At 72.8% G+C, this 226,030-nt stretch carries 205 protein-coding genes and 7 pseudogenes (2 of these 212 running past the window's edge); 112 read left to right on the top strand and 100 right to left on the bottom strand.

The features are described from left to right. Positions 1-505 carry the 3' end of a glycoside hydrolase family 3 protein gene (locus tag IG88_RS0101325; RefSeq protein ID WP_031033919.1) on the top strand. Its footprint begins 1,928 nt before the window's first position, so the window shows 505 of its 2,433 coding nt (coding positions 1,929-2,433); the start codon falls outside the window, past its left edge; it ends in the stop codon at positions 503-505. 275 nt (positions 506-780) lie between these two features. On the opposite strand, the gene IG88_RS0101320 is transcribed toward IG88_RS0101325, so the two are convergent. Then, positions 781-2,103: an ROK family protein gene (locus IG88_RS0101320; protein WP_031033917.1), complete on the bottom strand. Its 1,323-nt coding sequence runs from the start codon at positions 2,101-2,103 to the stop codon at positions 781-783. 181 nt (positions 2,104-2,284) lie between these two features. On the opposite strand from IG88_RS0101320, the gene IG88_RS0101315 reads away from it, so the two are divergent. The 4 genes from IG88_RS0101315 to IG88_RS0101300 are packed head-to-tail and all read left to right on the top strand — an operon-like array spanning position 2,285 to position 6,890. After that, positions 2,285-3,601 (top strand): ABC transporter substrate-binding protein, encoded by a 1,317-nt coding sequence (locus tag IG88_RS0101315; RefSeq protein ID WP_031033914.1) that lies wholly within the window; start codon positions 2,285-2,287, stop codon positions 3,599-3,601. A 14-nt stretch (positions 3,602-3,615) separates the two neighbouring features. After that, positions 3,616-4,611, top strand: coding sequence for a carbohydrate ABC transporter permease (locus tag IG88_RS0101310; RefSeq protein WP_031033912.1), 996 nt, complete (start codon positions 3,616-3,618; stop codon positions 4,609-4,611). 28 nt (positions 4,612-4,639) lie between these two features. Further along, entirely contained in the window at positions 4,640-5,479 is an 840-nt protein-coding gene (locus tag IG88_RS0101305) for a carbohydrate ABC transporter permease (RefSeq protein ID WP_031033910.1), read from the top strand. Between the two features lie 55 nt (positions 5,480-5,534). Further along, positions 5,535-6,890, top strand: a complete 1,356-nt coding sequence (locus tag IG88_RS0101300; RefSeq protein ID WP_031033908.1) for a GH1 family beta-glucosidase — start codon at positions 5,535-5,537, stop codon at positions 6,888-6,890. 85 nt (positions 6,891-6,975) lie between these two features. Here the strand turns inward: IG88_RS0101300 and IG88_RS0101295 are convergent, their stop codons facing one another. Both IG88_RS0101295 and IG88_RS0101290 read right to left on the bottom strand, forming a co-directional pair. Next, a complete protein-coding gene (locus tag IG88_RS0101295) occupies positions 6,976-7,995 on the bottom strand; it encodes a LacI family DNA-binding transcriptional regulator (RefSeq protein ID WP_031033905.1) in 1,020 nt (339 codons plus the stop codon). A gap of 277 nt (positions 7,996-8,272) precedes the next feature. Further along, complete coding sequence (locus IG88_RS0101290; RefSeq protein ID WP_051851718.1) at positions 8,273-8,605, bottom strand: hypothetical protein; 333 nt, start codon at positions 8,603-8,605, stop codon at positions 8,273-8,275. A gap of 378 nt (positions 8,606-8,983) precedes the next feature. On the opposite strand from IG88_RS0101290, the gene IG88_RS0101285 reads away from it, so the two are divergent. Together IG88_RS0101285 and IG88_RS0101280 are read left to right on the top strand one after the other, a co-directional pair. Further along, entirely contained in the window at positions 8,984-9,817 is an 834-nt protein-coding gene (locus IG88_RS0101285) for a helix-turn-helix domain-containing protein (protein WP_031033900.1), read from the top strand. Beyond that, positions 9,814-10,638, top strand: coding sequence for a helix-turn-helix domain-containing protein (locus IG88_RS0101280; protein ID WP_031033898.1), 825 nt, complete (start codon positions 9,814-9,816; stop codon positions 10,636-10,638). The genes IG88_RS0101285 and IG88_RS0101280 overlap by 4 nt, the downstream gene beginning before the upstream one ends. Positions 10,639-10,838: 200 nt before the next feature. Here IG88_RS0101280 and IG88_RS44070 read toward each other — a convergent pair whose 3' ends face one another. Together IG88_RS44070 and IG88_RS0101270 are read right to left on the bottom strand one after the other, a co-directional pair. After that, on the bottom strand, positions 10,839-11,090 hold the full coding sequence (locus tag IG88_RS44070) for an MFS transporter (RefSeq protein ID WP_031033896.1): 252 nt from the start codon (positions 11,088-11,090) through the stop codon (positions 10,839-10,841). Positions 11,091-11,327: 237 nt separating this feature from the next. Continuing rightward, positions 11,328-11,750: a secondary thiamine-phosphate synthase enzyme YjbQ gene (locus tag IG88_RS0101270; protein WP_031033893.1), complete on the bottom strand. Its 423-nt coding sequence runs from the start codon at positions 11,748-11,750 to the stop codon at positions 11,328-11,330. Between the two features lie 55 nt (positions 11,751-11,805). Between IG88_RS0101270 and IG88_RS0101265 the strand changes: the two genes are divergently transcribed. Then, on the top strand, positions 11,806-12,885 hold the full coding sequence (locus tag IG88_RS0101265; RefSeq protein WP_031033891.1) for an NAD(P)-binding domain-containing protein: 1,080 nt from the start codon (positions 11,806-11,808) through the stop codon (positions 12,883-12,885). 12 nt (positions 12,886-12,897) lie between these two features. Here the strand turns inward: IG88_RS0101265 and mltG are convergent, their stop codons facing one another. Both mltG and IG88_RS0101255 read right to left on the bottom strand, forming a co-directional pair. Continuing rightward, complete coding sequence (gene mltG / locus IG88_RS0101260; RefSeq protein WP_031033889.1) at positions 12,898-13,653, bottom strand: endolytic transglycosylase MltG; 756 nt, start codon at positions 13,651-13,653, stop codon at positions 12,898-12,900. Between the two features lie 220 nt (positions 13,654-13,873). Beyond that, a complete protein-coding gene (locus IG88_RS0101255) occupies positions 13,874-15,676 on the bottom strand; it encodes an ABC transporter ATP-binding protein (RefSeq protein ID WP_031033885.1) in 1,803 nt (600 codons plus the stop codon). Positions 15,677-15,823: 147 nt separating this feature from the next. Between IG88_RS0101255 and IG88_RS0101250 the strand changes: the two genes are divergently transcribed. Next, complete coding sequence (locus tag IG88_RS0101250) at positions 15,824-16,294, top strand: MarR family winged helix-turn-helix transcriptional regulator (RefSeq protein ID WP_031033883.1); 471 nt, start codon at positions 15,824-15,826, stop codon at positions 16,292-16,294. Between the two features lie 23 nt (positions 16,295-16,317). Here the strand turns inward: IG88_RS0101250 and IG88_RS0101245 are convergent, their stop codons facing one another. After that, positions 16,318-17,076 (bottom strand): L,D-transpeptidase family protein, encoded by a 759-nt coding sequence (locus tag IG88_RS0101245; protein ID WP_031033880.1) that lies wholly within the window; start codon positions 17,074-17,076, stop codon positions 16,318-16,320. Between the two features lie 254 nt (positions 17,077-17,330). On the opposite strand from IG88_RS0101245, the gene IG88_RS0101240 reads away from it, so the two are divergent. The 4 genes from IG88_RS0101240 to IG88_RS0101225 all read left to right on the top strand — a co-directional run bounded on the left by IG88_RS0101240 (position 17,331) and on the right by IG88_RS0101225 (position 22,279). Next, complete coding sequence (locus IG88_RS0101240; protein ID WP_031033878.1) at positions 17,331-19,208, top strand: ABC transporter ATP-binding protein; 1,878 nt, start codon at positions 17,331-17,333, stop codon at positions 19,206-19,208. Next, a complete protein-coding gene (locus tag IG88_RS0101235) occupies positions 19,205-20,986 on the top strand; it encodes an ABC transporter ATP-binding protein (RefSeq protein ID WP_031033875.1) in 1,782 nt (593 codons plus the stop codon). The genes IG88_RS0101240 and IG88_RS0101235 overlap by 4 nt, the downstream gene beginning before the upstream one ends. Before the next feature lie 483 nt (positions 20,987-21,469). After that, a complete protein-coding gene (locus tag IG88_RS0101230) occupies positions 21,470-21,940 on the top strand; it encodes a DUF5709 domain-containing protein (protein ID WP_031033873.1) in 471 nt (156 codons plus the stop codon). Positions 21,941-22,006: 66 nt separating this feature from the next. Next, entirely contained in the window at positions 22,007-22,279 is a 273-nt protein-coding gene (locus tag IG88_RS0101225) for a type B 50S ribosomal protein L31 (RefSeq protein ID WP_030401748.1), read from the top strand. A 29-nt stretch (positions 22,280-22,308) separates the two neighbouring features. On the opposite strand, the gene IG88_RS0101220 is transcribed toward IG88_RS0101225, so the two are convergent. Continuing rightward, a complete protein-coding gene (locus IG88_RS0101220; RefSeq protein WP_031033871.1) occupies positions 22,309-23,103 on the bottom strand; it encodes a metal-dependent hydrolase in 795 nt (264 codons plus the stop codon). A gap of 145 nt (positions 23,104-23,248) precedes the next feature. On the opposite strand from IG88_RS0101220, the gene IG88_RS0101215 reads away from it, so the two are divergent. Both IG88_RS0101215 and IG88_RS0101210 read left to right on the top strand, forming a co-directional pair. Further along, positions 23,249-25,762, top strand: coding sequence for a DEAD/DEAH box helicase (locus IG88_RS0101215; protein ID WP_031033868.1), 2,514 nt, complete (start codon positions 23,249-23,251; stop codon positions 25,760-25,762). A 19-nt stretch (positions 25,763-25,781) separates the two neighbouring features. Then, the gene (locus IG88_RS0101210; protein ID WP_031033866.1) at positions 25,782-26,648 is read left to right on the top strand and encodes an acyl-CoA thioesterase; all 867 of its coding nucleotides are present in this window, start codon (positions 25,782-25,784) and stop codon (positions 26,646-26,648) included. A 36-nt stretch (positions 26,649-26,684) separates the two neighbouring features. Here IG88_RS0101210 and IG88_RS0101205 read toward each other — a convergent pair whose 3' ends face one another. Further along, entirely contained in the window at positions 26,685-27,605 is a 921-nt protein-coding gene (locus IG88_RS0101205) for a DUF6397 family protein (RefSeq protein WP_031033864.1), read from the bottom strand. A gap of 140 nt (positions 27,606-27,745) precedes the next feature. Then, positions 27,746-28,159: a roadblock/LC7 domain-containing protein gene (locus tag IG88_RS0101200; protein WP_031033863.1), complete on the bottom strand. Its 414-nt coding sequence runs from the start codon at positions 28,157-28,159 to the stop codon at positions 27,746-27,748. Positions 28,160-28,266: 107 nt separating this feature from the next. On the opposite strand from IG88_RS0101200, the gene IG88_RS0101195 reads away from it, so the two are divergent. Continuing rightward, on the top strand, positions 28,267-28,695 hold the full coding sequence (locus IG88_RS0101195; RefSeq protein ID WP_031033861.1) for a PPOX class F420-dependent oxidoreductase: 429 nt from the start codon (positions 28,267-28,269) through the stop codon (positions 28,693-28,695). A 37-nt stretch (positions 28,696-28,732) separates the two neighbouring features. Here the strand turns inward: IG88_RS0101195 and IG88_RS40775 are convergent. The 3 pseudogenes from IG88_RS40775 to IG88_RS45050 all read right to left on the bottom strand — a co-directional run. Further along, positions 28,733-29,167: pseudogene (locus IG88_RS40775) on the bottom strand (GTP-binding protein); the annotation flags it as partial. 64 nt (positions 29,168-29,231) lie between these two features. Then, positions 29,232-29,406 (bottom strand): annotated as a pseudogene (locus IG88_RS45055) (DUF742 domain-containing protein); the annotation flags it as partial. Between the two features lie 39 nt (positions 29,407-29,445). Beyond that, positions 29,446-29,648: pseudogene (locus tag IG88_RS45050) on the bottom strand (MHYT domain-containing protein); the annotation flags it as partial. A 154-nt stretch (positions 29,649-29,802) separates the two neighbouring features. Between IG88_RS45050 and IG88_RS0101185 the strand changes: the two are divergent. Next, positions 29,803-30,402, top strand: coding sequence for a class I SAM-dependent methyltransferase (locus IG88_RS0101185; RefSeq protein WP_031033859.1), 600 nt, complete (start codon positions 29,803-29,805; stop codon positions 30,400-30,402). Positions 30,403-30,477: 75 nt separating this feature from the next. On the opposite strand, the gene IG88_RS0101180 is transcribed toward IG88_RS0101185, so the two are convergent. After that, positions 30,478-31,365 carry an oxygenase MpaB family protein gene (locus IG88_RS0101180; protein WP_031033857.1) on the bottom strand — a complete coding sequence of 296 codons (888 nt, stop codon included), beginning with the start codon at positions 31,363-31,365 and terminating at the stop codon, positions 30,478-30,480. Between the two features lie 235 nt (positions 31,366-31,600). Between IG88_RS0101180 and IG88_RS0101175 the strand changes: the two genes are divergently transcribed. After that, positions 31,601-32,536: a hypothetical protein gene (locus IG88_RS0101175; RefSeq protein ID WP_031033855.1), complete on the top strand. Its 936-nt coding sequence runs from the start codon at positions 31,601-31,603 to the stop codon at positions 32,534-32,536. Positions 32,537-32,637: 101 nt separating this feature from the next. Here IG88_RS0101175 and IG88_RS0101170 read toward each other — a convergent pair whose 3' ends face one another. Beyond that, on the bottom strand, positions 32,638-32,820 hold the full coding sequence (locus IG88_RS0101170; RefSeq protein ID WP_031033852.1) for a hypothetical protein: 183 nt from the start codon (positions 32,818-32,820) through the stop codon (positions 32,638-32,640). A gap of 276 nt (positions 32,821-33,096) precedes the next feature. Here IG88_RS0101170 and IG88_RS0101165 point away from each other — a divergent pair, with 276 nt between their 5' ends. Further along, positions 33,097-35,967, top strand: coding sequence for a DEAD/DEAH box helicase (locus IG88_RS0101165; RefSeq protein WP_051851717.1), 2,871 nt, complete (start codon positions 33,097-33,099; stop codon positions 35,965-35,967). Further along, positions 35,964-37,241, top strand: a complete 1,278-nt coding sequence (locus IG88_RS0101160) for an SWF or SNF family helicase (RefSeq protein WP_031033846.1) — start codon at positions 35,964-35,966, stop codon at positions 37,239-37,241. The genes IG88_RS0101165 and IG88_RS0101160 overlap by 4 nt, the downstream gene beginning before the upstream one ends. 193 nt (positions 37,242-37,434) lie before the next feature. On the opposite strand, the gene xylA is transcribed toward IG88_RS0101160, so the two are convergent. Then, the gene (xylA, locus tag IG88_RS0101155) at positions 37,435-38,598 is read right to left on the bottom strand and encodes a xylose isomerase (protein WP_031033843.1); all 1,164 of its coding nucleotides are present in this window, start codon (positions 38,596-38,598) and stop codon (positions 37,435-37,437) included. A gap of 157 nt (positions 38,599-38,755) precedes the next feature. Here xylA and xylB point away from each other — a divergent pair, with 157 nt between their 5' ends. From xylB to IG88_RS0101130, 5 genes are all read left to right on the top strand, one after another. Beyond that, positions 38,756-40,201, top strand: coding sequence for a xylulokinase (xylB, locus tag IG88_RS0101150; RefSeq protein WP_031033842.1), 1,446 nt, complete (start codon positions 38,756-38,758; stop codon positions 40,199-40,201). A 248-nt stretch (positions 40,202-40,449) separates the two neighbouring features. Beyond that, the gene (locus IG88_RS0101145) at positions 40,450-41,658 is read left to right on the top strand and encodes an ROK family transcriptional regulator (RefSeq protein WP_031033840.1); all 1,209 of its coding nucleotides are present in this window, start codon (positions 40,450-40,452) and stop codon (positions 41,656-41,658) included. 401 nt (positions 41,659-42,059) lie between these two features. Next, positions 42,060-42,665 carry an N-acetylmuramoyl-L-alanine amidase gene (locus IG88_RS0101140; RefSeq protein WP_031033839.1) on the top strand — a complete coding sequence of 202 codons (606 nt, stop codon included), beginning with the start codon at positions 42,060-42,062 and terminating at the stop codon, positions 42,663-42,665. A gap of 149 nt (positions 42,666-42,814) precedes the next feature. Beyond that, entirely contained in the window at positions 42,815-44,074 is a 1,260-nt protein-coding gene (locus IG88_RS0101135) for a GAF domain-containing protein (protein WP_031033836.1), read from the top strand. 136 nt (positions 44,075-44,210) lie between these two features. Continuing rightward, a complete protein-coding gene (locus IG88_RS0101130) occupies positions 44,211-45,734 on the top strand; it encodes an aldehyde dehydrogenase family protein (RefSeq protein ID WP_031033834.1) in 1,524 nt (507 codons plus the stop codon). Here the strand turns inward: IG88_RS0101130 and IG88_RS0101125 are convergent. From IG88_RS0101125 to IG88_RS0101085, 9 genes are all read right to left on the bottom strand, one after another. After that, positions 45,731-46,777, bottom strand: a complete 1,047-nt coding sequence (locus IG88_RS0101125; RefSeq protein ID WP_051851716.1) for a hypothetical protein — start codon at positions 46,775-46,777, stop codon at positions 45,731-45,733. The genes IG88_RS0101130 and IG88_RS0101125 overlap by 4 nt on opposite strands. A gap of 52 nt (positions 46,778-46,829) precedes the next feature. Continuing rightward, a complete protein-coding gene (locus tag IG88_RS0101120) occupies positions 46,830-47,795 on the bottom strand; it encodes an alpha/beta hydrolase (RefSeq protein WP_031033831.1) in 966 nt (321 codons plus the stop codon). A gap of 330 nt (positions 47,796-48,125) precedes the next feature. Beyond that, positions 48,126-49,178, bottom strand: coding sequence for a 2,3-butanediol dehydrogenase (locus tag IG88_RS0101115; protein ID WP_031033828.1), 1,053 nt, complete (start codon positions 49,176-49,178; stop codon positions 48,126-48,128). A 944-nt stretch (positions 49,179-50,122) separates the two neighbouring features. Then, entirely contained in the window at positions 50,123-51,064 is a 942-nt protein-coding gene (locus tag IG88_RS0101110) for a LysR substrate-binding domain-containing protein (protein ID WP_037835154.1), read from the bottom strand. Positions 51,065-51,289: 225 nt separating this feature from the next. Then, the gene (locus tag IG88_RS0101105) at positions 51,290-52,285 is read right to left on the bottom strand and encodes an amidohydrolase family protein (RefSeq protein WP_031033823.1); all 996 of its coding nucleotides are present in this window, start codon (positions 52,283-52,285) and stop codon (positions 51,290-51,292) included. A 4-nt stretch (positions 52,286-52,289) separates the two neighbouring features. Continuing rightward, positions 52,290-52,817 carry a 3-hydroxyanthranilate 3,4-dioxygenase gene (locus IG88_RS0101100; protein WP_031033821.1) on the bottom strand — a complete coding sequence of 176 codons (528 nt, stop codon included), beginning with the start codon at positions 52,815-52,817 and terminating at the stop codon, positions 52,290-52,292. Then, a complete protein-coding gene (locus IG88_RS0101095) occupies positions 52,814-53,254 on the bottom strand; it encodes a RidA family protein (protein ID WP_031033820.1) in 441 nt (146 codons plus the stop codon). The genes IG88_RS0101100 and IG88_RS0101095 overlap by 4 nt, the downstream gene beginning before the upstream one ends. Next, entirely contained in the window at positions 53,251-54,072 is an 822-nt protein-coding gene (locus IG88_RS0101090) for a 2-keto-4-pentenoate hydratase (RefSeq protein ID WP_031033818.1), read from the bottom strand. Before IG88_RS0101090 ends, IG88_RS0101095 begins: the two co-directional genes overlap by 4 nt. Next, complete coding sequence (locus IG88_RS0101085; RefSeq protein WP_031033814.1) at positions 54,069-55,547, bottom strand: 2-hydroxymuconic semialdehyde dehydrogenase; 1,479 nt, start codon at positions 55,545-55,547, stop codon at positions 54,069-54,071. Before IG88_RS0101085 ends, IG88_RS0101090 begins: the two co-directional genes overlap by 4 nt. 267 nt (positions 55,548-55,814) lie before the next feature. Between IG88_RS0101085 and IG88_RS40105 the strand changes: the two genes are divergently transcribed. The 3 genes from IG88_RS40105 to IG88_RS0101070 are packed head-to-tail and all read left to right on the top strand — an operon-like array spanning position 55,815 to position 58,962. Further along, positions 55,815-56,693 carry an alpha/beta hydrolase gene (locus IG88_RS40105; protein ID WP_051851715.1) on the top strand — a complete coding sequence of 293 codons (879 nt, stop codon included), beginning with the start codon at positions 55,815-55,817 and terminating at the stop codon, positions 56,691-56,693. Beyond that, complete coding sequence (locus tag IG88_RS0101075) at positions 56,690-58,030, top strand: MFS transporter (RefSeq protein WP_078861371.1); 1,341 nt, start codon at positions 56,690-56,692, stop codon at positions 58,028-58,030. Before IG88_RS40105 ends, IG88_RS0101075 begins: the two co-directional genes overlap by 4 nt. Further along, the gene (locus IG88_RS0101070) at positions 58,027-58,962 is read left to right on the top strand and encodes an MBL fold metallo-hydrolase (RefSeq protein WP_051851713.1); all 936 of its coding nucleotides are present in this window, start codon (positions 58,027-58,029) and stop codon (positions 58,960-58,962) included. Before IG88_RS0101075 ends, IG88_RS0101070 begins: the two co-directional genes overlap by 4 nt. Before the next feature lie 68 nt (positions 58,963-59,030). Here the strand turns inward: IG88_RS0101070 and IG88_RS0101065 are convergent, their stop codons facing one another. Further along, positions 59,031-59,957, bottom strand: coding sequence for an NADP-dependent oxidoreductase (locus tag IG88_RS0101065; RefSeq protein WP_031033804.1), 927 nt, complete (start codon positions 59,955-59,957; stop codon positions 59,031-59,033). Positions 59,958-60,031: 74 nt separating this feature from the next. On the opposite strand from IG88_RS0101065, the gene IG88_RS0101060 reads away from it, so the two are divergent. Next, positions 60,032-60,412 (top strand): winged helix-turn-helix transcriptional regulator, encoded by a 381-nt coding sequence (locus IG88_RS0101060; RefSeq protein ID WP_031033802.1) that lies wholly within the window; start codon positions 60,032-60,034, stop codon positions 60,410-60,412. Positions 60,413-60,525: 113 nt separating this feature from the next. On the opposite strand, the gene IG88_RS0101055 is transcribed toward IG88_RS0101060, so the two are convergent. From IG88_RS0101055 to IG88_RS0101025, 7 genes are all read right to left on the bottom strand, one after another. Continuing rightward, the gene (locus IG88_RS0101055) at positions 60,526-61,866 is read right to left on the bottom strand and encodes an MFS transporter (protein WP_051851712.1); all 1,341 of its coding nucleotides are present in this window, start codon (positions 61,864-61,866) and stop codon (positions 60,526-60,528) included. A 446-nt stretch (positions 61,867-62,312) separates the two neighbouring features. Then, a complete protein-coding gene (locus IG88_RS0101050) occupies positions 62,313-62,504 on the bottom strand; it encodes a hypothetical protein (protein ID WP_031033798.1) in 192 nt (63 codons plus the stop codon). Continuing rightward, positions 62,501-64,129: an ATP-dependent acyl-CoA ligase gene (locus tag IG88_RS0101045; protein WP_051851711.1), complete on the bottom strand. Its 1,629-nt coding sequence runs from the start codon at positions 64,127-64,129 to the stop codon at positions 62,501-62,503. Before IG88_RS0101045 ends, IG88_RS0101050 begins: the two co-directional genes overlap by 4 nt. Beyond that, the gene (locus IG88_RS0101040) at positions 64,126-64,437 is read right to left on the bottom strand and encodes a zinc ribbon domain-containing protein (protein WP_158853737.1); all 312 of its coding nucleotides are present in this window, start codon (positions 64,435-64,437) and stop codon (positions 64,126-64,128) included. The genes IG88_RS0101045 and IG88_RS0101040 overlap by 4 nt, the downstream gene beginning before the upstream one ends. Continuing rightward, positions 64,434-65,588: a thiolase family protein gene (locus tag IG88_RS0101035; protein ID WP_031033790.1), complete on the bottom strand. Its 1,155-nt coding sequence runs from the start codon at positions 65,586-65,588 to the stop codon at positions 64,434-64,436. Before IG88_RS0101035 ends, IG88_RS0101040 begins: the two co-directional genes overlap by 4 nt. Positions 65,589-65,642: 54 nt before the next feature. Continuing rightward, entirely contained in the window at positions 65,643-67,292 is a 1,650-nt protein-coding gene (locus IG88_RS0101030) for a thiamine pyrophosphate-binding protein (RefSeq protein ID WP_324608987.1), read from the bottom strand. Continuing rightward, positions 67,289-68,095 carry a cyclase family protein gene (locus IG88_RS0101025; RefSeq protein ID WP_051851709.1) on the bottom strand — a complete coding sequence of 269 codons (807 nt, stop codon included), beginning with the start codon at positions 68,093-68,095 and terminating at the stop codon, positions 67,289-67,291. The genes IG88_RS0101030 and IG88_RS0101025 overlap by 4 nt, the downstream gene beginning before the upstream one ends. 110 nt (positions 68,096-68,205) lie before the next feature. On the opposite strand from IG88_RS0101025, the gene IG88_RS0101020 reads away from it, so the two are divergent. From IG88_RS0101020 to dmpG, 5 genes are all read left to right on the top strand, one after another. Next, entirely contained in the window at positions 68,206-69,153 is a 948-nt protein-coding gene (locus tag IG88_RS0101020) for a LysR substrate-binding domain-containing protein (protein WP_031033784.1), read from the top strand. 106 nt (positions 69,154-69,259) lie between these two features. Continuing rightward, a complete protein-coding gene (locus tag IG88_RS0101015) occupies positions 69,260-70,024 on the top strand; it encodes an IclR family transcriptional regulator (protein WP_031033782.1) in 765 nt (254 codons plus the stop codon). Positions 70,025-70,095: 71 nt separating this feature from the next. Next, entirely contained in the window at positions 70,096-70,920 is an 825-nt protein-coding gene (locus tag IG88_RS0101010) for a 2-keto-4-pentenoate hydratase (RefSeq protein ID WP_031033779.1), read from the top strand. Next, on the top strand, positions 70,917-71,864 hold the full coding sequence (locus tag IG88_RS0101005; protein WP_031033778.1) for an acetaldehyde dehydrogenase (acetylating): 948 nt from the start codon (positions 70,917-70,919) through the stop codon (positions 71,862-71,864). The genes IG88_RS0101010 and IG88_RS0101005 overlap by 4 nt, the downstream gene beginning before the upstream one ends. Then, positions 71,861-72,874, top strand: a complete 1,014-nt coding sequence (dmpG, locus tag IG88_RS0101000) for a 4-hydroxy-2-oxovalerate aldolase (protein ID WP_031033775.1) — start codon at positions 71,861-71,863, stop codon at positions 72,872-72,874. Before IG88_RS0101005 ends, dmpG begins: the two co-directional genes overlap by 4 nt. A gap of 62 nt (positions 72,875-72,936) precedes the next feature. On the opposite strand, the gene IG88_RS0100995 is transcribed toward dmpG, so the two are convergent. Then, positions 72,937-73,908 (bottom strand): quinone oxidoreductase family protein, encoded by a 972-nt coding sequence (locus IG88_RS0100995; RefSeq protein WP_031033765.1) that lies wholly within the window; start codon positions 73,906-73,908, stop codon positions 72,937-72,939. Positions 73,909-74,092: 184 nt separating this feature from the next. Between IG88_RS0100995 and IG88_RS0100990 the strand changes: the two genes are divergently transcribed. The 7 genes from IG88_RS0100990 (at position 74,093) to IG88_RS0100960 (ending at position 82,065) form a co-directional block, all read left to right on the top strand. Further along, the gene (locus IG88_RS0100990; RefSeq protein ID WP_037835152.1) at positions 74,093-74,827 is read left to right on the top strand and encodes an IclR family transcriptional regulator; all 735 of its coding nucleotides are present in this window, start codon (positions 74,093-74,095) and stop codon (positions 74,825-74,827) included. A 235-nt stretch (positions 74,828-75,062) separates the two neighbouring features. Beyond that, the gene (locus tag IG88_RS0100985) at positions 75,063-77,156 is read left to right on the top strand and encodes a hydantoinase/oxoprolinase family protein (RefSeq protein ID WP_031033760.1); all 2,094 of its coding nucleotides are present in this window, start codon (positions 75,063-75,065) and stop codon (positions 77,154-77,156) included. 14 nt (positions 77,157-77,170) lie between these two features. After that, positions 77,171-78,922 carry a hydantoinase B/oxoprolinase family protein gene (locus IG88_RS0100980; protein WP_051851708.1) on the top strand — a complete coding sequence of 584 codons (1,752 nt, stop codon included), beginning with the start codon at positions 77,171-77,173 and terminating at the stop codon, positions 78,920-78,922. 46 nt (positions 78,923-78,968) lie between these two features. Then, on the top strand, positions 78,969-79,835 hold the full coding sequence (locus tag IG88_RS0100975; protein WP_031033756.1) for a hypothetical protein: 867 nt from the start codon (positions 78,969-78,971) through the stop codon (positions 79,833-79,835). A gap of 14 nt (positions 79,836-79,849) precedes the next feature. Continuing rightward, positions 79,850-80,176: a hypothetical protein gene (locus tag IG88_RS0100970; RefSeq protein ID WP_051851707.1), complete on the top strand. Its 327-nt coding sequence runs from the start codon at positions 79,850-79,852 to the stop codon at positions 80,174-80,176. After that, positions 80,173-81,159 (top strand): acetamidase/formamidase family protein, encoded by a 987-nt coding sequence (locus IG88_RS0100965; protein ID WP_051851706.1) that lies wholly within the window; start codon positions 80,173-80,175, stop codon positions 81,157-81,159. Before IG88_RS0100970 ends, IG88_RS0100965 begins: the two co-directional genes overlap by 4 nt. Positions 81,160-81,204: 45 nt before the next feature. Beyond that, positions 81,205-82,065, top strand: a complete 861-nt coding sequence (locus tag IG88_RS0100960) for an alpha/beta fold hydrolase (protein WP_031033749.1) — start codon at positions 81,205-81,207, stop codon at positions 82,063-82,065. A gap of 215 nt (positions 82,066-82,280) precedes the next feature. On the opposite strand, the gene IG88_RS0100955 is transcribed toward IG88_RS0100960, so the two are convergent. Continuing rightward, complete coding sequence (locus IG88_RS0100955; protein WP_031033740.1) at positions 82,281-82,865, bottom strand: TetR/AcrR family transcriptional regulator; 585 nt, start codon at positions 82,863-82,865, stop codon at positions 82,281-82,283. 90 nt (positions 82,866-82,955) lie between these two features. Between IG88_RS0100955 and IG88_RS0100950 the strand changes: the two genes are divergently transcribed. The 4 genes from IG88_RS0100950 to IG88_RS0100940 all read left to right on the top strand — a co-directional run bounded on the left by IG88_RS0100950 (position 82,956) and on the right by IG88_RS0100940 (position 87,058). Further along, positions 82,956-83,924, top strand: coding sequence for an NADP-dependent oxidoreductase (locus IG88_RS0100950; RefSeq protein WP_031033738.1), 969 nt, complete (start codon positions 82,956-82,958; stop codon positions 83,922-83,924). Positions 83,925-84,015: 91 nt separating this feature from the next. Further along, positions 84,016-84,459 carry a hypothetical protein gene (locus IG88_RS43195; protein ID WP_234331966.1) on the top strand — a complete coding sequence of 148 codons (444 nt, stop codon included), beginning with the start codon at positions 84,016-84,018 and terminating at the stop codon, positions 84,457-84,459. Between the two features lie 133 nt (positions 84,460-84,592). After that, a complete protein-coding gene (locus IG88_RS0100945) occupies positions 84,593-85,750 on the top strand; it encodes an ROK family transcriptional regulator (RefSeq protein WP_031033736.1) in 1,158 nt (385 codons plus the stop codon). A 66-nt stretch (positions 85,751-85,816) separates the two neighbouring features. Further along, positions 85,817-87,058 carry a Gfo/Idh/MocA family protein gene (locus IG88_RS0100940; RefSeq protein WP_031033733.1) on the top strand — a complete coding sequence of 414 codons (1,242 nt, stop codon included), beginning with the start codon at positions 85,817-85,819 and terminating at the stop codon, positions 87,056-87,058. Positions 87,059-87,201: 143 nt separating this feature from the next. Here the strand turns inward: IG88_RS0100940 and IG88_RS0100935 are convergent, their stop codons facing one another. The 3 genes from IG88_RS0100935 to IG88_RS0100925 all read right to left on the bottom strand — a co-directional run bounded on the left by IG88_RS0100935 (position 87,202) and on the right by IG88_RS0100925 (position 89,278). After that, positions 87,202-87,804: a fasciclin domain-containing protein gene (locus IG88_RS0100935; RefSeq protein WP_031033731.1), complete on the bottom strand. Its 603-nt coding sequence runs from the start codon at positions 87,802-87,804 to the stop codon at positions 87,202-87,204. 194 nt (positions 87,805-87,998) lie between these two features. Beyond that, entirely contained in the window at positions 87,999-88,604 is a 606-nt protein-coding gene (locus IG88_RS0100930) for a phosphatase PAP2 family protein (protein ID WP_031033728.1), read from the bottom strand. After that, positions 88,601-89,278, bottom strand: coding sequence for a DedA family protein (locus tag IG88_RS0100925; RefSeq protein WP_037835151.1), 678 nt, complete (start codon positions 89,276-89,278; stop codon positions 88,601-88,603). Before IG88_RS0100925 ends, IG88_RS0100930 begins: the two co-directional genes overlap by 4 nt. Positions 89,279-89,394: 116 nt before the next feature. Between IG88_RS0100925 and IG88_RS0100920 the strand changes: the two genes are divergently transcribed. Together IG88_RS0100920 and IG88_RS0100915 are read left to right on the top strand one after the other, a co-directional pair. Further along, a complete protein-coding gene (locus tag IG88_RS0100920; RefSeq protein WP_031033726.1) occupies positions 89,395-89,766 on the top strand; it encodes a BlaI/MecI/CopY family transcriptional regulator in 372 nt (123 codons plus the stop codon). Beyond that, a complete protein-coding gene (locus IG88_RS0100915) occupies positions 89,763-90,692 on the top strand; it encodes a M56 family metallopeptidase (RefSeq protein WP_031033723.1) in 930 nt (309 codons plus the stop codon). The genes IG88_RS0100920 and IG88_RS0100915 overlap by 4 nt, the downstream gene beginning before the upstream one ends. A gap of 43 nt (positions 90,693-90,735) precedes the next feature. On the opposite strand, the gene IG88_RS0100910 is transcribed toward IG88_RS0100915, so the two are convergent. Further along, complete coding sequence (locus IG88_RS0100910) at positions 90,736-91,569, bottom strand: serine hydrolase (protein WP_031033721.1); 834 nt, start codon at positions 91,567-91,569, stop codon at positions 90,736-90,738. A 208-nt stretch (positions 91,570-91,777) separates the two neighbouring features. Next, positions 91,778-91,918 carry a hypothetical protein gene (locus IG88_RS43190; RefSeq protein WP_158853731.1) on the bottom strand — a complete coding sequence of 47 codons (141 nt, stop codon included), beginning with the start codon at positions 91,916-91,918 and terminating at the stop codon, positions 91,778-91,780. A 533-nt stretch (positions 91,919-92,451) separates the two neighbouring features. On the opposite strand from IG88_RS43190, the gene IG88_RS0100900 reads away from it, so the two are divergent. From IG88_RS0100900 to IG88_RS0100855, 10 genes and pseudogenes are all read left to right on the top strand, one after another. Continuing rightward, positions 92,452-93,564 (top strand): MerR family transcriptional regulator, encoded by a 1,113-nt coding sequence (locus IG88_RS0100900; protein ID WP_051851705.1) that lies wholly within the window; start codon positions 92,452-92,454, stop codon positions 93,562-93,564. Between the two features lie 122 nt (positions 93,565-93,686). Continuing rightward, positions 93,687-94,541, top strand: coding sequence for a DUF4132 domain-containing protein (locus IG88_RS0100895; RefSeq protein WP_031033714.1), 855 nt, complete (start codon positions 93,687-93,689; stop codon positions 94,539-94,541). Beyond that, positions 94,538-99,760 carry a hypothetical protein gene (locus IG88_RS0100890; RefSeq protein ID WP_031033712.1) on the top strand — a complete coding sequence of 1,741 codons (5,223 nt, stop codon included), beginning with the start codon at positions 94,538-94,540 and terminating at the stop codon, positions 99,758-99,760. The genes IG88_RS0100895 and IG88_RS0100890 overlap by 4 nt, the downstream gene beginning before the upstream one ends. A 52-nt stretch (positions 99,761-99,812) precedes the next feature. Then, positions 99,813-100,982 carry an ATP-binding protein gene (locus tag IG88_RS0100885; protein WP_031033709.1) on the top strand — a complete coding sequence of 390 codons (1,170 nt, stop codon included), beginning with the start codon at positions 99,813-99,815 and terminating at the stop codon, positions 100,980-100,982. An 83-nt stretch (positions 100,983-101,065) separates the two neighbouring features. Then, the gene (locus IG88_RS0100880; RefSeq protein WP_031033707.1) at positions 101,066-104,857 is read left to right on the top strand and encodes a vWA domain-containing protein; all 3,792 of its coding nucleotides are present in this window, start codon (positions 101,066-101,068) and stop codon (positions 104,855-104,857) included. Further along, on the top strand, positions 104,854-106,785 hold the full coding sequence (locus tag IG88_RS0100875; protein WP_031033705.1) for an SWIM zinc finger family protein: 1,932 nt from the start codon (positions 104,854-104,856) through the stop codon (positions 106,783-106,785). Before IG88_RS0100880 ends, IG88_RS0100875 begins: the two co-directional genes overlap by 4 nt. A gap of 36 nt (positions 106,786-106,821) precedes the next feature. Next, positions 106,822-107,847, top strand: coding sequence for a LacI family DNA-binding transcriptional regulator (locus tag IG88_RS0100870; RefSeq protein ID WP_031033703.1), 1,026 nt, complete (start codon positions 106,822-106,824; stop codon positions 107,845-107,847). Positions 107,848-108,071: 224 nt separating this feature from the next. Continuing rightward, positions 108,072-108,851, top strand: a pseudogene (locus tag IG88_RS0100865) (GH12 family glycosyl hydrolase domain-containing protein); the annotation flags it as partial. Positions 108,852-109,050: 199 nt separating this feature from the next. After that, positions 109,051-110,139, top strand: coding sequence for a lytic polysaccharide monooxygenase auxiliary activity family 9 protein (locus tag IG88_RS0100860; protein ID WP_031033698.1), 1,089 nt, complete (start codon positions 109,051-109,053; stop codon positions 110,137-110,139). 124 nt (positions 110,140-110,263) lie between these two features. After that, positions 110,264-110,689 carry a luciferase family protein gene (locus tag IG88_RS0100855; RefSeq protein WP_031033697.1) on the top strand — a complete coding sequence of 142 codons (426 nt, stop codon included), beginning with the start codon at positions 110,264-110,266 and terminating at the stop codon, positions 110,687-110,689. On the opposite strand, the pseudogene IG88_RS0100850 reads toward IG88_RS0100855, so the two are convergent. Both IG88_RS0100850 and IG88_RS0100845 read right to left on the bottom strand, forming a co-directional pair. Then, positions 110,652-111,836 (bottom strand): annotated as a pseudogene (locus tag IG88_RS0100850) (MFS transporter); the annotation flags it as partial. The gene IG88_RS0100855 and the pseudogene IG88_RS0100850 sit on opposite strands and share 38 nt — an antisense overlap. 883 nt (positions 111,837-112,719) lie before the next feature. Further along, positions 112,720-113,496 (bottom strand): alpha/beta fold hydrolase, encoded by a 777-nt coding sequence (locus IG88_RS0100845; protein WP_031033694.1) that lies wholly within the window; start codon positions 113,494-113,496, stop codon positions 112,720-112,722. 94 nt (positions 113,497-113,590) lie between these two features. Here IG88_RS0100845 and IG88_RS0100840 point away from each other — a divergent pair, with 94 nt between their 5' ends. Continuing rightward, the gene (locus tag IG88_RS0100840) at positions 113,591-114,436 is read left to right on the top strand and encodes a helix-turn-helix domain-containing protein (protein WP_234019317.1); all 846 of its coding nucleotides are present in this window, start codon (positions 113,591-113,593) and stop codon (positions 114,434-114,436) included. A 228-nt stretch (positions 114,437-114,664) separates the two neighbouring features. On the opposite strand, the gene IG88_RS0100835 is transcribed toward IG88_RS0100840, so the two are convergent. The 3 genes from IG88_RS0100835 to IG88_RS0100825 form a co-directional block, all read right to left on the bottom strand. Continuing rightward, positions 114,665-115,957, bottom strand: coding sequence for a serine hydrolase domain-containing protein (locus IG88_RS0100835; protein ID WP_199807404.1), 1,293 nt, complete (start codon positions 115,955-115,957; stop codon positions 114,665-114,667). A gap of 220 nt (positions 115,958-116,177) precedes the next feature. Next, on the bottom strand, positions 116,178-116,843 hold the full coding sequence (locus IG88_RS0100830) for a response regulator (RefSeq protein ID WP_031033690.1): 666 nt from the start codon (positions 116,841-116,843) through the stop codon (positions 116,178-116,180). Then, the gene (locus tag IG88_RS0100825; RefSeq protein ID WP_031033689.1) at positions 116,836-118,029 is read right to left on the bottom strand and encodes a sensor histidine kinase; all 1,194 of its coding nucleotides are present in this window, start codon (positions 118,027-118,029) and stop codon (positions 116,836-116,838) included. The genes IG88_RS0100830 and IG88_RS0100825 overlap by 8 nt, the downstream gene beginning before the upstream one ends. Positions 118,030-118,533: 504 nt before the next feature. Here IG88_RS0100825 and IG88_RS0100820 point away from each other — a divergent pair. Continuing rightward, positions 118,534-119,382, top strand: a complete 849-nt coding sequence (locus tag IG88_RS0100820) for an oxidoreductase (protein ID WP_007828025.1) — start codon at positions 118,534-118,536, stop codon at positions 119,380-119,382. Further along, on the top strand, positions 119,382-119,996 hold the full coding sequence (locus IG88_RS0100815; RefSeq protein WP_007828023.1) for a TetR/AcrR family transcriptional regulator: 615 nt from the start codon (positions 119,382-119,384) through the stop codon (positions 119,994-119,996). The genes IG88_RS0100820 and IG88_RS0100815 overlap by 1 nt, the downstream gene beginning before the upstream one ends. 142 nt (positions 119,997-120,138) lie before the next feature. Here the strand turns inward: IG88_RS0100815 and IG88_RS40755 are convergent. From IG88_RS40755 to IG88_RS0100795, 5 genes and pseudogenes are all read right to left on the bottom strand, one after another. Next, a pseudogene (locus tag IG88_RS40755) lies at positions 120,139-120,346 on the bottom strand (IS1380 family transposase); the annotation flags it as partial. 47 nt (positions 120,347-120,393) lie between these two features. After that, entirely contained in the window at positions 120,394-120,867 is a 474-nt protein-coding gene (locus IG88_RS40100) for a hypothetical protein (protein ID WP_007828018.1), read from the bottom strand. Beyond that, positions 120,867-121,163 carry a hypothetical protein gene (locus IG88_RS43185; protein WP_158678811.1) on the bottom strand — a complete coding sequence of 99 codons (297 nt, stop codon included), beginning with the start codon at positions 121,161-121,163 and terminating at the stop codon, positions 120,867-120,869. Before IG88_RS43185 ends, IG88_RS40100 begins: the two co-directional genes overlap by 1 nt. 606 nt (positions 121,164-121,769) lie before the next feature. Further along, positions 121,770-122,210, bottom strand: a pseudogene (locus IG88_RS40750) (MFS transporter); the annotation flags it as partial. 107 nt (positions 122,211-122,317) lie between these two features. Beyond that, positions 122,318-122,791 carry a MarR family winged helix-turn-helix transcriptional regulator gene (locus IG88_RS0100795; RefSeq protein ID WP_031033687.1) on the bottom strand — a complete coding sequence of 158 codons (474 nt, stop codon included), beginning with the start codon at positions 122,789-122,791 and terminating at the stop codon, positions 122,318-122,320. A gap of 106 nt (positions 122,792-122,897) precedes the next feature. Between IG88_RS0100795 and IG88_RS0100790 the strand changes: the two genes are divergently transcribed. Next, positions 122,898-123,266: a DUF779 domain-containing protein gene (locus IG88_RS0100790; protein WP_031033686.1), complete on the top strand. Its 369-nt coding sequence runs from the start codon at positions 122,898-122,900 to the stop codon at positions 123,264-123,266. Between the two features lie 22 nt (positions 123,267-123,288). Here IG88_RS0100790 and IG88_RS0100785 read toward each other — a convergent pair whose 3' ends face one another. The 6 genes from IG88_RS0100785 to IG88_RS0100760 all read right to left on the bottom strand — a co-directional run bounded on the left by IG88_RS0100785 (position 123,289) and on the right by IG88_RS0100760 (position 128,621). Next, a complete protein-coding gene (locus IG88_RS0100785; RefSeq protein WP_031033685.1) occupies positions 123,289-123,483 on the bottom strand; it encodes a hypothetical protein in 195 nt (64 codons plus the stop codon). 116 nt (positions 123,484-123,599) lie between these two features. Beyond that, a complete protein-coding gene (locus IG88_RS0100780) occupies positions 123,600-124,466 on the bottom strand; it encodes a phosphatidylinositol-specific phospholipase C/glycerophosphodiester phosphodiesterase family protein (RefSeq protein WP_031033684.1) in 867 nt (288 codons plus the stop codon). Between the two features lie 152 nt (positions 124,467-124,618). Continuing rightward, complete coding sequence (locus IG88_RS0100775; protein WP_031033683.1) at positions 124,619-125,707, bottom strand: acyl-CoA dehydrogenase family protein; 1,089 nt, start codon at positions 125,705-125,707, stop codon at positions 124,619-124,621. Further along, positions 125,704-126,921, bottom strand: a complete 1,218-nt coding sequence (locus IG88_RS0100770) for an acyl-CoA dehydrogenase family protein (RefSeq protein ID WP_031033681.1) — start codon at positions 126,919-126,921, stop codon at positions 125,704-125,706. The genes IG88_RS0100775 and IG88_RS0100770 overlap by 4 nt, the downstream gene beginning before the upstream one ends. After that, positions 126,918-127,910 (bottom strand): NADPH:quinone oxidoreductase family protein, encoded by a 993-nt coding sequence (locus tag IG88_RS0100765; RefSeq protein WP_031033680.1) that lies wholly within the window; start codon positions 127,908-127,910, stop codon positions 126,918-126,920. The genes IG88_RS0100770 and IG88_RS0100765 overlap by 4 nt, the downstream gene beginning before the upstream one ends. Positions 127,911-128,045: 135 nt before the next feature. Beyond that, positions 128,046-128,621, bottom strand: a complete 576-nt coding sequence (locus IG88_RS0100760) for a helix-turn-helix domain-containing protein (RefSeq protein ID WP_031033678.1) — start codon at positions 128,619-128,621, stop codon at positions 128,046-128,048. A 77-nt stretch (positions 128,622-128,698) separates the two neighbouring features. Here IG88_RS0100760 and IG88_RS0100755 point away from each other — a divergent pair, with 77 nt between their 5' ends. From IG88_RS0100755 to IG88_RS0100720, 8 genes are all read left to right on the top strand, one after another. After that, positions 128,699-129,664: an NAD(P)/FAD-dependent oxidoreductase gene (locus IG88_RS0100755; protein ID WP_031033670.1), complete on the top strand. Its 966-nt coding sequence runs from the start codon at positions 128,699-128,701 to the stop codon at positions 129,662-129,664. Positions 129,665-129,726: 62 nt separating this feature from the next. Beyond that, complete coding sequence (locus tag IG88_RS0100750; RefSeq protein ID WP_031033668.1) at positions 129,727-131,265, top strand: ATP-dependent DNA ligase; 1,539 nt, start codon at positions 129,727-129,729, stop codon at positions 131,263-131,265. After that, on the top strand, positions 131,262-131,723 hold the full coding sequence (locus tag IG88_RS0100745) for an NUDIX domain-containing protein (RefSeq protein ID WP_031033666.1): 462 nt from the start codon (positions 131,262-131,264) through the stop codon (positions 131,721-131,723). Before IG88_RS0100750 ends, IG88_RS0100745 begins: the two co-directional genes overlap by 4 nt. A gap of 97 nt (positions 131,724-131,820) precedes the next feature. Beyond that, the gene (locus IG88_RS0100740) at positions 131,821-133,206 is read left to right on the top strand and encodes an NADP-dependent succinic semialdehyde dehydrogenase (RefSeq protein ID WP_031033663.1); all 1,386 of its coding nucleotides are present in this window, start codon (positions 131,821-131,823) and stop codon (positions 133,204-133,206) included. Between the two features lie 25 nt (positions 133,207-133,231). Further along, positions 133,232-133,471 (top strand): DUF6213 family protein, encoded by a 240-nt coding sequence (locus IG88_RS0100735; protein WP_031033661.1) that lies wholly within the window; start codon positions 133,232-133,234, stop codon positions 133,469-133,471. A gap of 87 nt (positions 133,472-133,558) precedes the next feature. Then, positions 133,559-134,731, top strand: a complete 1,173-nt coding sequence (locus IG88_RS0100730) for a type III polyketide synthase (protein WP_267884647.1) — start codon at positions 133,559-133,561, stop codon at positions 134,729-134,731. Further along, positions 134,728-135,942, top strand: a complete 1,215-nt coding sequence (locus IG88_RS0100725) for a cytochrome P450 (protein ID WP_031033656.1) — start codon at positions 134,728-134,730, stop codon at positions 135,940-135,942. The genes IG88_RS0100730 and IG88_RS0100725 overlap by 4 nt, the downstream gene beginning before the upstream one ends. After that, positions 135,939-136,472, top strand: coding sequence for a cupin domain-containing protein (locus IG88_RS0100720; RefSeq protein ID WP_031033654.1), 534 nt, complete (start codon positions 135,939-135,941; stop codon positions 136,470-136,472). The genes IG88_RS0100725 and IG88_RS0100720 overlap by 4 nt, the downstream gene beginning before the upstream one ends. Positions 136,473-136,575: 103 nt before the next feature. Here IG88_RS0100720 and IG88_RS0100715 read toward each other — a convergent pair whose 3' ends face one another. After that, positions 136,576-137,802, bottom strand: coding sequence for an acyl-CoA dehydrogenase family protein (locus IG88_RS0100715; RefSeq protein WP_031033653.1), 1,227 nt, complete (start codon positions 137,800-137,802; stop codon positions 136,576-136,578). Positions 137,803-137,972: 170 nt separating this feature from the next. Here IG88_RS0100715 and IG88_RS0100710 point away from each other — a divergent pair, with 170 nt between their 5' ends. Beyond that, positions 137,973-138,629 carry a TetR family transcriptional regulator gene (locus IG88_RS0100710; protein WP_031033651.1) on the top strand — a complete coding sequence of 219 codons (657 nt, stop codon included), beginning with the start codon at positions 137,973-137,975 and terminating at the stop codon, positions 138,627-138,629. Positions 138,630-138,659: 30 nt separating this feature from the next. Here IG88_RS0100710 and def read toward each other — a convergent pair whose 3' ends face one another. Beyond that, entirely contained in the window at positions 138,660-139,199 is a 540-nt protein-coding gene (def, locus tag IG88_RS0100705) for a peptide deformylase (protein ID WP_031033649.1), read from the bottom strand. A 179-nt stretch (positions 139,200-139,378) separates the two neighbouring features. Between def and IG88_RS0100700 the strand changes: the two genes are divergently transcribed. The 5 genes from IG88_RS0100700 to IG88_RS42245 all read left to right on the top strand — a co-directional run bounded on the left by IG88_RS0100700 (position 139,379) and on the right by IG88_RS42245 (position 143,923). Then, complete coding sequence (locus IG88_RS0100700) at positions 139,379-140,617, top strand: Mur ligase family protein (protein WP_031033646.1); 1,239 nt, start codon at positions 139,379-139,381, stop codon at positions 140,615-140,617. A 23-nt stretch (positions 140,618-140,640) separates the two neighbouring features. Next, on the top strand, positions 140,641-141,369 hold the full coding sequence (locus tag IG88_RS0100695) for a type 1 glutamine amidotransferase (RefSeq protein ID WP_031033644.1): 729 nt from the start codon (positions 140,641-140,643) through the stop codon (positions 141,367-141,369). Positions 141,370-141,536: 167 nt separating this feature from the next. Then, on the top strand, positions 141,537-142,562 hold the full coding sequence (locus tag IG88_RS0100690) for a 6-phosphofructokinase (RefSeq protein WP_031033641.1): 1,026 nt from the start codon (positions 141,537-141,539) through the stop codon (positions 142,560-142,562). Positions 142,563-142,758: 196 nt separating this feature from the next. Further along, positions 142,759-143,709: a cytochrome c oxidase assembly protein gene (locus IG88_RS0100685; RefSeq protein ID WP_031033639.1), complete on the top strand. Its 951-nt coding sequence runs from the start codon at positions 142,759-142,761 to the stop codon at positions 143,707-143,709. Between the two features lie 43 nt (positions 143,710-143,752). Further along, the gene (locus IG88_RS42245; protein ID WP_031033637.1) at positions 143,753-143,923 is read left to right on the top strand and encodes a hypothetical protein; all 171 of its coding nucleotides are present in this window, start codon (positions 143,753-143,755) and stop codon (positions 143,921-143,923) included. Between the two features lie 20 nt (positions 143,924-143,943). On the opposite strand, the gene IG88_RS0100675 is transcribed toward IG88_RS42245, so the two are convergent. Genes IG88_RS0100675 through IG88_RS0100660 form a run of 4 tightly spaced genes read right to left on the bottom strand, consistent with a single transcriptional unit; the run spans position 143,944 to position 148,069 of the window. Next, a complete protein-coding gene (locus IG88_RS0100675) occupies positions 143,944-145,161 on the bottom strand; it encodes a sensor histidine kinase (RefSeq protein WP_031033635.1) in 1,218 nt (405 codons plus the stop codon). Then, positions 145,158-146,876, bottom strand: a complete 1,719-nt coding sequence (locus IG88_RS0100670; RefSeq protein WP_031033632.1) for a cation acetate symporter — start codon at positions 146,874-146,876, stop codon at positions 145,158-145,160. Before IG88_RS0100670 ends, IG88_RS0100675 begins: the two co-directional genes overlap by 4 nt. Before the next feature lie 34 nt (positions 146,877-146,910). After that, positions 146,911-147,306, bottom strand: a complete 396-nt coding sequence (locus IG88_RS0100665; RefSeq protein ID WP_031033631.1) for a hypothetical protein — start codon at positions 147,304-147,306, stop codon at positions 146,911-146,913. A 4-nt stretch (positions 147,307-147,310) separates the two neighbouring features. Continuing rightward, complete coding sequence (locus tag IG88_RS0100660; protein ID WP_031033629.1) at positions 147,311-148,069, bottom strand: LytR/AlgR family response regulator transcription factor; 759 nt, start codon at positions 148,067-148,069, stop codon at positions 147,311-147,313. Between the two features lie 77 nt (positions 148,070-148,146). Between IG88_RS0100660 and IG88_RS0100655 the strand changes: the two genes are divergently transcribed. The 3 genes from IG88_RS0100655 to rocD all read left to right on the top strand — a co-directional run bounded on the left by IG88_RS0100655 (position 148,147) and on the right by rocD (position 150,835). Then, positions 148,147-148,650: an Lrp/AsnC family transcriptional regulator gene (locus IG88_RS0100655; protein WP_031033627.1), complete on the top strand. Its 504-nt coding sequence runs from the start codon at positions 148,147-148,149 to the stop codon at positions 148,648-148,650. Positions 148,651-148,775: 125 nt separating this feature from the next. Continuing rightward, complete coding sequence (gene ddaH, locus IG88_RS0100650) at positions 148,776-149,615, top strand: dimethylargininase (protein WP_031033625.1); 840 nt, start codon at positions 148,776-148,778, stop codon at positions 149,613-149,615. Continuing rightward, on the top strand, positions 149,612-150,835 hold the full coding sequence (gene rocD / locus IG88_RS0100645) for an ornithine--oxo-acid transaminase (protein ID WP_031033623.1): 1,224 nt from the start codon (positions 149,612-149,614) through the stop codon (positions 150,833-150,835). Before ddaH ends, rocD begins: the two co-directional genes overlap by 4 nt. A 15-nt stretch (positions 150,836-150,850) precedes the next feature. On the opposite strand, the gene IG88_RS0100640 is transcribed toward rocD, so the two are convergent. Next, positions 150,851-151,309 carry an RpiB/LacA/LacB family sugar-phosphate isomerase gene (locus IG88_RS0100640; protein ID WP_031033621.1) on the bottom strand — a complete coding sequence of 153 codons (459 nt, stop codon included), beginning with the start codon at positions 151,307-151,309 and terminating at the stop codon, positions 150,851-150,853. 142 nt (positions 151,310-151,451) lie between these two features. On the opposite strand from IG88_RS0100640, the gene IG88_RS0100635 reads away from it, so the two are divergent. Further along, positions 151,452-152,966, top strand: a complete 1,515-nt coding sequence (locus IG88_RS0100635; RefSeq protein WP_031033619.1) for an MFS transporter — start codon at positions 151,452-151,454, stop codon at positions 152,964-152,966. A gap of 100 nt (positions 152,967-153,066) precedes the next feature. On the opposite strand, the gene IG88_RS0100630 is transcribed toward IG88_RS0100635, so the two are convergent. Then, a complete protein-coding gene (locus IG88_RS0100630; protein WP_031033617.1) occupies positions 153,067-156,267 on the bottom strand; it encodes a M28 family peptidase in 3,201 nt (1,066 codons plus the stop codon). A 233-nt stretch (positions 156,268-156,500) separates the two neighbouring features. Next, on the bottom strand, positions 156,501-157,925 hold the full coding sequence (locus tag IG88_RS38235; RefSeq protein WP_051851704.1) for a helix-turn-helix domain-containing protein: 1,425 nt from the start codon (positions 157,923-157,925) through the stop codon (positions 156,501-156,503). A 216-nt stretch (positions 157,926-158,141) separates the two neighbouring features. On the opposite strand from IG88_RS38235, the gene IG88_RS0100620 reads away from it, so the two are divergent. Further along, entirely contained in the window at positions 158,142-158,864 is a 723-nt protein-coding gene (locus IG88_RS0100620) for a lysophospholipid acyltransferase family protein (RefSeq protein ID WP_031033612.1), read from the top strand. A gap of 111 nt (positions 158,865-158,975) precedes the next feature. Beyond that, positions 158,976-160,004: an NAD-dependent epimerase/dehydratase family protein gene (locus IG88_RS0100615; protein WP_031033610.1), complete on the top strand. Its 1,029-nt coding sequence runs from the start codon at positions 158,976-158,978 to the stop codon at positions 160,002-160,004. 54 nt (positions 160,005-160,058) lie between these two features. Here IG88_RS0100615 and IG88_RS0100610 read toward each other — a convergent pair whose 3' ends face one another. The 7 genes from IG88_RS0100610 to IG88_RS0100580 form a co-directional block, all read right to left on the bottom strand. Continuing rightward, positions 160,059-161,672: an alpha/beta hydrolase gene (locus IG88_RS0100610; RefSeq protein ID WP_107451989.1), complete on the bottom strand. Its 1,614-nt coding sequence runs from the start codon at positions 161,670-161,672 to the stop codon at positions 160,059-160,061. Between the two features lie 139 nt (positions 161,673-161,811). Further along, positions 161,812-162,576, bottom strand: a complete 765-nt coding sequence (locus tag IG88_RS0100605; RefSeq protein ID WP_031033606.1) for an urease accessory protein UreD — start codon at positions 162,574-162,576, stop codon at positions 161,812-161,814. Further along, complete coding sequence (gene ureG, locus IG88_RS0100600; RefSeq protein ID WP_031033604.1) at positions 162,573-163,250, bottom strand: urease accessory protein UreG; 678 nt, start codon at positions 163,248-163,250, stop codon at positions 162,573-162,575. Before ureG ends, IG88_RS0100605 begins: the two co-directional genes overlap by 4 nt. Before the next feature lie 163 nt (positions 163,251-163,413). Continuing rightward, positions 163,414-164,088, bottom strand: coding sequence for an urease accessory protein UreF (locus IG88_RS0100595; RefSeq protein ID WP_031033603.1), 675 nt, complete (start codon positions 164,086-164,088; stop codon positions 163,414-163,416). Between the two features lie 8 nt (positions 164,089-164,096). Further along, the gene (locus IG88_RS0100590) at positions 164,097-165,818 is read right to left on the bottom strand and encodes an urease subunit alpha (protein ID WP_031033602.1); all 1,722 of its coding nucleotides are present in this window, start codon (positions 165,816-165,818) and stop codon (positions 164,097-164,099) included. Continuing rightward, the gene (locus IG88_RS0100585; RefSeq protein ID WP_031033600.1) at positions 165,811-166,122 is read right to left on the bottom strand and encodes an urease subunit beta; all 312 of its coding nucleotides are present in this window, start codon (positions 166,120-166,122) and stop codon (positions 165,811-165,813) included. The genes IG88_RS0100590 and IG88_RS0100585 overlap by 8 nt, the downstream gene beginning before the upstream one ends. A gap of 13 nt (positions 166,123-166,135) precedes the next feature. Next, the gene (locus IG88_RS0100580) at positions 166,136-166,438 is read right to left on the bottom strand and encodes an urease subunit gamma (RefSeq protein WP_031033599.1); all 303 of its coding nucleotides are present in this window, start codon (positions 166,436-166,438) and stop codon (positions 166,136-166,138) included. Between the two features lie 803 nt (positions 166,439-167,241). Between IG88_RS0100580 and IG88_RS0100575 the strand changes: the two genes are divergently transcribed. Next, a complete protein-coding gene (locus IG88_RS0100575) occupies positions 167,242-167,715 on the top strand; it encodes a C40 family peptidase (protein ID WP_031033598.1) in 474 nt (157 codons plus the stop codon). On the opposite strand, the gene IG88_RS0100570 is transcribed toward IG88_RS0100575, so the two are convergent. After that, the gene (locus tag IG88_RS0100570; protein WP_031033596.1) at positions 167,686-168,198 is read right to left on the bottom strand and encodes an ATP-binding protein; all 513 of its coding nucleotides are present in this window, start codon (positions 168,196-168,198) and stop codon (positions 167,686-167,688) included. The two genes, IG88_RS0100575 and IG88_RS0100570, sit on opposite strands and share 30 nt — an antisense overlap. A gap of 217 nt (positions 168,199-168,415) precedes the next feature. On the opposite strand from IG88_RS0100570, the gene IG88_RS0100565 reads away from it, so the two are divergent. After that, complete coding sequence (locus IG88_RS0100565) at positions 168,416-169,276, top strand: helix-turn-helix domain-containing protein (RefSeq protein WP_031033595.1); 861 nt, start codon at positions 168,416-168,418, stop codon at positions 169,274-169,276. Between the two features lie 21 nt (positions 169,277-169,297). Beyond that, on the top strand, positions 169,298-169,525 hold the full coding sequence (locus IG88_RS0100560) for a DUF397 domain-containing protein (RefSeq protein WP_037835149.1): 228 nt from the start codon (positions 169,298-169,300) through the stop codon (positions 169,523-169,525). Positions 169,526-169,567: 42 nt separating this feature from the next. On the opposite strand, the gene IG88_RS0100555 is transcribed toward IG88_RS0100560, so the two are convergent. Then, positions 169,568-170,695, bottom strand: a complete 1,128-nt coding sequence (locus IG88_RS0100555; protein ID WP_031033591.1) for an 8-amino-7-oxononanoate synthase — start codon at positions 170,693-170,695, stop codon at positions 169,568-169,570. Between the two features lie 150 nt (positions 170,696-170,845). Between IG88_RS0100555 and bioB the strand changes: the two genes are divergently transcribed. The 11 genes from bioB (at position 170,846) to mug (ending at position 182,286) form a co-directional block, all read left to right on the top strand. Beyond that, positions 170,846-172,078, top strand: a complete 1,233-nt coding sequence (bioB, locus tag IG88_RS0100550) for a biotin synthase BioB (RefSeq protein ID WP_031033589.1) — start codon at positions 170,846-170,848, stop codon at positions 172,076-172,078. Then, complete coding sequence (locus IG88_RS0100545; RefSeq protein ID WP_031033586.1) at positions 172,071-173,357, top strand: adenosylmethionine--8-amino-7-oxononanoate transaminase; 1,287 nt, start codon at positions 172,071-172,073, stop codon at positions 173,355-173,357. Before bioB ends, IG88_RS0100545 begins: the two co-directional genes overlap by 8 nt. A 1-nt stretch (position 173,358) precedes the next feature. After that, on the top strand, positions 173,359-174,075 hold the full coding sequence (bioD, locus tag IG88_RS0100540) for a dethiobiotin synthase (RefSeq protein ID WP_031033585.1): 717 nt from the start codon (positions 173,359-173,361) through the stop codon (positions 174,073-174,075). A 658-nt stretch (positions 174,076-174,733) separates the two neighbouring features. Beyond that, positions 174,734-175,411: a class I SAM-dependent methyltransferase gene (locus tag IG88_RS0100535; protein WP_031033583.1), complete on the top strand. Its 678-nt coding sequence runs from the start codon at positions 174,734-174,736 to the stop codon at positions 175,409-175,411. 81 nt (positions 175,412-175,492) lie between these two features. Then, positions 175,493-176,383, top strand: coding sequence for an LLM class F420-dependent oxidoreductase (locus IG88_RS0100530; RefSeq protein ID WP_031033582.1), 891 nt, complete (start codon positions 175,493-175,495; stop codon positions 176,381-176,383). Between the two features lie 81 nt (positions 176,384-176,464). After that, positions 176,465-176,890: a GNAT family N-acetyltransferase gene (locus IG88_RS0100525; protein ID WP_031033580.1), complete on the top strand. Its 426-nt coding sequence runs from the start codon at positions 176,465-176,467 to the stop codon at positions 176,888-176,890. A gap of 83 nt (positions 176,891-176,973) precedes the next feature. Then, the gene (locus tag IG88_RS0100520; RefSeq protein ID WP_031033578.1) at positions 176,974-178,332 is read left to right on the top strand and encodes a hemolysin family protein; all 1,359 of its coding nucleotides are present in this window, start codon (positions 176,974-176,976) and stop codon (positions 178,330-178,332) included. Further along, complete coding sequence (locus IG88_RS0100515) at positions 178,329-179,342, top strand: hemolysin family protein (protein WP_031033576.1); 1,014 nt, start codon at positions 178,329-178,331, stop codon at positions 179,340-179,342. Before IG88_RS0100520 ends, IG88_RS0100515 begins: the two co-directional genes overlap by 4 nt. A gap of 79 nt (positions 179,343-179,421) precedes the next feature. Further along, positions 179,422-180,204 (top strand): SGNH/GDSL hydrolase family protein, encoded by a 783-nt coding sequence (locus tag IG88_RS0100510; protein WP_031033574.1) that lies wholly within the window; start codon positions 179,422-179,424, stop codon positions 180,202-180,204. An 85-nt stretch (positions 180,205-180,289) separates the two neighbouring features. Continuing rightward, on the top strand, positions 180,290-181,732 hold the full coding sequence (purB, locus tag IG88_RS0100505; RefSeq protein ID WP_031033571.1) for an adenylosuccinate lyase: 1,443 nt from the start codon (positions 180,290-180,292) through the stop codon (positions 181,730-181,732). A gap of 44 nt (positions 181,733-181,776) precedes the next feature. After that, a complete protein-coding gene (mug, locus tag IG88_RS0100500; RefSeq protein WP_078861367.1) occupies positions 181,777-182,286 on the top strand; it encodes a G/U mismatch-specific DNA glycosylase in 510 nt (169 codons plus the stop codon). Between the two features lie 9 nt (positions 182,287-182,295). Here mug and IG88_RS0100495 read toward each other — a convergent pair whose 3' ends face one another. Beyond that, positions 182,296-182,736, bottom strand: a complete 441-nt coding sequence (locus tag IG88_RS0100495; RefSeq protein WP_031033568.1) for a hypothetical protein — start codon at positions 182,734-182,736, stop codon at positions 182,296-182,298. Between the two features lie 535 nt (positions 182,737-183,271). On the opposite strand from IG88_RS0100495, the gene IG88_RS0100490 reads away from it, so the two are divergent. Then, on the top strand, positions 183,272-184,426 hold the full coding sequence (locus IG88_RS0100490) for an ROK family transcriptional regulator (RefSeq protein WP_031033566.1): 1,155 nt from the start codon (positions 183,272-183,274) through the stop codon (positions 184,424-184,426). 106 nt (positions 184,427-184,532) lie between these two features. On the opposite strand, the gene IG88_RS0100485 is transcribed toward IG88_RS0100490, so the two are convergent. Further along, entirely contained in the window at positions 184,533-185,294 is a 762-nt protein-coding gene (locus IG88_RS0100485) for a GntR family transcriptional regulator (protein WP_031033563.1), read from the bottom strand. A gap of 187 nt (positions 185,295-185,481) precedes the next feature. Continuing rightward, positions 185,482-186,369, bottom strand: coding sequence for an RNA polymerase sigma-70 factor (locus IG88_RS0100480; RefSeq protein WP_031033561.1), 888 nt, complete (start codon positions 186,367-186,369; stop codon positions 185,482-185,484). 139 nt (positions 186,370-186,508) lie between these two features. On the opposite strand from IG88_RS0100480, the gene IG88_RS0100475 reads away from it, so the two are divergent. Next, positions 186,509-187,390: an alpha/beta fold hydrolase gene (locus IG88_RS0100475; RefSeq protein ID WP_031033560.1), complete on the top strand. Its 882-nt coding sequence runs from the start codon at positions 186,509-186,511 to the stop codon at positions 187,388-187,390. Here IG88_RS0100475 and IG88_RS0100470 read toward each other — a convergent pair. Further along, on the bottom strand, positions 187,342-188,211 hold the full coding sequence (locus tag IG88_RS0100470; protein WP_031033558.1) for an alpha/beta fold hydrolase: 870 nt from the start codon (positions 188,209-188,211) through the stop codon (positions 187,342-187,344). The genes IG88_RS0100475 and IG88_RS0100470 overlap by 49 nt on opposite strands. A 324-nt stretch (positions 188,212-188,535) precedes the next feature. Between IG88_RS0100470 and IG88_RS0100465 the strand changes: the two genes are divergently transcribed. The 6 genes from IG88_RS0100465 to IG88_RS0100440 all read left to right on the top strand — a co-directional run bounded on the left by IG88_RS0100465 (position 188,536) and on the right by IG88_RS0100440 (position 195,074). Continuing rightward, positions 188,536-189,195 carry a hypothetical protein gene (locus tag IG88_RS0100465; RefSeq protein ID WP_031033555.1) on the top strand — a complete coding sequence of 220 codons (660 nt, stop codon included), beginning with the start codon at positions 188,536-188,538 and terminating at the stop codon, positions 189,193-189,195. Between the two features lie 50 nt (positions 189,196-189,245). After that, a complete protein-coding gene (locus IG88_RS0100460) occupies positions 189,246-191,003 on the top strand; it encodes an NAD(P)/FAD-dependent oxidoreductase (protein ID WP_031033553.1) in 1,758 nt (585 codons plus the stop codon). A gap of 150 nt (positions 191,004-191,153) precedes the next feature. Then, positions 191,154-191,678, top strand: coding sequence for an RNA polymerase sigma factor (locus IG88_RS0100455; RefSeq protein WP_267884643.1), 525 nt, complete (start codon positions 191,154-191,156; stop codon positions 191,676-191,678). A 53-nt stretch (positions 191,679-191,731) separates the two neighbouring features. Next, on the top strand, positions 191,732-192,376 hold the full coding sequence (locus IG88_RS0100450; protein ID WP_031033550.1) for a hypothetical protein: 645 nt from the start codon (positions 191,732-191,734) through the stop codon (positions 192,374-192,376). A gap of 89 nt (positions 192,377-192,465) precedes the next feature. Continuing rightward, complete coding sequence (locus IG88_RS0100445; RefSeq protein WP_031033547.1) at positions 192,466-194,019, top strand: ABC1 kinase family protein; 1,554 nt, start codon at positions 192,466-192,468, stop codon at positions 194,017-194,019. 158 nt (positions 194,020-194,177) lie between these two features. After that, complete coding sequence (locus IG88_RS0100440; RefSeq protein WP_031033545.1) at positions 194,178-195,074, top strand: SAM-dependent methyltransferase; 897 nt, start codon at positions 194,178-194,180, stop codon at positions 195,072-195,074. Positions 195,075-195,137: 63 nt separating this feature from the next. Here the strand turns inward: IG88_RS0100440 and IG88_RS0100435 are convergent, their stop codons facing one another. The 9 genes from IG88_RS0100435 to IG88_RS0100395 form a co-directional block, all read right to left on the bottom strand. Next, the gene (locus IG88_RS0100435) at positions 195,138-196,382 is read right to left on the bottom strand and encodes a wax ester/triacylglycerol synthase domain-containing protein (protein ID WP_031033543.1); all 1,245 of its coding nucleotides are present in this window, start codon (positions 196,380-196,382) and stop codon (positions 195,138-195,140) included. Between the two features lie 57 nt (positions 196,383-196,439). After that, positions 196,440-197,762 carry an NAD(P)/FAD-dependent oxidoreductase gene (locus IG88_RS0100430; RefSeq protein ID WP_031033540.1) on the bottom strand — a complete coding sequence of 441 codons (1,323 nt, stop codon included), beginning with the start codon at positions 197,760-197,762 and terminating at the stop codon, positions 196,440-196,442. Beyond that, the gene (locus IG88_RS0100425) at positions 197,759-198,340 is read right to left on the bottom strand and encodes a flavin reductase family protein (RefSeq protein WP_031033538.1); all 582 of its coding nucleotides are present in this window, start codon (positions 198,338-198,340) and stop codon (positions 197,759-197,761) included. The genes IG88_RS0100430 and IG88_RS0100425 overlap by 4 nt, the downstream gene beginning before the upstream one ends. After that, positions 198,312-198,779 carry an aromatase/cyclase gene (locus IG88_RS0100420; protein WP_031033536.1) on the bottom strand — a complete coding sequence of 156 codons (468 nt, stop codon included), beginning with the start codon at positions 198,777-198,779 and terminating at the stop codon, positions 198,312-198,314. The genes IG88_RS0100425 and IG88_RS0100420 overlap by 29 nt, the downstream gene beginning before the upstream one ends. A 43-nt stretch (positions 198,780-198,822) precedes the next feature. After that, a complete protein-coding gene (locus IG88_RS0100415) occupies positions 198,823-200,172 on the bottom strand; it encodes an aspartate aminotransferase family protein (protein WP_031033534.1) in 1,350 nt (449 codons plus the stop codon). Further along, on the bottom strand, positions 200,172-201,299 hold the full coding sequence (locus IG88_RS0100410; RefSeq protein WP_031033531.1) for an SDR family oxidoreductase: 1,128 nt from the start codon (positions 201,297-201,299) through the stop codon (positions 200,172-200,174). The genes IG88_RS0100415 and IG88_RS0100410 overlap by 1 nt, the downstream gene beginning before the upstream one ends. A 248-nt stretch (positions 201,300-201,547) precedes the next feature. After that, positions 201,548-202,681: an acyl-CoA dehydrogenase family protein gene (locus IG88_RS0100405; RefSeq protein WP_031033528.1), complete on the bottom strand. Its 1,134-nt coding sequence runs from the start codon at positions 202,679-202,681 to the stop codon at positions 201,548-201,550. Positions 202,682-202,769: 88 nt separating this feature from the next. After that, the gene (locus tag IG88_RS0100400; RefSeq protein WP_031033524.1) at positions 202,770-203,732 is read right to left on the bottom strand and encodes a bifunctional lysylphosphatidylglycerol flippase/synthetase MprF; all 963 of its coding nucleotides are present in this window, start codon (positions 203,730-203,732) and stop codon (positions 202,770-202,772) included. Continuing rightward, positions 203,716-204,240 (bottom strand): hypothetical protein, encoded by a 525-nt coding sequence (locus IG88_RS0100395; protein WP_031033522.1) that lies wholly within the window; start codon positions 204,238-204,240, stop codon positions 203,716-203,718. Before IG88_RS0100395 ends, IG88_RS0100400 begins: the two co-directional genes overlap by 17 nt. Positions 204,241-204,390: 150 nt before the next feature. Between IG88_RS0100395 and IG88_RS0100390 the strand changes: the two genes are divergently transcribed. The 3 genes from IG88_RS0100390 to IG88_RS0100380 all read left to right on the top strand — a co-directional run bounded on the left by IG88_RS0100390 (position 204,391) and on the right by IG88_RS0100380 (position 209,131). Beyond that, positions 204,391-205,794: a PLP-dependent aminotransferase family protein gene (locus IG88_RS0100390; RefSeq protein WP_031033519.1), complete on the top strand. Its 1,404-nt coding sequence runs from the start codon at positions 204,391-204,393 to the stop codon at positions 205,792-205,794. Between the two features lie 156 nt (positions 205,795-205,950). Beyond that, positions 205,951-207,537 (top strand): alkaline phosphatase D family protein, encoded by a 1,587-nt coding sequence (locus tag IG88_RS0100385; RefSeq protein WP_031033517.1) that lies wholly within the window; start codon positions 205,951-205,953, stop codon positions 207,535-207,537. A 280-nt stretch (positions 207,538-207,817) separates the two neighbouring features. Continuing rightward, on the top strand, positions 207,818-209,131 hold the full coding sequence (locus IG88_RS0100380) for a GNAT family N-acetyltransferase (RefSeq protein WP_031033515.1): 1,314 nt from the start codon (positions 207,818-207,820) through the stop codon (positions 209,129-209,131). A 209-nt stretch (positions 209,132-209,340) separates the two neighbouring features. Here the strand turns inward: IG88_RS0100380 and IG88_RS0100375 are convergent, their stop codons facing one another. Continuing rightward, entirely contained in the window at positions 209,341-210,564 is a 1,224-nt protein-coding gene (locus tag IG88_RS0100375) for a trans-sulfuration enzyme family protein (RefSeq protein ID WP_031033513.1), read from the bottom strand. A 59-nt stretch (positions 210,565-210,623) separates the two neighbouring features. Between IG88_RS0100375 and IG88_RS0100370 the strand changes: the two genes are divergently transcribed. Further along, the gene (locus IG88_RS0100370) at positions 210,624-211,136 is read left to right on the top strand and encodes an Lrp/AsnC family transcriptional regulator (RefSeq protein ID WP_031033511.1); all 513 of its coding nucleotides are present in this window, start codon (positions 210,624-210,626) and stop codon (positions 211,134-211,136) included. Positions 211,137-211,214: 78 nt separating this feature from the next. Then, positions 211,215-212,903, top strand: a complete 1,689-nt coding sequence (locus IG88_RS0100365) for a DUF885 domain-containing protein (protein ID WP_031033509.1) — start codon at positions 211,215-211,217, stop codon at positions 212,901-212,903. Between the two features lie 23 nt (positions 212,904-212,926). On the opposite strand, the gene IG88_RS0100360 is transcribed toward IG88_RS0100365, so the two are convergent. The 6 genes from IG88_RS0100360 to IG88_RS0100335 form a co-directional block, all read right to left on the bottom strand. Then, entirely contained in the window at positions 212,927-213,772 is an 846-nt protein-coding gene (locus IG88_RS0100360; protein ID WP_031033507.1) for an SDR family oxidoreductase, read from the bottom strand. Between the two features lie 53 nt (positions 213,773-213,825). Next, positions 213,826-214,344, bottom strand: a complete 519-nt coding sequence (locus IG88_RS0100355) for an immunity 21 family protein (RefSeq protein ID WP_031033505.1) — start codon at positions 214,342-214,344, stop codon at positions 213,826-213,828. Between the two features lie 87 nt (positions 214,345-214,431). After that, positions 214,432-217,428, bottom strand: coding sequence for an AAA family ATPase (locus IG88_RS0100350; RefSeq protein WP_031033502.1), 2,997 nt, complete (start codon positions 217,426-217,428; stop codon positions 214,432-214,434). Continuing rightward, positions 217,425-218,588: an exonuclease SbcCD subunit D gene (locus IG88_RS0100345; RefSeq protein ID WP_031033500.1), complete on the bottom strand. Its 1,164-nt coding sequence runs from the start codon at positions 218,586-218,588 to the stop codon at positions 217,425-217,427. Before IG88_RS0100345 ends, IG88_RS0100350 begins: the two co-directional genes overlap by 4 nt. Before the next feature lie 115 nt (positions 218,589-218,703). Next, positions 218,704-219,330, bottom strand: coding sequence for a YigZ family protein (locus tag IG88_RS0100340; protein ID WP_031033498.1), 627 nt, complete (start codon positions 219,328-219,330; stop codon positions 218,704-218,706). 66 nt (positions 219,331-219,396) lie between these two features. Next, on the bottom strand, positions 219,397-220,119 hold the full coding sequence (locus IG88_RS0100335; RefSeq protein ID WP_031033495.1) for a hypothetical protein: 723 nt from the start codon (positions 220,117-220,119) through the stop codon (positions 219,397-219,399). A 163-nt stretch (positions 220,120-220,282) separates the two neighbouring features. On the opposite strand from IG88_RS0100335, the gene IG88_RS0100330 reads away from it, so the two are divergent. Beyond that, positions 220,283-220,690: a CoA-binding protein gene (locus IG88_RS0100330; RefSeq protein WP_031033493.1), complete on the top strand. Its 408-nt coding sequence runs from the start codon at positions 220,283-220,285 to the stop codon at positions 220,688-220,690. Between the two features lie 54 nt (positions 220,691-220,744). Here the strand turns inward: IG88_RS0100330 and IG88_RS0100325 are convergent, their stop codons facing one another. The 3 genes from IG88_RS0100325 to IG88_RS0100315 all read right to left on the bottom strand — a co-directional run bounded on the left by IG88_RS0100325 (position 220,745) and on the right by IG88_RS0100315 (position 222,841). Beyond that, the gene (locus tag IG88_RS0100325; protein ID WP_031033491.1) at positions 220,745-221,314 is read right to left on the bottom strand and encodes a YbaK/EbsC family protein; all 570 of its coding nucleotides are present in this window, start codon (positions 221,312-221,314) and stop codon (positions 220,745-220,747) included. Positions 221,315-221,357: 43 nt separating this feature from the next. After that, positions 221,358-221,930: a helix-turn-helix domain-containing protein gene (locus tag IG88_RS0100320; RefSeq protein WP_031033490.1), complete on the bottom strand. Its 573-nt coding sequence runs from the start codon at positions 221,928-221,930 to the stop codon at positions 221,358-221,360. Between the two features lie 107 nt (positions 221,931-222,037). Then, positions 222,038-222,841 carry an acyltransferase gene (locus tag IG88_RS0100315; protein WP_031033488.1) on the bottom strand — a complete coding sequence of 268 codons (804 nt, stop codon included), beginning with the start codon at positions 222,839-222,841 and terminating at the stop codon, positions 222,038-222,040. Positions 222,842-222,947: 106 nt separating this feature from the next. Here IG88_RS0100315 and IG88_RS0100310 point away from each other — a divergent pair, with 106 nt between their 5' ends. Beyond that, positions 222,948-223,484 (top strand): gamma carbonic anhydrase family protein, encoded by a 537-nt coding sequence (locus tag IG88_RS0100310; RefSeq protein WP_031033486.1) that lies wholly within the window; start codon positions 222,948-222,950, stop codon positions 223,482-223,484. Between the two features lie 39 nt (positions 223,485-223,523). Here IG88_RS0100310 and IG88_RS0100305 read toward each other — a convergent pair whose 3' ends face one another. Further along, a complete protein-coding gene (locus tag IG88_RS0100305; protein WP_031033484.1) occupies positions 223,524-224,165 on the bottom strand; it encodes a DedA family protein in 642 nt (213 codons plus the stop codon). Positions 224,166-224,246: 81 nt separating this feature from the next. Then, positions 224,247-224,684, bottom strand: a complete 438-nt coding sequence (locus tag IG88_RS0100300) for a DUF4442 domain-containing protein (RefSeq protein ID WP_031033482.1) — start codon at positions 224,682-224,684, stop codon at positions 224,247-224,249. Between the two features lie 84 nt (positions 224,685-224,768). Here IG88_RS0100300 and IG88_RS0100295 point away from each other — a divergent pair, with 84 nt between their 5' ends. Next, entirely contained in the window at positions 224,769-225,728 is a 960-nt protein-coding gene (locus IG88_RS0100295; RefSeq protein WP_031033479.1) for a hypothetical protein, read from the top strand. A gap of 76 nt (positions 225,729-225,804) precedes the next feature. Further along, on the top strand, positions 225,805-226,030 hold the beginning of the coding sequence (locus IG88_RS0100290) for a hypothetical protein (RefSeq protein WP_031033477.1). The gene runs 803 nt beyond the window's last position; 226 of the gene's 1,029 nt are visible here — the first part of the coding sequence; the start codon lies at positions 225,805-225,807; its stop codon lies beyond the right edge, outside the window.

The following is a 226,030-nucleotide window of genomic DNA, read 5'->3' as shown; positions in this document are numbered from 1 at the left end:
GTCCCTGGCGGACGCGCCCGTCACCCGGACCCGGCCGGTCGGTGGCCGGCTCGACTACGCCGAGGGACTGCACATCGGTCACCGGGCGTGGCTGCGCGCGGGAAGCGGGCCCGCCTACTGGTTCGGCCACGGACTCGGCTACACGACGTGGGAGTACACGGCCGTGGATGTTCCCGCGCGCGTCGTGACGGGTGAGCCGTTCACGGTTCGGGTGACGGTGCGCAACACCGGTGTCCGGGCCGGCCGCGAGGTCGTGCAGGTCTACCTGGCCCGCCCCGACTCCGCGGTGGAGCGTCCGGTGCGCTGGTTCGCCGGATACGCGGCTCTCCGGGTGGAAGCGGGCCGGACGGCGAGTGCCGAGGTGGTGGTCGGCCCGCGTGCCGTACGGCACTGGTCGGAGAGGGACCACCGCTGGGCCACGGAGCACGGCGCCTACCGGCTCGCGGTGGGCAGGTCGGTGGCGGACACGCGGTGGGAGGGCTGGGTCACGGTCGGCGGCCCCTGACGGAGGGGGCCCGTCCACGGCCGTACGTTCGCCGGGGCCGCCGAGGCCCGCGGTTCCTCGGCCCGTGGTTCCTCGGCCCGTGGTTCCTCGGGCTTCCCGGGCGCCGCCGCTTTCGGCCGGTGTCCCGGCATCACCTCACCTCTCGCGGTCCGCGGAAGTGGCCTGCGCGAAGCCCTCCACCGATGCGTGCGCGGGAGGCCGCTCACAGCGGCGGCACCGGGCCACGACCGGTCCGGCCGCTCCCGGGCGGCCCCTGCCGTGGCGGCGGGCGCGAGTCACGGCACCGAGCGTTCCCGCAGGGCGGTCCGCCACGTCGGGCCGGGTTCCACCGGTTCGGCCTGCTCGGGCCGGCCGCCCCGCGCGAAGAAGTCGGCGAGCGGCAGGACCGCGGCGCCCACGGTGACGGCGTCCGGGCCCAGGGTGCCGAGGTCGATGCGGACGCGGGCGGCGGGATAGGTGAGGGCGTACGAGGTGGCGTGGGCCGTGACCAGGTCCAGGAAGCGCCGGCCGAGCTGCAGTCCGGCCCACCCGCCGACCAGGATGCGTTCGGGCTGGAAGAGGTTGATCAGGTCGGAGAACCCGGCGCCGAGGTACTCGGCGGTCTCCTCCAGCACGGCAAGGGCGGTGGCGTCGGGCTCCGGAGCGGTCCCCGTCGCGTCCGTGTCCGGGTACGCGGCCGCGAGCATCGCGGTCAGCGCGGTCTCCTCGTCCGCGCCGGCGGGCAGCTCCCCGCCCGCCTCCTCCCAGCGTTGGAGCAGCGCCTCGGCGCCCGCGTACGCCTCCAGACAGCCCAGGGCACCGCAGCGGCAGCGGCGCCCGCGCACCCGCACCGTCAGATGCCCCCACTCCACGGCCCACGCGGGCCCCATGTCGTCGCCGACCACGCAGGCGCCGACGCCGGAGCCGAAGAGCACCACCGCCGCGCTCTGCGCGCCCCGGCCGGCGCCGAACCACATCTCCGCCTGACCCAGCGTCTTGGCGCCGTTGTCGATGTAGTAGGGCACGGCCTCGGGCAGGATCTGCGACTCCCGCAGCAGCCGTTCCAGGGGAACACCGTCCCAGCCGATCGTCTGGCCGTGCACGACGGCGCCGTCCTCCGGGGTCCGGGCGACGATGCCCGGCACTCCGATCCCGACGCCGAGCAGCCGCTCCGCCGGGATGCCGGCCTCGTCCAGCACCTCGCCGATGCCCTCACGCAGGTGCGTCACGACGACGCCGACGTCGTAACGGTCGAGACGGCTCGGGCCGTTGGTCTCCAGCGGCTTCTCGACGCGTGCCAGCTCGGTGAGGGCGAGGTCGAAGAGCTCGACCCGCACCCGGGTCTCGCCGATGTCGACGCCGATCAGGTAACCGCTCCGCGCGCTGACACGCAGCAGTGTGCGGGGCCGGCCGCCGGCCGAGTCGACGCTGCCCGCCTCCTCCACCAGCCCCTCGGCGACCAGCTCGGAGACCACGTTGCTCACCGAACCCGAACTCAGTCCGGTGGCGGGCCCCAGAGAGAACCGGCTGAGCGGTCCGTCGAAATACAACCGTTGCAATACCGCGGTGCGGTTCTCCCGCCGCAGGTCACGCACTGTACGGCCGCTGCGCATTTTCACCCTGGCTCCTCGTTTCGAAGTCCTCACCGCAACTTACCTGCAGCCGAGCTCTTGACGCACCCTTCACTTGGAGCTTAACTCACACACTAAATTAAGCCGTGGCGGCTAGGGGGCGCGAGCTGCGCTGCCCCGGCCCGCCTCCACGGGCGATCTCGTCACCTCCCGGAAGGCCTCTGGAGTCATGCGCAGAATCAGAGCCGCAGCCGTCGGCGCCGTCACCCTCTCGTTCGCCCTCACCGTGGCGGCCTGCGGCGGGGGGTCGTCCGGCACCGAGGGTTCCAACGAGAAGCCGAAGACACTCACCTACTGGGCCTCCAACCAGGGCGCGAACCTGGAGGTGGACAAGAAGGTCCTCCAGCCGGAGCTCGACAGGTTCGAGAAGGAGACGGGCATCGAGGTGAAGCTGGAGGTGGTGCCGTGGTCGGATCTCCTCAACCGCATCCTCACCGCCACCACCTCCGGCCAGGGCCCGGACGTCCTCAACATCGGCAACACCTGGAGTGCCTCGCTCCAGGCCGGCGGTGCCCTGCTGCCCTGGGACGAGAAGAACTTCGAGGCGATCGGCGGCAAGGACCGCTTCGTGGAGTCCGCGCTCGGCTCCACCGGCGTCCAGGGCCAGGACCCGGCCGCCGTACCGCTGTACTCCATGGCCTACGCGCTCTACTACAACAAGAAGATGTTCGCCGACGCCGGCATCGAGAAGCCGCCGGCCACCTGGGAGGAACTGGTCGAGACCGGCAAGAAGCTCTCCAAGGACGGCACGTGGGCGCTCGGCGCCGAGGGCTCCAACCTGTCGAACAACATCCACCAGGTCTTCGTCCTCGCCAAGCAGCACGGCGCGGACTTCTTCACCCCGGACGGCAAGGCCGACTTCACCTCCGACGGTGCCGTGGCGGCGGTGAAGCAGTACGTCGACCTGATGGCCAAGGACAAGATCATCGCGCCCGGCAACGCGGAGTACGCGCAGAACCAGTCCCTGAGTGACTTCGCCAAGGACAAGACGGCCATGGTGCTGTGGCAGACCGCGTCCGCCACCTTCAAGTCGCAGGGCATGGACGAGGACGAGTGGGGAGTCGCCCCCGCTCCCGTGCCGTCTGGCGAGCCCGGCCCGGGCAGGGCCACCAACTCCATGGTCGCCGGCATCAACATGGCCGTCTTCAGGAACACCAAGAACATCGACGGCGCCAAGAAGTTCGTGAAGTTCATGACCAGCGACAAGGAGCAGGTCGTCCTCAACAAGGCGTACGGTTCCATCCCGCCGGTCAAGGCCGCCCAGCAGGACCCGGCCTTCAGCGCCCCGGCGCTCACCGTGCTCCGGGACACCCTCGCCACCAGTGCCACCGCACTGCCGCAGGTCCCCGAGGAGTCGCAGTTCGAGACCGTCGTCGGCACCGCCGTCAAGGAACTCTTCGCCGACGCCGCCGCCGGCCGCGCGGTGACCACCGAGTCGGTGCGGGCCAAGCTCGACAAGGCCCAGCAGCAGATGCCCAAGAAGTGAGCGCGGACACCGCCATGACCACCACCGCTGCCCTCAGCGCAGGCGAGCGGACGGCACGGAGTACCGACCCCGGAGCGGCGCCGCGCAGGCGTCGCCCCGGGCGGCTGCGCCGCGTAGGGCTGCCGTACCTGCTGCTGTTCCCCGCACTGCTGCTCGAACTACTGGTGCACCTGGTGCCGATGGTGATCGGCATCGTCGTCAGCTTCAAGGAGCTGACCCAGTTCTACATCCGCGACTGGGGCACCGCGCCCTGGGCCGGCTTCGACAACTACAGCCTGACCGTCGACTTCGACGCCCCCGTCGGAGAGGCGCTGCTGAAGTCCTTCCTCATCACCTGTCTGTTCACCGTCCTCTCGGTCGGCCTGTGCTGGCTGCTCGGAGCGGCCGCGGCGATCTTCATGCAGGAGACCTTCCGCGGCCGGGGCGTCCTGCGCGCGCTCTTCCTGGTGCCCTACGCGCTGCCCGTCTACGCCGCCGTCATCACCTGGGCGTTCATGTTCCAGCGGGACAACGGGCTGGTGAACCACGTGCTGCACGACCAGCTCGGGCTCACCGACAGCCCTCCGTTCTGGCTGATCGGCGACAACAGCTTCATCGCCCTGCTCGTCGTCTCGGTGTGGAAGGGCTGGCCGTTCGCCTTCCTCATCATCATGGCCGGGCTCCAGAACATCCCGAAGGACATCTACGAGGCCGCCGCTCTCGACGGCGCCGGCGTCTGGCAGCAGGTCCGCCGCATCACCCTGCCCTCGCTGCGCCCGGTCAACCAGGTCCTGGTCCTGGTGCTGTTCCTGTGGACCTTCAACGACTTCAACACCCCCTTCGTCCTCTTCGGCAAGGCGGCACCGGAGGCAGCGGACCTGGTCTCCATCCACATCTACCAATCCTCGTTCCAGACCTGGAACTTCGGAACGGGCTCCGCGATGTCGGTCCTGCTCCTGCTGTTCCTGCTCGTGGTGACGGGCGTCTACCTCTGGCTCACCTCCCGGGGAAGGAAGACCACCGATGCCTAGCCGAGCCGTCCGGCAGCCCCGCTCCCCGATGGCCGCCCCGCGGTCCTTCCTGTGGAGCCGTCGGATCTTCCTCGCCCTCCTCACCGTCTTCGTGCTGCTGCCGGTGTACGTGATGATCTCCAGCTCCCTGAAGCCGCTGGAGGACGTGTCGGGGAAGTTCGCGTGGATCCCCTCGGGCCTCACCGTCCGCCCGTACTTCGACATCTGGGACACGGTCCCGCTGGCCGACTACTTCACGAACTCGTTGATCGTGGCCGGTACGGCGACCGTCTGCTCCGTCGCCGTCGCGGTGTTCGCCGCCTACGCGGTCAGCCGCTACTCCTTTCGCGGCAAGCGCGTCTTCACGGTGACGGTGCTGTCGACCCAGATGTTCCCCGGCATCCTGTTCCTGCTGCCGCTGTTCCTCATCTACGTCAACATCGGCAACGCCACCGGCGTCGCCCTCTTCGGCTCCCGCGGCGGCCTGATCCTCACCTACCTCACCTTCTCGCTGCCCTTCTCCATCTGGATGCTGATCGGGTACTTCGACTCGGTGCCCAGGGACCTCGACGAGGCGGCCAGGGTGGACGGCTGCGGTCCGCTCGGCACCCTGTTCCGGGTCGTCGTGCCCGCGGCGGTCCCCGGCATCGTCGCCGTCGCCGTCTACGCGTTCATGACCGCCTGGGGCGAAGTCCTCTTCGCCTCCGTCATGACCAACGACACCACCCGCACCCTCGCCGTCGGTCTGCAGGGCTACTCCACCCAGAACGACGTGTACTGGAACCAGATCATGGCCGCCTCACTCGTCGTCAGCCTGCCCGTCGTCGCCGGCTTCCTGCTCCTCCAGCGCTACCTCGTCACCGGTCTCACCGCCGGCGCCGTCAAGTAGCCACCGGCACCACGGCCTTCCACCGCTCCAGCACGTCCACCCAGAGAGGCTCTCCGTGTCCGAATCGCTCGACCTCGCCGCCTTCCCCGCCGACTTCGCCTGGGGCACGGCCACTTCCGCCTACCAGATCGAGGGCGCCGTCACCGAGGACGGCCGGGCACCGTCGATCTGGGACACCTTCTCCCACAGCCCCGGCAAGGTCGCGGGCGACGACCACGGCGACGTGGCCTGCGACCACTACCACCGGTGGCCCGAGGACATCGCCCTGATGAAACGGCTCGGCACCGACGCCTACCGCATGTCCGTCGCCTGGCCCCGCGTGGTGCCCTCCGGTGACGGCCCGGTCAACGCGGCCGGCCTCGACTTCTACGACCGTCTCGTCGACGGCCTCCTCGACGCAGGCATCACCCCCAACGTCACCCTGTACCACTGGGACCTTCCCCAGACCCTCCAGGACCGCGGCGGCTGGACCGTCCGCGACACCGCCGAACACCTCGCCGCCTACGCCTCCGCCGTCGCCGGCCGGCTCGGCGACCGCGTCACCCAGTGGGCCACCCTCAACGAACCGCTCTGCTCCGCCTGGATCGGCCACCTGGAGGGGCGCATGGCACCGGGTCTGACCGACCTGACCGCCGCCGTGCACGCCTCCTACCACCTGCTGCTCGCCCACGGCCTCGCCACCCGGGCGATCCGCGCCGCGTCCCCGGGGGCACAGGTCGGCCTGGTCACCAACCACTCCCCCGTCGCGGCTGCCTCGAGCCGCCCGGAGGACATCGCCGCGGCCGCCCGCATGGACGGCCACACCAACCGCTGGTGGCTCGACCCCGTCCACGGCCGCGGCTTCCCCGCCGACATGCGCGAGCTGTACGGCGTGGACCTGCCGGAGCGCGCGGGTGACCCGGAGACCATCGCCGCGCCCCTCGACTGGCACGGCCTCAACTACTACTTCCCGGCGACCGTCACCGACGATCCCCGGGGGCCCGTCCCGTACGCCCGTGAGGTCAGGCTGCCCGACGTACCGCGCACCGGCATGGACTGGCAGATCGACGCCGGGGGCCTGGAGGCCCTGCTGCTGCGCCTGACCGACGACTACGGGGTACGCAAGCTGTACGTCACCGAGAACGGTTCCGCCTTCCCGGACACCGTCTCGCCCGACGGCACCGTCCACGACCCCGACCGCGCCCGCTACCTGGAGCAGCACGTGAGCGCCTGCGCCCGGGCGGTCCGCAAGGGCGTGCCGCTGGCCGGCTACTACGCCTGGTCCCTGCTCGACAACTTCGAATGGGCCTACGGCTACGACAAGCGCTTCGGCCTCGTCCACGTCGACTACGCGACACAGGTCCGGACCGTGAAGACCAGCGGCCTGCGCTACGCGGAGATCATCCGTGCCCACCGGGAGTCCCACGCCTGACCGCACCGGCTCCGAGTGCCCTGTCGCCGGCTGCCACGAGGGCACGCCCGGCGGCAGTGCGGGGCGCGGTGGAGGACGCGCCGCGTCAGGCGGAGTCGCGTACGACCAGTTCCGGCTCGAAGACCAGGGTCCGCGGTTCGCTGCGGGTGCCCCGGATCTGCTCGTCGAGCATCCTGGCCATGGCCGCCGCCATCTCCTCCACGGGCTGGCGCACCGTGGTCAGTGGCGGCCGGCACGTGACGGCGATGGTCGAGTCGTCGAACCCGACGACGGCGACGTCCTCCGGTATGCGCCGGCCCAGTTCCCGCAAGACTTGGCAGGCGCCCTGGGCCATCAGGTCGTTGGCCGCGAACACGCCGTCCACATCGGGGTGTTCGCGCAGCAGCGCGGTCATGGCCGCCGTCCCGCTGTCCAGGGTGAAGACGCCTTCGGCCACCGGAGGACTGTCGTGCCCGGCGCGGGCCAGGGCGTCACGGAATCCGGCGAGGCGTTCCCGGCCGGCCCTGAGATCCGGCGGAGCGCCGATCACCGCGACACGGCGGCAGCCGCGGGACAGAAGGTGCTCCCCCGCCAGGTGTCCGCCCGCGTAGTGGTCCAGATCGACGCATCCGACCGGTGTCGTCCGGGTGGGACGTGCGAACAGCACCGTGGGGACCCGGGCCGCCAGGAGCATGTCCGGCAGCGGGTCGTCCGGGTGCACGGAGACCACCAGCGCACCGTCCGTACCGCCTTGCCCCACGTAGGAGACCACCTGCTTCCTCGCCGCCTCCGACTCGGCGAACAGCAGCACCGGCTGCGTGGCGCGTGCGCGGAGATACCCCACGACGCCGGTCACGACACGGCCGAAGAACGGGTCGGCGAACACACGGCCGGCGAAGGCGTCGCCCGCGCCGGAGACGATGAGGGCCACCGCCCCGGTGCGTCGGGTGACCAACGCCCTCGCCGCCCGGTTCGGCGTGTATCCGGTCCGCTCGATCGCGCTGCGGACCAGGTCCTGGATGCTGGGATCGACGTTGCGGACGCCGTTGACGACCCGCGAGACGGTCGCACGGGAAACCCCCGCCACCCGTGCGACGTCCTCCAGCGTCGGGGCCTGTCTGCTCATAGGGGGAACTCTAATCGCCGGGCACTCCTGCGGACCCGGGACGGCCGGTGCCCCCGGACTCACGCCCGACACCGGCGCGGCGGCCCCGTCGGCGGTGCCCGTCGTCAACGGCAGAAACCCACCGACCGCGGTCACCCACCGTGGACAGGTCCAAGGCGGCCATCTCTGCTCCCCTCAGGACGTACCGGCCCGCCACGGGGACGGTCGTTGTAGTGGTACGGGGGAAGCGCCGGACGACTCACGGTCCCGAGCCGTCCGGCGCTCGTGGGCCGGACGGTCAGGCCGACGCCAGCCCCGCGCTGTAGCTGGAGAAGAGGAGGTAGTACTTCGTTCCGTCCAGGACGTTGGTGGCCGCCTGGATCCAGGAGCGCGCGTAGGCGGTCTTGAAGTCGTTGCACCTGCCGGTCGCGCGGAAGCAGACCTTCACGTCGGTCATGACGTTGGCCTTGATGTTGATGTCGGCGCAGTACGGGCTCGTCGTGGCCCACCCGGTACGCGGCCACCTGTGCAGTTCGCCGAGGGGGACGGTCTCGTAGCCGACCGAGTGGTCGTAGCAGGCTTGGGCTCGGGCCGGCGTGGCCGCGGCCGGTACCGTGGCCGCGGCCGTCACACCTCCTGCAGCCAGAGCAACGGCCATCACAGAACGCATCACACGCGAGTGCGGTTTCATTGTTCCCCTTTCTCGTGGTCGGCCGGTGGCCGAACCCGTTGGAATGCGCCGCGGGTTCGGCGCTCCAGAGATTGCCGGTCAGGTTGGGCCCGGGCCACAGCATCCGTTCACTTGGGAGACCGCGGGACGTCCCACGCTCTGACCTGCCGGGATGCCCGGTGCGGTGCGGCACGCACGGGACGGCGGACGGCGTGGGCCCTGGCCGGAAGAGACCGATCCGGCGGGTCGGACCGAAGCCGGCAGTCGAGTGTGGTGTACCGATGGGGAACGACTGCCTTGCGGGGCAACGGACAACTGTGCATGTGAGCAGGGGGCGTCATGCTGCGTTGGAAGGAACTGCCGGATTCCCTGGACCCACGAGTGCGGCAACTCGTCGTCCAGTTGAGAAGGCTCAAGGACCGCAGTGGGCTGAGCCTGGAGTCGCTGGAGACGAAGACCGGCATCAGCCGTTCGTCCTGGGACCGCTATCTGAACGGGAAGACCCTGCCGCCGCGCCGCGCGGTGGAGGAACTGGCGCGGGTTTCCGGGGCGGACGGCGTCCGCCTGCTGGTTCTGCACGAAGTTGCCGAGGACGCCTGGAAGCGGCAGAGCGCCCCGTCCCGTCCGGAAGGCGCGACGGCCCCGGCGGCCGACGTCCGGGGGGAGGAACCGGTACCGGTGAGCGATGCCCGGCCGTCGACGGTGCGCAAGGGCGTGGCCCTCGCGGCCGTCGCGGTCGCCGCCGTGGCCGGCATGGGCGTCGGGATGGCGGTGTCCTCGGCGTGGCACGGTGAACGATCCGCCGATGACCAGGTCAAGGCCACCGTGGCGGCCCCGGGCCCCAGCAGCACCACGACCCATGCGAAGGTCGGCGGCAAACCGTACGTCTTCCGGCCCGGCACGTCCTATCCCTGCGAGGTCCGCCGGAGCAAGGCGACCGGGGAGGGGCTGTACGCCGGATACAGCGTGACACGCAGTGCCGTCCTCGCGGGGCCCGGGTGGGACGTGGTGGAGGCCCAGTGCCTGCTTCGCCATCGCCACTTGGAACCCGGGGTCGTCGACGGGGTCTACGGACAGCAGACCATCGCGGCCGTCATGCGCCTGCAGGAGAAGGCCGGGCTGCCCGCGGACGGCGTCGTCGGCCCGCACACCTGGCAGGTGCTGCGGGGATGACCGACGGTGCACCGGAGTGCGCGGCTCTGGCCGAGGCACTGCGCGGGGTCCGGGCGCGTACCGGGCTGAGCCTTGCGGCGCTGGCCGAGCGGACGGCGTACAGCAAGTCGTCCTGGGAGCGCTATCTCAACGGGAAGACGCCGGTGCCGCGCCAGGCGGTCGAGGCGCTGTGCGCCACGGCCGGTGAACCTCCCGGGCGGCTCCTGGCCCTGTGGGAACTGGCGGACGCCGAATGGAGCGGGCGCGCCCGCCTCTCCCGCCCTGCCCCGCAGCCCTCCTCCGTCGCCGAGCCGACGGACGCCGGGAGTGAGGGGGCCGTCCCGCGACGGTTGGGACGCCGGCGTTGGCCGATCGTCGTCGCCGGTGGCGCGGCGGCCCTGACTGCCGTGACGGCGGCCCTGACCGTTCCGGATTCCGGCACCGGTGGACCGACGGGCCTGACGGTGTCCCCCGCGCTCGATCCCCCGCCCGAGTGCCACGGGGCGACATGCGACGGCATGGATCCCGGCCGGGCTTCCTGCGGGCTGCCCGGCCGGGCCGACTCACTGGGCCCACCGCACCACACTCGCACCGGTACGGGTGTGGAGATCCGGTACAGCAGCGTGTGCGCCGCCGCGTGGGGCAGGATCTGGCACGCGAAGGTCGGGGATGTCCTCGAGCTGTCGGCCCCCGGAGTCCGACCGCGCAAAGTCGTCATCGACAGCACCGCGGACACCGACGTCTACCGCTTCACGGCGATGATCGGTGCTCCGGACCGGACCGGGCTGAGGCTGTGCTTCACCGCGGCCGGTAAGACCGACCGGGAGTGCTTCCGGGCATGACGGTCCGGCACCCGACGAGGGACCACACCAAGGCACCGTCCGAGTCCCCTGTCTTCCCCGACGTGTCACGACGCCCGGCGGTCCGGGACGGACAGCGGCCGGGTGGCACGAGGGCTGACAAGCGCGTCGGCCCCGTCAGGCCGTGAACAGGTCACAGCCGGACCGGGCCGACGCTCGCCACGGGGGGTTCCGCTGCTTCTTCAGGTCTGTTCGAGCGACTTCCGGAAGGAACCGCCGCGCTTCAGTGCGCGCTCGATGCTCTCCAGGGACCTTCCGCGGGTTTCCGGCACCTTCGCCGCCACGAACACGATGCACATGACGTTCATCAGGGCGTAGAAGGCGAACGTCCCGGATCGGCCGATCGCCTCGATGGCCGTCAGGGCGGTCACCGCGATCAACAGATCGACTCCCCACAGCGTGACGGTGGCCAGGCTGGTCGCCGGGCCACGCACACTCAGCGGCAGGATCTCCGGGCCGATGAGCCAGACGACAGCCTGGATTCCGGCGCCGTTGAACAGGCCCCCCGGCCGGGCACCTACCGGCTGGCGGCTCCCTACCGCATCCCGCGCGGTACCCCCTGCCCTGACGGCCTCTGATGATCCGTCCCGCCCGGCACGGACCGTGCGGGCTCGGCACGGGCCGCCCCTATGACGTCGTCGTCTCCGGGCCACCTACGTGGACCATCCTGGTCAGCCGAGGAAACTCAGCCGCACCCGGCGGTCGGGATTGTCCCGGTTGGTGTCCACCAGGCACACCGACTGCCAGGTGCCCAGTTCCAGACGGCCGCCGACCACGGGCAGCGTCGCGTGCGGCGGCACGAAGGCGGGCAGGACGTGGTCTCGGCCGTGACCGGGGCTGCCGTGTCGGTGCTGCCAGCGGTCGTCGGCCGGGAGCAGGGTGTGCAGGGCGGAGAGCAGGTCGTCGTCGCTGCCGGCGCCGGTCTCGATGATCGCGATTCCGGCGGTGGCGTGCGGGACGAAGACGTTGAGCAGGCCGTCGCGGCCGGCCGCCGCCTCGCGCAGGAAGGACTCGCAGTCACCGGTGATGTCGGCGACCCGCTCCGTCGAGCCGGTGGCGAGGTTGAGGACTCGGGTGGTGAAGGCATCGGGCATGAACCCATCCTGGCACCGCGGGAAGACCGGGGCCTCCGCCACCGTTAGTAGAAACGTGAACAACACACGCGAGGTCGAGGTTGTCGTCGTAGGGGCCGGCCAGGCCGGACTCGCCGCCGCCTACCATCTGCGGCGCACGGGGTTCGAGCCGGAGCGCGACTTCGTGGTGCTCGACCACTCCCCCGGGCCCGGCGGCGCCTGGCAGTTCCGCTGGCCGTCGCTGACGTACGGCAAGGTGCACGGGATGCACGCCCTGCCGGGCATGGAGCTGACCGGCGCCGACCCGGGGCGGCCGTCCGCCGAGGTGGTGAGCGGGTACTTCGCGCAGTACGAGCACACCTTCGGCCTGCGTGTGCGGCGACCGGTCGACGTACGCGCCGTGCGCGAGGGGACGGCCGGGCGGCTGCTCGTCGAAACCTCGGCCGGGTCGTGGTCGGCGCGTGCGCTGATCAACGCGACCGGCACCTGGGACCGCCCCTTCTGGCCGCGCTATCCGGGGCAGGAGACGTTCCGGGGACGGCAGTTGCACACCGCGCAGTACGCGGGGCCCGAAGAGTTCGCCGGGCAGCGGGTGATCGTGGTGGGCGGCGGCGCCTCCGGGACACAGCACCTGCTGGAGATCGCGCCGTACGCCGTGGCCACCACGTGGGTGACCAGGAGGCCTCCGGTGTTCCGCGAAGGGCCCTTCGACGAGGAGGCGGGCCGGGCGGCGGTGGCGCTCGTGGAGGAACGCGTGCGGCAGGGGCTGCCGCCGAAGAGCGTCGTGTCGGTGACCGGGCTGCCGCTGAACGACGCGATCCGGGCCGGGCTGGAATCGGGCGTACTGGACCGCCGGCCCATGTTCGACCGGGTCACGCCCGAGGGGGTGGAGTGGGACGACGGGCGGCGGGTGACGGCGGACGTCATCCTGTGGGCGACCGGATTCCGGGCCGCCATCGACCATCTGCGTCCCCTGCGGCTGCGGGAGCCGGGCGGCGGCATCCGTGTCGAAGGGACGCGCGCGGTCACCGATCCGCGGATCCACCTCGTCGGCTACGGCCCGTCCGCCAGCACCATCGGTGCCAACCGTGCGGGGCGCGCGGCCGTTCGGGACATCAGGCGGCTGCTGGCCGAGGAGGAACCGGTCCCCGCGTGACGCCCCGGCCGGTCATTTGGCGGCCTCGGCCTTCTGCGACGCGCTCTGCCGGAGGCGGTCGAACTCGGCCACGTTGCGCTGGTGTTCGGCGTAGTCGGCGGTGAAGCGGGTGTCGCCCGGCTTGACCGTGACGAAGTACAGCCAGTCACCGGGGGTGGGATTGATCGCGGCGCTCATCGCCTCGTCGCCCGGGTTGGCGATGGGGGTGGGCGGCAGCCCCATGCGCTGGTACGAGTTGTAAGGGCTGTCGATCTTCGTGTCCTGGGCCGTGGTCCTCAGGGTGGAGCGGCCCAGCGCGTAGTTGATGGTGGAGTCCATCTGCAGCGGCATGCCGCGTTCCAGCCGGTTGAAGATCACCCGGGCTACCTTGCCCATGTCCTCCTCGGTGGCGGCCTCCGCCTGCACGATGCTGGCGATGGTGACCGCCTGATAGACGTTCAGCGCGTTGCGCTGGGCGCCTGCGGCGACCGGGGCGCCCGTGAACCTCTTGTCGGCCTTGTCGACCATGGCCGACAGCAGCTTCTCCGGGGTGGGACTGCCACCGAGGGGGTAGGTCGCGGGGAAGAGGTAGCCCTCGGGGTTGCCCTCGGCGTCGTCCGGGAGCTTGAGACTGGCCTTGGCCAGGGATTTCCTGGTGGTGCCCGCGGGCAGGGCGAGTGCCTTGTCGACGGCCCCGTACACCTGGGTCGCGCGCCAGCCCTCGGGGATCACCAGGGACGTGGGGCGGGACTCTCCCCCGTCGTCCGTCGTCAGCAGAGGCACCGCCACCGCGCTGCCGGCCACGACGGCGCCGGCCGCGATCAGGGCGACACGGCCCCGGCGCGTCAGCCGGACGGCTCTCCTGGGGGTTCTGGGGCCTTTGACGCCTGGGCTCCCGAGGCTCCCCCTGGCACCTCTGGCGTTTCTCGCGCTTCTCGCGTTCCGTGGCGGAGTGTTCATCTGCATGCGGGCACGGTAACCCCCATATGCATGCAAACCCGGCATATCTTCATCTTGTCGGCTCCAGTCGGGCGTCCCGGCGGACCAGCGCGGCATACCTCCCGTCCTGTGCCAGCAGCGCCTCGTGCGTGCCCTGTTCGACCAGGCGCCCGGAGTCGAGGACCACGATCAGGTCGGCGTCACGGACGGTGGACAGGCGGTGGGCGATGGTGATCGTGGTGCGGTCGGCGGACAGGGCGTCGATGGCGCCCTGCACCGCGGCCTCGGTCCGGGTGTCCAGGGCACTGGTCGCCTCGTCCAGGACGAGGACCGGCGGGTCGCGCAGGATGGTGCGGGCGATCGCCAGGCGCTGCTTCTCACCTCCGGAGAACCGGTGGCCGCGCTCACCGACCACGGTGTCGTAGCCGTCGGGCAGGGCGGCGATGTGGTCGTGGATCTGGGCCGCCCGCGCCGCCGCCTCCAGCTCCGCGTCGGTGGCGTCCGGCTTGGCGAAGCGCAGGTTGTCGGCGACGGAGGCGTGGAAGAGGTACGTCTCCTGCGACACGACGCCGACCGCACGGGCGAGGGTGTCGAAGTCCAGGTCGCGCACGTCGACCCCGTCGAGGGTGACCCGGCCGTCCGTCACGTCGTACAGGCGCGGCACGAGGTGACCGAGCGTGGACTTGCCGGCGCCGGTGGGTCCGACCACGGCGAGGCTGCTGCCCGCGGGGACGGTGATGTCGATGCCGTCGAGCACCGGGCCGCCCTTGCCGCCGTAACCGAATCCGACGCCCTCGAAACGGACCTCGCCCTTGACGTGGTCGAGGTGGACGGCGTTCTCCCGTTCGGTGATGTCGATCGGCAGGTCGAGGTACTCGAAGATGCGCTGGAAGAGTGCGAGCGAGGTCTGGATCTGCACGCCGGTCTGCAGCAGGCTCACGGTCGGGCGGAACAGCCCCTGCTGGAGCGAGACGAAGGCGACGATCGTGCCGAGGGAGACGTCCGGTCCGCCGAGGCGCAGAGCGACGCCCGCGGTCCAGTAGATGACGGCCGGCATGGCGGCCATGACGATCGTGATGACGGCCATCCGCCAGCGGCCCGCCATGTTCGACCGCACTTCCAGGTCGACCAGGCTCTCGGACTCCTCCGCGAAGGCGCGCGTGAGCGAGTCGGAGCGGCCCATGGTGCGGCCGAGCAGAATGCCGCTGACGGAGAGGGACTCGGTGACCGTGGCGGCCATCGCGGCCATCTGCTTCTGACGTCGGGTGGTGATCTTCCTGCGTTCCCTGCCGACCCGGCGGCTGATCCACACGAACGCCGGGAGGAGCAGCAGCGAGACCACGGTCAGGCGCCAGTCGAGGACGACCATGGCGACGATCGTGGCGACCACGCCGGTGAGGTTCGAGACCAGGGAGGTCGCCGTGGAGGTGACCGTGGCCTGCATGCCGCCGATGTCGTTGGCGATGCGGGACTGGACCTCGCCGGTGCGGGTGCGGGTGAAGAAGGCGAGGGACATCTGCTGCAGCCGGCCGTAGACGGCGGTGCGCAGGTCGTGCATGACGCGCTGGCCCACGGTGGTGGAGATCAGGGTCTGCAGCACGCCGAAGACACTGGTGAGGACGGCGCCGAGGATCATGCCGAGGGCGAGCAGGCTCAGCAGGCCCGTACGCCCCTCGGGGATGGCGACGTCGAGGATCTCCCTGAGCAGGAAGGGCGTGGCGACCGACACCAGGGAAGCGGCGCCGACCAGCAGGCCGACGACCGCGAGGCGGCCGCGGTAGGGACGGAACAGCTTGAGGATGCGGCGCACCTGCCGGGGCTGTTCCTTGGCGTCGGCCGGTGCGGTCCAGGCGGATTCGCGATCGGGGTGCATGGGCTCCTTCGGAGGCGGCGAGGGGAGGCCCGCGAAACCCTGGGGCGGCAGGCACACGCGGCCGGCCGCAGGCGTTCGCGGACCTTACGGATCATAGGTCATTGTTACCTATACTCACAATGAACATCATCCTGTTATTGTTCCTGCATGACCGCCCCCGACCCCGACTCCGACGGCCGGCTCGCCGAACAACTGCTGCGGCTCACCCGCCGGGTGCACCGCATCCAGAAACGCCATCTCGAGCACCGCGACCTCGGCATCACCCCGGCCCAGTCGCGCCTGCTGCGCACGCTGGCGCACTACGGCTCGCCTCCGCGCATGGCCGACCTCGCCGAACGCCTGGAGGTCGTGCCCCGGGCCGTGACGACACTGGTCGACGGTCTGGAGGCGGCCGGGAAGGTCCGCCGCGTCCCCGACCCCGCCAACCGCCGCGTCATCCGGATCGAGCTGACCGACGACGGGCGCGAGGCCCTCAGGGAACTGCGCGCCGCACGCCGGTCCGCCGCCGAGGAGATCCTCGCTCCGCTGGCCGACGAGCAGCGCGCGGTGCTGGGCCGGCTGCTGGACACGCTGATCGACGGGCCCGACAGCGGCCGGGACCACCTCCACACCGTCTGACCCGGTGGCCGCGAGGCCCGTGCTCAGGCCTCCAGATCCGCCCTGTCCCCCATGACCACCACGGGGTGCAGGTCCGGGTCGAGCGTACGCAGCAGGTACTCCATCGCCGGCTTGGGCAGGCTGACGCAGGCCGACGTACCACTGCCGTGGTCCATGTGGAGCCAGATCGAACCTCCCTTGGACGAACCCTCGGGCCGGGTCGGGTCGTTCGGCGGGGTGCCCTTGACGCGGTTGTAGTCGATGGCGATGACGTAGTCGAAGTCGTGCCAGTACGACTTCGCCCACCAGTGCGGCGCCGCGAAGCTCGCGGAACGGCTGTAGGGCAGCCCGGTGCCGGGCGCCGGATCCGGGTCGGGGAGCACACCGCCCGCGTCGCTGAGCGTGAACACACCGACAGGGCTGCGCTTGTCGTTCTCGTGGTGGTCGGTCGTCCAGCCCTTCGTGCCGTTGTGCGCCTTCCAACTGCGGGCGCGGTGCCAGGTGGAACCCTGCTTCGTGTACAGCACGGCCGTGGAGTCGGCGGAATCCCTGCCGTCGCCGTACACCGCGACGACCTGGCGCGACTCGGCCGGGATGCGTCGCTGGAGCCGGTCGCCGACGCCGGGGACCGTGGTCGGGTCCGGCGACGCGGTGCCCGGGCCCGCCCCGCCGGGCGGCGCACTCGCCCCGGTGTCCGTCCCGTGCTCCGACGGGCCGCCGCAGGCGGACAGCGCCGCCATCGTCAGCAGGGACCCGAGAGCCGCCATCGCGACCGCCGTACGCCGTACGCCACCACTCGCCATCCGTCCATGGTCGCACTCGCTGCGGACATGCCGTCAGGACCCCGGCGGCCGAACGTGGGTGGGGCGGCCCGGAGGGGCACGGGCGGGGCGCGGCGGGCGCGTGGGGACGACGTGCCGCGCACCACAGCCGGATTCGTGCCGCACTGCGGAAAACCGCTTGATTTTGGGCAGGTGGCGACGCGAACCTGTCACGGTTTGCAGCCTCTTTTCGCCGCCTGGCAGCGGCACCTCCTGACACGAGCCACTGGGACGTCATGCAGATCCAAGACCTTCCGTATCCCGACCCGGGCGTGCCGGACGCACGCTCGGGCCCCCGATTCCTGTGGTGGCTGTTCCGCAACCAGCTCGGTGGCCAACTCAAGTCACTGGCCTGGGGCCTGCTGCACTTCGCCTCCGTCTCCGCCCTGCCCTTCTGCGTCGGCCTCGCCATCCAGGCGGTGGTCGACCACTCCGGCACCCGGCTCGCCGTCGCAGGCGGTCTCATGGTGCTGTGCTGTGCCGGCAACGCGATCGGTGACACCTTCCTGCACCGCGCCGCCATCACGAACTGGATCACCGCCGCGGCCCGCGTCCAGCAACTCCTGGCCCGCAAGACCGCCTTGCTGGGCTCGGCGCTGACCCGCCGGGTCGCCGCCGGTGAGGTCGTGGCCGTGTCCACCGGGGACGTCGAGAAGATCGGCTGGTTCGTGGAGGCCGTCTCCCGCTTCACCGCGGCCGCGTTCACCATCGTGCTGGTCTGCGTGGCCCTGGTCGTCTACCAGCCGGCGCTCGGCGTCGTCGTGGTCGTGGGTCTGCCGGTGCTGGCCCTCGCGGTCCTGCCGTTGCTGCCGCGTGCCACCCGGCGGGCCGACGTCCAGCGTGACAAGGCCGGCCGTGCCACCGAACTCGCCTCCGACACCGTCGCCGGACTGCGCGTGCTGCGCGGCATCGGCGGTGAGGAACTCTTCCTCGACCGCTACCGCAGCGCCTCCCAGGAAGTGCGCCACGCGGCCGTGCGCAGCGCGCGCATGTGGGCCCTGATCTCCGCCGTCCAGGTACTGCTGCCGGGGCTGCTGCTGATCGCGGTGGTCTGGCACGGCGTCCACCTGGCCCGCGAGGGCCGCATCGAGGTCGGCGAACTCGTCGCGGTCTACAGCTCCGTGATGATCCTCACCTACCCCCTGCGCCACTTCGAGGAGATCGCCATGGCGTACTCCTTCTCCCGGCCCTCGGCCAAGCGGGCCGCGCGGGTGCTCTCCCTGGAGCGCGTCACGGACACCACGGGGTCGCGCGCCGCCGAGATCCCCTCCGGGGACCTGTACGACCCGGCCACCGGTCTGCTGGCTCCGGCGGGCCGGTTCACCGCCGTGGTGTGCGGCGACCCCGACGCGGCCGGACGGCTGGCGGAACGGCTCGGCGGGCACCCCTCGGAGAAGGGCACGTCGGCCCTGCTGGGCGGGGTGCCGCTGGACGAGCTGCCGCTGAAGTCCGCGCGCACCGCCGTTCTGGTCCAGGACAAGGACCCGGTGCTGCTCTCCGGCACGCTCCGGGAACTGCTGGACGTGCCCGCCTCCGGTGCCGTCACGGCCGACGAGGCGCTGTCCGCCGCACAGTGCGGTGACGTCCTGGCGGCCCTGGCGCAGGGCTCACTGGACTCCGACGACCCGATGGACGCCCGTATCACCGAGCGGGGCCGGTCGCTGTCGGGCGGCCAGCGGCAGCGGCTGGCACTGGCCCGGTCCCTGATCACGGACCCGGAGGCGCTGGTCCTGGACGAACCGACCTCGGCCGTCGACTCGCACACCGAGGCACGGATCGCGGAAGGCCTGCGAACGCTGCGGGCGGGACGCACCACGGTGGTGTTCACCTCGTCCCCCCTGCTGCTGGACCGCGCGGACCGGATCGTCTTCCTGCACGAGGGCGAGGTCGTGGCGGTCGGCTCCCACCGGGAGCTGGTGCACACCGAGCCCCGGTACCGGGCGGTGGTGACGCGTGAGACCGACGAGGAGACCGCGGCGCACGGCGACGGCGTACCGGCCGGGACCAGGCCCGCGACGTCCCTCACCGACGGCGGTCGCGGCGACGACCGTGACGACGCCCTGAGCGACGACGACGTACTGCACCGACTGGAAGAGATCGAGGAAACGGCATGATCGGCGTCGCGCCCCCGTCCTACGACCCGGCTGCTCCCACGACGGCGAGCACCCTGCCCGTCGGCACCCGCCCGACCGTGCGCGCCTACGTGGGAGAACTGGTGCGCCGGCACCGTCGGGCGTTCCTCTTCCTCGTCACCGTCAACACCGTCGCCGTGATCGCCTCGATGGCGGGCCCCTATCTACTGGGCGGGCTCGTGGAACGGGTCTCGGACGACACGCGCGAGCTGCGTCTCGGTCTCACCGCCACCCTCTTCGTGCTCGCCCTCGTCGTCCAGGCCGTCTTCGTGCGCGAGGTACGGCTGCGGGGGGCCATGCTCGGCGAGCGGATGCTGGCCGATCTGCGCGAGGACTTCCTCGTGCGGTCGGTCGGGCTGCCGCCCGGCGTGCTGGAGCGGGCCGGCACGGGCGACCTGCTCTCCCGGATCACCACGGACATCGACCGGCTCGCCAACGCCATGCGCGAAGCCGTGCCGCAGCTCGCGATCGGTGCCGTCTGGGTGGTGCTGCTGCTCGCCGGGCTGGTGGTCACGGCGCCCCCGCTGGCACCCGCGGTGCTGATCGCGGTGCCGCTGCTGGTGATCGGCTGCCGCTGGTACTTCCGCAGGGCACCGGCCGCCTACCGCTCGGAGGCCGCCGGGTACGCCGCGGTGGCCGCCGCGCTCGCCGAGACGGTGGACGCCGGGCGCACCGTCGAGTCCCACCGCCTCGACACCCGCCGCATCGAACTGTCGGAGCGCCGGATCAGGGAGTGGACGGCCTGGGAGCGCTACACCCTCTGGCTGCGGTCGGTGCTGTTCCCGGTCATCAACGTCACCCATGTGACCGTGCTCGCCTCCGTCCTGCTCATCGGCGGTGTCTTCGTCCTCCAGGGCTGGATCGGGGTCGGTCAGCTCACCACTGCGGCCCTGATCGCGCAGATGCTCGTCGACCCGGTCGGCATCATTCTGCGCTGGTACGACGAACTGCAGGTGGCGCAGGTGTCGCTGGCCCGGCTGGTGGGCGTGCGGGAGATCGAGCCGGAGGCCGGTGACGCCGCGCTGTCCCCCGACGGACGGCACGTGCATGCCGACCGGGTCCACTTCGGCTACCTGGAGGGCGTCGACGTCCTGCGCAAGGTGTCCCTGGAAGTCGCCCCCGGCACCAGGCTGGCGCTCGTCGGCCCCTCGGGGGCCGGCAAGTCCACGCTGGGCAGGCTGCTGGCGGGCATCTACGGTCCGCGTGAGGGCCGGATCACGCTCGGCGGCGCGGAGCTCTCCCGGATGTCCGCCGAGCGGGTCCGCTCCCACGTCGCGCTGGTCAACCAGGAGCACCACGTCTTCGTGGGCTCCCTGCGCGACAACCTCCGTCTCGCCAGGACTGGCGCCGCCGACGCCGAGCTGTGGGCGGCGCTGGGGGCGGTCGACGCGGACGAGTGGGCCCGCGGACTCGACGAGGGCCTGGACACCGAGGTCGGTTCGGGCGGCTTCGCGCTCACCCCGGCGCAGGCCCAGCAGATCGCGCTGGCCCGTCTGGTACTGGCCGATCCGCACACGCTGGTGCTGGACGAGGCGACGTCGCTGCTCGATCCCCGGGCCGCCCGCCACCTCGAACGGTCCCTGGCCCGTGTCCTGGACGGCCGCACGGTGATCGCGATCGCCCACCGCCTTCACACCGCCCACGACGCGGACGTCATCGCCGTGGTCGAGGACGGCCGGATCAGCGAGCTGGGCAGCCACGACGAACTCGTCGCGGCCGACGGCGCCTACGCGGCGCTGTGGCGGTCCTGGCACGGATAGCCGTGTCACGCCTCCCGGAGCCGGGCCGGCCGGGCCGGCTCCGGGAGGGGTGACCGGGACGGGGTCGGCGCCCGGCCGGAGCCGACCGGGCGCGAGCCGGGCCGGGTGAACCGGACCCGTACCGGGCCGGGCGGGCGGCGGTGCCGCGGGACGCGTCGGACGGTGGCGTCGCCCGGGACCCGGCATCGTCGCCCGGTGCGGGACCGGGCGACGCACGGGGATCCGGCACGTCACCGATGCCGGCCGGTCCGCCACGAGCCGGTCGGTCCGGCACGACCGCGGAGCAGGGCCCTGCGGTACCCCGGCGGGGTCCGTGCCGTTGCGCGGTCCCGAACGGGAGTGGAAGGCTGGAGACAGGCACCGGCCCGAGGCAGGCCCCGGAACCCTACGGTTCCGCGACGGGTGATTCCTGTGCCCCGTGCAGCGGCGACCCGCCGCGGTCCACGGTGAGAAGGGGCCGGTCCCCACCCCCTGGAGGTACCCGTGAACAGCGTCGACGGATGGGGAGATGACGTCTACCAGCCCGACGGATCCGAGCAGCGGGAGGACACCGGTCTGCTCGACGGCGAGGACACCCTCGAGGAGGACGGCGTCGACGATCCGCTCGACCGGGGCTGGTCCCCGCCCGAGCGTCCCTGGGCGGTGGAGCACACCGGTGTGACAGCGGCGGAACGCCGCCGTGGTGAGACGCTGGACCAGCGGCTCGCCGAGGAGCGCCCGGACGAGACCGCGCCCGACGGCGACGGAATCGGTGACTCCGACGGCACCGACGGTGAGCTGCTGGACGACGAGGTCGGCGCGGACCGGTCCGGCCGGCTCGTGGCGCCCGACGAAGGGGCGCACGAGGACGAGGAGCCGGCGCTCGTGGCCATGGACGTGGGCATTGACGGCGCGGCCGCCTCCGCCGAGGAAGCCGCCGTGCACGTGGTCGACGAGGACTCCCTGCCGGGCTGACGCCACCCCGGGCGACGGCGGGCCCGTGTCGTCGCCCCGATGATCCCCACCGTACGAGGAGCAGCCATGCAGCAGGACAAGCACCCCGACTACCGGCCCGTCGTCTTCCGTGACCGCAGTGCCGGGTACGCGTTCCTCACCCGGTCGACCGCGACCAGCGACCAGACCATCGCCTGGGACGACGGCGAGACCTACCCCGTGGTGGATGTGGAGATCTCCTCGGAGAGCCACCCCTTCTACACGGGCAAGGCCCGAACGGTGGACTCGGAGGGACGCGTCGCACGCTTCGAGCGGCGCTACGGAGCGGGCGAGGGGCCGGGTTCCGGGGAGGCCGGCTGAGCCGGCCGGGCCCATGTCGCCCGGACGCTTCAGATGAAGTTGAGAGCCGCCGCGCCGCCCACCCCGCCGAGCAGCATGAATGCCGGCATCAGCACCTTCAGCTCCACCCAGCTGCCCGCCCGGAACCGCATGGCCTTCGGCGGACCGATGGGGTACCAGCGCTTGCGGCCCACGGGTATCGGCCAGAGTATCGGGCAGCCGGAGACGGTCAGCGCGTCCCCGATGTCGTGCACCAGTGCGCCGAGGACGATCGGCAGTCCCAGCCACAGGTACTCCTGGCCCGGTGCGGTGAACAGCCAGTCCGCCCCACCGTCCGGTTTGTCCAGGATCCCGGCGATGATCCACGCGCTGGTCCCGGCCAGCAGCCACACCAGCACGTCGCTGCTGGAGCCGCGGGTGGCCCGCCAGAGCAGGCCTTCGATGGCCAGCACCATGTGCACGAAGAGGATGGCAAGGACCGCCCAGCGACCGCCGATGATCGCCAGCGCCGAGGTCCCCCCGCCGATCAGGACCGCCCACAGCCAGGTGTGGGTCAGCGTGCGGTGTCCGCCGGAGCGGCGTGGGTCGCCCCGCTTCCTGGTGGCCTTGTAGACGGCGGCGGACAGCTTGTCGACGATCTCGCACAGCCCCCGCGAAACCGGTCCGAAGGCCCGGGAAATGGTGGCCGCCTTGTGGTCGAGGTCCGGAGCGAGCGCCGCCCCGGCGCAGATCAGCGCTCCGGCGAGCAGCACCGGCCAGGGCATGGGGTGTCCCGCGGCGGCGGTCGCCGCTCCGACGCCGAGCCACGCCGCGGCGCCCGACAGTGAGTGTGCTGGTCCCATCATCGCCGTTGCCCGCCCCATTCCTCTTGTGCCGCTGTGCAGTTGTCCGGATCCGCTGTTGCCTCGTCGGCGACCCAGCGTAGCGTTCGTGATCTTCGCCTGGACAGCCGATTCCCCCATCGCGCTCCGGGGCAGGCAAGATGGAGGCGTGACCCTCATCGATCATCTGCCGCGAACCGCCGACCCCGACGCCCTGTACGAAGCCTTCGAGGCGTGGGCCCAGGAACGCGGTCTCACGCTCTACCCCCACCAGGAGGAGGCGCTGATCGAGGTGGTCTCCGGCGCGAACGTGATCGTGTCGACACCCACCGGCTCCGGCAAGAGCATGATCGCTGCGGGCGCGCACTTCGCCGCCCTGGCCCGGGACGAGGTCACCTTCTACACGGCTCCGATCAAGGCACTGGTGTCGGAGAAGTTCTTCGAGCTGTGCAAGATCTTCGGCACCGAGAACGTGGGCATGCTGACCGGCGACGCCTCCGTGAACTCCGATGCCCCCGTCATCTGCTGCACCGCCGAGGTCCTGGCGTCGATCGCGCTGCGTGACGGCAAGCACGCGGACATCGGCCAGGTCGTCATGGACGAGTTCCACTTCTACGCCGAGCCGGACCGCGGCTGGGCCTGGCAGATTCCCCTGCTGGAACTGCCGCAGGCCCAGTTCGTCCTGATGTCCGCGACCCTCGGTGACGTCTCCTTCTTCGAGAAGGACCTCACGCGCCGCACCAACCGGCCCACGGCGGTGGTCCGCTCGGCCACCCGCCCCGTGCCGCTCTCCTACGAGTTCCGCTACACGCCGCTCACCGAGACGCTCACCGACCTGCTGTCGGCCCGGCAGGCTCCCGTGTACATCGTGCACTTCACCCAGGCGCAGGCCGTGGAGCGGGCGCAGGCGCTGATGAGCATCAACATGTGTACGCGGGAGGAGAAGGAGCGGATCGCCGAGTTGATCGGCAACTTCCGCTTCACCACCAAGTTCGGCCGCAACCTCTCCCGTTACGTGCGGCACGGCATCGGGGTCCACCACGCCGGCATGCTGCCCAAGTACCGGCGGCTGGTGGAGAAGCTCGCGCAGGCCGGCCTGCTGAAGGTGATCTGCGGAACGGACACGCTCGGTGTGGGTGTCAACGTCCCGATCCGCACTGTCCTGTTCACGGCGCTGACGAAGTACGACGGCACCCGGGTCCGCACCCTGAGGGCACGGGAGTTCCACCAGATCGCCGGCCGGGCCGGGCGCGCCGGGTTCGACACGGAAGGCTTCGTCGTCGCCCAGGCACCGGAGCACGTCGTCGAGAACGAGAAGGCGCTCGCCAAGGCCGGGGACGACCCGAAGAAGCGGCGGAAGGTCGTCCGGAAGAAGGCTCCCGAGGGCTTCGTTGCCTGGTCGGAGAGTACGTTCGAGAAGCTGATCGGCTCCCAGCCGGAGCCGCTGACCTCCCGCTTCCGGGTGACGCACACCATGCTGCTGTCGGTGATCGCCCGCCCCGGCGACGCCTTCTCCGCGATGCGGCACCTGCTGGAGGACAACCACGAGCCGCGCAAGCAGCAGCTCAGGCACATCCGGCGGGCGATCGCCATCTACCGCTCGCTGCTGGACGGCGGCATCGTCGAGAAGCTCGACCAACCGGACGCCGACGGGCGCATCGTGCGTCTCACGGTGGATCTGCAGCAGGACTTCGCGCTCAACCAGCCGCTGTCCACGTTCGCGCTGGCCGCCTTCGAACTGCTGGATCCGGAGTCGCCGTCGTACGCGCTGGACATGGTGTCGGTCGTGGAGTCCACGCTGGACGATCCGCGGCAGATTCTCGCCGCCCAGCAGAACAAGGCCCGCGGCGAGGCCGTGGCCGCGATGAAGGCGGACGGCGTCGAGTACGAGGAGCGCATGGAGCGGCTCCAGGACATCACGTACCCGAAGCCCCTGGAGGAGCTGCTCTTCCACGCCTACGACACCTACCGCAGGAGCCACCCCTGGGTCGGGGACCACCCGCTGTCCCCGAAGTCGGTCATCCGCGACATGTACGAACGCGCCCTGACCTTCACGGAGCTGGTCTCCCACTACGAGCTCGCCCGCACCGAGGGCATCGTGCTGCGCTACCTGGCCAGTGCCTACAAGGCCCTCGACCACACCGTCCCGGACGACCTGAAGTCCGAGGACCTCCAGGACCTGATCGAATGGCTCGGCGAGATGGTGCGCCAGGTCGACTCCAGCCTCCTCGACGAGTGGGAGCAGCTCGCCAACCCGGAGGAGATGACCGCCGAAGAGGCCCAGGAGAAGGCCGACCAGGTGCGGCCGGTCACCGCCAACGCGCGTGCCTTCCGTGTCCTGGTCCGCAACGCCATGTTCCGCCGTGTGGAGCTCGCCGCTCTCGACCAGGTCGACGAGCTGGGCGAGATGGACGCCGATGCCGGCTGGGACGCCGATGCCTGGGGCGAGGCGATGGACAGCTACTGGGACGAGTACGACGACCTCGGCACCGGCCCGGACGCCCGCGGTCCGAAGCTGCTCATCATCGAGGAGGAGCCGCAGAACGGACTGTGGCGCGTGCGGCAGATCTTCGACGACCCGAACGACGACCACGACTGGGGCATCAGTGCGGAGGTCGACCTCACCGCCTCCGACGCGGAGGGCCGTGCGGTCGTCCGCGTCACCGATGTCGGCCAGTTGTGAGCACAGGAGAATCCCACCGATGACGAATCCGGCCGAGAGCCTCGTAGCCCTGCTCGACCTGGAGCAGATCGAGGTCAACATCTTCCGTGGCCGCAGTCCCGAGGAGTCGCTGCAGCGGGTCTTCGGCGGCCAGGTGGCCGGCCAGGCGCTGGTCGCCGCGGGCCGCACCACCGACGGCGACCGCCCGGTGCACTCGCTGCACGCGTACTTCCTGCGTCCCGGCCGCCCCGGAGTGCCGATCGTGTACCAGGTCGAACGGGACCGGGACGGGCGCTCGTTCACGACCCGCCGAGTCACCGCCGTGCAGCAGGGGCGCACGATCTTCACGCTCACCGCCTCCTTTCACAAGCCTGAACAGGGGAGTTTCGAGCACCAGTTGCCGCCTGCCCGCAAGGTCCCGGATCCCGAGTCCCTGCCGACGGTCGCCGAGGAGGTGCGGGAGCACCTGGGCGGGCTGCCGGAGCAGTTCGAGCGGATGGCACGCCGTCAGCCCTTCGACATCAGGTACGTCGACCGGCTGCGCTGGAGTGCCGAGGAGGTCGAGGGGGCCGAGCCCCGCAGCGCCGTGTGGATGCGCGCGGTCGGGCCGCTGGGCGACGATCCGCTCGTGCACACCTGCGCCCTGACCTACGCCAGCGACATGACGCTGCTGGACGCCGTGCGCATCCCGGTGGAGCCGCTGTGGGGTCCCAGGGGATTCGACATGGCGTCGCTGGATCACGCCATGTGGTTCCACCGGCCGTTCCGGGCGGACGAGTGGTTCCTGTACGACCAGGAGTCGCCGATCGCCACCGGTGGGCGCGGACTGGCCCGGGGACGTATCTACGACAAGGACGGACGGATGCTGGTGTCTGTCGTCCAGGAGGGACTCTTCCGGTCCCTGTAGGCCGGTCCCCTGTAGGGCATCGGCCTCCGCGGTGGGTCAGTCGTCCCTGCGCCACAGTCGGCCCAACAGGCCGGTGAGCCGTCCGGATCGCTCCCGCTCCCGCTCGTCGAGGGCGGCCCGGACCGGCACGGTGGGCAGGGGCGGGCGAGGGGACGGACAGTGCCGGCGCGCCGCTTCCATCGCGTCCGCCAGGTCTGAGCGGAGCCAGTCGATCTCGTCCCGGTCGGCGGCCGTCACGATCTCCTCGGCGAGCAGTGCGGCCGGGGAACCCGGAGATCCGTGTGTCACCGGTGCGGGCCGGACCATGAGCAGATGAGCGCGCTCGCCGGGGTCGGTGACGATGTCCTCGACCTCGGCGGCGTCGAGCAGCGACGCCACGGCCGCGGCCCTGGCCCAGGGGTCGTCGGCCGACTGCCGGAGCAGGAAGCCCAGGTGCCGTCCCCGCCAGTTGCGGGGCCGCAGGTCCAGCCCCTCCCCCAGTTGGTCCCGGAGGGCTTCGGGTGTACGGCCCTCCAGGAGGGGAGCGTTGCGCTCGTCGGCCGCGAACCGCCTTAGTTCCTCGGCGAGATACAGCCAAACGACGGCGCGGTACCGGTTGACGTAGAAGCGCACCGGCACCAGCAGCCCCAGCCGTGCCAGGCGGGTGAACCGGGCGCCGGTCACGTCCATGAGGGCCGCGCCCTCCGTGGTACCGACGGCCCGGACACTGGACCGAAGCTCTTCGGGAAAGCCCTTCGCCGCCCGGATCCGGTCGATCTCTTCGCGGGGGACGCGCGGCCCGCCTCCCCCGTCGTCGGGCACCGTGCGGATACGGCCGAGGTGCACCGCGAGGTCGAGTTCGCTTCGCTTGAGACCCAGTTCCCGTGCCGCGCGACTGGGCGCGACACATGCGCCGCGAGGGGCGCCGATCCGCTCGGCGGCTGCCCCGGTCCGGTGCGTGACGGTGTTGCCGTTCATGGTTCGTCTCCCCCGTGGAGTGCGTGGTGCAGGACGCCGTTCGCGCCTGCTGAGACAAAACCGTAGCCACGAGGGCCATCTCCGTGTCAGACCTGTGGACAACCTCGCGTCCTGACCCAAAAATCCAATGAAAGCTCAGGTCAGAAATCTGTAGATGATATGCGTCCCGGCTGCCGCGCATCGACGTCGAGGTGTTCGCCCACCCGATTCACGAGGAGGGTCATCTCGTACGCGATCTGTCCGATGTCGGCCTCCGCCCCGCTGAGCACGCACAGGCAGCTCCCCGAGCCCGCCGCGGTGACGAACAGCACGGCGTCGTCGAACTCGACCATCGTCTGCCGTACCCCGCCGGCGCCGAAGTGGCGACCCGACCCCTTGGCCAGGCTGTGCAGCCCGGACGAGACGGCGGCGAGGTGCTCGGCGTCCTCGCGTCGCAGACCCGTACTCGCTCCGGTCACCAACCCGTCGTTGGACAGGACCAACGCGTGCCGCACGTGTTCGACACGCGCGGTCAGGTCGTCGAGCAGCCAGCCAAGTCCCTGCTTCTCCACCATCGTCCGATATCTCCCCGTGTCGCCCCGTACGCGTTGCCTCCCCCTGGCCGGGGGATCCGTCCGCCAGCCTTCACCACGCCCGAGCTGCGGGCAAGGAGGATGGGGACATGGCACAGAAGATGACCGATGAGGAATGGCGGGCGTTCGTCTCGGACGGCACCCGCACCGGCAAACTGTCCACCGTTCGGGCCGACGGCAGCCCGCACGTGGCGCCCGTCTGGTTCCTGCTGGACGGGGACGAGTTGGTGTTCAACACAGGCAAGGACACCGTGAAGGGGCGCAATCTCGTCCGTGACGGCCGCGTCGCCCTGTGCGTGGACGACGACCGGCCGCCCTTCGATTTCGTGGTGCTCCAAGGGCGTGCGCGGATTTCGGAGGACCTCGGTGAGCTGCGGCACTGGGCCGCGCGCATCGGCGCCCGGTACATGGGCGAGGAACGCGCCGAGGAGTTCGGGGCACGCAACGGCGTCCCGGGCGAGCTTCTCGTCCGTGTCGCCGTGGACAAGATCCTGGCCCAGAAGGCGGTGGCGGACTGAGGGCCCCTCCACCGGCCGCACCGCGCCCCGGTCGGCGCACGGAGTCGAGGAGCCGGGCGGCGTGCACCCGCCCGGCGTACTCGACGAGCCGGATCAGCACCTCTTGCCGGAGTCCCGGTCCCGGGCGTCGCACAGCAACACCGGAGTCCACGGGTCGAGGTCGAGGTCGCGCAGGACGCTGGGGGCGTCGTGGCGGCGTGCTCCCGTGAAGCAGTTCACGGCCACCCACGAACGGGATGTGCCGGTGCTCGATGTAGTCCACCGCGGGGAAGCAGTCCGCCAGGCGCCGGGTGTCCGCGAGGACGACCAGCCGTCCGGCCTCGCTGAACGTCTCCTCCGTACGCAGCGGCCTGACCTCGCTGACCGTGCCCACGAGGGTGGTCTTGCCCACGCCGAAACCACCGGCGACCACGATCTTCAACGCCAGTGCGGCCGTGTCGCCATCCGTGGCGCCGGAGTGTTCGGAGACCATCGATCACTTCTCTCGGTGCGGGTGGTCGTGCACGTGCCTGCCGGTCGTCTTGTCTCCGCCTCTCCTACAGAGCGCGCGGTCCGTCGATCACGTCGCGCAGGATCCGTTCGTCGGGCAACCGCGCGGGCCGGGCGGGACGGCTGACGCTCACGCAACCGCAGTTCCACCAGGTCGCCGAGGAGCACCCTGACGACGTCCACGGGAAGATCCGCTTCGGCGGCGAGTTCGGCGACCGACTGTGGGGTAGGACCCGAGGCCGACGGCGAGGGGGAAGATGAACGGTCGCCGTCGGATACGGCGGCGAAGACACCGGCGCAGACGACGAGTAGGGCGACGAGCAGGCTCACGAGGACGAGCGGTACGTCGTGGCGGATGTCGGTGCCGCAGACGCCGAAGCCCAGCACGGCGACGAAGTGCATCGTCCGGATGCCCGTGCCGCGGGGGTCAGCCACCCCAGGGCGGCGTGGTCCAGGTGTCCCATGACCCCGGGACGGTAGTCCGGGAGCGGGCGCCACAGCGGGGGCGCGTTTCGAAAGGTGCTGCTATCTGACACAGAGGGGTGCTGGAACGATCGCGTCACGCTCGAGCAGGCGCGCTGCCGCATCTTCCAGGAGCTCCGGGGGATCATGCGAAGCATGAACGACGACCACACACACGTCCAGGAATTCTTCGGCTCCCGGGCCGCCGACTGGGACCGCCGGTTCCCCGACGACGGACCGGCCTACGCGGCCGCGGTCGCCGAACTGGGGCTTCGGGAGGGTGACCGGGTACTCGACGCCGGATGCGGCACCGGGCGCGCCCTGCCCCCGTTGCGTGCGGCCGTGGGGCGGTCGGGGCTGGTCGTCGGCGCCGATCTGACACCCGCGATGCTCGAGGCCGCCGTACGGGCCGGAAGGGACCGTGAGGGGCGGCTGCTGCTGACCGACGTGGCCGCACTGCCACTGCGCTCGCGGTCGCTCGACGCGGTGTTCGCGGCGGGGCTCGTCGCGCACCTGCCCGACCCCGCCGGGAATCTGCGCGAGCTCGCGCGCGTCGTACGTCCCGGTGGTGTGCTGGCACTCTTCCACCCCGTCGGGCGGGCTGCGCTCGCGGCCCGGCAGGGCCGGCAGCTCACTCCGGACGACCTGCGAGCCGAGTCCAATCTCCGTCCGCTGCTGGCCGGTTCCGGGTGGGACATGACGGCGTACACCGACGAGGACGTTCGGTTCCTGGCCCTGGCGGTCCGCACGGAATGAGCGGCCCTCGTTCCACGCGGCCGCGGCGAGTGCGTCGGGCTCTCCCGGCCTCCCGCCCGTTTTCCCCCAGTCCTCCTACGTGTCGATGTGGCGGACCGGGCAGCCACGGACGCCGGGGACCGGGTGGGTGCCCAGTTCCGCGAGCCGGTAGCCGTTCGGATAGCCCTTGATCTCCCTGTTCTGACGGGCGTGGTGCGGAGCATTCCTCGGCGGCAGCAGACGGACCGCGCGCCCGCGCAGCCTGACCGCGCGGCGCACGAGCGCACGGGTGGCCGGGCTCGGCGGGGCGTAGCCGAAGGCGCGCAGGAGGGGTTCGTCGAGCAGGGCGAGCGTCCCGGCACGCAGAAACGGCGCGAGCGGGCGCGGATACCAGGAGGCCATGAGGTCCAGCGTGGCGTCGGAGACGCGGCGCCCGCCCTCGTCCCAGGCGAAGTGGGCCTCCTCGTAGGCGTCGAGGCAGGCTTCGAACTCCTCGTAGGAGCCGGGGATGTCCTTGATGCCCATGTGCCGTCCCAGTGTGCGGTAGTGGACGGCCGAGGCGACCGTCTCGTGGCGCGACATCCGGCGCCACCCGTAGGCGTCGATCCAGCGTTTGGGAACCACGACGAACGTGCACAGGACATAGCGCATGTCGTCGTTGCTGATGTCGTAGCTGCGGTGCATCCGGTTGATGCGCCGGATCGCCGTGCGGCCCTGCTCGCTGTCGAAGCCGTGCTCGACCACTGCGTCGAGCAGCAGCGCCGTGTCGTCGTACCTCTTCTGCGGTCTTTCGGTGAACTCGGCCGTCTCGGCGAGCAGCCGGCCGATGCTCGGCACGGCGTAGGTGCGGTAGAGCGCCAGTTCCAGGGCTCGGGCGAAGTCCCAGGGGAACTCGTACGCCGAGGACAGCCGATAGATCTCGGAGGCGTTCTCGTAGGGATCCATGTCCCGGATCCGTGCCAGTAGGTCGAAGCGCCGCACCATGGCCGCCCCTTCTGCCGTCGGGGCTCCAACTCTACGTTGAGTAGCCTGACATACACCCACAGGCAGGGGCAGGCGAGGCGGCGGACGACCGGACCCCACTGCCCGGCGCCGTGTGGTCGTTTCGCCCCTGTCCCAACCGGAAAGCTGCAGCTCGCGTGCGTCTGGGAGTCGTGACAAGGGCTTCGCGGGCGCACTAGGGTTGCCCGCCGTTGGACGAACCGATGGGGAGGCTGGGATGGCCGGGACGGACGAGGACACCGTCGCCGCCGCGGACGATGCGCTCTACGTACTCACGGCGGTACTGCTGACGCCGGCGAAGTTCCCGAGTGTGCTCGGCGACGACTACCCGGAGGCGTGCGCCGCGCTCGGTCTCCCGCCGCTGGCCGACGGCTACGGCCTGGTGCTCGGTCAGGACGGGGACGGCGCCCGGTGGACCGTCGTCGTCGACGATGTCTCGCTGGTCGCGGTCGCCGTGGCGTCCTGGGACTGCGGGATGGAGTACGACCTGTCCCCGGACGAGCGCTCGGTCGTCACCGCGCTGCCCGGCTGGCCCCTCGCGGTCGCGGTGGCGGCACCCGGCGTGCCCGTGCCGCACGACCCGGCGCCCGAGTCCGCCGATCAGCCCGCGCTGCGTCCGCCGGACACCACCGTCTGGGGCCCGGCCCAGCGGCGACTGGGGGCCGACGAGATCGCCCTGCAGTGGGCGCAGTGGCGGGAGCAGATCGACGACGCGGAGTTCCCCACGTCCGACGGAGACACCGGTTCGTCAGCCGGCGCCCCCGACGGCAGTGTGGAAGGTGACGCGAGCACCGGCGAAGCTCCGCAGGCCGACGTCACGGACGGAGCCGCAGCCACGGCCACGGCCACGGCCACGGACGAGCACAAGGGCGCGGGGGGCTCCGGACACGCGGGCGTCCGACGGGTTCTCGCGGAGGCCCGCGCCTACGTCGACACGCCGCCGCCGCTCGGCCGGGTACGGTCGTCGTTCGCGCCGGGGGACGCGCGGACGCTGCGCGCGGATGGCCCCGGCTGGTCGCTCGTCGCCAGGACCGACGACATCGCGTTCATCCTGCTCGACGAGGAGCCCGGCGAGGTGCTGCCCGTGGGCCGTGGACCGTCGCTGCCCGGGCTCCTGGCCGCCCTCGACAAGATGGCCGTGAGGCCGAGCTGAGCGGGGACGGCCCGCTCAGCTTCCCCGTGTCGGCTTCTGGCCCGGGGTCTTGCGGACGCCACCCTCCGGCGCTCCGAGCGGGCAGGCGCGGCGTCAGTGCCTCAACGGCCTATCTCCCTGCGCGAGACACGGCGCAGCCTGCGCCGCTGCGAGGGGTCCAGGGCGAGGTAGGCGGCGGCCGGAACCCCCAGAACTATCAACAGGGCCGCCCACCAGGGCAGCCAGATCAGCAGGATGAGCCCGACCGCCACTCCCCCTGCTGCGACCTTGGCGTTGTTCGACATGGTGTCGCCTCCTTCACGGCTGCTGCCGCTCTCTGTCCGGAAAACGGGTTCGCGCTCCCGGCAGTTCCGTGCCCCGACCCTGAGAACACCCTGAGAGCCAACCCTGGAGACCCCTGAGTGCTCGTCGGCCGAGCGCTCGTCGGCGGCCGGTTCCGGAGACACCGGAGCGGCCCTTCCCCACTCGAAGAGTGACCCAGGCCACACATTGATCACTACCTGAATCCGTATCGGCCGGGTACCATCGGCCGCCGCATCCCAACTGATCAAATTTGAGGAATCGCCATCGCCGCACAGAAAGCTTTCCCCACCCCGTCCGAGATCACCGCACTCGCCGGCTGCTGTGCCACATTTCTCCCCGGAGACCCGGACCGCACGGGCACGGTCGCCTTCTGGCTGCCCGACGGCGAAGCTCCCGGCACGCCCCCGTCGGGCACCCCGGGAAACCTGACGGTCGTAGTGCCCGACGGGGACGGCGTGGCCGAGGTGACCGTGCCGACGGTACTGATGCCGGTACGTGCCGCCCTGCCCGTGCTCACACGCGCGCGTGCCGCCGCCGACAGCCACCGGGCGTCGGTCTTCTGGGGCGCGGTCGCGGTCGAGGCCCTCCACTTCCTCGCGCGCGGACTGCTGCTCCCCGGACTGTCCGCGACCGATCACGACGTCTGGCACGTGGGCCCACTGGACGCAGAGGGGACCGAGCGCATTCGCCACCTCGCCGCGGCCATGCCGCCCGAGGCGCACGCGGCCCCGGTGGACGGCAGCGATCCCCTGCGACTGCCCGACCCCGAACGCATGGTGCGGCTCTTCCTGGACGCCGTCGCGGACACACTGCCCCGCTCCCCCGCGGCCGGACTCCTGACGGCCGGGCCCGCCTATGCCTCGGAGGAGCCCCGGCGGCAGGCCGATCTGCGGGCTTGGGCCCTGGACATCGCCGCGGGTCACGACGCGGGCGTGCGGTTGTCCCTGCGCGTCGAAGTGAGCGGGCTGCAGGCGTCGGCTTCCCCTGATGCACGGCCGACGTTCCGGGTGGTCCCGCAGGTGCACAGCGTCAGCGACCCCGCGCTCGTCGCGGACACCGCCCAGGTGTGGGCCGGCACCGTGGGCGACGCGTTCGGGACGCGCGCGCGGATGGACGCCCTGCTCTCCCTGCGCCGGGCGGCGCGGGCCTGGCCCTCCCTCACGCCTCTTCTCTCGGCGGCCGTACCGGACTCCGTCGAACTCACCGACGAGGAGATCACCGAGCTTCTCGGAGCCGGTTCCCGGGCGCTCGCCGGGGCCGGGGTCGACGTGCACTGGCCCCGGGACCTGGCCCGCGGGCTGACCGAGCACGCCGAGGTCGGACCGCCCGACGAGGGCCCGGCCGGCCGTGCGGCCGCGTCGGGGGCCGGGCCGTCGTTCCTGTCCGCCGACGCGCTGCTCGCCTTCAACTGGACGTTCGCCGTGGGCGGCCACGGCCTCACGCGCGAGGAGCTGGACCGGCTCGCCGAGGCCGACCGCCCCGTCGTACGGCTGCACGACCAGTGGGTGCTGGTCGACCCCGCGGAGGCCCACCGCGCCCGCGCCCGGCAGGACCACAAGGTCACGCCGGTCGACGCGCTCGCCGCCGCCCTGACGGGCTCGGCGGAAGTGGACGGACACCGCGTGGTGGTGCGCCCCACGGGGTGGCTGGCGACCCTGCGGGAGCGCCTCACGGATCCCGAGTCGCAGGAGACGGTGGCGCAGCCCGCCGCCCTCGACGCCACGCTCCGCGACTACCAGCGGCGCGGTCTCGACTGGCTGGTGCGGATGACGTCCTTGGGACTGGGCTGCTGCCTCGCCGACGACATGGGGCTCGGCAAGACGATCACACTGATCGCCCTGCATCTGCACCGGCAGACGGACGAGGACGCCGCGGGTCCCACCCTGGTGGTCTGCCCGACCTCCCTGATGGGCAACTGGCAGCGCGAGATCGAACGGTTCGCGCCGGGCACGCCGGTGCGCCGCTTCCATGGCCCCCGGCGCGGTCTGGACGGCCTGGCGGACGGCGAGTTCGTGCTGACCACCTACGGCACCATGCGCCTGGACACCGACCGGCTGTCGGCCGTGCCGTGGGGCATGGTCGTGGCGGACGAGGCCCAGCACGTGAAGAACCCGTACTCGGAGACCGCGCGGCAACTGCGATCCATCGGCGCACGCGCGCGCGTGGCGCTCACCGGCACACCGGTGGAGAACAACCTCTCGGAACTCTGGGCCCTCCTCGACTGGGCCACCCCGGGACTGCTGGGCCGCCTCGGCGCCTTCCGCCGCCAGTACGCCCAGGCCGTCGAGGGCGGGCAGGACCCGGCGGCGGCAGAGCGACTGGCCCGGCTCGTACGGCCCTTCCTGCTGCGGCGCCGCAAATCGGATCCCGGCATCGCCCCGGAGCTTCCGCCCAAGACCGAGACCGACCGTCCCGTGGCGCTGACCCCGGAGCAGGCGGGCCTGTACGAGGCGGTGGTGCGCGAGGCGCTCGCCGAGATCGCCGGGGCCGGCCACATGGCGCGGCGCGGCATGATCGTGAAGCTGCTGACCAGCCTCAAACAGATCTGCAACCACCCGGCCCAGTTCCTCAAGGAGGACCGGCCGAAGATCACCGGCCGCTCCGGGAAGCTCGAGCTGCTGGACGAACTGCTCGACACGATCCTCGCCGAGGAGGCGAGCGTGCTGGTCTTCACCCAGTACGTGCAGATGGCGCGGCTCCTCGAACAGCATCTGGCCGCGCGGGGTGTGCCGTCGCTGTTCCTTCACGGCGGCACGCCCGTCGCCGCACGGGAGTCGCTGGTACGGCGATTCCAGGACGGCGAGGTCCCGGTCTTCCTGCTGTCCCTGAAGGCGGCCGGCACCGGCCTGAACCTCACGCGCGCGGAGCACGTCGTGCACTACGACCGCTGGTGGAACCCGGCAGTCGAGGCACAGGCCACGGACCGCGCCTACCGCATCGGCCAGACCAAGCCCGTCCAGGTGCACCGGATGATCACGGAGGGAACCGTCGAGGACCGCATCGCCGCGCTGTTGCACCGCAAGAAGGAACTCGCCGAGGCGGTTCTGGGCGCGGGTGAGACGGCGCTCACGGAACTGACGGACGCGGAACTGGCCGAACTGGTCGAGCTGCGAGGGGATACACGATGACCCGGTACGACGATGACGAGGAGCGGACGTTCGTCGCTCTGCCGCCCGCACAGGGACGTGGGTTCGCGCAGACCTGGTGGGGCCGGGCCTGGCTCAAGGCACTGGAGGACGCGGCGATGGACACGGCCCAGGTGAAGACGGGCCGGCGCCTCGCGCGCGCGGGAGCGGTCGGCGCGGTCTCGGTGCGGCCCGGTCGCATCACCGCCGTCGTCCAGGACCGGGACCGTACGGCGCATCGGGCCGACGTGTTGCTGGAACGGCTCTCCGACACCCAATGGGACCGCTTTGTCGACATGGCGATCGAGCGGTCCGGGCATGTGGCGGCGCTGCTGGACCGCGACATGCCTCCGCATCTGGTGGAGGACGCCGGTGCGGCGGGCATCGATCTGCTGCCGGGCTTGGGCGACTTGGAGCCGGAGTGCGACTGCGGCGCCTGGGACCACTGCGGACACACCGCGGCTCTCTGCTACCAGGTCGCCAGGCTGCTGGACCAGGACCCCTTCGTGCTGCTGCTGATGCGGGGGCGTTCGGCCGGCGTCGTCCTAGACGCTCTGCAGACACACGGCTCCACACCCGTGGAGGAGGCCGTATCCCCGGCGCACGGGGTGGACGCCGCCGAGGCCTGCGCGACGGGGCAGATGCTGCCTCCGTTGCCCGTGCCGCCCGGCCTTCCGGAGGGTCCGGGTGTACCACCGTCCCTGGAGTCGGAGGTGACGCCCCCGCCCGGCGTCGACCCCGCGCACCTGGCCCTGCTGGCCTCCCTCACCACGACGGAGGCCCGCCGTCTGCTCGCCGACGCCCTGAGGAGCGGGCACGGCCAACAGCCCGTGGGCCCGGAACCGACCCTGGCGCAGGACGCGGTGCGCCTGGCCGCGGAAGATCCCGGCCCAACTGCGCTGGAGCGACTGGGTGAGGGCTCGGGGCGGACACCCGAGGAGCTGGCCGTCGCCGTACGCGCGTGGCGGATCGGCGGCCCGGCCGCTCTGTCCGTGCTCGAGGAGGAGTGGCTGCCGGAGGGCGACACGCTCGCACGCGCGCGTGCGGCACTGGAATCGGCGTGGGAGGAGGACGAACGGCCGCGGTTGCGGGCGCGGGCCAACCGGTGGACCGTCGTCGACGCGCCGCACCAGCTCCGCCTGGGCCGCGACGGGCGGTGGTGGCCGTACCGCGAGGAACACGGCCGATGGGTCCCCGTCGGCGACGCGGCCCGCGACCCGGCGACGGCCCTGGCCTCGGCGGCTCTCACTGCGGGAGACGAGCCCGCCGTGCCTTGATTCCCCGTGCCGTGCCTCACGGCCTCACCTGTGACTCTTCGTCTCTTCGTCTCCTGTCCCCCGCGCGTCGTCTCTTCGTCTCTTTGCGCCCCGCGCGTCACCCCGGGTTCCGCGCGCTGCCGACACCGTGAAACGGGCTCCGGCCCCCTCCGCGAGGGAGGGGGCCGGAGCGTGCCGACGGAGACCGACCCGGTCAGCGGACGCCGAGGAGGTGGTCCATGGCGAGCTGGTCGAGGTGCTCGAAGGCCATGCCGCGCGCGGCGGCCGCGTCCACGTCGAAGGCCTCGTAGGCGCTCTGGTCGGCCAGCAGGGCCGTGAGGCCGTCCTCGGCCGTCGGGCGGGCCAGCTCGTCGAGCCGGGCCGCGGCCAGGGCTTCCTGCACCTGCGGGTCGGCGCGGAAGGCGGCCGCGCGGTCCTTGAGGATCAGGTAGTTGCGCATGCAGCCCGCCGCCGACGCCCACACGCCGTCGAGGTCCTCGGTCCGCGGCGGCTTGAAGTCGAAGTGCCGCGGGCCCGCGTACCCGGCCCGCTCCAGCAGGTCGACGAGCCAGAACGCGGCCCGCAGGTCGCCCGCGCCGAACCGCAGGTCCTGGTCGTACTTGATGCCCGACTGACCGTTGAGGTCGATGTGGAAGAGCTTGCCCGCCCACAGCGCCTGGGCGATCCCGTGGGGGAAGTTGAGACCGGCCATCTGCTCGTGGCCGACCTCCGGGTTCACGCCGTACAGCTCCGGACGCTCGAGGCGCTCGATGAACGCCAGGGCGTGCCCCACCGTGGGAAGGAGGATGTCTCCGCGCGGCTCGTTCGGCTTCGGCTCGATGGCGAACTTGAGGTCGTAGCCCTGCTCGGTGACGTACTCGCCCAGCAGGTCGAAGGCCTCCTTCATCCGCTCCAGGGCGTCGCGCACGTCCTTGGCAGCGCCGGACTCCGCGCCCTCCCGGCCGCCCCAGGCCACGTAGACGCTCGCGCCCAGCTCGACGGCGAGGTCGATGTTGCGGATCGTCTTGCGCAGCGCGTAGCGGCGCACGTCCCGGTCGTTCGCCGTGAAGGCGCCGTCCTTGAACACCGGGTGCGTGAACAGGTTCGTCGTCGCCATCGGCACCTTCATGCCGGTCGCGTCCAGCGCCTGCCGGAACCGCTTGATGTGCGACTCCCGCTCGGTGTCGCTCGACCCGAAGGGGATCAGGTCGTCGTCGTGGAACGTGACGCCGTAGGCGCCCAGCTCCGACAGGCGCCGCACGGACTCCGCCGGGTCCAGGGCCTGCCGGGTGGCGTCGCCGAACGGGTCACGGCCCTGCCAGCCGACCGTCCACAAACCGAACGTGAACCTGTCCTCGGGAGTGGGCTGGTAGTTCATTCCGCGGCTCCTCACTCGCTGCCTTCGATCGCTGCCCCGACTATTTCGTCATGGCGCTTTACAAATTAGTATGCACACACCGTCCTGGGAAGGGACAAGGTGTCCCCCAAGGAGTGAGTCCGGGTCCCAGCACCCGCGGAAGAGGGAGAGAAGCCCGATGTCAGCAGCCGAGGGTCCGCTCGTCGTCGGCGTGGACACGTCCACCCAGTCCACCAAGGCGCTGGTCGTCGACGCGGCCACCGGCCGGGTCGTCGCGAGCGGCCAGGCACCCCACACGGTGTCCTCCGGGGCCGGCCGCGAGAGCGACCCGCGTCAGTGGTGGGACGCGCTCGGCGAGGCCCTGAGCCAGTGCGGCGAGGCCGCCCGTGAGGCCGCCGCGGTGTCCGTCGGCGGTCAGCAGCACGGCCTGGTCACGCTGGACGCGCGGGGCGAGCCGGTGCGCCCCGCCCTGCTGTGGAACGACGTGCGCTCGGCCCCGCAGGCCCGCCGCCTGATCGAGGAGCTGGGTGGGGCCAAGGCCTGGGCGGAGCGCACGGGAAGCGTCCCCAGCGCGTCCTTCACGGTCACCAAGTGGGCCTGGCTTGCGGAACACGAACCCGAGGCGGTCCGCGCGGCGAAGGCCGTACGGCTCCCCCACGACTACCTCACGCAGCGCCTCACCGGCGAGGGCACGACCGACCGCGGGGACGCGTCCGGCACCGGCTGGTGGGCGTCGGGCACGGAGGCGTACGACGAGGAGATCCTCGCGCGCGTGGGACTCGATCCGGCGCTGCTGCCGCGGGTGGTGCGGCCCGGCGAGGTGGCGGGCACCGTCCGCGACGGCCACGGCCTGCCGTTCTCCAAGGGCACCCTGGTCGCCGCCGGCACCGGGGACAACGCGGCCGCCGCCCTGGGGCTCGGGCTGCGCCCCGGCGTCCCGGTGATGAGCCTCGGCACGTCGGGCACGGTGTACGCGGTGTCGCAGCACCGGCCCGCCGATCCGAGCGGCACCGTGGCGGGCTTCGCCGACGCGCGCGGCGACTGGCTGCCGCTGGCCTGCACCCTCAACTGCACGCTCGCCGTCGACCGCGTGGCGGCCCTGCTGAACCTGGACCGGGAGGCCGTCGAACCCGGCACCGGCGCCACGCTCCTGCCCTTCCTGGACGGCGAGCGGACGCCGAACCTCCCGCAGTCCTCCGGCCTCCTGTACGGGCTGCGCCACGACACGACCGCCGGCCAACTGCTCCAGGCCGCCTACGACGGCGCCGTCCACTCGCTGCTCGCCGCACTCGACCTCGTCCTCGACGCCGACGCGGACCCGGCCGCGCCCCTGCTGCTGATCGGGGGCGGCGCCCGGGGAACGGCCTGGCAGCAGACGGTACGGCGGCTGTCGGGGCGCCCGGTGCAGATCCCGGAGGCCAGGGAACTGGTCGCACTCGGCGCCGCGGCGCAGGCGGCCGGCCTGCTGACCGGCGAGGACGCGGCCGCGGTCGCCCGCCGCTGGAACACGGCCGCCGGGCCGGTGCTCGAAGCCGTGGAACGGGACGAGGCGACGCTGGACAGGATCACCGGGGTACTCTCCGACGCGGCACCACTGCTGGTACGGGACGCGGCTTCCCACTGAGGACGCGCTCGCACGGGCGGGGCCGCCGTACTGACCGACGGCACATGAACCGTTCCTGCGGGGCACCGCAGCAACGCGTGCGTGGGGAGCACCGCTACCGGCGCCCCCTGCCGTCGGACGCGACCACGTGGACCACGACCAGTGGTCAGCGGCGAGGTCCCGTTCCCGGGCACCGCTCACGCCCCGTTGCGGCGGGACCGCGGACCGGGACGGAACCGAGCGACGACCGACCAAGGACTGACGGAGGAATGACCGCACCGCCGCACGAAGCCCACTCGCCCCGCCCCGGGCGCGCCCTGCCGGACACCCAGCAGGGCATGCGCCGCCGCAATCTCGCGCGGGTGATGCACGCCGTGAGCTCCGAGGGCCCCCTGTCCCGGGCCGCCGTCGCCTCACGGATCGGGCTGACACGTGCCGCGGTCTCCACCCTCGTGGACGAACTCGTCCGCTCGGGCCTGCTGGAGGAACTGGGCCCCGAGCGCCCCGGCCGCGTCGGCCGGCCAGGGTCCGCGCTCGCCGTCAGCGGGCAGGGCCCGGCCGGCATCGGTGCGGAGGTCGGCGTCGACCATCTCGCGGTCTGCGCGATGGACCTGCGCGGCCGGGTGCGCGCACGTGCCGTGCGGCACGGGAGCAACCGGGGACGCTCTCCCGAACCGGTGCTGGAGCAGCTCACCGGCCTGGTGGCGCAGGTCGTCGCGGAGGCGGAGACCGAGGGACTGTGGCCGGCCGGGCTCGCGGTCGCCGTGCCGGGTCTGGTGGCGCGGGACGGCCGGACCGTCGTACGCGCGCCGAACCTGGACTGGCACGACGCGGACCTCGGCGCGCTGCTGCCCGCGGATCTGCCGCTGACCGTGGACAACGAGGCCAACTTCGGCGCGCTCGCCGAACTGTGGCTCGGTGACGGCACCCCCCGGGACTTCCTGCACGTCTCGGCCGAGGTGGGCATCGGTGCGGCCGTGGTCTTCGACGGCCGGCTGCTGCGCGGCACCCGCGGGTTCGCCGGTGAGCTCGGCCATGTGCCGGTCCGTCCCGACGGTCCCGACTGCCCGTGCGGCGGGCGCGGGTGCCTGGAGCAGTACGCGGGCGAGAAGGCGGTCCTGCGCGCGGCGGGCGTGGAGGCAGGGGAAGACCGGTTCGGGCTGCTCGCGGGGCGTGCCGCGGAGGGCGACGAGAACGTCCGGCGCGCCCTGCGCGAGGCGGGTGCGGCGCTCGGCATCGCCCTGACCGGTGCGGTCAACCTGCTGGACCCCGAGGCGGTGGTGCTGGGCGGCGCCCTGGCGGGACTGGCCCCGTGGCTGGTGCCGTCGCTGCACGCCGAACTGGCCGGGCGCACGGCCGGTCCGGTCTGTCCGGTCTCCGTGTCGGAACTGGGCCCGCAGGGACCGCTGCTCGGCGCCGCGCACTCAGTGGTGCGGGCCGTCCTGGACGACCCGGGCGCGCTGGCGGAACGGGCCTGACCCCGCTCCACCCGCCCCTGCGTGGTCCCACGACGGGAGTACGGCGCCGCACCGCACGCCGTCCACCTGCGGCGACGGCCGCTGGCAGCCTCGGCCTCTGCGGCGACCGCTGATCCGCCGTGCCCAGGGTTTCCCGACGTCCGACCCCTACCTATTCACTCGATCGAGTGAGCACGGTATCCACAAGGCGGTGGCTGTCCACGGAACGGCGCGGCGCTCTACTGCGCAACGCCCGCTCCCCGTACGGTGATTCACGCGGACGCACCTCGCCCACTGGGCGACCGGACGTCCGCGTCGGCGTTCTGCTCCGCAGCCATGTCACTCCGTCATGCCGGGCAGCGGAGCACCCACCCCACACACCCCCACCGGGCCCAGAGCCCCACCGACGAAAGGGCATCGCCATGGACAGCGAAAGGACAGCACCCGTTCCCACCAGGCGGCGGCTCCTGCAAGGCGCCGCACTGGCCACCGTCCCGTACGCCCTGCTCTCCGGCACACGGGCGACCGCGCAGGCCCGTGCCGTCGACTACCCCTCCGCCGAGTGGCAGCCGGCGAACGCGTCCAACTACAGCCGGTCGAACCGTCCCACGGCCTACCCCCTCGACTACGTGGTCATCCACGTGACACAGGAGACGTACGCCGACACCCTGTCCATCTTCCGCGATCCGGAGAAACAGGTGTCCGCCCACTACGTCGTCCGGTCCTCCGACGGACACGTGGCGCAGTGCGTGCGTGAGGCGGACATCGCCTGGCACGCGGGCAACTGGGACTACAACACGCGCAGCATCGGGATCGAGCACGAGGGGTGGGTGGACCGGCCCGAGTACTTCACCGACGCCCTCTACGAGCAGTCGGCCCGGCTCACCGCGGCGATCTGCACCGCCTACGGCATCCCCAAGGACCGCACGCACATCATCGCGCACCACGAGGTGCCCGGCAGCGACCACACGGATCCGGGACCCTTCTGGGACTGGACCCGCTACATCAGACTGGTCAACTTCGCCTGACCCGCTCGCCGCCGGTCCCGTCCTCGTCCCGTCCTCCGCCGTCCTCCCGGAACGCCACATTCGGGTGATCCGGGTGGACGAAGTGGTTGTCCGTCCCTGTCCGCGGAGTCACGATGTCCCAAACCGTCGCACCGTGCGGGGAGGCCGAGTTGACCGATTCATGGCTGGCTCTGGAACCGGGGGCCGACCCCGTGGAGCGGGCCCGGGCACTGCGTCGGGCCCACGAGACGTTCACCGAAGCCGGGACGGTGCCGCGGCCCGTGCGTGCGGTGGTGGCTGACTCGTGGCGACGGTCCGTCAAGGCGGGGGTCGGCCCGGACGGCGCCGCGAGCGTGGAGCTGATGGACGGCGACCTCGGCGCCTACCGGTCCGAACACCCACTGGCGCGGGTGATGCCACTGGTCCGGGAGCTCATGGGCGCGTTCGCCGCCGACGGCGAGCATCTGCTCGCGGTGTGCGACGCGCACGGCAGACTGCTGTGGGTCGAGGGGCATCCGGCCACCCGGCGCCGGGCGGACCGGATGAACTTCGTGCCCGGGGCCCGCTGGGCGGAGTCGGCCGTCGGCACGAACGCCCCGGGTACGGCCGTGGCCGTCGGCCGGCCGGTGCAGGTCTTCGCGGCCGAGCACTTCATACGCCGGGTCCAGCCCTGGACCTGCGCCGCCGCTCCGGTGCACGATCCCCGGACCGGGCGGGTGCTCGGCGCCGTGGACATCACCGGCGGAGACGGTCTGGCCCACCCGCACAGTCTGGGTTTCGTCCAGGCCGTGGCACGTGCCGCCGAGACGCAGTTGGCGCTGCTCACTCCCGAGCGGCCCGGGGCCGAGTCGGCCGTGCTGACCGCGCTGGGCCGTGACGAAGCCCTGCTGAGCGCCGACGGCCGGCGGGTCCGGCTGAGCCGGCGGCACAGCGAGATCGTCCTGCTGCTGGCCCACCACCCGGGGGGCCTCACCGGCGACGAGTTGCTGTGTGCGCTGTACGAGGACGAGACGGTGCCCCCGGTGACGCTGCGGGCCGAACTGGCCAGGCTGCGCGGAATCCTGGGACCCGGCCGGCTGGCCTCCCGGCCCTACCGGCTCACGATGCCCGTCGAGTCGGACGCCGTCGTCGTCGAGCGCCGGCTGCGGGCCGGTGCGGTCACGGCGGCCGCGGCGGCGTACGCCGGTCCCCTGCTGCCGGGCTCCCGGGCCCCGGCGGTGACTCGGCTCAGGCGCCGCCTCGCCGACGGTCTGCGGGCCGCGTTGATCTCCTGTGCCGATCCCGACCTGCTGGCCGACTGGGCACACGCCCCCTGGGGCGAGGACGACCTCGACGTGTGGCGGGCGCTCGCGGCGGTCCGGCCCACGGCGGCGACCGGGTCCCGCCTCGCCGCGCTGGAGTCCGAGCTGACGGCGGCGGACCCGTGGTGAACGCCCGCCCGCGTGCGGACCGCCGGGAGACCGGGCGGTGACCACGTCGCACGCAACGTCACTGCAACGTCCCGCTTCCTAGGCTCGCACGGAGCTGTCCAACGGCGGGCAGCGCTCGTTGAGGGAGGCACACAGGATGACCCGTTACGCGGCGCCCGGCACCGAGGGCGCGATCGTCTCCTACCAGTCGCGCTACGACCACTTCATCGGCGGGGAGTACGTGCCGCCGGTGCGCGGCCAGTACTTCGAGAACCCGTCGCCGGTGAACGGCCTGCCGTTCACCGAGATCGCGCGCGGGACCGCGGAAGACGTGGAGCGGGCACTCGACGCCGCGCACGAGGCCGCTCCGGGCTGGGGCCGTGCATCGGTGACCGAGCGCTCCGACGTGCTGCTGAAGATCGCCGACCGCATGGAGGCGAACCTGGAGCGCCTGGCGGTCGCCGAGAGCTGGGAGAACGGCAAGCCGGTGCGCGAGACGCTGGCGGCGGACATCCCCCTCGCCATCGACCACTTCCGCTACTTCGCGGGCGCAGTCCGCGCCCAGGAGGGATCGCTCGGGGAGGTCGACGACGACACCGTGGCGTACCACTTCCACGAGCCGCTGGGGGTCGTGGCGCAGATCATCCCGTGGAACTTCCCGATCCTGATGGCGGCCTGGAAGCTCGCCCCCGCCCTGGCGGCCGGAAACGCGGTGGTCCTGAAGCCGGCCGAGCAGACCCCGGCCTCGATCCACTACTGGCTCAGCCTGGTGGCCGACCTGCTGCCGCCCGGCGTCCTGAACGTCGTCAACGGCTTCGGCGTGGAGGCGGGCAAACCGCTGGCGTCGAGCCCCCGGGTGGCGAAGGTCGCGTTCACCGGGGAGACCACCACCGGGCGGCTGATCATGCAGTACGCCTCGGAGAACATCAAACCGGTCACACTGGAGCTGGGCGGCAAGTCGCCGAACATCTTCTTCGACGACGTCTGGGCGCGGGACGACGACTTCCGCGACAAGGCGCTCGAAGGCTTCACGATGTTCGCGCTCAACCAGGGCGAGGTCTGCACCTGCCCGTCCCGTGCGCTCGTCCAGCGGGGCAGCTACGCCGAGTTCATGGAGGCGGCCGTCGCCCGCACCGAGCAGATCAGGCCGGGCCATCCCCTGGACACCGACACGATGATCGGCGCGCAGGCCTCCAACGACCAGTTGGAGAAGATCCTCTCCTACCTGGACATCGGCCGGCAGGAGGGCGCCAAGGTACTCACCGGCGGTGAACGGATCGAGCACGAGGGTGAGTTGAAGGGCGGCTACTACGTCCAGCCCACCATCTTCGAGGGCCACAACCGCATGCGGATCTTCCAGGAGGAGATCTTCGGCCCGGTCGTGTCGGTCACGTCCTTCGACGACTTCGACGACGCCGTCAAAACGGCCAACGACACCCTGTACGGCCTCGGCGCCGGGGTGTGGACCCGCGACATGAACACCGCCTACCGCGCGGGCCGGGCGATCCAGGCGGGACGCGTGTGGACGAACTGCTACCACGCGTACCCGGCGCACGCCGCCTTCGGCGGCTACAAGCAGTCGGGCATCGGACGCGAGAACCACAAGATGATGCTGGAGCACTACCAGCAGACCAAGAACATTCTTTGTTCCTACAGCCCGAAGAAGCTCGGGTTCTTCTAGAGCTCGGAGTCGGTCGTCCGGGGCCTTCGCAGAGCTCCGGACGACCGAACCGCCTGACCGCTCCGAGCGGGGTCGGTGAGGCGCAGCAGCAGGGCGGCGGCGATGTAGCGCATCCTGCCGACGTTGCTGCGCGGGTCGTAGCCCAGGGTGTGGGTCAGTGCTTCATGGCGGGCCTGCACGGTCGAGTGGTGCATGCCCAGCTCGGCCGCCGCGGAGCGGACGCTGTCGGCCTCCACCAGGGTGCGGAGCACGTCCGCGGAGCGCCGGTCGAGGCGGGCGAGGGCGCGCACGTCCTCGTGCGGGTGCTCCGGGTCGTAGGTCTGGGCGAGCAGGAGCATGGCTCCCAGGTCCGCCGCGTCGACGGCCGGTGCGGAGGCGTCCGTCAGCCGGAGTGCGACGATCGCCGCCTCCCAGGATTCGGGGGCCCGGTCGGCTCGTACCCGGGTTCCGAAGCCGACCGGTTCCGGCGGGCGGCGGATGGTACCCGAGAGGTCGAGGGTGGCTCTCAGGAGCCCGTACCGGGTCGGCACGATCGCTGAGGGGGCCTCGCTGATCTCGGGGGCGTCCGCCGCGGTGGCCAGGACACGCACCGGAGTCGCCGGGTCGATCCGCCGCTTGGCGAGGAGCGCGGTGCGTTCGGCGACGGAGCGGGCCTGGTCGACGACGGCGTCCAGGCCGCGCTCGGGACTGCGGCGCGCGTCGAGGAGTTCCACCCCCAGCGCGAGCCGCTCCACGATCATCTCGTCGTCGGGCTCCGGCTTCCCGTCCCGCTCGAGCCACACCGCCCAGTCGGCGTGGGACCTGCGGGTACTGTGCCGTCGGCGGTCGACGTCGCCGGTGACCGGGTGTCCGTCCGGGTCACGCCGGGTCACGCGCCCCCGGATCTCCGCGCCGGCGACGGTACCGGAGAGGACCGCGGCACCGCGCAGCAGCCCGTCGAGTCCGGCGCCCCGCGTGATGAGGACGTCGAAGTACGACACGATCCGCAGCGTCTCGCCCGCCTGCGGGTCGAGTGAGTTCAGTCGTCCGACCAGCTGGTGCACCTGGCGCTCCTTCGCACTTCACCTCAGCTTACCGAGGACCGGGGACGTCGCCTCAGGCTCCGAGAGTGCGGGCGACCCAGGCGTTCCGCGCGGCCGTCATGGCGTGCGCGAGAGCGGTGTGGGGTGCGGTCAGGTCGAAACCGTGGAAGCCACCGGGCCAGACGTGGAGTTCGGCCTGTACGCCCGCGTGCCACAGGGCCGTCGCGTAGGCGACGTCCTCGTCCCGGAAGACCTCGGCCGAGCCGCAGTCGATGAATGCGGGCGGCAGCCGCGTGAGGTCGGTGGCACGGGCGGGGGCCGCGTAGATCGACACGTCGTCCGTTCCGCGGCGCTCGCCGAGGAGCGCGGTCCAGCCCATGCGATTGCTCCTGCGGTCCCACACTCCGACGGCGTCGAACTGGGCCGCGGAGACCGTCCGGTCCCTGTCGTCGAGCATCGGGTACATGAGGACCTGGCCCGCGAGGCGCGGTCCCCGGCGGTCGCGTGCCAGCAGCGTGACGCCGGCGGCGATTCCTCCGCCGGCGCTCTGTCCCGCGACGATCAGCCTGTCGGGGTCCATGCCGAGGTCCCGGGCATGCTCGGCGGTCCACAGCAGTCCGGCATAACAGTCCTCGACCGGGTAGGGGTCGGGGTGCTCGGGCGCCAGCCGGTAGTCGACCGTGACCAGTACGGCATCGTGCTCGACGACCCACGGGAGGACCTGGCTCAGGCCGGAGAACCGGTTGCCGGAGACCATGCCGCCGCCGTGCGTGTGGTAGATGCCCGGGCCGAGTCCCCGGTGATCGTCGCGGGCGATCACCGAGACGGTGATCGCGTCACCCCGGTACCCCGGGATCGCGACGTCGCGCCGGGTCAGGCCGTCGGCCTCCAGCATCTCGTCGCTGACCTCGGCCGGTGACGACCGGCGCAGGTCCGGAATCATGTCCGCGGTCAGGGTCGGCGGAATCTGGTCGGCCAGGACCGTGAGGACGGCCTCCAGCTCCGGGTCGAAGGGCGGTCGCGGAAAGGTGGCGGACATCAAGGCTCCAAGGTCTGTACTGCTCGACTGCGCTGCTTGACTGCGCTGCTTGACTGCTTTGCTCGACTGCTCTGCTCGACTGCTCTGCTCGACTGCTCTGCTCGACTGCTCTGCTCGACTGCTTGTTCTGTATCGCTGAGCTCGGCGTGAGCCCACCGTCCTGCGCCGGGCGCCGCACGGGAAACCGCCGAACGCCGCGGTCCGGGGCGGTGTCCCCCGCCGTTCGCGCCCGCCGCCCGCCGGCGTGCCGCGGGTCCGGTACGGAGGCAGGCATGCCGTGGTCCGGTAGGGACGCTCCCGGGCCGTCGTACCGGACCGTTTCGAGGAAGGTCAGCCGACCTTCAGGAGGACCTTCCCGCCGACGCCGGCGCGCAGCGAGTGGAGGGCGTCGATGATGCCCTCCAGTGGCAGCTCCTGCACCCAGCCGGTCGTGTCGTAGACCCCGTCGGCCATGGTCGCGATGACCGCGTCGAACTCCTCGGGCCGGTATCCGACCGCTCCGACGATCTCCGTCTCGCCCATCATGAGCTGCGTGGGCTGGAGAGCCGTCGGGTGCTCGTGCAGCGCGGCGACCACCAGACGGCCGCCGGGGACCAGACCCGCCAGCGCGGAGGTGATCGCCGGGCCCGCTCCCGCGGCGTCCACCGCGACGTCCACTCCGTCGCCGCCGGTGAGCTCGGCGACGGCGGCCGCGAGGTCCTCGTTCACGGGATCGACGACCTGGGCGCCCAGTGCGGCCATGAGGGCGCGCCGGTCCGCGCTCGGCTCGGACACCAGCACCTTCTCCACGCCGCGGGCCTTGAGCGCGAACCAGGTGCCGATTCCGACCGGCCCGGCCCCGGCGACGAGCGCGGTGCCGCCCGCCTGCACGCCGCTGCGCGACACGGCGTGCCAGCCCACCGCCATCGGTTCGACGAGCGCCCCCGCCCGCAGGTCCACACCGTCCGGCAGCACGTGCAGCTTCGACGCGTCGACGAGGGTGAACTCCGCCAGGCCACCACCCTCGACGTTCGACCCGAGCGAGCCCATCAGACGGCAGGAGAAGGGCAGCCCCTTCCGGCAGGCCCCGCACTCGCCGCAGGAGACCGCCAGAGGATAGACGGCACCGAGGTCGCCGACCTTCACGTCCGTCACCCCCTCGCCGACCTCGACGACGGTGCCGGAGAACTCGTGGCCGAGGATCTGCGGCAGCGTGGCACCGGTCAGAGGATGCGGCTGCTCCAGGTCGAAGGGCAGCGACTCCGGATAGAAGTAGAAGTGGAGATCGGAACCGCAGATGCCGGCGAAGGCGTTGCGGAGTTTCACCTGACCGGGCCCGGGAGTGGGCTCCGGCACCTCCTCGATGCGAAGGTCTTCCTTGCCGTAGAACCGTGCGGCCTTCATGCTCCAACTCCTTCTCTGAGGCGACCGGGACCACCGGTCGCCGACCCTGCGGGCGCGAACGCGAACCGTCGTGTCGGACACCGCACGGCCGCAACGCCGTGACCCCGGTGGCCGAACACCGGACGGGAAGCAGGCCGGGCACGAGGGAGCCGACCGCTCCGAGGTGGGCCCGTGGGAGGGTGACGTCCGGCGCCCGGGACTTCTTCGTTGCCTGCGGCACCGCTGCGGCGCCCACATCAGTGTCAGATGGCTCTGCTCTCGCAGGTCACCGCCATGCGTGGCGGATTCCGAGGAGACGTCCCGCCATGCGCGCGCCGACTCGCAAGCGGCGCGGTGCCGCAGTGCCGCTGTGCCGCAGTGCCGCAGTGCCGCAGTGCCGCGGTGCCGGGTGCCGTCATGCTGCCGAGCGGCTCTGCCGGCCCTGGTCCGAGCTGCCCACGGGAATGAGCATCGGCCGCACGTCGCCGCCCTCAGCCGAGACAGACGCTGCCCACCTGTATCCGCTGCGGGCCTGTATCCCTGGTCCCTCAGTCGTGGTCGGCGTTCGCGGCGGCCTCTCCGGCACCGCACTGCGGGCCGCCGGGAGCGCGGCGGCACCGGAGCTCGCCACGGCGGGCGACCCCATGGCCGTGAACGGTCTGCCGCCGGGCGCTCCGGGCGCTCCGGGATCCGCAGCCCACGGCCTGGCCCCGGGCGCCCTGGTCGGCGGCTTCAGCACCACCATCCCGGTGTGCGCCGAGGCAGCCGCCCGGAGCTGCGGCACCGACCGCCCTCGGCATGACCGGTTCCCGCACGGGCGCCCCCGTCGGCCACGGCGTGCCCTCCCCCGTGTCGCCCGGCCTGCGCGTCCGAACCCTGTTCCCGGCTGTTGGCCGCGGTCCGCCGAATGTGTGCCGCCGGTTCACGGGGAAAGAAGCCCCGCCTCCCCTTCACGCGGCCCGGACTCAGTCGGACGGGGCCGTTTGCGGGTGCACGGAGGCCGCGACGGTGACGAGCGACTGCATCATGGCCTCCGCGGCCGGGCTCAGACGGCGTCCGGCCGCGAGGGTGATCCCGACGCGTGCGCCGACGAGGTCGAGCGGGACCGGCAGTGCGGTGAGCCGGGGGTCGCTCGCGCCGATGAGTTCCGGCAGTGCGGCCACCATGTCGGTCTCCACGAGGAGCTGCCGGATGGTGAGGAACGCCGTCGTCTCGACGCGGTCGGGCGGCAGGGAGCAGTCGTTGCGGTGGAAGAACTCCTCGAGTTCCGTGCGCAGCGCCGTCTCCGCTCCCGGCAGGACCCACGGGTAGGCGACCAGTTCGTCGAGCGGGATCTGCGTGCGTGTCGCGAGCGGGTGCCCGCTGCGCGCGATCACGCGGATGGTCTCCGCGTGCAGCGTCTGCTGGGTCGTCCCCTCCGCGGGGACCGTCGCCAGGCGGCCGATGACGAAGTCGATCCTGCCCGCGGCGAGGTCTTCGAGCAGCGCCTCCGGCGTCGCCTCGCGCACGACGATCCTCAGGGCGGGGCGGTCGCGCTTGAGCTGGGCGATGGCCCGCGGCAGCAGGAGGTTGGAGCCCGCGAGATGGGTGCCGATGACGACGTGGCCGCGAGTGGCGTCGGCGATCTCCTGGAGATGCCGGCTCGCCTGGTTCATCTGGGCCAGAGCCGAGCGCGCGTACTGGGTGAAGGCGTCGCCGAACTCGGTGGGCCGGATTCCCCGCGGGCCGCGTTCGTACAGGGTGACGCCCAGGATGCGTTCGAGGTCCTGGAGGCTGCGGGTGACCACGGGCTGGGTGACGTGGAGCGCGGCCGCGGCGCCCACCACGCTCCCCTGAGCGGAGAGCGCCTCGACGAGGAGGAGGTGGCGGAACTTCAGTCGCCCGTCCAGCATCCGCGGTATTTCCATGCGAGAACGGTAGTCCGCCTTCCCTCCTGAGGAATAGCCGCACGGCTGTGTGCGTCACCGTGGACATACCCGCTGGTGGAGGGCCGGCCCGAAGGCCCGGCGGCGGGCTTGTCCGCGCAGTGGGCGGCGGACCCCGGCCGTGGCAGCGCGGGTACCGGGGTCCGCCGGTTCCGAGGGAGCGGATTCCGCTCGGCCGGGGTGACGCTTTCGGGCGGCGGTTCGCGGTCAGCGGCCGGCGGGCACACGTCCGATCCAGCGCAGCGCGTTGCCGCCTGCGATCGCCTCGCGCTCAGCCGTGCTCAGGAAGTCGGCCTTCCGGAGTATCCGGCCGACGGGTCGCTCCCCCAGCGGGTAGGGGTAGTCGCTGCCCAGCATCACGTGGTCCGCACCGAGGGTGTCGACCAGCGTACGCAGAGCCACCGGGTCGAAGACGACGCTGTCCACGCTGAACCGGCCGAGATAGGCCGAGGGCGGCTGCTGCGAGGTGGCGATGAGGTCCGGGCGGCGATGCCAGGCGTTCTCCAGGCGCCCCAGCCAGAACGCGAACGATCCGCCGCCGTGCGCGAAGCAGATCCGCAGCGATTGCGGCACCCGGTCGAACACTCCGCCGAGGATCATGGCGAGCACGGAGAGGTGGGTCTCCGCCGGCATCCCGGTCAGCCACCGCGCCATCCAGCGTTCCAACCGCGGGGAGGTGGGCATGTCCCAGGGGTGCACGAAGACCGGCGCGCCGCGCGAGGCCGCGTGCTGGAGGAAGGTGACCACGCCTTCGGCGTCGAGGTCCTGGTCGCCGACGTGGTTGCCGATCTCCACCCCCACGTGCCCGGCGTCCAGGCAGCGGTCGAGCTCGCGGCAGGCCGCGTCGGGGTCCTGCAACGGCACCTGCGCGAACGGAATGAACCGCTCCCTGTCGGGTTCGCAGATCTCCAGGGCGAGGTCGTTGAAGATCCGGCAGACCTTGACCGCCTCGGCACCGTCGAGGTCGTACCCGAAGAACAGCGGTGTGGGAGAGACCACCTGGGCCCGCACCCCGTCGGCCGCCATGTCGGCCAGCCGGGCCGACACGTCCCAGCAGTTCGACTCGATGGCGCGGAACTCGGTCTCCCCCACCATGATCATCGCCTGGCGTTCGGACTCCACCCTCAGCCAGGGCCTGCCGGGACCGAGGTCCGGCCAGGCGGCGGGGACGTAGTGGGTGTGCACGTCGATGACATCGGACACCGGATCAGCCCTTACCGGGGTGCAGCGTGCCGCAGTTCCCGCACGTGCGCTGCTCGACGGACGCGTGGAAGGCCTCGAACACCGGCGGCAGGTCGGCGACGATGTCCCGCACCTGCAGCTCCACCGAATGCACCTTGGTGCCGCACTCCAGGCAGAACCAGCCGAACTGCTCCGTCGTGCCCTCGGGGCGGACGCGCTCCACCACGATGCCGATGGACCCCTCCTCCGGACGCTGCGGCGAGTGCCAGGTGTTGCCGGGCAGCAGCCACATGTCGCCTTCGCGGATGTCCACGCGCTGGGGACCGTCCTCGGTGATCACATTGACGTGCATATTGCCCTTGACCTGGTAGAAGTACTCCTCGTACGGGTCGAAGTGGAAGTCGAACCGCTGGTTGGGGCCCCCGACGATCTGCACGATGAAGTCACTGCCGGTGTCCCACATCGCCTTGTTGTTGACCGGGGGCTTCAGCAGTTCCTCGTTCTCGGAGAGCCACTGCGGGAAGTTGAAGACCGGAGGCAGTGACGACGTCATGAGTTCTCCCTGGCGGTACGGCCGGGCCGGCGCACGGCGACGGCCTGGATCTCGATGAGCAGATGCGGGTGGGGAAGCTGGTGGACGGCGACGGTGGTCCGCGTGGGGCCGGTGGCGTCGAAGTACTCGGCCCATACGCGGTTGTAGCCGCCGAAGTCGTTCATGCTGACCAGATAGGCGGTGACCTGGACCAGGTCGTCGAGCGTGCAGTCCACGGCGGTGAGGACGTCACGGATGTTCTCGATCACGGCCCGGGTCTGCGCCTCGATGTCGAGGTTGGTCACCCCCAGCGCGTCGGCACTGGCCCCGGCGAAGGTGTTGTCCGGGCGGCGGCTGCTGGTCCCCGAGACGAACACCAGGTCACCGGCGACCTTGACGTGCGGGAACCGGCCGCGGGGGGTGGCCTTCCCCTCGACCACGAGGGACTCGTCGTTCATCGCTCCTCCGTGGACGAGCCGGTGGTGGTGACCCGGACGGAGCCGAGCCCCGGGACGGTCGCGCCGACCGTGACCCCGCCGGGAAGGGCGACCGCGGCGGTGGCCGCCCCGGCCAGCAGCACGGAACCGGCGGGCAGGACGACCCCGTGGGCCGCGGCCATGCGTGCGATCGCGGGCAGGGCGAGGACCGGGTCGCCCAGGATGTCGCTGGTGCTCCCCGTCGCCGCCGTGGCTCCGTCGATCTCCAGCGTCACCGGCCGGTCGTCGAACCGGACGTCGCCGGTGGTGAGGTCGGCAGGCTGCCAGGCCCCGGTGACGAAGGCGGCCGCCGAGGTGTTGTCGGCGACGACGTCGGTGAGCGAGAACGTGAAGTTCGCGTAGCGGCTGTCGATGATCTCCAGACCGGGAGCGACCGCGTCGACGGCGGCCCGCAGTTCGGCCTCGGGATCGGCCGAGGCGCGCGCGTCGAACCGGGCACCGAGGCGGAAGGCCACCTCCGGCTCGACGCGCGGATGGATGAAGTCCTCCATGGCCACGTCGTCACCGTCGGCGTACTCGCCGCTCGCGTGCAGCCGGCCGAAGATGACGTCGGAGACGCCCATCTGCAGTGCCTTGGCCTTGCTGGTGAACCCCAGCTTCACGCCGACGACACGGTCGCCGCGGGCCGCCCGCAGTCCGGAGCCGAGCGCCTGCACCCGGTAGGCGTCGTCCAGGGTGAGGGAGGCGGTCCGGCTCAGCTGCGCGATCGCCCGCCTGGTGGTGACGGCGTCGTCGAGGGCCGCGGCGTACCGGGAGAGGGGGGAGGTCGGTTCGGTCACAGTGCCACGCACACATTCGTCGTCTCGGTGTAGAAGTGCAGCGAGTGGGTTCCGCCCTCGCGCCCGATACCGGAGCGGCCCGTCCCGCCGAAGGGGGCGCGCAGATCGCGCAGGTACCAGGTGTTGACCCAGGAGAGGCCGACGTCCATCGCTTGGGCCACCCGGTGGGCCCGGTCCAGATCACGGGTCCACACGGACGCGGCCAGCCCGTAGTCGGTGTCGTTCGCCAGGCCGATCGCCTCCTCCTCGGTGTCGAAGGGGATCAGCGCGGCGACCGGGCCGAAGACCTCTTCGCGCACGGTACGGCAGGAGTTGTCCAGGCCGGTCCACACGGTCGGTTCGATCCAGGCTCCGCGCGCCAGGTCCGCGCCGAGATCGGGTATGCCGCCCCCGGCGAGGACCTCGGCCCCCTCCTCCACGGCGAGGTCGAGATACGACATCACCTTGGCCCGGTGCTCCTGGGAGATCAGCGGGCCGGTCGTCGTGCCGGGGGCGTGCGGGCGGCCCAGGCGCAGTCCGCGGGCCCGTTCGGCGATGCCGGCGGCCAGTTCGTCGAAGAGACCGCGCTGGACGTAGACCCGCTCGGTGCACAGGCAGACCTGGCCGGTGTTCAGGAACAGCGCCCGGGTCAGCCCGTCGAGGGTCCGCTCCAGCGGGGAGTCGTCGAAGACGACGGCCGCGTTCTTGCCGCCCAGTTCGAAGGAGACGGGCACCACGCGCGGTGCGACCTCCTTCATGATGGTCGCTCCCGTCGAGGACTCACCGGTGAAGGTGACACCGTCGATCCCCGGGTGCCGGGTGAGGAACTCGCCCGCCGAACCCGGCCCGAAGCCGTGGACGACGTTGTACACGCCGTTCGGCGCGCCCGCCTCGCTGATGACCTCCGCCAGCAGGGTCGCCGTCGACGGCGACTCCTCGGACGGCTTGACCACCACGGCGTTGCCGCAGGCCAGAGCCGGTGCCACCTTCCACGTGAGCAGCAGCAGCGGGAGGTTCCAGGGCACGATGACGGCCACCACGCCGAGCGGCTTGCGCACCGCGTAGTTGAGCGCCTGACGGCCCTCGGCGGTGTCGGTCAGGTACGAGTCGAGGCCGGCGGAGGCGACGGTGTCCGCGAAGGACCGGAAGTTCGCCGCCGCCCGGGCCACGTCCAGTTCGCGGGCCAGCGCCGCCGGTTTGCCGGTGTCCCTGATCTCGGCGTCCACGAACGCTTCGAAACGCGCCTCGATCCCGTCGGCGATCCGCCTCAGCAGGGAAGCTCTGTCCCGGTCCGTGGAAAGGCCCCAGCGGCCGTCGAACGCGCGGCGCGCGGCCCTCACGGCGGCGTCCACCGTCTCCTGCCCGGCCTCGTGCACCACGGCGACACGGGCCCCGTCGACCGGGCTGATCTTGTCGAACGTGTCCGCGCCCTCGACGAAGCTTCCGTCGACGAAGTTGCGGAGCCGAACGACCTCGGTTGGCGAATCGTCACTCATGGAGGGACCGTACGATCGCGTTTTCATGCCCGTCCAATACCGATCCGGTGCCCTGGCATAGCCATCCGGGCATAGTGGGAGCGGGCGGCGAGGACGGCCCGGCGCGTGCACCGTGCCGTCCGGCAACGGGAGCGACGAACCCGGTATGACCGTTCGGCGATAGGTGCGGACGAAGTAGGCATTACCCGCGCTGCCGCAGGCCAGGTGACGATACGGACCACTGCACGCCCGGAGCCGCCAGGGCACCGGCGATGACCAGGAGGACCAGTGGCCGCAAGCCAAGCAGTCCGTCCGGCGGACACCAGTGAGTTCTTCACCTGCCGGCGCCCGGAGGACTACCACCCCGACTGGCCGGGCTTCTACCGGCAGGCCGCGCGCCGCCGCCAGGAGCTGCGCTCACGGGTGCCCCACGAGGTCGACCTCGCCTACGGCCCCGACGCCCACCAGATCGTGAACGTCTACCACCCCGGGCCGTCCGCCGTCCCCACCGGTGCCGGAGCCGGCCACCGCCCGGTCATCGTGTACTTCCACGGCGGCCGCTGGCGCGAGGGCCACCCGGCCTACTACGACCACCTCGCCGGCCCCTGGGTGGACGCCGGCGCGGTCTTCCTGTCCTGCGGCTACCGGCTCGAACCGCGCCACACCGTCGCCGACGCCGTCGAGGACGCGGCCCTGGCGGTGCGGTGGGCACGGGCGAACGCCGCCCGTTACGGAGGCGACCCGGAACGCATCACGGTGGCCGGGCACTCCGCGGGCGGTCACCTCGCCGCGATGGTGACGCTGACCGACAGCGCCCCCTGCCCGGTGGCGGGCACCGTGTGCATGAGTGCGCCCACCGATGTGCGCGGCATGGTCGAAGACCCGGAGCAGGCCCTGCTGCTCAGCCCCGCACTGCGGGTGAGCCGCAGCCCCGAGCGGGTGGTGGTCTCCTTCGGCGATCCGGAGCCCAACCGCAAGACGGACGACGACTTGTGGCTGACCCGCCAGGGACGGCTGCTCGTCGAGGCGCTGACCGCCGCGGGCAGGCCGCCGGTGACCGTGGCGCTGACCGGGACGGACCACATCGGCACCGCCACCGCCTTCGCCGAACCGGAGTCTCGGTTGTTCGAGGCCGCACACCGGGTGGTTTTCGGAGGGACCCGATGAGCGAGGCCGAAAGAAGGGCGACGGAGAGTGGGCGGGCCAGCGTCCTGGCGAGTTTTCGCGGGATGCGCTTCGGCGTGGTGGGACTCGCCTTCCTCGCGGTGCTGCTCGACGGTTTCGACTCCGCGTCACTCTCCTTCGTGCTGCCCTCCCTGGCCGAGCAGTGGGACGTCGCCTCGGCCGACTTCACCCCGGCGGTGGTACTGACCAACATCGGCGTGGTGCTCGGCTACCTCGCCTCGGGCAGACTCGCGGTGCGGCTGGGCCTGCGGCGGATGCTGATCGCCGGGACCGTCCTGTTCGCCGCGGGCTCGATGGCCACCGCCCTGGTGCTTCCCATGCAGTCACTGGCCGCCCTGAGCACGGTCAGGCTGATCACGGGCATCGGACTCGGCGTGGTGCTGCCCGGCTCCGTCTCCCTCGCCGCCGCGCACCACCCGGACGAGCAACGGCAGTCGGTCTCCGTCACGGTCACCCTCGGACTCGCCGTCGGCGGGACGGTCGCCGGTGTCTTCGGCGGCAGTCTGCTGGCGTCGGTCGGGGCCACCGGGGTGTTCTGGATCGGCGGCGCGCTGCCGCTGCTGCTGGCCGTGCTGATGGTCCGGTGGCTGCCGGCCGCACCGGCGCCCGTGGCCGCGGACCGTGGGCCGGCCGCGCCCGGTGCCGACGACGCGGCGGCCGCCTCGCGCGAGGCACGGGTCGGCGCGCTGTTCGCACCCGGGCTGCGCGCGGCCACCGTACTGCTGTGGGTCTTCGCCTTTCTGGTCTTCATCGCCAGCTACACCCTCCAGTCCTGGGTACCGACCTTGCTGACCGGATACGGCTTCTCCGCCTCGCAGGCCCCGATCGGCCTGGCCTTCCTGAGCTTCGGCGGGGTCGTCGGCGGCATCGTGCTCCTGCTGCTCGCCGCCCGGCGGGGCATCGCGTTCGCCCTGATGGTGATGCCGGTGGTCGGGGCGGTGTCGATGGTCGCCGCGGCCACCGTCGGGACCGACCGCGCCGCGCTGCTGCTCGCGCTCGCCGGTTCCGGTGCGGGCGTCACGGCCAGTCAGATCGGCCAGCTCACCCTCGCGGTGGCCATGTACCCGCCGGCCACCAGGACCGCAGGAGTGGGCTGGGCCGCGGCCCTGGGCCGGGTCGGCTCGATCGTGGGTCCGGCCACGGCGGGTGTCCTGCTCGCGCTCTCGCTCCCCGGCGACGACATCGTGCTGCTGACTGCCGTTCCGGTGGTGGTGGCGGCCGTGAGCGCGGCTGTGCTGTGGCGTCTGCCCCACGCGGCCGACCGGACGGGCGGGGTGGAAGACGCGGAACGAACGCATCGGGAGGTGGCGGCGCGATGAGTGGTTGGTTCGATCTCGGCGACGTGGCGGTGGTTCCGGTCGTGGAGACACCGCGGCTGCTCATCGACCCGGAGGAGTTCTTCCCCGAACGCCCCGGCGTCCCCTCCGGCTGGGCCGCCGAGGAGCCCTGGTACGAGCCCGGGCAGGGACGGCTGGTCTTCGCCATGCAGGCCTTCCTGGTCGTCACCCCGGACGAGCGGATCCTGGTCGACGCCTGCGTCGGCGACGGCAAGCGCCGGGCCAGGCCGGAGTTCGACCGCCTGGACAGCGGCTGGTGGCAGCGGTTCACGGCGACCGGTCTCGCCGCCGACGACGTGTCCACCGTCGTCCTCAGCCACCTGCACGTGGACCACGTCGGCTGGGCGACACGCTGGTCGGACGGGCGCTGGACGCCGGCCTTCGCCAAGGCCCGGCACGTTCTGACCGCGCCGGAGTACGAGTACTGGCGGTCGGCTGCGGGGGCCGCGGCCATGACCCGGACCGGCGACTACCTGGCCGACAGCATCGAGCCGGTCGCCGACGCGGGGCTGTTGGATCTGACGCCCCCGGACGCCGAGCTGGGCCCGCACGTGCGGCTGTGCCCGGCACCGGGTCACACGCCGGGCAACACGGCCGTCCTGGTCACCGGCTCCCGGGCCCGGCTGCTGCTCACCGGCGACATCCTGCACCACCCGCTCCAGTTGATGGAGCCGGACGTCAGTACCCGGTACTGCGTCGACCCCGGGCTGTCGGCGCGCACCCGCAGACGGACGCTGGAATGGCTGGCCGACACCGGGACCGCGATGCTGCCCGCGCACTTCGCCGCCCCGTCCGCCGGCCGCGTCACCCCGCACGGCTCCGGGTTCGCCTTCGCCCCTGCCGCTGATCTCCATCGCCCGGGGCGGTACGTGCCGTCGGGCGGACCCCACGCCGGACAAGGGTCCGACGACTGACTCGGCACCCAGGAGGCCGTCGTCCGGGTCTCGGCGGGGTCCCGCTCTTGCGGGGCCCCGCCACGGGGTCAGACGGTGAGGACGAGCTTGCCCCGCAGGTGACCGTCGTCGAGCAGCCGGTGCGCGTCCGCGACGCGCTCGAACGGGAACGTCTCCTGCACGTGCACCCGGAGCCTGCCCTGTTCGACGAGCTGTACGAGACCTCGCAGGGCGACCGGGTCGGGGTCGACCGCGATGCCGCTGAAGCGCATGCCGGCCGCCTCGTACGCGGCGGCGAGCTCCGGGTCGTCCTCGGCGACCGCAGTCACCAGACGACCGCCCGGGCGGAGTACTCGCAGCGACCGCTCCGCGGTGTCGCCGCCGATCGTGTCGAGCACGAGGTCGATGTCGCGGGCCGCCTCGGTGAAGTCGGCCTCCGTGTAGTCGATCACCTCGTCCGCGCCGAATCCCTCGACGAACGTCCGTTTGCTCCCGCCGGCGGTGGCGATCACGTACGCGCCGAGCGCTTTGGCGATCTGGATCGCGACGTGTCCGACCCCGCCGCCACCGCCGTGGATCAGGACACGGTCGCCCTCGCTCACGCCACCGAGGTCGACCAGGCCCTGCCAGGCCGTGAGCCCGACGACCGGCAGCGCGGCTGCCTCGACGTGCGAGAGCGACGCCGGTTTGCGGGCCAGGTGCAGGGCCGGCGCCGACACGACCTCGGCGTACGCGTTCGCCGCCCGCGGGAACAGCGGCATCCCGAACACCTCGTCGCCGGGCCTGAACCGCCCGGTCTGCGCCTGCTGGACGACGCCGCTCATGTCCCAGCCGAGGATGAACGGCGGCCGGCCGAGCAGCGGGAACTCTCCGGCGCGCAGGCGCGCCTCCAGCGGGTTCAGCCCGATGGCCCTGACCCGGACGAGCACTTCCGTCGGCAGGGGCCGGGGCTCGGGAGCCTCCACGACGGTGAGCACCTCGGGGCCGCCGAGCGTGTGCTGTGTGATGACTCGCATGACTCTCCTGTCTGAGAGGGGGGAGAGAAACCACGCTAGGGATCCGAAAGGAACCGCCAGGTACCTTTGGCGCCATGAGCGATCTTCCTTCCGGCGACCTCTTTCTCGCCGACTGCCCGGCCCGTCTGGCGGTCGAGCTGATCGCCGACAAGTGGACGGTGGTCGTGCTCGCCGGCCTCAGCGAGGGACCGGTGCGCCATGGCGAGCTGGTCGGGCTGATCGGCGGCATCTCCCGCAAGGTGCTCACCCAGACGCTCCGACGGCTCGAGACGCACGGACTCGTGCGCCGTTGCGCCTATGCCGAGGCACCGCCCCGTGTCGAGTACGAGCTCACCCCGCTCGGGGCGACGCTGATCTCTCCGATCCACGTGCTGGCCGAATGGGCGAGGGAGAACGGCGACGCGGTACTCGCCGCACACGAAGCCGGTCCCGGAACGGCGGCCCACGGCGACTGAAGCCCGGCACCGGTCTCGCGTTGATCTGCGCCGTGGCGAGCGCCGCCGGCCGGGCGGGCCGCTCGCCGGCCGCCGTTACGGCGGCCGGCGAGTACCGGTGCAGCGGGTACGGCCTATTCGTGGGTTCCTGCGGGGTGCAGCCGCGGGGCGGGCGTGGGCGGGACGTCGCGCTGCACCGTCTCGCGGGCGAAGTAGACCGAGACGAGAGTGATGCAGCCGAGGACGACGATGTACAGGGAGATGGGCCAGGAGGAGTCGGTGGCCGCCAGGAGCGCGGTGGCGATGAGTGGCGAGAGGCCACCGGCGAACACCGAGGCGAGTTCGTGGCCGAGCGAGATGGCGCTGTAGCGCGAGCTCTTGCCGAACAGTTCGGTGAAGAAGCTGGGTTGGGTCCCGATCATGGCTCCGTGGCCGATGCCGATCGCCACGACGAGGGCGAGCCAGACGAGCACGGGGGTGCCGGTGTCCAGGAGCCAGAAGAAGGGGAACGCGAAGAGGATGAGCGTGACCGCTCCGGCCATGTAGACCGGCCGGCGGCCGATGCGGTCGGAGAGGGCGCCGAAGCCCACCATCGAGGCGCCTTCCACGACGTTCGCGACGATGATCCCGGTCAGCAGCAGACCGTTGCCGACCCCGATGTGCTTGCCGTAGGCGAGGGAGAAGACCAGGAAGATGTACGACGCTCCGTTCTCCGCCATGCGGGCGCCGGCCGTGATCAGGATGGAACGCGGATGGGTCTTCAGGGCGTGCAGGAGCGGCAGTCGCTGCTTCTCGCCCTCGTGCTGGACGCTCTGGAACTCGGGGGTCTCCTCGATCTTCAGCCGGATGACGAGTCCGACCAGCGCGGGGACGGCTCCCAGGAGGAAGGGGATGCGCCAGCCCCAGGAGAGGAACGCCTCGTCGGACATGGCCTGGACGGCGGCGAACACTCCGGCGGAGGTGACAAAGCCGAGGTTGATGCCGACCTGGCTCCAGGCCGAGTAGAAGCCGCGTCGTCCCGCTGGGGCGTGCTCGGTGATCATGAGGACGCTGCCGCCCCACTCGCCGCCGACCGCGATGCCCTGGAGGACGCGCAGCAGGGTGAGCAGGATCGGTGCCCACACGCCTATCTGGGCGTAGGTGGGCAGGGCACCGATGAGGAAGGTGGTGAAGCCCATGACCAGCAGGGTGATCACGAGCATGGGTTTGCGGCCCAGCCGGTCTCCGAAGTGACCGAAGACGATGCCGCCCAGGGGGCGGGCCGCGAAACCGACGGCGAACGTTCCGAAGGAGGCGAGGGTGCCGGCGAGGGAGCTGGCCTCGGGGAAGAAGAGGGTGCCGAGCACCAGGGCGGAAGCGGTGCCGTAGAGGAAGAAGTCGTACCACTCGAGTGCGGTTCCGGTCAGGCTCGCGATGGCGATCTTGCGGATCGACTGCGGTCCGGCTGCCGGTTTGTGCGGCGTGGTGGGGCTCATCTCGTCACCTCTGAATGAGGACGGTGGCCATCGGGATGCCGAAGGGCGCGCGGGGTCGTCCCGGTGGCCGGGGAAGGGGGATGTGCCGGGGCGGGGTCCGCCCGAGGGAAGGTCCGGTGACGGCCGCTGACGGCCAGGACCTGTCCGGGGACGGCCACCGCCCGTGCGGGAGCGGTGGCCGCGAACGTGGAGCGGAGGCCGACTCGCGCCTGAGGACGGTCTCGACGACGAGGCCCTCGGGGACGCCGCGTCGGCCGGCCCCCGGCCGACGCACGGGAGGCCGCGGTCGTCTTTCGCCGCTCGTCGCCGAACGGCGGCACAACGCGCTGCCCGGCGTCGCCGGCGCGCACCGGTTCAGCCGACGGCATGACGGGGAGGCCCGCGGAGCGCCACCGCACGGGACGGCAACGCGCAGCGGCGGTCCGGCCCCCGTCCGAGGGCTCCACTCATACCGGGCTCCCGGCCGCGATGACGCCGGTTCGGAGGAACCGCCGGGCCGCGGGCGCCGCGCGGCCGGCCACCGAGGCGTGCGTCTCGTGCGGACCGGCGACGACGACGCCGGCCACGGATTCGACGACGCCGGACAGCGATGCCCCGTCGGGGAGCCGGCCACCGCCGCAGTCCCGGCACTCGCTCACGCACCGGCTCCTTCCGAGCGGACCGTGGCGGGCCGGTCGCGCCGCAGCACGACACCGGCCGCCTCGCGGTCCCAGTCGGCGCGGTCTGCTCCCCACTCCCTCAGCACGGTCTTGCGGACCTTGCCGTTCTCGGTCAGCGGCAGTTCCGGGCACAGTGCCACGAAGCGGGGTATCGCGTAGTAGGCCAGCCGGGGCTCGCAGAAGGACACCAGCTCGGCGAAGTCGATCTCCTGCCCCTCGACCGGGACCACGGCGGCCATCACCTCGTCCTCGCCGAGTTCTGAGTCCACCGCGTACACGGCGACGTCGCGGACACCGGGGTGCTGTGCGAGGACGCTTTCGACCTCGACGGAGGAGATGTTCTCGCCGCGGCGGCGGATCACGTCCTTGATGCGGTCGACGAACCTGATCCATCCGTCCGCTTCGATCACCATCCGGTCACCGGTGTGGAACCACAGGTCCTGCCACGCGGCGACGGTGGCCTCGTGCATGCGGTGGTAGCCGGAGGCGAAGGCGAAGGGCTGTTCGCTGCGCAGCAGGAGTTCGCCCGGTGTGCCGGGCGGGACGTCGAGCCCGTTCTCGTCGACCACGCGGGCGGAGAAGCCCTCCTGAAGGACTCCGACGAACCCCGGCCGCTGCTCGGTCCGGCTCGCGGAGATCACCGCGTTGGTCTCGGTCGAGCCGTAGCCGTCGATGAGGACGACACCGAACCGCTCCTCGAACTCCCGGAGCAGCCCGGCGGGAGTGGCCGGCGCCAGCGCCGCGGTCACCCGGTGCGCCCGGTCGTGCGCTCCGGGCGGCCGGCCCGCCAGGATGCTGATCATGGCACCCAGCAGATAGGTGCAGGTCGCCCCGCTCGCCGTTACGTCCGCCCAGAAGCGGGAGGCCGAGAAGCGCGGGCCGATGACGTACTGCGCACCGCTGACCAGCGCCTGGCTGAAGGCGTTGAGCGCGTTCGTGTGGAACAGCGGCAGGCAGGTGTGCAGAACGTCGGCCGAGGTGATGCCGAGCTGGGCCGTGACGTTGCGGCCCCACCAGTAGAACTGGGCGTGCGGGCAGACGACCCCCTTGGAGACCCCGGTCGTGCCCGAGGTGTAGAGGATCACCGCGGGATGGCCGGGGCCGACGGCCACGGGCTCCACGGCGCGGCCGTCGTCCGGGACCGGATCGACGGGAACCGGCAGTACCGAGCCGGCCCCGTCCTCGTCCAGCAGCCAGATCTGGCGCAGCTCGGCGGTGCTCGGCAACGCCTCCACCTGCGCGAGGAAGGGGTGCTCCAGAACCAGCAGCTCCGCCTGGGAGTTGGTGAGGATGTGGTGGAGCTGCTCACCGCGCGCGGCGGTGTTGATCGGCACCGCGACGGCACCGATCCACGCGCAGCCCAGGATGAGGTCCAGCAACTCGACCCGGTTGGACGCCATCAGCGCCACCCGGTCTCCCCTCTCCACCCCGTGCCGGCGCAGCATGCCGCCCGCGACGGCGACCCGTTCGAGCATCTGGGCGGCGGTCCTCCGTGTCTCACCGCAGCGCAGCAGGATGCTGTCCGGGGTGACTTCCGCGCGCCACCGCAGCAGTCCGGAGACGCTCGCGCGGGTGAGATCGGGCACGTCGGTGACGTCGCTCATGACAGTTCCTCTCGGGGCCGGCCGCTCGACGGCACGAAGGCGACGGGACGGCCGGACGTGTCGGGATGGTCGGTGAGTTCCACGACGTCACCGGGCTGGACCGAGCCGTGCAACCTCGCCACGAGCAGCGGTTCGGGGTCGCAGGCCACCGACGCGATGACGACGTCGCCGAGGTGGGTAAGCTGCTCGACCACCCCGCGCTCGACGTGAGCGGGGGCCAGGTCCGCGCCCCCGCAGCGGGGGCACAGCAACCGGGCGGGGAACCAACGGCCGCCGCACGTACGGCAGTTCTGCACGATCACACTCATTCGGCCGCCTCCAGAAGCCCCGCGGTGGCGCACGCACCGTAGCGGTAGAGCACCATTCCGTATCCGCTGAACAGGCCGAGACGGGCGTCGACCTGCCGCTGCCCGGCCTGGCCGCGCAACTGCCGCACGATCTCCACGAGTCCGTGCATGCCTCCCGCGGCACCCGGCTGTCCGGCCGAGAGCTGTCCGCCGGAGGTGTTGACGGCCAGCTCGCGGGTGGCCAGGCGCTCGGCGACGAAGGACGGCATGTCGCCGCCGGCGACCAGACCGAGGTCCTTGAGCTGCGCGAGCGCCATGGCCGGGTAGTCGTCGTAGACGCTGACCACGTCGACGTCGGCGGGCCCGTGGCCGGCGGTCTCCCACAGCTCGGGCGCGCAGTCGGCCAAGCCGGTGACCAGGCCGTCGCCTGTCTGGTCATCGGTGTTGTAGCGGGCCGAGACGGTCAGCACCCTGGCCCGGCGGGTGCCCGCGGCCCGTTCGTCGGCCGCGACCACCACGGCATCGGCGCCCGTGACCGGGGGTACGCAGTCGTACCGGCCGAGGGGTTCGGCGACCATGGGAGCGTTCAGGTAGTCGTCGAGCGTCATCGGCCCGCGGTACACGGCGCCGGGGTTGAGGCGCGCCCATGCGCGTTGGGCCACCGCGAGCCGCCCGTAGTCGGCGCGGGTGAGTCCCTCGGCCGCCATCTGACGCTGGGTCAGCAGGGCGAAGAGGGCGTTCGGTCCGAGCATGTCCAGCGGAACCAGGTGCTCGGCGGTCGCCCGGTTGTACTCGGCCACCATCTTCAGGTGTACCTGACGGTCCATCAGGTCGCCTGCCGCGAGCACCACGACCGAGGCGTCGCCGGACTCCACGGCCCGCACGGCGTGCTGCAGCATCGTGCCGGCGCTCGCGCCGCCGTTGGTGTCCTGCATCAGCCAACGCAGCCGCAGCCCGAGCCGCCAGGCCAGGTCGACCGCGTGGTCGGGACCGAGGGTGAAGCTGCAGACACCGAAGCCGTCGACGTCGGAGGTCTTGAGGTTCGCGTCGGCGAGTGCGCGGCGCACCGCGTCGGCGAGCACCCCTTCCGTGGTCGTGCCGGGTGCCGGATGCCGGGTGTAGGGCGACTCACCGGCGCCGACGACGGAGACACCGCTTGCCGTCTTTCTCATCAGAGCTCGCTCTCCCATGTCGCGAAGGGTCGGGGGCGTTCACGCCGGGGTGTCTCAGTGCCCGAAGGCCTCGTGCAGCCACCAGGAACCCCCGTCCGAGGTGATCTTGGCGTCCAGCACCATGGGGCGGACGGGGCCGGCCAACAGCCACTCCTTCACGGCGTGCAGGTCCTCGGGCCCCCGGACGGTCAGCGCCTCGCAGCCGTGTCCTGCGGCGAGCGCCGCGATGTCCGTGTCGGGGAAGGTCACCGTGTCGAGGCCACTCGCACCGGCCCCGAAGTGATGCACCTCGGCGCCGTACATGGCGTCGTTGTAGACGACGATCAGCATGGGCAGCCCCAGGCGTACGACGGTCTCCAGCTCCGACAGGCCCATCAGGAAGCCGCCGTCACCGCAGGCGGCCACGGGCAGCCGGTCCGGCTGCGCCAGCGCCGCGCCGATCGCGGTCGCCAGGCCGAGGCCGACGGACTGGAACGCCTGGGTGAAGCAGAACCCGTACTCGTCGGGAACGTCGAGGTACATGCTCGGGTAGCCGAGGAAGTTGCCCGAGTCCACGGAGACGATCCGCTCGGTGGGCAGGATGTCGTTGAGCGCGACGGTCAGGCTGCGAGGGTCGATCCGTCCGTCCCCCGAGGCGTCCTCGAATCCGAGCTGGTTCCAGCGCAGGCCGGACCGGATCCGCTCGGCCACGTCCGGAGTGCGGTACCCGGTGCGCCCGCCGGGCGAGTTCGCCCGCAGCCACGCGGTCGTGGCCCGGGCCGTTCCCGCGACACCGCCCCACAGCCCGAGGTCCACGTCACGGTGGAGGCCGATGGCTCCCGGTTCGAGGTCGACCTGGACGACGGTCGCGTCCGGTGCGATGAGCCTGCCGTGCCGCATCGTCCACATGTTCAGGGCGCAGCCGAAGCCGACCAGCAGGTCCGCGCCGGAGACGAGTTCGGCCGTCAGCGGCGAGGAGAAGCCGCCCGAGACGTCGATGTTCCAGGCGTCGCCGTTGAACATCCCTCGGGCGACGGCGGATGTGGCCAGGAGTGCGCCCGTCTCGGCGGCCAGTTCGCGCACGGCATCCCCGGCGCCCGGGGAACGGCCGCCGCGTCCGACGACGAAGACCGGCCGCTCGGCGCGCTCCAGCAACCGGGCGAACGCGGCCGTCTCGGTGTCGTCGGGCCGCGGTTCGGCGACCCGGCGGTACTCGCGGGCCGGGGGCGCTGCCTCCAGGGGCGCGTCCTGGACGTCGATGGGAACGTTGAGGACGACCGTGCGCCGCTGGTGGCGGCAGATCGCGAAGGCCCGTGCCACGTCGTCGAGGGCCGTCGCGGGCGACCGGACGCGCAGCGCGACCGCCCCGACACCGACCGCGATCGCCGCCTGGTCGAGCGCGAAGTTCGAGGTGGGATCGGCGGCTTCGGCGGTCAGCACCAGCAGCGGCGTCCTGCTCTTCGCGGCCTCGGTGATGCCGGTGAGGGCGTTCGTGTAGCCGCACCCCTGGTGCAGGGAGACCACGGCGACCTCGTCGGACATCCGGGCGTAGGCGTCCGCCATGGTGGCCGCGCCGCCTTCGTGACGGGCGGCGACGAACCGTGCGCCACCGCGCACCATCGCGTCGGTGAAGTGGAAGTTGCCGCTGCCGACCACGCCGAAGACCGTCCGGACTCCGAGGTCGGTGAGCTGTCTGCCGATGGCTTCGTGGACCAGCACGGTCACTGGACTTCTCCGTTCTCGATGAGCGCCAGAACCCGTGCCGGACTGCCGGACCCTCCCGCGATGCGGAGCGGAGCGACGATCAGAACGGCGCCGGTGACGGGCAGCCGGTCGAGGTTCTGCAACTGGGTGATTCCGTACTTCCCCGCGCCCAGCAGGTAGTGGTGCGCCGGGAACTGGGGGGTGAAGGTGAACGCCTGCCCGGCGTCGGTCCCGACCGTCTCCACTCCGAGTCCGACGACCGGTGACTCCTCGGCCAGCCAGCGGGCGCACTCGGCCGTGATGCCGGGCGTGTGCGGCCCGCTCCCGTCGGCGTTGAGGAACAGTTGCTGATCGTGCGAGCGCGCGGCCCAGCCGGTCCGGTAGAGCAGCCAACCGCCCTTCGGCAGCGGGCCGTTGTGGTGCTGCCACTCCTCCAGGTGCTCGGGTGTCAGCAGGAAGTCGGGGTCGGCGGCGCACTCGGCGGTCTTGTCGACCACGACAGCGGGCGCCACCAGGCGCCGGACCGGTACGTGCGCCACGTCCCCCTTGCCGGCGCCGGTGATCCAGTGGCACGGCGCGTCGAAGTGGGTGCCCACGTGCTCACCGGTGTGAATGCCGTTCTGGTAGGACGTGCGCCCCCGCTCGTCGTACCGTGCGAGCTCCTCCAGCTCGAAGTGCGGGATCGGCGCCATGTCCGGCGGAAGGTCGAGCACGGGCGTCGACGGCGACAGGAGGGCGGTCAGGTCGACCACGTCGACGCCGCCGGACGCCAGGGCGGACGTCAGGCCGCCCAGCGGGCCCTCGGCGGAGAGTGTCCAAGACATGGCCTCATCATTTGGCAGAGATTCGGCCTTGACTAATGCTTCTCCGGTCGCCGTCATGCGTGTTTGGCTATAGCGAGGACCAACACCATGTTACGGAGAGATGTCGAGCCATGAACGTGGATCACTTTCTGGATGGTCGGCTGAAACTGCGCCACCTCGTTCTCCTGACCGTGGTGGCCGACGAAGGCACCCTGGTCGGTGCCGCCAGAGCGATGCACGTCACCCAACCGGTCGTGACCCGCAGCCTCCAGGAGATGGAGACGATCATCGGGGCCAAGCTCTTCGCCAGGGGGCCGCGCGGCGTCCGCCCGACCCAGTACGGCGACATCCTCATCGAGCACGCCCGCGTGGTGGTCGGCAATGTGCAGGCCGCGGCCGGGCGCATCCACGAGCTCCAGCGTGTCGGCATGGAGCCCGTGCGGGTCGGCACCATTCTCGCCGGCGCGCACCTGCTGCTGCCCCAGACCCTCATCCGCCTCAAGAAGGCCCACCCGCATCTCACCGTCTCGGTCGTCGAGGCGATGCCCGAGGAACTCGCCCTGCAACTCTCCCGAGGCGAAGTGGACGTGCTGGTCGGTCGAATCCCGTCGCCGGGCCCGAGCGCCGCGCTGCGTCACGTGCGGCTCTACGAGGAGCCGGTGCGCCTCGTCGTCCGGCATCAGCACCCCTGCCTCGGCACACCCACCAGCGGCATCGAGGACCTCATGGATCTGCCGTGGATCCTGCCCGGCCGGAACAGCCAGCTGCGCCAGGAGATCGACGAACTCTTCGAGCGCCGGGGACTGCCTCTGCCCGCCAACGTCATCGAGTGCTCGACGATCCTCACGCTGCGGACGGTCCTGCTGGAGACAGACGCCGTCGCTCCCCTGCCCATGCTGATCGGCGCACGGGACCCGCTGCTCGCCGTGCTGCCCCTGGGGCTCGACACCGTGCCGCGCGAGATCGGGATCACCACGCTCGCCGACCGGCGGCCGTCCGCGAGCACCAGGCTCCTGATCAAGGAGATCGTCGCGGTCGCCCGGGAGACCGACCCGGTGCTGTCGGAATCACGGCGATGACGACAGTCGCCGACCCCGAGGCACCTTCGGTCACGCAGTGTCACCGCGAGGGGTGCCCCGGTCCCGTACAGTCGAAACGTCGCGATGCCCCGGAAAGAAGACCCCCTTGAGCAACGACGCGCCGAGCGGCGTCCTGAGCAAGGCACTCGCAGTGCTGCAGGCGTTCACCGTCGAGGACACCACCCTGGGCTTCACCGAACTGCGGAGCCGTACGGGGTTCGCGAAGAGCACCCTGCACCGGGTGCTCGGCGACCTCGTGGCGGCACGGCTCCTGGACCGCGTCCAGGAACGTTACCGCCTGTCGGGACTCGTCTTCGAGCTGGGGATGCGCGCGTCCGTGGAGCGCGGGCTGCTCGAAGTGGCCACGCCGTTCCTGGAGGACCTGTACGTGCGCACGCACGAACTCGTGCACCTGGGCACCCGTGAGGGAACGGAGGTCGTCTACGTCGCCAAGATGGGCGGCCACCGCCAGGCCCACTCACCGTCGCGGCTCGGCGGCCGCATGCCGTTGCATGCCACGGCCCTCGGGAAGGTGCTGCTGAGCCACGCCCCTGCCGACGTGCGGGAGGCCGCGCTGCGCGGGCCCCTGGAGCGCAAGGCGCCGCGGACCATCACCAACGTCGACGTGCTGACGCGCCAGCTTTCCGACGTCGTCACCAACGGTGTGGCCTTCGAGTACGAGGAGTCGGCGGTCGGCATCGTGTGCGTGGCCGCCGGGATCTTCGGTCCGTCGGACGAGATCGTGGCGGCGGTCAGCGTGACGGGCCCGGTGCACCGGTTCCAGCCCGCCCGGCACGCCACCAGTGTGCGGGCCGCCGCGGCGGGGATCTCCGCGACGCTCGGCCGCCGGGCGGAGCTGCGCAACCACTGACCGGTGACCGAGTTCCGCGAGGCGGAACTCCGTGCTGGGCGTGCGACGGTCCCCGTGTTCAAGCTGTGGGCATGAACGAGTTCCCTCCCGGCGACGACGCCGTGGCGCGGGCCGCCGACCGTCTGCTGCGGGCCGCCGCCGACCGTGTTCCCTGTCCCCCGGTCCGCGATCTGATCGGCAGCGACGACGTGAAGGCGGCCTACGCCGTCCAAGAGCTGCTGACCGCGCGCCGCCTCGAAGCGGGCGGCCGTGTCACCGGCCGCAAGATCGGCCTCACCTCCCCCGCCGTGCAGCAGCAACTGGGCGTGGACCAGCCGGACTTCGGTGTGCTGTTCGCGGACATGCGCGTCGCGGACGGGGCGTCCGTACCGGTCGGCGAGCTGCTGCAGCCGAAGGTCGAGGCGGAGATCGCGTTCGTACTGGGCGCCGACCTCGCCGGAGGACCGCTCGACGCCGCGCAGGTCCGGGCCGCGGTGGCGCACGCCGTCCCCGCTCTGGAGATCGTGGACAGCCGGATCGCCGGCTGGGACATCACCTTCGGCGACACCGTCGCGGACAACGGCTCCTCCGCGCTCTACGTTCTCGGCACCCCGGCCAGGCCACTCACCGAGTTCGAGCCGGCCGAGGCCGTCATGTCCCTCCAGCGGGGCGGAGAAACCGTCTCCACGGGCAACGGTGCGGCCTGTCTGGGCGATCCGCTGGCCGCCCTGGCCTGGCTCGCCCGCACCGCCCGCGACGTCGGCGATCCGCTGCGCGCGGGCCAGGTCGTGCTGTCCGGCGCGCTCGGCCCGATGGTGCCCGCCGCGGCCGGAGACGCGTTCAGCGCCTCGATCACCGGACTGGGCACCGTCTCCGTCCGCTTCCACGCTTCCGGCGACGAAGGAGCCCGCGCATGAAGACCAAGGTTGCCGTCATCGGCTCGGGCAACATCGGCACCGACCTGATGATCAAGGTGCTCCGCCTGTCGGACACCCTGGAGATGGGGGCGATGGTCGGCATCGACCCCGCCTCCGACGGCCTCGCCCGCGCCGAGCGACTCGGGGTCCCCGTGACCGCCGAGGGCGTCCGGGGACTGCTGGCGATGGACGGCTTCGAGGACATCAAGATCGTCTTCGACGCCACGTCCGCGAAGGCACACGTGGCCAACGCCGCCGCGCTCGCCCCGTACGGCAAGCAGCTCATCGACCTCACCCCCGCCGCCATCGGCCCCATGGTGATCCCCGCGGTGAACCTGGACGACCACGTCGGCGCGGACAACGTGAACATGGTGACGTGCGGCGGACAGGCCACCATTCCGGTCGTCGCCGCGATCTCCTCGGTGGCGCCGGTCCCGTACGCGGAGATCGTCGCCTCGATCGCGTCGAAGAGCGCCGGGCCCGGCACCCGCGCGAACATCGACGAGTTCACCGAGACGACCAGTCACGCCATCGAGACCGTCGGCGGCGCCGAGCGCGGCAAGGCCGTCATCATCCTCAACCCGGCCGAGCCGCCGCTGATCATGCGCGACACCGTGCTCGCGCTCGTGGACGCGCCCGACGAGGCCACCCACGAAGCGATCCGTACGGCGGTCGCACAGCGGGTCGACGAGGTGTCGGCGTACGTGCCGGGCTACCGCCTCAAGCAGCAGGTGCAGATCACCCCCGTCCCCGCCGACCAGCCGGTGCACACCCTCACCCGGGCCGCGGCCACCCACCAGGTGTCCGTGTTCCTGGAGGTCGAGGGCGCGGCCCACTATCTCCCCGCCTACGCGGGGAACCTCGACATCATGACCAGCGCGGCCCTGCGGATGGCCGAGGCCATGGCCGCCCGCGCCACCGAACTCCAGGGAGCCGACGCATGACCACCGACAGGCTGTTCATCCAGGACGTCACCCTGCGCGACGGCATGCACGCCATCCGGCACCGCATCGAGCCCGGGCAGGTGGGCCGGATCGTGGCCGCGCTCGACGCGGCCGGCGTCGACGGCATCGAGGTGTCCCACGGCGACGGACTCGCCGGCGGCTCGCTCAACTACGGCCCCGGCAGCCACACCGACTGGGAGTGGATCGAGGCGGCGGCCGCGCACATCGAGAACGCCCGCCTCACCACTCTCCTGCTGCCCGGCATCGGCACCATCGAGGAGCTCAAGCAGGCGTACACGCTCGGCGTGCGCTCCGTGCGGGTGGCCACGCACTGCACCGAGGCGGACGTCTCGGCCCAGCACATCGCCACCGCGCGCGAGCTGGGCATGGACGTGTCGGGCTTCCTCATGATGAGCCACATGGCCGACGCCGGAACGCTGGCCGGGCAGGCCAAGCTCATGGAGTCCTACGGCGCCCACTGCGTCTACGTCACCGACTCCGGCGGCCGGCTGATGATGGACGGCGTGCGCGAGCGGATGCGTGCCTACCGCGACGTCCTGGACCCGGCCACGGAGATCGGGATCCACGCCCACGAGAACCTCTCCCTCGCGGTTGCCAACTCCATGGTCGCGGTCGAGGAGGGCGTGACCCGCGTGGACGCCTCCCTGGCCGGTCAGGGCGCGGGCGCGGGCAACTGCCCCATCGAGCCGTTCGTCGCGGTCGCCGATCTCAACGGCTGGAAGCACGGCTGCGATCTCTTCGCCCTTCAGGACGCGGCCGAGGACCTGGTGCGCCCGCTGCAGGACCGGCCGGTCCGGGTCGACCGCGAGACGCTCACGCTCGGCTACGCCGGGGTGTACGGCTCCTTCCTGCGCCACGCCGAGGCGGCGGCCGAGCGCTACGGCGTCGACGTCCGCACGATCCTCGTCGAGGTCGGCAAGCGCGGGCTCGTCGGCGGGCAGGAGGACATGATCGTCGACGTGGCGCTGGGGCTCGCGCGGGCGAGCTGACGTCCCGCACGACGCGGGGCAGGACCGGGCGGGCCCGCACGGCCCTGCCCGGTGCGCCCGGGTCAGTTGCCGGGGTGCTCCATGTCGAGCACGATCTTGCCCACCGCCGCGCCCGAGCGCAGCCGCTCCACCGCCTCGCCGAGCGCGCCCATCCCGTAGGTCTCGTACGGCAGTGTCAGCGCGCCGGACGACAGGTCCGGCAGCAGGCCCAGCACCTCGGAGGCGACCTCCGGGGTGCGGCTCATCATGTTCACGGGCAGGAGGGAGACGTCGGCGAGGAAGAAGTCCGCGAGGTCCAGCGTCAGTTCGCGGCCGGCCGTGTAGCCGAGGAGCGCGGCCCGGCCCCGCGGGCGGACCAGGGCGAGAGCGCTGCGCAGGACCTGGCCGCCGACCGTGTCGATCAGGACGTCGGCCCTGCCGCCGATCGCTTCCTCGGAGAGGTCGGCGGCGAGCAGCGTCCTGGCCACGCCGGGTACGTGCCGCAGCTTCGCCGGGCGGCCGACCACGCCGATCACCTCGGCGCCGGCGCGAGCCGCGAGCTGCACGGCCACGGCACCGACCGCGCCGGACGCGCCGGTGATCAGCACCCGCTCCCCCGGCCGCACCCGGGCGATCGAGTGGACGGTCGCCCAGGCGGTGCCGACCGGGGAGAAGTAGACGCAGGCCAGAGCGGGGTCGGTCCCCTCCGGCATGGTCTCCGCGGCGGCGTCCGGCACGAGCGCGTGCTCGCCCCAGGCGCCGTCACGGCTGAGGCCGAGCCCCTCGCCCCGCAGCCGCACCAGGGCACCCTCGGGGTGCGTGTCCGAGGCGACGACGTAGCCGCTGCCCTGGGTTCCGGGGATGAACGGCAGCTCGGGCAGGATGCCGAACTGCCCGTCGAGAATGTTCAGGTCCAGGTGGGCGGCGGTGGCCGCCGCCACCCGGACGAGGGTGTGCCCGGGGCGGTGCTCGGGCACGGTACGTTCCCCGAGCCCCGGCAGAGTGCCGAACTCCTCCAGGAACAGGGCGCGCGACGTGGTCGAAGCGGTGCTCACGTGCTGACTTCTCCGTTCTCCCCCGCACGGGACCGTGCGCTTCTCCCGTGGATCGCTACGGCCCCCGTCACACCCTAGCCCGATACTTGTGCACTACAGGCATCGCGATGAGTCCGCCACGGCCGGCGCGGCCCCTCGGGCCGGGGCCCAGTATTCTTTCGGTCATGCGGGTACAGGCTGCGGCATGATCGACGGTCTCGAACGGGCCGTGCGGGTGCTGGATCTCTTCTCCTCCGACGCTCCCGAGTGGACGGTCAGCGACGTGTGCCGCGCACTCGGCCTCCCCAAGACGACGGTCTGGGACTACATGCAGAGCATGGCCGCTCTCGGCCTCCTGCGCCGCACGGGCCGCGGCCGCTACCGGCTCGGGTGGCACTCCTTCCAACTGGGCCTCCGCGCCCGGATGACCTCCGAGATCTCCGGTCCGGCCTGGTCGGAGATGCGCGACCTGGTCGACCTCCACCACGAGACGGTGCACCTGGCGGCCCGCCACCACAGCGAGGTCGTCTACCTGGAGAAGATCGCACCGCACACCGGAGTACGCGTCAACGCGACCCGCGTGGGCGAACGGCTTCCGGCCCACTGCACAGCGGAGGGCAAGGTGCTGCTGGCGTATCTCTCGCCCAGTGAACTGCGCGGCCTCTACGGCGAGCCGGAGCCCCTCACCTCCCGTTCCCACACCACCCTCCCGGCGCTGGAGAGGGAGCTGTCCGCCGTCCGCGAGCAGGGGTACGCCGTGGACGTCGAGGAGGCCGTCGAGGGCATGTGCTGTGTCGCCGCACCGATCAGCAACCGGCACGGCGACGTGTCGTGGGCACTGAGCATGAGTTTTCTGGAGTACCGGCTGCCCACCCATGGGGACGCGTACGCCCGGGCCGTGGTCGAGGCGGCTCGGCGTCTGTCCGAACACGCACCGTGACCCGCCCCGTCGCCCCGGCCGGCTCCCGGGCGGCGGCGCTCCGGCGTCTGTTCGGCTGAGCCGAACAACGCGTTGTCGGCGGATGTGAGGCGGGCTACCGTCTCGAAAACACCGCCCCCTTCGTGAATCCCGGGTGCGGTTCACACCGGCCGCCGTGATCACGCATGCCGGATTTGCAACTGATGCGCTCACGTTCTCCCGCGCGTACCCGGCTCAATGCAATGGAGTTTTCCCGATGACGCACGTAAGCAACAACGCGAGTCGACGGATCGGAATCGACATCGGAGGCACTTTCACCGATCTCTTCGTGATCGAAGGGAATGGCGAGTCCCGCATCTACAAGTCCCCGACCACCCCGCACGACCCTTCCGTCGGATTGCTGAACGGACTGGCCAAGGCGGCCGACAGCTTCGACGAGTCGTTGGAGGAATTCCTCGGCGGGGTGTCCACGATCGTGCACGGCACGACGATCGCGACCAATGCCGTCCTGACCCGTCAGGGAGCGAAGACGGGCTTCGTCACGACGCACGGCTTCCGCGACCTGCTGAACATGCGCCGCGGCATCCGGGAGCGCCAGAACGACTCCAAGTACGCGCCACCGGTTCCGCTCGTCCCCAGGGACCTCGTCGCCACAGTGCGCGAACGTGTCGACGTTTCCGGCAATGAGGTCGTGGAACTGCACGAGGAGGACGTGCGCGCGGCAGCGCGTCATTTCCGCGAACAGCGCGTCGAGGCGGTCGCGGTCTCCTATCTGTGGTCCTTCCTGAACTCCGCTCACGAGCGGCGAACCGCAGAGATCCTGCGCGCGGAACTCCCCGGCGTCTTCGTCACGGTCTCCAGCGACGTGGTGCCCCAGATCCGCGCCTACGAGCGGCACAGCACCACGGTGTTGAACGCTTTCGTCGGCCCGAAGCTGCGGAACTACCTGGCGAGCATCGAGCGGAAACTGACGGACCGCGGATTCGGCGGAACCCTGCTCATCGTGCAGTCCAACGGCGGGGTGATGTCGCCCGAGGTCGCCAGTGACTCGGCCGTCAACGCGCTCATGTCCGGCCCGGCGGCCGCGCCCGGCGCAGCCCTTCAGTACGCCCGCCGGCACGGCTCCGAGGATGTCATCGCCGTCGACATGGGAGGCACCAGCTTCGACGTCGCCCTGGTGCGTGGCGGCGAGTCGCTGCTCACCAGTGACAGCGAGATCGGCGGCTACCGGGTCGCCCTTCCCATGCTGGACATCCACACCGTGGGCGCGGGCGGCGGTTCACTGGTGTGGGTGGACTCCGGCGGCATCCTCCGGGTCGGTCCGCAGAGCGCCACGGCCAACCCGGGCCCCGCCTGCTACGGCCGCGGTGGCGAGAACCCCACGACCACGGACGCGGACCTCCTCATGGGTTACCTGAACCCGGACATGTTCGGGGACGGCGCCTTCACCCTGGACGTGGACGCGGCCCGCACGGCCGTCGAGGAGAAGGTCGCGAAGCCGCTGGGGCTCTCGGTCACCGAAGCGGTCGAAGGCATCTACCGCGTGGTGAACGCGACCATGGCCGAGGCCGTGAGCGCCGTGTCGGTCAAGCGCGGTGTCGACCCCCGGGAATTCACCATGGTGGTCGCCGGCGGCGCCGGCCCGATCCACGCCGTGCCGATCGCCCAGGAACTCGGCATCAGCCGCATCGTCGTCCCTCGCGAATCGTCGGTGTTCTGCGCCGTCGGCACCCTTCTGACCGACCTCAAGCACCTGTACGCGCGCACCTTCGTCTCGGACATGGCCTCCCTCGACCTGGACCGGGTCGGCGAGCTGTACCGGGAGATGCGCAACGAAGCCGTCGAGACGCTTCGTTCGGAGAACGTGGCGGACGGCGACATCGACCTGGCCTTCAGCGCCGACGTGCGTTACATCGGCCAGTTCACCGAGATCGAGGTTCCCGTGGCCTTCGACGGCGACCTGACCCGGGAGTCGCTCAAGCAGTTGGTCATCGACTTCGAGCACAAGCACGAGGCCCTCAACGGTTACGCCATGCCGGGGCAGGACACCGAGCTGATCAACGTGCGCCTCACCGCGTTGGGCCGCACCGCCAAGCCCGCCCTCGCCGACCACGCGTCCGCGGGCACGGACCCCTCCGCCGCGCTCAAGGGCGTCCGTGAGGCGGTCTTCTCGGGCTCGGCCGTCCGGACCGACGTCTACGACGGCCTCGCCCTGCGCCGTGACAACCGCATCCTCGGCCCCGCGATCATCGAGCAGCCCACCACCACCGTCGTCCTCCTCGAGGGCTACGCCATGACGGTGGACTCGCAGGGCAACTACGTCATCGAGCCGGCGAACCGACCGGCCTGAAGGGAATCAATCAGATGACACAGACGCACCCCACGTCCAACCCCATTCTCGTGGCCGTGATCGGCAGCGCCCTGGACGGCATCACCAGCGAGATGGGCCAGACGATGCTGCGCACGTCCCGCTCGCCCATCTTCGTGGAAGCCCGCGACTTCGCGACCTCTCTCTTCAGCGCCGACTGCCGGCTGCTCGCGCAGACCCACTACATTCCCGTCATCGGCGGGGCGACGCCCTTCGCCCTGCGCGCCATCGCGGAGTTCTTCGGCGACGACGTGAACGACGGCGACATCTTCATCCACAACGACCCGTTCGACGGCGGCTCGCATCTGCCGGACATCACCATCGCCCGGCCGGTCTTCTGGAACGGTGAGCTCGTCTTCTGGGCGACGACCAAGGGGCACAACGTCGACGTCGGTGGCGGCGGTGTCGTCGGGTTCAACCCCGGCGCCCGGGACGTCCTTGAGGAGGGAATCCGCATCCCTCCGGCCCGCGTCGTCGAGAAGGGCGAACTGCGGCGTGACACCTGGGAACTCATCCTGTCCAACGTGCGGATGCGCGACCTGGTGGAGAGCGTGCTCAACTGCCAGATCGGGGCCACCGCGATCGGCGAACGGCGGCTCAAGGCGCTCCTGGAGAAGTACGGTGCGCAGACCATCGGCGAGGCCACCGACGAGCTGCTGCAGGCGAGCGCACGCCAGGTCCGCGCCGCGATAGCCGAGATTCCCGACGGGGAGTACAGCGCCGAGGCGCTGCTCGACAACGACGGCATCGACAAGGGCCGCTCCTACCGGATCGCCCTGACGATCAAGGTCGTCGGCGAGAACCTGACCTTCGACTTCAGTGAGAGCGACGAGCAGGCCAAGGGCTTCATCAACAGCACGATCGCCAACACCGTCTCCTCGGCCCATCTGGCCCTGTTCGGCTGCATCGACCCGGACATCCGCTACAACGCCGGTGCGACCGAACCGATCGACGTCGTCGCCCCCGCCGGTTCCATCACCAACGCCGACGACCCGGCACCGGTCGCCGCGTGTACCGTCCCGACCTGTGAGGCCATCGCCTCGGCGGTCTGGGTGGCTCTCTCCAAGGCCGTGCCCAGCCGCGCCCACGCCGGCTGGGCCCGCTGGTGCACGCCTGCCACGATGGGGACCAACCCCCGCACCGGACGTCACTTCGGCGACCTGCACTTCCTGGGCAAGGGCGGCAGCGGTGCCACCGAGGGCTTCGACGGCTGGGACCACCTCTCCCCCTCGAACACCCTGGGCGGACTGCGCACTCCCGACCCCGAACTGCACGAGCTGGACACGCCGTACCTGCTGGAGGAGCTCGAGTACCTCCCCGACAGCGCGGGCGCCGGCCAGTGGCGCGGCGGCCTCGGCGTGCGTTACCGGTGGCGGGTACTGGCCGACAACATCGCCTGCGCCACCTACGGCAGCGGCTTCATGCCCGAGACCGCGCCCGTGGGCCTGCTCGGCGGAAAGCCCGGCATCGTGCAGAGTCTGACCCTGACCCGCGCCGGCGCCGACCCCGTCGAGGTCGAGTCGAACTCGTTCTACACCCTCAACAAGGGCGACGTCTTCGAGGTCGTCGCGAGCGGTGGCGGCGGGTTCGGCGACCCGCGTCTCCGTCCCGCCGAGCTGGTCCTGCGCGACGTCCGGGAAGGCGTGGTCTCGATCGACGCCGCCCGCACCGTCTACGGCGTCGACATCGACCCGGACGCCCTGGAGGTCCGTCAGGACGAGACCCGGGCCCTGCGCCTCAAGGGCTGACCGCCCCACCCCGTTCCTTCCTCCGAGCAACAAGGGAAACCTCACCATGGCCAACATCAGCCTCGCCGTGGCCGCGAGCCACGCTCCAGGCCTGATCGGCATGTTCGACCAGGCACCCCGGGAATCGCAGCAGGTCGTCAGCGCCGCCTACGGTTCGCTGGCACGACAGATCCGTGACGCCGACCTCGATGTCATCATCATGGTCGCCAACGACCACATGGCGAACAACCGCATCCGGGAGTACCCGGACTTCGTCGTCGGCATGGCGCCCGAGCACCGCGGCCCGGCCGAGTTCTTCAAGGACTGGCTGGCGTGCGGCGAGTACCGGATTCCGGGCCGCCCGGACATCGCCGAGAAGATCCTCAACGGCCTGAACCGACGGGGCGTACGTGTCTCGGCGACCCGCGAGAATCTCAACTTCGACGACAACATTTCGGTTCCCGTGGTCAAGACCGGGATCGAGGCCAGCGGCGTTCCGATCATCCCCGTCCTTCAGAACGTCACCGTTCCCCCCTTCCCCGACCAGTACCGCTGCTACGAGATCGGTCAGCATCTGGCCGACCTCATCGAGAACGACCTGCCCTCCGACCTGCGCGTCGGCCTCTTCGCCACCGGCGGCATGAGTCACGAGCCCGGAGGCGTCCGGGACTTCTGGATCGACGAGGACTTCGACAACTGGTTCCTCGGCCTGCTCGGCAACGGCGACCACCGCAAGGTCCTCGCCGAGGTCACCCTGCAGCGCCTGGAGGAGGCCGGCAGTGGTGGTACCGGAGAGCTGCTGAGCTGGATCCTCGTCATGGGGGCGACGGGCGAGCGGCGTTGCAACGTCCTCGGATACACCGCCTGGGACAAGTGGCGCTGCGGCATCGGCGCCGTCAGCTGGGACATGACCTCGGCGCCCGCCGGTCGTTGAAGAGGGAGATCATCATGAGTCTGGAAAGCATCAACCGAGCCCTGGTCTCCCACGATCTGGTCCAGGACCTGAAGTGGAACGCCGACCTGCGCCGGGAGTTCGAGGAGAACGAGTCGTCCGTGCTCGACCGCTACGAGCTGACCCCGGCCGAACGCACCGCCATCGAGGAGCGGGACTTCCGCACCCTCTACGACCTCGGGTTCCACCCCTACCTCGGGGCGCAGTTCGCCCGGATCCTGTTCGCCAACAACAAGTCCGGCGCCACCAGCGCCGTCCAGCATCTGCTGGCCTCGATCCGTCGGGAGCCGGCTCCGGAGCGCGGTGAAGCGAGCCGGACGTGACGCAGGAGACCTCCTGCCCGGCCCCGGCCGAGCCGCCGGGGCCGGGGCGCCGCGTCCACCAGCTCCCCGCCGGACCGGACACCGTGCGTGTGGGTGTGATCGATCCGGCCGCGCCGCCGGTGCTCACGGTCGACCCCGGCGACGAGGTCGCCCTGTCGACCTGGGGGCACTGGGGCGATCGCGTGACACCTCAGACCGTCATGGAAGACTTCCCGGCCCTCCGGGCGGCCTTTCCGGAGGCGCTGGGGCCCCACTCCCTCACCGGCCCCGTCCACGTCCGCGGAGCGCGTCCCGGCGACGCCCTGGTGGTGGACGTGCTGGCCCTGACGCCGGCAGCGCACGGATTCAACCTGGTGGTGGCCCAGCCCCGGGGCAGGGGAGTGCTCCGCGACCGTTTCCCCGCGGGAGCGATCCGCCACTTCGAGCTGGACCGCGGTTCCATGACCACCACGCTCGGCGGCAAGGTGCGTGTCCCGCTCAAACCGTTCCTGGGCATCATGGGAGTGGCCCCGGCCGAGGACGGTGTGCGGAGCACGGTGGAACCCGGCCCTTTCGGCGGCAACATGGACCTCTCCGAACTCGTCGTCGGAGCCCGGCTCAGACTGCCGGTCTTCCGGGACGGCGCGGGCTTCTACTGCGGTGACGGCCACGCGGTCCAGGGGGACGGAGAGGTGAACCAGACCGCCATCGAGACCGGCATGGACCACGTCCGGCTGCGTTTCACGGTGGAGCGGGGAGTACGGCTGCGTACCCCCCGGGTCGAGACCGGGACTCATTTCGTCTCCACCGGTTTCGGGACGAACCTCGAGGACGCCGCCCACGACGCGGTCGACGACCTGGTGAACTGGCTGGTCGAGGAAGGACTCGAGCCGGAAGAGGCGTACAGCCTCTGCTCCATCGCCGCGAGTGTCCGCGTGACCCAGATGGTGAACGGCGTCGTGGGTGTGCACGCCGTCGTCGAGAAACTCACCCGCCGGCCGTGACCGGCACCTCGGCCCGTGCGGGACAGCACAGTGAAAGGAATACCGATGACCACCATCGATGTCCCCGAGTACCGGACCAACGCCTTCTTCGGTCTCGAGGACAAGTGGCTGCCCACCGCTGACGGCGAGCTCACCCACTACCACGAGCTCGGCGAGGGAACGCCGATCCTCTTCCTGCACGGCTCGGGGACCGGCGTCACCGCCGCCGCCAACTGGTGGCTGAATCTGCCCCACCTCGCCGCACAGGGGCGCTGCATCGCGATCGACTCCATCGGCTACGGACAGACCGTCGTGGCGCCGGGCACCGTGTACGGCATACGGGAGTGGGGCCGGCATGCGCTGCGCGTCCTCGACGCGCTGGGCATCGACAAGACCTGGATCGTCGGCAACTCGATCGGCGGCTGGATCGCCCTGCAACTCGCCATCGACGCCCCCGAACGCCTCCTGGGCATCGTCTCGATGGGCACCGGAGGCGCGAAGAGGACCGCGGCGCTGGCGGGCCACGCCAAACCCGAACTGTCCCCGGCCGGCATCCGCCGCACCTTGGAGCAGTTCGTCGTGGACAGGGACCTGGTCACCGACGAACTGGTCAGCCTGCGCCATCAGGCGGCCCTGAACGACAGTGCCTCGAGCCGGCTGGAAGAGGTCGTGGCGGCCCGCGACCGCGACCGCGACGCGTTGCCGCTCGACATGGACGCCCTCTCGCGACTGGACCTGCCCGCACTGCTGATCCACGGGGTGCAGGACGTGGTCATCCCGGTCTCGCGGACGTGGGAGCTCCTCCACACGATCCCGAACGCCGACGCCCACCTCTTCAGCCAGTGCGGCCACTGGTCCCAGGTCGAACGCGCCGACGAGTTCAACGAAGTGGTCGGCCGGTACCTCCGCAGGCACGTCGACCGCTGACCGCTGACCGCCAAACGGACACCGGAATGCGAGGCATCATCCGTCCCACCGAGGATGATGCCTCGCATTGCGCTCACTCGTGCTCCCACCGCAGCAGTGGGCACCGAGGACGGGCGCACCGGCGCGGCTCTCTCCTCTGGTCTGCGGTTCTCCACCGGCCCTGCCCGAGCGTCCGGCGGCGGCGGCGTCCGAGAGGTGACCGTCGAGCCGGCGGGTCAGCGCTCACGCACCCCCTGGGAGCGCAGGCCGTCCAGGAAGATGTCGAGGAGCCGATCGGCCGTGACCGCGTGGCCGGGCCGGCGGGCGACGGTGAAGATGCCGATCAGACCGGCCGCGATCTCCTCGGCGGTGACGTCGGGCCGGAGTTCCCCGGCGGTGCGCCCCGCGGTGAGGATCGACGCTATCGCGTTCAGGATCTCGTCCCTGGTCCGGGCATGCCCCACGACGTCCGACTCGACCAGCGTCAGCAGGGTGTCGAGCATGCCGTTCTTCGTCGCGATCCAGTCGCCGAACAGGTCCATCCAGCGCCGCAGGGCCACGGCGGGGGCCATGTCGGCGAGCAGGTCCCGCGCGCCGCTGGTGAGACGGACGACCTGGTCACGGTAGACGGCCTCCACCAGGGATTCCCGGGTCGGGAAGTGGCGGTAGAGCGTCCCGATGCCGACACCGGCCTCGCGGGCGATGGCCCGCATCGACGCCTCCGTGCCGGACGACGCGAGCACACGCGTCGCGGCCTCCAGCAGTTGTTCGCGGTTGCGGGCGGCGTCGGCCCGGGTCGCCCGCTGCCTCGGACTGGTCAAACGGAACACGCTCCGGTTAACTGGGATTCGTTAACCGGAGCATAGTCCGTTTCCGGGCGGCTCCACCCCGCAGGAGAGAGCGAGCAGGCCATGCAGCAGCACCGCGACGGGCGTCGGGACGGCACGAGCAGGGCGGTCCGGCTCGAGGCGTTCGGCGGCCCGGAGGCACTGGTCCTCCGGGACGTGCCCGAACCCCAAGCAGGTGAGGGGCAGATCCGCGTACGGGTGACGGCGGCCGGGCTGAACCCGATGGACTGGGTCATGACCGCGGACGCCGGGACCGCGGCACGGTTCGGCCTGAGCCTGCCCGCCGGGTTCGGGACCGACTACGCCGGAGTCGTCGACCAGGTCGGTACGGGCGCGAGCGGCTACGCCACCGGTGACCGCGTCTTCGGCGCGGCCCTGTCCCGGGCAGTCGCCGACCACGTCGTCGTCGACGCGGACGGGGACATCGCGACCGGCGTCGCCCATCACACGCCGGACGGCGTCGACGACCGCACCGCCGCCACGCTTTCGATCGCGGGCAGCACCGCGGCCGCCGCTCTCGACGTGCTCGGCCTCGGTCCGGACGACACGGTACTGATCGGCGCCGCGGGCGGCGGGGTCGGTGTGTTCGCGGTCCAGATGGCGCGGATCGCGGGGGCGCGGGTCATCGGTACCGGCTCGCCGTCGTCGGCGGAGCATCTGCGCGGCCTGGGCGCCGAGCCGGTCGCGTACGGCGAGGGCCTGGCCGAGCGGGTGCGCGCCCTCGGCGTGGGCCCCGTCACCGCGGCGCTGGACCTGCACGGAACGGACACGGTGCGGGTCGCCCGCGAGCTGGGGGTGCCGGACGGGCGCATCTGCACCATCGCGGGCCAGGTGGACGGAGTCCCGGCCGCGAACGGCGCCGATGCGGCGCCCGGCACCCTCGACCACATCGCGCGCCTCGTGGCGGAGGGCCGTCTGCGGGTACCCGTCGCGGCCGTCTACCCCGTCGAGGACATCCGTGCCGCCGTCGAACTCCAGGCGGCGCGTCACGTGCGCGGCAAGGTCGTGATCGATCTCCTCCCCCGGCCCTGAGGGCCCTCGCCCGGCGGCGGCGAGGCAGTCGTGCGCGAGGAGCCGTTCGGCTGCGAGCCGGTCTCCAGTCCACGACGACGTTCTCGACACCGTGTTCGACGGCTCGCTGGAGCTGGGAGCAGGAGACCCCGTCCAGAAGCACGTGCGGGACGCCCCCGCCCGCCACCACTCCACCGCCGTCGCCGCCCTGGGCCTGGACGGGCGGGTGCTGGACCGGCTCGGGCGCAGCCACAAGCAGGCCGGCAACGTGTGGTGCAGTTGGTACGCGTACCACGAGAACATCACCGAGGAGCAGCTCACCGAGAACGTCACCGCGCCGCGCGGCCTGCCGCGCCGGTCTCCCGGACGCACACCTGCTCGGCAGTGGCGTCCCGCTGCTGCCTCCCTGGGCCTGCGGCCTCGTCAACACGGTGCGCCGGCTGTGGCGTTCGCCGCTGCTGGAGGTCGACCCGGACGTCGTGTACTTCCGCGGCCGGACCCGACCCGCCGGGGTGGCTGCGCCCGGAGGAACTGCAGTCGACGGAGCCTTACTTGACCGGGATACGGACTTCACCTCGGCCGTCGCACCCGGGGCGCACACGGCTGCCCCCACGAATTAGTAAACTCTTCAGCGTTATTCTCAGCGTTGTCCGGCGGTGGCCACCGCAACGCCTCCAGGGAGCACCAGCATGGCGACGACCGGTACGGACATGTCCCGGGTGCGCGAGATGAACCAGCTCTCCATCGTGGGAGCACTGCGCGGCAACCCGCCGTCCACGGTCACCGAGCTGGCGTCCAGGTCCGGCCTGTCCCGTCCCGCCGTGGACGTGCTGGTGCAGTCCCTGGTCGCCCACGGCTGGGCGGAGGTGGCAAAACCGGCGGCCGGCGGCGTGGTGGGCCGGCCCGCCCGCCGCTACCGGTTCCGGGCCACCGCCGGGCACGTGCTGGGCATCGACATCGGTGTGCACAAGATCCTGGTGGTCCTCAGCGACCTGGAGGGGAATCCGGTGCGCACCGTGCGCCGCCCCGCCGATCCGGAGGCCGCGCCCGAGGAGCGGCTCGCGGCGGTGGACCGCGTCGTCGACGAGGTGACGGCGGGCGCGGGCATGGTCCCGGCCGGCATCTGGGCGGTGACCGTCGGAGTGACCGGGCCGGTCGACGGCAGCGGCCGGACCTCGCTGTCCAGCCCGTTGCCCGGCTGGAGCGAGGCCGACCCGGCCGCCCACCTCGGGGCCCGCTTCCCCTGCCCGGTGCTGGTGGAGAACGACTGCAAGCTGGCCGCCGTCGCCGAACGCTGGCGGGGAGTCGCGCAGGACGCCGACGACATCGTCTACCTCCTCGCCGGTCTGCGCACCGGCGCCGGTCTCATCCTCGACGGCACCCTGCGCCGCGGCCACGGCGGCGCCGCGGGAGAGATCGGCGCCCTCAAGGCCGTACGGTGGCTCACCGCGCCGGACCACCTGCAGACCTGCCCCGGGATGCCGTCGGCGACCGCGGCGGGCGAGGCGGCGGCCCGGGTCTTCCGGGCCGCCCGGGAGGGCGACCGGGCCGCGCGGACGGCAGTCCGGCGCTACACCCGCGACCTCGCGGTGGGAGTGGCCGCCCTGGTACTCGCACTGGACCCACAGGTCGTCGTCTACGGCGGCGGGTTCTCCCGGTCCGCCGACGTGGTCCTCGGCCCGCTGCGCCGGGAGCTGGCCAAGCACTGCCTGCGGATGCCGGAGCTGCGCGCCTCCACGCTCGGCGACGAGAGCGTGGCGCTGGGGGCGGTGCGGCTGGCCCTGGACGAGGTCGACAGCCGGCTTCTGAGCGACCGGCTGGGGGCACCGACCGCACCCCGGCGGTAGCGGCACGGCCGGACACGCGGCCGGAGCCCGTACGCAACACCTCAACAGGAACGAAGGGACCGCCCAGTGAGCACCCGTGAACAGATACCGGCCCCGCGGCTGCGCGTCGGCGTGGTCGGCATCGGACAGCGCGCGGACATGGCCGCGCTGGTGAACCGTTCCGGCACCGCCCGGATCGTGTCCTGCGCCGACCCGGACCCGCGGGGCCAGGAGGACGCCAGGCGGCTGTTCGGCGCCGACGTCGTGGTGCACGACCGGTACGAGAAGATGCTCGACGACCGGTTGGACGCCGTGTTCGTGCTCACCCCCGACCATCTGCACACCCGGCCCGCGCTGTTCTTCCTCGCCGCCGGTGTGGCGGTGTTCGTGGAGAAACCGCTGACCATCAGCGTCGCCGACTGCGACACGCTGCTCCAGGCCGCGTACCGCTCCCGCACCCGGCTCTACGTGGGCCACAACCTGCGCCACCTGCCCATGCTGCGGCGGATGCGCGAGCTGATCGACGACGGCGCGATCGGCCGCGTACGCGCGGTGTGGTGCCGTCACTTCGTCGGTCACGGCGGGGACTTCTACTTCAAGGACTGGCACGCGCAGCGGGCGCACACCACCAGCCTGCTGCTGCAGAAGGGCGCCCACGACCTCGACGCCATCCACTGGCTCGCCGGGGGCTACTCCCGCAACGTGGTCGCCCAGGGCGCGCTGGCCGTCTACGGCGACAACCCCCGGCGGGCCACTCAGGAGACCGTGCCGCCCGGGCAGCGCATGCCCGACTGGTTCGACCCGGACGTCTGGCCGCCGTCCGCGCTGCGCGACCTCAATCCCGTCGTCGACGTCGAGGACATCAGCATGATGCTGGCCCGCCTGGACAACGGTGTGCTCGCCAGCTACCAGCAGTGTCACTTCACGCCCGACTACTGGCGCAACTACACGGTCGTCGGGGACGAGGGGCGGCTGGAGAACTTCGGCGACGGCATCGACGGCGATCCCGCGCGGGTCGACGTGTGGAACCGGCGCCGCTCCGGCTACCGCGCCGACGCCGACCTCTCCGTACCGGTCGTGGTGCCGGCCGAGGACACCCACGGCGGCGCGGACGGGGCGCTCGTCGAGGAGTTCCTGCGCTTCGCCGCCGCCGGAGGTCCCACGGAGACCTCGCCCGTGGCCGCCCGGGAAGCCGTCGCCGCCGCGGTCGCCGCGACCACCTCGCTGCGCTCGGGCAGCACCCCGGTCGACGTTTCCCCGCTCGACCCGGAGATCGTCCGCTACTTCGAGGAGCACCAGCCCTCCGGGGCCCCGGCGGGAACGGGGTGAAGGACCGGTCACGGTGCCGGCGAAGCCGCACCGGAGTGCTCCGGTGCGGCTTCGCCGTCCTCGGGGACACCTGCCTAGGAGGGCGAGGGCGTCGACGGCGTCGACGGCGTGGCGGTCGGCGGGAGGAGAACACCGTCGACGATCTACACCGTCGCGTTCTTGGTGGGGATGTTGCCGCAGGCGATCGGGACGCTGCCGTTGACCTTGAAGGAGTCACCGGAGCCGGAGGTGGTGAGGGTGCTGCCCTCAAGGGTGGTGAAACTCCCGTGGGAGAGCTGCGACTTGGTGATCTTCTTGTGCTCGACCACGTGGTAGGTGAGCACCTTCTTGAGCTGCGCCTTGTCGTTGAGAAGCGCGTCCCGCTTGGCGGCACCGAGCTTGTCGAACGCGTCGTTGGTGGGCGCGAAGACGGTGCTGCCCTTGAGACCCTTCAGCGTGCTCGCCAGATCGGTCTTCTTGACGGCGTCGGCCAGCATGGACAGGTTCGGGTTGTTCTCCACCGCGGTCGCGACGTTCTCGTGCGCCATCTGCGCGGCACCTCCGTTGCCGCTCTGCGGCAGCATCGAGCAGTCCGGGCCGAAGGACTGATTGCCCGGCGACGGAGACGCAGACGGCGACGCGGTGCCGGTGGCCGTCGGTGACGCGTCGGACGCCGATGCCTGGGATGCCGACACGCCCAGCGTCAGCGGGACGCCGAGCGCTGCCGCCACTGTGAGAGCGGCGGTACGGATACGTACAGACTGCATACCAATTCCTCGTTCCCTGTGGAGGAGGGCTTGGGCCTGGATTCGGCTGAGCTGCTGTCGGAGCCCCTCGACGAGGGCTCCGCACGCCGGCCGGGGACAGTCACCGCACCGGCGGGGCCCATGGCTCGCGATCGGGCCCTCCACCATCTAACTGCACATCGCGTCGCCCGGCATCCTGTCGCTGCGGCACGGGATCACGTGGCCCTCACCAGCGGGCGGAGGCGGCCGGAGCCGATCCACCGGCCCACGGACCGCGACCACCGGCTCATCACGGTGCCGGCCAGGACGGCGACGAGCCCGCCGACCAGCGCTCCGGCCAGGACGTCGTGCGGGTAGTGCGCACCCACCCACACCCGGGAGGCCGCCATGGCGACGGCGGCCGCGGCCGCGACCGCTCCGAGCCGTCGCGAGACGAAGAACAGCGCCACGGCAGCGGCGGCGGCGATCGCCGCGTGGTTGCTGGGGAAGGACCAGTCCCCGGGCGCCGGGCACGCCTCGATGGTCCGCACGTGAAGACTCCGGCACGGCCGGTCCTCACGGACCAGCAGTTTGAGTACCGCGTTCACGCCGTAGGCCAGGACGACGACCACCGGCACCGCGAGCGCCGTCACCGCGGCCGTCCCCCCGGACCGGCGCGCGAACCACCAGCCGAAGGCCGCGAGGACGACGAACACCACCAGCCCGTAGGCCGACCAGAGCGACACCGTGTCGTCCAGCCAGCCCGGCGCCTGTCGCGCCGCGCCCACCACGTCCAGGTAGGCGGAGCCGTCGATCGACGACCCGTCGAATGCTGTCATCACCTGTTCTCCTCCTCGGAATCGCCACCTCGGCCGGTACGGCGAGCCCGGTACAGCTCGGCCAGCAGAGGCAGCAGCGACACGACGACGACCAACGCCACCAGCGGGAGCAGGTACCGGTCGATGCTCGGGACGGACGAGCCCAGCGCGTATCCAGCGAGGGTGAGGCCGACGCTCCACACGAGCCCGCCGACGACCTGCCACACCGTGAACGTCCGCACCGGCACCTCCAGCGCGCCCGCCACCGGATTGAGCACGGTCCGCACCACCGGGACGAACCGGGCCAGCACCACGGCCTTGGCGAACCCGTACCGCTCCAGCAGCTCCTCGGCGCGCTGCGCACCCTGGTGGAGCCGCCGCGAGCGGCTGCGGGCCAGCAGCGCTCCCCCCGCCTTGCGGCCGAGCAGATACCCGCACTGCGCCCCGGCCAGCGCCCCCGTCGCAGCCGCGGCCAGCAGCGGGCCCAGGGACAGATGCACACTCCCCTCCGACGAGCCCGTGCACAGCAGACCTGCCGTGAACAGCAGCGAGTCGCCCGGCAGGAAGAACCCGACCAGCAGTCCCGTCTCGGCGAACAACACCACCCCCACCCCCAGGACCCCGAAGGCGACCAGCAGAGAATGGGCGTCGAGCACGTTGACAGCGAGCTGCCACGACAGGTGGACGGGTGCAGGCATCCTCGCGACCCCTTCGATCCGGTGGAGCGGGCGCGTCGCGGCAGCACCCGGCCAGTGACTACAATTCTGTAGACCGTCTACTGCACTGTAGACGACAACGGGGTGAGGACCGTTCCATGACCGATCCGAAGGACGAACGCCGGCCGGCCGGCGAACTCGAAGCCGCCGTGATGGCCGCCCTGTGGGCCGCCGGTGCACCTCTCACCCCGGTGCAGGTCCAGGCCGAACTCTCCTCCGGCCTGGCCCGCACGACGGTGGTGACGATCCTGTCGCGCCTCTACGACAAGGGCGTCGTGGACCGCGAGCGACGAGGGCGCGGCTACGCCTACGTCCCGGTGCAGGACGCGCCGGGGCTGACCGCCCGGCGCATGCACACGGAGCTCGACCGGGACGTGAACCGTGAGACCGTCCTCGCCCGGTTCGTCGCCCAGCTCAGCCCCGACGACGAGGAGCTGCTGCGCCGGCTGCTGGAGGGGGACGAACGGTGATCCTCCTCCTTCTCGTCCCGCTCCTGCTGCCCTTCGCCCTGTCGGCACTGGCCCCGCACGCTCTTCCACGCCTCGCCCCGGTCAGCGCCCTGCGGGTCCTGACCGCGTGTGACGTTGCGTGCTCGGGTGCGTGCGTGGCCGCCCTCGGCGCCCTCGTCCTGGTCGGGCTGCTCAAGCTCTCCCCGTTCGCGGCACTCGGCGACCTGGTCCACCCTCTGCGCACGCCCTCGGACCTCTTCGTCCTCCCCACCGCCGCGCTCGCCACCGGCGCGCTCGCCCTCGGCCTGTGGACCCTGGCCCGCTCGACGGTGCGGCAGGTGTGGGCCCTGCGCGCCGCCCGTGCGGAGGCCGGCCGCCGCCCCGCCGCCGGAGACCTGTGTGTCGTCGACTCGCCGCATCCGGACGCCTACGCACTGCCCGGCAGGCCCCATCGGATCGTCGTCACCACCGCGATGCTGCGCGAGCTCGATCCCGCCGAGCGGGAAGCCCTCTTCGCCCACGAGCGGGCCCACAACACGGGCGGCCACCACTACTTCCTCGCGGCCGCCGAACTCGCCGCCCACGGCCACCCCGCGCTGCGCGCGACCCGCGCGGCCATCCGGCTCGCCGCGGAACGTGCCGCCGACGAGAGCGCCGCCGACGCCATCGGCGACCGCCGGCTCCTGGCCCGGGCCATCGCCCGCGCCGCCCTCGCGGGGAATCCCCGGCGCTCCACCCGCCCGGACTTCGCCCCGGGAGCCGCCACTGGCCCCGTTCCCCAGCGGGTCGCCGCTCTGCTCGCCCCGCGCACCGGCCGCTCGCACACCCTGCGCTGGGTCGCCCTGCTCCTCACCGTCTGCGCGGTCCTCCCGACCACGGCCGCGGCCACCGGCGTAGTGGCCCTCCACCACGCCGTCGAGGTCGCCCAGGGCGAAGAGCGCCCCTGAAAGCCGGGCGCCTGCCGGGGGCGGGGCCGCCCGGCGGGGGTCGTCAGGTCCGGGTCGTGGCGGCCACGGCCTGCCTGGCCGTCCGCTCCACCACCGAGACGCCGTCGCTCATCGACCCGCTGCCGTCCGACAGGACGGCGACGAGGTAGCGGTGTCCGTCCACGGTGACCCGGCCGACGCTGTTGACGTCCCAGAGCCCGGTGGCCGTGCGCTGCAGCCAGCCGTTCTTCAGCGCGTAGCCCGATCCGGAGACCGCCGAGACACCCCACGCCTGGTCGTCGGCTACGCGGGTCATCAGGTTCTGGATGTACGTCCGGGAGTCCTTGTCCAGGGGGGAGGCGGTCCGCACCGCGGGGGTGCCGTCGAACACGGCGAGCAGGAGCCTGATCTGGTCGCTCGCCGTCGTCCGCGTCAGCCCCCACTTCGCGCCCGGCCCGCCGCGGGTCGCGGTCAGGCCCATGCGCTTGTTGGCCGCCTCCAGGGCAGGCGCCCCGCCGATCTCCCGCCACAGGGTGTTCGTCGCCGCGTTGTCGCTGTTCCGGATCATCGGTTCGGCCAGTGCGCGTTCCTGTGCGGTGAGGTGCCTGCCCTCGTCCTGGGCCTGCAGCAGCAGTGCCGCGAGAACGTCGACCTTGACGATGCTGGCGGTGTCGTACGCGGTGTCCTTGCCGCTCAGCAGGGGCTTCCGGGTGCCGTCGTCGAGCGGGAGCACCGCCGCCGTCACGCGCGTCCTGCTCGGACCCTGCGCCCCGGCGTCGGCGGCGACCGACGGCACCGCGTGGAGCCCGCCCAGGGAGAACAGGGCGGTCACGGAGGCCAGGACCACGCCGGCGCCCGCACGGCTCCTGCGCAGCCGCGCGCCCTTCACATTCGGCATGCGACGCAAGAGTGCCATGGAAAGCAGACCTCAATAATTTGATCACTAAAGGAACTGAATTCAGAGAATAAGAGAAATTCACAGCCCGAGAAGTGATCCCCGTCACCGCATTCCCGCTGCGGCCCTTTTTGTGAGAAAACCCATAAGGACCGGCCTCTATGTACCCGCCTCGGCGTCCGAAGGCGGTGCACGAGAAGGGCGGCGGTTCTCACAGGGAGCCGAACGCCCCGTCGTGGCGGGCGATAGACGCGACGTCCACCAACCGGGCCAGCTCCTCGCGGCCACGCGTGATCAAGTCGAAGGCGGCACCCGGATCGGTGCCCCTCGGCAGTGGGACGTCGGTGAGCACATCGGTGAGGGTGTACGGACGGAGCAGCCATCGGTGCAACGCCCGCCAGTCCGTCCCACGACCCCAGGAGAGACCGCGCGTCCAGGGGCTCACCTCGTACTCGGTTCCGTCGGCGCCCTGCGTGGAGCAGGCCAGAGCGGCGCACCAGGCACGGAACGACTTCCGAGACCAGCCGGGCGACGAGTACGTGCTCCGACTCCGCGCCCTCCTGGGCCAGTGCGGGCAGTACTCCGGCGAGGCGTTCACCGGCCGCGCACGCCGTGTCGTAGAGGCCGAACGCCGAACTGTCCGCGCGCACCGTCTCCTGCAGCGCACGCAGACAGTTCGCGGCCTCCTGCAGCGCACGCAGACAGTTCGCGGCCTCCTGCAGCGCACGCAGACAGTTCGCGGCGATGCCGTCCCATCGCCGGTACGCGTGGGGCAAACAACGGTTCCAGCGCCCCCCAACCAGAGGCCCCTCAACCGCTCAGTAAGTGCCCCGAGTTGACCCTCGACCTGGTTCAGGGACCAGGGTTTGCGACGTGGAGAGCGAGATGCGCAGCATTGGGGAGATGGCCCGCGACAGCGGACTGGGCGTGAGCGCCCTGCGGTTCTACGACCGTGCCGGGGTGCTGGTCCCCGCCCGGGTCGACCCGGTGAGCGGCTACCGCTGGTACGCCCCGGAGCAGCTCGACGAGGCCAGGGTGCTCGTCCGGCTGCGGCGGGCGGGCATGCCGCTGGCGGACGTCCGGCTGGTCCTGGCCGGCTGGTCCGACACCGAGGCCGACCTCGTGCGAGGGCTGCTCCAGGCGCACCTGCGCCGTCTCGAACGGGGGCTGGCCGAGGCCCGCGGCGAGTTCTCCACGCTCCGAGCCCAACTCGATCACAGGGAGAACCCCATGACCACCGCACCGCCCACCGGAACCGTTTGCCTGTCCCTCTCCGCGCCCGCGCTGGCGGGCGCGCTCGACGCCGTCCGCTTCGCCGTCGGCGCGGATCCCGAACTGCCGATGCTCGGCGGGGTGCTCTTCGACGTCGAGGACGACGCGCTCCGTGTCGTGGCCACCGACCGTTACCGGATGGCGGTCGCGCGCATGGCCTGCGCCGGACACCGCGGCCCGCGTGAACAGGTCGTCGTGCCCGCTCCGCTCGTCGACGCGATGCGCGCGCTGCTGGCCGAGGGGGAATCCGCCCTGTTCACCGTGGAGGACGGCCGCGTGACGCTGGAGGCGGCGGAACGCGAGGTCTCGGGACAGCGCCTGGCCCACGACTTCCCCGACTACCGCCGTCTGGTCCGGTTGCCGGCCGGGAAGCGCGTCGTGGTCGATGTGCCCGGGCTCCGGGAGGCGTTGGAAACCGGGCCCGTCCGCGCGGCCGAGGCGGGCGGGTCCGGCCCCTGCGCGCGTGAGGTCAGCGTGCTGGCGACGACGGACGACGGCACGGTGACCGTCTGCGGGGACGGGGACGGGTACGGCAGCGGGGACGGAAACGCGAACGGGAACGGCGTCGGTGTCGACCGCGGGTTCCTGCTGGACGCGCTCTCCGCCGCGGACCGGGACCGGCTCGTCCTGGAGTTCGGTCCCGCTCCCACCGCACCGCTGACGATCCGCCGGACGGACGACGAGGGGACGTTCTCGCTGCTGATGCCGGTCCGCCTGGACCACTGACGGCGAGCCGGCCGCCCTCCTCCCCGGCCCGTCCCCGCCCGCCGTTCCCCGAGCCCACGGCGTTGTCAGTGGCCTCGCCTAAAGTCGTCAGCACTTGATCACTGCGGTGCGGGGAGGCACTCATGGGGTGGGTGACGGCCGGGGACTACGAGGTCGCCCTGGACGACGGAAAGGTGGTGTGCCGCAACGCCGCCGGACGACGGCTGAAGTCGGTTCCGCCCAAGCTCGCGGACGACCCCGCGGTGGTCGGGCTGCGGCAGCTCGCCGAGTGGCTGGAGCGGCACGAACGCGAGTGCCTGAGCGCCGTGGAGCGCTGGATGGTGCGCTCGCTGCCCGTGCCCCTCGCCGTGCTCACCCGGGTGTGGCCGGACCCGGCCTGGCGCTCGGCCCTGCGCGACCTCGTGGTCACCGGCGCCGACGGCGAGGTCGCGGGCTTCCTGCGGGACGCCGACCCCGAGCGCGGCCTCGGCCTCGTCGACCTCGACGGAGACACGGTGCGCATCGCTCCCGGCCTGGTCCGCCTTCCGCATCCCGTACTCCTCGAAGACCTGGAGGAGCTGCGGGAGTTCGCCGTCGAACTCGGCGTCGAGCAGCGGGCCGAGCAGCTCTTCCGCGAGGTGTGGCACCGCCCCGCCGCACTCGACGCCGAGGCCGGCTCCGTCGAGGAGTACGCGGGCGGAGTGTTCAAGGAGCTGCGTTTCCTGCACGGCCGGGCCGCCCAGCTCGGTCACCGCGTGCGCGGCGGATACGCCGTCTGTTCCGTCTGGGAGGACGGCCGGAGCGTCGAGGCCCGCGTGTGGGTCGGCGACTACGACGGCTACGAGGAGACGGAGACCGGCCCCCTGATGTGGACCGACACCTCCGGACAGGTCCTGAAGCTGGGCCGGGTGGGTCCGGTGGCCTGGTCGGAAGGCATGCGCATGGCCGCCGCGCTGTACGCCGGCCGCGACATCGAGGACGAGGAGCGGGCCGCATGAGCGCCATGGACACCCCCACGACGGCCCACGCCGGCACCGTCGCCCACGCGGGCCCCGGCTCCGGCGACGCCACCGCCTCCGCCCTGCTCGAAGCCGGTGCGCTGCTGCCGCCGGGCAGCAGCGGCCGGGAGGACGCCGACACCCTCACCGTCCGTACGTACACCCATGCCGCGCTGGGCGGGCGCAGCGTCGTGCGTCTGGTGCCGGGCACCCTCGGAGAGGCCGAGGACCTGGCCCTGGACTTCCTCGGGCTGGTGCGGGACGCGGAAACCCCCGAGGTCGGGCAGGTCAGGCGGGAGACCCTCGGATTCCCCGCCTGGGCGCTGGTCAACGACCCGGCCAACGGGCACCACGCGCTGGCCCTGGTCAAGGACGTGGAGCGGCTCGCACGCCAGGCCAAGTCCCGCCCGGGCACCGCCAGGGAGGGCTTCGAGAAGCTCGGCGAGCGGCTCGGCCGGGCCGTGCCGCACTTCCTGCCGACCTTCTACGAACAGGCCGCCCGGATCTTCCTCCAGTTCGACAACACCACCTACGCGGCCGCCTTCTTCGGCAAGGCCCGCGACGCGGAGCGGGTGCACGCGCTCGCCGTCGACGAGCAGCGGCAGCGTGCCGTGTTCCTGGAGTTCGCGTTCGCCGGGGCTTTGACGGTCAAGGCGCTGAAGCAGCACGTGAAGGATCTCGCCGCCCGGCTGGACGCCGCCGAGGCGTGGGCGCAGTTCCGTCAGCTCGCCGTGGAACGCTGTGCGGCCGGCATGCCGCCCTACGCTTCGCTGCCGCAGGACGCGCGCGTGCTGATCAAGGCGGCCGGGCTGCCCAGGACGGACGCGGAGTGCGACCTCGTCGCCGATCTGGTCGCCTCGCCCGCCGCGGTCCGTGCCCCCGCCTCCTTCTGGACCGCCTACCGGTCGACCCTGCGGGTCCTGGCCGGACGGCGGCCCGCCGTCCGGAATCGGCTGCTGGAGATCATGCCGGCCGGCCTGGACCACGGCGCGAAGAGCGACGACTTCTGGCTGGAGCTGCTGGCCGAGTGCGGCGCCGACCGGCTGCTGACCGGCGAGGACGGCGAGGGCAGTGACAGCGGTGCGGACAAGGGGGACGGTGAGACGGCGGGCGGCATCGGCAACGCGGCCGGGGCGGCGCAGGAGGTCGACGCGGCGGACTGGCTGAGCCGTTGGTCCGCCCACCGCAAACGCGGTGCCACGGTGTGCGACAGTTCCCCGGCCACGCTCGCCCTCGTGGCCCGGATGGCGCCCCGGCTGCGAGCCGACGGACGGACCGTCGACCTGTTCACCGGCCGCCGGCACGCGGGCGTCGACATCGCCCTGCTCGACCTGTGCGCGGCGCAGGGCGTCCCCCTGGCGGTGCCCGGTCCAGACGTCGAGGTCCACCTCGGACTGGACCGCTGGGTGCGCGACACCCGGCCCGGGCGGCGCGACCTGGCCGCCGTCGCGGCGGACCCGCGGCTGCGCCCCCTGCTGCTGCGGGCGGTCGGTTCCGCGGGGCACGAGCGGCACTCCGGCCAGGTGCTGGACCATCTCGCCGGCCATCCCGTACTCGGCGGGGTGCTGCGCGAGTGGCTGGACGGCGCCGTCGGTGCGCTCTGCGGCGCGGTGGGCCTGCCCGGGGCCCGCGAGGCCCTGCACCGGCTGGGCCCCTACCGGTCGGTGGCTCCGCGGGTCAGTCCCGAGGCCGTCGCCCGCGCCGCCGGGTACGAGGCGGCGCCACTGCTCGGGCGCACCCTGCGGGCCGGCATCCTCGACGAACTGGGCTGGCCCGCCCTCGAAGCGGCCCTGCGGCTGCTCGACGCCGAGACGCGAACCCGGAATGGGAAGGGGAACGCTTCCGGTGCCGGGACGCACGGGGACCGCGACACCTCCCTGATGGTGAACGAGGCGTGGCCCTGCCTGATCCTCAGCCGCGGACACAAGGTCGTCGTCGTCGGCCCGGACGGGGTCGTCCTCGACCACGACCTGCGGCTCCCGCCCGGCCTGGACCGCTGGCAGCGCCCGCAGTTCCGCTACACCGACGGGGAACTGCTCGTGGTGTGGTGGCAGGACGGCAAGCAGCGCGGCTACTGGTCCACGCGCCCGGCGGAGATCCTGACCCTCACCGGCGAGCGGATCTCCCACTGGTGGCGCAACGACGACTCGGCCGCTCCCTCCCTCCCGCTGCCCGGCGGGGGCCGGGCCACCGGCGGCGGCACCCTGCACGCCGGCGACACCGTCCTGCCCGCGAGCCGGCCCGTCCTCGGGGACGGCACCTCGTACTGGCGGCAGGGCAGGCAGGGGCGACGGCGCGTGTGGCTGGAGTACGACCCCGCGACGGGCGCGCACGGTCGCGCGTCCCTGCCCGCCTTCCTCCGCTCCGGCATCAGCGACGACGCGACGCTGCTGCAGGACCGGTGCGAGGTTCTGCCCCTGCAACCAGGGCTGGAGCAGAGCCCGTTCGGCACCGACGGCGCCGTGCTCGGGCGCTGGGTGAGGGCCGCGGAGGAGGCGGGTGAGACGCTGACCAGCGCGGGGACGCCCGACGGCCGGACCGTCACGCTGCGCACCTCCCGGGGCGGTGACGACGTCACCCCGCTGGGCGCGCTGCGCCTGCCCGGCGGCGCCGCGCCCGTCGTGGCCCGCACGCGCCGCCGGATCGCTCTGTTCGCGCCGGACGACGGCAGCGACGCGGGCGTACTCGGCCGGGTGACGCCGGTCGAGCGGGGCGGGGAGTTCGCCGCGGGCACGCCACTCGTTCCGCCGGTCGCCTTCTGGCACGCGCTGCGCCCCAGGGACGAGCGTGCCTCGGCCGTGCTGCGTGCCGTCACCGACGAGGAGGCGGCCGGTCTGCTGCGCGCGGCGACGCGGGCCCTGGAGGAGCGCCAGGCTCGGGTGGACGCGGCGAAGGCCGCGGGGGGAGCAGCCGGTGAACGCGGCGGGGGAGCCGGCACGGACACCGGACCGGCCGCCGCCGGGGCCACGGCCGCGGTGCCGTCCGCCGAGGAGGTGGTACGGCGGGAAGTCTCCCGGGCCCTTCCCGGTCTCACCGACAAGCGGCTCCTGGCCGGTGTGACCGCTCTGGTCCGTGCCACGGTCCAGGTCGCCGACACGGTCGGCCGCTTCGTCACGCCGCCCGTGGAGCAGCCCAAGCCGGACCGGAAGCGGACCGAGGGCATGTTCGCGGACTACCGGCCCCGGCACGGCGACGACCGCACCCTGCGCGGGGCGGCCGACGGCCTGGTCCGGCTGTGGGGGGCGTGGGGCGGCGAGGGCCAGTGGACCGCGCTGCGCCAGATCCGGGCCGTGAACCACGTGCTGGCGGGACGGCCCGCCGACGGCAGGCGGCTGCCCGACCGCACGCGCCTGTCCGCCCTCGACGACGGGTGGCTCAGCGACGAGCACACCGTTCCCCGCATCGGCGTGATCTGGCCGGACCTGCTCGGGGTACTGCGGCCACTGGCCTACCGGGCCGCCGCGCCGACCACCCCGGAGGCCGACCGGGAGGCCCTGCTCCTCCTGTTCGAGGCGCTCTGCGAGGGGCCTCTCGCCGCTCCCGGCGACGGTCTTCGGGAGATCGTCCTGGGCGAGCCCCACGACCAGAAGCGGCAGCAGGAGCGTACGGGGCAGGTGCTGCGCCGGAACGGCCGCACCGTGGTCGTGCTCGGCTGCCAGAACATCGACTACGCCCGCGACCGGGTCAACTGGCTCGCCCTCGACCACGATCCGACGGGCACGTTCGGGGCCGTCGCCCACTTCACCCTGGAGAGGGAGACTCGGCACTCCACCACGGTCCCGGCCGGCACGCTCGCGGCGGTCACCCGGCTGACCCGGGACAAGGGAGCCGCACCCTGGCAGCCCGAGGCGCCCGCCGCCATCGCGGCGACCACCCGCGGGGGTCTCGGACCGCTCCAGGCCACGGTGCTCCTGGCCGGGCAGCCGGAGCGCCTCGACGCGGAGGCGCTGACCACAGCCGGGCTCAGGCCCCGTCAACTCGACGCGGGCAACCGCATGCTGAGCACGCTCCCCGCCGCGGACCGGGAGGCGCTCGTCGGCGCCCTGCTGCCCGACGACCCCGGCGCGCTGTGGACGGTGGGACCGGACACGGAGGCCGCCGGCCGGGTCTGGGCCGAGCGGCTCGGCTCCCTCGTGCGCGTGCCCGAGGACCTGGCCGGCACGCTCAACGGCCTGCCGGTCGGGTACGCCGAGGCCGTACTCAACCCGGCACGCACGCCCTGGCTCAGCCGCACCACGGTCCAACGGCCGGACGAGAACGGCCGGCTGGTCCCGGAGGACCCCGCCGCGATCCCCAGCGGTCACGCGCTGACCGGAGCCGTCAACACCCTCGCCGCGCTCGCCTACGCCCTCCCCCACGGCCACCCGCTGCGCGCGGCCCTGCCCGGGGGGCTGGCGGCGCTGCGCCGTCGGCTGACCGACCCGGGGCTGCTGCTCGACCTGGACGTGGCGTGGACGGAGAAGGGAGGCACCACCGCCGCCGAACTCCGCAAGGCGTACGGGCTGCCCGCCGAGGGCGGCGCCGGCGCGAACGGCACGACGCGGGTCGGTGAGGCCCTCGTCCTGCGCCCCTGGCACGGCGACAGGGAGACCGTCCTGGTGCGCCCGGCCGGCCTCACCGGTCCGGACGACGCCGTGTTCGGGCTGATCGAGGGGCTCGTGGGCACCGCGCAGGCCTCCGGGATGCGCGCCCTGCACACCGTCCTGGACGGTGAGCTGTCCCGCAGCCTCGACGCCGCTCAGGATCCCGAAGGGGCCACCGGACACGCCCAGGACCCCACGGTCAGCGTCCCGGCGCTCGTCACCGAGGTGGCGGCGGCGCACGGCCTGAGCGAGGACGCGGCGGCGCTCTATCTGCAGGTGCTCGCCCTGCCCGACCCGACCGACCGCAACTGCGCCCGCTGGACCGGCTGGCGGCCGGCGCGCGCGAAGAAGGCCCGGGCCGAACTCGCCGCCACGGAACTGGTCGTCGAGGCCAGACGGCCGCGGGCCGGCCGTTCCCTCTTCCTGCCCTGCGGCTGGCGCGACCTCAAGTCGCCCGCGCTGCCGGTGGAGACGTGGAAGGAGGGTCTCTACCGGGTGGGCGAAGGGTTCAGGGCGGTTCCACTGCTCCCGGTGTCCGAGCTGTTCACCCGCGCCTGGGAGCGGGTGTGCGCCCAGGACGCGCCCGCGTACGAGGAACTCACCACCCGTGCCACACGCAGGGGACGCCGCCGGTGACCCCGCACGAAGCCACTGTGACCGCTGCCCGACCCGACCGGAAGATCCGTCGATGACCACCACCCTCTCCCCCGGCACCACCCGCCAGATCGTCCCGCCGGAAGACCGGTACGCGACCGAACTGGCCTTCCTCGCCGCCCACGACGACGGTCCGCGCCCGCCTGCCTGGCGGCTCACCCCCCGCGCCGTGGTCACCTTCGTCATGGGCAGCGACGGCCGCGCGCTGAGCCTGCCCGAGGGCGCCGACGCTCCCGAGGGGGTGCCGCGCCGACTGGTGGTGGAGGGCAAGTTCGTCGGCGACCGGGCGCTGGTGGAGCGGTGCGTCGTCACGCTCGCCGGGGAGCGCGGTCTGCTGCTCGTCGGCGAGCCCGGCACCGCCAAGTCCATGCTCTCCGAGTTGCTGTCGGCGGCCGTGTGCGGCACCAGCGGGCTGGTGGTGCAGGGCACGGCGGGCACCACCGAGGACCAGCTCAAGTACGGCTGGAACTACGCCCTGTTGCTCGCCCAGGGCCCCAGCCGGAGGGCACTGGTGCCCTCGCCGGTCCTGACCGCGATGACCCGGGGCGGCATCGCCCGCGTCGAAGAGGTGACCCGCTGCCTGCCGGAGGTGCAGGACGCCCTGGTCTCCCTGCTCTCCGAGCGGCGCATCGCCGTGCCCGAGCTTTCGGGCACCGAGGACGCCCTGGCCCACGCCGCCCCCGGCTTCAACCTGATCGCCACCGCCAACCTCCGGGACAAGGGCGTCTCCGAGATGTCCGCCGCGCTCAAGCGCCGCTTCAACTTCGAGACGGTCGGCCCCATCCCGGACCTCGACGCCGAGACGGCCCTGGTCCGCAGCCAGGCACGGGCCTCGGTCGAGCGGGCGGGGGCGCCCTTCCAGGTCGACGAGGCGGTCCTGGAGGCCCTGGTCGTCGCGTTCCGCGACCTGCGTGAGGGCCGGTCGGCGGAGGGCTGGGAGGTCGAACGCCCCTCGACCGTCATGAGCACCGCGGAAGCGGTGTCGGTCGCGGGCGCGCTGGCGCTGGCCGCGGCCTACTTCCCCGGCGACCGTGACGTGCTGGGGCTGCTGCCCGGGCATCTCCTCGGCGTGGTCCGCAAGGACGACCCCGCCGACGCGGCCCGGCTGCGCGGGTACTGGGACGGTCCGGTCCGGCGCCGCGCGGAGCAGGGTTCGGCCACCTGGCGCACCCTGTGGGACCTGCGCACGGTCCTGGAGGGCTGACGGCCGTGTCCTCCGCCCCCTCCTCCTCCACCCCGTCCTCCCCCGGCGCCTCCTCGTCCGGCGCCCGTCCCCTCGCTGCTCCGCTGTCGGCGGACGGGGCGGTGGCGGCGCTGACCGATCCGTCGGCGCCGTTCCTCATCGGCGTACGCCATCACGCTCCGTCGCTCGCCGCGGCCGTGCCCGCGCTGCTGGACGGGGCGGCTCCGGACGTACTGCTGGTCGAGCTGCCGGCCGAGATGCAGGAGTGGCTCCCCTGGCTGGGCCACCCGGAGACCCGGGCGCCGGTCGCGCTGGCCGCAGCCTGCGCGGAGGAGGGGGCGGGGCCCGCCTTCTACCCGTTCGCCGACTTCTCCCCGGAGCTGGCCGCCGTGCGCTGGGCCTTCCGGCAGGGCGTCCCGGTCGTCGCCTGCGACCTGCCACTGGCCGACCGGTCCTGGCGGGAGGGGACGCGCTCAGGAGGGCCCGGCGACCCGCGCTCCGGGCCCGCGCCGGGCACGGCACCCGCGGACCGCCCGGCGCCCGGGGCCTCCACGGCACCCGAGACCGGTGCGGCACCCGGATCCGGTACGGCGCCCACCGCGCCGGGGCCGGGCCGTGCGGGCGGCGTGGATGCGGACCGCGCCGGGCTCGGCGCCGCGCTGCGGGCACGGCTCACCGGTCGTCCCGGCGAGGACCTGTGGGACCGACTCGTCGAGGCCGCGGCTCCGGGTTCGGCGCCGGAGGCGTTGCGCCGTGCCGCGCTCCTGACCGGGTGGGCCCTGCGCGAGGAGGCCGTCGCTTCCGGAGGCGTACCCGGGCTGGATCTGCGGCGTGAGGAGTGGATGCGCTCCCGGCTGGCCGCCGCCACCGCGGACGGAGCACGGGCCGCCCTGGTGGTGGGCGCGTTCCACGCGCCCGCGCTGCTCTCCCCGGCCGCTGCGGCCGGAGTCGGCGGGGGCGGCCCCGTCGCACCCGGGCGAAGGGCCGCCGGGGCCGCGGCGGCCGACGGGTCCGGGTGGGTCACGTCCCTCATCCCGTACACGTACGCCCTTCTTGACGAGCGGTCCGGATACCCCGCGGGCATCCGGGACCCCGAGTGGCAGCATCTGGTGCTGCGGGCGGCCGGCGATCCGGGCGCGTTGGAGGAGGCGCTGACCCACGCCGCCGTACGGGTGTGTGCCGCGCTGCGCGACCTCGGGCATCCGTCGGGGCCCCCGGACGCGCGGGAGATCGTGCGGCTGGCCTCGGACCTGGCGCGGCTGCGCGGGCTGCCCGCGGCGGGCCGGGGCGAGCTGGTCGAGGCGGTGCAGACCGTACTCGCCCAGGGCGAGCCGTACGGCAGGGGGCGGGCCGTGGCCAGAGCGATGGAGCAGGTCCTCGTCGGAACCCGCAGCGGTCGTCCGGCGCCGGGCACGCCGCGCAGCGGCCTCGCCCCGGCCGTCGAGGCGGAGCTGGCGGCCCTGGGGCTGCCCGGCCCGGCACCGGCGGACACGGACGCGAGGGCGACGAACGGCACCGCACGCGCGGCTCCCCCGCCGGGCACCACCGGGCCGGCCGGGACCGCGCGGGAGCTGCGGCTCGACCCTCTGCGTTCCGGCCTCGACCGCGCACGCGATCTCTTGCTGCGCCGCCTGACGGTGTGCGGCGTGCCGTACGCCGAGGCGCGCGGCGTCGTCGGTGCGGGCGGCGCCGAGACCTTGACGACACGGTGGGAGGTGCGCTGGACCCCGGCCACGGAGGCGGTGCTGTCCGCGGTCGGCGTTCACGGCGTCACGCCCGCGCAGGCGGCCGAGGGCGTCCTGCGCGAGCGGTGGCGGGCGGAGCGGGACGAGGGCGGCCCGACCGCCGCACAGACCCTGGACGGCCTCCGGCAGGCGGCCGAGTGCGGGCTGCCGGAGCTGGCGGACGCGCGGCTGGCGGAGACCGCCGAGGTGCTGCCCGGTGCCGCCACACTGCCCGAACTCCTCGGCGGAATGGGCCTGCTCGACCGGTTGCGGGCGGGGCACGTACCGGGGCTGGGCGCCGACGAGGACCGGGCGCTGCGGGCCGCCGCCGTGGCCGAGCTGCTCACCGCGGCTGCGGTGCGCCAGGCCGACGGGCTCAGCGGGTCGGAGGACCCGGCGGACGCGCACGCCCTGCTGGAGCTGTCCCACCGTGCGGACGTGCTCGGCGGCGTCCGGCTGACCGACGCGCTGGCCCGGTTGGCCCGGGAGGGCTCACCGCTGATGCGCGGCGCCGCCGGAGCCGTCCGGGTGCTCCTCGGGCACGAGGACCCCGGTGTCCTCGGCGCACGCGCCGTGTCCTGGGTCGACGCGGCACGCGACAGCGCGTCCCGTACCGCGCTCACCGCCCGGCTCACGGGACTGCTGACGGCCGCGGGTCCGCTGCTGGAGTCGGCGGCCCCGGCGCTGGAACCGCTGCTCGACCGGGTGCCGGAGCTGGCCGACCGGGAGTTCCTCGACCGGCTGCCGGCCCTGCGCGGCGGCTTCGACACGCTCAGCCCGGCCGCCCGCGACCGGCTCCTCTCGGTCGTCGAGGAGCGCCTGGACGTCGACCGGGCGGGCGACACCGGTGGGGTGGATCCGGCGGCACTCGCCCTGTGGACCCGCGCCGACCTCACGGCCCGGACCCTGCTCGGCGGGCTCGGCCTGCTCCCCACCGCCGCACCCCCGGCCGCACCCCCGGCCGAGGCCGCGGCCGAGGGACCCGACCGCGCCGACGCACCCGACAGCGCCGGTGGGCTCGCACCCGCCGACCCGCACGTCGCCACCACGGAGCGCCGCCTCGGTCCCGAGGAACGCTGGCGGCTCGTGCTCGGTCGCCGCGCCGACCGGCTGTCCCCCGCGGCGGCCGCGCCGGCCACCGCGCTGGACGAGTTGTACGGCAGCGGCCGCGGCGAGGGCAGCCGGGGGGATCTGACCGGGCCCGGCCGCGGCGGTGCGGGCGGCGGGCGGGCGGCCTCCTGGCCGAGTGTGCGCGAGTGGTCGCAGGAGCTGGCGGTGCTGTTCGGGCCGGGCGTCCGCGAGGAGGTGCTGGCGGCCGCGGCCGCCTCGGGCCGGTCCGACGTCCTGGCCGAACTCGACCCGGACAGCGTGCGGCCCTCCGTAGACCTGCTCCGCACCGTGCTCCGGCACGCGGGGGGCCTGCCGGAGGCACGGCTGGCCGCGCTCCGGCCGCTCGTGCGGCGCCTGGTGGAGGCTCTGACCCGGGAGCTGGCCACGCGCCTGCGTCCCGCGCTGCACGGCGCCGTGGTCCCGCGTCCCAGCCGCCGCCCGGGCGGTGGCCTCGACCTGCCCCGGACCCTGCGGGCCAACCTGGCCTCCGCGCACCGCCGTCCGGACGGCACGGTCGGGGTGGTCCCGGAGCACCCCGTCTTCCGTACCAGGGCCAGGAGAGCCGCCGACTGGCGGCTGGTCCTGGTGACGGACGTGTCGGGCTCCATGGAGGCGTCCACGGTGTGGGCCGCCCTCACCGCGTCGGTGCTGGCGGGCGTGCCCACGCTGTCCACGCACTTCCTGGCCTTCTCCACGGAGGTCATGGACCTCACCGACCAGGTGCACGACCCGCTGTCCCTGCTGCTCGAGGTCAGTGTGGGCGGCGGTACCCACATCGCCGCGGGGCTGCGGCACGCCCGCGCGCTCGTCACCGTGCCGTCCCGCACCCTCGTGGTCGTCGTCAGCGACTTCGAGGAGGGCGGTCCGCTCGGCGGGCTGCTCGCCGAGGTCCGGGCCCTGGTCGGGTCCGGCTGCCATGTGCTGGGCTGCGCGAGCCTCGACGACGCGGGGCGGCCCCGCTACTCCACCGGGGTGGCCGGGCAGCTCGTCGCCGCGGGCATGCCGGTCGCGGCGCTGAGTCCGCTCGAACTGGCCCACTGGGTGGGGGAGAAGATCGCATGAGCCCACAGCTTCCGCCGGTCGCTCCCGTGGTGACCGCCCAACTCGTCGCGGCGCTCTCGCCCAGGCTGCGCAAGCGGCTGGACGCCGGGGTCGCCAAGGTCGCGGGGCGGCCCGTGGTCCGGGAGGGCGACGTCGTGCGCGTCGCGGTGGACGACGACACCGACCTCGAACTGCACGCTCCCGGCGGGGTCGTGACCGGTGCCGAGGCGATCCGCTGCGGCTGCCTGCTCGCGCCGGACTGCCTGCACCGGGCCGCCGTGGCGTCGGCGGCCCCGGTCGCCGACGCCGCGGAACTGCCGGAGACGGAGCCGCCGACGTCTCCCCCGGCCTCACCTCCCGTCCCCGCTCCTGTCCCCGCTCCCGTTCCGGCCGACGGACCCGCCCCCGCCACGGCCACCCCCGCCCAGCGCGCCGCCGCGGTGGCCCTGCGGGAGGCGGCGGCCGCGGTGCTGGAGGCCGGCGTGGACGGCGCCGGGGCCGTGCCGCAGGCCGAGTTGCTGCGGGCGGCGCACACCGCCCGGCTCGCCGGCCTGCCACGCGCGGCCGGGCGTGCCGTCGCCGTCGTCACGGCGGTGCGCGCGGCCCGCGACGCCGACCCCGCCCACCGCCTGAGCGACCTCACCGCGGCCCTGCGCGACGTCCTGTTCCTCGCACACCGTGTCCCGGAGGCCACGGGGCCCGAACTCGCGGGGCTGCGCGGCCGGGTGCGGCAGCCGTACAGGCCGGACGGATCACTGCGGCTGTACGGACTCTTCGCCGAGCCGGTCCTGACGACGACCGGTTACGCGGGCACCGTCACCTGGACCTGTGACGCCTCCGGGCGGCTCTGCACGGTCCCGGACGTGGCACCGGGCGGCGCCGACCGGGCCTTGGGCTCGGCGGACCGCGCCGTACGCGTCGGCGACACCGCCCTGACACCCCGTGAGCTGTCCCGCGCGGGACTCGCGGTGTCCGGGGCGACGGTCTCCCCGACGGGACGTCTGGGAGCGGGCGCGGGCGTCCGGGCGGTGCGCGCGTCCGGCGTGTCGTGGCACGCCGAGCCGCTCGACCGCCTGTGGGCGGTTCCGGTGGCCGAGCAGGTGGGCCGGGCTCTGGCGAGCGACGTCGGCCTGCCCGGCGCCGACGACGCGGTCGTGCGGGAGCCGCGGGACGACCGGGACGGCCAGGACCTGCTGTTCTTGGACGTCACCGTCGTCGGCACGGTCCGTGAGGCGGCGGGCGAGTGTCTCCTGGCCGACTGCGACGGCCTGACCGTCCGGCTCGCCGCGGCCCACGACGACCCGGCCCTGCCCCACCGTGAGAACCTCCGTCTTCTCGCGCTCCTCGCGTCCGCGCGGGGCACCCGGCTGCGGGTGGTCGCCCGGCTCACGCCCGCACCGCTCCCCCGCGCGTCGCTGCTGGCGGCGAGCCATCCGACCGATCCCGGCGCCCACGTCGACCTCGGTCTCGACCGGCTGCGGCGTGCGGACCTGCCCGCGGTGCCGGCACCGGGCACGCCACCCGGCGCCCGGAGGGCACCGCTCACCCATCCGGAGTCCGCCGCCGACGAGGCTCCCGTGCACCTGCTGCGGCGCCGGATCCACCAGGCGGTGTCCGGGGGCCGCCGCGTGCTCGCCTTCCCCGGAAGCCGGGAGTCCGAGGCGGCACGCCTGCGCCGGTACGGACTCGGCACCGCCGGTGAGCTGCTGGCCGAGTTGCACGCCACCGCCGCGGAGCGGGCACGCGACCCCTTCGGCCGGCTGCTCCCCGCCGACACCGGGCGCTTCGCCCGGGCGTGGCTCGGCGCGGCCCTGTACACGGAGGAGGTCGACCGCGCCCTGTGCGCCGCCGCGTGGGGCGCGAGCCTTGCCGAGCCCATACCCGCGGCGCCCACCCGAAGCGGCCCCGCCCCCGCGGGCGCCCCGGCGGGCCGGGACGGATCACCGTAGTATCGGACGATCTCGTGGGGGGGGAGGCGGGCGGACATGGGCAGGCAGCGTCCCGGCACGCCGACGCTGGAAGAGGTGGCCGCCCTGGCCGGCGTGGGCCGGGGCACCGTCTCGAGGGTCGTCAACAACGCGGCGGGCGTACGGGATTCGACGCGTCGCGCCGTGCAGCGGGCCATCGCGGAACTGGGGTACGTCCCGAACCTCGCGGCCCGTTCCCTGGCGGGGCACCGCGCCGACGCCGTCGCGCTGGTGATGACGGAGCCGGACTGGCGGCTGTTCGGGGAGCCGTTCTTCACCGAGGTCGTCCACGCCGTCGGCGACGCCCTCTGCGACACCCCGGTGCAGCTTCTGCTCACCCTGGTCCGTACGGACACCGAGCGGCGGCGCTTCGTGGAGTACGCGCGCGGCGGCCGGGTCGACGGGGTGCTGCTCATGTCCGTGCACGCCGAGGACCCGCTGCCGGACATGCTCGCCGAGGCGGGACTGCCCACCGTCATGCTGGGACGGCGTTCCGGCGAGGAGAGCGTCACGTATGTCGACGCGGACAACGCGGGCGGGGCGCGCGGCGCGGTCACGCACCTGCTGGACGCCGGCCGGAGCACGATCGGTACCGTCACCGGACCGCTCGACATGTACGTCGCCCAGTGCCGTCTGCGCGGGTACCGGGAGGCACTGGAGTCGGCAGGCGTGGCGGCCGGGGCGTCGCTGGTCGTCGAGGGGAGCGACTTCACGGAGGAGAGCGGACACCGCGCGATGACCGCCCTGCTCGCCCGGCACCCGGAACTGGACGCGGTTCTCGCCGCGTCGGACACCCTGGCCGCCGGGGCGCTCGGCGCGCTGCGCGCCGCGGGCCGCCGGGTGCCGCAGGACGTGGCGGTGATCGGCTTCGACGACTTCCATCCGGCCCGCCCCACGGACCCGCCGCTGACGACGGTCCGCCAGCCGCTGCGAGAGATCGGCCGCGCGATGGTGCGGCTGCTGCAGGAGGAGATGGAGGACTCTCCCGTCGCCTGGCGGCACGTCATCCTCCGCACGGAACTGGTGATCCGGGACTCCGCCTGACCGAGCCGTCCGGCGGGAGCGCTCCCCGCGGGCCGCTTCCCAGCGCTCACCTGCGACTTCGAAAAATGTTCGACACCGCGGGCGCGCACAGTCTTGTCAGGAACATGAACCGCTCCTACAGTCCTCAATCAACCGGTGAGTGGGAGCGCTCCCATCAGTGGGGAGTTGGGAGCGCTCCCGCACCGGCCCTCTTCCCCCCACCCCCGCACCCCTGGAGAGGCCCCATGGGACAGTTACGGCCCCGCCCCCGCCCCTCGCGCGGATTCCTGGGCGCCCTGAGCGCGGCCTTCACGACCTTCGCCCTCGTCGCGTCCCTCGCGACCGCCGCCGCGCCGGCCCAGGCGGACACCACGATCTGCGAACCCTTCGGGACGACGACGATCCAGGGACGGTACGTCGTCCAGAACAACCGATGGGGCTCCAGCGCCACCCAGTGCGTCACCGCCACCGAGACCGGCTTCCGGGTCACCCGGGCCGACGGCTCGGCCTCGACCAGCGGCGCCCCGAAGTCGTACCCGTCGGTCTTCAACGGCTGCCACTACACGACCTGTTCGCCCGGCACCAGCCTTCCCGTCCGGCTCGACACGGTCGCCGAGGCGCCCTCCAGCATCTCGTACGGCTTCGTCGACGACGCCGTCTACAACGCCTCGTACGACATCTGGCTGGACCCCACGCCCCGCACCGACGGGGTCAACCGGACCGAGATCATGATCTGGTTCAACCGGGTCGGCCCGATCCAGCCCATCGGCTCCCCCGTGGGCACGGCGAGCGTCGGCGGCCGGACCTGGGAGGTCTGGAGCGGCGGCAACGGCACCAACGACGTGCTGTCGTTCGTGGCGCCGTCGGCGATCAGCGGCTGGAGTTTCGACGTCATGGACTTCGTACGGGCGACCGTGGCGCGCGGACTCGCCCAGGACAACTGGTACCTGACGAGCGTGCAGGCGGGTTTCGAACCCTGGCAGAACGGCGCGGGACTGGCCGTGAACTCCTTCTCCTCCACCGTCGTGCCGGCCTCCGCCTGAACGGCACGGCCCGCGCGGCGGCCCGGCCGCCGCGCCCGCCCCACACCTCCCCGCCCGTCCGGCAGAAGCGCCCCGCCCCGGACGGGCGGGGGTTCCATCACCTTCCCACCCCGTGCTTGTCATGACTTGATCATTACTGATCGTCGGAGATCACCGCTCGGAACCGATGGGAGACCCCCCTATGGCTCGACGCAGCAGATTCCTGTCCCTGGCGGCGGTGCTGGCCACCTTGCTCAGCGCGCTCGGCGTGTCCTTCCTGTTCGGGCAGGGGCGGGCCGAGGCGCACGGCGTGGCGATGATGCCCGGCTCCCGCACCTACCTGTGCCAGCTCGACGCCAAGACCGGCACCGGCGCCCTCGACCCGACCAACCCGGCCTGCCGGGCGGCGCTCGACCAGAGCGGAGCGACGGCGCTGTACAACTGGTTCGCCGTGCTCGACTCCAACGCGGGCGGCCGCGGCGCCGGTTACGTCCCGGACGGCACACTGTGCAGCGCCGGCGACCGTTCGCCGTACGACTTCTCCGCCTACAACGCCCCCCGCGGGGACTGGCCCCGCACGCATCTGACGTCGGGGGCGACGATCCCGGTGCAGTACAGCAACTGGGCGGCGCACCCCGGTGACTTCCGGGTGTACCTGACCAAGCCGGGCTGGTCGCCCACGTCCGAGCTGGGCTGGGACGACCTGGAACTGATCCAGACGGTGACCGACCCGCCCCAGCAGGGCTCGCCCGGGACCGACGGCGGGCACTACTACTGGGATCTCGCGCTGCCCTCGGGCCGTACGGGCGACGCGCTGATCTTCATGCAGTGGGTGCGTTCGGACAGCCAGGAGAACTTCTTCTCCTGCTCGGACGTCGTCTTCGACGGCGGCAACGGAGAGGTCACCGGCATCCGCGGTTCCGGCAGCACCCCGAACCCGGACCCGGACCCGACCGACCCGACCGACCCGCCCACGCACACCGGTTCGTGCATGGCCGTGTACTCCGTGGAGAACTCCTGGAGCGGCGGTTTCCAGGGCTCGGTCGAGGTGATGAACCACGGCACCGAGCCGTTGAACGGCTGGGCCGTGCAGTGGAAGCCGGGCAGCGGGACGACGCTCGGCGGGGTCTGGAACGGTTCGGCGAGCAGCGGCGCGGACGGCACGGTCACGGTCCGGAACGTGGACCACAACCGCGTCGTGCCACCGGACGGGAGCGTGACCTTCGGCTTCACCGCGACGTCGACGGGCAATGACTTCCCGGTCGACTCGATCGGCTGCGTCGCTCCCTGACGTTCCCCGGACCTGCCACGGCAGACGGTCGGCGGGACCCTCACGGGCTCCCGCCGACCTCACGTGCCGGTTACGAATCGCTCAACCCCTGGTTGCGAGGCAGTGATCGGGCGACCATGGAGCCATGACTCTGGCCCAGCGCGCCTTCGAGCGGCTGCACGCCTGGCCCGACCTGACCGCGGGTCCGGCCAGTTGCCGAACCGGACGGGCGCTGCGCTCGGTCCGCGACGAGATCGTCCACTTCCACTCGGACCGGGACGTGGACCTCCACCTCACCCACCGGGCCATCCAGCGCTTCCAGTACGACCTCGGCGCGTCCACCGCCATCCGCCTGGTGCCCGGCTCCCGTTGGGTGACCGTGCACCTGGACTGCGACGCGGACGTGGATCTGCTGCTGAGCCTGACGAGCATCGCTCTCAAGGCCCACCAGTCCCGGCCCCCGGCCGACCCCGCCGACGGCCGGCCGGGGTCCCCGGGCACCGCGGTGCCCGCCGGGTGCAACTTCCACCGGGTCACGGTGCTTCCGCGCTCCGCGGCCGGGGAGGCCTGAGCCCGGCCGCGGCGAGGACCGCGCCGAGCACGCACAGAACGCCGGTGACGACCACGGCCACGTGGACGCCGTTCATGAACGCCTGCCCGCTGCCCTGCACCACGGCTGCCCGCAGCCCGGCCGGCATGTCGCCGGAGACGGGGGCCACGCCCATCGCCACGGCGTCCTTGGCCCCCCGGAGACCGTCGGCCACGGCCGCGGGCACGCCCGCGCCGGTCAGCTCACCGGTGAGGGTGGCGCCGACCTTGGCGCTGATGAGGGAGACCAGCACCGACGTGCCGAGCGCGCCGCCGATCTGCAGGGTCGTCGCCTGGAGGCCGCCCGCGACACCGCCGTCCTCGACGGGGGCGTTGCCCACAATGGCGTCGGAGGAGGCGGACATCACCATGCCGACGCCGAGGCCGAGGGCGATGAACGGCGGCCACATCGTGGCGTAGGAGGAGTCGGTCTGCCAGGTGAGCATGCCGAAGCAGGAGGCCGCCTGGAGCAGCATGCCCAGCGGCATGGTCAGCCGGGGCCCGAAACGCTGGGTCAGGGCCGCGCCCAGCGGCGAGGCGACCAGCGAGGCGAGGCTGAGCGGGAGCGTGCGCACCCCCGCCTCGACCGGCGTGAGGCCGCGCACGTTCTGCAGGTACAGCATGACGAAGAAGATCACGCCGAGCATGACGAAGAAGTTGAGCGCGGTGACGATCGCGCCGATGGTCAGGGCACGGTTGCGGAACAGGCGCATCGGCAGCAGCGGGTGCGCCACGCGGGTCTCGTACCGGCCGAACACGAGCAGGAGAACGAGGCCCGCCCCCGTCGCGCCCAGCGTGCCCGCGGAGGTCCAGCCCCAGGTCTCGCCCTTGACGACGCCGAAGACGACGGCCAGGAGGCCGAGGGCGAGCAGGACGAGACCGGGTATGTCGAACCGCTCGCGGCCCGAGGCGTTGCGGCTCTCCGGGAGCACGAGGGCACCGAAGGCCACGGCGGCGACCCCGATGGGGGCGTTGATGTAGAAGACGGACTCCCAGTCGACGTGCTCCACGAGCAGGCGTCCGACGATGGGCCCGAGGGCCGTCGCCACGGCGGAGACCATGGCCCAGATGCCCACGGCCATGGCGAACTTCTTCGGCGGGAAGACGGAGCGCAGCAGTCCGAGACCGGGAGCGATCGTGCCGGGGGGTGCCCTGCCGTACCGTCTCGTGACATTTTTCCTGGTCAGAGCATCTGCAGCAGCTTGGCCAGTGCCACCTCGTGCCGCACCGTCCAAAGGCGTCTATCCACCGCCCGTCCACCGGCGAAGCCGATCGGCCGCTCATACCCGTCCACCTCGCGGCTCTCACGGAGGACCGCGCACACTGGACCGAAGGCACCACGCCAACTGTGCCTTCCCTACGATGCGCGGCCCCCGACACCTTCGTAGGCACCGCCCCGGGCGACGCATCGGAGCCCTGGTACCAATGACGCCGGGCCCCCGATGCGCTGCTACACCATTTACCGGCCCTGATCCCGCGCCGGAAGGGCGTACTACTGACACCGCGAAGCACTGGCGAGCTCTCATAGCGCCACTACGGCAGTCCCGTGGCGTGCCCTGTGTCTGCCCCGGCTTCCGGACCCCACTGCCGAATCTCTCGACACGCGCGCTGGCTGATCAGCGTCGACGACAGCGGGCACGTCGTCTACGTCCTGGGCAACAACTCCTGCATGTTGAACACCACCACCCGCTACCTCGCCAAGGGCAGGATGCATAGCGGCGCATGCCGTTCCGTTCAAGACCCGTGAAGGCGCCGTCGTTCACGGCGTCGGCGCTGGCGGCCGCGGTGAAGAACCCAGTCCTCGTGGTGGCGACGCGCAGGCGCGGGCGGTCAGGGCAAGGGCGATGAGGGGGCCGCGCCTGGCCGGGGGCGGTGTCGATCCGCTGCCCGCCGGGGGCGACCGCACGGGCAGCCGCCTCCGGGACCGGCCGGCGCCGGTGGGTGCCCAGCGCGAGCTCCGCTGTTACAGCGGGCTGCCCACCGTCGCGGCCTGCCCGGCGACCGTGGGGACGGTCAGGTCACCGGCGCGAACGCGGTGATGGCGTCGACAAGGGCGGCCGGGGCTTCCAGCGGGATCAGGTGACCCGTGTGGGGGACCACCACGAAGTCGGGGTGGGGGAGGTAGGGCACCAGGTTGTCGCGGAGCACGCCGACGGGCTCGACCTGGTCGTGTTCTCCGGCGACGACGAGAGCGGGCACGCTGACCATGCGCGTGTGTTCGGTGATGTCCTGCGCGATGCCGTGCAGCGGCCACTCGGCGCGGGCGGCGTCGGCACCACTCCGCGAGTCCTCCACGATCTGCGCCTTGACCGGCTCGGGCAGCTCGGTCGCGGTGAGGACGTGATCCCGTGCCCCGGCCACGGACTCGGCGGAGTCGTAGGCGTGCGACAGGGCCTCCTGGTACTCGGGAGTGACCTGTGCGGCCGGCTTCGCCGGGCCGGAGCCGACGAGAACGATGCCGCGCAGGCCGGCGGGCCGGGTGGCCGCGACCAGCTGTGCGACCTTGCCGCCCATCGAATGCCCCACCAGGACGTAGTCGGTGACCCCCGCGTCGGCGAGCACGGCGAGCGTGTCATCGGCGAGCTGACCGAGCGTGTAGGGACCGGGCAGAGCGCTCGACCGGCTCCACCCGCGGAAGTCGACCGCAAGCACGTCACGGCCCGCCAGCCGGTCGACGACAAGGTCCCAGGTACGGGCGGAACCACCCCAGTAGTGCAGGAACACCAGAGTGGGTCCGGTCCCCGGCCGATAGTCGTAAGTGGGCAGTAGCGCCTGCTGCGCCGTATCCATGACAGTTCCTCCCGATCGATGTTCTGAGCGATTCATCTGTGTATCCATTGAACTGCTGCACCGCGGACGGGGCATCGGCCTGACTGGTCACCCGATGGTGGAAAATGGACACGTGAGCGTGATCCGGCAAATGACCTACCAACCCGTGGGACGCCGCGCCTCCTCGGTCGAGACGATGACCTTCGGCCGCCTTCGCGCGCTGAACGACGGCGGCACACAGCGCGCCGACTTCCATGTCCTCGCCGTCATCGACGCCGGACCCGGCTCGGTCACCGTCGATTTCCACCGCCACCCGCTCGAAGACCGCTCCGCGGTGTGGATTCCACCCGGCGCCGTGCACCAGTGGAATGACATCGCCGACGTGACAGGGCACCTCGTGCTGTTCGTGCCGACCGCGCCGGTCACCCACGCCACCCGAGAACTGGCCGCCTCCCCCGACCCGGCCGCACACTGGAGCATCCCCGACGCCGACTGGTCCTTCGTCGACACGGCACGCAGCCATCTCCTCCTCGAAGCATCCGCCCCACCCAGTGGCTCCCGGACAGAGCTGCCCGAAATCCTGCTCTCCGCGCTCATCACCCGGCTGCACCCCCCGCACGCCGAAGCACGGCTCGCCCCTGCGGTGTTCCGGTCGTTCCGCTCCAGCGTCGAAGCGCACTACCGGCAGCACCACGACGCCAGCTACTACGCCCGTGCGCTGGGATACGCGCCCCGCACCCTCTCACGAGCGGTGCAGCAGGCCACCGGCCGCACCGCGAAGGCGTACATCGTCGAACGGATCGTCCTGGAGGCCAAACGGCTCCTCGCACACGATCGCCTCACCGCCGCCCGCTGCGCCGACGTACTCGGCTTCCCCGACGCATCCAACTTCTCGGTCTTCTTCCGCAAGGCGACAGGCATGCGCCCGGGCGCGTGGCAGGCAACGGTGACCACCGAGTGAGGACGTCCGGCTCAAAGTCCCTGGCGGCTGCTTCCACCAAGGTTCGCTCGATGGGAACGAACCCCGCTGTTCCGCCGGTGCCGGTCTGTGGTGCCGATGCCCGGGAGGTCGAGCGGGACGCGGCTCGTCCGGCCTCCTGTGCAGAACGCGCGTAATGGCGCGCGTCTCGTACAGGTCAGCAGCGAGGCGGCCGCCGGCGAAGGCGGATGCGGCCAATGTCCGCGGCCGTCAACCGGTCGGGCTGTCCGAGGGCTGGGGCTTGCCGAGCATCTGGCAGGTCGCGGCGTCGACGAGGGCCTTGTTCGTGGCGGCGGCCTTCTTTTCCTTGATGCCGAAGTTCGTACTTGTGAGGACCGCGACGCTGCGGGTGCCGGTGGCGTCGGTGTAGATCTCACTGGAGTAGCCGGGCAGACCGCCGGTGTGACCCCAGACCGTGCCGCAGGCCGTGTCCACCCGCATCAGCCCCAGTCCGTAGCCGCCGCCTTCCTCAGGCGCGTCCACGGTGGTCCGCATCTGCTTCAGCTGGGTTTCGGGCAGCAACTCGCCGGAGTTCAGCGCGGTGAGGAACGTCTGCCAGTCCGCCGCGGTGGAGACCATGCCGCCTGCCGCCCACGACCAGCTCGGGTCGATGGCGGCGGTGTCGACGTTGTCGTCGGGACGTTCGGGTCCGGCGAACCCGACGCCGTCGGGCAGGTCCACGGTTGCGGACAGGATCTGCTTCAGTCGCGCGGCGTCCGGCTCGTAGCCGGTGACGTGCTGCTTGCCTCTGTTTTTACCGGTGCCCCAGTCTGCGTTCGTGGCGAGGTAGGAGTCCTTCATGCCCAGCGGCTTGGTGATCTTCTGCTCGATCAGCTCGGCCAGACTGCTCCCGGTGGCCTTCTCCAGGATCAGCCCGAGCGCTTCGTAATTGGCGTTGCTGTAGGAGTACGTCTCGCCGGGCTCGGCCGGCGGGTCCTGCTCGGGCGTGATGGCGAGCAGTTCCTGCGGCGTCCAGGTGCGCTTCTCCTGGCCGGTGAGGGAGGGCAGGAATTGCGGGGTCAGCAGGAAGTCGCCCAGGCCGCTGGTGTGGTTGAGCAGCATCCGTACGGTGATGTGCCCACCGCCCTTGACCAGGCCGGGCAGCCACTTCTCGACCGTGTCGTCGAGGCTGATCTTCTGCTGGGCGACCTGCTGCAGGACGAGGGTGGCGGTGACCGTCTTGGTGTTGGATCCGACTCGGAACCGGTCGCCGGCGGCGAGGCGGTGGTCGTCCTTGGTCCAAGCGGCCTGCTTGGCGATCTCGACGGGCTTCCCGTCGCCGGAGTCGACCCGGACGATGACGCCCAGGGAGCCGGTGTCGGCCGCCTGCTGCGTGAGACGGGCCAGCTGCGTGTCGGCCGCCGGGCTCGCCGCGCTCTGCCCGGCCGCCGGTTCGGCCTCGTCCGAGCAGCTCACGAGCGCCGCGCCCAGGCAGGTCGTCAAGGCGATGATCAGCGCTCCGCGGCGGATTCGGTGCTGGCGGGACAGTGTTGGTGCGGACATGGGAAGTTCCCTTCGGCGCGTAACGATGTGCTGTGTGCGTCGAGGGACCGGGCGACCGCCTGATGGGCGGCCGTTCGACGGGTCCCGCGCACACCGTCCATTCAGTCAGTGGCGCGCCGCCGGCACATCGCTCGAAGTCGGGCTTCCCACCGGCGCGGGCTCACTCCAAGGAATGACTTCGCGGGGTACGGCGCCACGCCGGCCCGCCCTCCGACCAAGGTCAGGTCAGGGTGTTCCTGGCCAGCACCGCCGCCTGCGCGCGGCTCTGGCAGCCGGTCTTCGTGAGCACGCGGCTGACGTGCGTCTTGACCGTGTGCAGGCTGACGACAAGCCGGTCGGCGATCTCGGCGTTGCTCAGCCCGTCCCGGATCAGACGCAGCACGTCGACCTCCCGCTCGGTCAGGTCCCGCAGCCGGGCCAGATCCTGGTCGCTGGGCCGGCGCCGGCCGCTGAGATGGCCCTCGATGATCCGCTGGGTCACTGCCGGGCTCAGCGCGCTGTGCCCGGCAGCCGCGGCACGCACGGCCCCGGTCAGTTCTTCGTACGAACTGTTCTTCAGTAGGAAGCCGGAAGCCCCAGCCGCCAGCGCATCGTCGACGTAGGCGTCCAGGTCGAACGTGGTCAGCATGAGAGCCCGGCTGCGCCCCGGCCCGAGCAGCCCCCGGCGGCCCAGCTCGGCCAGCGCCCACAGTCCGTCGCGGCGCGGCATCCGGATGTCCATCAGCAGCACATCAGGCCGTAGCCGCGCGCACGCCTCGACGGCTTCCTCACCGTCGTCCGCGGTGCCCGCCACGGTGATGTCCGCCTGACTGTCCAGGATCGCGCTCAGTCCGGCACGGATGACCGGCTCGTCGTCCACGACGAGCACGCTGATCTGCTCAGGCATCCGCGTACGCCCACGGAATAGTCGCTGCGACGCGGAAGCCGCCGTCACCGGTCGGGCCCGCGGCGAGTTCGCCGCCCAGCGCGCCCACCCGCTCCTCCATGCTGACCAGGCCGAGCCCGATGCCCACGCCGGCCGCGGCCCGCCGCACCCCGCGGCCGTTCACGACCTCACACCGCAGCTCACCGCCGTCCTTCCCGCGGACGGTCACCTGGACGGGCGCTCCGGGCGCGTACCGGCGTGCGTTGACCAGTGCCTCCTGCACGACGCGGTACACCACCAGCTGAACCGGTCCCGGTACGGACTCCAGCGCGACGTCCATCGTCAGCCCGCCCGTTCCGCCAACGGCACGGTGGCTGTCCAGCAGCGCCTCCAGCTCACCGAGGTCCGGCACGGGCTGGAGCGGGACGGCGTCCGCCGGGCCGCGCAACATCCGCAGCAGGTCACGCAGCTCGCCGCTGCTCTGCCGGCCCGCCGCGGCAAGGCCGTCGACCTGGGCACGGGCCCAGTCGGGCAGCTCGCCGCCGCGGGCCCGCAGCGTCTCCGCGTGCACGACAAGCAGGGTCAGCGAGTGCGCGACCACGTCGTGCATCTCGCCCGCGATCCGTGTCCGCTCGCGCTGCGTGGCCTGCGCCGCCTCCAGGTCCCGCGCCCGGCGCGCGTCGGCCGCCCGTCGCTCGGCCGCGACCAGCAGTTCCTGCCGGGTGCGCGCGGCGAACCCCATCACCCAGGCCAGCGGCATCGGCGCCAGAGCGGCGAGGACGTCCAGTCCGCCCTGGAAGTCGCCGGAGTCGGTCGTCATCCGGTTCACCCACAGACCGGCCGCGCTCAGCACGCTGACGCCGAGAACCGCCGACACGGTCCGCCGCCAGTGCACGCCGTGGTGGCCCAGGTTGTAAAGCAGCACCGCCAATGGCAGGAAGACCAGCGGCGACAGCTTGGCCCCCTCGCCCGCACTCCCCACCAGCGCCGCCAGAAGAGCCCCGAAACCCACGACGAAGGCGGTGGCCGGCAGTCGGCGCCGCAACAGCAGGACCACCACGCCCACCGCCTCGTACGCCATGAGCGATACCCAGGCCGGTCCGGAAGTGTCCACGTACGGCTGCGACAGCAGCGCCGGCACAAACGTCAGTACGACCAGCCCGGCATCGGCACTCCAGCCGGGCCACCTGCCGTCCCTCACTCTCATCCGTCCGACACTACGGCCTCGCGCACAGGTCCTCGTCACTCCAAAGAGCCACTTCACGTCACCTCGCAGAACCCACTCAGCAGCGACGACGCCGCAACCCAGTTCCGGACGGTCCATGGCCGTCCGGTGGTCTGACCCGCTACAGACCGCCTGCCTGCCGACAGGCATCCACCACGACACCGAGGACCTGTGCGCCACCCGCCCGGTGAGCCGCGAGGAGGCTGCCCAACCGGCGGACCTCGCACGTAGGCCGAGTCACCGCCAAAGGATCCTCCCCGTGCGGCAGATCGGACCTTATCCGTCGCCAACCCGGTCGACAGCCTGAGTGCTGGACCTTGACGGCGCCGATCCGGGCGATGCGCGGAACGTGAGTGACCTTGAAAACCCACCCCATCCTGCGAGGCTCGCCACAATCGACGCAGTAACGAGAAAAATCGACACCGTGTAGACTTTATTGCTGAAGGGAGCGACCCGGCTCTCCTCGCAAGACTTGCTGGAGGAACAGTGCAGAAGCAGAACTGGCTCATCACCGGCGTGAGCACGGGCCTGGGGCGCGCTTTCGCGCAAGCCGCCCTGGCTGCCGGGCACACCGTGGTCGGCACCGTCCGCTCCGAGAAGGATCTGCAGGCCTTCGAGGAACTCAGGTCCGGGCACGCTCATGGCCGCATCCTGGACGTGACCGACGATGATGCCGTTTCCGGCGTGGTCGCGGAGGTCGAGCGCAGCGTCGGTTCCCTGGACGTCGTCGTCGCCAACGCCGGCTACGGCCTGGAGGGAACCTTCGAGGAAACCCCACTGGCCGAGGTGCGGCGGCAGTTCGAGGTCAACGTGTTCGGGGCGGTGGCCACCCTGCGGGCGGCGCTGCCCCACATGCGCGCACGCCGCCGCGGACACCTGATGGCCGTCACCTCCATGGGCGGACTCATGGCCGTGCCCGGCATGTCCGCCTACTGCGGCAGCAAGTTCGCCCTGGAAGGCATCCTCGAGGCCCTGGGCAAGGAGGTCGCGCAGTTCGGCATCCACGTGACGGCGATCGAGCCCGGCTCCTTCCGCACCGACTGGGCCGGACGGTCCATGACACGCGCCGCGCGGACCGTCGACGATTACGACGAGCTGTTCGCCCCCATCCGTGAGGCCCGACAGAAGGCCAGCGGCAACCAGCTGGGCAATCCGGCCAAGGCCGGGGAAGCGGTCGTCCACATCGCGTCGGTCGAGCAGCCGCCGGCCCACCTCGTCCTGGGTTCGGACGCGCTGCGACTGGTCACCGCCGCGCGCACGGCCGTGAACGAGGACATCCGCGCGTGGAAGGCCCTCTCTCGTACGACCGACTTCGCCGACGGCGCGCAGCTCTGATGCCCGGCCACCACCCCGCACGAAGCCGTCGCGCCGCCGAACGCAAGGGCGACGTCCGGGAGCGGGCCATCCTCGACACCTGCGAGGCCCTGCTGGCGGACAAGGGATACGACGCCATGACCGTCGGCGACATCGCCCAGGGCGCCGGCATCACCCGCGGCGCGCTGTACTTCTACTTCGGCTCCAAGCAAGAAGTGGTCACGGCACTCGTCGCTCGAACCGTCGAGCACCTGTGGGAGCGGTCGAGGGCCACCGCGGAGGCCGACGAGCCGCGCCGGGCCATCGCGGCAGCCATGGGGCGCACGGTCGAGCTGTGGAACGAGCACGGCCTGGTCATGCGCACGGCGATCGACCTGTCGCTGACCGTGCCGGAGATCGGCGAGCTGTGGAATCACACGGCCGACCTGTTCATCGCGGCCATCACCGCCGTCCTCGAACGCGCCGGCATCCAGGCCGGCACCGCGCCAGACCAGGCCCCGGCGATGGCAAGCGCCCTGTGCTGGATGATCGAGCGGACCTTCTACCACGCCTCACAGGAATCCCGCGAGAACCTTCAGGAGGCGTCGGAGACATGCGAACACATCTGGCTGACCAGCGCCGGTCTGATCACCTGAGGTATCTGGCACCGGCTGGTGAGTACGTGCCGAGCAACCGACGCCCGAGCGGAGGACCCGCCAAGCGGTCCGCTCCGGAGCCGAGGGCACGATCAACGTGTTCGCCCACACACGGCATGCGGCGTTGCCGCTACTACTCCCTCCAGGCCGATGCCGGAAACTTCAGCACGTGCTGGTGGATCGCCTCGATGATCACCACGCCGACCGAGTAGGACAGCCACCGTCCCCGCCGGGCGAACCAGGGCGACGAAATCGTGGGTGCCGCCCGCGGAGTCGGTGCATATCAGGGTCTGCCGTCCGCGCCGGTACTTCTTCGGCATTCGGGTCAGGGCCAGTTGACTCTCGTCCACAGGGTGAACGCCGCCCGCCCCGCGCCGTCAGCGTCAGCCTCGGATCGTCAGGTCCGGGTCGGTGGCGCACTCATCGCTGCCATCAGGAACGTGATCGCCCATCGCCGGGCTGCCTCGCCCGCTACCGGGGACGTGCAACCCGGGGAGGGCTGCTGGTGGACCTCGAGGCGGTCGACGGCCGTCACGGCAAGGATCCCCCGCATCCGGAACCGCAGCTCCTCCGGGGAAAGGCCGGGCAGTACGCGCGCGAAGGCCGCGAGGTAGCGCTCGCGGACCATGTCCTCGCCCGGGCCGGTCCAGGCGCGCGCCTCCTCGGCCGGGTCGCTGAGGATCGTCACGATCAGCCGGGACGTCCGGGCGCCGCCCGCGCCGCCGGCCGACATCTCGTCGAACAGCGGCCCCGCGAATGCCTCCACCAGTTCGCCGACCGATGGGTCGGGGGTCCGGGCGAGCAATTTGTCGAGCCCTGCGCACTGGGCCGCGTTGATGGGCTCGATCACGCGGCGGGCGACCGCGGCCATCAGCTCCGCCTTCGACCCGAAGTGGCCTGCACACCCTCTTCGCGCATTCTGCGAAGGCCCGTGCGCAGGTTCGCCACCGGATCACCGGTGGTGACAAGCAGACGCCCACGAGCGTCCAGGTCCTCGGGGCCCCACGGAAAATAGATATCGGCGTCGCGGCCGAAGTCATGCCCGCCCTCAACCGCGGACAGACCGGGGTACTGCGATTGCAGGAGCGCACAGGCACAGCGTTCAAACTCCGTTGGGTGGATAGCCTGTTCACCCAACGCCCGGCGTACGCGTGCCACGAGATCCATGACCATTAATGCTACGCGCACCTTATGCCGTACTGATACCGTTTGCCGCTCGTCGCCCGGCTCGATAACAGGCCGCGCACCCTGAGATCCAGGGACGACGAGAGCACCGAACCTGTAGTGCTGATCTCGCTCTGAAATGGGCCGACGCTCCCGCATGCACCGACGCAGCCACTCCTTCTGCGCCCTCAGATCAGCTACGGAGCGTTCTCACGACCAATCTTCGCCGAGACCCGAGCCGGACGTGAGATCTGTCAGGACCGGACAGTCTCGACGACGCGGTCGTCCCATCGGCGACCGGTGGATTTCCCCCTCGCCCCAGGGCCAGCGAGAGTCCCCTGATGGAGTGTCACGCACGGCTGTCCACCGGGTGTCCACCGGGATCCTTTGCGCCAGCATGCTCCATCCCCTACGGGCAGATAAAAGACCAGGTCAGAGCGTTGGATCGTCGATCTCGTCACAGAAACCAAACCTCCGACCTACGCATTACGATGCACAGGCGGACGGTGCCCGATTTGCCGAGATTCCAAGGTCATCCGAAATAAGAAACCCCAGGTCAGAGGCCTGACCTGGGGTTCACCGTGGAGCCGCTTTCGGGATTCGAACCCGAGACCTACGCATTACGAGTGTGTTGGGCATCAGCAGTCCGCCGAAGGCGCCCTGGAGGGCGCGGAAGGCGACCACTCCCTCGATCGAGCCGGACAGGCCGATGGCGACGGAGGCGAACGTGAAGCCGGTGACGCCGACCAGGTAGTAGGTGCGGCGGCCGAAGCGGTCGCCGAGCTTGCCGCCGAGGATGAGGGTGGCGGCGAGGGCGAGCAGGTACGCGTTGGTCACCCACTGGAGCTGGGCGGTGGACGCGTGCAGGTCGCTGCCGATCTCCGGGTTGGCGATGGCGACGACGGAGCCGTCGAGCTGGACCATGAACAGGCCGAACGCGACGGCGAAAAGGGTCAGCCACGGGTTGGAGCGCAGACGGCCGGCCGCACGCGGGGCGGGGGCGGACTCGGCCGGGGGCATGACGGGGTGATCCACGGACGTGGACGGCATGGAGGAGCCTTCTCTCCGGATTCAGGAGGTGCTGGGGAAACGGCGGGGTGCTGCGGGAAGGGGTGCGCCGGAAGGGCACGGCACGCCCCTGAGGGCGGGCACGCCGGTCAGTGGGCGCCGGGGTGGAGGTGCCGCGTCAACGCGTCGAGGGCGTCGAGGGCCGAGCCGAGCGCGCCCTGCTGGCCCTCGGTGAGGGAGGTCAGGGCGTCGCGGATGAACGCGGTCTCCAGTTCCCGCACCTCGGACACCCGCTCACGGGCCGTGGCCGTGAGGTGGAGGTGGGCGACCCGCTTGTCGGCGCTGTCCCGCCGTCGCTCCAGGTCACCCTGCTCGGTGAGCTGGGAGACCAGGGCGCTGACGTTGTTGGGCTTCATGAGCAGGGCCTCGGCGGCCTCGCGCACCGTGGTGCCCTCGTGCTGGGCGACGAAGCGCAGCAGGGCCAGCCGGCCCTCGGGGGGCTTGGGGTGCGGGTAACGTGCGGCGACCTGCCGGTCCAGCGCCCGGTGCAGCACGGGAAGGCACGCCGCGAGGCCGGAGGCCACGTGGTCGAGGTCCCGGCGGGGGGTGCTGGAGTCGGTCACCCGAAGACGATAGATATCCGCGGATAGGTATGTCAAAAGAGGTATGCCGGACGCGGGCCCGCGCCGCGCAACGCACTCGCAACGTTCCTTCTGCTGGCATGGCGGCATGGGTGACACATACGAGGAGATCCCGCGCGTCGCACTGACCGCCGAGGCGTCCGCGCTGCTGCGGCGGCTGCACGAGGCGCACGGCCCGCTGATGTTCCACCAGTCCGGTGGCTGCTGCGACGGCAGCGCCCCCATGTGCTACCCGGCGGGAGAGTTCCGCACCGGCGCTTCGGACGTCCTGCTCGGCGAGTTGACGGTGGACGGGGTCGGGGAGCCGGTGGAGTTCTGGATGTCGCGCAGCCAGTACGAGGTGTGGGCCCACACCCGGCTGACCGTGGACGTCGTCCCCGGCCGGGGCAGCGGCTTCTCACTGGAGGCGCCCGAGGGGGTGCGCTTCCTCATCCGCTCCCACGTCGTGGACGCATAGCCCACGGGCGCCGTTCGCCCGCCTACGGCCTGAGGCTGCTCACGATCTGCGCCGTCGCGCTCAGCCCGCTGCTGATGGTCGGGGCGATGCTCGTGCTGGCCAGGTAGAAGCCGAGCAGCAGGCACACCAGCGCGTGCGAGATCTTCAGCCCGCCGTTGCGCAGGAAGAGCACCGCCAGGATGAACAGCAAGAGCACCACAGAGATGGAAATGGCCATCGTCAACCTCCTCCGCCACGTCCACTTCGCGGCGTTCGGCCGCAAGTGTGGCGTAGCGGAGGGTTCGTCCGGGCGGCTGACCTGTCCTCCGAACGAGTGGTGTCCCGGCGCCGCCCCTACCGCTCCCGGTGGGTGTCCAGGAAGGCCTCCAGACCGGCGAGGTCGTCGGTGTTGAGGTGGTCGACGCCGGCGGCGAGCAGTTCGGCCCACACGGCGTCCCGCGCGGGCCCGGCCACGTCGGGCGTGGCCCAGAAGCGCACCCGCTGCCCCCGGGCGTGCGCGGCGCCCACGATCTCGTGCAGCCTGCGCCGCTCGGCCGCCGGGAAGGCGCCCACGCCCTGCCAGGTGAAGTTCAGCGTCCAGTTGTCGCTGATCAACGGGACGAACGAGGCCGGTGCGGCGCTGCCGAGGTCGGTGAGCCGGCCGTCGTAGAAGGCGCGGCGGGTGCGTTGGGCCTCCATCGGCGCCCGGGCGGCCCGGTCCCCGGAGACGACCACGGTGACCGCGCCCGGGAACACCCGTCCGTGGGCGCAGGAGGTGAACAGGTGCGGGTAGCGGCGCAGACGGCGGTCCAGTTCGCGGTACGCCGCCTCGCCCTCGGTCTTGATGTCGACCAGGAGTTGCAGGGAGCCGCGCTCCCGCCGGTACACGCGGCCGTGGTGCGCGCGGACGCGCGCGGCGAGCGGGTCGAGGTAGAGCGACTCCAGGGTGCGGGAGGGGTCGAGGTCCTCGGGGTCGTGGGCGACGAGGAGTTGGCCGTCGGCCAGGTGGACGTCGGCCTCGACGCTGCCGAAGCGGTGGTCGAGGGCGTCGAGGAGGGGGCGGGCGTGCTCGTAGTCGTTGTGGGCGTGCGCGCGCCACAACGGGCGCGGCCCGCGCCTGTCCTGGGCCGACGCCGACGCGGTGCCGGCGGGCAGGGCGACCGCGCCCGCGAGGGCGGCGCCGAGGGTGGTGAGGGCTCTGCGTCGGGTGGTGAGGGCCATGCTCTGCCTCCCTGGAAGTGCCGTACGGGACCCCAGTGAGTATGGGGCCCCGCCGGCCTCCGAGAGCCACGCCGTGCGGGGAGTTGGCCGGACCGCCGCCGGTCGTTCACCTGTGCCGGCCCAGGTCGCCGGCGTGGCCGCCGGACGGGGCGTCAGGGCGCTCGCAGGTCGACCAGGCCGGCCAGCGCCTCCCGGTGGGCGCCCGCGGTGCCGTAGGCGATCGAGTCGGCCTTGGCCCGCTTGAGGTACAGGTGGACGGGGTGTTCCCACGTCATGCCGATGCCGCCGTGCAGTTGCAGCGCCTCCTCGGCCGCGTGGACGGCGACCTGGGCGGCGTACGCCTGGGCCACGGCGACGGCGACGTCGGTGTCCGCGCCGCTCGCCAGGGCGTCGGCGGCGTTGCGGGCGGCGGCGCGCAGGCCCGCCACCTCCAGCCACAGCCGGGCGAGCCGGTGCTTGAGCGCCTGGAAGCCGCCCACCGGCCGGTTGAACTGCTTGCGTTCCTTGAGGTAGCGGACCGTCTCGGTCAGCAGCCAGTCGGCCAGGCCCAGTTGTTCGGAGGCGAGCAGCCCGGCACCGGCCCGCAGGGCCCGCCGTACGGCGGGTTCCGTGTCGCCGAGGCGGCGCCCGTGCGCACCGTCGAGGGTCACCCGCGCCACCGGTCGGGTGGAGTCGAGCGAGGTCTGCCGCGTCACCGTCGCGTCGGCGGCACGGACCGCGTACAGGCCCCCGTCGTCGGCGGGCACCAGCAACACGTCGGCGACGGAGGCGTCCGCGACGCCCGTCAGCTCCCCGCGCAGCGCCCCGTTCTCCCGCCGTACGCCGGGCACGGCACCGCCGGGGGCGACGTGCAGTCCGACGGCGAGCACGGCCACGGTCGTGGCGGCCGCAAGCTCGGTGAGCAGGTCCTCCGCCCCGCACGCCAGCAGCGCCTCGGTGGCGACGACGGCACTCGTCAGGTACGGCACCGGTGCGACCGCCCGGCCCAACTCCTCCAGGACCACGCCGGCTTCGCGGTGCGTGGCGCCCTGTCCGCCCAGTGCCTCGGGGACGAGCAGGCCCGCCAGGCCCATCGAGCCGGCCAGGGTCTTCCACAGCGACAGGTCGTGCGGTGCGGCCGACTCGGTGCGCCCGACCACCCCCGCCGGGTCGCAGTGGTCGGTGAGCAGGTCCCGGACGGCGGCGCGCAGCGCCTCTTCCTCCTCCGAATGGAGGAGAGCGGGTTCGGGCTGTGCGCTCATCGGGCGAGGTCCTTCCATGCGACGTCCTTGTCGGTGCGCGGCTCGGCGGGCAGGCCGAGGACGCGCTCGGCGACGATGTTCAGCAGCACCTCGCTGGTCCCGCCCTCGATGCTGTTGCCCTTGGACCGCAGATAGCGGTACCCGGCGTCGCGTCCGGTGAAGTCGACCTGCTCGGGGCGGCGCAGGGTCCAGTCGTCGTAGAGCAGCCCCTCCTCGCCGAGGAGTTCCACCTCCAGGCCGCTGATCTCCTGGTTGAGACGGGCGAAGCCGAGCTTCGTGCCGGCGCCCTCCGGACCGGGCTGGCCCGCGGCCAGTTGCTGGCGCAGGCGTACGCCGGTGAGGCGGGCGACCTCGGCCTCCACCCACAGGCCGAGCAGCCGCTGGTGCAGGTCGTGGGTGCGCAGTTCGGGGCGCTCCCGCCAGGTCGCGGCGATCTTGCCGATCATGCCGCCCTCACGGGGGACCGGCGTGCCGCCGATGGCGACGCGCTCGTTGTTGAGCGTGGTCTGCGCGACCCGCCAGCCGTCGCCGATCGCGCCGAGGCGGCGGGAGTCGGGGATGCGGACGTCGGTGAGGAACACCTCGTTGAACTCGGCCTCGCCGGTGATCTGGCGCAGCGGCCGTACCTCGACCCCGGGGTCGGTCATGTCGCACACGAAGTAGGTGATGCCCCGGTGCTTGGGCACGTCCGGGTCGGTGCGGGCGATCAGGATGGCCCAGCGGGCGAGGTGGGCGCTGGAGGTCCACACCTTCTGCCCGTTGACGATCCAGTCTCCCCCGCTCCCGTCCTCGCCGGGGCGTCCGGGACCCCCGTCCTCCCGCACGGCCCGCGTGCCGAGGGCGGCCAGGTCGGACCCGGCGCCCGGTTCGCTGAAGAGCTGGCACCACACCTCCTCCCCGGTCCACAGCGGGCGCAGCAGCCGGTGCTTCTGCTCGTCGGTGCCGTACTGGAGGATGGTCGGGGCGGCCATGCCGAGGCCGATGCCGATGCGCCGGGGATCGTTGTCGGGGGCGCCCGCGGCCGCCAGTTCGGCGTCCACGACGGCCTGGAGGGAGCGCGGGGCGCCGAGTCCGCCCAGGCCCTCCGGGTAGTGCACCCAGGCGAGTCCGGCGTCGAAGCGGGCGCGCAGGAAGTCCCGGCGGTCCGTGGTGGCCGGCGGATGCGCGTCCAGCAACGCACGGGTACGGCGGCGCAGTTCCGCTGCGTCGGTCATGCGGCGGTTCCCTTCTCCAGTGCTTCCGCTGCCTTGTCCGGTACGACGGCCACCCGGCCGGTCGTCCTGCCGTCGGCCACGCGCCGCACGGCGCCGGCCGCTTCGCCGAGCGGCACCCGCTCGCTCACCAGCGGCTTGACGGCGCCCCGCGCGGCCAGCTCGGTGAGCTGCTCGTGGCAGTGCCGGACCAGGCCGGGGTTCTTCGTGTTGTAGAGACCCCAGTGCAGGCCGAGGATCGTGTAGTTCTTCACCAGCGCGTGGTTCAGGGCGGGACTGGGGATCGTGCCGCTGGCGAACCCGACGACGACGATCCGGCCCTCGAAGGCGACGGCCTTGGCGGACTGGGTGTACGCCGCGCCGCCCACCGGGTCGTAGACCACGTCGGCGCCCCGGCCGCCGGTGGCCTCCTTGACGGCAGCGACGACGTCCTCGCCGCGCCGGTCGACGACCACGTCGCAGCCCAGCTCGCGGGCGACGGCCGCTTTCTCCGGGCCGCCGACGACGCCGACGACGGTGGCGCCGGCCGCCTTGCCGAGCTGGACGGCGGCGCTGCCGACGCCCCCCGCGGCGGCGTGCACGAGCAGGGTCTCGCCGGCCTCGATGCGGGCCCGGCGGTGCAGTCCGAACCAGCCGGTCTGGTAGCCGATGTGCAGGGCGGCGGCCTCGGCGTCGTCCAGGGCCTCGGGCGCGGGCAGCAGGGCGCGGGCGTCGGCGAGGGCGTACTCGGCGAACCCGCCGTGGGGCAGCGCGGGAGTGGCGAGGACGCGGCGGCCGTCCTCGGTCTCCCCGCAGATCTCCACGCCCGGGGTGAACGGCAGCGGCGGCCGGACCTGGTACTGCCCCCGGCACAGCAGGGCGTCGGGGAAGTTGATGTTGGCGGCGCGGACCTTCAGCAGGACCTGGCCCTCGCCCGGTGTCGGCGGCGCCACGTCCGCCAGGCGCATCACCTCGTCCGGCTCGCCGTTCTCGTGCACCTGCCATGCCTGCATGCGGGGCCTCCACCGACTGCGTCGTCCGACCGGGTCCTCAGCATACTAAGCGGTCGCTTGCCCATCGGGGAACAGGTCCGGGGAACAGGTCCGGAGAACGGGCCCGGCAACGGGGCTCGGGGAACGGGCCGGGGCTCACGCCCTCGCGGGCCGCGCCCGTACGTGCATCCGCTCGCCCTGCGGGCCGAAGAGGCTGAGGAACTCGACCGGCCCTTCCCCGGTCGACCCGAACCAGTGCGGCACGCGGGTGTCGAACTCGGCCGCCTCCCCCGCCGACAGCACCACGTCGTGCTCGCCCAGCACGAGCCGCAGCCGGCCGGAGAGGACGTAGATCCACTCGTAGCCCTCGTGGGTGCGCGGGTCCGGCTCCTGGCTGCGCCGCGGCTCCAGCACCTTGAACGCCTGGAGCCCGCCCGCCTGGCGGGTGAGCGGCCAGTGGGTGCGGCCGTGGCGCACGATCGGCTCGGCACGCACCCGGGGGTCGCGGACCGGCGGGGCGCCGACCAGTTCGTCCAGCGGCACCTGGTGGGCCTGGGCGATCGGCAGCAGCAGTTCGAGGCTCGGCCTGCGCAGGCCCGACTCCAGCCGCGACAGCGTGCTCACCGAGATGCCGGTCGCCTCGGACAGGGCCGCCAGGGTCACCTCCCGCTCCTTGCGGAGCCCGCGGAGCCGGGGCCCGACACCGGCGAGGACATCGTCTGCGGTCGTCATGCGTTTATTGCAGAACCGGCAAATACGTTTGTCAATACCGGAGCCTCGGGGCGACCTTCTGCGTGGAGGTGGTCACCATGACCCAGAACAGCACCGGGACCGGAACGAAGGACCTGACAGGGCGGTACGACGTGGTGGTGGTCGGCGGCGGCGCGGCCGGGCTCTCCGCCGCGCTCGTCCTGGGCCGCTCGCGGCTGCGCACGCTGGTGGTGGACGCCGGGGAGCCGCGCAACGCGCCCTCGGACCACATGCAGGGCTATCTGACCCGCGACGGCATGTCCCCGGCCGGTTTCCTGGCCCTCGGCCGGGAGGAGATCGCCCGCTACGGCGTGGAGCTGGTCCGCGACCGTGCCGTGGACGTCTCCCGCGGCGAGGACTTCGCGGTGGAGCTGGCCGGCGGGGACACCGTGCACGCCCGCCGGCTGATCGTCACGACCGGGCTCAGGGACGAACCGCCGACGGTGCCGGGGGTCGCCGCGCGCTTCGGCCGGGACGTGCTGCACTGCCCGTTCTGCCACGGCTGGGAGGTGCGGGACGAGCGCTTCGGTGTCCTGGCCTCCGGCCCGCTCGCCGTGCACCAGGCCCTGATGGTGTCCGGCTGGTCGGACGACGTGACGCTCTTCCTGCACACGGTCGCCGAGAGCGAACTGTCCGACGACGACCTGCGGCGGCTCGCCGCGGCCGGGGTCCAGGTGGTGCCCGGCGAGGTCGCGGGCCTGCGGATCGAGGACGACCGGCTCACCGGGGTCCGTCTGGCGGACGGCACGGCGCACGACCGCACGGTGCTGTTCGTCGCCCCGAAGGCCGTTCCGCAGACCGGACTGATGGAGCGGCTGGGCGCCGAGCTGCAGGAGACGCCGTTCGGCGCCTACCCCGTGGTGGACCCGACGGGCCGCACCACCGTGCCGGGCGTATGGACGGCCGGCAACGCGATGGGCTTCGCCGAGCAGGTGATCCACGCGGCCAGCGGCGGCTACCGCGCGGCGACAGCGGTCGTCGGCGACCTGATCATGTCGGACCTGGACGCGGCCGTCGCGGAGTAGCGGCACCGCCCGCGGGGCCCTCGCGGGGTGTGCGCCCGCCCCGCGCGGTGCACCATGACTGCATGCTGCTCGCCCGGTTGGCCCAGGTGTCCCGGGAGGTCGCCGCCACGTCGGCGCGGTCCCGGAAGACCGCCCTGCTCGCGGAGCTGTTCCGCGAGGCGGAGGCGGCGGACGTGCCGGTCGTCATCCCGTACCTGGCGGGTCGGCTCCCCCAGGGCCGGATCGGCGTCGGCTGGAAGGTGCTGGGCCGCCGCGTCCCCCCGGCCGGCGCGCCGAGCCTGACGGTGCGCGACGTGGACGCCCGGCTCACCCGGCTCGGCGCGGTGTCCGGCACCGGTGCGCAGGCCGAGCGGATCCGGCAGGTCGGCGAGCTGATGGGCGCGGCCACCGAGGACGAGCAGCGCTTCCTGACCGGGCTGCTCACCGGCGAGGTCCGCCAGGGCGCCCTGGACGCCGCAGCCGTCGAGGGCCTCGCCGCGGCGACGGAGGCACCCCCGGCCCGGGTGCGGCGCGCGGTGATGCTGGCGGGGTCGCTCCAGTCGGTGGCCGAGGCGCTGCTGGCCGACGGTCCCGGCGCCCTGGACCGCTTCCGGCTCACCGTCGGCCGGCCCGTGCTGCCGATGCTGGCGCACAGCGCGTCCTCGGTCGCCGAGGCGGTCGGGAGGCTGGGCCCCGCCGCCGTCGAGGAGAAGCTGGACGGCATCCGTGTCCAGGTGCACCGGGACGGCGGCACCGTACGGATCCACACCCGCACCCTGGACGACATCACCGGCCGGCTCCCCGAGGTCACCGAGGCGGCCCTGGCGCTGCCCGGCGAGCGCTTCATCCTGGACGGCGAGGCGATCTCCCTCGACGCCGAGGGGCGCCCCCGCTCCTTCCAGGAGACCGCCGGCCGGATCGGCTCCCGCACCGACGTCGCCACCGCGGCGCGGGCGCTCCCGGTCTCCGCCGTCTTCTTCGACGTGCTGTCCGTCGACGGCCGCGACCTGCTCGACCTGCCGCTGACCGAACGCCACGCGGAGCTGGCCCGGCTGGTCCCCGAGCCCCTGCGGGTACGGCGCACGCTGGTGCACGGCCCCGAGGAGACCGGTGCCGCGGAGGAGTTCCTCGCCGAGACCCTGGCCCGCGGGCACGAGGGCGTCGTCGTCAAGGCACTGGACGCCGCCTACAGCGCGGGGCGGCGCGGCGCGTCCTGGCTGAAGGTGAAGCCGGTCCACACCCTCGACCTGGTGGTGCTGGGCGCCGAGTGGGGCCACGGGCGCCGCACCGGCAAGCTCTCCAACCTGCACCTGGGCGCCCGCACCGCCGACGGCTCCTTCGCCATGCTCGGCAAGACCTTCAAGGGCATGACCGACGCGCTGCTGACCTGGCAGACCGCACGCCTGAGGGAACTGGCCGTCGAGGAACACGGCTGGGGCGTGACCGTACGGCCGGAACTCGTCGTCGAGATCGCCTACGACGGTCTCCAGCGCTCCACCCGCTACCCGGCCGGCGTCACCCTCCGCTTCGCCCGCGTGGTGCGCTACCGCGAGGACAAGCGTCCCGAGGACGCCGACACCGTGGAGACCCTGCTCGCCGCGCACCCCGGGGCGGCCCCGTGAGGCGCAGCGCGGGCCTGCTGCTGCACCGGCGCGGCCCCGACGGCGGGCTCCAGGTCCTGCTCGGCCACATGGGCGGGCCGTACTACGCGCGCCGCGACGCCGGGGCGTGGACCGTTCCCAAGGGCGAGTACGACCCGGCGGAGCCCGCGTGGGAGGCGGCCCGGCGCGAGTTCCGGGAGGAGCTGGGGCTGCCGCCGCCCGAGGGCGAGGCCGTCGCGCTCGGCGAGGTCCGGCAGGCCGGCGGGAAGACCGTCACGGTCTGGGCGGTGGCCGCCGACCTCGACCCGGCGACGGTCGTCCCCGGCACCTTCCGCATGGAGTGGCCGCCGAAGTCGGGGCGGACCGGGGAGTTCCCCGAGCTGGACCGGGTGGCCTGGTTCCCCCTGGACCGCGCGCGCGAAGTGATCGTGAAGGCGCAGGCCGCGTTTCTCGACCGCCTCGCTGAGCACTCGCAGTGAGGAGAGACCGCGAGGAACGACACGACCCGGCCGCGTCGCGGCCCCCCGTACCGCACGCCGGGGTCGGAGCAGGATTGCGCACCCAGGGAGGTCGGCCATGCCCATCGCGACGGTGAACCCGGCGAACGGCGAGACGCTCAGGACGTACGAGGCCATGGGCGAGGAGGAGATAGAGCGCCGGATCGAGCTCGCGGAGGCCACCTTCCGCACCTACCGGACCACCGGCTTCTACGAACGGGCCGGGCTGCTGCGCCGGGCCGCCGACCTGCTGGAGGCCGACCAGAAGGAGATCGGCCGGGTCGTCACCACGGAGATGGGCAAACCGGTCGGGCAGGCCCGCGCGGAGGCGGCCAAGTGCGCCAAGGCGATGCGCTGGTACGCCGACCACGCGGCCGAGCTGCTGGCCGACGAGGAACCCGCCGACGCCGACGTGAAGGACTCCGGCGCCTCCCGGGCCCTGGTCCGTTACCGGCCGCTCGGCCCGGTGCTCGCGGTGATGCCGTGGAACTTTCCGCTCTGGCAGGTGATCCGCTTCGCCGCGCCCGCGCTGATGGCGGGCAACGTGGGACTGCTCAAGCACGCCTCGAACGTGCCGCAGACCGCGCTGTACCTGGAGGACCTCTTCCACCGGGCGGGCTTCCCCGAGGGCTGCTTCCAGACCCTGCTGATCGGGTCCGCGGCGGTCGACGACATCCTGCGCGACGAGCGGGTGCGGGCCGCCACCCTCACCGGCAGCGAGCCGGCGGGACGCGCGGTGGCCGCCACCGCCGGGGAGATGATCAAGAAGACGGTCCTGGAGCTGGGCGGCAGCGACCCGTTCGTCGTCATGCCGTCCGCGGACGTCGAGCGGGCCGCCGCGGTGGCGGTGACCGCGCGCACGCAGAACGCCGGGCAGTCGTGCATCGCCGCCAAGCGCTTCATCGTGCACACGGATGTGTACGACGCCTTCGCCGAGCGCTTCACCGAGGGCATGCGGGCCCTGCGGGTGGGCGACCCGATGGACGAGGAGACCGAGGTCGGCCCGCTCTCCAGCGAGCAGGGCCTGAACGACCTCGTGGAGCTGGTCGACGACGCGGTGCGCGGCGGCGCGACGGTGCTGTGCGGGGGCGAACGCCCGGAGGGGCCCGGCTGGTACTACCCGCCGACCGTCCTGGCGGGGATCACCCGTGAGATGCGCATCCACCGCGAGGAGGCCTTCGGCCCGGTCGCCACGCTGTACCGGGCGGCCGACCTGGACGAGGCGGTGCTGATCGCCAACGACACGGACTTCGGGCTCAGTTCCAACGTGTGGACGCGCGACGACGCCGACGTGGACCGCTTCGTCCGGGACCTGGAGGCGGGCGGCGTGTACGTCAACGGGATGACGGCCTCCCACCCGGCGTTCCCGTTCGGCGGGGTCAAGCGGTCGGGTTACGGGCGTGAGCTGTCCGGGCACGGAATCCGCGAGTTCTGCAACATCACCACCGTATGGCACGGGGCGTGAGCGTTCCGCGACTACGATCCCTTTCGTGAACCGCGAAGTGACCCTGCCTCTGATCGTCGACGACCGCGGCACGCTCCAGGTCGCCGCGTCCGACGTGAGCAAGCTGCTGCGCACGGTGGGTGGACGGTGGCTGCGGCTGGTGGAGACCGGCGAGGAGAGGCTCGACGAGGACACCGTCGCGGCCCTCACCATCGAGCTGGCCAAGCTGGCCGACCGGATCGACGTGGCGTGCATCGCCCACAGCAGCGGCCCTTCCTCCCCCTGACGCCTGTGCCCCGCCTCCCCGAGACGGAGTAACCCCGCGCGAGATCGCCGTCCCGCCGGGTGATCGTGGATGGTGCACCCCTGAAAGGTGCACCACTTTCCGGCCGGGGGGCGCAAGCCTTCCGCGAGGCGAAAGCAGGCACGGTTCATGGCGACTTTGTGCAGACCCTCGGTGTCCGTACCGGAGCACGTGATCACGATGGAGGAGACGCTGGAGCTGGCGCGCCGGCGGCACACCGACCATCCGCAACTGCCGCTCGCCCTCCGGCTGATAGAGAACACCGGGGTCCGCACCCGGCACATCGTGCAGCCCATCGAGGAGACGCTGAAGCACCCCGGTTTCGAGGACCGCAACAACGTCTACGAGCGGGAGGCGAAGTCGCGTGTCCCGGCCGTGGTCCAGCGGGCCCTGGACGACGCGGAGCTGCTCGCCACCGACATCGACGTGATCATCTACGTCTCGTGCACGGGCTTCATGATGCCCTCGCTCACGGCGTGGCTGATCAACGAGATGGGTTTCGACAGCACCACGCGGCAGATACCCATCGCCCAACTGGGCTGTGCGGCCGGCGGTGCGGCCATCAACCGCGCCCACGACTTCTGCACCGCCTACCCCGAGGCCAACGCGCTCGTCGTGGCCTGCGAGTTCTGCTCGCTGTGCTACCAGCCCACCGACATCGGCGTGGGCTCCCTGCTCTCCAACGGCCTCTTCGGCGACGGCATAGCCGCCGCGGTGGTCCGCGGACAGGGCGGCACCGGAGTGCGCCTGGAACGCAACGGCTCGTACCTGATCCCCAAGACCGAGGAGTGGATCATGTACGACGTGAAGGCGACCGGTTTCCACTTCCTGCTGGACAAGCGGGTGCCGGCCACCATGGAACCGCTCGCGCCGGCCCTCAAGGGCCTGGCGGACCGGCACGGTTGGGACGCCACCGACCTGGACTTCTACGTCGTGCACGCGGGCGGACCCAGGATCCTGGACGACCTCAGCAAGTTCCTCCAGGTCGACCCGCACGCCTTCCGCTTCAGCCGGGCCACGCTGACCGAGTACGGCAACATCGCCAGCGCCGTCGTCCTGGACGCGCTGCGCAGGCTCTTCGACGAGGGCGGCGTCGAGGAGGGGGCGCGCGGACTGCTGGCCGGTTTCGGTCCCGGCATCACCGCGGAGATGTCCCTGGGCTGCTGGCAGACGGCCGACGCGCGGCGCAGCGTGCGGCGGGACATGGCACGGGACGTGACGCGGAGTGTGAGGCAGGCATGAGTGAGGAAACGATGTCCCAGACCGTGCCGCCCGTCCGGGACTGGCCGGCCGTCGACCTGCCCGGCAGCGACTTCGACCCGGTGCTGGCCGAGTTGATGCGCGAGGGCCCGGTCACCCGCATCTCGCTGCCCAACGGCGAGGGCTGGGCGTGGCTGGTGACCCGGCACGACGACGTCCGCCTGGTGACCAACGACCCCCGGTTCGGGCGCGAGGCCGTCATGGACCGGCAGGTCACCCGGCTGGCCCCGCACTTCATCCCGGCGCGCGGCGCGGTCGGCTTCCTCGACCCGCCGGACCACACGCGGCTGCGCCGCTCGGTGGCCGCGGCCTTCACCGCCCGGGGCGTGGAGCGCGTGCGCGAGCGGTCCCGCGGCATGCTCGACGAACTGGTCGACGCCATGCTCCGGGCCGGTCCGCCCGCCGACCTGACCGAGGCCGTGCTGAGCCCCTTCCCCATCGCGGTGATCTGCGAGCTGATGGGGGTACCGGCCACCGACCGGCACGCGATGCACACCTGGACCCAGCTGATCCTGTCCTCCTCGCACGGCGCCGAGGTCAGCGAGCGGGCCAAGAACGACATGAACGCCTACTTCTCCGACCTCATCGGCCTCCGCGCGGACAGCACCGGCGAGGACGTCACCTCACTGCTGGGCGCCGCCGTGGGCCGGGGCGAGATCACACTGACGGAGGCCGTCGGGCTCGCGGTGCTGCTCCAGATCGGCGGCGAGGCGGTCACCAACAACAGCGGGCAGATGTTCCACCTGCTGCTGAGCCGGCCGGAACTCGCCGAACGCCTGCGCGCCGAGCCGGAGATCCGGCCCCGGGCCATCGACGAACTGCTGCGCTGGATCCCCCACCGCAACGCCGTCGGGCTCTCCCGGATCGCCCTGGAGGACGTGGAGATCAAGGGCGTGCGCATCCGCGCGGGCGACGCGGTCTACGTGTCGTACCTGGCCGCCAACCGCGACCCGGAGGTCTTCCCGGACCCGGACACGATCGACTTCGAGCGCAGCCCCAACCCGCACGTGTCCTTCGGCTTCGGACCGCACTACTGCCCGGGCGGCATGCTGGCCCGGCTGGAGTCGGAGCTGCTGGTCGACGTGGTCCTGGACCGGGTGCCGGGGCTGAAGCTCGCGGTGGCGCCCGAGGAGGTGCCCTTCAAGAAGGGCGCGCTGATCCGCGGGCCCGAGGCCCTCCCGGTGACCTGGTGAGCGGGCTCGCGGCGGCCACGGAGGGCCTGTTGGTGCCGCCGGGCCAGGGCCGGGTGGTGCAGGCGCCGGCCCAGCACGTGACGTTCAAGGTGACCGGCTCGCACTCGCGCATGGCGTCCACCTTCGAGGTGATCGTGCCGCCGGGGTTCGACGTCGGCGCCCATGTCCACACGCGCAGCGAGGAGCTGTTCTACGTGCTGGAGGGCGAGTTGGACGTGCTCGCCTTCGAGCCGAGGATCCGTACGCCGGACAACTGGCAGAAGTGGGAGTCGAGTTCGGGCAACCGGGTGGTGCGCGCCACCCCGGGCACCGTCATCGTCGTCCCCCCGGGCTGCCCCCACGCCTTCGCCAACCCGACGGGCGAGCCGGCCAAGATGTTCTTCCAGGCCAGCCCGCCACCGGACCACGAGCGCTACTTCGAGGAACTCCTGGAGATCCTGGGCGACGGGGGCCCGCCGGACCACGAGGCGATCGAGGCGCTGAGGGCCAAGTACGACATCGAGCAACTGACCCCGCTCAGGCACAGGTGAGACACCCGGGGGCGCGGGACGTGTCGATGTGCGGCCCCGCCGCGTGGGCGCGACCAGCCACAACGGCCCCGCGCCCGGCGTCGCGCAGAAACCGGAACGGCGCTCAGCGAATCGGCATCCCCGCCAGCGTCCGCGCGATCACCAGCCGCTGGATCTCACTCGTCCCCTCGAAGATCGTGTAAATCGCGGAGTCGCGGTGCATCCGCTCCACGGGGTACTCCCGCGTGTAGCCGTTGCCGCCCAGGATCTGGACCGCCTGGGCGGTCACCTTCTTCGCGGTCTCGCTCGCGAACAGCTTGGACATCGAGCCCTCGGCCGCCGTGAACGGCTTGCCGTTGATCGCCATCCACGAGGCACGCCACACCAGCAGCCGGGCCGCGTCGATGGAGGTGCGCATGTCCGCGAGCTGGAAGGCGACGCCCTGGTTGTCGATGATCGGGCGCCCGAACTGCTCGCGCGTCTGCGCGTACTCCAGCGCCACCTCGTACGCGGCCCGGGCCGTTCCCACCGCCATCGCGCCGACCGCCGGGCGGGACGCCTCGAAGGTGGCCATCGCCGCGTTCTTCACGCGCTCGCCGCCCTTCTTGGCCTTCTCCCGGGCGCGGGCGAGGCGGGCGTCCAGCTTCTCCTTGCCGCCGAGCAGGCAGGAGCCGGGCACGCGCACGTTGTCGAGGACGACCTCGGCGGTGTGCGAGGCGCGGATGCCGTGCTTCTTGAACTTCTGGCCCTGGGACAGCCCCGGCGTGCCCGGCGGGACGATGAAGGAGGCGTGGCCCTTGGAGCCCAGGTCCGGGTCGACGACCGCGACGACGACGTGGACGTTGGCGATGCCGCCGTTGGTCGCCCAGGTCTTGGTGCCGTTGAGCACCCACTCGTCCTTGGCCTCGTCGTAGACGGCACGGGTGCGCATGGAGGCGACGTCGGAGCCGGCGTCGGGCTCGGAGGAGCAGAAGGCGGCGACCTTGACGTCGTTGGCGTCGCCGTACATCTGGGGGATCCAGGTGCCGATCTGCTCCTCGGTGCCGTTGGCGAGGACCCCGACGGCGGCCAGGCCGGTGCCGACGATCGACAGGGCGATGCCCGCGTCGCCCCAGAACAGCTCCTCCATCGCCATGGGGATGCCGAGGCCGGTGGCGTCGAAGTACTGCTGGGCGTAGAAGTCGAGGGAGTAGATGCCGACCTTGGCGGCCTCCTGGATGACCGGCCAGGGGGTCTCCTCGCGCTCGTCCCATTCGGCGGCGGCGGGACGGATGACGTCGGCGGCGAAGCCGTGCAGCCAGTCCCGGACCTCCTTCTGTTCGTCGCTCAGCTCCATGGTGAACTCGGCCATGTCCCCTCCAGTGACGCCCCTGCATGTTACTTGCGGTAACCCCGAGTCTGTTACCGACGGGTAGGAAAAGTCAACTCCCCCGGCACCCTCGCCCTCCCGTTCGATGCGACACGCCCCGTGGGTGTTAGTTTGCGCAGGCGTCACCGAATCAGCACGGGTGGGGAGAGCACATGGGCACCACGCAGCGGACCGATCAGCAGAAGTCCGCCGACCGCAGGCGGCGCGAGCTGCTCGAGGCCGCCGACCGGGTGGTGCTGCGCGACGGTCCGCACGCCTCGATGAACGCCATCGCCGCCGAGGCCGGGATCACCAAGCCGATCCTCTACCGCCACTTCGGCGACAAGGGCGGACTCTACGCCGCCCTCGCCGTCCGGCACACCGACGCCCTCCTCGCCTCGCTGCGGGCCGCCCTGGACGCCCCGGCGGAGCGGCGGCAGCGCGTGGAGGCCACCCTGGACACCTATCTGGCGGCCATCGAGGCCCGCCCGCAGGTGTACCGCTTCCTGATGCACCCGGCGGAGGGCGCCGCCTCCCCGGGCGACCAGTCGGAGCAGGGCTTCGACGTCGGCAGGCACTCGGCGCCGCTGCTGCGCCGCATGGGCGAGGAACTGGCCCAGGTCATCGAGGAGCGGCTCGACGTCGGACCGGGCACCCAGCAGCTCGCCCGGGTCTGGGGACACGGCATCGTCGGCATGATGCACGCCGCCGGCGACTGGTGGCTGGGCGAACGGCCCTGCCCCCGGGAGGAACTGGTCCGCAGCCTGGCCGACCTGCTGTGGGGCCGTCTCGCCGAGGCCGGGGACAAGGCGGGCGGCCCGGGGTTCTGACGGCCGCGGGACGCCCGGGGAGCGGCCCCCTCAGCGGTGCCAGGACGCCCGCGCCACCTGGCGCATCAGCTTCCGGTGGCGCCGGCCCGTCAGGCGATCGGCGTAGATCCGCCCCTCCAGGTGGTCGCACTCGTGCTGGAGGCACCGGGCGAAGAACCCCGTGCCGCGCACGGTGACCGGCTCGCCGGTCACCGTGAAGCCCGTCACGACCGCCTCGTCGTACCGCTCGGTCCCCGCCTCCAGGCCCGGCAGCGACAGGCATCCCTCCGGTCCGCGCACCACCACGCCGCCGGTCTCCACCAGCCGCGGGTTCACCACGTGCCCGAGGTGCCGCTCGTCCTCGTCGTCCGGGCAGTCGTACACGAAGACGCGCAGCACCTCGCCCACCTGGTTCGCGGCCAGGCCCACGCCGTGGGCGGCGTACATGGTCGCGAACAAGTCCTCGACGAGCCCGGCGAGTTGCGGACCGAAGTCCGTGACCTCCGCGCAGGGGGCGTGCAGGACGGGGTCGCCGAGGAGACCGAGGGAACGGACGCGCCCGTGGGCGCCCGGGATGGAGCCTTGTCGCATGGCGCTCAGAGTATGGTCCCTGTGTCCTCCGGCGGCAGGCGCCCACCGCCGGAACCCGGTGGCCGGTGCCGCGATTCGGGAGTGCGAATGGATCTCGATAGGCTGAGGTCCACACCACGTGGCCGTCAGGCTTCACAGGCTTCAGGCGCGGCGCGTACGGCAAGGAGGATCGAGAACTGATGGCAGGCAACTCGGACCCGCTCACGCCGCGGGCCAAGATCGCCGTGACCGCGGGCAAGGCGGTCGCGGCGGCATCGCGCGCCGCGGGGCGCGGCAGCGGTTCGGTGATCGGCGGCCGGGTGGCGCTGAAACTCGACCCGGACCTCCTCCACCGGCTCGCCCAGCACCTGGACGTGACCCTCGTCTCGGCGACCAACGGCAAGACCACCACCACCCGGCTCATCGCCGAGGCGCTCAAGGCGGCCGGTCCGGTCGTCTCCAACGCCCTCGGCGCCAACATGCCGGCCGGCATCACCTCGGCCCTCGCGGGCGGCGCGGACTCCCGCTACGGCGTCATCGAGGTCGACGAGAAGTACCTCGTCGGCGTCGCCCAGGCCACCGACCCGAAGTGCATCGCGCTGCTCAACCTCTCCCGCGACCAGCTCGACCGCGCCGCCGAGACCCGGATGCTCGCCGAGAACTGGCGCGAGGGCCTGGCCGGCTCGAAGGCCGTGGTGGTCGCCAACGCCGACGACCCGCTCGTGGTGTGGGCCGCCTCCTCCTCCCCCAACGTGATCTGGGTCGCCGCGGGCCAGATGTGGAAGGACGACGCCTGGTCCTGCCCGTCCTGCGGCGGTGTGATGCAGCGCCCCGGCGACGACTGGTTCTGCGGCGAGTGCGGCTTCCGGCGCCCCACGCCGAGCTGGGCCCTGTCCGGCGACCACGTCCTCGACCCGCACGGCTCCGCCTGGCCCATCCACCTCCAGTTGCCGGGCCGCGCCAACAAGGCCAACGCCGCCTCCTCCGCCGCCGTCGCCGCCGTCTTCGGGGTGCCGCCCCAGGTCGCCCTGGAGCGCATGTACCAGGTGCAGGCGGTCGCCGGACGCTACGACGTGGTCCAGTTCCAGGGCCGCGACCTGCGTCTGCTGCTCGCCAAGAACCCGGCGGGCTGGCTGGAGACCTTCTCCCTGATCGACCCGCCGCCGGCCCCGGTGATCCTCTCGGTGAACGCGCGCGGCGCCGACGGCACCGACACCTCCTGGCTGTGGGACGTGGACTACACCCGGCTGACCGGCCACCCGATCTGCGTGATCGGCGACCGCAAGCTGGACCTCGCGGTGCGCCTGGAGGTCGCGAACCAGCAGTTCCAGGTGTGCGACGACCTCGACCAGGCGGTGCAGCTCTGTCCGCCGGGACGCATCGAGGTCATCGCGAACTACACCGCCTTCCAGGACCTGCGCCGCCGCGTCGGCAACTGACCGCGTCACATCAGGGGAATCTCGTGAGCGACAACCAACTGCGGATCGTCTGGATCTACCCGGACCTGCTCAGCACCTACGGCGACCAGGGCAACGCCCTCGTCGTGGAGCGCCGCGCCCGCCAGCGCGGCCTCGACGTGGCCCGTCTCGACGTGCGCAGCGACCAGCCCATCCCGACCTCCGGCGACATCTACCTCATCGGCGGCGGCGAGGACCGGCCGCAGCGGCTCGCGGCGGAGCGGCTGCGCCGCGACGGCGGGCTGCACCGGGCGGTGGAGAACGGCGCGATCGTCTTCTCCGTCTGCGCCGGCTACCAGATCCTGGGCCACGAGTTCATCAACGACCTCGGTCAGCGCGAGCCCGGTCTCGGCCTGCTCGACGTGGTCTCGACCCGCGGCGAGGGCGCGCGCTGCGTCGGCGACGTCCTCGGCGACATCGACCCGCGCCTCGGCCTGCCCCCGCTGACCGGCTTCGAGAACCACCAGGGCATCACCCACATCGGGCCCAGCGCCCGTCCGCTCGCCCAGGTCCGTTTCGGCAACGGCAACGGCACGGGCGACGGCACCGAGGGCGCCTACAACGACACGGTCTTCGGCACGTACATGCACGGCCCCGTACTGGCCCGCAACCCGCTGATCGCGGACCTGCTGCTCAAGCTGGCCCTCGACGTGAACGCACTGCCGCCGACCGACGACCGGTGGTACGAGGCGCTGCGCAACGAGCGCATCGCGGCCGCGCAGCAGCCCGCCTGAGACCTGCGGTCCCAGCCCGTCTGATGGCGCATCCGCACAGGTGAGCGGGTGCGTCCAGCAGGCGGACGCGTGGTTCGGCCCCGCGCCCGGGTACCGCTAGGGTGGCGGGGAATCGAGCCGGACAGCGCGGTCCGGACCCGTGCCACGTGGAGAAGGTATTTCGGGCTATGCGCATTGGTGTCCTCACGTCCGGCGGCGACTGCCCAGGCCTGAACGCCGTCATCCGGTCCGTCGTGCACCGTGCCGTCGTCGACCACGGCGACGAGGTCATCGGTTTCCGGGACGGCTGGAAGGGCCTCCTGGAGTGCGACTACCTCAAGCTCGACCTCGACGCGGTCGGCGGCATCCTGGCGCGCGGCGGCACCATACTCGGCTCCTCCCGGGTCCGTCCGGAGCACCTGCGGGACGGCGTCGAGCGGGCCCGCGGCCACGTCGCGGAACTCGGCCTCGACGCGATCATCCCGATCGGCGGCGAGGGCACGCTCAAGGCGGCCCGGCTGCTGTCCGACAACGGCCTGCCGATCGTGGGCGTGCCGAAGACCATCGACAACGACATAGCGGTCACCGACGTCACCTTCGGCTTCGACACCGCGGTGACCGTCGCCACCGAGGCCCTGGACCGGCTGAAGACCACCGCCGAGTCGCACCAGCGGGTCCTGATCGTCGAGGTCATGGGCCGGCACACCGGCTGGATCGCGCTGCACTCGGGCATGGCGGCCGGCGCGCACGCCGTCGTCGTCCCGGAACGCCCCTTCGACATCGACGAGCTGACCGCGAAGGTCGGCGAGCGCTTCTCCGCGGGCAAGCGGTTCGCGATCGTGGTGGCGGCGGAGGGCGCCAAGCCGAAGGCCGGCACCATGGACTTCGACGAGGGCGGCAAGGACGTCTACGGCCACGAGCGCTTCGCCGGGATCGCCCGCCAGCTCTCGGTCGAGCTGGAGGAGCGCCTCGGCAAGGAGGCCCGGCCGGTGATACTCGGACACGTGCAGCGCGGCGGTACGCCGACGGCGTACGACCGGGTGCTGGCGACGCGGTTCGGGTGGCACGCGGTGGAGGCGGTGCACCGGGGGCAGTTCGGGATGATGACGGCGCTGCGCGGCACGGACATCGAGATGGTGTCGCTGGCCGAGGCGGTGGAGTCGTTGAAGACGGTGCCGGATGCGCGGTACGCGGAAGCGGAATGTGTTCTGTGAGGTTGCCGCGGTACGCCGTCCGCCGGTAGTCCGTGGCTGACCGCGCCCCCGCGGCGGAGCCGCACATCGCAACGGTCCCGCGCCCCTGAGGCGTTTCACCGCCCCCGGTCGCAGATGCGGCCGGGGGCGGCTCTACGCTTGCTTCGGACAAGCGGCGTTCAACCGCGCTCAACCCCCACGAAACAGGAGCGGGCGGATGGATCACAGCGGGCACGGCATGACGATGGATCTGCCGCCGTTCACGCTGGGGCGGGGCCTGGCCTGGTCGGCGGACCCCTTCTTCCTCGTCGCCTGTCTCCTCGGACTGGCGCTGTACGGCTGGGGCGTCGTCCGCCTGGTGCGGCGCGGTGACAAGTGGCCGGTCGGCCGGACCGTGGCCTTCGCGGCCGGTGTGCTGAGCGTCGCCCTGATGATGTGCACCAAGCTGAACGACTACGGCATGGTCATGTTCAGCGTGCACATGGTGCAGCACATGGTCATCAGCATGGTGTCGCCGATCCTGCTGCTGCTCGGCGCTCCGATCACGCTGGCCCTGCGCGCGCTGCCCCCGGCGGGCCGCGGCCGCAAGGGGCCCCGCGAGCTGCTGCTGATGCTGCTGCACAGCCGCTACATGCGGATCATCACGCATCCGGCGTTCACCATCCCGCTGTTCATCGCGAGCCTGTACGCGCTGTACTTCACGCCCCTCTTCGACACGCTCATGGGCTCCCAGGCCGGGCACATCGGGATGATGGTGCACTTCCTCGCCGTCGGCCTGGTGTTCTTCTGGCCGATCATGGGCGTGGACCCGGGCCCGCACCGGCCGGGTTACCTGATGCGGATGCTGGAGCTGTTCGCGGGCATGCCGTTCCACGCGTTCTTCGGCATCGCGCTGATGATGGCCTCGTCCCCGATGGTCGACACGTTCAAGAACCCGCCCGCCTCCCTGGGCATCGACGCGCTCTCCGACCAGAACGCGGCCGGCGGCATCGCCTGGGCGTTCAGCGAGGTCCCGTCCGTGCTGGTGCTGCTCGCGCTGCTCTTCCAGTGGTACGCCTCGGAGGAGCGGCAGGCCCGGCGCAGCGACCGGGCCGCCGAGCGCGACGGCGACAAGGAACTGGCCGCCTACAACGCCTATCTGGCCTCACTGAACACACGCGGCGGCTGAACGGGGCACCATGGAGGGCAACGGACACGAGGAGGGTGTTGCGATGCCCGGTTCCACGGACAGTTCGACGAAGGCGATGGGGGCGCTCACCATCGGCGGCCTGGTCGCGGTGACGGCCTACACGGTGGCGCTCGGAAGCAACGGCTGGTTGTGGTTCGGCTGGGTCGTGCTGGGCCTGATCACCCTGGGGCTGGTGGCCGGCCGCAGCGCCTGAGCCCCGCACGGGGTCCCTGCTCACTCGCGGCCGATCCGGCCCGCCGAGTGCACGCCCGGCTGGTACTTCGGCAGCCGGACCGTGATCTTCATGCCCGCGCCGACGGCCGTCTCGATGACGAGCCCGTGGTCGTCCCCGTAGACCTGGCGGAGACGGTCGTCGACGTTGGACAGCCCGATGCCGCCCGACGGGCTGACCTCGCGCGCGAGGATGCGGCGCAGCAGGCCGGGGTCCATGCCGGCGCCGTCGTCCTCGATGACCACCAGCGCCTCGGCTCCCGCGTCCTGGGCGGTGATCTGGATGCGGCACCGGTCGGACTTGCCCTCCAGGCCGTGCTTGACGGCGTTCTCGACCAGGGGCTGGAGGCACAGGAAGGGCAGGGCGACCGGCAGCACCTCGGGGGCGATCTGGAGGGTGACGGCGAGGCGGTCGCCGAAGCGGGCCCTCACCAGCGCCAGGTAGTGGTCGATGGCGTGCAGCTCGTCGGCGAGCGTGGTGAAGTCGCCGTGCCTGCGGAACGAGTAGCGGGTGAAGTCGGCGAACTCCAGGAGCAGCTCGCGGGCGCGCTCGGGGTCGGTGCGCACGAAGGACGCGATCACCGCGAGCGAGTTGAAGATGAAGTGCGGGGAGATCTGGGCGCGCAGGGCCTTGATCTCGGCCTCGATGAGGCGGGTGCGGGACTGGTCGAGGTCGGCGAGTTCGAGTTGGACGGAGACCCAGCGGGCCACCTCGCCTGCCGCGCGGACCAGGACGGCGGACTCGCGGGGCGCGCAGGCGACGAGGGCGCCGTGCACCCGGTCGTCGACGGTGAGCGGGGCGACGACGGCCCAGCGCACCGCGCAGTCCGGGATGTCGCAGGTCAGGCGGAAGGCCTCGCCCCGGCCGGTGGCCAGCGGTCCCGACAGGCGTTCCATGATCTCGGTGCGGTGGTGGGTGCCCGCGCCGTCCCAGACCAGGACCTGTTCGAGGTCGGTCAGGCACAGCGCGTCCGTGCCCAGCAGGGAGCGCAGCTTGCGGGCCGACTTCCCCGCGGTCTCCTCGGTCAGGCCCGCCCGCAGCGGGGGCGCGGCCAGGGAGGCGGTGTGCAGGGTCTGGAAGGTGGCGTGCTCGACCGGGGTGCCCAGGCCGCCGAGGTGCTGCGGCCGGGCCGTGCGCCGGCCCAGCCAGAAACCGGCGGCCAGCAGCGGGAGCAGGGCGACCGCCAGGCCCGCCAGGAAGCCTCCTGTCGCGCCGCTCACGACGCGGTCTCCCGCTTGCCCAGTTCCTCCGGCAGGTGGAAGCGGGCCAGGATCGCCGCCGTCCCGGCCGGGACCCGGCCCGGGGTGGCCAGGGAGACCAGCACCATGGTGAGGAAGCCCAGCGGCACCGACCACAGAGCGGGCCAGGCCAGCAGCGCGTGCAGCGCCCAGCCGCCGCCCGGGAAGCCGCCCATGGTGGCGGCGACGGCGAGGAGCGCGGAGCCGCCGCCCACCAGCATCCCGGCGGCCGCACCGGGCGGGGTGAGGCGCCGCCACCAGATGCCGAGGACGAGCAGGGGGCAGAAGGAGGAGGCCGACACGGCGAAGGCGAGGCCGACGGCGTCGGCGACCGGCAGTCCGCCGACCAGCGTGCTCGCCGCCAGCGGCACGGCCATGGCGAGCACGGTGCCGAGCCGGAAGTGGGACACCGCGCGGGAGGGCAGCACGTCCTGGGTGAGCACCCCCGCGACGGCCATGGTGAGCCCCGACGCGGTGGACAGGAAGGCGGCGAAGGCACCGCCCGCGACCAGCGCGCCGAGCAGGTCGCCGCCCACTCCCCCGATCACCCGGTCCGGCAGCAGCAGGACCGCGGCGTCGGCCTCCCCGGTCAGGGTCAGTTCGGGGGCGTAGAGGCGGCCGAGGGCTCCGTAGAGGGGCGGCAGCAGGTAGAAGGCACCGATCAGGCCGAGGACGGCGACGGTGGTGCGGCGGGCGGCGACGCCGGTCGGACTGGTGTAGAAGCGGACCACGACGTGGGGCAGCCCCATGGTGCCCAGGAAGGTGGCCAGGATCAGGCCGTACGTGGCGTACAGCGGGCGTTCCGCGCGGCTCTCGGCCCGGGAGGGCGACAGGGCGTCGTCGGCGCCGCGTCCGGCGGCCGGGACGGGGGTGTCCGGGGCGAAGGTGAGACGGGTGCCGGCGTCGATGCGGTGGGTGCCGGCGGGCAGGGCGAGACGGGCGCCGTCGTGGGTGCGGCCGTCCACGGTGCCGTCGACGGTGACCGTCAGCGGCTCGTCGAGCTTGAGGGTGAGGGTGGCGTCGACGCGGACCGAGCGCTGCTCGCGGAAGGTGGCGGGTTCCTCGAAGGGGCGGCCGGGGGCGCCGTCGCCCTGCCAGGCCAGCACCAGGAAGAGGGCGGGGACGAGCAGCGCGGTGAGTTTGAGCCAGAACTGGAATGCCTGGACGAAGGTGATGCTGCGCATGCCGCCGGCGGCGACTATCGCGGTGACGACGACGGCGACGATCACCCCGCCGAGCCGGCCGGGGGCCCCGCTGAGCACGGTCAGCGTCAGGCCGGCGCCCTGGAGCTGCGGCAGCAGGTACAGCCAGCCGACCCCGACCACGAAGGCCCCCGCGAGCCGCCGCACCCCCTGGGAGGCGAGCCGGGCCTCGGCGAAGTCGGGCAGCGTGTAGGCGCCCGAGCGGCGCAGCGGGGCGGCGACGAAGAGGAGCAGGACGAGGTAGCCGGCGGTGTAGCCGACCGGGTACCAGAGCATGTCCGGCCCCTGGACGAGGACCAGTCCGGCGATGCCGAGGAAGGAGGCGGCGGAGAGGTACTCGCCGCTGATGGCGGCGGCGTTCAGGCGGGGTCCGACGGTGCGGGAGGCGACGTAGAAGTCGGAGGTGGTCCGGGAGATGCGCAGGCCGAAGGCGCCGACGAGGACGGTGGCCACCACGACGAGGGCGACGGCGGTGATGGCGTAGCTGGGGTTCATGGCCTCTTTCCGGCCTCGCTGCCCACCGGCGGGGTCATCGGTCCTCGACGAGGCGGACGAAGTCGCGTTCGTTGCGTTCGGCGCGGCGCACGTACCAGCGGGCGAGCAGGACCAGCGGGACGTACAGGCCGAAGCCGAGGACGGCCCACTCCAGGTGGCGGGCGTCGGGCAGCGCCGCGAACAGCAGCGGGAGCGGGCCGACGAGCAGGCCCAGGACGGCGAGGGCGGTGAGCCCGGCGCGCAGTTGGCTGCGCATCAGGGAGCGGACGTAGGTGTGGCCGAGGGTGGTCTGCTCGTCGATCTCGGTGCGCGGACGGTAGTGGCCGGAGGGCTGGGGGTGCCGGCCGCGCGAGCGGAGCCGGGCGTGGGGCACGGTGCCCCTGGCCGGGGCGGTGACGGTGACGCGGCGTTCCGCGGGGTCCTGGGGCACGGTTTCAGGGCCTCCGCATGAGCAGGTCCCGCAGTTCGCGGGCGTGGCGCCGGCTGACCTGCAGTTCCTCGGTGCCGACCAGGACGCTGACGGTGCCCGCGTCCAGGCGCAGTTCGCCGATGTGGCGCAGGGCGACCAGGTGGCGGCGGTGGATGCGGACGAACCCGCGGGCGCGCCAGCGCTCCTCCAGCGTGGACAGGGGGATGCGCACGAGGTGGCTGCCCCGGTCGGTGTGGAGGCGGGCGTAGTCGCCCTGGGCCTCGACGTGGGTGATCTCGTCGACGGGGACGAAGCGGGTGACGCCGCCGAGTTCGACGGTGACGTGGTCGGGGTCGGGTTCGTGCACGGGGACGCGCGGGGCGGGCACGGCCGCGGTGCGCTGTTCGGCGGCCCGGCGCACCGCTTCCGCGAGGCGCTCCTTGCGGACCGGTTTGAGCACGTAGTCGACGGCCTCGAGGTCGAAGGCCTGGACGGCGAAGTCCTCGTGCGCGGTGACGAACACGACCAGCGGCGGCCGGGCGAACCCGGTGAGCAGCCTGGCGAGGTCCAGTCCGTCGAGGCCGGGCATCTGGATGTCGAGGAAGACGACGTCGATGGCCTCGGGACCGTCGGGGCCCGATTCCAGGGCCCGGTTGATGCGGCGCAGCGCCTCGGTCGCGTCGCCCGCGCCCTCCGCGGTGCCGACGCGGGGATCGGCGTTGAGCAGGTACACGAGTTCCTCGAGCGTGGGGCGTTCGTCGTCGACGGCCAGGGCGCGCAGCATGAAGGTGGAGTGTAGGGGCGATCCGGGCATCTGCCCACGCCTGCGACGTGGCCGTATCCGCTGGATACGGTGCCCGCATGAACAGCAGGCCCGCTTCCTTCGACGAACTCGACCGGAAGATCGTCACCGCTCTGATGGAGAACGCCAGGACGTCCTTCGCCGAGATCGGCGCGGAGATCGGGCTGTCCGCGACGGCGGTCAAGCGCCGGGTGGACCGGCTGCGCGAGACGGACGTGATCACCGGGTTCACGGCGACGGTGCGGCCCTCCGCGCTGGGGTGGCGCACGGAGGCGTACGTGGAGGTGTACTGCGAGGGGGCGGCGCCGCCGCGGCGGCTCGCGGAGGTGGTGCGGGGCTATCCGGAGATCACGGCGGCGATGACGGTGACCGGCGGCGCGGACGCGCTGCTGCACGTGCGGGCGCGGGACGTGGAGCACTTCGAGGAGGTGCTGGAGCGGATCCGTGCGGAGCCGTTCATCCGCAAGACGATCAGTGTGATGGTGCTGTCCCACCTGATCCCGGAGAGTCCTGAGGCGGGAGCCGCCCTGCTCGCGCCGGACGACGCAGCGGACGTGCGCTGACCGGGGGGACAACGCAGCGTCCCTGCGGGAACACGCAGCTTTCTGCGCTTGTCGGGCTCGGGCGCCACTTCCTACCGTGGTGTCATCACCCCGTGACACACCGTGAAAAGCGGAGGTACCCCTCTGTGACCGAGCCCCGTGTGCCGCGCCGGCGGCGCTTCGTGGTCTGCGAACCCAGACACTTCGCCGTGCAGTACGCGATCAACCCGTGGATGAGCACCGGCCGGCCCGTCGACGTCATCCGCGCCCTCGACCAGTGGCAGGCACTGGTCGACACCTACCGTGCCCACGGCCACACCGTGGACACGGTCGCCCCGGTCCCCGGTCTGCCCGACATGGTCTTCGCCGCGAACTGCGCGGTCGTGGTCGGGGGCCGGGTCCTCGGCTCCCTCTTCCGCGCGCCCGAGCGGCGTCCCGAGTCGGTGCCGTTCGAGGCGTGGTTCAAGACGGAGGGCTTCGAGGTCCACCACCCCGAGTCGGTCTGCGAGGGCGAGGGCGACCTGGTCCCGGCCGGCCGCTGGATCCTGGCCGGCACCGGGTTCCGCACCACCCCCGAGGCGCACCGCGAGGCGCAGGAGTTCTTCGGGGTGCCGGTGATCTCGCTGACCCTGGTGGACCCGTACTTCTACCACCTGGACACGGCGCTGTTCGTCCTCGACGACGGGGAGGACGGCGACGGCGGGAACATCGCGTACTACCCCGGCGCCTTCTCGCCCGGCAGCCGTGAGGTGCTGCAGCGGCTGTACCCGGACGCGGTGGTCGCCACCCGCGCGGACGCGATGGCGTTCGGGCTCAACTCCGTGTCCGACGGACGGCACGTGTTCATCGCCCCCGGGGCCCGGGAGCTGGCCGGCCGGCTCGCCGGTCTCGGCTACGTGCCCGTCCCCGTCGACCTGTCCGAGTTCCACAAGGCCGGTGGCGGCATCAAGTGCTGCACCCAGGAGATCCGGGAGTCCCGCTCATGACCGCACCCGCCCGTACGCACCGCGGCTCGGCGGAGCTGATCCGCGCGGAGGAGCCCGTCCTCGCGCACAACTACCACCCGCTGCCCGTCGTGGTGGCCCGCGCCGAGGGCGCCTGGGTGGAGGACGTGGAGGGCCGCCGCTACCTGGACATGCTGGCCGGCTACTCGGCGCTCAACTTCGGCCATCGCCATCCGGCGCTGATCGGGGCCGCCCATCGCCAGCTCGACCGGCTGACGCTGACCTCGCGCGCCTTCCACAACGACCGTCTCGCGGGCTTCGCCGAGAAGCTGGCCGCGCTGACCGGCACGGACATGGTGCTGCCCATGAACACCGGCGCCGAGGCGGTGGAGAGCGGCATCAAGGTGGCCCGCAAGTGGGCCTACGACGTGAAGGGCGTCCCGGCCGACCGGGCGACGATCGTGGTGGCCGCGGACAACTTCCACGGCCGGACGACGACGATCGTCGGTTTCTCCACCGACGAGACGGCCCGCCAGGGCTTCGGCCCCTTCGCCCCCGGCTTCCGGATCGTGCCGTACAACGACCTGGCCGCGATGGAGGCTGCGGTCGACGAGACGACGGCGGCCGTGCTGATCGAGCCCATCCAGGGCGAGGCGGGTGTGCTGATCCCGGACGACGGCTATCTGGCGGGCGTGCGGGAGCTGACCCGGCGCAGGGGCTGCCTGTTCGTCGCGGACGAGATCCAGTCGGGGCTGGGCCGCACGGGGCACACCCTGGCCGTCGAGCACGAGTCGGTGGTGCCGGACGTGGTGCTGCTCGGCAAGGCGCTGGGCGGGGGCATCGTGCCGGTGTCGGCGGTGGTCGGCCGGCGGGAGGTGCTGGGGGTGCTGCACCCGGGCGAGCACGGTTCGACGTTCGGCGGCAATCCGCTGGCCGCGGCGGTCGGCACGGCGGTGGTGGAGCTGCTGGAGACCGGAGAGTTCCAGCGCCGCGCGGCCGAGCTGGGCACGGTGCTGCGCGAGGGCCTGGCCACCCTGGTCGGCAAGGGCGTCGTCGGCTTCCGGGCGCGGGGACTGTGGGCGGGCGTCGACGTGGACCCGGCGCTGGGCACCGGGCGCGAGATCAGTGAACGGCTCATGCGCGAGGGTGTCCTGGTCAAGGACACGCACGGTTCGACGATCCGGCTGGCCCCGCCGCTGACCGTCACGGCCGAGGAGCTGACGGGCGCCCTCGGGACGCTGGAGAAGGTCCTGACCTCCTGACCGGCCCCGCGCCGGTCACCGAGCGGCTCGGCGTCCTTCGTCGAGCCGCTCGACGTGCGTGACGTTGTCCCGGTCCTCGGCGTCCTCGCTCGGCCCGGCCGCGAACCAGGCGTCGAGGATCTCCCTCAGCAGCGGACCGGAGGTCAGCCTGAGACCGAGCGCGAGGACGTTGGCGTCGTTCCAGCGGCGGGCGCCGCCGGCGGTGTAGGCGTCGGTGCACAGGGCGGCGCGGACGCCGGGCACCTTGTTCGCGGCGATCGACGCGCCGGTGCCGGTCCAGCAGCACACCACGGCCTGGTCGGCCCGCCCCTCGGCGACCTCGCGCGCCGCCTGCTCGGAGCCGACGGCCCACCGCGGGTCCGCCGCGGGGTCCAGTGCGCCGTAGGCGCGCACGTCGTGGCCGCGGGCGCGCAGCTCCTCGACGAGGAGCCGGGCGACGGGTTCGTCCATGTCGGAGGAGACGGAGATACGCATGTGCGAAGCGTACTCACCGGGCGCTCACCTCATCGGCCCAGTCACATGACCGAAGTCACGACCATACCCAGCATCATCGGGGGAACGGGTACGAGCTGGAAGACGTACGACCGAGCAGGGCTCCTCCCCGGAGTGTCTGCGCGTGGAAAGGGAGGCCGCCACGTCCCCCACCGAGAACGGCCCAGAGACCGACACCGCGGCGGTACGCCGCCACCCCGCCCTGTTCCGGGCGATCAGGCGTCGGAAGAACCCCCGGCTGCGGCGGTCGGACATCACCGTCACGGACGAGGCCGCGGTCAAGCGTGCCGTGAAGGCGGCCTCTCTCGGCAATGCCATGGAGTGGTTCGACTTCGGCATCTACGCCTATCTGGCGGGCACCATCGGCCGCGTGTTCTTCCCGTCCGGGAGCGACACGGCACAGTTGCTCTCCTCGTTCGCCACGTTCGCCGTGGCGTTCCTGGTGCGGCCGATCGGCGGCATGGTCTTCGGGCCGATGGGCGACAAGATCGGCCGCAAGAAGGTGCTCGCGCTGACGATGATCCTCATGGCGATCGGCACCGCCGCCATCGGGTTCATCCCCAGCTACGACGCGATCGGTTTCTGGTCCCCGCTGCTGCTGATCCTCTTCCGCCTGCTCCAGGGCTTCTCCACGGGCGGTGAGTACGGCGGCGCGTCGACCTTCATCGCCGAGTACGCGCCGGACAAGCGGCGCGGGTTCTTCGGCAGCTTCCTGGAACTGGGCACGCTGGCCGGGTACACGGGCGCGGCGAGCCTGGTCACCGCGCTGACGGCGGGGCTCGGCAGCGACACGATGGACGCCTGGGGCTGGCGGATCCCCTTCCTGGTCGCCGCGCCGCTGGGCATCGTGGGTATCTATCTGCGGCTGAAGCTGGACGACACGCCCGCGTTCCTGAAGCTGGAGGACTCCAACGTCCACATCTCGGAGGCGGCGACCGCGGTGGAGACCACCGCCCGGGGCGACCTCGTCAAGATCTTCCGCACGCACTGGCGGTCGCTGGTGCTGTGCATCGCCCTGGTCGGCGCCTACAACATCACCGACTACATGCTGCTGTCGTACATGCCGACGTATCTGTCGGACGAGCTGCACTACAGCGAGAGCCACGGGCTGATGATCCTGGTGGCGACGATGGTGCTGCTGATGCTGATCATCAACCAGGTCGGCCGGATCTCCGACCACTTCGGCCGCAAGCCCGTCCTGATGACCGGCATGATCGGCTTCTTCGTCCTGTCCGCTCCGGCGTTCCTGCTGGTGCGCCAGGGCAGTCTGCTCGCGGTCGCGGGCGGCATGCTGATGCTCGGCCTGTCGCTGGTGTGCCTGCTGGGCACGATGTCGGCGGCGCTCCCCGCGATGTTCCCGACCAACGTCCGCTACGGGTCCCTGTCGGTCGGCTACAACCTGTCGGCGTCCCTGTTCGGCGGTACCACGCCGCTGGTGATCACCGCCCTGATCAGTGTCTCCGGCTCCGAGATGATGCCGGCCTACTACTCGATGGCGGCGGCCCTGATCGGAGTCGTGGCCGTGGCCTGCATGAAGGAGACGGCGCAGAAGCCGCTGGCGGGTTCCCCTCCGTCGGTGGGAACCGAGGAGGAGGCGGCGGAGATCGTCGAGGCGCAGGCGCCGACGCCGCGGTTCTGACGCCGCGGGGTGCGGGCGCGCGCCGTGGGGCGGTGGGGTTCCGTGCGAACCCCACCGCCCCTTGGCATGTCAGGCGTTCCCGCAGGGGGTCAGTGGTGTGTCACAGGCGCTGCCACAGGGCGGGGACGTTGGGCGGCTCCCAGCCGGGGTAGGCGGTGTGGCCCTGGAGGCACCGGTAGCGGACGCCGCCGTAGGTCACCACGTCACCGGCCGCGTAGGTGGCTCCCTGCTTCCAGGTGGTCTCACCGCCGCCGTCGCCCGGGACGGTGAGGGTGTAGGTGGTGGTGTGGGTGACGGTGCCCGTGCCGGTGAGGGTCAGGGTGTAGGTGCCGGCGGCCGTGCCCGCGGCGACCCGGACCGTGGCGGTCGAGGACTGGCCGGAGGTGACCGAGTCCGGCGTGAAGACCACGCTCACGCCGGTCGGCGCGCCGGACGCCGAAAGGCGCACGTTCTGGGCGTCGCCGCTGGTCGTGGCGGTGTTCACGGTGACCGTCGCGGAGCCGCCCGGGGTGACCGTGCCGGAGGCCGGGTCGGCGGAGAGCGAGAAGTCGTCCTTCGGGGCGGGGTCGTCCCCGACGGCCGTCTTCCAGATCGTGTACGCGATGCCGTCGGCGCTGCGGTTGAGCGCGGTGGCGCTGATGTTGGAGGTGGTGTCGCAGGCGGAGTGGTAGCACGGGTCGTAGGGCCGGCCGGCGGTGCCGCCCCACTTGGCGGCCTCCGCGGCCGACTTGACCGCGGACGCGCCGGTCGCGTAGCCGGAGGTGGGGATGCCGGCCTTCTGGAACGAGTAGTCGTCGGAGCGGCCCTGGCCCTCGACGTTCTCCTGCGGCGCGAGCCCGAGGGAGGTCCAGTACTCCCGCATCGGGGCGGAGGCGGAGGAGGTCAGGTTGTTGATGAAGTAACCGCCGTTGACGGAGGCGACCATGTCGAAGTTGTAGTACGCCTTGATCCTGCCGCGCTCGGTCGTGGACAGGGTGCGGGTGTAGAAGTCGGAGCCCTTCAGGCCCTGTTCCTCGTCGGTCCACCAGGCGAAGCGGACGCGGTTCTTCATGGCCGGGTTCTGCTCGGCGAGGGTCAGCGCCGTCTCGAGGAGCGCGGCGGATCCGGAGCCGTTGTCGTTGATGCCGGGGCCGGCCGAGACGCCGTCGAGGTGGGCGCCGAACATGTAGACGCTGCCGGCGTCGCCCTTGGGCCACTCGGCGATCAGGTTGTTGCCCGCGCCCGCGGTGCATCCGGAGGTGCAGGTCTGCTCGGTGACGGTGTAGCCGGCCGCCTGCAGCCTGCCCTTCACGTAGGCGAGGGAGGCGGTGTATCCGGGGCCGGTGGCGCGGCGGTTGCCGCCGTTCTGCGCGGCGATGGAGCCGAACTGCGCGAGGTGGGCCTGCACCTGGGCCACGTCGACGTCGGGCGGCGTGCCCGGGGTGGTGCCGCCGCCGACGGTGAGGGTGTACTGGGCGGTGTGGCTCCTGCTGCCCGCGGTGCCCTTGACGGTGATCGCGTAGGTGCCGGCGGCGGTGCCGGAGGTGGTGGCGACCCGCATGGCCGAGCTGGATCCGGAGGTGACCGTCGAGGGGCTGAAGGTGACGCTCACGCCGGGCGGGGTGCCGGTGGCCGTCAGGGACACCTGCTGGGCGCTGCCGGCGACGGTGGTGGTGTCGACGGTGGCGTTGGCCGCGGAACCGGCTTCGACGTCGCCGCTCGCCGGGCTGAGGGCCAGTGAGAAGTCGGTCTCCTGCCGGGCACAGGTGGGGTCGCCGCTCTGGGCCGGGATGTCGATGGCGTTCCAGGCCGCCTTGGTGGCGTCGAACAGGTCGCAGGAGGCGTCCAGGTTCTTGGCCGCGGTGAGGGTGGCGGTGCGGTACCGCTTGTAGGTCATGCCGCTGGTCTTGAGCAGCATCCCGCCGTAGAAGATCCTGCCGGCGTTCTGGATGCCGACGCCGGTCACCTGGCTGCCGTCGCAGGTGGGGCTGGCGGGCTTGCCGCCGCCGGGAGCGGAGCCCTCGGCCAGGAGGTAGAACCAGTGGTTCATGGGACCGGCCGCCGCGTGCTCCTCGGTGTTCGGGATGGCGGCGGAGTAGCAGTTGGGGTCGTTGTTGACCAGCCGGGGGTTGTACATGTTGCGGATCGGGCCGCGCCCCTGGAGGTCGATCTTCTCGCCGACGGTGTAGTCGGGGGTGTCGTAGGGCGCGGGCTGGTTGGCGTAGGCCTCGGTCAGGGCGCCCATGATGTCGCCGGTGGCCTCGCCCAGGCCGCTCTCGTGGTTGGCGCCGCCGGGGGTGAAGCTGTCGAGTCCGTGGCCGTACTCGTGGCCCACCACGTCCATGCCGCCGATCCACTTGCCGGCGCTGTTGTGGCCGATGGTGACGCGTGAGCCGTCCCAGTAGGCGTTGAGCTGGTTGAGGCCGACCAGGGCGGGCCAGCTCCCGCCGTTGCCGTTGTGGCCGTTGCGGCCGAGCCAGTCGCGGAGCATGTCCGACTCCTTCTGCGCCGCGTACATGACGTCGACGCAGCCGGTCTCGCGGCTGGAGGCGTTGCCGGTGCCCCAGTCGTCGTCCGGTCCGGTGAACAGGCCGCCGTTGTAGTCCGAGCACTGCAGGCCGGGGCGGGTGGTGTCGCGCAGGGCGTACTGGCTGCCCGAGCGGGAGGTGTCGATGGTCAGCGGGTCGGGGCCGTTCCACTCGCTGTGGCCGGTGCCGGCCTTCACGTCGTCGTAGGTGTCGGCCACCTTGCCGGTACGGGCGTCGACGAAGACGTGCAGCCTGCTGGGCACGTGGTTCTCGGTCGTGCCGACGAGCACGGTCTCCCAGGCGAGGGTCTGGACGTCGTCCTTGACCCGGACCACCAGCCGCCGGGAGTCGACCTCGTCGACGTGCGCGAGCCGCTTGCGGCTGGTCCGCACCGCCTGCTCGGCCTTGACCGCGGCCTCGGTGGGCACGGCGATCGCGGCCTCGGTGGCGGACTGCACGGCGCGTACCCGGCCCTTGCCGTCGGCGAGGACGACGGCGTCGCCGCCGACCACCGGCAGACCGTGGTAGGTGCGCTCGTAGGCGACGGAGAACAGGTCCTGGTCCCAGGGGGTGACCTGGTGACGGTCGTACTGCTCGTCGGGGCCGCCGGCGGCCAGGGAGTCCAGGCCGCTGCGGACGGCCCGGTCGGCCGCGGCGACGGCCCTTTCGACGGGGGTGGGTTGCGCCGCGGAGGGCGCGGACCGCTCCGACGCCGAGGCGAGGGAGGCCGGTACCACCGCCCCTGCGAGTGTCATGGCCAGGACTGTCCCGGCCACCGCGGTCTGTCTGAGCATCGTGGCTCCTTGTGAGAGTGGGGGGCTCCTTGCGGGCCGGCCCGGGCCAGGACGTGCCGGACGCGCGGCCCGGGGTGCGGATGCGCGTCCCATGGGTGTCGGTTGCATGTCATGTCGCGGGCTGGCGGAACCCTCACACCCCGCCGCACCGGAATCAACGGCTCCGCGGGCGCGGTACCGTCCTGGCAAAATCCGGCAAGTACGCGTGGGGCGCGGCGGCCGGGCCCCGCCCGTCACTCCCCCGCGGCCAGCAGCCGCTCCCGGTACTCCCGCACCTCCGGCAGGTCGGCCCACTTCCCGGTGAGCCGGGTGTGCAGCCCGCGCAGTTCGGCGGCGACCATCGACTCGCGCGAGCGCACCGCCGCCGGCAGCACTTCCGAGGCGAGGGCGACGGCGGCGCCGGGGTCGCCGGCGCAGGCCAGGCTGTCCGCCAGGCGGAGGGTGAGCAGCAGGCGTGCGCTGCGCATCTGGGGCGGCACCTGTGCGCGCGAGCGCGCGGTGGCGTCGACCGCGCGCCGGGCAGCCGCACGGTCCCCCGTCGCCACGGCGAGGTCCCGCAGGGCCCCGCCGACCGCCGAGTCGACCCGCATCGCGCCCTCGGCCCCGGCCATCCACGGCGCCTCCAGGTGGTCGCGACGGGCGAGGCGGGCGAATCCCCGCCGGGCCAGGGTGATGTGGCGGCGGCACTGCGCGGCGTCGCCCGCCAGGGCGTGACCGCGCGCCTGGTAGAGGTCGGACAGGGTGGCCGTCCACCGGCGCCGCCCGTCCACCGCGCCGATGCCCCGGGCGTAGCCGAGCATCAGCGCGGGGGCTCCGTCGAGCCGGACCAGGGTGCACATGTCGCTGAGCAGGGTCGCGCGGGCCGGCGCGTCCTCGACGGCGTCCGCCCAGCGCAGTCCGTGGCCGAACCAGGCCATGGCGACACCGATCTGCCCGCGTTCCATCCGCAGCCGGCCGGCGACCTGGGCGTACTGCGCGCCGAGCCGCAACTGCCCGTACGGCAGCCGCCCGGCGGAGTTGACCTCCTGGGCCCAGCGGGCCAGCGCCCGCAGCAGCCCCTCGACGGCCGTCACGCGGCCCTCGTGCCGGAACGCCTCGCGGATCAGACAGGCGAGGACGGCGGTGAGGCCGTGCAGCACTTCCCCCTCGGCGACCGCCGCTCCGGTGCCGGCGCCCCACTTCGGGACGCGACCGCCCGCCGGGCCCGGACCGCCGAGCACCGCCGGCCACTCGCCCGGTTCGGGCACCGCGCACCCGGCGGTGCCGTGCAGCGGGCACACCAGTCCCTCGGCGGGCAGCCGCGCGGGCCACATCCGGAGGTCCGGCGCGCCCTGCCCCTCGGCGGCGTCCGCCCCGGGCAGCGGCGCGAAGAGCGCCGGGTCGGCCGGGAACCGGCCCGGCCCCCGGGGCACCTCGCGCGGTGCGGCGGCCAGCGCGGCCAGCTCCCCGCCCGTCTCCAGCACGGTGTCGAGCCTGCGCACCAGTCCCACGGGCGGCTCGCGCAGGCCCGCCTCCAGCTTGCTCACGGCCGAGTGGTGGTAGCCCACCCGCAGGCCGAGCTGCACCTGGGTGAGCCCCGCCGCCCTGCGCAGGGCGCGCAGGTGCCGCCCGAACTCCGCCCACGGGGCCCCGGCCGCCCGCGCCGATCCGCCGCCCATCCGCCCTCCCCCCGGTCGCGCCCCCGCCGCGGGCCGTGCGCCGCCCGGGCTTCGCGCGTTCCGCCACCGGACAGCACAGAGGACGCGGTGGGCCGCGTCAATCGAGTTGGCCGAAGAGCGGCCGAACCGCTCCCGTCCGGTTCCGGCGCCCTCGGGCTACGATCGGGCACCGGTCGCCGACGGCCGGCCGGGAGCCCGGAGAACTGGAGACGCACCGTGTTCTACTACGTGCTCAAGTACGTCCTGCTGGGCCCGCTGCTGAGGGTCGTCTTCCGCCCGCGGATCGAGGGCCTGGACCATGTGCCGGACTCGGGGGCGGCCATCGTCGCGGGCAACCACCTCTCCTTCTCGGACCACTTCCTGATGCCCGCGGTGCTCAAGCGCCGCATCACCTTCCTCGCCAAGGCCGAGTACTTCACCGGGCCGGGCCTCAAGGGCAGGCTGACCGCGTTCTTCTTCCGCAGCGCCGGTCAGATCCCGGTCGACCGTTCCGGCAAGGAGGCGGGGCAGGCCGCGATCCGCGAGGGGCTCGGTGTGCTGGGGCGGGGCGAGTTGCTCGGCATCTATCCGGAGGGCACCCGTTCGCACGACGGCCGGCTGTACAAGGGCAAGGTCGGCGTCGCGGTGATGGCGCTCCGGGCCGGGGTGCCCGTCGTGCCCTGCGCGATGATCGGCACGTTCGAGGCGCAGCCGCCGGGCCGGAAGATCCCGAGGCTGCACCCCGTGGTGATCCGCTTCGGCGAACCCCTCGACTTCTCCCGCTACGCGGGCATGGAGGGCCAGAAGGCCGTGCTGCGTGCCGTCACCGACGAGATCGTCCACGCCATCCTCACGCTGTCCGGCCAGGAGTACGTCGACCGGTACGCCGCGGACGTGAAGGCCGAGGAGGCACGGAAGGCGGCCGAGAGCCGCAGGTTCCCCCGGCTGCCGCGCCGTTAGCCGGGGCCCTCGGGGGCCGCGTCCTCGTTGGCCGGGGCCCTCGGGGGCCGCGTCCTCTGCCGCCGGCAGAACGGCGGGACCGGCCGGGGCCGGGGCACCTACGGTCGTCGTATGACGCGTGCGGTGGTGATCGGGGCGACGGGACAGATCGGACGGGCGGCGGTGGACGCGCTGGCCCGGGACGGGTGGGAGGTGACGGCCGTCTCGCGGAGCGGCGACCGGGACCCGCGGTGGTCCGGGGACGTACGGGCGGTGGTCGCCGACCGGGACGACGACGCGGCGCTGGCGGCGGCGGTGGGCGGGGACTGCGACGTGCTGGTGGACGTGGTGGCCCACGGAGAGCGGCACGCACGGCAGTTGGTCTCGCTCGCCGGACGAGTCGGTTCGGCGGTGGTGGTCTCCAGCGTGTCGGTCTACGAGGACGACAGGGGCCGCGGCTTCGACACGCAGGGCGAGCCCGGCGGCTTCCCCGAGTACCCGGTGCCGCTCACGGAGGCGCAGCGCACCGTCCGCCCGGGCAACGGCTCCTACAGTGCCCGCAAGGCGGCGCTGGAGCGGGAACTCCTGGCGGCCGGCGACCGGTTGCCGGTGACCCTGCTGCGTGCGGGCGCGGTCCACGGGCCGTACTGCCGGACTCCGCGCGAGCTCTACTTCGTCAAGCGCAACCTCGACGGCAGACGGCGGCGCGTGCTCGCGTACGGCGGTACGTGCCGCTTCCACCCGGCAGGCGTCCACAACATCGCCGAGCTGATCAGGCTGGCCGCAGCGAGGCCGGGCACCCGCGTCCTGAACGCGGTGGCCCCGGACGCCCCGACGGTGGCGGAGATCGGGGCGGCGATCGACGCGGTGATGGGTGTCGAGGCCGAGTACCTGCTGGTGGACGGCCCTCCGCCGGCGCACGGCGTGGGGTACACCCCGTGGACCGTGCCGGCTCCGGTGGTGTGTGACATGGGCGCGGCACGCGAAGAGCTGGGCTACCGCCCGGTCGCCCGGTACGCCGACGCCCTGCCCCGGACGGTGGCCTTCATCGAGGAGCGGCTGGCAGGACGGGACTGGCGCGAGGCCTACCCGGAGATGTACACGGCGTACGGCGACCTCTTCGACTACGCCGCCGAGGACGCCTGGTCGGGGCGGCGTTGACGGGTGGGGGCGGCCGGTCCGGCCGCCCCCACCACGTGCGCCTCCGTCGGCCGGTTACGGCTTGGGCGTGGCGTGCGGGGCGCAGGTCACGTCACGGGTGTCCAGCGCGCCGGTGAGCAGGTAGGCGTCGACGCGGTCGTTGACGCACGGGTTGACCAGTCCCGTGACGCCGTGCGAACCGGCGTCCCGCTCGGTGACGAGCCGGGAGCCCTTGAACCGCTGGTGCAGTTCGACGGCGCCCGCGTACGGGGTGGCCGCGTCGCGCTCGGACTGGACGATCAGCACCGGCGGAAGTCCCTTGCCGGTCTTGACGTTCAGCGGGGTCTGCTGCTTGACCGGCCAGGTGGCGCACGGCAGGTTCATCCAGGCGTTGGCCCAGGTCATGAACGGGTGGTCGCGGTGCAGCCGCGTGTTGTCCCGGTCCCAGGTGCTCCAGTTGGCCGGCCACTTGGCGTCGGTGCACTCGACGGCCGTGTAGACGGCGTTGCTGTTCTCCGCGGAGGCGTTGCCCGCGGTGTCGGACGGGTCGGGGGCGGCGGCGTCGACGAGGGCCTGGGTGTCACCGGCCACGTACTTGCTGAAGATCTCGGCGGTCGGCGCCCAGGCGGAGTCGTAGTACGGGGCGCTCTGGAAGAAAGAGATCAGCTCGGCCGGTCCCACGACGCCGCCCAGCGGCTCCTTCGCGGCGGTGGCGCGCAGCTTCAGCCACTGTTCCTGGACCGCGGCGCGGGTGTCGCCGAGGTGGTAGGTGGCGTCGTTCGCGGCGACCCAGTCCTGCCAGTCCTTCCAGCGGCCCTCGAAGGCGACGTCCTGGTCCAGGTTGGCCTGGTACCAGATCTTGTCGCGGGAAGGGTTGACGACGCTGTCGACGACCATGCGCCGGACGTGGTCGGGGAAGAGGGTGCCGTAGACGGCACCGAGGTAGGTGCCGTAGGAGACGCCGAGGTAGTTGAGCTTCTTCTCGCCGAGGGCGGCGCGGATGACGTCGAGGTCGCGCGCGGTGTTCGGGGTGGTCATGTGCGGCAGCATCTCGCCGCTGCGCTCGAAGCAGCCTTCGGCGTACGCGCGGGCCAGTCCCCGCTGGACGCGCTTGTCCGCCTCGGACCCGGGCACGGGGTCCGCCTTGGGCGCCTTGACGAACTCCTGCGGGTCGACGCAGGAGATGGGCGCGGAGCGGCCGACGCCCCGGGGGTCGAAGCCGACGAAGTCGTAGGCCCTAGCCGCCTTCGCCCACACCGCGTTCTTGCTCGTGACGCGGGCCGGGAAGCGCAGGCCGGAGCCGCCGGGGCCGCCGGGGTTGTAGATGAGCGCGCCCTGGCGCTCGCCCTTGCCGCCCGTGTTGCCGATGCGGTCGACGGCGAGCCTGATCTGCTTGCCGTCCGGCTTGGCGTAGTCCAGCGGCACCGTGACGTAGCCGCACTGGATGGGCTTCGGCAGGTTCCAGTCGGCGGCGCAGTCCTTCCAGTCGACGCCGGCCCTGGCGGCGCGGGCGGCGGCGACGGCCGCGCCGCGCGCCTCCCGGTCCCAGCCCCGCGCGTGGTCCCGGCCGTCGGCCGGGGCGGCGCTCGCGGCGGGCGCCGAGACGGCGCCCGCTATCAGCGTGGCGGTGACCAGTGCTCCGGCCGTGCCGAACGCGGTCGCCCTCCGCCGCATGCTGCTCTTGCTCAAGTGGCCCTCCCCGTACGTGTTCGCGACAAGTACGGGGATCCTCGCGGCTGTGGCTTTCCTGAGAACAGAGCCAGTACTACTTCTTTGCCAATCCGATAAACGGAGAAGCATGTTCGATCGACGAACCCACCGGTGGACCTCAGTCCAGCGAGGCGAGCGCCCCGTCCAGCAGCCGCCGCAGCCGCAGCCCGTCCGGCGCCACGGCGCTCACCAGCGCGGCGGGCCCGGCGAGCGGCATGACGGCCGCGCCCTCCTCGTACACGTACGCCGCCGGTGGCCGCCCGGCGAACTCGGGCCGTACGACGACCACCTGACCGACCGCCCGGTGCCCCGCCAGCCCGGCCGGACCGTCCCAGCCGCCCGGCGCCCCGGGCCCGCAGGCCAGCTCCTGGTCGAGGACGCAGCGCCCCTCGATCCGCACGGTCAGGCGGCTGGTGAGGCGCCCGGGTTCCTCCCCGGCCCGCCCGAGCACCTGCTCCTCGCGCAGCAGCAGCCGTGCGCCGGGGGCCAGGTCGGCCGACGTGGTGACGCGCAGGTCGCTGCCGCCGGCGGAGATCAACTGCTCCGGCAGCCAGCACAGCTCGGCCCCCTCGTCGACGGTGAGCCGGACGTCGTAGCGGGCCCCGGCCTTGTCCTGCCCGGGCAGCGCGAGTGTGGCGGCGGCCGAGCCGACCCGCAGGCGGGCGCCGCTGCGGGCGTGGACGTCCACCGTGAAGTGGTCGCCGCCCAGCGGCCCGCTCATCGCGCCGACCAGCATCACCCGGGCCTCGGCTCCGCTCCCCCGGGTCCGGCGCAGGGCGAGGGGGCCCTCGCCCTCCAGCACCGGCAGGGCGGTGCCGCCCCGCCCGTCGCCGCGGGCGAGCACGCGGGCGCCCGCCCGGACGCCGCCCGGGGCCGTGGTCACGCGGTCCACGCGGCGATCCGCTCCCGCACCCAGCCGGCGACCTCGCGCACTCCGTCCTCGCTCCGCAACGACTGGAGGACGACGGGGAGTTCGCCCCGCACCGCCTTGGCGTCGGCGGCCATCCGCGCGAGGTCGGAACCGACGTACGGCGCGAGGTCGGTCTTGTTGACGATCAGCAGGTCGGCGGTGGCGACTCCGGGGCCGCCCTTGCGCGGGATGTCGTCGCCGCCCGCCACGTCGATCACGAACACCTGCGCGTCGACGAGTCCCTTGGAGAAGGTGGCGGTGAGGTTGTCCCCGCCGGACTCCACCAGGACCAGGTCGAGCGGCCCGACCTCGTCCTCCAGGTCCTCGACGGCCTCCAGGTTGGCGGAGATGTCGTCCCGGATCGCGGTGTGCGGGCACGCGCCGGTCTCCACGGCGGTGATCCGCTCGGGCGGCAGCACCGCCTCCCTCAGCAGGAACTCGGCGTCCTCCCGGGTGTAGATGTCGTTGGTCACCACCGCGAGGGACAGCTCCTCCCGCAGCGCCCGGCACAGCGCGGCGACGGTGGCGGTCTTGCCGGAACCGACGGGCCCGCCGAGCCCGATCCGCAGCGCCCGGCGGGTCCCGTCGGGACGGCGGGCGTCGGCGGAAACGGCGGCGGAGGATTCGAGGTGATGGTCAAGATGCATACGGCAACTCCTGTCAAAGCTGGGGGGAAATCAGCCCGTCCGGCGTTTGAGGACGAGGCCGTTCAGGCCGAACGGGGTCCAGGGGGCAAAGCCCCCTGGCGGGGCAGAAGGGGCAGAGCCCTTGGGTTCGGGACGGGACGGGGCGGCGGGGGCGAATCCCCACCTAGGAGGCGAACAACCGCACAGCCCAGGCGGCATGCGCCTCGGCCCCGATCTCCAGCAGCGGTGCGGACCGCGCGGGCAGCGCTCCGGCCCCGTCGGTCATGACGCGCTCGGCCGTCTCCACGGCCTCCTGGGCCGCCCGGTCCAGCTCGTCCGCGAGCCGCGCGAGGACGCCCGTCGCGTCGAACGGATCGAGGCCGAGCAGCCGCACGACGGCGGTCGCGGGCCCGCTCACCCCCTCGTAGAGGGAGCAGTGGGCGGCGTCGAGCGCCGTGAGACCGGCCGCGCGCGCGGCCAGCCCGAGCACGACGGGCTGATGGGCGCCCTTGGGGAACTGCGAGGCCAGGGCGTCGAGTTCGGGACTCGGCCAGGTCACCCTGGCGGCCCGCGTCAACTGCCGCCCCAGTCGGCGCGCCGCCACCCGCAGGGCGGGCGACGGGGTGCGCGCGTCGGCGGCCCGGTCGAGTTCGCCGGGGTCGGCGCCGAGCGCGGCGGCGGCGGCGACACACGCCGCGACGACCCCGCTCGTGTGCAACCGCCCCCGGCAGAACGCCTCCAGGCTCGCGGCGTCGGTGATGCGTCCCGCCCGCACGGCGGCCTCCGCCCCGCCGGAGTGGGCGTGCCCTCCGGCGGGGAAGCGGCCGTCCGCGAGGACGAGCAGTGCTGCGCGGCTCATCCCGGCGCTCAGAAGAGGAAGTACCGCTGGGCCAGCGGCAGTTCGGCGACGGGAGCGGGTTCGACGAGTTCCCCGTCGATGGTCACCGCGAAGGAGTCCGCGGCGACCTCCACGTGCGGCAGCGCGTCGTTCTGCCGCATGTCCGCCTTGGTCCGGCCGCGCGTGGACCGGATGGGCACGAACGCCCGCCCGAGCCCGAGCCGCTCCGCCAGCCCGTCCTCGACCGCCTGCTCGGAGACGAAGTTGACCGAGTTGGCGGCGGGGGCGGTCCCGAGCGCCCCGTACATCGGGCGCGGCAGGACCGGCTGCGGCGTGGGGATGGACGCGTTGGCGTCGCCCATCTGCGCGTACGCGATCTGGCCGCCCTTGATGACGAGTTGCGGCCGCACACCGAAGAAGCGGGGGTCCCAGAGCACCAGGTCGGCGAGCTTGCCGGTCTCGACGGAACCGACCTCGTGCTCGATGCCCTGGGCCACGGCGGGGTTGATGGTGTACTTGGCGACATAGCGACGGGCGCGGAGGTTGTCCGCACGGGTGTCCCCGGGCAGGAAGCCGCGCCGCCGCTTCATCACGTGCGCGGTCTGCCAGGTCCGCAGGATCACCTCGCCGATGCGCCCCATGGCCTGGGCGTCGGAGGACATGATGGAGATCGCCCCCATGTCGTGCAGGATGTCCTCGGCCGCGATGGTGCTGGGGCGGATCCGGGACTCGGCGAAGGCCAGGTCCTCCGGGACGGCGGGGTTGAGGTGGTGGCAGACCATCAGCATGTCGAGGTGCTCCTCGACGGTGTTGACGGTGTGCGGCCGGGTCGGATTGGTGGACGCCGGCAGCATGTTGGGCAGCGAGACCGCCGTGATCATGTCAGGTGCGTGACCGCCACCGGCGCCCTCGACGTGGAAGGCGTGCAGCGTGCGGCCCGCGACCGCGTCGAAGGTGTCGCCGACGAAGCCCGCCTCGTTCAGGGTGTCGGAGTGGACGGCGAGCTGGACGCCGGACTCTTCGCACACGTCCAGGCAGGCGGAGATGACGGCGGGCGTCGCGCCCCAGTCCTCGTGGATCTTGAAGCCGAGGACACCGGCGCGCAGTTGGTCGCGCATGGACTCCTTCGACATGGTGCTGCCCTTGCCGAGGAAGCCGATGTTGACAGGGCTCGACTCCAGGGCCGCGAACATCCGCGCGAGGTGCCAGGCCCCGGGCGTGACGGTCGTCGCCTTGCTGCCCTCGGCGGGGCCGGTGCCGCCGCCGATGAGGGTGGTGATGCCGGACGCCAGGGCCTCGTCGACGGCGTCCGGCGCGATGAAGTGGACGTGGGTGTCGATGCCGCCCGCGGTCACGATCTTGCCGTTGCCCGCGATCACCTCGGTCTCGGGACCGATGACCAGGTCGGGGTGGACGCCGTCCATGGTGTCCGGGTTGCCGGACTTGCCGATGCCGGTGATCCGGCCGTCGCGGATGCCGATGTCGGCCTTGACGATCCCCCAGTGGTCGATGACCACGGCCCCGGTGATCACCGTGTCGGGGGCGCCCTCGGCGCGGGTCGTACGCGCCTGGCCCATGGACTCGCGCAGCACCTTGCCGCCGCCGAAGACGGCTTCGTCGCCGGAGCGGCCGGGGCCGCCCGAGCGGTCCTCCTCGATCTCGACGAGGAGGTCGGTGTCGGCGAGGCGGATGCGGTCGCCGGTGGTCGGGCCGAACAGGTCGGCGTAGGCGGGACGGGACAGTTCACGCATCGAGGGCACCTCCGGTCGCGCCGCGCAGCCCCACGACGACACGGGCGCCCGCGAGGGGGACGAGCCGTACGTCGACGGGGATGCCGGGCTCGAACCGGACGGCGGTGCCGGCGGCGATGTCCAGCCGCCTGCCGTGCGCCGCGGCGCGGTCGAACTCGAGACCGGGGTTGACCTCGGCGAAGTGGTAGTGGGAGCCGACCTGGACGGGCCGGTCGGCGGTGTTGAGCACGGTCAGGCGGATCACGTCGCGGCCTTCGTTGAAGGCCACCGGCTCGTCGGCGAAAAGGATCTCTCCGGGTATCACGACTGCCGCTCCGTCAGATGATCGGGTCATGGACGGTGACCAGCTTGGTGCCGTCGGGGAAGGTGGCCTCGACCTGCACGTCGTGGATCATCTCGGGGATGCCCGCCATGACCTCGTCGCGCTGGATGAGCTTGCGCCCGGAGGCCATGAGTTCGCCGACGCTGCGCCCGTCCCGGGCGCCCTCGAGGATGTGCGCGGTGATCAGCGCGACGACCTCGGGATGGTTGAGCTTGACGCCTCGTGCGCGGCGCTTCTCCGCCACGTCCGCGGCCACATGGATGAGCAGTCTCTCCTGCTCGTGCGGGGTCAGTTGCATTTACCACCTCACAGGGCATGCCGTCAGAACCGGACGGCCGGCTGCCGCGGCAACCGCGACGGCTCTAGATGTAACACAGGGGAATGCGGCCGAATGCACCCACCGGTGCCGCAAAAGCGCAGGTGGATCGGGGTGCAGAGTACGGCTAGAGTGTGACGGCCACGTCACCCGGATTTGACCGAGTGATTACCGATGCCGTCGGCGGTTTCCGGCATGCCCGCTCTCGGTCGGCGACGTCCCGCATGTCCGCTCCGGCGAACTCGGGTCGAAGCAGACCGAAGCGGAACGTACCGGATCGAAACGGACCAAAAGGCGTACCCTCTTTCGGCGTAGGAACACCTCCGGTTCACGACCGGTCCGAGTTGCGGCAGCCGTGCTCCACGCGTGCGCAGGACACCCCTGCGCCGCTGGTCCCGGGCCCGCCGGCAGCGGGGACGGCGCCTCGCGGCGGAGGCGTCCGACCCGATCGGACGAGTGACGCGTAACAACACAAAAAGCACGTTCCGTTGGGAATTCCCGCGGGGCCGGGACAAGATCCGTGACTGACGACAAGCCCCCGCCGCAGCGGCGGGGCGGTCCGGGCGGACGCCGAGTCCTGCCGCCGCCCGGACGACCGGTCGACAGGGAAGTGGATCGGCAGGAGTGGAGGACCCGAGCACGACGGGTCGCCGGCACGGCCGTCCGGACATCCGGACACCGGGCCGAGCGGTCCTTGGGGTGAAGCCGCACGCGTGCGGCCGGGCAACTTCGCCAGCCCGAATCCGACAGGTCATCCTTCACAGGCGGCTGACGAAGGGTTGCGCATGTCCGCGCTCAATCGTGTCCCGTCCCTGATGGCTCGTGCCGGTACGGCCTCGGCCCTCACCCTCGCCGCCGTGGGCGGCACCGTCGTGGTCCCCGGTGTCGCCTCCGAGGCGGCCGCGGCGACCCATGCGGCGAAAGCCCTCAAGATCGCCGCTTCCAAGAAGGGCGCCCCCTACCGCTGGGGTGCCACCGGCCCCTACCGGTTCGACTGCTCCGGCCTGACGCTGTACTCGTTCAAGAAGGCCGGCAAGAAGCTGCCGCGCACCGCGGCCCAGCAGTACAACAACACCCGCCATGTCTCCGCCGGCAACCGCAAGGTGGGGGACCTGGTGTTCTTCCACTCGGGCCGCAGCGTGTACCACGTCGGCATCTACGCCGGGAAGGGCAAGCTCTGGCACGCGCCGAAGACCGGGGACGTGGTGCGCCTGCAGAAGATCTGGACCTCAAGCGTCTGGTACGGCCGGGTCAAGTAGCCCGCCCGCGGGGGTGACGGCGCTCTGCCCCGCCGTCACCCCCGCGGGCGCGGCCGGCCGGCCCGGGGACGTCCAGGGCAGTTCGACCGACACCGTCTTGCCGCCCTCGCGCGTGGGCCGGACCCGCAGCCTGCCGCCGTACTCCGCGGTCAGCCAGCGGATGATCACCATGCCCCGCCCGTTGTCCTGCTGCACGGCCGCGGGCAGGCGCTTGGGGAAGCGCGGATGGCTGTCGGTGACGCCGACGCGCAGCCGTTGGTCGCGGTCGAGGACGAGGTCCACCGTGAAGGTGGGCGACTGCCCCAGTGTGTGCTGGACGGCGTTGGTCGCCAGTTCGGAGACGACGAGCCGGACGGTCTCGGACAGGTCCGCGTCGGCCGGCAGCCCCCATTCCGCCAGAGTGCCGACCGCGTAGGTCCGCGCGGCGGTCACCGAGGCGGGATCGCTCGGCAGAGTGACGGATGCTTCCAGGTGATCTGCCATGGCCACGTCGTCCCTTTCTCACGGGACCGCAGGCCCGACACGGAGCGGATCGTTCGAGTACGGTCCCGGACTGGTGCTTCGCCGCCAGACTGCCACCACTGACCCGGTGAAGGGCGGCGATCCACCAAGATATGCATATATCTGTCGCTCGAAGCGGTGAACTCTGCGACGGCCGAGCGTATTCGGGCGGCTCATAGGGAGTAGGGGGAGTTGTCCCATGCAGCACGGTCCCGTGGTGCGCCGCCGGAAGCTGGGCGCGGAACTGCGCGCCCTGCGCGCGGCGGCGGGCATCACCAGCGGCGAGGCGGCCCGGCTCGTGGGCTGGCACCAGTCGAAGGTCAGCCGGATCGAGACCGGCACGAGTGGCGCCAAACCGGCCGACGTGCGCCTGCTGCTGGACGCCTACGGCGTGGACGACGAGCAGTTGCGGGGACTGCTGGTGACGCTGGCGCACTCCGAGGACGGCGGCGGGCGCAACCACTGGTGGCACGCCTACCGCGGGGTGCTGCCCCCGACCTACCGCGACTTCATCAGCCTCGAGTCCCAGGCCGGCGCGATGCGCACCCTGGAGACCACGGTGGTCCCCGGCCTGCTCCAGACCCCGGAGTACGCCCGCGCCGTGACGCGGGCGGCGGTGGACGGACTGCCGGAGGAGCGGCTGGACACGCTGGTGGAGGTGCGGCTGGCCCGCCAGGACGTACTGCGCGCGGACCCGCCGCTGGCGCTCAGCGCGGTCCTGGACGAGGCGGTGCTGCGCCGGGAGGTCGGCGGACCGGGGGTGATGGCCCGTCAACTAGGGCGGCTGGTCGAGGCCGCGCGGCTCCCCCACGTCCGGCTCCAGGTCCTGCCCTTTGCCGCCGGGGCGCACATCGGTGTCACCGGCCCTTTCGTAATCTTCTCCTTTTCGACCACTTCTGATCTCGACGTGGTGGTTCTCGACCACTTGACGAGTAGCTTGCATCTCGAACGGAAAGAAGACGTAGAGGCCTACACCGAGGCCTTCAACGCCCTTCTGATCCATGCCCTTTCGCCCGAGGACTCGTTGGACTTCATCGCCGCGACCGCGGCAGGCGCGTAAGGAGGCACCATGCCAGGCTTCATGTCCGAACGTCCCCGGAACATCCCTGTCAGCACCGATATGACCGGCACCCGGTGGCTGCGCAGCAGTTACAGCACCGGAGCCAACAACTGCGTGGAGACGGCCCGTCCGCCGGCCGGCCCCTGGGCCGGACTGCTCGCCGTGCGCGACTCCAAGAACCCGGCCGGGCCCGCCCTGCTCTTCTCCCCCGGGAGCTGGACGGCGTTCACCGCGGGCGTCCGCGGCTGACCGCGCGGGGTGCCGGACGACGCACGGCCGTGCCACGCCGACTCATGGCCGCGTTTCGCCGATCACCCGTACAGCGCGTTCGATCTGTTCCCCGCAGAGATCCCCGCGGGCGGTCAGCCTGAGCCGTGAGACGCCGTCGGGCACGGAAGGAGGGCGGAAGCAGCCCACGGACAGGCCGGCCGCACGGCAGTCGGCCGCCCACCGCACGGCTTCCCGCGGGGAGGGCGCGCGCACCGAGACCACCGCGGCGTCGGGACGCACCGCGTCCAGACCCGCGGCGGTCAGGCGTGCGTGCAGCTCGGTGGCGACGGCCCGGGCCCTGGCCGCGCGCCCGGGCTCGCGGCCCAGCAGCCGGAGGGCCGCCAGGGCCGCCCCCGCCGCGGCGGGGGCCAGTCCGGTGTCGAAGATGAACGTACGGGCCGCGTTGACCAGGTGGTCGATCACCCGGGCGGGGCCCAGGACGGCACCGCCCTGCGCGCCCAGCGACTTGGACAGGGTGACGGTCACGACCACGTCGTCCCGGCCCGCGAGCCCCGCCCCCTGCGGGGCACCCCGGCCGCCGTCGCCCAGGACGCCGAGCCCGTGGGCGTCGTCCACGACGAGTCCGGCGCCGTACGCCCGGCACGCCTCGGCGAGTCCGGCCAGCGGGGCCGCGTCGCCGTCGACCGAGAAGACCGTGTCGGACACGGCCACGGCGGGGCCGTCGTGCGTCGCCAGCGCCTTGCGCACGGCCTCCGGGTCGGCGTGCCCCACGACCTGGGTGGTGCCGCGGGCCAGCCGGCAGCCGTCGATCAGCGAGGCGTGGTTGCCCGCGTCGGAGACCACGAGGCTGCCGTGCGGTGCCAGCGCGGTGACCGCGGCGAGGTTGGCCGCGTAACCGGAGGAGAGCACGAGCGCCGCCTCGAACCCGCAGAACCCGGCCAGTTCGCGCTCGAGTTCGGTGTGCAGCGCGGTCGTGCCGGTCACCAGCCGCGAGCCGGTCGCGCCGGCGCCCCAGGTGCGCGCGGCCCGGACCGCCCCTTCGACGACCTCCGGGTGCCGGGCCAGCCCCAGGTAGTCGTTGCTCGCCAGGTCCAGCAGCGGCGACGCCGCCGGACGGGGGCGCAGGACCCGTACGAGTCCGGCCTCGCGGCGCGCCCGGGCCTGCTCGTCGATCCAGCCGAACGCCATGGGGCCGCCCTCCGGGGTTTTGTAGGCAATGAACAGACATTAGCGGTCCGGCCACCCCCGCGAGGTGTGGCAATACCCACACGTCGATCTGTCAGTGTTGTGCGAAGTCTCCTTGGCCGCGGACGGCCCCTTAGGACAGGATCGGCTCTCATGGACCTGCTGAACACGCTGGTGGACAAGGGGCTTCGGCGCGAGTCGCCGACCCGCGAGGAGGCGCTCGCCGTCCTCGCCACTTCCGACGACGACCTGCTCGACGTGGTGGCCGCGGCCGGCAAGGTGCGCCGTCACTGGTTCGGCCGACGGGTGAAACTCAACTACCTCGTCAACCTCAAGTCGGGCCTGTGCCCCGAGGACTGCTCCTACTGCTCGCAGCGGCTGGGCTCCAGGGCGGAGATCCTGAAGTACACCTGGCTCAAGCCCGACCAGGCCACGGCCGCCGCCGCGGCGGGCGTGTCCGGGGGCGCCAAGCGCGTGTGCCTGGTGGCCAGCGGACGCGGTCCGACCGACCGGGACGTGGACCGGGTCTCGGAGACCATCCGGGCCATCAAGGAGCAGAACGAGTCCGTCGAGGTGTGCGCCTGCCTGGGTCTGCTCTCCGACGGCCAGGCGGAACGGCTGCGGGAGGCCGGCGCCGACGCGTACAACCACAACCTCAACACCTCCGAGTCGACGTACGGCGACATCACCACCACGCACACGTACGCCGACCGGGTGGACACGGTCAACAAGGCCCACGCGGCCGGTCTGTCCGCCTGTTCGGGTCTCATCGCGGGCATGGGCGAGAGCGACGAGGACCTGGTCGACGTGGTCTTCTCGCTGCGCGAGCTGGACCCGGACTCCGTGCCGGTCAACTTCCTGATCCCGATGGAGGGCACGCCGCTGGCCGGGGAGTGGCACCTCACCCCGCAGCGGTGCCTGCGCATCCTGGCGATGACGCGGTTCGTCTGCCCGGACGTCGAGGTGCGCATCGCGGGCGGGCGCGAGGTCCATCTGCGCACGATGCAGCCGCTCGCGCTGCACCTGGCCAACTCGGTCTTCCTCGGCGACTACCTCACGAGCGAGGGCCAGGCGGGCCACGCGGACCTGGAGATGATCGCGGACGCCGGGTTCGAGGTGGAGGGCGCGGGCGAGGTCACGCTGCCGGAGCACCGCGCCCCGGTGCGGGGTGGCGGCTGCGGCTCGCACGAGGAGGGCGGCTGCGGCTCGCACGCGGGCGCGGACGGCGCGGACGCCGGCACCGGGGGCTGCGGTGCGCACGCGGGCGGTGGGGTGTGCGCCCCCGCGTCCGCGTCCGCGCCGGTCCGGGCGGCCGGGGAGCCCCGTACGGACCTGGTCGCGGTGCGCCGCCGCGGCGCCGGGACGGACCTCGCGCCCAATGCCTGAGCCCGCGCTGAACGTCGCCGAGTTGCTGGCGCTGGACCGGCGGCACGTCTGGCACCCGTACGGGCCCATGCCCGGCCGTCAGGACCCGCTCGTCGTGGAGTCGGCGAGCGGGGTGCGGCTGCGGCCGGCCGACGGCTCCGGGGAGCTGGTCGACGGGATGTCGTCCTGGTGGTCGGCGATCCACGGCTACAACCACCCGGTGCTGAACGAGGCGGCGCGCGGGCAGTTGGAGCGGATGAGCCACGTCATGTTCGGCGGGCTCACCCACGAGCCCGCCGTACGGCTGGCGAAGCTCCTTGTCGACATGTCGCCCGAGGGCCTGGAGCACGTGTTCCTCGCGGACTCCGGGTCGGTGTCGGTCGAGGTCGCCGTCAAGATGTGCCTGCAGTACTGGCGCTCCCTCGGCCGCCCCGGCAAGCAGCGCCTGCTCACCTGGCGCGGCGGCTACCACGGGGACACCTGGCAGCCCATGTCGGTGTGCGACCCGGAGGGCGGCATGCACGAGCTGTGGTCCGGCGTCCTGCCGCGCCAGGTCTTCGCGGACGCGCCCCCGGCGCACTACGAGGAGACGTACGCCGACCACCTGCGCTCCCTGATCGAGCGGCACGCCGACGATCTGGCCGCGGTGATCGTGGAGCCGGTGGTGCAGGGCGCGGGCGGGATGCGCTTCCACTCCCCCGCGTACCTGCGGGTGCTGCGCGAGGCGTGCGACGCGCACGGCGTGCTGCTGGTGTTCGACGAGATCGCCACCGGGTTCGGGCGCACGGGCGCGTTGTTCGCGGCGGAGCACGCGGCGGTGACGCCGGACGTGATGTGCGTGGGCAAGGCGCTGACCGGCGGCTATCTGACGATGGCGGCCACCCTGTGCACCTCGCGGGTGGCCGAGGGCATCTCGCGCGGCGAGGTGCCGGTGCTGGCCCACGGGCCGACGTTCATGGGCAATCCGCTGGCCGCGGCGGTGGCCTGCGCGTCGATCGGACTGCTGCTCGGCCAGGACTGGCTCGCGGAGGTGAAGCGGATCGAGGCGGGCCTGAACGAGGGGCTCGCGCCCGCCGCCGGGCTGCCGGGCGTGCGGGACGTACGGGTGCTCGGCGCGATCGGGGTGGTGCAGCTCGACCACGACGTCGACATGCGGGCGGCGACACGGGCGGCCGTGCGCGAGGGCGTGTGGCTGCGGCCGTTCCGCGACTTGGTCTACACCATGCCGCCGTACGTCACGGGCGACGCGGACGTGGCACGGATCGCCCGCGCGGTGTGCGCGGCGGCACGGGAGGGATGACATGCCGGTACTGGTGATCACGGGCACGGGCACGGAGGTCGGCAAGACGGTCGTGACCGCCGCCGTCGCCGCGGCGGCCCTGGCGGGCGGCCGGTCGGTGGCCGTGCTGAAGGCCGCGCAGACGGGCGTGGGCCCGGACGAGGCCGGGGACGCCCAGGAGGCGGCGCGACTCGCGGGTGACGTGACGGTCGCGGAAGTGGCCCGGTTCCCCGAGCCGTTGGCGCCGGGCACGGCGGCGCGCCGGGCCGGACGGGCACCGGTGCGCCCGCCGGAGGTGGCGGAGGCCGCGGCCAAGCTGGCCACCGAGCACGACCTGGTCCTGGTCGAGGGCGCGGGCGGGCTGCTCGTCCGCTTCGACACGGCCGGCGGGACGCTGGCGGACGTGGCCGGACTGCTGGGCGCGCCGGTGCTGCTGGTGGTGTCGGCGGGGCTGGGCACGCTGAACACCACGGAGCTGACGGCTCGCGAGCTGCGCTCCCGGGGCCTGGAACTGCCGGGGCTGGTGATCGGCAGGTGGCCCGCGGTCGCGGACCTGGCCGCCCGCTGCAACCTCGCGGACCTCCCGGACGTGGCCGGCGCCCCCCTCCTCGGCGCGGTCCCGGAGGGCGCGGGCTCCCTCGCCCCGGCGGACTTCCGGGCGGCGGCACGGGACTGGCTGGCGCCGGCCCTGGGCGGCACGTGGAACGCGGGTACCTTCGGCGACCGGCACGGCCCCTGACGGGCGGCGCGGCCCCTGACGGGCGGCGCGGCCCCTGACGGGCGGCGCGTCCGTGACCGCGGCACGTCTGAGACCGGCGGCGTGTCCGTGACCGGCGGCACCTCCGGGACCGGCCGCGCATCCCAGACCGGCGGCGAGTCCAGGACCGGCGGCAGGTCCCAGACCTGCGGCGCTTCCGGTACCGGCTGCCCATCCGTCACCGCGGCACGTCCGTCATTGCAGCACGTCTGAAACCGGCGGCACGTCCCAGACCGGCGGCGCGTCCGTCACCGCGGCACGTCCCAGACCGGCTGCGCATCCGCGACCGGCGGCACGTCCGCGACTGGCCGCGCATCCCAGACCGGCTGCGCATCCGTCATCGCGGCACGTCCCGGACCGGCGGCACGTCCGCGACTGGCCGCGCATCCCAGACCGGCGGCGAGTCCAGGACCAGCGGCACGTCCGTCATCGCAGCACCTCCGGGACCGGCCGCGCATCCGCGACCGGCAGCACCTCCGGGACCGGCCGCGCATCCGCGACCGGCGGCGCATCCGGGACCGGCTGCGCGGGACGCGGCACGCGCTGCCGGTTGTGGTTCGGGGAGCCGCCCGCGCGGTGGGTGCGACGGGCCGGGGCGGGGGAGAATCGCGGTGAGGCGCCGCATCGTGAGGGAGGTCCCATGCCGCTGCGATCCGCCCGGAGCCGCGGGGCGCCGCGGGACGCCGTGCACCATCCGCTGTTCGCCCGTTGCTACGCCCGGCTCAGTACGGGCGCCGAGACCCGGATGGGCATGGCCCGCGTCCGTGAACGGCTGCTCGCCGGGCTGTCCGGGCGGGTGATCGAGGTCGGCGCGGGCAACGGTCTGAACTTCGCGCACTACCCGGGCACGGTCTGCGAGGTCGTCGCCGTCGAACCGGAGCGCGTGCTGCGCCGGCTGGCGGTGGACGCGGCACAGCGCGCCCGGGTACCGGTGGACGTGGTGCCGGGCGCGGCGGAGTCGCTGCCGGTCGAGAGCGATGCCTTCGACGCGGCCGTGGTCTCGCTGGTGCTGTGCAGCGTCCGGGACGTGCCGCGGGCGCTGGCGGAGCTGCGGCGGGTGCTGCGCCCCGGCGGGCAGGTGCGGTTCTTCGAGCACGGCCGGGGCGGCGGGCGGGTGATGACCTTCACCCAGCGCGCCCTGGACCGGACGCTGTGGCCCGTGCTGTCCGGCGGCTGCCACCTGTCGCGCGAGCCGGTCGCGGCGCTGCGGGAGGCGGGGTTCGTACTCGGGCCCTACCGGCGGACGATGATGCCGCAGGAGGGGCCGGCGCTGCCCAGTTCCTACTGCGTGCTCGGCACCGCCTGGCGCCCCTCCTGACCGTGGCCGGCTCTTCCTGCCCGGCGCGCTGAAGTGGTTGACTCACCGTGGTCCGAAGTCACCGGTGTGTGAGGAGAGTTCATGCCACGCCCGTTCCGTTTCGGCGTCAACCTGATGAGCGCCGCCCCGGCCGACGAGTGGGACGCCAAGTGCCGCCGGGCCGAGGAACTCGGGTACGACGTGATCCTGGTGCCGGACCACCTCGGCATGCCCGCGCCGTTCCCGGCGCTGGTCGCGGCGGCCCGGGTCACCCGGCGTCCCCGGCTCGGCACGTTCGTGCTCAACGCGGGCTTCTGGAACCCGGCGCTGCTGGCGCGGGAGGTGGCGACCACGGACGCCCTGACGGGCGGGCGCCTGGAACTCGGCCTCGGCACGGGCTACGTCCGCGCGGAGCACGACACCGCCGGTCTGGCGTTCGGCTCGCCCGGCGAACGGGTGGACCACCTGCGGCGCACCGTCGAGGAGCTCCAGCGGCTGCTGGGCGACGAGGAGTGGCTGCCCCGGCCCGTGCAGCGGCCCGGGGTGCCGCTGCTGATCGGCGCGAACGGCGACCGGATGCTGGAGCTGACCGCCCGGCACGCGGACATCGCCGCGTTCACCGGCGGGCGGACCGTGCGGGGCAGCGCGACGGGACAGTTGCTGCCCCTGACCGCTGGGGAGCTCGACGAGCGCGTCGCCCGGTACCGGGAGCTGGCGGCGGGCCGGGGGGAACCGGCGGAGCTGAACCTGCTCGTCCAGATGGTCGCCGTCACCGAGGACCGCGCGGCCGCCGTCCGCCCGTACCTGGAGCACCTGCCCCACCTCACCCCCGGCCAGGCGCTGGAGCTGCCCATCTTCCTGGCCGGAACGCTGGAGCAGATCACGGCGCAGGTGCGGGCGCAGCGCGAACGGTACGGCTTCACCTACCTCACGGTGCTGGAGCCGTCCATGGAGGCCTTCGCCCCGGTGCTGCGGGCCCTGCGCGAGGACTGACCGCCGGCGGCCCGCCCGCGCCCGCGGGTCCACATGCCGGAATTCCGCACCCGGTCCGGGCCCGCGTGATGGGATCACGGCATGACTGATCTGCGCATACGGCCCGCCGGGCCCGAGGACCTGGACCCCGTGCTGGCCTTCTGGAAGACGGCCGCCGAGGGGACGAGCATCAGCGACGACCGGGAGGGCGTGGAGCGCCTGGTGGCGCGCGACCCCGAGGCGCTGCTCCTGGCCGAGCTCGGCGGGGAGCTGGTGGGCACGGTGATCGCGGGTTTCGACGGCTGGCGCTGTCACCTGTACCGGCTCGCGGTGCACCCGGAGCACCGGCGCCGGGGCATCGGGACGGCCCTGCTCGCGGCGGCCGAGGACCGGTTCGCCGGGCTCGGCGGGCGCCGCGGGGACGCGATGGTGCTGGTGCGCAACGAGCGGGCCCAGCATGCCTGGCGGGCGGCCGGGTACGAGCCGCAGGAGCAGTGGCGGCGCTGGGTGAAGCACCTGACCGGCTGAGCGTCCGCGGGGCGGAGGGCCGACGGGCTTGATCATCGGGCGGACCCGCCGTTCCTGGTCGATCATGGAACCGAGGTGAGCCGATGACCGAACTGCTCCTGCTGCTGGTGGCGATCCTGCTCTCGCTCCTGTGCGGCGCCTTCGTCGCTGCCGAGTTCTCGCTGACCACCGTCGAACGGGGGGAACTGGAGCGGGCGGCGGCGCGAGGCGAGCGGGGCGCGGCGAGCGCCCTCAAGGGCGTACGGAACCTGACCTTCCAGCTCTCCGGCGCCCAGCTCGGCATCACCCTCACCAATCTGGTCGTCGGCATGCTCGCCGAGCCGTCGGTCGCGGCGCTGCTCTCCGGGCCGCTGGAGGACCTGGGCATGTCCCGTTCGGCGGCCTCCTCGCTGGCGCTGGTGGTCGGCACGGCGCTGTCGACGGTCTTCCTGATGATCGTCGGCGAGCTGGTGCCGAAGAACTGGGCGATCTCCTCGCCGCTGGCCGTGGCCAAGCGGGTGGGCGGCCCGCAACGCTGGTTCAGTGCCGCCTTCCGGCCCTTCATCACCCATCTGAACAACACCGCCAACCGTGTCGTGCGCCGCTTCGGCGTGGAGCCCGCGGAGGAACTGGCCTCCGCGCGGGGGCCGCAGGAGCTGGCGGCGCTCGCCCGGCACTCCGCCAAGGAGGGCGCGCTGGAGGCCGACACGGCCGAGTTGTTCGTGCGCACGCTGAACCTGGCCGACCTGACGGCGCAGCAGGTGATGACCCCCCGGGTCCAGGTCGTGGCCCTGGAGGCGCGGGCGACCTGCGAGGACGTGGCGAACGCGACCCGGGCGACGGGCCTGTCCCGGTTCCCCGTCTACCGGGAGACCCTGGACGCGGTGGTCGGCACGGCGCACGTCAAGGACGTCCTGGCGGTGCCCGCCGAGCGGCGGCCGGGGATGCCGGTGGCCGACCTGATGCGCGAGCCTCTGCTGGTGCCCGAGTCCCTGACCGTGGACCGGCTCCTGGACCGGCTCTCCGGCCGGCGCACGATGGCCGTGGTGATCGACGAGTACGGCGGGACGGCGGGCGTGGCCACGCTGGAGGACATCGTCGAGGAGGTCGTCGGCCAGGTGCGCGACGAGCACGACCCGCACGAGACGCCCGACCTCGACGCGGCCGGCACGGACGCGTCGGGGCACGCGCTGTACTGGGCCGACGGCTCGGCGCGCGTGGACCGGCTCGAACGGCTGGGGCTGCGGGTGCCCGAGGGACCGTACGAGACGGTCGCGGGGCTGATCGCGGCCGGTCTCGGGCGCATCCCCGCCGTCGGTGACCGCCTCGACGTCGCCGGCTGGCGGCTGGACGTCGTGGAGGCCACGGGGCACAGGGCGTCCCGGGTGCTGATGCGCGCCCCCCTGGACGACGCGGCCGGGTCCGGCTCCGGCAAGGAGGACGAAGGGGAGGCCGGCCGGTGACCGCCGTACAGCTGCTGATCGGTCTGGCGACGCTGGTCGTCAACGCGTTCTTCGTGGGCGCCGAGTTCGCGCTGATCTCCGTACGCCGCAGCCAGGTGGAGCCGTACGCCGAGGAGGGCGACGCCCGGGCCAAGCGCGTGCTGTGGGGGCTGGAGCACGTGTCGGCCCTGCTGGCCGCGGCACAGCTCGGCATCACCCTGTGCACGCTGGTCCTCGGCATCGTCGCGGAACCGGCGATCGCCCACCTGCTGGAACCGGTGTTCCACGCGGTGGGTGTGCCGTCGGGCGCGGGGCACGCCGTGTCCTTCGTGATCGCCCTGACGCTGGCGACGTACCTGCACATGCTGCTCGGCGAGATGGTGCCGAAGAACATCGCGCTGGCCGAGCCGGTGCGCAGCGCGCTGCTCCTCGGGCCGCCCCTGGTGGCGTTGTCCCGGGCCCTGCGGCCGGTGATCTTCACGGTCAACGCCTTCGCGAACGGGCTGCTCACGCTGCTCAGGGTCGAGGCGAAGAACGAGGTGGCGGCGACCTTCACGGACGCGGAGCTGGCGGAGATCGTCAAGGACGCCGGCGAGGCCGGGCTGATCGACGACCGGGCCCGGGAGCGGCTGCACGACGCCCTGGAGCTGGGCCGCCGGCCGGTGCGGGACGTGGTGCTGCCGCTGGAGCGCGTCGTCCACGCGCGCGTGGGCATCACACCGGAGCAGTTGGAGCGGCTTTCGGTGGAGTCGGGGTTCTCCCGGTTCCCGGTGGTGGACGACGGCCGGCGGATCGTCGGCTACCTGCACGTGAAGGACGCCCTGGACGCCTCGCCGCGGGACCTGCCGTTCCGGCTGCGGGACATGCGTCCCATCGCCCGGGTGCGCGAGCGCACCCCGCTGGACGACGTGCTCACCGCGATGCGCCGCAGCCGTACCCACCTGGCGGCCGTGCTCGGCCCGGACGGGCGGCTCGCCGGACTGGTGACCATGGAGGACGTGCTGCGGGAGCTGTTCGGGCAGCGGACGTGAGCGGCGTCCGCGCGGCCCGGGCCGGCTTCGCGGGGCGACCGACCGGCGGGTATGTGCGGGCGATACCATGTCCGTCGCCATGCAGACGAACCCCGCCTACACCAGTCTCGTCGCCGTCGGCGACTCCTTCACCGAGGGCATGTCGGACCTGCTGCCCGACGGCTCCTACCGGGGCTGGGCCGACCTCCTCGCCGCCCGGATGGCGGCCCGCTCCCCCGGCTTCCGGTACGCCAACCTCGCGGTGCGCGGGAAGCTGATCGGGCAGATCGTCGACGAGCAGGTGGACGTGGCCGCCGCCATGGGGGCCGATGTGATCACCCTGGTCGGCGGGCTCAACGACACGCTGCGGCCCAAGTGCGACATGGCCCGGGTGCGGGACCTGCTGACCCAGGCCGTGGAGCGGCTCGCCCCGAACTGCAAGCAGTTGGTGCTGATGCGCAGCCCGGGCCGGCAGGGCCCGGTCCTCGAACGGTTCCGGCCGCGCATGGAGGCGCTGTTCGCCGTCGTCGACGACCTCGCGCAGCGGCACGGCGCGGTCGTCGTCGACCTGTACGCGGCCCGGTCGCTGGCCGACCCCCGGATGTGGGACGTGGACCGGCTGCACCTGACGGCCGAGGGCCACCGCAGGGTCGCGGAGGCGGTGTGGCAGGCGCTCGGTCACGAACCCGAGGACCCCGACTGGCACGCCCCGGTCCCCGCGACGCCGCCGCCGGGCTGGGTGGCGCGCAGGACCGCCGACGTCCGCTTCGCCCGGCAGCACCTGCTGCCGTGGATCGGCCGCAGGCTGACCGGCCGCTCTTCCGGGGACGGCCTGCCGCCCAAGCGCCCGGAGCTGCTCCCCTACGGGGATCCCGCGCGGTGATCCCCGCCGCCGGGACGCCTTCGTAGCTTCCGACGAACGGCCCCGCGGCGCCGACCTGCACGAATCGCCAGTAGAATCCGTCCACGTGACTTCCGCTCCCGCCAAGCCCCGCATCCCGAACGTCCTCGCCGGACGCTACGCCTCCGCCGAGCTCGCCACGCTCTGGTCGCCCGAGCAGAAGGTGAAGCTGGAGCGGCAGCTCTGGCTCGCCGTGCTGCGGGCCCAGAAGGACCTGGGCATCGAGGTGCCCGACGCCGCGATCGCCGACTACGAGCGCGTCCTCGACCAGGTCGACCTGGCCTCGATCGCCGAGCGCGAGAAGGTCACGCGGCACGACGTGAAGGCGCGGATCGAGGAGTTCAACGACCTCGCCGGGCACGAGCACGTGCACAAGGGCATGACCTCCCGCGACCTCACGGAGAACGTCGAGCAGCTCCAGATCCGGCTCTCCCTCGAACTGGTCCGCGACCGTTCGGTGGCCGTCCTGGCCCGCCTCGGCAAGCTGGCCGGCGAGTACGGCGAGCTGGTCATGGCAGGCCGCTCCCACAACGTCGCCGCGCAGGCCACGACGCTGGGCAAGCGGTTCGCCACCGCCGCCGACGAGCTGCTCGTGGCCTACGGCCGCCTGGAGGAGCTGCTCGGCCGCTACCCGCTGCGCGGCATCAAGGGCCCCGTCGGCACCGCCCAGGACATGCTGGACCTGCTCGGCGGCGACGCGGGCAAGCTCGCCGAGCTGGAGCAGCGGATCGCCGGGCACCTCGGCTTCTCGCAGGCGTTCACCTCGGTCGGCCAGGTCTACCCGCGCTCCCTGGACTACGAGGTCGTCACCGCGCTGGTGCAGCTCGCGGCGGCGCCCTCCTCGCTGGCCAGGACGATCCGGCTGATGGCCGGGCACGAGCTGGTCACCGAGGGTTTCAAGCCCGGCCAGGTCGGCTCGTCCGCGATGCCGCACAAGATGAACACCCGCTCCTGCGAGCGCGTCAACGGCCTGATGGTGATCCTGCGCGGTTACGCCTCGATGACCGGCGAGCTGGCGGGCGACCAGTGGAACGAGGGCGACGTGTCCTGCTCGGTGGTGCGCCGGGTGGCGCTGCCCGACGCGTTCTTCGCGCTGGACGGGCTGCTGGAGACGTTCCTGACCGTGCTCGACGAGTTCGGTGCCTTCCCGGCCGTCGTGGCCCGGGAACTGGACCGCTACCTGCCGTTCCTGGCCACCACCAAGGTGCTGATGGGCGCGGTGCGGGCCGGTGTGGGCCGGGAGGTCGCCCACGAGGCGATCAAGGAGAACGCCGTCGCCTCCGCGCTGGCGATGCGTGAGCAGGGCGCCGAGCGCAACGAGCTCCTGGACAAGCTGGCCGCCGACGCGCGCATCCCGCTGGACCGGGCGGCCCTGGACGCGCTGATGGCCGACAAGCTTTCCTTCACCGGTGCCGCCGCCGACCAGGTCGGTGCCGTCGTCGGCCGGATCGAGGAGGTCGTCAAGCGGCACCCGGAGGCCGCGGGCTACACCCCCGGAGCCATCCTCTGACCCGCTTCACCCGCGCCGAGCTGGAGGCCGCCCGCGACCGTCTGCTGCCGGACGTCGTCGCGGACGGCCTGCGGGTGCTGTTCTGCGGCATCAACCCGGGTCTGCTGTCGGCGGCGACGGGGCACCACTTCGCCCGTCCCGGCAACCGCTTCTGGCCGGTCCTGCACCTGTCCGGGTTCACGCCCCGGCTGCTGAAGCCGTCGGAGCAGCACGAGCTGCCGTCGTACGGGCTCGGCGTCACCAACGTCGTGGCGCGGGCCAGTGCGCGGGCGGACGAGCTGAGCGCCGAGGAGTACCGGGAGGGCGGGCGGCTGCTGGTCGCGAAGGTGGCGCGGCTGAGGCCCCGCTGGCTGGCCGTGGTCGGCGTCACCGCGTACCGGACCGCCTTCGGCGAGCCGAAGGCTCAAGTGGGCCCCCAGGAGCGGACGTTGGGAGGTACGCGGGTGTGGGTGCTGCCCAACCCGAGCGGGCTCAACGCGCACTGGACGGCGCAGACGATGGCCGAGGAGTTCGCCCGGCTGCGGGTGGCCGCGGAGAAACCGCCGGGCGCGTAGCCGGGGCGGTCACGGCGGTGCCTCCCGCGTGACCACGGCCAGCAGCCGCACCTCGTCCGCCTCGTCGCGGTCGGCGACGGCCACCGCGACCCAGCGGCCGGTGCCCTCCGCCTCCCAGAGGCAGGCCACGCGGGCGCGGGCGCTCAGAGCGGCCCACGGCTCGGGTATCTCCTCCCGCTCGGTGCGCAGCAGGACCGTCTGCAGGTTCCAGGGGGCCGTCTCGCCCCAGCGCGCGGCGAGCCGTTCCCAGAGCGCGTCCCGCTCCTTCTCGTACTGCTCCACCGTCACCGCCCGCTCCGCCGGGTCACGGCCGGCGAGGCCGCGGCTGCTCTCCAGCACCTCCGTGAAGCTCCCGGGGACCGTCGGGTCGCCGTCCGGCGGGCCGTGCTCCGCCGGGAAGGGCCGGAAGCACAGCTCGTCGATGAGGGCGAGGTGCCGCGCGATGTCCATGCGTCCAGTAAACCTGCCCCCACTGACAATTGGCGGGGCGTCAGCCGGCCCTCGCCGGCCGGCCGTGCTCAACGGCGCCGGAGGCGACGGCCGGCCGCGGTCCGGCCCGGCCGGGCCTGGTCCGGGGCGGGGCCGGGGCGGGGCCGGTGAACAGCGGGGCGAGGTCGAGAAGGCGGGAGGTGCCGGACGCCCCGGCCCGGCGCGCAGAACGCGGCGGCCGCCGCAGCCGAGCGGCGCGCGCGGCGTTGGACCGGGCCCCGCCGACCGGGCGGGAGGGCGAGGTGGTGCGGCCGACGGTGCGGGCCGTCGAACGCGGGGATCGCCGCGCGGGCGAGCGGTCGGCACGGAGCGGGTGACGTCGCACGTGAGCCCCGTACGGGCCGCGCCCGTGCGGTGATCACGGCGTACGGGTGGGGGTTCGTGGCACCCGGTTGGGCAGTGGCCGCGGGTCCCGAAGGGGCGGACCGGCGCTCGCCGGGGGTCGGCGGGCCGAGTACCATCCGGCCAACACGCGCACTAGCTGGGAGGACGGACCTTGGCAGGCCTGACCGGCGGGGACCCGTCGCTGTTGCGGAGGATCAACTCCGCTGTGGTGCTGCACGCGTTGCGTGCGACGGACTCCGCGACGCTGACGGAGATCACCCGCGTGACGGGGCTGTCCCGGCCGACCGTCGAGGGCGTCGTGGAGGGGCTGATCGAGGCCGGTCTGGTCGTCGAGGCGGCTCCCGGCGAGGGCGCGGCCCGGCGACAGGGCCGGCCCGCGCGGCGGTTCCGGTTCCGGGCGGAGGCCGGGCACCTGCTGGGCCTGGAGATCGGCCCGCACCGCGTCGCCGCGCTCCTGTCCGGCCTGGACGGCCGGGTGATCGGCGCCCAGGCCAAGGACGTGGACGAGAACGCGTCGGCCGACGAGCGGCTGGAGCGGCTGCGCACGGCCGTCGCCGAGCTGCTGCGCCGGGCCGGTGTGGCACGCGGTTCCCTGCGCGCGGTCGGCGCGGCCACCCCGGGCATCGTCGAGGCGGACGGCACCGTGCGGCTGGGGACGGCGCTGCCGGGCTGGACGGGGCTGGGGCTGGGCGAGCGGCTGCGGCGTTCCTTCAAGTGCCCGGTGCTGGTCGAGAACGACGCGAACGCGGCGGCGGTCGCCGAGCACTGGAAGGGCTCCGCCACCGAGTGCGAGGACATGGTGTTCGTGCTGGCCGGGCTCAGTCCCGGGGCGGGGGCGCTGATCGGCGGGCGGCTGCACCGGGGGTACGGCGGGGCGGCCGGGGAGATCGGCGCGCTGCACCTGCTGGGCCGGGACGTGACGCCGGAGACGCTGCTGTCGACCACGGACCAGCCGCTGCACCCGCTGGACGAGCAGGCCGTCGCCAAGGTCTTCGCCGAGGCCCGGGACGGGGACGAGCGGGCCCGCGCGGCGGTCGAACGGTTCATCCAGCGGCTGGTGCACGACGTGGCGGCCCTGTCGCTCGCCCTCGATCCCGAGATGGTCGTCATCGGCGGCTGGGCGGCCGGGCTGGACGGCGTGCTGGAGCCGTTGCGCCGGGAACTGGCCCGCTACTGCCTGCGTCCGCCGCGGGTGGCCCTGTCGTTGCTCGGCGAGGCGGCGGTGGCCACGGGCGCGCTGCGGCTGGCCCTCGACCACGTGGAGGAGCAGCTCTTCGCGGTCGAGGGCGCGACGGCCCGCCGCTGACCGGGCGCCGTCGGCCCGGGGGCCCGGCGGGAGCGCCGCCGGGCGTCGGACCCGGGCGGCCGGTGTCGGGGCGGCGGGCGGGCGGCCCCGGTGGTGGGCCCAGCGGTCAGGATGCCCGGGTCTCGGGACCGTGGTGGATGTGCACGTCGCCCGAGTCGCCGAAGGTCAGCCGGCAGGTGTCCGCGCGGTAGGTGGCGACGGAGAGCGCGGCGGTGCGGCCCCCGGCGAGGTAGCGGGTGGTGACCACGAGGACGGGCGCGCCGGGGAGGCGGTCCAGCTCCTTCGCGTCGTCCGTGCCGGCCGAGCCCAGCTCGACGGCGCTCTCCCGCCCCTCCAGCGCCCCGTGCTGCAGTTCCCGCAGCACGGCACGCGCGCGGGCGGCGCCCGAGGGGGCGTCGATCGCGGGGAGACCGGGCACCGAGGACGAGGGGACGTACAGCAGTTCCGCGGCGACCGGCTGGCCGTGGCTCACGCGGGAGCGGCGGACGGTGTGGACGGGCTCGTCGCGGCCCGTGTCCAGGGCGTCGGCCACGGCGGCGGGCGGTGCCGCGAGGACGCAGTCGGCCGGCTGCCAGGCGTCGTCGGCCGTGCCGGGCCAGGCGTGCTCCGGGGTGCCGACGGCCACGCCGACGCGCGGCGGGGCCACGGTCGTACCGACGCCGCGCCTGCGCTGGAGCCTGCCCTCCAGTTCGAGCTGTTCCAGGGCCTGGCGCAGGGTCGCGCGGGCGACGCCGAAGCGGGCCGCGAGATCGCGTTCGTTGGGCAGGACCTCGCCCACCTCGAACTCCGAGTCCAGGGCCTCGCTGAGCACGGTCCTGAGGTGCCAGTACTTGGGCTCCGGCACCCGTTCCAACTGCGTGGTCCCCACCCTGTCCTCCGCAATCGCCGTGGTACGGCGGCGTTTTGACGCCCTTGTTTATTAAAGGTTGTTGCAGTTCTCTGCGACGATAAAACGCTCCACCCCCTTGGTCAAGACCAATCCGGCGAACGGGACGGCCCCGGTGCCCGCCGGAGAACGGGGACCGGGGCCGCGAGGGAGCGGAGAGGCATCGGGTCTAGGGAGCGTCGGCCAGGGATACCAGTTTGTCCGGGTTGCGGATGATGTACACCGCCTGGATGCGCCCGTCGGCGACGTCCACCTGGATCACGGAGTCCGGCTTGCCGCCGGAGCGGACCAGCACGGCGGGGCCGCCGTTGAGTTCCACGAACCGGAAGGAGGCGTCGGGAACCCCCTGCCGTGCGACGCCGAGCAGGAAGCGGCCCACCTTGCCGGAGCTCTCCAGCACGCGCAGCGGCGCCTTGGAGCGGCCGCCGCTGTCGCCCACCAGCCGGACGTCCGGCGCGAGGACGGCCAGCAGCCCGGCCAGGTCGCCCTCGACCGCGGCGGCGAGGAAGCGTTCGGTGAGGGCGCGGCGCTGCGACGGGTCGACGTCGTAGCGGGGCCGCCGCTCCTCGACGTGCTTGCGGGCGCGGGCGGCGAGCTGGCGGACCGCGGCCTCGCCGCGCTCCAGCATGGCGGCGATCTCCGCGTACGGATAACCGAACGCCTCCCTGAGCACGAACACCGCCCGCTCCAGCGGGGACAGCGACTCCAGGACGACGAGGACGGCCAGCGAGACCGAGTCGGCGAGGACGGCCCGCTCGGCGGTGTCCGTCACGGCGTCCCCGAAGTCGGTGGCGTACGGCTCGGGCAGCCACGGCCCGACGTAGGTCTCGCCCCGTGACTTGATCTGGCGCAGCCGGTCGACGGCGAGGCGGGTGGTGACGCGCACCAGGTAGCCCCGTGGTTCGCGCACGGCGGCCCGGTCGGCGCCGGACCAGCGCAGCCAGGCTTCCTGGACCACGTCCTCGGCGTCCGCCAGGCGGCCCAGCATGCGGTAGGCGACGCCCAGGAGGACGGGCCGGTGCTCTTCGAAGACGTCGGTCGCGGTGTCGGTCGTCACCGTTCCATCCCAGCGGACCCGTCCGGCGGTGTCCAGGCGGAATCGCCCCCGCCGGGCACTGGGGGCTACCCGTCGGTAGCTCTTACTGACAAGCTGTCTACCCGACGTCCGCCCGCGACACGTACCGACAAGGAGTCCCATGCCGTCCGTGACACTCTCCTTCACGGCCCCCACCGGGCACGGCCCGCAGGACATCACCCTCGCGTACTCCCGCGCGGGCACCGGCGAGCCGCTTCTCCTGCTGCACGGCATCGGTCACCACCGGCAGGCCTGGGACCCGGTGGCGGACATCCTCGCCACCGAGCGCGAGGTGATCGCCGTGGACCTGCCGGGCTTCGGCGAATCGTCCGAGCTGCCGCCCGGCCTGCCGCACGACCTGCCGACGACGAGCGCGGTACTCGGCTCCTTCTGTGCGGCCCTGGGTCTCGACCGACCGCACGTGGCGGGCAACTCGCTGGGCGGCCTGCTGGCCCTGGAGCTCGGCCGGGAGAACCTGGTGCGGTCGGTGACCGCGCTGTCCCCGGCCGGGTTCTGGACGGAGCCCGAGCGGCGCTACGCCTTCGGTGTCCTGACCGGCATGCGCCGCACGGCGCGCGCTCTGCCGCTCCCCCTCGTCGAGCGGCTGTCCCGCACGGCCCTCGGCCGCACCGCCCTGACCAGCACGATCTACGCCCGCCCCGCACGGCGCTCCCCCGAGGCCGTGGTCGCCGAGACCCTGGCGCTCGCGCGTGCCGAGGGGTTCGCCGAGACGCTGCGGGCCGGCCGGAGCGTGCTGTTCACCGATGACGTGCCGGCTGTCCCCGTCACCGTGGCCTGGGGCCAGCGGGACCGGCTGCTCCTGCCCCGGCAGGGGATACGCGCCAAGCGGGCCATCCCTCGCGCGCGGCTGGTACGGCTGCCCGGCTGCGGCCACGTCCCCATGAACGACGACCCGGCGCTGGTGGCCCGCGTCGTCCTGGACGGCAGCCGTGCTCAGGACGCGAGCGCGGCGAGGACCTCCTTCAGCACGGTCGCGTTGTAGGGCATGCTCACGTGCGGGGTGTGGTCGTCCGGATCGATGTCCTGCAGGAGGATGTTCTTGACGTAGCGCCCCTCCGTCTGTTCCAGGGCGCAGGAGGTGTACGGCGTGACCACGTCGTCGTACTTCGTCGCGATGACGGTGTGGCGGACCCCCTCCGTCGTCTCGCCGAGCTCGGCCAGCTCGCGCTGGAAGGGGTGGCCGTGCTGCAGTTGCGGCCAGGCCGGCACGACCTCCCCGACGGCGCCCTGTTCGAGCAGTTCCACCGCGCCCGGGATCTGGCGGGCCAGGTTCATCAGGCCCTGGGCGGTGACGCCGTGATTGCTGGGTGAGATGCCGACGAAATTGTGCACCTTGGGCCCGCCGCCCAGCGCGTTGAGGAAGTAGCGCGGCATCATGCCGCCCTGCGAGAAGCCCACGAGGTCGACCTGCTGGGCGCCGGTGCGGCGGAGCACCTCGTCGACGAATTCGGCGAGTTGCCGCGCGGAGTGCTTGATGTCTCCGAGGCCGAAGATCACCGGATTGCCGTGCTGGCCGTAGTCGAGCCGGAAGACCCGGTGCCCGTGCCGGCGCAGCAGTGGGGTCGCCGTGTTCCAGGTGTAGCCGCGATTGCCGAAGGTGCCGTGCACGAGCACCACCGGACGTGGATGTTCTTCGCTCGGCGGGGCGTTCCAGTCGTCTTCTCCCGCCTGCACGTCGACGGTGGCGATGACCTGCGCTCCGCCGGCCTGGACGACCGCGCCCACGCGGTGCGGCGACTCGGTGATGTCGGTGACGACGTCGTCCGAATTGACGCCGGGCAGACGGGGGTTGAGGAAGCTCACGGTGTTCTCCCCTTTCTCCGGAGAAATGCGGTGAAGGTGGAACCGGCTTCCCAGTCTCACGTCCATCGAATTACGCAACGATCCCTCGGGCGGGGGAAAGAATTCACTCCATGAAGTAAGTAGGGTTCACATTTTCGAATCTCTCGGAGAGAGGGCCCGGAACATGTGCCCGGGGGCGTGTTCCGTTCACCGCGCGCCGCCGTTCCTGCGTCAACGCGCGGGCACCGAGGGGATGTTGCGAAACGGGGGTCGGGGTACGGCCCGAGCGTAAAGACAGTTGAGACGGACACTGCCAATGGGGGCACAGGACAAGGGGGTTGGGTCATGGCCGCAGGTCCCGATGGTCCGGGGGTTCCGGACCCCGGTGCGGACGGGGCGGGTTCGCGCTTCGTCCCGCCGGAGCGGCTGCCCGCGGCCTGGCAGCCGCTGCTCGGCCGGCCGGCCCTGGCCGAGCTGCTCGGGCATCCGCTCGCGGGAGCCGCGCTGACGGAGATGCGCCGGCTGCTGCCACCGCGCGTCGCCGTGCACTCGCTGCGGACGTTCCTGCTGGCCGACGCCTGCGCGCGCAGCCACGGAACGGCCTACGACCGGGTGGGCCTGCTGGCCGCCGCGGCGTTCCACGACGCCGGGCTGGTGGGGCGCTCGCCGCTCGGTCGCGGCGGATTTCCGCGCCGTTCCGCCCAGTTGCTCGACGCGTTCCTGGTCGGACACGAGGTGGGCCAGGCGCGGCGCACCGCCCTGACGCGTGCGGTGCGCGAGCACATGCGGCTGTTTCCCGCGCGCGACGCCGGGCCCGAGGCGCGGCTGCTGCACTTCGGTGCGTGGCTGGACGTCACCGGGCGGGGCGAGCGGCACATCCCGGGCGACCGCGAGCGGCTGGCCGACCTGGCGCCCACCCCCTGGTTCGCCGTGTCCTTCTCCGCCCGGATGGCGGCCTGCGGGCTGCGCCGGGTGCTGCCGGGTTCCCCGGTCACCCCCCGGTGACCGGACGGACCGGCAACTCCTCCTTCCCGCCTGCGAAAGGAACCGTCACCATGCAAGAAGACCAGCGCGCTTTCGATGTCGCCATCGTCGGAGGCGGCATCGGCGGGACCATGCTGGGGACCGTCCTGGCCCGCCACGGCGTGCGCGTGCTGCTGCTGGAGGGCAGTGGCCATCCCCGGTTCGCCATCGGAGAGTCCACCGTTCCCGAGACCACCTTCGGCCTGCGGGTCCTGGCCCGCCGCTACGACGTGCCGGAGCTCGAACACCTGGCGACCAACGCGGCCCTGCGCCGCCACGTGTCGTCGAACTGCGGGGTCAAGCGCAACTTCAGTTTCGTCTACCACCGGGAGGGCGAGCCGACCCGGCCCGACGAGTGCACGCAGTACCCCACCTGGGGTCCGCCGCTCGGTCCCGACTCGCACTACTTCCGGCAGGACGTGGACGCGTACATGTTCCACGTCGCCGTGTCCTACGGCGTCACCGCGTACACCCACACCATGGTCGACGACGTGAAGTTCGAGGAGGACGGCGCGACCCTCGTCACCCGGGACCGCGGCAGGTTCCGGGCGTCGTACGTGGTCGACGCCGGCGGGATGCGGGCCATGCTCCCCGAGCGGCTCGGGCTGCGGCAGGAACCGCCGTACCGGACCCGGTCGCGCACGATCTTCACGCACATGGTGGACGTGCACCCCTTCGACGCGGTGTCGCCGCCGCGCGAACAGCACGGCATGCCCAGCCCGTTCAGCCAGGGCACGCTCCACCACATGTTCGAGGGCGGCTGGCTCTGGGTCATCCCGTTCGACAACCAGACGACCAGCACGAGCGGGTTGTGCAGCGTCGGCCTCAACCTCGATCTCGACCGCTATCCGCGCCCCGACGACGTGTCCGCCGAGGAGGAGTTCTGGCAGCACGTGCACCGGTTCCCCAGCGTGGCGCGGCAGTTCGAGCGGGCGCGGTCCGTCCGGCCGTACGTGTCCACCGACCGCACCCAGTTCGCCTCGCAGAAGGTGGTCGGCGACCGGTGGTGCCTGCTGCCGCACGCCAGTGACTTCATCGACCCGCTCTTCTCCAGCGGGCTCGCCGTCACCGTGATGGCGCTCAACGCCCTGGGCCACCGGCTCATCGACGCCGTGCGCCAGGACGACTTCGACACCGCCCGGTTCGCGTACCTGGACCACTGGACCAAGCGCATGTTCCGGTTCTACGACGACCTGGTGTCCTGCAGCTACATCGCGTTCGACGACTTCGACCTGTGGAACGCGTGGAACCGGGTGTGGACCCTCACCACGCTCTACGGCACGAACGCGCAGAACCAGGCCGCCGTGACGTACGAGAAGACGCGCGACCCGGCCTGCTTCGACGCCCTGGAGATGCCGCCGTACCGAGGGCTTCAGGGCATGGACAACCCCTGGGTGGAGCGGATGTTCGACCAGTCCCGCGACGCCGTACTCGCCTACCGGGCGGGCGAGTTGACGAAGGAGCAGACGATCGCGCGCATCTACGAGGTGCTGGGCGAGAGCGGTCTGGTTCCGGGGGTCTGGGGGACCCTGGACCCCGACAACCGCTGCCCGTCCGGGGTGTTCACGCTCTGGCCGCTGATGAAGATCCTGCTGTGGGGCAAGTACCGCTCCCCGCAGCACGTGAGGGGCTCCTACTTCACCGGCGGTGCGCGCATGGTGGGCAAGGAGGCCGTCCAGGCGTACACCGGCGAACTGCGCACCGGCAGCTCGCTGGTCCACCAGACCGTGCGGGACATGTGGCTCAACTGGAACCGCGACTGGGCACGCCGGCCCGCCCCTCGGAAATGAGCGCGAAAAAACATTTCCGCCCACGCGTGGAATCGCGCATTCCGGTTTGCCGGTCGAGAGGCTCGGGTAGGAAAACCACATGGCCGACCAATAGAAAGTCGGCCGCGGTTCTCCCTGCCCAATCCGAGAGACAACGGGCTGCAATCCACCATGGTGCGACATTCCACCTGCCAATCGCCCGCTGAATGCTCCTGGGAAGACATCTTCCAGCATCAGGACCGCCTCATGCGATTGGTTCGACGACGACTGCCGAGTTTCCAGGACGCCGAGGACTGCGTTCAGGAAACCATGGCCCGCGCAGCCGCCCACGCCGCGTTGGACCGGAACCGGCTCGGTCCCTTTCTGACGTCCGTGGCGCTCCGCCTGTGCATCGACTTCTACCGTGACATGGAGCGTCGCAGCAGACTCCTGCAGCGCGCAGCGTTCGCGGACACCTTCGGCACGACCGAGGACGACGTCTGCGACCAGGACTTCGGCCGCTGGCTGCTGGGCCAGGTGCAACACCTGCGGGGCCGCGAACAGGAGGTCATACTCGCCCGCGCAAAGGGAATTTCCACTGCGGAATTCGCCCGCATCCACAACATTTCCGTCAAGGCGGCCGAAGCCGCTTTCACCAGGGGACGCGCCCGACTGAAGAACGTGTGCGCCAAATCCTTGGAAGGCTGCTCGGGATAAAAGTCGGCAGCCATGCCTCTCCCATCGCAGAGAAACGGAAAGGGAATCCACTCATGGGCAACAGCAAGAACATCCAGGACATCCTCAAGGACCTGATCGGGGATATGGCCGACAGTTGGAAGGAGGCCTTCGACGACCTCCTGAACCGGGACGACTCGGATTCGTCGAGCGGCTCCCGAAGCGCCGTCAACACGCTGGCCGGTCTGCCCCCGAACGCCCTCGGCGCTCTGGCCGGGGCCGTCAACCCGGCGACCGCGCTCGCGGGGGCCGCCAACCCGCTGGCCGCCCTCGGAGGTCTCGGGGGCGCCGCCAACCCCCTCGCGGCGCTGGGCGGCGCCGGCAACCCCCTGACCGCCGCCCTGGGCGGCGCCGGCAATCCGCTCGCCGCGCTCGGCGGTGCCGCCAACCCGCTGGCCGCGGTCGGCGGCGCGGCCGGGGCGCTCGGCGGCCTCGGTCAACTGGCCGGCGGCCTCGGCCACGCGGCGAGCGGAGCCGGTGACCTGATGGCGCTCCCGGGCCAGCTCACCCAGCTCGTCCAGGTGCTGCCCAAGCTCCTGGAGGCGCTCCAGGGCCTGCAGAACCTGTCCAACATGCCGGCCCAGGCCGGACAGCAGGGTCTGGCCGCTCTGCAGGGCCTGATGGGGCAGCAGCAGGGCGGCGACCGGCCCCGCGGCGGCCAGTCCTCGTCATCGAGCTGACCGGTCGCGGCACCGTCCCGCCGGCCGGCCCCCGCGGTACACCGGCCGACCCCGCGTACGCGCACCACACCTGAGGAGGATCACACACGATGGCGTCTGTCGTCGGCGACCGGCTGCGTCTCGTGGTCAAGGTCCTGGGCAGCCTCGTGGCCGACGAGGTGGGGCTGTCCACCCGGCTGCGGGGGCGTACGAAGCGGGACCCGCGGTCCCCGGCGGAGGACGCCGATGCCTCCGCCGGGTCCGACCAGCGCCGTGCCAAGGCGGTGCGGCACGCGCTGGAGAGTCTCGGCCCGTTCTACGTGAAACTCGGCCAGATCCTGTCCACCCGGCCCGACATGGTTCCGGAGTCCATCCGGGACGAGCTCCAGAACCTGCACGACGAAGTCGACGTCCAGCCGTTCTCGGAGTTCGAACCGGTGCTGGCCCAGGACCTGGGGCCGGACTGGAAGCTGCGCTTCGACGACGTCGAGACCGCTGCCCCGCTGGGGGCGGCGTCCCTCGCCCAGGTCTACCGGGTGACCCTGCCCGGCGGACGGGCCGCCGTGGTGAAGATCCAGCGGCCCGGCATCCGCGAGGGCGTGCTCGCGGACATGGCGCTGATGCGCCGGGCGTCGCGGATCGTGGCCCGCGTCGCTCCGCGGTTCAACGAGGTCATCGACATCGAGGCGATGCTCGGCTCGGTCTTCGACGCCATGGAACCGGAGCTGGACTTCACCGGCGAGGCCCGCAACATGGACGAGGCCCGCGAGCACGTCCGGCCCTTCCGGTCCCTCGAGGTGCCCCGGGTCCTGCACGCCAGTCCCCGGGTGCTCGTCCAGTCGCTGGCGGACGGGAAGTCGGTGCGGCACGTCGACCGCTCCCACTTCTCGGACGGGGAACGCGTGGAGATCGGCAAGGATCTGCTGCGGTTCATGTACCACGGGTACTTCGTCCACCGCTTCTTCCACGCAGACCCGCACGCGGGCAACGTCTTCGCCGTCCCCGGGGGCCCGGCGACGCTGATCGACTGGGGCATGGTCGGCCGGCTGGACCGGCGCACCAGTCTGCAACTGCTGCCGCTGTTCATGACGCTGGCGCAGAACGACGGCGCGGGACTGGCCCAGCACTGGGCGGAGATGGGCCGGCTGACGCCGTGGGCCAACATGCCCGCGTTCGCGGCCGACATGGCGGCCTTCGTACCGAAGGTCTCCCATCTGGCCCTGGAGGACATGAACTTCGGGGTCTCCCTCACCACCGTGCTGGCCAAGGCGACCAAGCGGGGCATCGGTTCACCGCCGGCGGTGTCGCTGCTCGGCAAGTCGTTCGCCAACCTGGACGGCTCGGTGCGCTGCCTGGCCCCCGAGATCACGCTGCCGGAGGTGTTCCAGGGGGAGGTGCCGAGGATCCTGTTCGCCCTGGGCCGCGAGTTCCTCGGCCGCAACCAGTTCGCCCGCAACTCCATGGAGTTGCTGCTGACCGCCGTCACCAGTCCGGACCAGGTCCGGGGTGTCCTGTCCGACGTGGCCAACCGCCAGTTCGCGCTGAACATCCACGAGCCGCGCACCCCCGCCGCGATGGGCGGTCAGCGGCCCACCCGTGCCTCCAAGGGGATGCTCGCGCTGGGTGCCGCGGCCTTCCTGCTGGGCCGCCGCCGCTCAGGCTGACCTGTCCCTGTCCCCCGTGCCCGGTCGTCCCGCTCAGCCGTACCGCCCGGTCGTCACGTCCGGCACTCCCCCGACCGCTCCGTCACGCTGCCCCGCTCCTCCGATCCCTCCGCTTTCCGTCGCTTTCCGTCACGCTCCGCCCCTTTCCAGGAGGTCCCATGCCGGAATCCACCCGCCCGCCGTCGCCCGCCGGACCGCGGTCGCCGTCCGTGCCCGCCGCCCGGGCCCCGGAGGGCCTCGCGCACGCGGCGCTCTGGACCGCGGCCGCGCACGCCGCGGAGGCCCTGCGCCCCGCGCCGTACGTCCTCGACCCGTGGGCCGCCGACTTCCTGCACACGGCCGGGTTCGAGGGCGGCCCGCCCGGTGACGGACCGATGCAGCGGTTGCTGCCGGACTGGCAGGTGGTGCGCTCCCGCTTCTTCGACGACCACCTGCTCAACGCGGCCCGTTCGGGCTGCCGTCAGGTGGTCGTCCTCGGGTCCGGGCTCGACACCCGCGCCTTCCGGCTCGACTGGCCCACCGGTGTGCACCTCTTCGAGGTCGAGGTGCCCTCCGTCCTGGCCTTCAAGGACCGCGTACTGGACGGCAGCCCGGTCACCTGCGGACGCCGTACCGCCGTCGGGGCCGACGTCACCGGGGCCTGGGGCGCGGAACTGGTCGCGGCGGGCTTCGATCCCGGCCGGCCCACCGCCTGGCTCTGCGAGGCCCCGCTGTACTTCCTCCGCCCCGACCAGGTGGCGGACGTCGTGGCCACGATGACCGAACTGTCCGCCGACGGCAGCACCTTCGGTGCCGAGTGCGTGAACGCCCGGGCGGTGGACTCGCCCCTGGTGGCCCCCTTCCTGAACGCCCTCGCCACCATCGGGGCGGCCTGGAACTGGCAGCTCGCCGAGCCCGAGCGGTGGTGGGAGGAGCACGGCTGGGACGCCCGGGTCGCCGATCTGTTCACGCTGCCGTACGCGATGGAACGGCTGGCCCTGTACCTGCCGCTGGTCGGCGAGGCCGCCGCCAAGTGCGCCTTCCTCACGACCGGAACGCTGCGCGGCACCGGCTGATCCCCGTGCCGCGCGACGAGGCCCCGGGCGGGCGCCCGGGGCCTCGTTCCGTACGACGTGCCGTCACCGGCGTTCCAGCTCCAGGAGGGCCGCGAGCCACAGGTCGGGGAGTTCGTCGGCGGTGCGGAGCGCCTCGTCGTGCACCACGGTCAGGCAGGCGGTGTCGTGCTGGCTGGTCAGCGTGATCACGCTGCGGATGCCGGACGCGACGCTCGTGTAGACGGCCGCGCGCCGGGCCGTGAGCCCCTGGTGGACCAGCGCCGGACCGAAGTCCACACTGCTCACCGGTCCCGCGACGCGCCTGCCGTGGACCAGCCGGACGCCGATCCGGGCGCCGGCCGACCGCGGGGTGGCCGCCAGCAGCACCCGCATCGAGTCGCGCCGCCGGCCGGCCCGCAGCCCGTTCATCACGTCCTTGACCCGGGCCAGCGCCCGCTGCGGCGACTCCTCGTCGCACGGCAGCAGGATCCGGGCGGTGATCATGCGGTTGCCGGGTGCCTGCTCCTCGCCCGGGGCACGGACGGACATCGGGATCGCCACGGGCAGCGGCGGGTGGACCGCGCCCGTCTCCTTCAGGTGCCAGGTGCGGATGGCGTGGGAGAGGGCGGCGAGGTACATGTCGGTCACGGTCGCTCCGTGGGCGCGGCCCAGGGCGCGGAGCCGGGCGAGCGGGGTGTCCGTGTGGCACACGTCGACGCGTCCGGTGCACACCCCGTCGAAGGCCGGTTTGGCCGTCGATGCGCCGAAGGCGCCCGCCACGTCCCCGAGCGTGGCCGCGATGCCCGCCGCGGTGGGCAGGCGGCGCGGCCGGGGGGCCGGGCCGCCCGCGGGGTCGTCACCGAGCAGGGCGCGGGCGGTGTAGGCGGCGCCCACCCCGTCCTGGAAGGCGTGGTCGGTGCGGTAGCAGAGGGTGTGGCGGCCCGCCGGGCCGTGGACCAGCCACACCTCCCAGGGCGGCCGGCCGTCGGCGCCCACGGGCCGGGAGAGCATCAGCCGTCCGGTCGCCGCACCGTCGCTGTCCTCGGGCAGCCACGTCTCGTGCACGTGCCGGTCCACCGCGATCCGGTCCACCCGCCGGAAGCTGCGGCTCTCCCGGGCGATGCGGTAGTGCAACGCCGCGATGCCGTGGGCGCGTTCGGCGACCCTCGCCCGTACGGAGTCCAGGGTCGGCGGCCCGCCGTCGAACGCGAACGCGAACACGACGGGGAGCGGCCCGCCCCGCGCGGCCAGGTGAAAGGCGACGTCGGCGGTGCCCATGGTCACCGACGGCGGCAGCCGGCCGTCCTTGCCGAGGACGGGTCGCAGCATGAGAACCTCCCGGTCGATCTCAGGAACTGGAACGGGACGACCAACGCGCGGCAGACGTCAGCAGACACGCCGCACGGCCCATCCGTGTGCGTCCACACCGGCGCGGAGCAGGGGGCGCACGGGTCCGTACAGGGGCAGACGGGGGGCGCGCGAGCGGTGCCAGGGCAGCGGTTCGCCGGGGTCGGGCTCGCCGAGCAGGGCCCTCGCCACGTACGCGCCGTGCGCCACGGAGAGGGCGAGGCCATGGCCGCCGCAGCCGCCGATGTACCAGACGTCGGAGTACCCCGGCACCGGCCCGACCACCGGCAGGTCGTCGCCGGTCATGGCGATCCGGCCGGACCAGCGGTGGGTGACCCCCGTCCGGGCCAGGTCGGGGTGCAGACCCCGCAGCCAGTGCTCCAGCCGGGCCCAGGCCCGCTCGCGCCGGGCCTGGAGGCGGGGCGCGGGGAGGCCGGCCGGAACCGAGGCGGTGCCGCCGCCGGCGACCAGGCCCCCGTCCGGCAGCAGGCGGAAGTACGGCGCCAGCGGCACGGCGTCGACCACGGCGGGCCCGGCGCGTCCGCCCAGCAGTTCGTACGCGGCGGGACTCAGCGGCTCGGTCGCGACGGCGTACACCTCCAGCGGAAGGATCGTGCCGACCGGCAGGTTCAGCGCCTGGGCCGCGGAGTTGACGGCCAGCACCGCCTGCCCGGCGTACAGACGGCCGTGCGGGAGGACCAGCTCGGGGCCGACCAGGTCGCCGGGGCGCAGGGCCAGCAGCGGGCTGCGGCCGTAGAACCGCACGCCCTTGTCGGCGCAGGCGCGGGCCAGCGCACACGTCAGGGCGGCCGGGTCGAGGGTGGCGGCCGGGCGGTGCAGGAGCGCGGCCCGGTAGGAGAACCCGACGCGTTCGCGGATACCGGCGGGGGTCAGGACGGGCACGTCCAGGCCCAGTTCGCGGCAGGCGCGGGCCTGACGCGCGAGGGCCGCCAGCCCCGCGGGCGAGCGGGTTGCCATGAGCTGCTCGCCGGGCCGCAGCCCGCAGGGCACGGCGAGCCGGGAGCACAGGTCCAGCACGTCCCGTACCGCCTGCTGACTGGCCCGGTGCATCCGGCCGGCCGTCGCGGCGCCGAAGCGGCGCACCGCGCGGTCGAGGGCGGGTCCCGCGCGGGGGCCCAGCAGGCCGGTGCCCCGGCCGCTGGCCCCGGCGGCCGGGTGCTGGGCGTCGATCACGGCGATGTCGAGCCCGGGGGCCCGTTCGGCGAGGTGGTAGGCGCAGGACAGCCCGGCCAGACCGGCCCCGACGACCACCACGTCCGCGGTGACCACACCGTGCAGTTGGGGCTGGGGCGGCAGTTCCGCCCGTTCCCAGCACGGCGTCCCGGCCGGCTGCCCGGTCATCCCGCGGCGCCCGGCACCGGTCCGGTCAGCGTGCCGAACCTCCGGTCGTGCCACAGCAGCGGGCGGCCCGGCCCCACGTGCACGGCGGCCACGCGGCCGACGACGAGGTGGTGGTCGCCGTAGCGGCGCACGTCCTCGGTGAGGCACACCGACCACGCGAGCGACCCGGCCAGCACGGGAACGCCCAGCACCTGCCGGGTGTCCGTCCCCGCGAACCGCTCGGCGGCGGTCGTCGTGGGGGACGCGAACCGTCCGGCCAGCTCCTGCTGCTCCTCGCGCAGCAGGTGCACGGCGAAGGTCCGGTGGGAGCGGACGGCGGCGAGGGTGCGGGAGCCGTCCCGCAGACAGGCCAGCAGCAGCGGCGGCCGGGCGGAGAGCGAGGTGACGGCGGAGACGGTCATGCCGAGCGGGCCGTCCTCGCCCCGGGCGGTCACGACGGTGACCCCGGCGGCCAGCTTGGCGTACAGGCCCAGGCAGCGGGCGGCGCCCGGCCCGGGTTCCTCGTGCAGGGGCTCTTCGTGCGGCGGTCGGGCGGTCGTCGCCGACCGGTCAGCCACGAGCCGCAGCCGCGTGTTCATCGATCACCTCCGCGTCCGCCAGGCCCCGCAGCACGCGGGCGATGTTGGTGCGCACCGTGGACTCCGCGACCGGGTCGAGGATCTCGGCCAGGGAGGGGATGCCCAGGTCGAAGGCGGCGGTGAAGACGACGAGGGTGCCCTCGCCCCGCGGCTCGCACCGCCAACCGCCCTCGAAGGTCTGGAAGTCGCCGCTGAGCTGCTCGAAGGCGAGGGAGTGCGTCTCGGGCGAGTAGGTGTCGCGCTCCCGCCAGCGCATCAGGCCGCCCCGGAACTCGACGGTCCAGTCGGAGACGGTGGAGCCGTCGGGCAGCGGCGGTTCGACGCGCACCTCGCGGAAGACGTCGCTGTACTCGGGGTAGCGGCCGAAGTCGCTGATGCGGCGGTAGACGTCGGCGGGTGCCAGACCCTCGGCGAGGGCGTGCAGGACCACGTGGCGCATGGGACGTTGGGTTCCTTTCCGGAGGGACGTGGGGGCCGGCCGCTCAGCCGGACATGCGGCCGGCCGTGCTGTGCAGGGCCTCGGCGAGGGTGGTGAGGAACAGGCCCAGCTCCTCGTCGTCGACCACGGCCGGCGGGGTCAGGCGCAGCACCCGGGTGGAGTTGAGGGAGTGGTTGACGAGGACGCCGCGCGCGATCAGCTCCAGCAGCAGTTCGCCGACCGCCTGTTCCTCGGCGAACTCGATGCCGATCAGCAGCCCTTGACCGCGCACCTCGCGGACCAGGCCGCCCCGGTACGGCGCGCACACCTCCCGTACGGCGGCGCGCAGGCGCAGGCCGAGTGCCGCGGCCCGGGCCACGGTGTTCTCCGTCTCCATCGCCCGTACGGTGGCCAGCGCGGCGGCGCAGGCGATCGGCGAGGCGCCGAAGGTGGAGGTGTGCAGGTAGGGGTCGCGGCTGAACGGCCCGTACGCCTCGGCGGTGGCGGCCATGGCGGCGATGGGTACGACGCCGCCGCTGAGCCCCTTGCCGGCCAGCAGGACGTCCGGGCGCACCCCTTCGGCGTCGACGCCCCACCAGGTGCCCAGGCGCCCCATGCCGGTCTGGATCTCGTCGACGACCAGCAGGGCGCCGTAGGTGCTGCACAGGGCGCGGACCTGGCGGAGGTAGCCGGGGCGGGGGATGCGGACGCCGCCTTCGCCCTGGACGGGTTCGACGATGACGCAGGCGCGGTCGCGGCGTGCGGCCAGCGCCTGTTCGAGGTCGGCCGGGTCGTCGTAGTCGACCTGGGTGACGTCGGGGAGCAGGGGCTGGAAGGGCGTCTGGTAGGTGTCGTTCGCGGTGACGCTCAGCGCGCCGAGCGTCTTGCCGTGGAATCCGCGGCGGGTGGTGATCACCGAGGTGCGTCCGTGGGCGCGGGCCAGCTTCAGGGCGGCTTCGGTGGCCTCGGCGCCGGAGTTGACGAAGTGGACGTAGTCGATGCCGGGCGGGGTGTGGGCGGCCAGCGCCTGGGCGGCGCGGGCGGCCACGGGTTCGAGGAAGACGCGGCTGGCCAGCGGGTGGGTGTCGATCTGCCGGTGCACGGCCTCGACCACGGCCGGGTGGCGGTGGCCGAGGATGAAGACGCCGTAGCCGCCGAAGTCCAGGAAGCGTCGGCCGTCGTCGGCGTGGATCCAGGCGCCCTCGGACCGGACCTCGGCCATGCCGCCCATGACCCGGCCCATGACGGCGCGGCCGGAGCCGATGTGCTTGAGGTAGAGGTCGGCGACGTCGACGGGGGCCGTGGGGCCGACGGTCTCGGCCGCTCCGGACGGCTCGGCTGCCTCGGACGGCACGGCCGCTCCGGACGGCTCGGCCGCTCCGGGGGCATCGGTCGACGGGGGTGACACGGTCATCACGCCACCTCCTTGCCGGCCGCCGCGGGTGCGGGCTCACGGTGCCGTACGGGCAGGTCGGACCGCTCCGCCGCCCAGCTCTCCAGGTTGCGCACGAGCGCGGCGTGGATGTCGGCGTGGGTGACGCGGGTGCCGCAGTGGGGAGTGCCCAGGGAGGTGTCGAACGGCAGCTCGCGCTGGAAGACCAGGAGCAGTTCGGCGTAGTGCCGGAACCGCTGCCGTACCGAGGCGGGCAGTGAGGTGCCCTCCAGCATGGGCAGCAGCAGCCGGTGCACGGCCTCGACGGGGATGAGCCGGGGCCGCAGTGGCCGGGGCAGGCCGTGGCGGACGGCGAACTCCGCGCAGGTGTCGGCGATCTCGCTCACGGAGGGCGCCTGACTGCCCGCGGTGAGCCAGTACTCGCCGCTGCCGACGCCGCCGCGGATCAGGGCGCCGACGGCCCCGGTGACGTAGTCCTGCGGAATCATGTCGACGCGGGCGTCGGGGGCGCCGGGGAGCACCGGCACCTGTCCGAGGACCATCGCGCCGATCGTCTTGGTGAGGCCCTGCTGTCCGGCGATGCGGCCGGTGGCGGAGTGGCCCATGACGACCGAGGGCCGCACGACGGCACCGGGCAGCCCCGCCTCGCGCGTCAGATGTTCGGCCCGGCTCTTGGAGTCGAGGTAGGCGGCGGCGCCCGGGAAGCGCTCCCGGTCCTCCTCGCTCGGGGTGTTGGCGACGAACGCGGTGCTGACCAGGTAGAACGGGGCGTCGGCGCGGGCCGCGAGGTCGAGCATCGTCTCCGCGCCGACGGTGTTGGTCCGCACGATCTCCTCGGGCGGGGTGCGCCAGTTGGTCTGGGCGGCGGAGTGCAGCACCACGTCGACGCGCAGGGCCAGTTCGTACCAGGCGGCGGCGCCGAGGCCGAGGCGCGGGGCGAGCAGGTCGCCCTCGATCTCGCGGACCCGCGGATCGTGCAGGGGCCTGTTGCGGCGCAGGCAGAGCAGGTCGTAGTCGGGCGCCAGTTCATCGATCAGGGCCCGCCCGAGCACTCCGGAACCACCGGTCAGCAGCAGGGTGGGACGTTCGCGCCGGGCGGCGCGGGTCGGTACGGGCAGGACGGTGGGGCATGGGGCGTTTCGTGGCATGGTGGGCTCCCCTCGACGGGTTTCGGCTGCCGTGGAACCTGGGGACGCGCGGACGGCGGCCGGCACGGGATGGGTGGGACGGGACGGGACGGTGACGGACCGGGAACGGCCGTGGGGGGCCGGACCGGGCTCGGGGCGGGCCGCCGGCGGCAGCGGGGTCGGCCACGGCGTGCGTCGGCCGGCTCGCCGCCGGGCGGGGCGGCGCGGCCGGAGTGCGAGGCGCGGCCCGGCCCCGGTGCCCGTCACGGTCAGGCGATGGCCAGCGGGCCGTCGGCCAGGTACGCCGCCAGCGGGCCCGTCATGCGGGAGCGCGAAGGCGGGTGCAGGGACAGCCCGTTGGCGCAGGCGGCCAGGTGACCCACCTCGTCGGAGGTCATGAAGTTCAGCCCGCCGAGCAGTTCGACCGCGCGGGGGACGATGCGGGCGAGGGCGTCCTGGACCCCGTAGCGCACGCACAGCGACTGGGCGAGGGCCGACTCGTCCGGTTCCCCGGCGTCCACCCGGCGGGCGATGCTCTCGGCCGTGGCCATGGCGGCCTCGGTCTCGACGTAGAGGCGCACCCGCTCGTGCTCGGGGATCCGCTCGTTCAGCAGCACGCGCTCCACCAGCGCGGAGGCGGCGCCGAGGTAGCTGCCGGTCATCAGCACCTGGAACCAGACCAGGCCGGCGGTCTGCAGCTCGTCGAGCCGGTCCCCGGAGGCGGTCGCGGTGCGCAGGACCAGTTCCGGCGGGACGAGGACGTCGGTGAGCGTGACCTGTTCGCTCTCGGCGCCCGCCAGGAACGCGCTGGACCAGAAGCCGCTGACGCTCAGGCCCTCGCTGTCGGCGGGCACGAGGGCGACGGCGAGTTCGTCGCCCTGTCCGTCCTCGCGCGGGACGACCACGCCCGCGGTGAGCACGTCCATCGAGTGCGCCAGGCTGCACGGCCGTTTGACGCCGTTGATCCGGATGCCGTCGGCGGTCACGGCGGCGCTCATCGACGGGTCCAGGATGCCCGCGCCGGGGCGGCCCTCCGCGAAGCCGGAGGCGATGACGCGGTTGCTCGACGCCACCCCCTCGATCAGCATCCACTCCAGGCCGTCGCCGAGGCCGCCGAGACCGACCAGGGTGGCCATGGAGAAGTGGTGCATGGTGGTGGCCACGGCCAGGGACGGCGAGCGGCTGCCGATGGCCCGCTGGACCCGCAGCGCGTCCAGCGCGGTGGCGCCGCGTCCCTGGTGGGACTCGGGCACCAGGAGGCCGGGGCCACCGCTGTCCCGGAAGAGGCGGATGCCCGGGCTGCCGGGCCGTTCCAGTTCCATGAGGGGGATCTCGCGCAGGGCGGGGTCCAGGTCGGGCAGCAGCTTGGCCAGGGTGGTGCGTTCACGTTCGAGGAATCTCATGGGCGCGCGGTCCTCCTGGATGGATGGGGGGCGTGGCTGCGGTGCGGACGGGCCGGTCCACGGGCGGGCCCGGCCGGGGCGGCGGTGCTCACACGGCGTTGGTGGCGCGCAGCAGTTGCCAGACGGCGCCGGGACGGGGCCGGCCGCGGAAGGCGATGTACTCCGGGAGCACGGCGTGCGGGGCCCACTTCTGCTTGTACTCGAGCTGGGAGGCCGCGGGGTAGATCGCCTCCCCGCGCTCGGCCAGCAGGCGCGCGAACCGGCTGAACATGCTGCTGGCGCCCGGCAGTTCGTGGGCGGCGTCGAGGCCGGTGAACGGTGTGAACCCGAAGTGCAGCCAGCCGGCTCCGTCGGCGGTGAGCCGTTCCATGACGGTGGCGTTGAGCGCCTCCATCACGCCGGGCGGCGCGTCGGGGTGGCGGCGGCTGAGGTCGTGCAGCATGCCGGGCCGGCTGCCGTAGACGGGCGAGTAGTTGACGTAGCCGACCACCTCGCCGCCGATCCGGCCGACGAACAGGCGCCGGTGCCGCTGCAGGCTGCCGGTCCGCTGGCCGACCAGGAACCGCAGCTCCTTGACGTGCCGCCCCTTGTCCCGCAGCCAGTGCTGGTCGATGCGGTCGAGTTCGGCGCAGTCGTCGCCGTCGAGCACCTCGTCGACCTCCAGTCCGGCCCGCCGGGCGCGCGAGATCTTGTTCCGCAGGCGCACGAACCGCGAGCCGCGCAGCGTGAAGCGGCTCAGGTCGACGGCGTACGAGGCACCGATCTGGTTGACCGTGAACCCGTGCGCCGCGTACAGCTCGGCGTCCGCGCGCTGCAACTGGACGGCGACCAGGCGGCGTCCGGTGTGGGCGGCGAAGGCCTCCAGCAGGGGCGCGCGGTGCTCGGGGGCGGTGAAGGGGCCGCCGAATTGGAGGACGTAGCGGCCGGAGGTGCGGTAGGCGCAGGCCCCGTCGAACCGGTCGTCCTGGAAGTAGGAGTTCCCGCTGTTGAGGGCGAGAAAGGAACTGGGGTTGTCGCTGTGCGCGGCGAGCGTGTCAAGCACGGACGGCATCGGTACCCTCCACGGAATGTGTCGCGGAACCGCTCCTGCCCGGTACGTGAAAACCCCGGGCGTCCCGTTCCGGCTCGTATTCCCGCTCGAACGAACGGAACGCCGGGCTGGTTTCCGGTTCGAAGGAGACACCGAAGGGTTTCAGGGAGTTCCCGAAGAGGGCCCGGTCGCCCATGAGGTGGATCGGAAGGGCCAGCAGCGCCCATTCCGGCCGGACGAACAGTGCCCACGCCCCGGCCAGGACACCGGCGGTGACCAGGCTGTGCATCGTGTTGTAGGCCACGTAGTAGCCTCGTGGGACCGGGCGGCCCGGGCGGCGCCGGAAGGCGATCGCTCCGGGAATGTATCCGATGGCGTCGATCACGGTGAACAACAGCACGAAAACGCCCCAGCGGATTTCCGTACGGTGCTGGACCGCGAGCACGAGCGATACGGCGAGAAAGCCCAGCCATTCGAGTCGGGAGAGAGCGAAGGTGACCTTCGTCTCGAAACGGTTCTTGGCGTCCACGGGCGCTCCTGAATTGCGCGTACGATTCCGGGGCCCGACATCAGCCTGCCCCCTCGCTGTGGTCTGTCACTCCGGTTTACGCACCAGCACGTCCAACCCCTCGTAAAATGGGGGCGATTGGGATGCGCGAACCTCGGGGGGGCCGTTTTCATGACGTCAGCGTGGGAGTTGCTGCTGCCCGCCGCATCGGCACCGGCCCGGGCGCGCGGGCGCGCGCTGCAGGAGGCGCTGCGGGACGCGGTCCGCTCGGGCCGGCTCGCCGCGGGCACCCGCCTGCCGTCGAGCCGGGACCTGGCGGCCGACCTCGGCGTGTCGCGGGGGCTGGTCACGGAGGCGTACGAACAGCTCACGGCCGAGGGGTACCTGCGCAGCGGGCGGGGCGCGGGGACCTGGGTGGGTGACGCCGTCCGGGCCGCACGTCCGCGCGCGCGGGACCTCGCCCCGCGCTCCTCGGGCGCCCACGCGGACTTCGTGCCGGGGACGCCCGACCTGTCTCTCTTCCCCCGTCCGGCGTGGGCCGCGGCGCAGCGGAGCGTGCTGGCGGACCTGCCGCACGAGGCTCTCGGCTACCCCGACCCGCGGGGGCTGCCCCGGCTTCGGACTGCCCTGGCCGAACTGCTCGCGCGGCGCCGGGGCGTGGTGGCGGACCCCGAGCGGATCGTGGTGGTCTCCGGGGTGGCGCAGGCGACCGCGCTGCTGGCGGGGGTGCTGCACGCGCGCGGGACGCGCACCGCGGGCGTCGAGGACCCCGGCAGCCCCCAGCACTGCGCGCTGTACGCCTCGGCGGGCATCGGCACCGTGCCGCTGCCCCTGGACGCCGAGGGGCTCGCCCCGGCTGCGCTGCACGCCTCGGGTGTACGCGTGGTGGTGACGACACCGGCCCACCAGTTCCCCACCGGGATCGCCTACTCGGCGCGGCGCCGTGCCGAACTGCTCGCCTGGGCACGGTCCGTGGACGGCCTCGTCCTGGAGGACGACTACGACGGCGACTTCCGGTACGACCGCGCTCCGGTCGGCGCGCTCCAGGGGCTCGACCCGGAACGCGTCGCCTACACGGGCTCGGTCAGCAAGTCCCTCGCCCCGGGGCTGCGGCTGGGCTGGCTGCTGGTGCCGGACCGGCTGGCCGACGACGTCGTCGAGCGCAAGCGCACCACCGACCTCGGACACCCGGCCCTGGACCAGGCACTCTTCGCCCGCTTCGTCGAACGCGGCGACTACGACCGGCAGTTGCGGGTCTGCCAGCGTGCCTACCGGGAGCGCCGCGACGCCCTGGTCGCGGCGCTGGCCGGGCACTTCCCCGGCGCACGGGTCACCGGCATCGCCGCCGGCCTGCACGCCATCGCCACGCTTCCCGAACGGTACGGTCCCGAGGAGCGCTTCCTGAAGCGGGTGACGGAGGCGGGCGGCGCGGTGCGCCCGCTGTCGGCGTACCGGCACGAGGGGACGGCGGCCGGGCCGGGGGCGGGCGGCGGGGTGCGGCTGGTGCTGGGCTACGCGCACCTGACGCCGGCCCGGATCCGGGCGGGGGTGGCGAGGATGGCGTCGGCGGGGTGACGCCGCCCCGCGCCGGGCGTGAACCGCGGGGTGTCCGGGTGTCCCGGGGCCCGGTCTGTTCACCCGCCGTTTCCGCGGACGCCGCACCGTGCCAGTAGGTCTGGCTGCGCACCCCGGCCGGAGCACCGGCCGGACCCCGTTCCTGGAGGCGCGTCCATGTCCCACCGTCCGTTGCCCGGCCGCCGCAGCGTGCTGCGCGGTTCGCTCGCCGCGTCGGCGGCCCTGACCCTGCCCACCGCCCTCGGGGCGGCGCCCGCGTTCGCCCGCTCGGGGCGGCCGGGAGCGGGCTGGGGCGTGCAGACGGGAGACGTGACCTCCCACTCCGGTCTGGTGTGGGTGCGGTCCGACCGGCCGGCCCGGATGATCGTCGAGACGTCCGCGACCGAGTCGTTCCGCCACCCGCACCGGTGGCACGGCCCGCTGCTCGGCGGCGCCACCGACTTCACCGGCACCACGCGGCTGCACGGGCTGCCGCCGGGCGAGCAGATCCACTACCGCGTGCTCCTGGCCGACCCGGACGACCCGCGCCGTACCGGGGAGCCGGTCACCGGCACCTTCCGCACCGCGCCGGTGCGCCGGCGCGACGGCGTGCGTTTCGTGTGGTCCGGCGACCTCGCGGGCCAGGGCTGGGGCATCAACCCCGACCTCGGCGGCTACCGCATCTACGACGCCATGGGCGCCCTGGACCCCGACTTCTTCCTGTGCAGCGGCGACAACATCTACGCCGACGGCCCCATCCCGGAGACGGCGGCGCTGCCCGGCGGAGGCACCTGGCGGAACATCACGACCGAGGAGAAGTCCAAGGTCGCCGAGACACTCGCCGAGTTCCGGGGCAACTTCCGCTACAACCTGCTCGACGAGAACCTGCGCCGCTTCAACGCCCAGGTCCCGTCCGTCGTCCAGTGGGACGACCACGAGGTGCGCAACAACTGGTACCCGGGCCAGGTGATCGCGGAGACGGACGACCGGTACACCGAGAAGAGCGTGGACGTCCTGGCCGCACGGGCCCGGCGCGCGTTCGGCGAGTACTTCCCCGTCTCCACCCTGCGTCCCGGCGCGCGGGAGGGACGGGTGCACCGGGTGCTGCGCCAGGGTCCGCTGCTCGACGTGTTCGTGCTGGACATGCGGACCTACCGCAACGCCAACTCCCCCGGCGGCCAGCGCGTCGACCCGCAGGGCATCCTGGGCCGCGAGCAACTGGAGTGGCTCAAGCGGGAGCTGGCCCGCTCGCGTGCGGTGTGGAAGGTGATCGCGGCGGACATGCCCATCGGTCTGGTCGTGCCGGACGCCACCGAGGGCGAGCCGAACATCGAGGCCGTCGCGCAGGGAGATCCCGGTGCGCCGCTGGGGCGCGAGCTGCAGATCGCGGAGCTGCTGCGTTTCGTCAAGCACCGGCGGATCACGGGCACGGTGTGGCTGACGGCCGACGTGCACCACACCTCGGCCCAGCACTACCAGCCCTCGCGGGCCGCGTTCGGCGACTTCGAGCCGTTCTGGGAGTTCGTGTCCGGGCCGCTCAACGCGGGCGCGTTCCCCACCAGCGAGCTGGACGGCACGTTCGGCCCCGAACGGGTCTTCGTGAAGGCGCCGACCGCCTCGAACGTCTCCCCCGCGGGCGGCTACCAGTTCTTCGGCGAGGTCGACATCGACGGCGACAGCGCCGACATGACGGTGCGGCTGCGCGAGCAGGACGGCACGGTGCTGTTCACGAAGGTGCTGCGGCCGGGCCGGGTCGGCCAGTAGTCCCGTAGCCTGTCGGCATGCCGCGCGCCGGCGTCATCCCCCGGTGCGCGGCGCGCGAGCGTGCCCGGGAGCACTCCGGCGGCGCGTCGACTCGTGCCCGCTCCCGGGGCCCGCGCCGACTTCCCCCGGGGCCGCGCCGACTTCCCCCGGGGCCGCGCCGACTTCCCCCGGCCTGCGCCGATTCCTCCCGAATGCCCCGGTATCGCTCTTTACCCATCGGTCACAGTGCGTTCGCGATCACGCAACACCGCTCGCGCACAGTGGGTGCATGAGTCGAGACATGTCTGACGTGACGGACGCCGTGGCGAGCCTCGCCGGACACGGCAACGCCGTACCCGCCATGGTGCTGGCCTCGGTGGCGGCGCTGATCGCCACGGCGTGCCTGAGGTCCCGCCGGTCACGACGCCACGGGCACGCGCCGCCGGCGGACGATACCGGCGCCCGGCCGCCGTCCGTCGTGCGGCCGGCCGGGTCCGTGCGGACCGGACACGAGGGCGGCGACAGCGCGTTGTGGCGGCTGCGGACGACGGTCCGGGACGCACCGGGGTCGCTGGCCGTGCTGTGCGCGGCCCTCGCCGACCGGCGGATCGACATCCTGAGCCTGCAGACGCACCCGCTGGCCGAGGGCACGGTGGACGAGTTCCTGCTCCGTGCCCCGGGCGGGCTGGACGGGGCCGGGCTGGCCGAGGTGGTGACGACGGCGGGCGGCACGCGGACCTGGACCGAGCGGGCGGACGCGCACGACCTGGTGGACGCGCCGACCCGGGTGCTGGGCCTGGCCGCCCGTACGGCCCTGGACCCGGCCGAACTGCCGCTGGCACTGCGGCAGTTGCTGGGCCGGTGCACCATCCGGTCGTTGCCCGCCGTCCCGGGAGCCGCGCCCGCCGCGGTCGTGCCGCCGGAGGGCGTGTTCGAGGACACCGTGCTGCGGCTGCGCGCCCCCGAGGGCGGGGTGATCAGCGTGGAACGCCCCCATCTTCCCTTCACACCGGCCGAGTTCGCACGGGCCCGGGCCCTGGTCGAGCTGGACGCCCGGCTCGGGCCGCGGCTCCCGCACGGCCGCGACGTGCTGACGCTGCCCGAGGGCGGTGACATCACCGTGCGCCGGGCCGACACCCGTGACGTCCCGGCCGCGAAGGCGATGCACGAGCGCTGCTCGGCGCGGACCCTGGGGATGCGCTACCACGGCCCGGTCGGGGACGCCGACCGGTACCTCAACCACCTGCTCAGCCCGCGCTTCGGCCGCACCCTGGCCGTGCAGACCTCCTCGGGGCGGATCGTCGGGCTCGGCCACCTGCTGTGGGACGGGGACGAGACGGAGGTCGCGCTCCTCGTCGAGGACGCGTGGCAGCGCCGCGGCATCGGCGGGGAACTGCTCGCGCGGCTCGTCGCGATGGCGGCGGAGACGGGCTGCGAGAGCGTGTACGCGGTCACGCAGGCGTCCAACACCGGCATGGTCGCCGCGATGCGCGGCCTGGGCCTCCCCCTCGACTACCAGATCGAGGAGGGGACCCTGGTCGTCACGGCCCGGCTGGACCCCGCGGCCCGGTCGGCGGCGCGTCTCCCGCACGGGGAACGGGCCGCCCGGGACTAATGGGCCGGGGGCACCGCGCCCCCGGCCCACGACCCCACTGCCGCACCAGAACCCGACGGCGCGAGACCACGGACCGCGGGCACCGCGACCCCGGCCCACCGCACGGCTGCGGACCGAGAGCGAACCGACCGGATACGACGGCCCCGCGGCCACCCCGCCCCCGCCCCCGCGGCCACCGCGCCCCGCCCCCGGGGCCACAGCACCGCGCCTCACCCGGCCGGTGTCAGTGCCTCTCCCGGGGTGACCACCCCGGTCCGCCGCTCCCCCAGCGCCCGGTCCAGGTCGGCCCACAGGTCGTCGACGTCCTCCAGGCCGACCGACAGCCGCAGCAGCCGGTCGCCGACCCCGGCGCCCCGCCGGTCGTCCGCGTCCACGATGCGGTGGCTGATGGACGCCGGGTGCTGGATGAGGGTGTCGACGCTGCCGAGACTGACCGCCGGGGTGATCAGCCGGACGCCGCCGACGACCTCGTGCGGGTCGCCGTGGACCTCGAAGGAGACCATCGCGCCGCCGATGCGGGGATAGTGGACGCGGGCCACCCGCGGGTCGGCGGCCAGCCGTCCGGCCAGTTCGGCCGCGTTGGCGGACGCCGCCCGGACCCGCACGGGCAGGGTGGACAGCCCGCGCAGGAGCAGGTAGCCGGCCAGCGGGTGGAGGATGCCGCCCGTGGCGAAGCGGACCTGCCGCAGCTTCCCGGCGAACTCCTCGTCGCAGGCGACCACTCCGGCCAGCACGTCCCCGTGCCCGCCGAGGTACTTGGTGGCGCTGTGCAGCACCAGCCGGGCACCCTGTTCGGCGGGGCGCTGGAGCACGGGCGTGGCGAAGGTGTTGTCCACGAGCAGCGGCACCGACCCGCAGGCGTGCGCCACGGCCCGCAGGTCGACCTCGGCCAGCGTCGGGTTGGCCGGCGACTCCACCAGTACCAGGCCGGTGTCCGGACGCAGCGCGTCCTCGATTCCCGCCGGGTCGGTCCAGGTGACCTCGGACCCCAGCAGCCCGGCGGTGAGCAGGTGGTCGCTGCAGCCGTACAGCGGGCGGACGGCGACGACGTGCCGCAGTCCCATCGAGCCGCGGACCAGCAGGACCGCGCTGAGCGCCGCCATGCCGCTGGCGAAGGCGACGGCGGCCCCGGTCCCCTCCAGCCGGGCCAGCGCCGTTTCGAAGCGGGCGACGGTCGGGTTGCCGAGGCGGCCGTAGACCGGTGGCCCGTCCGGCTCGGCGCCGGTGGCGGCGAACGCGTCGATGCGGGCGGCCTCGCCCCGGCTGTCGTACGACGGGTAGGTCGTGGACAGGTCGATGGGCGGGGCGTGCAGTCCCTGGGCCGCGAGGTCGTCGCGGCCGGCGTGCACGGCCTCGGTGGCCAGTGCCCTGCCCGTGGGTGCGGTGGTGCGTACGTCGTCGGGTGGTGACGTGTGCGTGCGCGCTGAGTCCATGACGGAAGGGTGAACACCGGCCGGGCCGATGGGGGCAAGCCCCGTGCTACGTTCGGGCCATGGCCGATTCCGTCGTACTGGATCCGGTGGATCTCCATCTGCTGCGGCTGCTGCAGAACGACGCCCGGACCACCTACCGCGATCTCGCCGACCGGGTCGGCGTCGCCCCGTCGACCTGTCTGGACCGGGTGGCGCGGCTGCGGCGGGCCGGGGTGATCCTCGGCCACCGCCTCGAACTGGACCCGGCGAAGCTGGGGCGCGGTCTCCAGGCCCTGCTGTCGGTGCAGGTGCGCCCGCACCGGCGGGAGCTGGTCGGCCCGTTCGTGGACCGGATCCGGGCGCTGCCCGAGTCGCGCACCGTCTTCCACCTCACCGGCCCGGACGACTACCTCGTGCATGTCGCGGTCGCGGACATGACGGATCTGCAGCGGCTGGTCCTGGACGAGTTCACCTCCCGGCGCGAGGTGGCCCGGGTCGAGACCCGGCTGATCTTCCAGCAGTGGGAGTGCGGCCCCCTGCTGCCGCCGGCCGCGCCCGCACCGGCCCCGGCGGCGCCCACGGCCACGCCCTGAGCGAAATCCGGCCGCCCACGCCGCCGGGGCGGGCCCGACGGGCTGACGCGGCACCGGTGTCCGTATGAGGATGTCCGCATGTCAGAGACGAACAACCCGCTGCCCCGCGAGGTCGCCGACGCCTACGTCGACGAGCTCATCGCCCTCGACCCCGTCACCGGTACCTATCTCGGCGTCGCGGAGAGTTCCAGCCGTCTGCCCGACTTCTCGCCCGCCGGGCAGGAGGCCCTCGCGGAGCTGGCCCGCACCACCCTCGCCCGGCTGGCCGAGGCGGAGCGGCGGCCCGGCGGGGACAGCGACGTGGAGCGGCGCTGCGCCCGGCTGCTGCGCGAGCGCCTGACGGCCGAACTGGCGGTGCACGAGGCCGACGAGGGCCTGCGCTCGGTCGGCAACATGGGCACCGCCGCCCACTCGGTGCGCGAGGTGTTCACCCTCACCCCGACGCAGACCGACGAGGACTGGGCCCGGATCGCCGAGCGGCTGCGCGCGGTTCCGGCGGCGTTCGCGGGGTACCGCGAGTCCCTGTCGCTGGGTCTGGAGCGCGGGCTGTACGCGGCGCCGCGGCCGACCGCCACCTTCGTCGAGCAGCTCGGCGAGTGGGCGGACACCGGTGAGGGGCGCGGCTGGTTCGAGGACTTCGCCGCCGACGGTCCCGAGGCGCTGCGCGCGGAGCTGGACGAGGCGGCGCGGGGGGCGACCGCGGCCGTGGCCGAGCTGCGGGACTGGATGCGCGACGTGTACGCGCCCGCGATCGAGGGCGCCCCGGAGACGGTGGGCCGCGAGCGCTACGCCCGCTGGTCGCGCTACTACAACGGCACCGACCTGGACCTGGACGAGGCGTACGCCTACGGCTGGGCCGAGTACCACCGTCTGCTGGCCGAGATGAAGACGGAGGCCGAGAAGATCCTGCCGGGTGCGCGGACGCCATGGGTGGCGCTGGCGCACCTGGACGAGCACGGCAGGCACATCGAGGGCGTGGACGAGGTCCGCGACTGGCTGCAGGGCCTGATGGACCAGGCGATCGAGCAGTTGGACGGCACCCACTTCGAACTCGCCGAGCGGGTACGGCGGGTGGAGTCGCGCATCGCCCCGCCCGGCAGCGCGGCGGCGCCGTACTACACGTCCCCGTCGGAGGACTTCTCCCGTCCCGGCCGCACCTGGCTGCCGACGATGGGCCAGACCCGTTTCCCCGTGTACGACCTGGTCTCCACCTGGTACCACGAGGGCGTTCCGGGCCACCACCTCCAGCTCGCCCAGTGGACGCACGTGGCCGACGACCTCTCCCGCTACCAGGCGTCCGTGGGCATGGTCAGCGCCAACGCCGAGGGCTGGGCGCTGTACGCGGAGCGGCTGATGGACGAGCTGGGCTTCCTCACCGACGCCGAGCAGCGTCTGGGCTACCTGGACGCGCAGATGATGCGGGCGGCCCGGGTCATCGTGGACATCGGCATGCACCTGGAGCTGGAGATCCCCGCGGACTCGCCGTTCCACCCGGGTGAGCGCTGGACGCCGAAGCTGGCGCAGGAGTTCTTCGGCGCGCACAGCAGCCGTCCGGCGGACTTCGTGGAGAGCGAGCTGACCCGTTACCTGACGATCCCGGGCCAGGCGATCGGCTACAAGCTCGGTGAGCGGGCGTGGCTCCTCGGCCGGGAGAAGGCCCGCGAGCGGCACGGCGACTCCTTCGACCTGAAGGCGTGGCACATGGCGGCCCTCTCCCAGGGTTCGCTGGGCCTGGACGACCTGGTGGACGAACTGTCGCGGCTGTGACGGCCGTTCGCCTCACCGTCTGATCACCGCCGGAAGCCGCCCTCCGAGTCGATCACCTGACCCGTGACCCACTCCGCCTCGTCCGTGGCCAGCCACGCGATGAGGCGGGCCGGGTCGTCGGGCACGCCCCACCGCCCGGCGGGGAAGCGCGCGGCGACGGCGTCGTACTCCTCCCCGGTCAGGTAACCGGTGTCGACGGGACCGGGGTTGACCGCGTTCACGGTGACGGCGTGCTCGGCCAGGGCCGTCGCCAGGGAACGCGTGACGGAGGCGAGCGCGCCCTTCTGGAGCGCGTAGGCGATCTCGCCGGGCATGCCGCCGGCGATGTCCTGTCCGGAGGTCATCGTCACGACGCGTCCGCCGGGCGTGCGCGGCGGCAGTGCGGCGCGGTGGCGGGCGTAGGCCTGGATCAGCAGCAGGACCGAGCGGGTGTCGGTCTGCCAGTGCGCGTCGAGCATGGCGGCGTCGATGGCGTCGAGGGTGCCGTCGGAGCCGCTGAGCGCGTGGTTGGCGACGAGGACGTCGAGCCGTCCGCCGAGCGCGTCGACGGCGGTTTCGAGGAGTTCGCGGGGTGCGTCGGGGCGGGTGAGGTCGCCGGGGCCCGCGTGCACGGCGGCACCGGGGTCGCCGAGCGCCGCGCGCACGGAGGCGGCCACGTCCTCGGGGCGGTCGGCGCCCCACGGCATAGCGGCGTCGTGCGGCACGTGGTGGTGCAGGTAGACACTGGCGCCGTACGCCGCTAGCCGCCGGGCCACGGCGTGTCCGATGCCGCCGCGTCGGCTGGCTCCGGTGACGAGGGCGGTCCGGCCGCGCAGGGGCAGTGGGTCGCGGCGCAGGTCTTCGGGGGCGGGGTGGGGAAGTCGTGGCATGGGCACCCATGATGGGCGGATCGGGGCCGCCCCGCACGTCGATATCGCGTGGCTCAGCGGTCGGACAGCCGACGCAGGTGCACGAGGCTCAGCCAGGTCTCCGGCCCGGGGCGCACCGTCGCCGCGCGCACCGCGTACCGGCCGGACCGGAGCGCGACCCGGGCGCGGCCGGCGCGGTCGGAAGCGGCGCCGGGCCAGGCGGCGTCGAACAGCAGCACCGGGCCGGGCACACGCCAGGACACCTCGGGCTCCCACTCGGCGGTGCCGAGGGCGGCGGGGACACCGGCCAGCACCTCGTCCTCGGAGTCCGCGGCGCACCAGCGCACGAAGGTGCCGTGGTCGGGCAGGTAGGCGGTGGCGGCGGGTTCGTCGCCGAGCACCAGGGCGGTGGCGTCTCCGACGGGAAGCAGTCCGACGTGGCCGTCGACCTCGCAGGCCCGGTCGTAGTCGGAGTCCGTCTCCTCGCCGTCGGCCCCGGTCCAGAACGGCAGGACCGTCTCCGGGACCGCGATGAGCGGTCCTCCGCCCGACTCGACCCACTCCACCCGGCCCGGCTCCGCGTATCGCACCATGCGGCAGAACCTACACGCCGCCGGGCAACGGCAGTTGACCGCGTCCGCGCCGCGGCGGCCGGGAGCGGCCGGCACCCGCGAGGGCACTCAGCCGGCGCCCCGCTGCCGCAGGACCGAACCCGACCGCCCCTTCACGACCTCCAGCCGGGCGTGGATGCGGCGGCGCAGGTCGGCGACGTGGCTGACGATGCCGACGCTGCGGTCCCGCTCGCGCAGTGAGTCGAGGACGTCGAGGACCTCGTCGAGGGTCTGGTCGTCGAGGCTGCCGAAGCCCTCGTCGATGAAGAGGGTGTCCAGGCGGACGCCGCCCGCCTCGTCGGTGACGACGTCGGCGAGGCCGAGCGCGAGGGCGAGCGAGGCGAAGAAGGTCTCGCCGCCGGACAGCGTGGCCGTGTCGCGTTCGCGGCCCGTCCAGGCGTCGACGACGTGCAGGCCGAGTCCGCTGCGGCCGCGTCCGGTGCGGTCGTCGGAGTGGACGAGGGTGTAGCGGCCGGAGGACATGCGCAGCAGCCGGGCGGTGGCGGCGGCGGCGACCTGCTCCAGGCGGGCGGCCAGGACGTAGGACTCCAGGCGCATCCGCCGTTCGTTGTCCGCGGAGGTGCCCGCCGCCAGGGAGGCGAGGCGGGCGACCCGGGTGTGTTCCTCGCGCAGCGGGGCGAGCCGGCGCACGGCGGTGGCCGCCTGCGCGGAGAGCCGGTCCAGCTCGGCGCAGCACCGGGCGGCGGCGTCACGGGCCGAGGCCGCCTCGCGCAGGCGCCGGCCCGCTTCGGCGGCGGCGTGCTCCGCCGCGGCGAGGTCGGCGGGCGGTCGCCGGGCCGCGTCTGCGGTGTCGGCCTCGGCGAGGACCGCGCGGACGGCGGCGTCCTCGGACTGCCAGGCGTCGAGCCGCCGTTGCAGCTCACGGTGGGCGGTGTCGTCGAGGAGGGCGGCGGCGGCCTCCGCCGGGGTGTCGAAGCCGGCCCGGAAGGCGGCGTCGGCGAGGCGCGCGTCGGCGTCCTTGAGCCGCTGGGCGGTGTCCGCGGCGGCGCGGGAGGTGTCGGCGGCCTCCGTGAGCAGCGTGGCCTGCCGCTCGAGCTGCGCCGCCCGTGCCTCCACGCTCTCGGCGGCACCGCGTGCCCGCGCCAGCTCCGCCTCCAGAGCGCTCTGCTCGTGCTCCAGCCGCTCGCGCGCCTCGGCCCGGGACGCGGAGCGGACGGCGGCCTGCTGCTGGGCGGCGACGCGCTCCTCGCGCTCGTGCTCGGCCCGCCGCAGCGCCTGCTGCGCGGGGTGCAGCCCGGAGGCGTCCGTCCGGGCGCGGGTGTAGTCCCGTTCGATCTCCTCGGCCTCCTCGGCCAGCCGCTCCGTGGGCGCGTCACCGGCTTCCGCCGTGGCGGCGGCGAGGTCCTCCCGTACGGTGCCCAGGTGCCGTTCGGCCTCCGCGCGCCGTTCGTCGGCCACCTGGTAGGCGGCCAGGGCGCGCTCCTCCGCCGCACGGTCGACGTGTCCGGCGCCCTTGCGCGCGGGGGCGGGGTGTTCCGTGGCGCCGCACACGGCGCAGGGAGCGCCGTCGGTGAGGTTCGCGGCGAGTTCGGCGGCGATGCCGTGCAGCCGCTGTTCCTTGAGGTCGAGCCATGCGTCGCGGGCCTCGACGGCCGCTTCGGCGAGGAGGAGGGACTGCCGCCGGGCCGCTTCGGTGTCGTCGGTGAGCCGGTCCCGCCGCCGGGCGGCGACGAGCCGCCGCCGCGCCGGATCGCGCTGCACGGCGAGCTGTTCGGCGCGGGTCGCGGCCTCCTGCGCCGAGTCGACGCGCGTCTGGAGCCCGGCGCGGGTGGTCTCCCAGTCGGCGAGCCATGCCTCCGCCTCCTGCCGGGCCTCCTCGTCGGCGCGTTCCTGCCGGTCGAGGCCCGCCCGTTCCCGGACCAGCTCGGCGAGGCGTCTCTCGGCGCGCCGGGCCGAGGCGAGGCCGCCCAGTTCCTCGGCGGCCCGGCGTGCGGCGGCGGCGAGTCCCGCGGCGCCCGCGTCGGCGAGTGCCCGCGGCAGCGGGACACGCGCGCGTGCTTCCGCGGCTGCCGCCGCCCGGTGTTCCCTCTCGGCGGCGTCCCGCAGCTCCAGGGCGGGGGCCACCGCCTCGGCCTTGCGGCCCCGCTCCATGCGCTCGCGCGCCGCGCGGTGGTCGTCGGCCCGCTCCGCCAGCCGCGCGGCCCGCTCCCGCGCCTCGGCGAACCGGCGTTGCAGCCGGTCGAGTTCGCGGGCGTCGGCCAGGTCGCGCTCGGCGGCGGCCCGGGCGGACTCGGCGGCCGTGAGGCGGCAGTCGGCGACCGCCAGCCGTTCCCGGGCGGCGGCGCGGGCGAGGGCGGCGGCTTCCAGCACCGCGTCGGCCAGGCCCGGCTCGCCCGGCGTCAGCTCCGGCAGGTCCATGGCGCTGCCCGCGGCCTGCTGCATCCGGTGGGCGTCGGCCAGCAGCGCGGCGTCCCCTTCGCGCACCCGGGCCTCGGTGCCGCGGCGCCGTTCGGCGAGGTGCTTCTCGACCTCGGCGAACCGCCGGGTGTCGAAGAGCCGGCCGAGCAGCTTGCCGCGTGCCTCCGCGTCGGCGCGCAGGAACCGGGCGAACTCGCCCTGGGGCAGGAGTACGACCTGGCAGAACTGTTCGCGGCTCATGCCGAGGAGCTGTGTGATCTCCTCGCCGATCTCCTGGTGGGAGCGGCTGAGGTCCTTCCAGGTGCCGGCCGCGCCGTCGTACTCGCGCAGCCAGGTCTGCGCCTTGTCGACGGTCGTGCCGACGCCCTTCTTCTTGGGGCGCTCCCAGGGCGGCTGCCGGGTGATCTCCAGCCTGCGCCCCGCGACGGTCAGTTCGAGGCGCACCTCGGTGCGGGTACCGGTGGCGGCGTGGTCGCTGCGCAGCGTCATGGCCTGGCCGCCGCTCTGCCGGGCGCCGGGGACCGAGCCGTACAGCGCGTAGCAGACGGCGTCGAGGACGGAGGTCTTGCCGGCGCCGGTGGGGCCGTGCAGCAGGAAGAGCCCGGCGGCCGAGAGGTCGTCGAAGTCGACGCTCTGGGAGGCCCCGAAGGGCCCGAAGGCGGTGATGTCCAGCCGGTGCAGCCTCACCGGGCCGCCTCCCGCACGGTGTCGTCCACGCGCACGGCCTCGAACGCCTCCCGCAGTACGTCCTGTTCGTGCCCGTCGGGCCCGGCCCCGCGCACGTGGGCCACGAAGTCCTCCGCGATCTGCTGGTCGCTGCGGTCGGCGAGCCGCCGGGCGTAGGACACACCGGGCTCGTCGGGGGCGCGCTCGGGGTCGAAGAGGAGGCTCAGCGTGTGCGGGAACCGCTCCGTGAGGCGGGCCATGGGCTCGTCCGGCCGGACCGGGTCGGTGAGGGTCGCCTCGACCCACGCCTCCTCGTGCGGGGTCAGCTCCGGGTCGGCGAGCAGGTCCGCCAGCGTGCCGCGCAGCCGGGCCAGCGCGCGCGGCACCGGGCAGTCGACCCGCTCGGCGGTCACCGATCCCTCCGCGTCCAGGTCGACGAGCCACATGCTCTTGCGGTGCCGGTGCTCGGAGAAGGAGTACGGCAGCGGCGAACCGGAGTACCGGACGCGCTCGGTGAGGGTCTGGCACCCGTGCAGGTGGCCGAGCGCCACGTAGTCGACGCCGTCGAAGACGCCGCGGGGCACGGCGGCGACCCCGCCGACGGTGATGTCCCGCTCGCTGTCGCTCTGCTCGCCGCCGGTGACGAAGGCGTGCGCCAGGACGACGGAACGGGTGCCGCGCGCGCGGGTGGCGAGGTCCGCGCGCACCCGGTCCATGGCGGCGGCGAGGACGGCCTCGTGCCCCGCCTTCTCCACGCCGAACCCGGCCCTCACGAGTGCCGGTTCCAGGTACGGCAGCCCGTAGAGGGCGACGTCCCCGTGGGCGTCGGCCAGCACCACCGGGGTGCCGCAGCCCGCCGGGTCGGTGCGCAGGTGGATGCCGGCCCGGTCGATGAGCCCGGCGCCCACCCCGAGGCGGCGGGCCGAGTCGTGGTTGCCGGAGATCATCACCGTCGGCACACCGAGGTCGGCGAGGCGGTGCAGGGCGTCGTCGAACAGCTCGACGGCGGCGAGCGGCGGCACCGCCCGGTCGTACACGTCTCCCGACACGACCACGGCGTCGACGGCGTGCTCGCGCACGGTGTCGACGAGGTGACCGACGAACGCGGCCTGGGCGCCGAGCATGTCGACCCGGTGGAACGCCCGGCCGAGGTGCCAGTCGGAGGTGTGCAGGAGTCGCATGGTCCCCGAGACTAACGGGAGGGTCCGACAGCCCGGTCGGTAACTCCCGTTTCGCCCCGCACGGGAGTCCGCCGTGGACCGCTGTGCCCCTGTTGTCCCTACCGTCTGGGTGTCTCTAGGCGTCCCCGTACGCCTCTCCCCCCAGTTCGAACCCGGCCGACCCCGCGGTGGCGTCGGCGAGCCAGGAGCGGAAGGTGTCGACGTCGGCCGCCGGCAGGCCGACCTCGATCGTGACGGCCTCGCCGTAGCGCACGTCGCGTACCGCGCGGCCGGCGGTGCGCAGGTCGTTCTGGAGCTTGCCGGCCCGCTGGTGGTCGACGGTCACCGTGGCCAGCCGGAACCGGCGGCGGGTGAGGGTGCCGAGGTCGTCCAGGGCCTCGCCGACCGCGCCCCCGTAGGCGCGGATGAGTCCGCCGGCGCCGAGCTTGACACCGCCGTAGTAGCGGGTGACGACGGCGACGACGTACCGCATGTCGCGGCGCAGCAGCATCTGGAGCATCGGGACGCCCGCGGTGCCGCCCGGCTCGCCGTCGTCGCTCGCCTTCTGCACGGCGGCGTCGGCGCCGATGACGTACGCCCAGCAGTTGTGGGTGGCGTCGGCGTGCTCCTTGCGCACGCCCGCGATGAACGCCTGGGCGTCCTGTTCGGTGGCGGCCGGGGCGAGGGCGCACAGGAAGCGCGAGCGGTTGATCTCGGTTTCGTGCACCCCCGCGCGGGCGACCGTTCGGTACTCGTCCTGCATCCGGCCAGCCTATGCGCTCGCCGTGCCGCACCCTCCGGGCCGGTCCCGGCGGCCCCGGGGATGCGGTCAGTACGAGGTGCCGACGTCCCGGGTGAGGTGGAGGCCGAGGAACCGGTCGGCGTAGGCACAGATCTCGAACCGGGCGCCGTCCGCGAGGCCGGGATCGCTCTCCACCGCGCGCAGGACCCGCAGCACGCCGGGGGCGTCGAGGTCGTTCTCCCAGGCCGCCCGCAGCCGGTCGCGCACCTCTCCGGGGACCGGATGCGAGGGGTGCCGGGCCCAGTCGGCGACCGCGCGGCGCCACCGGGCGAGGGTGTCCCGGGCCTCGTCCAGTACGGCCGCATCGACCGCCACGCGCGCGTGGTGGTGCCGTTCCAGCAGGGCGAGGCGCAGGGCGTCGGGGTCGGCGAGAGCGGGTTCGGCCGGGTCCACGGGAGCGACGGCGACCGTCACCGCGTCCGGGACTGCCCCGCCCTCGCCCTCGGCCACGACGCGAACGCCCTGCCCGGTGCCCGGCCCGTGACCGGCGGCGTCGCCGTCCTCGAAGGGCCGGACGCCGAGGGCGGCGGCGTCCTGCCGCAGCCGAGCCCCGTCCCGCGCCCCCGTCAGCACGGGCCACACCGGAGTGCCGTCGAGTTCCAGGGCCCGCACCACCAGGTCCGCGACGAGCAGGACGCGCAGGGCGGTGGCGTCCCGCCCCGGCGCGTGCGCCTCGACACGGGTCGGTGCCCGCCGGGCGGGCGCGGCGGGGGCGGCTTCAGCGGTCCGGGCGTCGATGATGCGCAGCACGAGGCGAGCGTAGGCGGCGCGGCGCGACGGCGCACCGGGACGCGCGCCGTGCCGCTCGCCGGGCCGCTCGCGCCGCTCGGGGAATCCCGGCCCCTCGCCGTCCGTTGTCCCGACCGGGCGGCCCGACCCGCGGGCCCGCCCGTGAGCACGAGGGAGGCCGCCGGTGTACGGCGACGAGGCAACCGTCCGCAAGATCCTCACCGAGTCGGGCGACACCTGGGCCGTGGTGGGCCTGTCCAACAACCGGCAGCGCGCGGCGTACGGCGTCGCCGAGGTGCTCAAGCGCTTCGGCAAGCGCGTCGTGCCCGTCCACCCCAAGGCGGAGGCGGTGCACGGCGAGCAGGGGTACGCCTCGCTCGCGGACATCCCCTTCGACGTGGACGTCGTCGACGTCTTCGTCAACAGCGACCTGGCCGGCCCGGTCGCCGACGAGGCGGTCGCCAAGGGCGCCAAGGCGGTCTGGTTCCAGCTCGGCGTGATCGACGAGGCGGCCTACGGACGGACCAGGGCGGCCGGCCTGGAGATGGTGATGGACCGCTGCCCCGCGATCGAGATCCCGCGGCTGGGCTGACCCACCGGGCCTTGCCCGGCGCCGCCCGGACCGTGCTCGACTCGACGACCCCGCTCAGTCCTGGAGCGGGCGCAGGCCGAGCCCCTCGACGACCTCCGCTCCCGGCAGTTCCGCGAGGGCCTTGCCCGGGACCAGCAGCTTGCCGCGCCGGCGACCGCTGCCGACCAGGACGTACGGCAGGTCGACGACGGCCGGGTCCACCAGCACGGGCCAGTCGCCGGGCAGACCGACCGGCGTGATGCCGCCGTACTCCATGCCGGTCTCGCCGGTGGCGGTGTCCATCGGGGCGAAGGACGCCTTGCGCACCCCGAGGTGGCGGCGGACGACGCCGTTGACGTCGACCCGGGTGGTGGAGAGCACGACGCAGGCCGCCAGTGTCGTGCCGCCGCCCCGCTTGCCGGTGACCACCACGCAGTTGGCGGACTGTTCGAGCAGCTCGCGGCCGTAGTGCTCGACGAAGGTGGCGGTGTCGGCCCATTCGGGTTCGGTGTCGACGTAGAGGATCTGGTCGGCGGGCACGGTGCCGTTCCAGTGGCGTACGGCCTCGGCGACCGGGCGGGTCAGTTCGCCGAGGCACTGCGGGGCGGGGGTGGCGCTGTCGAAGGTGCCGATGGGTACGTGCATGGCCGCACGCTAGCAACGGCGGGCCGCACCGCGAACCGCCGTCTCAGCGGACGGGCGGCACCGAGACCGCCATGACCATCTCCATCGGCGCGTCGCCCTCGTTGCCGTACGTGTGCGGGGTGTCGGACTCGAAGGAGGCACTGGCGCCCGCCGGGACGCGGTGGACCGCCCCGTCGACGGTGAGCGTGAGTTCCCCGGCGGTGACGTGCACCAGTTCGACCGTGCCGGTGGGGTGCGGGTCCGAGGGGCTGCTCTCGCCCGGCATCAGCCGCCACTCCCACATCTCCAGCGGACCGGGCGCCTCCGCCCCGGCGAGGAGCCGGCTGAAGCTGCCCGCGTCGGTGTGCCACAGCCGTACGGCCTGCTCGGCGGGGACGACGCGGACGGCGGGCCCCTGCTCCCAGTCGAGCAGGGTGGCGAGGCTGACGCCGAGCGCGTCGCCGATCTTCACGACGGTGCCGAGGCTGGGGTTGGTGCGGGCCTGTTCGATCTGGATGAGCATGCCGCGGCTGACACCGGCCCGCGCCGCCAGCGCCTCCAGCGTGAAGCCGCGCTCGGTGCGCCGGCGCTTGACGTTGCGCGCGAGGGACTGGGTCAGCAGGTCGAGGTCCGCCACGTTCCGTCCAGGGGCTTGTGCATCGCTGTGCATGACAGGGTGCGCGTGAAATGAACCGGGGTCCGCTGCACCCGGGGGTCCACCGAACTGTACTGCGAGGCGTCCGCTCAGCTCTCCGCGGCCGGTTCGGCGAGCCTGCCCGCCGCGCCCTCCGGGTCGTCCAGCTCGGCGAGCCGGGCCACCGCCTCGTCGTCCAGCTTGGACAGCTCCCGCAGTTGCCCCGGCGTGACCCCGTCGGGGATCGGCACCGGAGGCGGGGTCCTGAGCGGCGGCTGCCAGCCCTCGGCGGGGGTCCAGCGCCGTACGACGCGGGCGGGGGCGCCCGCCACCACGGCGTGGTCGGGCACCGTGCCCCGGACCACCGCCCCGGCGGCCACGACCACGTTCCGCCCGATCCGCGCGCCCGGCAGGATCACCGCGCCGGTGCCGACCCAGCAGCCGGGGCCGATCTCCACCGGGTGCATCCGCGGCCACTGCTTGCCGATGGGCTGGTGCGGGTCGTCGTAGGAGTGGTTGGTGGAGGTGACGTAGACGTAGGGGCCGAAGTAGCAGTCGCTGCCGATGGTGACGGTGGTGTCCGCGATGACGTGGCTGCCGCGGCCGAGGACGACCCCGTCGCCGATGCGCAGGATCGGCTCCGGTCCGAGGTCGAGGTCGGGCATGAGCCCGGCGGTCAGCGTGACCTGCTCGCCGATGATGCAGTGGGCGCCGACGTGGATCCAGGGCTCGCCGAAGACCGTGCCGAGCGGGAAGGCGAGCCGGGTGCCCGTGCCCAGCGCGCCGAAGCGGAAGCGCCCGGGACGCGCCGCGGTGACGGAGCCGGTGCGCTGCACCCAGGCCCAGCCCGCGTGGACGGCCCGCTGCGCGAGGCGGCTCCGCCAGGACGAGAACGTGTTCTTGCGCTTCGGCACCCGCTCACGGTAGTCCGGGCGCGGTACGGGCATGCCGCGGGAGCGCTGTGATCTTCACCCCACCGGGTGGCGTACGGTGCCGTACAACACCGAGCGGGAGGCGAAGATGACGCAGAAGGCGCTGATCACGGGCATCGGCGGCAAGGACCCCCAGGTCGACGCCGGGGCCTTCGTGGCACCGACGGCCTCGGTCGTCGGGGACGTGACGCTGCACGCCGGGGCGAGCGTCTGGTACGGCGCCGTGCTGCGCGGCGACGTCGAGCGGATCTCCGTGGGAGCGGACAGCAACGTCCAGGACAACTGCACGCTCCACGCCGACCCCGGCTTCCCCGTCACCGTCGGCGAGCGCGTCTCCGTCGGGCACAACGCCGTGGTGCACGGCGCCACCGTCGAGGACGACTGCCTGGTCGGCATGGGTGCCACGGTCCTCAACGGCGCGGTGATCGGCGCCGGTTCACTGGTCGCCGCGCAGGCGCTGGTCCCCCAGGGCATGCGGGTGCCGCCGGGGTCGCTGGTCGCGGGGGTGCCGGCGAAGGTGAAGCGGGAGCTGACGCAGGAGGAGCGGCAGGGGATCACGCTGAACGGCACGATGTACGCGGCGCTGGCCGGGCAGCACCGGGACGCGGTGGGGGACGTTCCGTAGGACGCCGCCGGGGGCGACTGCGCCCGGCGGCGGGGCGCTTCACTCCCCGACGGTCGCGGGCTCCGCTCCGGGCTCCGGTTGGGCCTTGGCCGCCTTGCGCTTGACGATCAGCATCGAGGCGACGCCGATGACGACGGCCAGGACCAGGCCCAGCCAGGAGAAGCGCTTGAGCCAGGACTCCGCGACGACGCCGACGTAGTAGATGACGGCGGTGGTGCCGCCAGCCCAGAGGATGCCGCCGAGGACGTTGGCGATCAGGAACTTCCAGTACGGCATCCGCAGCACACCGGCCAGCGGGCCGGCGAAGATGCGGAGCAGGGCGACGAAGCGGCCGAAGAACACGGCCCACATGCCCCACTTCTGGAAGGACCGCTCGGCGGTGGCTACGTGCCCCTCGCTGAAGTGCTTGGGGAACTTCCGGCCCAGCCACGCGAGCAGGGGCCGGCCGCCCTTGCGGCCGATGGCGTATCCGATGGAGTCGCCGATCACCGCGCCCGCGCTGGCGCAGGCGCCGAGGACCAGCGGATCGATCCCGCCGTGCTGCGACGACAGCAGGGCCGCCGAGACCAGGACGATCTCGCCGGGCAACGGGATGCCCAGACTCTCCAGACCGATGACCAGCGCGACGACGGCGTAGACGGCCGCCGCTGGCACCGTGTCGAGCCATTCCTGGACGTGCAACGCCCCACCCTCCGCTTCGGATGCCTGTTCCCGGTGCTCCTCGTTCGAGGCGCACCGGGAAGCCTACCCGGTCGGCGGGGGTCAGCCGTTGGGGCGCAGGGTCCAGACGACGGTCATCTCACCGGTGACGGCACCGTCCTCGCGCCGGATGGCCACGCTCACCGGGAACTCGGGGCGGCTGCCGGCGTCGAGTTCGGCGACGACCTCCGCGGCGGGACGGCCGAGCGTCGCGGTGGCGGTCACCGGGCCGAGCGCGATCTTCTTGAAGGCGATCTCCGCGGTGACCGGCAGGGGCACCGCCCGGGAGAGCTGGTCGCCGAAGGCGGCGAGGACGATCGCGCCGCTGGCCGACTCGCCCAGCGTGAACATGGCTCCGGCGTGCGGTCCGCCGACGTGGTTGCGGTACTCGCTCTGGTCCGGGAGGGCCAGGACGGCCTTCTCCGGGGTGGTCTCCAGGTACTCGAGGTTCAGGGTCCGGACCATCGGCACCGTGGCGGCGAGCAACTCGCCGATCGACATCTGATCTGCGCTCATGAGGGCAGGTTACCCACGAGTAGCATCCAGGGCCAGGCACCGGGGAAGATCGGCGTATGCTGTGCGCCCATGTGGCCAGGAGAGCAGTCACCCACCGGCGCACCGGACCCGCGACAGCCCAACCCGTACCTGCGGCCCGGTTACCGGCAGCCGTCGCCGTACGCGGGAGAGCAGCAGCCCGGCGCCTGGAACGCCCCCACGGTCGCGGCCGGCGGACCTCCCGGCCGGGGTCCTCGCAGCGGCCGTACGAAAGCGGTGGCGATGGCCGCCGCCGGGGTCGTGGTGGTCGCCGCCGCCGTGACCGGGGTCGTACTGCTGGGCGGGGACGGGGACGGACAGGCCGGGCCCGGCCCCACCGCCTCCTCCGCACCGGGGTCCTCGCCGTCCGGCTCCGCCTCCGGCGGGGCACGCGACGGCGACGGCTCGCTCAGGGCCACGGTGGCCGGCTGGACGGTCGTGGCCAACCCCGGCCGGGGCCTGGCCTTCGACGTGCCGCCCTCCTGGGTGCCGCAGTCGCCCGACTGGGTCACCTACGTCTCCGAGGACGACGACCCCGAGGACACGCCCCTGGCCGCGATGAAGGCGCCCGCCGTCCTCAAGGAGAAGTGGTGCGCGTCGGACGACGACCGGGACGGCTCCGTCGACCACACCCCCCTGGCCAGCGCGGGCACCCGGGGCAACAACGGCGCGCGCAGCACCGAGGAGATCGCCCGGACCGACTCGGCCGCCTGGGTCTACGGGGGCTTCACCCAGCCGGACCGGGACAAGGTGACCACGGGCCCGGTGACGTCCTTCACCACCGCCTCCGGCATCAAGGGCAGCCTCGCCACCTCACGGTCGTCCGGGGTGGTGAAGAAGGGCAAGTGCGACGTGAACGGCAAGGCGACCACCTTCGCCTTCAAGGCGGCCGACGGCGACCTGGTCTCGTGGTCCTTCTTCGGCGCGGCCGGTGTCGCCGACGAGGTGCCCGACACCACCGTCCGCGCGATCCTGGCCACCGTCAGGGAGTACACCCCGTCGGACTCCTAGAGCACCGGGTTTCGGTACGTCCCTGACAAGGCCCGGTGACCGAATCGTGTCCTCGGCGGCACTAGGGTGACTGCCTATGTGGCCAGGACAGCAGCCGCCCGGGGGCGAGCAGAACCCGCAGGACCAGAACAACCCGTACCAGCAGCCGGGGTATCAGCAGCCGAATCCGTACCAGCAGCCGGGCTACCAGCAGCAGCCCGGCGCGTACGGGCAGCAGCAGTGGAGCGCGCCGCAGCCTGCCACCGTCGTGCAGTCGGCGACGGGCGGCGGGGGCGGGGGCGGCAACCGGACGAAGCTGGTCG

Origin of the sequence: Streptomyces sp. NRRL F-5650, assembly GCF_000721365.1 — a bacterium.
GTDB classification, from domain to species: domain Bacteria; phylum Actinomycetota; class Actinomycetes; order Streptomycetales; family Streptomycetaceae; genus Streptomyces; species Streptomyces ardesiacus.
The sequence above is the reverse complement of the archived record's forward strand: the minus strand, read 5'-3'. Positions and strand labels throughout refer to the sequence as shown.

Excerpts from the sequence above, each read along its gene's own strand:
- IG88_RS0101315 (WP_031033914.1), top strand. The coding sequence starts at position 2,285 with ATGCGCAGAATCAGAGCCGCAGCCGTCGGCGCCGTCACCCTCTCGTTC.
- IG88_RS0101310 (WP_031033912.1), top strand. The coding sequence starts at position 3,616 with ATGACCACCACCGCTGCCCTCAGCGCAGGCGAGCGGACGGCACGGAGT.
- IG88_RS0101305 (WP_031033910.1), top strand. The coding sequence starts at position 4,640 with ATGGCCGCCCCGCGGTCCTTCCTGTGGAGCCGTCGGATCTTCCTCGCC.
- IG88_RS0101295 (WP_031033905.1), bottom strand. The coding sequence starts at position 7,995 with ATGAGCAGACAGGCCCCGACGCTGGAGGACGTCGCACGGGTGGCGGGG.
- IG88_RS0101285 (WP_031033900.1), top strand. The coding sequence starts at position 8,984 with ATGCTGCGTTGGAAGGAACTGCCGGATTCCCTGGACCCACGAGTGCGG.
- IG88_RS0101280 (WP_031033898.1), top strand. The coding sequence starts at position 9,814 with ATGACCGACGGTGCACCGGAGTGCGCGGCTCTGGCCGAGGCACTGCGC.
- IG88_RS0101270 (WP_031033893.1), bottom strand. The coding sequence starts at position 11,750 with ATGCCCGATGCCTTCACCACCCGAGTCCTCAACCTCGCCACCGGCTCG.
- IG88_RS0101255 (WP_031033885.1), bottom strand. The coding sequence starts at position 15,676 with ATGCACCCCGATCGCGAATCCGCCTGGACCGCACCGGCCGACGCCAAG.
- IG88_RS0101250 (WP_031033883.1), top strand. The coding sequence starts at position 15,824 with ATGACCGCCCCCGACCCCGACTCCGACGGCCGGCTCGCCGAACAACTG.
- IG88_RS0101245 (WP_031033880.1), bottom strand. The coding sequence starts at position 17,076 with ATGGCGAGTGGTGGCGTACGGCGTACGGCGGTCGCGATGGCGGCTCTC.
- IG88_RS0101240 (WP_031033878.1), top strand. The coding sequence starts at position 17,331 with ATGCAGATCCAAGACCTTCCGTATCCCGACCCGGGCGTGCCGGACGCA.
- IG88_RS0101235 (WP_031033875.1), top strand. The coding sequence starts at position 19,205 with ATGATCGGCGTCGCGCCCCCGTCCTACGACCCGGCTGCTCCCACGACG.
- IG88_RS0101225 (WP_030401748.1), top strand. The coding sequence starts at position 22,007 with ATGCAGCAGGACAAGCACCCCGACTACCGGCCCGTCGTCTTCCGTGAC.
- IG88_RS0101220 (WP_031033871.1), bottom strand. The coding sequence starts at position 23,103 with ATGATGGGACCAGCACACTCACTGTCGGGCGCCGCGGCGTGGCTCGGC.
- IG88_RS0101210 (WP_031033866.1), top strand. The coding sequence starts at position 25,782 with ATGACGAATCCGGCCGAGAGCCTCGTAGCCCTGCTCGACCTGGAGCAG.
- IG88_RS0101205 (WP_031033864.1), bottom strand. The coding sequence starts at position 27,605 with ATGAACGGCAACACCGTCACGCACCGGACCGGGGCAGCCGCCGAGCGG.
- IG88_RS0101200 (WP_031033863.1), bottom strand. The coding sequence starts at position 28,159 with ATGGTGGAGAAGCAGGGACTTGGCTGGCTGCTCGACGACCTGACCGCG.
- IG88_RS0101195 (WP_031033861.1), top strand. The coding sequence starts at position 28,267 with ATGGCACAGAAGATGACCGATGAGGAATGGCGGGCGTTCGTCTCGGAC.
- IG88_RS0101185 (WP_031033859.1), top strand. The coding sequence starts at position 29,803 with ATGAACGACGACCACACACACGTCCAGGAATTCTTCGGCTCCCGGGCC.
- IG88_RS0101180 (WP_031033857.1), bottom strand. The coding sequence starts at position 31,365 with ATGGTGCGGCGCTTCGACCTACTGGCACGGATCCGGGACATGGATCCC.
- IG88_RS0101175 (WP_031033855.1), top strand. The coding sequence starts at position 31,601 with ATGGCCGGGACGGACGAGGACACCGTCGCCGCCGCGGACGATGCGCTC.
- IG88_RS0101170 (WP_031033852.1), bottom strand. The coding sequence starts at position 32,820 with ATGTCGAACAACGCCAAGGTCGCAGCAGGGGGAGTGGCGGTCGGGCTC.
- IG88_RS0101160 (WP_031033846.1), top strand. The coding sequence starts at position 35,964 with ATGACCCGGTACGACGATGACGAGGAGCGGACGTTCGTCGCTCTGCCG.
- xylA (WP_031033843.1), bottom strand. The coding sequence starts at position 38,598 with ATGAACTACCAGCCCACTCCCGAGGACAGGTTCACGTTCGGTTTGTGG.
- xylB (WP_031033842.1), top strand. The coding sequence starts at position 38,756 with ATGTCAGCAGCCGAGGGTCCGCTCGTCGTCGGCGTGGACACGTCCACC.
- IG88_RS0101145 (WP_031033840.1), top strand. The coding sequence starts at position 40,450 with ATGACCGCACCGCCGCACGAAGCCCACTCGCCCCGCCCCGGGCGCGCC.
- IG88_RS0101140 (WP_031033839.1), top strand. The coding sequence starts at position 42,060 with ATGGACAGCGAAAGGACAGCACCCGTTCCCACCAGGCGGCGGCTCCTG.
- IG88_RS0101130 (WP_031033834.1), top strand. The coding sequence starts at position 44,211 with ATGACCCGTTACGCGGCGCCCGGCACCGAGGGCGCGATCGTCTCCTAC.
- IG88_RS0101120 (WP_031033831.1), bottom strand. The coding sequence starts at position 47,795 with ATGTCCGCCACCTTTCCGCGACCGCCCTTCGACCCGGAGCTGGAGGCC.
- IG88_RS0101115 (WP_031033828.1), bottom strand. The coding sequence starts at position 49,178 with ATGAAGGCCGCACGGTTCTACGGCAAGGAAGACCTTCGCATCGAGGAG.
- IG88_RS0101110 (WP_037835154.1), bottom strand. The coding sequence starts at position 51,064 with ATGGAAATACCGCGGATGCTGGACGGGCGACTGAAGTTCCGCCACCTC.
- IG88_RS0101100 (WP_031033821.1), bottom strand. The coding sequence starts at position 52,817 with ATGACGTCGTCACTGCCTCCGGTCTTCAACTTCCCGCAGTGGCTCTCC.
- IG88_RS0101095 (WP_031033820.1), bottom strand. The coding sequence starts at position 53,254 with ATGAACGACGAGTCCCTCGTGGTCGAGGGGAAGGCCACCCCCCGCGGC.
- IG88_RS0101085 (WP_031033814.1), bottom strand. The coding sequence starts at position 55,547 with ATGAGTGACGATTCGCCAACCGAGGTCGTTCGGCTCCGCAACTTCGTC.
- IG88_RS0101075 (WP_078861371.1), top strand. The coding sequence starts at position 56,690 with ATGAGCGAGGCCGAAAGAAGGGCGACGGAGAGTGGGCGGGCCAGCGTC.
- IG88_RS0101070 (WP_051851713.1), top strand. The coding sequence starts at position 58,027 with ATGAGTGGTTGGTTCGATCTCGGCGACGTGGCGGTGGTTCCGGTCGTG.
- IG88_RS0101065 (WP_031033804.1), bottom strand. The coding sequence starts at position 59,957 with ATGCGAGTCATCACACAGCACACGCTCGGCGGCCCCGAGGTGCTCACC.
- IG88_RS0101060 (WP_031033802.1), top strand. The coding sequence starts at position 60,032 with ATGAGCGATCTTCCTTCCGGCGACCTCTTTCTCGCCGACTGCCCGGCC.
- IG88_RS0101055 (WP_051851712.1), bottom strand. The coding sequence starts at position 61,866 with ATGAGCCCCACCACGCCGCACAAACCGGCAGCCGGACCGCAGTCGATC.
- IG88_RS0101045 (WP_051851711.1), bottom strand. The coding sequence starts at position 64,129 with ATGAGCGACGTCACCGACGTGCCCGATCTCACCCGCGCGAGCGTCTCC.
- IG88_RS0101040 (WP_158853737.1), bottom strand. The coding sequence starts at position 64,437 with ATGAGTGTGATCGTGCAGAACTGCCGTACGTGCGGCGGCCGTTGGTTC.
- IG88_RS0101035 (WP_031033790.1), bottom strand. The coding sequence starts at position 65,588 with ATGAGAAAGACGGCAAGCGGTGTCTCCGTCGTCGGCGCCGGTGAGTCG.
- IG88_RS0101025 (WP_051851709.1), bottom strand. The coding sequence starts at position 68,095 with ATGTCTTGGACACTCTCCGCCGAGGGCCCGCTGGGCGGCCTGACGTCC.
- IG88_RS0101020 (WP_031033784.1), top strand. The coding sequence starts at position 68,206 with ATGAACGTGGATCACTTTCTGGATGGTCGGCTGAAACTGCGCCACCTC.
- IG88_RS0101010 (WP_031033779.1), top strand. The coding sequence starts at position 70,096 with ATGAACGAGTTCCCTCCCGGCGACGACGCCGTGGCGCGGGCCGCCGAC.
- IG88_RS0101005 (WP_031033778.1), top strand. The coding sequence starts at position 70,917 with ATGAAGACCAAGGTTGCCGTCATCGGCTCGGGCAACATCGGCACCGAC.
- dmpG (WP_031033775.1), top strand. The coding sequence starts at position 71,861 with ATGACCACCGACAGGCTGTTCATCCAGGACGTCACCCTGCGCGACGGC.
- IG88_RS0100990 (WP_037835152.1), top strand. The coding sequence starts at position 74,093 with ATGATCGACGGTCTCGAACGGGCCGTGCGGGTGCTGGATCTCTTCTCC.
- IG88_RS0100985 (WP_031033760.1), top strand. The coding sequence starts at position 75,063 with ATGACGCACGTAAGCAACAACGCGAGTCGACGGATCGGAATCGACATC.
- IG88_RS0100980 (WP_051851708.1), top strand. The coding sequence starts at position 77,171 with ATGACACAGACGCACCCCACGTCCAACCCCATTCTCGTGGCCGTGATC.
- IG88_RS0100975 (WP_031033756.1), top strand. The coding sequence starts at position 78,969 with ATGGCCAACATCAGCCTCGCCGTGGCCGCGAGCCACGCTCCAGGCCTG.
- IG88_RS0100970 (WP_051851707.1), top strand. The coding sequence starts at position 79,850 with ATGAGTCTGGAAAGCATCAACCGAGCCCTGGTCTCCCACGATCTGGTC.
- IG88_RS0100960 (WP_031033749.1), top strand. The coding sequence starts at position 81,205 with ATGACCACCATCGATGTCCCCGAGTACCGGACCAACGCCTTCTTCGGT.
- IG88_RS0100950 (WP_031033738.1), top strand. The coding sequence starts at position 82,956 with ATGCAGCAGCACCGCGACGGGCGTCGGGACGGCACGAGCAGGGCGGTC.
- IG88_RS0100945 (WP_031033736.1), top strand. The coding sequence starts at position 84,593 with ATGGCGACGACCGGTACGGACATGTCCCGGGTGCGCGAGATGAACCAG.
- IG88_RS0100935 (WP_031033731.1), bottom strand. The coding sequence starts at position 87,804 with ATGCAGTCTGTACGTATCCGTACCGCCGCTCTCACAGTGGCGGCAGCG.
- IG88_RS0100925 (WP_037835151.1), bottom strand. The coding sequence starts at position 89,278 with ATGCCTGCACCCGTCCACCTGTCGTGGCAGCTCGCTGTCAACGTGCTC.
- IG88_RS0100920 (WP_031033726.1), top strand. The coding sequence starts at position 89,395 with ATGACCGATCCGAAGGACGAACGCCGGCCGGCCGGCGAACTCGAAGCC.
- IG88_RS0100910 (WP_031033721.1), bottom strand. The coding sequence starts at position 91,569 with ATGCCGAATGTGAAGGGCGCGCGGCTGCGCAGGAGCCGTGCGGGCGCC.
- IG88_RS0100900 (WP_051851705.1), top strand. The coding sequence starts at position 92,452 with ATGCGCAGCATTGGGGAGATGGCCCGCGACAGCGGACTGGGCGTGAGC.
- IG88_RS0100895 (WP_031033714.1), top strand. The coding sequence starts at position 93,687 with ATGGGGTGGGTGACGGCCGGGGACTACGAGGTCGCCCTGGACGACGGA.
- IG88_RS0100890 (WP_031033712.1), top strand. The coding sequence starts at position 94,538 with ATGAGCGCCATGGACACCCCCACGACGGCCCACGCCGGCACCGTCGCC.
- IG88_RS0100885 (WP_031033709.1), top strand. The coding sequence starts at position 99,813 with ATGACCACCACCCTCTCCCCCGGCACCACCCGCCAGATCGTCCCGCCG.
- IG88_RS0100875 (WP_031033705.1), top strand. The coding sequence starts at position 104,854 with ATGAGCCCACAGCTTCCGCCGGTCGCTCCCGTGGTGACCGCCCAACTC.
- IG88_RS0100870 (WP_031033703.1), top strand. The coding sequence starts at position 106,822 with ATGGGCAGGCAGCGTCCCGGCACGCCGACGCTGGAAGAGGTGGCCGCC.
- IG88_RS0100860 (WP_031033698.1), top strand. The coding sequence starts at position 109,051 with ATGGCTCGACGCAGCAGATTCCTGTCCCTGGCGGCGGTGCTGGCCACC.
- IG88_RS0100855 (WP_031033697.1), top strand. The coding sequence starts at position 110,264 with ATGACTCTGGCCCAGCGCGCCTTCGAGCGGCTGCACGCCTGGCCCGAC.
- IG88_RS0100845 (WP_031033694.1), bottom strand. The coding sequence starts at position 113,496 with ATGGATACGGCGCAGCAGGCGCTACTGCCCACTTACGACTATCGGCCG.
- IG88_RS0100840 (WP_234019317.1), top strand. The coding sequence starts at position 113,591 with ATGGTGGAAAATGGACACGTGAGCGTGATCCGGCAAATGACCTACCAA.
- IG88_RS0100835 (WP_199807404.1), bottom strand. The coding sequence starts at position 115,957 with ATGTCCGCACCAACACTGTCCCGCCAGCACCGAATCCGCCGCGGAGCG.
- IG88_RS0100830 (WP_031033690.1), bottom strand. The coding sequence starts at position 116,843 with ATGCCTGAGCAGATCAGCGTGCTCGTCGTGGACGACGAGCCGGTCATC.
- IG88_RS0100825 (WP_031033689.1), bottom strand. The coding sequence starts at position 118,029 with ATGAGAGTGAGGGACGGCAGGTGGCCCGGCTGGAGTGCCGATGCCGGG.
- IG88_RS0100815 (WP_007828023.1), top strand. The coding sequence starts at position 119,382 with ATGCCCGGCCACCACCCCGCACGAAGCCGTCGCGCCGCCGAACGCAAG.
- IG88_RS40100 (WP_007828018.1), bottom strand. The coding sequence starts at position 120,867 with ATGGCCGCGGTCGCCCGCCGCGTGATCGAGCCCATCAACGCGGCCCAG.
- IG88_RS43185 (WP_158678811.1), bottom strand. The coding sequence starts at position 121,163 with ATGGATCTCGTGGCACGCGTACGCCGGGCGTTGGGTGAACAGGCTATC.
- IG88_RS0100790 (WP_031033686.1), top strand. The coding sequence starts at position 122,898 with ATGGGTGACACATACGAGGAGATCCCGCGCGTCGCACTGACCGCCGAG.
- IG88_RS0100785 (WP_031033685.1), bottom strand. The coding sequence starts at position 123,483 with ATGGCCATTTCCATCTCTGTGGTGCTCTTGCTGTTCATCCTGGCGGTG.
- IG88_RS0100780 (WP_031033684.1), bottom strand. The coding sequence starts at position 124,466 with ATGGCCCTCACCACCCGACGCAGAGCCCTCACCACCCTCGGCGCCGCC.
- IG88_RS0100775 (WP_031033683.1), bottom strand. The coding sequence starts at position 125,707 with ATGAGCGCACAGCCCGAACCCGCTCTCCTCCATTCGGAGGAGGAAGAG.
- IG88_RS0100770 (WP_031033681.1), bottom strand. The coding sequence starts at position 126,921 with ATGACCGACGCAGCGGAACTGCGCCGCCGTACCCGTGCGTTGCTGGAC.
- IG88_RS0100765 (WP_031033680.1), bottom strand. The coding sequence starts at position 127,910 with ATGCAGGCATGGCAGGTGCACGAGAACGGCGAGCCGGACGAGGTGATG.
- IG88_RS0100760 (WP_031033678.1), bottom strand. The coding sequence starts at position 128,621 with ATGACGACCGCAGACGATGTCCTCGCCGGTGTCGGGCCCCGGCTCCGC.
- IG88_RS0100755 (WP_031033670.1), top strand. The coding sequence starts at position 128,699 with ATGACCCAGAACAGCACCGGGACCGGAACGAAGGACCTGACAGGGCGG.
- IG88_RS0100750 (WP_031033668.1), top strand. The coding sequence starts at position 129,727 with ATGCTGCTCGCCCGGTTGGCCCAGGTGTCCCGGGAGGTCGCCGCCACG.
- IG88_RS0100740 (WP_031033663.1), top strand. The coding sequence starts at position 131,821 with ATGCCCATCGCGACGGTGAACCCGGCGAACGGCGAGACGCTCAGGACG.
- IG88_RS0100725 (WP_031033656.1), top strand. The coding sequence starts at position 134,728 with ATGAGTGAGGAAACGATGTCCCAGACCGTGCCGCCCGTCCGGGACTGG.
- IG88_RS0100715 (WP_031033653.1), bottom strand. The coding sequence starts at position 137,802 with ATGGCCGAGTTCACCATGGAGCTGAGCGACGAACAGAAGGAGGTCCGG.
- IG88_RS0100710 (WP_031033651.1), top strand. The coding sequence starts at position 137,973 with ATGGGCACCACGCAGCGGACCGATCAGCAGAAGTCCGCCGACCGCAGG.
- def (WP_031033649.1), bottom strand. The coding sequence starts at position 139,199 with ATGCGACAAGGCTCCATCCCGGGCGCCCACGGGCGCGTCCGTTCCCTC.
- IG88_RS0100700 (WP_031033646.1), top strand. The coding sequence starts at position 139,379 with ATGGCAGGCAACTCGGACCCGCTCACGCCGCGGGCCAAGATCGCCGTG.
- IG88_RS0100690 (WP_031033641.1), top strand. The coding sequence starts at position 141,537 with ATGCGCATTGGTGTCCTCACGTCCGGCGGCGACTGCCCAGGCCTGAAC.
- IG88_RS0100685 (WP_031033639.1), top strand. The coding sequence starts at position 142,759 with ATGGATCACAGCGGGCACGGCATGACGATGGATCTGCCGCCGTTCACG.
- IG88_RS42245 (WP_031033637.1), top strand. The coding sequence starts at position 143,753 with ATGCCCGGTTCCACGGACAGTTCGACGAAGGCGATGGGGGCGCTCACC.
- IG88_RS0100670 (WP_031033632.1), bottom strand. The coding sequence starts at position 146,876 with ATGAACCCCAGCTACGCCATCACCGCCGTCGCCCTCGTCGTGGTGGCC.
- IG88_RS0100660 (WP_031033629.1), bottom strand. The coding sequence starts at position 148,069 with ATGCTGCGCGCCCTGGCCGTCGACGACGAACGCCCCACGCTCGAGGAA.
- IG88_RS0100655 (WP_031033627.1), top strand. The coding sequence starts at position 148,147 with ATGAACAGCAGGCCCGCTTCCTTCGACGAACTCGACCGGAAGATCGTC.
- rocD (WP_031033623.1), top strand. The coding sequence starts at position 149,612 with ATGACCGCACCCGCCCGTACGCACCGCGGCTCGGCGGAGCTGATCCGC.
- IG88_RS0100640 (WP_031033621.1), bottom strand. The coding sequence starts at position 151,309 with ATGCGTATCTCCGTCTCCTCCGACATGGACGAACCCGTCGCCCGGCTC.
- IG88_RS0100630 (WP_031033617.1), bottom strand. The coding sequence starts at position 156,267 with ATGCTCAGACAGACCGCGGTGGCCGGGACAGTCCTGGCCATGACACTC.
- IG88_RS38235 (WP_051851704.1), bottom strand. The coding sequence starts at position 157,925 with ATGGGCGGCGGATCGGCGCGGGCGGCCGGGGCCCCGTGGGCGGAGTTC.
- IG88_RS0100615 (WP_031033610.1), top strand. The coding sequence starts at position 158,976 with ATGACGCGTGCGGTGGTGATCGGGGCGACGGGACAGATCGGACGGGCG.
- ureG (WP_031033604.1), bottom strand. The coding sequence starts at position 163,250 with ATGCATCTTGACCATCACCTCGAATCCTCCGCCGCCGTTTCCGCCGAC.
- IG88_RS0100595 (WP_031033603.1), bottom strand. The coding sequence starts at position 164,088 with ATGAGCCGCGCAGCACTGCTCGTCCTCGCGGACGGCCGCTTCCCCGCC.
- IG88_RS0100590 (WP_031033602.1), bottom strand. The coding sequence starts at position 165,818 with ATGCGTGAACTGTCCCGTCCCGCCTACGCCGACCTGTTCGGCCCGACC.
- IG88_RS0100580 (WP_031033599.1), bottom strand. The coding sequence starts at position 166,438 with ATGCAACTGACCCCGCACGAGCAGGAGAGACTGCTCATCCATGTGGCC.
- IG88_RS0100575 (WP_031033598.1), top strand. The coding sequence starts at position 167,242 with ATGTCCGCGCTCAATCGTGTCCCGTCCCTGATGGCTCGTGCCGGTACG.
- IG88_RS0100570 (WP_031033596.1), bottom strand. The coding sequence starts at position 168,198 with ATGGCAGATCACCTGGAAGCATCCGTCACTCTGCCGAGCGATCCCGCC.
- IG88_RS0100565 (WP_031033595.1), top strand. The coding sequence starts at position 168,416 with ATGCAGCACGGTCCCGTGGTGCGCCGCCGGAAGCTGGGCGCGGAACTG.
- IG88_RS0100560 (WP_037835149.1), top strand. The coding sequence starts at position 169,298 with ATGTCCGAACGTCCCCGGAACATCCCTGTCAGCACCGATATGACCGGC.
- IG88_RS0100555 (WP_031033591.1), bottom strand. The coding sequence starts at position 170,695 with ATGGCGTTCGGCTGGATCGACGAGCAGGCCCGGGCGCGCCGCGAGGCC.
- bioB (WP_031033589.1), top strand. The coding sequence starts at position 170,846 with ATGGACCTGCTGAACACGCTGGTGGACAAGGGGCTTCGGCGCGAGTCG.
- IG88_RS0100545 (WP_031033586.1), top strand. The coding sequence starts at position 172,071 with ATGCCTGAGCCCGCGCTGAACGTCGCCGAGTTGCTGGCGCTGGACCGG.
- bioD (WP_031033585.1), top strand. The coding sequence starts at position 173,359 with ATGCCGGTACTGGTGATCACGGGCACGGGCACGGAGGTCGGCAAGACG.
- IG88_RS0100535 (WP_031033583.1), top strand. The coding sequence starts at position 174,734 with ATGCCGCTGCGATCCGCCCGGAGCCGCGGGGCGCCGCGGGACGCCGTG.
- IG88_RS0100530 (WP_031033582.1), top strand. The coding sequence starts at position 175,493 with ATGCCACGCCCGTTCCGTTTCGGCGTCAACCTGATGAGCGCCGCCCCG.
- IG88_RS0100525 (WP_031033580.1), top strand. The coding sequence starts at position 176,465 with ATGACTGATCTGCGCATACGGCCCGCCGGGCCCGAGGACCTGGACCCC.
- IG88_RS0100520 (WP_031033578.1), top strand. The coding sequence starts at position 176,974 with ATGACCGAACTGCTCCTGCTGCTGGTGGCGATCCTGCTCTCGCTCCTG.
- IG88_RS0100510 (WP_031033574.1), top strand. The coding sequence starts at position 179,422 with ATGCAGACGAACCCCGCCTACACCAGTCTCGTCGCCGTCGGCGACTCC.
- IG88_RS0100495 (WP_031033568.1), bottom strand. The coding sequence starts at position 182,736 with ATGGACATCGCGCGGCACCTCGCCCTCATCGACGAGCTGTGCTTCCGG.
- IG88_RS0100475 (WP_031033560.1), top strand. The coding sequence starts at position 186,509 with ATGCCGTCCGTGACACTCTCCTTCACGGCCCCCACCGGGCACGGCCCG.
- IG88_RS0100465 (WP_031033555.1), top strand. The coding sequence starts at position 188,536 with ATGGCCGCAGGTCCCGATGGTCCGGGGGTTCCGGACCCCGGTGCGGAC.
- IG88_RS0100460 (WP_031033553.1), top strand. The coding sequence starts at position 189,246 with ATGCAAGAAGACCAGCGCGCTTTCGATGTCGCCATCGTCGGAGGCGGC.
- IG88_RS0100455 (WP_267884643.1), top strand. The coding sequence starts at position 191,154 with ATGGTGCGACATTCCACCTGCCAATCGCCCGCTGAATGCTCCTGGGAA.
- IG88_RS0100450 (WP_031033550.1), top strand. The coding sequence starts at position 191,732 with ATGGGCAACAGCAAGAACATCCAGGACATCCTCAAGGACCTGATCGGG.
- IG88_RS0100445 (WP_031033547.1), top strand. The coding sequence starts at position 192,466 with ATGGCGTCTGTCGTCGGCGACCGGCTGCGTCTCGTGGTCAAGGTCCTG.
- IG88_RS0100440 (WP_031033545.1), top strand. The coding sequence starts at position 194,178 with ATGCCGGAATCCACCCGCCCGCCGTCGCCCGCCGGACCGCGGTCGCCG.
- IG88_RS0100435 (WP_031033543.1), bottom strand. The coding sequence starts at position 196,382 with ATGCTGCGACCCGTCCTCGGCAAGGACGGCCGGCTGCCGCCGTCGGTG.
- IG88_RS0100430 (WP_031033540.1), bottom strand. The coding sequence starts at position 197,762 with ATGACCGGGCAGCCGGCCGGGACGCCGTGCTGGGAACGGGCGGAACTG.
- IG88_RS0100425 (WP_031033538.1), bottom strand. The coding sequence starts at position 198,340 with ATGAACACGCGGCTGCGGCTCGTGGCTGACCGGTCGGCGACGACCGCC.
- IG88_RS0100420 (WP_031033536.1), bottom strand. The coding sequence starts at position 198,779 with ATGCGCCACGTGGTCCTGCACGCCCTCGCCGAGGGTCTGGCACCCGCC.
- IG88_RS0100415 (WP_031033534.1), bottom strand. The coding sequence starts at position 200,172 with ATGACCGTGTCACCCCCGTCGACCGATGCCCCCGGAGCGGCCGAGCCG.
- IG88_RS0100410 (WP_031033531.1), bottom strand. The coding sequence starts at position 201,299 with ATGCCACGAAACGCCCCATGCCCCACCGTCCTGCCCGTACCGACCCGC.
- IG88_RS0100405 (WP_031033528.1), bottom strand. The coding sequence starts at position 202,681 with ATGAGATTCCTCGAACGTGAACGCACCACCCTGGCCAAGCTGCTGCCC.
- IG88_RS0100400 (WP_031033524.1), bottom strand. The coding sequence starts at position 203,732 with ATGCCGTCCGTGCTTGACACGCTCGCCGCGCACAGCGACAACCCCAGT.
- IG88_RS0100390 (WP_031033519.1), top strand. The coding sequence starts at position 204,391 with ATGACGTCAGCGTGGGAGTTGCTGCTGCCCGCCGCATCGGCACCGGCC.
- IG88_RS0100385 (WP_031033517.1), top strand. The coding sequence starts at position 205,951 with ATGTCCCACCGTCCGTTGCCCGGCCGCCGCAGCGTGCTGCGCGGTTCG.
- IG88_RS0100380 (WP_031033515.1), top strand. The coding sequence starts at position 207,818 with ATGTCTGACGTGACGGACGCCGTGGCGAGCCTCGCCGGACACGGCAAC.
- IG88_RS0100375 (WP_031033513.1), bottom strand. The coding sequence starts at position 210,564 with ATGGACTCAGCGCGCACGCACACGTCACCACCCGACGACGTACGCACC.
- IG88_RS0100370 (WP_031033511.1), top strand. The coding sequence starts at position 210,624 with ATGGCCGATTCCGTCGTACTGGATCCGGTGGATCTCCATCTGCTGCGG.
- IG88_RS0100365 (WP_031033509.1), top strand. The coding sequence starts at position 211,215 with ATGTCAGAGACGAACAACCCGCTGCCCCGCGAGGTCGCCGACGCCTAC.
- IG88_RS0100360 (WP_031033507.1), bottom strand. The coding sequence starts at position 213,772 with ATGCCACGACTTCCCCACCCCGCCCCCGAAGACCTGCGCCGCGACCCA.
- IG88_RS0100355 (WP_031033505.1), bottom strand. The coding sequence starts at position 214,344 with ATGGTGCGATACGCGGAGCCGGGCCGGGTGGAGTGGGTCGAGTCGGGC.
- IG88_RS0100345 (WP_031033500.1), bottom strand. The coding sequence starts at position 218,588 with ATGCGACTCCTGCACACCTCCGACTGGCACCTCGGCCGGGCGTTCCAC.
- IG88_RS0100340 (WP_031033498.1), bottom strand. The coding sequence starts at position 219,330 with ATGCAGGACGAGTACCGAACGGTCGCCCGCGCGGGGGTGCACGAAACC.
- IG88_RS0100325 (WP_031033491.1), bottom strand. The coding sequence starts at position 221,314 with ATGCACGTACCCATCGGCACCTTCGACAGCGCCACCCCCGCCCCGCAG.
- IG88_RS0100310 (WP_031033486.1), top strand. The coding sequence starts at position 222,948 with ATGACGCAGAAGGCGCTGATCACGGGCATCGGCGGCAAGGACCCCCAG.
- IG88_RS0100300 (WP_031033482.1), bottom strand. The coding sequence starts at position 224,684 with ATGTCGATCGGCGAGTTGCTCGCCGCCACGGTGCCGATGGTCCGGACC.
- IG88_RS0100295 (WP_031033479.1), top strand. The coding sequence starts at position 224,769 with ATGTGGCCAGGAGAGCAGTCACCCACCGGCGCACCGGACCCGCGACAG.